We start from the raw sequence: 227,926 nt of genomic DNA, 5'->3' as shown, positions 1-227,926 counted from the left end.
CGCCGCACACGCAGCCGCCACACCCTCCGGATCCAGCCAGTGCCGCTCCGCCAGATTCAGTCGGCATTCCGGCGCCTGGCTCCAGCCCGGCGCCAGCGTGCGCAACTCGGCGGTGAACTGCAGCAACTCATCGGTCAGCGCATCCACCAGTTCGGCGCGGTGTGTCCGCGTCTCCACGTTGCGTGTCGAGTCGGTCTTCAGAAACGCCAGCAGCGCCCTCAGCGTCTGGCGCACGTCATCTCGCCGGCCGTACCGGTTGAACATCGTGTCGGCACCCAACAGCGGCTTCAGGTCGATGGACTTCCAGACCGGCGGCAGCGAGGCGAGCAAACAGTTGTTGCCGCGACGCTCGCTGTTGAGCTGGCTGATGTTCTGCGGCTTGGTGCCGCCGAGCTGCTGGACCGCGAGCTGCGGATATTCATGCACCGGGCGCTCGCTGAACTCACCATCGTGCCGAGCCTTTCGGGCGGCCTTGGCCTCGTCGCTGAACCGATCGTCCTGGATCGTCAGGTAGACCCGGTGCGCCAGCGAACTGGCGTACAGCGGCGCGAGCAGGTGGAAACCGGCATCGTCATGCGGGTCGTCCCCGACGGGCCAATAAAGCTGCTTGGCCAGTGTGTGCGACGCGACCTGGCCACGGGGATCGACCAGCCCGGCAAACGCCTCCAGCCAACCGCTGGCCTGCGCCGCGTCATCACTGAGCGCCGCGACCAGATCAGCGTCATGCGCCAGCACAAGGTCCAGCAGACTGCGCCCCTGGTGTGACAGCTTCAGGAACTTGTAGACATCCAGCGCAGCCGCATTGCCGACCACATCGCCGATGAACTCTGCGCCAAGGCAGTGGCTTCCCACCACCTCCAGCGCAGACAACGACGCAGGCGGGCTGTACAGGTTGGTGCCCTTGGCCTCCGGGTGGATCGGCTTGAGCGAGTGTGTGACCGCCTGGATCTGGCTGACGCGCCGGGCGGCGTCGTCGAGCCAGGTGGCGGGCGCATGCTGGGAGCACAGAGCCTCCCTTGCCAATCGCTTGGCTTCGGCTGACTCTTCGCTGTCGGCCTCGCTGTCCTTGATCTTTTCGAGCTTGTCATCGAGCCGCTTCTTGAGAAAGTCGGCAATGACCGCCCGCAGTTCAGCAACACGCTGCGGATCGGATGTCGTTTGCATTCAAACACCTCCTTGAGAAAACTTGGTGAACCCCAGCACCGGGTGAAATCGCCATCCGTTGTCGTTCTTCGGGACGCTGACAGTCCCGAAGCGCTGGGCGCATTGGTCCATCGGAAGGTCCATGTCGGCGGCCAGCCCGGCCAGCGCAGTCAGGTAGTCGGTCTCGCCCCACGGCGCGATCCCCCGGCCCTGAACTGCCGAATCCGGAATGCGCTGGTGCTGCGACGCCTCGATGACAATCCGGGCCTTCTCACCCCGTCGGCCTTGTCCCTTCGGCAAGTCCTGCAGGCGCACCAGTTCGACGTCATCGCCGGCCTCGTCAGGACGCAACAGCAGGTCCACCCGCTGCGTGCTGTCGTCCCGGAAGGGCTGCTGCTGCGGCAACAGGGCCGTGAGCAAGGCATCGGCCGGCGGGAGGCTCCACCAGCTCGCCGCGTTCAGCACAGGTGTGGCCGCCTTGGTCGAGGCGCGCTGACGCTGGCCCGGTCTGACCGGTGCAGCGGAGGCCGTCGTCTGGACCAGCATCGTCTGGCGCATCCGGGCGTGCTCCAGATCGACCAGCCGACGGCGCGGCTGCAACTGCTCAGACTGCGGCGCCACGATGCGCGGCCGAGCGTCGATGACCTGCTGGGCCGACTCGGGCCATAGCGTGGACAGCAGGTGTGCGTCAAGCCGGAAAGCCGCCGTCTCGAACCCGGGCCGGCAGAACGCGGGCTCGCCCGGCTTGCGGAAGTGGCGCAGGTTGGTCTCGAACACCCCCACGTTCGGCACCTCGCAAGCCGCCACCCGGTGCCGCCGCACCCGCCCGACCAACTGGATCAGCGAGCGCATCGACGACGGCTCGACCACCGCCCAGTCGTAGTCGTGGTCCCGGCCCACCTCGGTCACAGGCGAACCCAGCACGATGAAAAGCTGATCGGCTTCGTCGTGAGCGTCAAGCCGCTGGCGGATGTCAGGCAGATCGAACACCGCATCGGGCTGGCGCCGGTTCAGCGCCGCATCCAGCCGCTGCTCGATCGCCGAACGGATCAGCAGCGGAAACTGCGAGTGGTAGACACACAGGTGAATGCGGACTCCGGTTGGCGCACCGAGCCGGTACAGCGCCAATGCCACCTCGACCAGCGGTTCGATGTTGGCCATGCGGATCAGCCCGAAGCTGACGCGCCGACCTGTGCGCGCCTCGACGCTGTGGTGGTGGCCGTGAAACGACAGCGCCGCCTGCAGGGCCAGTTCGGCAAAACGCGGCGCCAGTTCCTCGCGGTGCAGCCCGCTCAGCGGCAGAGGCAACAACGTGCAGCGCCTGCGCACCACGGCCTTGTCGAGCTGTGCGCTACGACGATCGACAAACGCCCGGTGCGCTTCGGTGAACGAAGCAGGTTCAGCGCAGTCCGCCTGTGCCTGCTGAAACTCGTCGATCCACGCACAGCACACCGAGGGTGGCCGGTCCACCGCCCCCGGCTGCTCGCCTCGGTTGCGCTCGTATTGCAGCCGCCCCGCCCGATACGCCTCGAACAACCCTTGGACCAGCGCCGGTGGCAACGTCGCCGACGACAGCAGCACCCGCGACCCCAGCAGCCCCGCCCAATGCACCAGCCGGGTCAATGCGGGCAGGTCCCCGATGTCGAAATCATCTGGCTCGTCCAGCACCAGATCCCCGCTCATCAGCCGCAGCATCGGTGCGATCTGCCGACCGCCGCGCTGGCTTTCGGTCGCGGGGGTCAGGTGGTCGATGGTGCAGACCAGCACGGGCGCGATCAGCAGCCCCCGTACCTGTGGGTCGTGCAGAACCCGGCGCAGCAGCGGGTGACGCGCGTGATCGCCCTCGAACACGACGTGGCTGTCCTCGTCGAGCAGCGCCTGGCGCGACGCCGAACCAGACGCTTCGGCTTCCCGCTCATGGTGCTCGAACAGTTCGCGACTGGCAGCACCGCCCACGCGGATCGCCAGGTCTTCATCCCCAAGGTTCAGCAGGTCGCGAAACGCGCGCCCGGTCTGCAGCGTCAGCGTGCGCAACCCCATCGCGAACGCACAGCGCATTCCCCGCTCGGGATCGGCCAGCGCGTACATCACCCGGGCATTTGCCAGCGTCTTGCCGCAGCCAGTGGACGCCATGTTGACGATGAAGGCACCGTGGCGGTTGGAGCGTTCGCGCATCGCCACCGCCAGTTCGGCGGCCTTGTCCTGCCAGCGAAAGCGCTCGTCCTGTGACCGCTTGCGCAGACCCTTGTGCCGCGCCAGTCGGGGCAGTTGCTGGTCAAAGCGCGGCAGGGCGCGGGTGACTTCACTGCCATGCAGCGCCACGCCGAGCAGGTGCTCGTCAAGTGTCTGGTTGTAGTCGCCAGGACCACCCTTCGTGTTGGCGTAGAGCGGATAACCGGCCGGCACCGGCACCCGGCCATCGGCATCCCCCTGGAGGCTCGAATAGTGGTGATCCGCCAGCATCAGGCACAGCCGCGACACATGCATCACATATGGATTGCCGACCCAACCAGCAGCCGGCTGAGGTGTCCTGTCAACCGTGGACAGTCGAAGTTAATGCGCAGAGCGCAGTTGTTGATAGAACTGCCGAGCAAAGACGGCAGGCGGGAGGTTGCCGATGGCGCTGTGGCGACGCTGGCGGTTGTAGAAGACCTCGATCCACTCGGTGATTTCGGCAATGGCCTGAGCGCGGGTGGCAAAGCGCCGGTGGTGGACGAGTTCGTTCTTCAAGCTGCCCCAGAAGCTCTCCATCGGGGCGTTGTCATAGCAGTTGCCGCGACGTGACATCGACGCTCGCATGCCCAGTGCATCGAGTGCGTGACGGTAGTCGCGAGCGCAATACTGGCTGCCCCGATCGGAGTGGTGGATCAGCCCGGGCGGGGGTCGGCGCCGGGCATGGGCGTGGCCCAGCGCGCGCAGGCAGAGCTGCTGGGTCATGCGCTCGTCCATCGCATAGCCGACGATCTCTCGGGTACACATGTCCTTGAGTCCGGCCAGGTAGAGCCAGCCCTCGTCGGTGCGGATGTAGGTGATGTCGGTGAGCCAGATCCGATCAGGGGCGCTGGCGGTGAAGTCCTGCAGCAGCAGGTTATCGGCCACGGGCAGCAGGTGCTCGGAGTCCGTGGTGACGCGAAAGCAGCGCTTCTGCCGGCAACGCAGCGCCATCGTGCGGCGCAGTCGGTCCACACGGTCCCGCCCGGCCTCGAAGCCCTGCGCCCGCAACTCCGCCAGCACCCGGCGCGTGCCGTAGGTCTGGCGGCTGGCCGCATGCACCCCTCGGATGGCCACCTTCAGCCGCTCGTCGTCGCGCTGACGGGCCGAGGCTGGCCTCTCGCACCAGGCGTAGTACCCGCTGCGCGAGACCCCCAGCGCCGAGCACAGCACCGCCACCGGATAGTCGTGTCGAGCCTGCAGCTCCTTCATGACCGCGTACCTTGCAGCGACTCCCTCGCAAAGTACGCGGCCGCTTTTTTTACGATTTCGCGCTCCATCTCCACCCGCGCCAGTTCCCGGCGCAGCCGGCTGACCTCGGCCTTCAGTTCCGCCACCGAAGGCTCGGCCGCCTTCAGCGCCTGCGCTCCCCGGCGCTGGCTGCTCGCCACCCAGTTGCTCAGCGAGCCCTTCGGAATGCCCACTCTCTGGGCTGCTTCCTGGTGTGACAGCTTCTGTTCCAGCACCAGCTTTACCGCTTCCGCCTTGAACTCTGCTGTGTAGCTTTGGTTCTTCTTCATCGTCTTTCTCGTCGTGTCACCGGGTCAAGTGGGTGTCCACGGAAGTCAGGCTACCTCAGGCAGCGCCAGCCGCTTCAGCAGCCCTTGTGCCACACGGGCCGCACGCTTGCGCCACAGGTCCGTCGTGATGGGCAATCCGTGGGGAAACGTCCAGTACGGCTCGATCGGGCCGCCTGTTTCAGTGCGTAACGGCTCGTTCCAGCCCGCATCGATCGACTCGATCACCTTGTGCAGCAACGCCGCCTGAAAAATGCCGGGGCTGCCATCCGCGTTGCGTGGCAGGACTGGCAACCGGTGGTGCGTGACCACCAGCCAGCCGATCGCCTGCGCTAGCGGGGCGTGCTTCAGCGCCGCAAACGGCGTCGGCAAGGCGACGTCCAGCCCGTCACGCCGCAGCCGCCCGACCCAGTGCGCGTCGTCTTGCGCGGTCGGCGTCACCAGCCGCGCCAGCCAGGTGGCGTCATCGTCCTCACCGACAAACGCCTCGAACAGCCGCAGCGACACCCACTCGTGCCGGTACTGGTTGCGCTCGGTCAGCAACCCCGCCAGCCGCATCTGGAATGCCAGGCTCGCCTTGCCCAGGTCATGCAGCAGCGCCGCGAGTGCCGTCAACAGGTGGATGTCTTCGCCGGTGCGCCAGTCGTTTTCGTCCTGGCGACGCAGCACGTTGCGTGTGGTGGTGTTGGTGGGGACCGCACCTTGCGCGTTGAAGCGGCTGGCGTCACCGACCAGCCACAGCAGTTCGGTGTGGTCCAGCCCGCGTATCCAGTGACAGGCCACCGCCGTGTTCTTGCGCGCAGTCTTGCGCAGCAGGCGGCGCAGGGTATCGAGTCCATCCTGGGTGATCGGGGTCTGCCACGTCCGATCCCCACGGCGCTCGGCGAACTGGTCGAGGATGCGGCGCGTTTCCGTCAGTGCGCGCTTGTCGCACTGCGAGATGAGCAGGATGTTCATGTGCGCTCCTGTGCCAGCCGGCCCATGCGCAGTGCCACATCCTTCACCGTGTCGATCATGAAATCCAGCGATTCGCTGCGGGTCAGTGCCTCGATGCACGCCTGTCGGAACTCGGTTTCGGTATCGCCACGCATGGCCGAGATGAACGCTTGCGGCAGGATCACGGCGTCCTTGACCAGATCAGCCACATCGAACACCAACCCGCCACGGCGTGTCTTGCCATGCAGCACCGCCAAGCCATGCGGTACCCCGAGCACCCAGGTGGCCGTGGCGGCCAGCCCGTAGGCCAGGTAGTTGCCGTGGTCGAGAAACTGGTTGGCAGCGTCGATACCCTGACCACGCTGGCTGCGGGTGAACTCTCCATGGCGGGTCGCTTCGCCAGCGAGCTTGTAGAGCTGCTTGGTCAGGCGCGCCTCCTCGGTGAGCAAGGCCGTGTGGTCGACTGCCACCGCAACGGCCGGCAGCGACCTCGCCACCAGCGCGTCCAGGGCCGAAAGGTCCACCTCAAACCCCGAAGCAACCGTCTGCCGCCGCGTCGAGGCCCACTGCGCTCGCAAGCGGGTGAGCCGGGTCTGCTGAAATTCCTTGGCCGCATGCAGGCGCAACGCCTCGTCGAACCAGAAACGCACCCAGTGCTGCAGGTACTCGGTGGGACGGTACTCGCTCTGCGGCGACAGCCAGGCGATCTCCACCTCGAATTCGGTAGACGAGAAGAGCGGTGTCCCCCCACCCCCGCAGAACCCGACCAGTACCCCCGCCTTGGCCAATTCCCGCATGGCAGCCTGCGTGACCGAGGTACCAGTGCCAAGCAGCACCGTGGTCGTGTTGGCGATCGGGATGTTCCAGTACAGGGAGGCTTTGCCCTGTTCGGTCACGTATTCGACACGCCCTCCATTGACCAGCACCCTGCAGTGCTCCAGGTAATAGAGGTTCGCCCTCTTCGAATGCAGGATCGTTTTCAGATCACCCGATCTGATGGTTTCCATGTGTTCTCCCTGAACCCGCCGCACGCTGCAAGAGTTGGCGGCTTGTCGGGATGTTTGCACCGGAGGTCAGGAATGTATCGTTAATTTTTCACATTGAGTCAATACGGCCGCTGCCCCACATAGTTCCCCGCGGGCAGGTACTGGCACACCCACACTTGGTCCTTCGCACCACACACCCGCATCGCGCAGCCCACCTCGCGGGTGGCGCGCCAGACGATCTGGGTGTAGTGCCCGCAGGTCTTGCCCGGCAGGCAGCTGTTGGCGTCTGCCTGGAAATCGGCCGATTCACGCCCCCAGACATCGACGACAAACGCCGGACGGATCTCCTGCTGTGTCCGCAGGCCGTTGCTCCAGCGCACAGGGCTGGCCCAGTAGAGGTTCTCGCCCAGGTCGGGTGCGTCACTGTGCTCCATGCCACATTGCCCGCCCTGGTCGAGCTGCGCGGCCCAGCGGGCCGAGGACTGTGCCAGCGCATCGGACCAGACCAAGGGCGGCACGCCAACCCGGGCACGCCAGCGGTTGTGCGCTGCCAGCGCCTCGCTGCCCTGGGCGCCGTCGAGCGCGGCAGCCCCCGTCAGCCCAGCCCATCCAGCCAGCAGCGCCAGCAGCAGTCGCCTTGCCAGGTGCAAGCTGGATGGATCATGGCAACGCGGCACCCGGGCATCCCGCCAGTGCCGCCTCAGCGGTGCGTGAAGGTCGGCGCGCGCTTGTCGAGGAAGGCGCCCATGCCTTCCTTCTGGTCGCTGCTGGAGAACAGCGCGTGGAACAGCCGGCGCTCGAACAGCAGGCCTTCGCTCAGCGGCGCCTCGTAGGCGCGGTTCACGCATTCCTTGGTCGCCATCAGCGCCAGCAGCGAGTAGCCGCACATCGCCTGTGCCGCCTTGTCGGCCTCGGCGTGCAGGTCGGCCAGCGGCACGACCCGCGACACCAGCCCGCCGCGCTCGGCCTCGACCGCGTCCATCATCCGGCCGGTCAGCGCGAGGTCCATCGCCTTGCTCTTGCCCACCGCGCGCGGCAGGCGCTGCGTGCCGCCCGCGCCGGGGATGATGCCGAGCTTGATCTCGGGCTGGCCGAACTTGGCGTTGTCGGCCGCGATGATGAAGTCGCAAGCCATCGCCACCTCGCAGCCGCCGCCGAGCGCGAAGCCGGACACGGCCGCGATGATCGGCTTGCGCACCTGGCGGATGGTGTCCCAGTTGCGCGAGATCAGGCCCTTGCGGTAGGCGTTCGGGAAATCGAAGGGATGCATCATCGCGATGTCCGCGCCGGCGGCGAAGGCCTTCTCGCTGCCGGTGACGACGATGCAGGCGATGCCGTCATCGGCGTCGAAGGCCAGCAATGCGGCGCCGAGTTCGTCCATCAGCGTGTCGTTGAGGGCGTTGAGCGCCTTGGGGCGGTTCAGCGTGATCCAGCCGTAGCGCAGGGCGTTGTCGGTCGTGCCAGGGCGGGTCTCGACGAGGATGGTTTCGTAGGTCGGGGTGCTCACGGGATCTCCGGGTCTGGTTGAGTGCTGCGCTGCACTATAGAACGACCGTTCGTTTTTGGAACTGCGGAAGAACACCAAACCGCCAGCGTCAGGGCGCCGCCGCCTGCTTCGGCGGCTCCGACAGGCGCAGGTCCACCCAGGTCTCGGCGTCCTGCTCGATGCGGATGCGCACGGGCAGCATCTGCAGCGTCGGCGCGTACCAGACCTGCGCGCTGAGGACGCTGCCGCCGGAGCGGGCGGCCTCGCCCGGCGTCTCGGCCATGCTGTCGCGCGCCGGGACGGGGCGGACGTGGAACGTGTCCAGTTCGCCCAGCGGCGTCATCGTCGGCAGCGTGTCGCCGACTTCGTAGGCCCAGCGGCGCACCCGGTGCGGCAGCGCGAGGTCGAACTCGATGCGCCCGCCCTTCTCGCGCAACGCCGGCCGGGTCGAGAACAGGAACACCATCTGGATGAACTGGCTGGCGGTGTCCTGCACATCGGCGCGGGTGGCGGCGAGCTTGCCGTCCTGCAGCCGCACGCTGCGCTCGTCCGGGAAGGGCATCTGCACCAGCCGGTTGCGGCCGATGATCTGGCGCGTGGCCTGCTCGTAGCGCTGCGGGCGCAGGCCGTCTGGGGTGATGCGGCCCTCGCTGCTCATGCGGCGGGCGACCAGCGGCGCCAGCCGGGGGCCGACGCTGACGTCGAGGTGGACCTGGTAGCGGTCGCCGTCGCGCAGCCATTCGACCTGGGCGTCGCCGTGGACTTCGCCCTGGTACCAGCCGATGAGCGTGTAGGTCAGCCGGGTCGAGAGCGGCCAAGTGAAGACCGGCCCGGATGCAGGCACTGCAGGCGCCGAAGCCGCTGCGGCCATTGATGCGGCCATCGAGGGTGCAGAGGCCGCCAGCATCCCCTCGGGCGCGACCACGGGGGCCACCATGGGCGGCGGCCCAGCAACCGAACCGGGTGCTGCCTCCGGATCGTAGGCAGGTTGCAGCGGTGTCTCGGCGGGGGCCGGATCGGCCACGGTGACGTCGACAGCGTCATCAGCATCGACCGCGTGATCCACGTCGCTGGCAGGCAACGCGGCGGGTTGCACCGCCGCTGGTGCTGGTGCTGCCCGTCCGCTCATCGGCACCACCGGCGCGACGGCCGGGCCGAACAGAGCAGCGGACTGTGCGACGACGCGGGTGTACGTGGCCTCGATGCGGCGGATCGACGGCGCCGGGGACTCGCCGGGCACCAGCGCGTGGCTCAATCCGTCCAGCGCCAGCCCGTGCAGCAGCAGGACCGCCAGCACCAGCAGTGCCAGCCCCCACCCCATCCGGGACCGGCGCAGGACGGCGGGCATCAGGCTCCGGCGGGACCGGGACTGCCCAGCCACGCCGCCCGCAGACGCCGCGTGCGGGCGACCGGCTTGGCCTGCCAGCTCAGCGCCACGGCGCCTTCCACGGCCGCCGCCGGCAGCGTCAGCCGCAGCAGGCGCCGGTCCCGGCTGACCAGCAGCGGCTGCGGCTGCTCGAACGCGCCGTAGAGCGCCAGATCCTCCGGCTTGACCACGCGCCAGTCACCCAGCGCCAGCAGCTCGTCCCCTGCGGACAGGCCAGCCTGGTCGGCCGCGCCGCCGTGCTGCACGGACTGCACCTTCAGCCCCTGGGCCGACTCGGTCAGCCGGGCGCCCAGGCGCTGCGCGAACAGCGGACGCTCGCGCTGCGCGTCCGCGCCGTGGGCGGCGAGCAGGGCCTGGGTCGGCAGGTCGTCCGTGCCGTGGACCCAAGCCGCAAGCTCCGCCGCGAACGAGCGCCCGCCCACCTCGGCCAGCACCGCCGCGATGTCGTCCTCGCCGATCGGGCCGCCGCCGCTGCGCCGCCACAGGCCGCGCATCACGTCGTCCAGCGTGCCCTTGCCCTCCTGGCGCAGCGTCAGGTCGAATGCCTGCGCGACCAGCGCGCCCTTGGTGTAGTAGCTGACGGTGGCGTTGGCGCTGTTCTCGTCGGGGCGGTAGTACTTGACCCAGGCGTCGAAGCTGGACTGCGCCACGCTCTGCACCCGGCGGCCAGGTGTGCCCAGCACCTGGTTGACCGTCTTGGCCACCAGCCGCAGGTAGCGCGTCTGGTCGATCAGCCCGGTGCGCACGAGGAACAGGTCGTCGTAGTAGCTGGTGAAGCCCTCGAAGAACCAGAGCAGCTCGGTGTAGTTCTCACCCCGCAGGTCGTAGGGGGCGAACGCGCACGGCTTCAGGCGCTTGACGTTCCAGGTGTGGAAATACTCGTGGCTGATGAGGCCGAGCAGCGTCACATAACCGTCGTTCAGCCCCGGCTCGCCGCGTCGGGGCAGGTCGCGGCGGTTGCAGATCAGCGCGGTGCTGTTGCGGTGCTCCAGCCCGCCGTAGCCCTCGTCGACCGTGTTGAGCAGGAAGACATAGCGGGCGAACGGCGCCGGTGCGTCGCCGTGCCAGAAGCGGATCTGGGCCTCGCAGATGCGGCGCGTGTCGGCCAGCAGCCGCTCGCCGTCGAAGCTCGGCAGCGCGCCCGCCACGACGAATTCATGTTCGACACCGCACGCAGTGAAGGTGCCGCGCCAGAAGGCGCCGAGTTCGAACGGGTGGTCGATCAGCGCGTCGTAGTCGGGCGCGGCGTACTCGCGCGGTGCGACTTCGGGCAGGCCGGTGGCAATGTCCCAGCCGTCGGGCAGCGGGCCGAAGGTGACGCGGTGCTCGTCGGCCTCGCGGCCTTGTGCGGCGAGGAACACGCCGGTGCCATTGAAGAAGCCGCGCTGCGTGTCGAGCCAGGCGCAGCGCACCGAGTTGTCGAAGGCGTAGACGCGCCAGCTCACCGTGAGCGCGGCGCGGCCGCTGCACGCGGCCTGCCAGGTGTGCTTGTCGAGCTGCGTCAACGCGACCGTGCGGCGGCCCTGGTGCGCCTCGATCGCCGAGAGGTGGCGCGAGAACTCGCGCACCAGGTAGCTGCCCGGGATCCAGACCGGCAGCGACAGCAGCTGCAGCGGCGCCGGGTTCGGCAGCGTCAGCGTGACGCGGTAGTGGTGGCGGTGGAGGTCGTCGAGTTCCAGGTGGTAGCGGATCATGCAGGGTTCCGTTGGTCAGGCACTGGCGGCAGCCGCCGCCAGAAAACAGCTCATCGACGCCACCAGCGTCAGCCTGAAGCGCAAGGTCAGCCACTTCGACAGACCGTAGGCCGGGTACATCCGCCGATCGACCAGGTAGCACACGATCAGCAGCAGCGCCTGGATCACCAGCCCGGCGTGCGGCGGCATCACCACCGACACCCAGCCCAGCAGCGACGGCGTGACCGCCCAGACAAGCCGGCGCGGCGTGGCGTCGTTCGCCACCATCAGCACGCCCCAGTGGATGCCGCCCAGAAAGGACACGATCATCCCGGCATACACCGACAGCGACAGCACCACGTACGGCAGCACGTCCACCCGCACCAGCAGCGCCAGCAAGGCCCCCAGCACGAACGGCACCAGCCCCGCATGGCCCAGCCGAACAGCGAGCCGGTCAGGCACGGACAAAGTCGCAGGCAGGGAACGGGGCACGGCAGTCGGGAGCGGCGAGGCAGACACGGGGCGTTCTTTTCGTCAGGGTTTCAGCGGCCACACAGGGGCACAGGCACAGCGGCTCCGATTGTCGCCGCTGCACCGCCGCCCCGCACGGCCTGAAATGCACATCACGGTACCAGCCAGCGACCAGCCCCTGTCGCGTCGCGGCAATCAAACACGGCGCGCTGGTGCCCGGCCGGGTCGAGCGACAGCCAGTCCATCTCCAGCACCCGCGCCCGCAGCACCGCGAACGCGCCGCGCCGCTCGCCCGGCGGTGCCGCCGCCGCCATCACACCGTCCGACCCGAGCACGCTGCCCGGTGCCAGCGGCGAGAGGTAGTCCTGCGCTGCCCGGGTGTGGCGCAGCGTCGCCCAGCGCGAGGTCACGTCGAGCCCCTCGGTCTCGCAGCCCACCACGCAGCGCAGCCGCAACTGCCAGCCCAGCGCCGCCGACCAGCACACGATCTGGGCACGCGGATCCTGGTCGAGCTGCGCCACCTTGGGCGAGCGGGTGTCGGTGTAGATCAGCAGCTCGCGGGCGTCGAGGTCCACCTCACGGATCACCACCGTGCGCGCCTGCGGGCCGAGCTGCGGGCAGGTGGTGGCCAAGGTCACCTGTCGCCACGGATGGCCGCGCACCGTGGCCGCCCTGGCCAGTTCAGCCCACAGCGCGGCGTGCCTTGACGACAGCCCCGTGTCCAGCCCAGCTCCGTCGTTCTCCATGACTGACCTCGCTTCCGCGTTTAATCATTCATAAAACAAGAATGCTGCAAGTATTTTTTGATGATTTATTCGCAGCAATGACAACGATAAAGTTCACTGCATGGACGACGCCGGAAACGCATCCCCGACGGACGCCCCACCCAGAACCGGATGCTCTCAGGAAAACACGATCATGAACACGCGCACTTTCTCGGCTCTCCTCGTTGCCTCGACCCTGTCCTTCGGCGCCCTGGCCGACGACGTGGTTCCCACCTTCCAGCATGAAGCCGTTGGCGCCTCCAAGACCCGCGCCGAAGTCATCACCGACATGCAGCAAGCCCGCCTGGCCGGCAAGAGCTTCTTCTGGGACGACAGCAACCTGCCCGTCGCACCGACCGCCGCCACGCCCCGCACCCGTGCCGAAGTGCTGGCCGAACTGCGTGAAGCCCAGGCCTCCGGCGAATTCGCGGCGCTGCACGCCGACGAGCCGACACAGATGGCGATCAAGCGCGTCATCAAGAAGGATGCAGCGGCGATGGCCGGGCAGGTGAAGGCGCAGAACGCCAACTGAGCATCTCCGCGAACATGAAAAAAGCGACCCGAGGGTCGCTTTTTTTACGCCTATTCCAGCCTCAGCCCTCGCGGCGCAGCGCCGGGAACAGGATCACGTCGCGGATGCTGGGCGAGTCGGTGATCAGCATCATCAGCCGGTCGATGCCGATGCCGCAGCCGCCCGTCGGGGGCATGCCGTATTCCAGCGCGCGGATGAAGTCGGCGTCGAAGAACATCGCCTCGTCGTCGCCGGCTTCCTTGTTGGCCACCTGCGACTGGAAGCGCGCAGCCTGGTCCTCGGCGTCGTTCAGCTCGCTGAAGCCGTTGCCGAACTCGCGGCCGGTGATGAACAGCTCGAAGCGCTCGGTGATCGCAGGGTTGGTGTCCGACGCACGGGCCAGCGGCGAGACTTCCACCGGGTAGTCGATGATGAAGGTCGGCTGCCAGAGCTTGTCCTCCACCGCCGCCTCGAACAGGCCGAACTGCAGCTGCGCCAGCTTCCAGTGCTTGGGCGGCTCCTCGCCCAGCGACTTCAGCTTGGCGTGGACCGCGTGGGCGTCATCCGCCTCGGCTTCGGTCAGGCCGGCATGCACCACCAGCGAATCCCGCACCGACAGGCGCACGAACGGCTCGTCGAGGTGGACTTCCTTGCCCGCATACGTCAGCCGCGCCGAGCCGGTCGCCGACACGGCCGCGTGGCGCAGCACCTGCTCGGTGAAGTCCATCAGGTCGTGGTGGTTCCAGTAGGCCGCGTAGAACTCCATCATCGTGAATTCGGGGTTGTGCCGAACCGAGATGCCTTCGTTGCGGAAGTTGCGGTTGATCTCGAACACCCGCTCGAAGCCGCCCACCACCAGCCGCTTCAGGTACAGCTCCGGCGCGATGCGCAGGAACATCTCCTGGTCGAGCGCGTTGTGGTGCGTCGTGAAGGGCCGGGCGTTGGCGCCGCCGGGGATGGGGTGCAGCATCGGCGTCTCGACTTCGAGGAAATCGTGTTCGATCATGAACTGGCGGATGCTGGACACCGCGTTGCTGCGGGCGCGGAAACGGGTGCGTGCAGCCTCGTCGGTGATGAGGTCGACGTAGCGCTGGCGGTACTTCTGCTCCTGGTCGCTCATGCCGTGGTGCTTGTCCGGCAGCGGGCGCAGCGCCTTGGTCAGCAGGCGCAGGTTCGTCACCTTGATCGACAGCTCGCCCGCCTTGGTGCGGAACAGCGTGCCCTCGGCGCCCAGGATGTCGCCCAGGTCCCAGTGCTTGAACGCGGCCAGCTTCTCGGCGCCGACGTTGTCGAGCGTGATGTAGAGCTGGATGCGGTCCGTGCCCTTGGCCGAGCCATCCTGCAGCGTCGCGAAACAGGCCTTGCCCATCACGCGCTTGAGCATCATCCGGCCGCCGACGCAGGCGGGGATCGGTGCGGCTTCGAGGGCCTCGTTGTCCAGGCCATCGGCGACGCGGTGCAGGTCGGCGGCGTGGTCGCGCGGCTTGAAATCGTTGGGGAAGGCGACGCCCTGGGCGCGGATCGCGGCGAGTTTTTCGCGGCGTTCGGCGATCTGCTGGTTGTCATCGACAGGAGGCGTGGGAACAGGGGCGTGGCTCATCGGCGGGGCTCGACTTCAACTTGTTGAATTTGCTGCAATTTTAGGCTGCCCGCAGGGGCGCGCCCTAAAATTGATCCCATGACTGTTGCCCATCCGATCACCGACCGCAAGATCCGCTTCGCCCTGGTGGGCTGCGGACGCATCGCCAAGAACCACTTCGGCTCGCTGCAGCAGCACGCCGACCGGGCCGAGCTGGTGGCCGTCTGCGACAAGCTGCCCGAGCGCGCCGAGGCCGCTGCCGCGCAGACCGGCGCGCAGGCCTTCACCTCGCTGGACACGCTGCTGGCCGAGAGCGACGCCGACATCGTGGTCCTCACCACCCCGAGCGGCCTGCATTCGCAGCAGGCGATCCGCGTCGCCCGCGCCGGCCGCCATGTGCTGAGCGAGAAGCCGATGGCGACGAAGTGGGACGAGGGCATGGCGATGGTGCGCGCGTGCCGCGACGCGGGCGTGAAGCTGTTCGTCGTCAAGCAGAACCGGCTCAACGCGACGATGCAGTTGCTCAAAAAAGCCATTGACGACAAGCGCTTCGGCCGCATCCACCTGGTCACGGTCAACGTGTTCTGGACCCGCCCGCAGAGCTACTACGACGAGGCGCCGTGGCGCGGCCGCTGGGACATGGATGGCGGCGCGTTCATGAACCAGGCGAGCCATTACGTGGACATGGTGGACTGGCTGGTCGGGCCGGTGGACAACGTGCACGCCTACACCGCGACGCAGGGACGCGACATCGAGGCCGAGGACTCGGGCGTGATGAGCCTGCGGCTGCGCGCTGGGGGACTGGCGAGCATCAACGTGACGATGCTGACCTACCCGAAGAACCTCGAAGGCTCGATCACCGTGCTCGGCGAGCGCGGCACAGTGCGCATCGGCGGCGTGGCGGTGAACGACATCCAGCATTGGGAGTTCGACACCCCGACGCCCGAGGACGAGCAGATCAAGGCGGCGAGCTACGCCACCACCTCGGTCTACGGCTTCGGCCACCCGCTGTACTACGCCAACGTGATCGACACGCTGCGCGGCGAGGCGCACGCGGAGGTCGATGGCTACAGCGGGCTACGCTCCCTGGAGGTGCTGATCGCGGGGTACCGGAGTGCGCGGGATGGGGTGCGGGTGGGGTTGCCGCTGGTGTTTTGACGAGCGGCGGCCTGGTCATTCAGAACACTCTCCAGAAGTAAGATCGAGCCAACAACATCGGAAACCACCATGCAAGTCACCGTCAGCGACAAAGGTCAGATCACCTTGCCTCACGCCCTGAGGCAGCGCCTGGGCATCGAATCGGGCATGCGGCTGGATGTTGAAGCGCTGGACGACGGCTCGCTGCGCGTGCGGGTGCTGGCGCGCGGATCGCGAGGGCTGCACGGCCTGCTGAGCCGTCCCGGCGAGCGCACGCGCAGCCTCGACGAGATCGACCAGGCCATCACGGACACGGTGCGGGATCGCAAGGACCGCGCGTGATCGCCGTCGATACCAACGTGGTGGTTCGGCTACTCGTCAGTGACGACCCGATCCAATCGCAGAGAGCACAGCAACTGTTCGATGACCACGCACCGCACGATGGCTCGCTCTGGCTGAGCGATGTCGTGGTCGTGGAGGTCGCCTGGACGCTGGCGCGTGCCTATGACCGCAGTCGATCCGACATTGCCAAGGCGTTGAACGCGCTCACCCACCATGCCACCGTGGCACTGGAGTCACCCGCTGAAATCCGGGCCGCACTGGCGCTGTATGCGCAAGGACCAGCCGATTTCGCCGATTGCCTGCTGGCGGTCAAGGCAGAGCGGCATGGCTGCGAACAGGTGGTGACGTTCGACCGCAAGATGCGCCGACTGCCTGGCGTGTCGGTGCTGGGCGGCACCAACTGAACGAACTGCGAGACTGAACATGACCTCCCCCGCCTGGCACCACGACACCGCGATCATCGACCCCGGCGCCCAGCTCGGCCCCGACACCAAGGTCTGGCACTTCAGCCACGTCTGCGCGGGTGCGCGCATCGGCGCGGGCTGCTCGCTCGGGCAGAACGTCTTCGTCGGCAACGACGTGGTGATCGGCTCGGGCGTGAAGATCCAGAACAACGTGTCGGTCTACGACGCGGTGACGCTGGAGGACGACGTGTTCTGCGGGCCGAGCGCGGTGTTCACCAACGTCTACAACCCGCGCGCGGCGGTGTCGCGCAAGCACGAGTACCTGCGCACCGTGGTGAAGCGCGGCGCGACGCTGGGCGCGAACTGCACGATCGTCTGCGGCACGACAGTCGGCGCATATGCCTTCGTGGGCGCGGGCAGCGTCGTCAACCGCGACGTGCCGGATCACGCGCTGATGGTCGGCGTGCCGGCGCGGCGGATCGGGTGGATGAGCCGCAATGGCGAGCGGCTCGGGCTGGCGGTGCGCGGCGAGGGCGAGGCGACGTGTCCGGCGACGGGGGAGCGGTATCGGCTGCGGGGTGATGTCGTGACGCGGCTCGAGTGATTTTCCTGAACCGGAGCACGGCGCCATGTACATCGACAAGGTTCGACTCACGAATATCCGCGGATTTCGGGATCTGGAGTTTTCGTTTGATCGGGGTAATGGGACGGCACGCTCTAAACTGAAGTGCAACACGGCAATGAAAACAACAGGTTGAGCCAATGGGACAAGAGTATTCAAGCCTGAGTCTGGAAGAGCGCACGCAGCTTGGGCTGCTGGTCACGCAGAAGCTGACGCAGCGACAGATCGCCGTGCAACTGGGGCGTTCGGCCTCGACGATCAGCCGGGAGCTGGCGCGAAATCGACACCCGAAGCGGGGCTACCTGGTGGCGACTGCGCAGCAACAGGCCGCCCGGCGCCGGGTGCAGGCCAAGGCCGGGGTGCGCAAGCTCGGCCAGCAGTTCGACACGCCGCTGGGCAAGTGGGTGCGCCACGAGCTTGAGCGGGCCTTGTCACCCGAACAGATCGCAGGCAGGCTCAAGCTGATGAACCCCGAAGACACGACGCAGCGCGTCTCGCACGAGACAATCTACCAGGCGATCTACATGGTGCCGCGTGGCGAGCTGCGCACCGAGTTGATCGGGGAGCTGCGGCGCAGCCACACCAAGCGCATGCCGCGTGCGCGGGGCACCAGCCGCAAGGGCGGCAACATCGCCAACCTCGTGCCGCTGAGCGAGCGCCCCGCAGAGGTGGACGCCCGGCTGGTGCCCGGCCACTGGGAGGGCGACTTCATCAAGGGGGCTCGCAACGCCAGCGCCATCGGCACCGCCGTGGAACGCCACAGCCGCTTCGTGCTGCTGACCCAGATGAATGGCTGCACCGCCACCCACGCCCTCGACGGCTTCACCCGGCGCTTCAACGGCGTCATCCCCGAGCTGCGCAGGAGCTTCACCTACGACCGCGGTTCGGAGATGGCCCGCCACCTGGAGCTGACCGAGGCCACCGGCATGCCGGTCTTCTTCTGCGAGCCCTACAGCCCCTGGCAGCGCGGCTCCAACGAGAACATGAATGGCCTGGTGCGCCAGTTCCTGCCCAAGGGCACTGACCTGTCCACCGTCACCCCGCAGAAGCTCGCCTACATCGAGTCCATGCTCAATGACCGCCCTCGCAAGATCCTCGGCTTCCGTACTCCTCGCGAGGTCTACACCGAACTCGTCCAGACAAAACTCGCCCAGCGGCAGGCGCTTGCCGCCAAAACTGTTGCACTTCAGACTTGACTCCGCCGACGTATGCCGGATGGACAGTGCTCACAGGAGATAACGGGTCGGGGAAAAGTACGTTACTAAGAGCAATTGCACTCGCCGTTGCTGGTCATGGCCGTTGGACGCTTCAACCCAGCTTTCGAGGCTGGATCAAGTCAGATGCAGAAAATGCCAGCATCACTCTTAAGATAGCAACGCCACCGCAAAAGACCGATTGGTTTGAGATAAATATAGTAACGCCTGCCAACAAAAAAAGAACAGAACCCAAAGTCACTAGCACAACCTCCCTATGGGACGAAGGGCTATTTTTCTGCGGCTACGGTCCTTTTCGCAGAATTTCCGGCGCATCAAACGATATTGAAGAACTGATGACGACGCCCATAGTCGAGCGACTCGTCACGCTATTCAAGGAAACCGCCTCGTTGGCGGAAGCAGATCGATGGCTACGTGATCTGAACTACAAAAAACTCGAAGGAAAGAACAAGGCAGCCGATACGCTGACCCTTGTCCTCAACCTGCTAAACGAGGAATTTCTGCCGAACAACATCAGGGCAGATCGGGTGGATTCAGACGGTCTGTGGCTGAAAGACAGCGATAGCAACGAACTGTCATGGTCGGACATGAGCGATGGCTACCGGGCAGCACTGGCTTTGCTGACAGACATCCTGCGCCACATGATCAATGCCTATGGCACAGACGACTTAACAGGTCGCGACGCCGACCGACACTTATTCATCAAGCCCGGTGGCGTCGTCCTCATCGACGAAATCGACGCCCACCTCCACCCCGAATGGCAACGCGAAATCGGTTTCTGGCTGAAGCGCCATTTCCCGAATATCCAGTTCATCGTCACCAGCCACAGCCCGCTGATCTGTCAGGCCGCCGATCCGAACGGCCTGTTCGTCCTGCCGGAGCCGGGCAGCGACGAACCGGCACGCGTGCTGACGCCCGAGGAATATCAGGAAGTCATCTCGTCGCGGCCGGACACGATCCTGCGATCTGCGGCGTTCGGCCTGCAGAACACGCGCTCGCCCGTGGCCGTTGAAGCCCGGTCGGCCTTTGCAGACCTGCGCACCAAGCAACGCGCAGGCGGCAAGTTGACCCAAGCCGAACTGGTGGAGATGGAACGCCTGCGCCAGTACATCAACCCGGACGAAGAGCCCTGAGCAATGCGCCGCCTCACGCGCCCTCCTCTGCCTGCCCGGACCAACACCTTTCTGGCCCGCTGCCAGTCGCGCGCCGACACCTTGCAGGAACAAGGCACCCTCGACATCGAACGCGAGTGGCGCAACGCCCGCCAGCGCAAGGAACTGACCGATGTGCTCGACACGCTGCGCAAGATGAGCGGGCCCCATTGGCGCTGCATGTACTGCACCGACTCGCACGGCTGCGACATCGAGCATTTCCGCCCCAAGAAGCCCTATCCGACGCATGCGTTTCACTGGCTGAACCTGCTGCTGTGCTGCACCACGTGCAACCGCAAGAAGGGCGACCAGTTTCCGACCCTGAACGGCGCCCCGCTGCTGATCGACCCGACCTTGGATGATCCGTGGCAACACTTGGACTTCGAACCGGAGTCTGGTCTGATCAAGGCGCGCTATGACGCGCAGTCAGACCGACGCTCCCCGAAGGGACTGGAAACCGTGCGCCTGCTGGCACTGGATCGTCGGGAAGTAACGGTCGGACACAACAAGACGTTTCGGCGTTTGAAAAAGACGGTCGAGCGCGCGCTGGAAACTGACACTCCAGCGCCTGCACTCATTGATGAACTGCTGGAAGAAGACGACCACGGCCTGCTGCCTTGGTGCTTCGGTGACATCGGCCGAACCGTCGAGCCTTTCTCCGACTTGCTCCACCGACACCCTGACACCTGGATCGCCTGCGAGGCGGCCTTTCGCTGAACACTCCGCCCCATGCACTTCATCGACCTCAAGGCCCAATACGCCACCCTCAAGACCGACATCGACGCCGCGATCCACCGCGTCCTCGACCACGGCCAGTACATCATGGGCCCCGAGGTCCAGCAGCTCGAAGCGGCGCTGGCCGAGCGCGTCGGCGCCAGGCACTGCGTCACCGTCTCCAGCGGCACCGAGGCGCTGCTGATCGCGCTGATGGCGCTGGACCTGAAGGCCGGCGACGAGGTCATCACCACGCCGTTCACCTTCGCGGCCACCGCCGAGGTGATCGCGCTGCTGGGGGCCAAACCCGTGTTCGTGGACATCGAGCCGGACACCTGCAACCTCGACCCGGCCCTGGTCGAAGCCGCGATCACGCCGAAGACGCGGGCGATCATGCCGGTGAGCCTGTACGGGCAGGTGGCCGACATGGCCGAGATCAACGCCCTCGCCACCCGCCACGGCCTGCCGGTGATCGAGGACGCCGCCCAGAGCTTCGGCGCCACCTACCGCGGCGGCCACAGCGGCCACCTCTCGACCTTCGGCTGCACCAGCTTCTTCCCGAGCAAGCCGCTGGGCTGCTACGGCGACGGCGGCGCCCTCTTCACCGACGACGACGCGCTGGCGCAGGCCGCCCGCGAGATCCGTGTCCACGGCCAGAGCGCCCGCTACACCCACACCCGCGTCGGCTTGGGCGGGCGGATGGACACGCTGCAGTGCGCGGTCGTGCTGGCCAAGCTGCCGCGCTTCGACTGGGAGCTGCAGCGGCGGCGCGCACTCGGGGCGCGCTACCACCAGTTGCTCGCGCCACTGGTCGAGCGCCACCCCGGTTTTGGCCTGCTCACCGTGCGGCCCGACCGTGACAGCGTCTGGGGCCAGTACACCGTGTTCGTGCCGGAACGCGCCAAGGTGCAGGCCGCATTGCAGGCCGCGGGCATCCCGACCGCCGTGCACTACCCCAAGCCGCTGCACCACCAGGCCGCCTACGCCGCGTTCTGCTGCCCCGACTGCTGCCCGAACAGCGTGGCCGCCGCCGCCCGCGTGATGAGCCTGCCGATGAGCCCGGACCTGTCGGAAGCGGACCAGGACCGCGTGGTCACCGCGCTGGCCGACGCGCTCGCCCGCCTGTCCGCCGGCACGGACGCCTGAGTTGCTGCGCGCCACGCTGACGCTGCTGGCCGGCGGCGCGCTGGCGCAGGCGCTGCCGCTGCTGCTCGGGCCGCTGCTGACGCGGCTGTACTCGCCGGACGACTTCGGCGCCTTCCACCTGTTCGCCGCCATCGCCACCAACCTCGCGGTGGTCGCCTGCGGGCGCTACGAGTTTGCGCTGCCGCTGGCGCGGGGCGACGGCGAGGCGGCGGCGCTGCGGCGGCTGTGCCTGCGCATCCTCGCGCTGGTGGCGGGGCTGGCGAGTCTGGGCGGGCTGGGCTGGGCGTGGTGGAGCGGGCTGGGCTGGGCGCTGTGGCTGGGGCCGGCGGTGGCGGTCGGCGGGGCGCTGTCGCTGGCGACGATGTGGGCGACGCGGGCCGAGCGCTTCCAGTCATTGGCCGTGGCGCGGGTGCTGCAGTACGGCGGCGCGGCGCTGGCGCAGGCGCTGGCCGGGTGGCTGCACGGCGGCGTCCTCGGGCTGGTGATCGCGCCGATCGCGGCGCAGGCGCTGGCGGCGCTGCTGCTGCGCGGCGCGGCGGCGGACTCGCCAGCGGACGGGCCGCCGCTGCGCGACATCGCCCGGCGCTACAAGGAATTTCCCCTGCTCAACACGCCGCACGCCTTCCTCGGTGCGCTGCAGGACACGGCCTCGCTGGCGCTGATCGCCGCCACGCTCGGGCCCGCCGCCGCCGGTTTCTGGGGACTGGCGCTGCGCTATCTGAAGGCACCGGCCACGCTGGTCGGCGGCGCGGTCTCGCAGGCGCTCTACCCGCGGCTCGCCGCCGCCGGGCCGGGCCCGACGCGGGCTGCACGGGCCGCCGTGCGGCGGACCGTGGCCGTGCTGTCCGTGGCGGGGCTGGCCCTGGTGGCCGTGTTGTGGGCACTGGGGCCGTGGCTGTTCGAGTGGCTGTTCGGCCCCGCCTGGCGTCAGGCAGGCGAACTCTCGCGCACCCTGGCGCCCTACATCGGTGCACACTTCATCGCGTCCCCGCTGGCCGTGGTGACCATGGCCTGGGGTGCGCAGGCCTGGGCGCTGCGGCTGGCGCTGTGGGGCCAGGCGGCCTTCCTCGGCGCACTGGCCCTGGGCTTGCATCTGGGGGGACTGAACGGCGCCGGCTGGGGAGTCTCGCTGGCGATGGCGGGGTACTTCGGCTGGTATTTCTGGCGGCTGGCGACGTGGCCGATTCAGGACAGGTGAAAATCTTCCCGAAACCCCGGAGCGATTGCCCATGAACATCCCTCACCTGCTGCAACGCATCCGACTGGGCGAAGATTCCACCCTGGAGCTGAAGCAACTCCTGATCCGGGACGGCGGGAAGAGCTTCGACCCCCACCCCGATGGCTTGTCCGACGAACTGGCGGCACTGGCCAACGCCAACGGCGGCACCCTGGTACTCGGGGTCGATGACAAGACCCGTGCAGTGACAGGCATCGCGCTGGAGCATCTGGACCGCGTCGAGGCGTGGCTGACCAACCTGTGCAACGACCGCATCGAGCCTCCGCTGGACATCGTGACGCACCACGTCGAACTGCCCGGTGCCGACGGTACGCCGACCCCGGTGATCGTGGTCGAGGTGCCGCGCAGCCTGTGGGTCCACGCCAGCGCCAACGGCTACTTCCGCCGGGTAGGCCATGCCAAGCGCAAGCTGCCACCCGATGCGCTGGCACGCCTGTTCCAGCAGCGCAGCCAGGCCCGCCTGATCCGTTTCGAGGAGCAGGAGGTGCCGGGCGCCCGCTTCGACGATCTGGACGCCCTGCTGCTGCGTCGCTTCGTTCGCCCTGATCAGGGCGAGGTCACCACACAACTGGAGCGCCTGCACCTGCTGGCCCGGCGCGAGGATCAGGTGTGGCCGACGGTGGCGGGCGTGCTGCTGTGCACGCTCGACCCGGCGCGCTGGCTGCGCAATGTCGAGATCCTCGCGGTGGCCCATGCCGGCACCCGCAACCACCCGGACGAACAGATCGACGCCCAGGAGATCCGCGGGCCGCTGGACAGGCAGATCCTCGACGCCTTCCACTTCGTGCGCCGCAACATGACGACGGCGGCACGCAAGCCGCTGGGACGCATCGACTACCCGCAATACCACCTGGGTGCCGTGTTCGAGGCCATCGTCAACGCCGTGGCGCACCGGGACTACTCGCTGCACGGCCAGCGCATCCGACTGTTCCTGTTCAGCGACCGGCTGGAAATCCACTCCCCCGGGGCGCTGCCGAACACCTTGTCGGTCGAATCGATGAGCCGCCTGTCGGTGCCGCGCAATGAAATCTTGGCCAGCTTGCTGTCCCGTTACTACCCGGTGGACGACGCCGGTCTGAGCAAGAGCTACCTGATGGACCGGCGCGGGTTCGGCGTCGAGATGATCCTGCGGGAGAGCGAGCAGTTGTCGGGGCGGCTGCCGCTGTACGAGACTATCGGGGATCTGGAACTGTGTCTGACGGTTTACGCCCAAGACATGCCGAGCTAATGCGATCCGCTGTACGGGCTCTCCGTGGCCGGCTCAACCGTTGGCGCCGCGCGCTCGTGCAGGCGCTGTTCTTCCGCGTCCTGTTCGGCGAGCGCTCGCAGGGCCGCGACCTGCCACACACGCGCATCTCGCCATCCACCTGCATCGAGTGCGAGGAGCGGCTGACGCTGGGCGACCATGTCTACATCGGCCACTTCAACCTGCTCGACGCCAGCGGCGGCCTGACGATCGAGGAAGGTGTGCAGATCACCAGCCACTGCGCCATCGTCACGCACAGCTCGCACCGCAGCCAGCGCCTGCTCGGCCGCGCCTTCGCCACCTGGGCCGGCCCCGGCGAGCGACCCGGCTGGATCGGCGGCCCGGTGCACATCGGCGCGTACAGCTTCATCGGGCCCCACAGCGTCATCGAAGCGAATTCGCAGCTCGGGCGCGGCACCATCGTCCGCGCTGGCGCCCGGGTGCGGGGGACATTTCCGGATTTCGCGGTTCTCGATGGCGCACCTGCGCGGGTGGTCGGCGACAGCCGTGACGGGGATGCGACACTGCTTCGACAAAATCCAGCCTTCAGGGTGCACCACGACGCTTGGGCGAACATGCCCGAGCCGGACGACCGCGACCGCCGCCTCCCATGACCCGACCGTATCGCCCCCTCGTCGATCTCCCGCCCGCCACCGACCCGCCTGCCTACGGCCGCTGGCGCCATGTCCTCATTGGCGATGGCGAAAGCCCGCACCTGCTGAAATGGGCCCGGGCGCTGGCGCCGCAGGTCGATCTGTGGGTGGCGTCCAGCCGCGGCTTCCTGCCCGGCTTCGACGACCTGGTGCCACCGCGCGGGCGCCTGGCGCTCGGCGAGTCGATGGACCACTCCGGCGGCAATGTCGGTCTGCTCAGGCGCCTGCCGGAGCTGGGCCGCTGGCTGCAGGAGGTCGACGCCGACTGGATCCACCCGCACTACCTGACCTCGCACGGCACGCTGGCGATGGGCGCCAAGAAGGGCTGGAAGCTGCGCGGCCAGATCGTCGGCTCGGCCTGGGGCAGCGACATCCTGGTCACCCCGCTGCGCGGCCCGCATTACCGCTGGGTCACCTCGCAGATCCTCAAGGCCTGCGCGCTGACCACCAGCGACTCCGAGCACATGGCCGCCCAGATGCGCAAGCTCGGGGCCGGCGAGGTGCGCGTGTTCCCCTTCGGGCTGGAGAAGATGCCAGCCCGCCCGGCCCACAAGGCGCCCTGGACCTTCTTCGCCAACCGCGGCCTGGAGTCGATCTACCGGCCGGACCGGGTGATCGCGGCGTTTGCGTCCATCGTCTCGGCCTACCCGGAAGCGCGGCTGACCATCGCCAACGACGGCTCGCTGCGCGCTGCCCTCGAAGCCCGGGTGGGCGAGCTGGGCCTGGCGAAGCACATCGAGTTCGTCGGCCGGCTCGACGCCGAGACGCAGGCGCGCTGCTACGAGCGCGCGCAGTGGTACCTGAGCCTGCCGTCGAGCGATTCGGTGGCGGTGTCGGTGCTGGAGGCGATGGCGCATGGCTGCATCCCGCTGCTGTCGGACCTGCCGGCCAACCATGAGCTGGTGCGCTCCGGCTCGAACGGGCTGATCCTGACCCATGCGCCGATCGAGCTGATGCACCTGCCGCAGCAGCTCGCCCCGCTGCTGCCCCAGGCCGTGCAGATCGGCCGCGACAACCACGAATGGGTGCGGCTGCACGGGCAGTTCGCGCCCGCCGTCGAAGGGCTGATGGCCCGGCTGGCCGAACTCATGTGACCCCGGCGGCGGCGCCAGACGATGAACATCCTCTACCTGAACCACTACGCGGGCGCCCCGGCGCTGGGCATGGAGTACCGGCCCTACTACCTCGCCCGCGAGTGGACTCGGCTCGGCCACCGCGTGCAGATGGTGGCCTGCGCCACCTCGCATGTGCGCGCCACGGCGCCAACCCACCGCGACCACCCGATCAACGCGCCCACGCACCAGGACATCGACGGCATCGACTACCACTGGTTCCCCGGCCCGGCCTACCAAGGCAACGGGCTGGGGCGCGTGAAGAACATCTGGGCCTTCCTGCGCCAGGTCTGGCGGGCCTCGCGGCGCATCGCCACGCAGTTCCGCCCGGACGTGGTGATCGCGTCGAGCACCTACCCGATGGACATCTGGGTCGCCCGCCGGCTGGCACGCATGGCGCGGGCGAAGCTGGTGTTCGAGGTGCATGACCTCTGGCCGCTGTCGCCGATCGAGCTGTCGGGCATGTCGCCCAGACACCCGTTCATCCTGCTGTGCCAGAAGGCCGAGGACGACGCCTACCGCGACGCGGACGTGGTCGTCTCGATGCTGCCCAAGGTCCACGACCACATGGCCGGGCGCGGGCTGGACCTGAAGAAGCTGCACATCGTGCCCAACGGCATCACGCTCGACGAGTGGACCGGCGAGCTGCCGCCGCTGCGGCCGGATGTCGCCGCGGCGGTCGCGCAGGCGCGGGCGCAGGGCGCCACCGTCGTCGGCTACGCCGGCTCGATGGGCCTGCCGAATGCGCTGGACACGCTGCTGGACGCGATGCGCCTGCTGCAGACGCAGGGCGCGCCGATCGCCCTCGTCATGGTCGGTGGCGGCCATGAGCGCGAGCGGCTGGCCGAGCGGGTGCGGGCCGAGGGACTGGCGAACGTGCAGATGCTGCCGCCGATCCCCAAGGCGCAGATCCCGTCCTTCCTGACCGAGATCGACATCGCCTACATCGGCTGGCAGCGGGTGCCGATCTACCGCTTCGGCATCGCGCCGAACAAGCTGATGGACTACATGATGGCCGGCTGCGCGGTGCTGCACTCGGTCGAGGCCGGCAACGATCCGGTCGCGGAAGCCGGCTGCGGGCTGACGGTGGCGCCGGAGTCGCCCGAGGCGGTGGCGGACGGCCTGCGCCGCATGGCCGCCCTGACGCCGACCGAACGCCACGCGATGGGCGAGCGCGGCCAGGCCTTCGTGCAGGCCCACCACACCTACCCGGTGCTGGCACGGCGTTTCCTGGCCGCCTGCGGGAGCTGACGGGCATGGCCGAGACCGACCGCGTCGCCGAACGCTACGCCCGCCGCGCGGTCCCCCAGGCCATCGACCGCTACAGCCTGCTGCAGCCCGATGTCTGGCAGACCGTGCAGGAGCGCCAGCGCGTGCTGCTGCAGCTGCTGGCCCGGCGCGGCTGGCACGACCTGCCCGCACGGACCTTGCTCGAAGTGGGCTGCGGCGCGGGGGGCAATCTGCTGGAGTTCCTGCGCATGGGATTCCGGCCCGAACACCTCAGCGGCATCGAGCTGCTGCCGGAGCGCCACGCCGAGGCCCGTGCCGTGCTGCCCGAGCGGGTGGCGCTGCACCTGGGCGACGCCTGCGCCGCGCCGATCGCCGAGGCGAGCTGCGACCTCGTCTTCCAGGCGACGGTGTTCTCCTCGCTGCTGGACGACGCCTTCCAGCAGCAGCTCGCCACGGCCATGTGGCGCTGGGTGAAGCCGGGCGGGGCGGTGCTCTGGTACGACTTCACCGTCAACAACCCGCGCAACCGGGATGTGCGCGGCGTGCCGCTGCAGCGGGTGCGCACGCTGTTTCCCGAGGGGCGCATCCAGGCGCAGCGGGTGACGCTGGCGCCGCCGCTGGCACGGCCGGCGTGCCGGCTGTGGCCGGGGCTGTACCCGGTGCTCAACGCCGTGCCGCTGCTGCGCACGCATGTCTTGGCGTGGATCGCCAAGGACCAGGACTGAACGGCAGGCGCCGACACTGGCGCTAGACTGCCCGGCTGACCTCGAACACAGGAGCCGCCATGGGCGCGCAGTGGAAAGCAAAGCACAAGGACCTGGCCGCGAACGCCAAGGGCCGTCTCTTCGGCAAGCTCGCCAAGGACATCATGATCGCCGCCCGCCACGGCGCCGACCCGGCGGCCAACGCGCGGCTGCGGCTCGTCATCGAGCAGGCGCGCAAGGTCTCGATGCCCAAGGACACGCTGGACCGGGCGATCAAGAAGGGCGCGGGCCTGACGGGCGAGTCGGTGCATTTCGAGCACGTCGTCTATGAAGGCTTCGCGCCGCACCGTGTGCCGGTGATGGTCGAGTGCCTGACGGACAACGTGAACCGCGCCGCCTCCGAGATGCGCGTGCTGTTCCGCAAGGGCCAGCTCGGCACCTCCGGCTCGGTCGCCTGGGACTTCGATCACCTCGGCATGATCGAAGCCGAGCCGACCGACGCCAAGGCCGGCACCGACCCCGAGATGGCCGCCATCGAAGCCGGCGCGCAGGATCTGGAAGCCGGCGACGAGGACGGCACGACGCTGTTCTACACGGCGCCGACCGAGCTGGACCTGGTCAGCCGCGCCCTGCCCGCCCACGGGTTCACCGTGCTGTCCACCAAGCTGGGCTACAAGCCGAAGAACCCGGTGTCACCCGGCAGCCTGAGCGCGGAGCAGCTCGAAGAGGTCGAGGCGTTTCTCGCGGCGCTGGACGCGAACGAGGACGTGCAGAACGTGTTCGCGGGGCTGGGCGGCTGAGCCGACAGACCCCCTGCCGATCCAGCCTCACGACGAGCCCGTCGCCAGCGGCGGCAGGCCGTGTCTCGCCCGCGCCCGCTGGCATTTTTCGTCGCCCGCCTCCACCTCGCGGCAGGGTGTCGGCCGCTGGGCATAGACCCCGCAGGCGACCGCCACGCCGATGTCGCCCTGCAGCGCCACGCAGCGCGGCTGCGGCTGGTTGGTCCCGGCCATGCAGGCAAACCAGCGCTGCAAGGGCTCGGTGAGGGCTGGCGGCAGGCCACGCTCCTCCGCCTCGGCCCAGTAGAAGGACACGCGGAAGGTGACGCAGCAGGCGCCGCAGGTCAGACAGGGATTGTGGTCGTCGACGTCGTGGCTCATGGGCGCGATCTTGCCTTGGTTTAGCATCCCCGCTGCCCTTGCCGCTCTGACCGCCCATGACCGACGCCGTTTCCCCCACCCCGCCCTTCCTGCCCTTCGCCCTGCCCGAGATCGGCGACGAGGAGATCGCCGAGGTCGTCGATGCCCTGAAATCCGGCTGGGTCACCACCGGCCCGAAGACCCGCCGCTTCGAGCAGGACTTCGCCGCCTACCTGGGTGCGCCGGACATCGAGGCCATCGCCGTCAACTCGGCCACCGCCGGGCTGCACCTGGCGCTGGAAGCCCTGGGCATCGGCCCCGGCGACGAGGTCATCACGACCACCCACACCTTCACCGCCACCGCCGAAGTCGTGCGCTACCTCGGCGCCGACGTGCGGCTGGTGGACATCGACCCGGCGACGCTGAACATCGACCCCGCGGCGATCGAGGCCGCGATCACGCCGCGCACCAAGGCGATCATCCCGGTGCATTTCGCCGGCCTCGCCGTGGACATGGACGCCGTGCTGGCCATCGCCCGCCGCCACGGCCTGAAGGTGGTCGAGGACGCCGCGCACGCGCTGCCGACCACGCACGGCGGCCAGCTCGTCGGCACCCTGGCCAGCGACGTGACCGTGTTCAGCTTCTACGCCAACAAGACCATCACCACGGGCGAAGGCGGCATGGCCGTGACGCGCGACCCGGCGCTGGCGGCGCGGATGAAGGTCATGCGCCTGCACGGCATCAACCGCGACGCCTTCGACCGCTTCACCGCCAAGGTGCCGAGCTGGTACTACGAGATCGTGGCGCCGGGCTTCAAGTACAACCTGACCGACATCGCCGCCGCGCTGGGCATCCACCAGCTGAAGCGCGCCGAAGGCTTCCAGCGCCAGCGCGTGCAGCTCGCCGCGCTGTACGACACGTTGCTGGCCGACCTGCCGCTGACCCTGCCGCCCCGGCCAGCCAACGGCGACCGGCACTCGTGGCACCTCTATGTGGTCCGCCTGACCGACGCCGCCCGCGTCGACCGGGATGCGGTGATCGAGGCGCTGTTCCGGGCCGGCATCGGCTGCAGCGTCCACTACATCCCGCTGCACCTGCACCCGTACTGGCGCGAACGCTACGACCTGCAGGCCAGCGACTTCCCGCACAGCCAGCACGCCTACGAACGCATGTTCACCTTGCCGCTCTACACGCGCATGACCGAGGACGACGTGCGGCGCGTGGCGGCGGCGCTGCGGCAGGCGCTGCGCTGAGCAGGCCATCGCGATCCACAATACCGGCCACCACGTCGTCGCCAGGAACCCGCCATGCAGACCGAAATCCTCTTCACCGTCGAGGAAGCCCCCGAGGGCGGCTACCTCGCGCGCGCCTTGGGGCACAGCCTCTACGTGCAAGCCGATTCGATCGAGGATCTGCACCACCAGGTTCGCGATGCCGTGCAGTGCCATTTCGATGAAGCCGACAAGCCTCGGCTCATCCGCTTGCACTATGTCCGCGACGAGGTGCTCGCGGCGTGAAACTGCCACGTGATCTTTCCGGGCTGGACCTCGCCCGCGGGCTGGCCCGGGTGGGTTACACCATCACCCGCCAGACGGGCAGCCACATTCGGCTGACGCTCCCGGACGAACCGCAGCACCACATCACCATCCCGGCACACCAGCCACTGAAGGTGGGGACGCTGGCCGCCATCCTGTCCGATGTAGGGACCAGGCTGCACCTGGGGCGCGACGCGCTGCTGGGTCAACTCAAGCTGTGATGGCCAAGCGCCTGCTCGACCTGCTGCTGTCCAGCCTCGGCCTGGCCGTGCTGGCGCTGCCGCTGGCGCTGGTCGCGCTGGCGATCAAGCTCGACTCGCCCGGCCCGGTGTTCTACCGGCAGGTGCGCGTCGGCCGCTTCGGGCGCGAGTTCCGCATCCACAAGTTCCGCACGATGACGCACGACCCCGCCGACCGCGGCCCGCAGCTCACCGTCGGCGCGGACGCGCGCATCACCCGCGTCGGCGCCGTGCTGCGCCGTACCAAGGTGGATGAGCTGGCGCAGCTGTTCGACGTGCTGGAGGACACGATGAGCCTGGTCGGGCCGCGGCCGGAGGTGCCGCGCTATGTGGCGCTGTACCCGGCGGCGCTGCGCGAGAAGGTGCTGTCGGTGCGGCCCGGCATCACCGATTTCGCCTCGATCGAGTACCGCGACGAGAACACCTTGCTGGCGCAGAGCCGCGACCCGGAGCGGACCTACCGCGAGGTGGTCCTGCCGGCCAAGCTGGCGCTGCAGGCGCGGTATGTGGACGAGGCGGGGGTGTGGACGGACCTGAAGCTGATCGGGCGGACGCTGCGGGCACTGTGAGCGGCCAGGGCATCGGCCTAGAATGTGTGCATGCATTGCATTCAGGAGGTACCCATGGGCATGCTGACGATCCGCAACATCGACGACGAGCTGAAGACGCGACTGCGACTGAAGGCCGTCGAAAACGGCTGCTCGGTCGAGGAGACGGTGCGGGTGATCCTGCGCCAGGCCACCGCCGCCAATGCGCCCAGCATCGCACCCCCGGGTGCCGATGCGTCGCGTGCGGCCGCACGGCGGCGTCTGCTGGCGCGGCTGGCGCAGCAACCCGCGCAGGGTCCGATCACCTGGACACGCGACGAGCTGTACGACTGACATGCGCCTGGCCATCGACACCAATGTGCTCGTCTACGCCGAAGGACTCGGCCACGATCCCCGCACCCCGCAGGCGCTGCACCTGCTGTCTGTCTGCACGGACAACCCGGCCATGGACGTCGTGCTGCCGGTGCAGGTGCTGGGCGAGCTGTTCAACGTACTGACACGCAAGCTGCGACTGCCCGTGCCGGAGGCCCGCGAGCGGCTGCAGGGCTGGGCCGACAGCTTCAGCGTCGCCGATGCCGGCTGGGCGACGTTCCAGAGCGCCATCGACCTCTGCGACGCCCACGGTCTGCAGTTCTGGGACGCGCTCATCCTCTGCACAGCGGCGGATCAGCGTTGCCGCGTGCTGCTCAGCGAAGACTTCCACACCGGCTTCACCTGGCACGGCGTCACGGTCGTCAACCCCTTCACCACACCCGTTCATCCGCTCTTGCAGGACATCCTGACCCCTCCCGGCGCATGACCTGGCACGCCCTCGACACCCTCCTCACCCGCATCCGCCCGCACCGCGAGCCGCTGGCACTCGTGCTCGATGCGCTGATGATCGCCGCCTGCTGGAACATCACCTACCTGTTCCGCCTCGGCTTCGAGCGCTGGCAGAACGCCCGGCCGGACTATGACGGCTGGGTGCTGGTCTGGGTGCTGGGGGTCTATCTGGCGGTGTTCGCGCTGCTGAAGGTGCCCAAGGGCATGTGGCGCTTCTCGGGTTTCGGCGAGATCCAGCGGCTGACGATCGCCTGCAGCCTCGCCGGCATGGTCACCGCCGTGGGCGTGCTGATGGCGCAGCTCGCGCAGGTGCCGCGGGCCGTGCTGGCCTTGCACCCGGTCATCACGCTGATGGGGCTGGCGATGGTGCGGATCGGCTACCGGATGCTCTACGAACACATGCGTGGCCGCATTTCCGGCTCGATGCACGAAACCCGCCGCGCCCTCGTCCTGGGCGCCGGGGATGCCGCCAAGCTGCTGATCGCCGGCATCCAGCACCACGGCTGGGTCGTGGTCGGCCTACTCGATGACGACCCCCGCAAGCACGGCGCCCGCATCGGCAACGTGCCCGTGCTCGGCCCGCTCGACAGCGCCACCCGCTGGAGCGAGGTGCACGGCATCACCCATGTCATCGTCGCGATGCCCTCGGCGGCGCCCGAGCGCCGGCGCCGCGCGCTCGACCTGGCCGCCGCGACCGGCCTGCCCGTCGTCACGGTGCCGACGACCGCCGAGCTGCGCGAAGGCCAGGCGGTGGCGCAGGTGCGCGAGATCGAGCCCGAAGACCTGCTCGGCCGCGCCCCGGTGCAGCTCGACGAGGGCGGCATCAGCGAGTGCCTGTCGGGCAAGGTGGTGCTGATCACCGGCGCGGGCGGCTCGATCGGCTCGGAGCTGTGCCGGCAGGTGGCGCGCTACGGGCCGCTGCGGCTGGTGCTGTACGAGCTGAGCGAGTTCGCGCTCTACCGCATCGAGCAGGAGCTGACCGAGGCCTACCCGCACCTCCCGCTGGTGCGACTGGTCGGCGATGTGCGCGACCCGGAGCACCTGCGCGCGACCTTCGCCCGGGTACGGCCGCAGGTGGTGTTCCATGCGGCGGCGTACAAGCACGTGCCGCTGATGGAGGACGACAACGCCTTCGCCGCGGTGCGCAACAACACGCTGGGCACCTGGCGGGCCGCCAGCGCGGCGGCGGCGGCGGGCGCCGAGCGCTTCGTGCTGATCTCCACCGACAAGGCGGTCAACCCGACCAACGTGATGGGGGCGACCAAGCGCGCCGCCGAGATGGTGATCTCCCAGCTCGCCGCACAGGTCGCCGCCGCCGGCGGGCGCACGCGCTTCATGGCCGTGCGCTTCGGCAACGTGCTCGGCTCCTCAGGCAGCGTGATCCCCAAGTTCAAGGAGCAGATCGCCCGGGGCGGCCCGGTGACGGTGACGCACCCGGACATCACGCGCTTCTTCATGACGATTCCCGAGGCGGCGCGGCTGGTGGTGCAGGCCGGCGCCATCGGCGAAGGCGGGCAGGTGTTCGTGCTCGACATGGGCGAGCCGGTGAAGATCGTCGACCTGGCGCGCGACCTGATCCGCCTGAGCGGGCACACGCTGGCCGAGATCCCGATCGCGTTCAGCGGGCTGCGGCCGGGCGAGAAGCTCTACGAGGAACTGCTGGCGGACACGGACGCCACGCTGCCGACACGCTTCGAGCGGCTGCGCATCGCGCGGCTCGACGACCGCGGGCAGGACGTGCAGGCGCTGCTGGACTGGGCCGCCGAACGCTCGACCGCGCCGGACGACGAGGTGCGCGCGCGGCTGGCGCGGCTGGTCGAGGGCTACCGCCCGCCCACCTGAGCGGGCACCGGCAGTGCCGCCACCGGCACCGGCCGCGAGAACCGGAAACCCTGCACCCGCTCGCAGCCAAGGCCGCGCAGGGTCTCGGCCTGCGCCGCCGTTTCCACCCCTTCGGCCAGCGTCTTGAGACCGAGGCCGTGTCCGAGCTGGAGGATGGTGCGCAGGATCGTGTCCGCCTGCGGCCCGCCGACGGCGAGTGCCGCGATGAAGCTGCGGTCGATCTTGAGCATGTCGATCGGCAAGGTCGCCAGGTAAGCCAGCGAGGAATACCCCGTGCCGAAGTCGTCCAGCGCGATGCCTACGCCCAGCGCCCGCAGCGCATGGAGCTGCGCCTGCGCCCGTGCCGGCTCGGTCAGCAGCGCGGTTTCCGTGATCTCCAGTGTCAGCCGGCGCGGCGGCAGGCCGGTGCGCGCCAGCACCTCGGCGAACGAGCGGACCAGGTCGCGGCTGCCGAGCTGCACACCCGAGACATTGACCGCCACGCCCCAGTGCGCCGGCCACGACAGCGCGTCGCGGCATGCCCGCTCCAGCACCCACAGCCCCAGCGGCACGATCAGCCCGGTGTCCTCGGCGATGCGGATGAATTCCTCCGTCGGCATCCAGCCGCGCAGCGGGTGGTGCCAGCGCAGCAGCGCCTCGGCGCCGACCACCTCGCCGCTCGCCAGGTCGTGCTGCGACTGGTAGTGCAGCGACAGCGCGCCCTGCACGGCATCGCTGCCCTCGGGTGTCGTCGCCGCCTCCAGCGCCGCCCCCAGCCCGCGGATCACCGCCGTGCGCCGCGCCAGCCGCCCGCTGATCTCGTCGTTGAACACCCGCACCGTGTCGCGTCCGGCGGCCTTGGCCTCGTAGAGCGCCACGTCGGCGTTCTGCAGCAGCCGGAAGGCGTCGGTGCAGGGCGGCTTGCACTCGGCCACGCCAATGCTGGCCCGCACCTCGACCCGCAGCGACGCGGTCTGCCAGGGCGGACGCAGCGCCTCCAGAAGCGCCTGCGCGAGGGCATCGCGCCTTGCGGCCGCCATCGGCTGCTCGACCAGCAGCGCGAACTCGTCGCCGCCCAGCCGCGACAGCACCGCCTGCGCCGCCGGCAGCCAGTCGGCGACACAGGCAGTCAGCCGCCGGCCGACCTCCTGCAGCAACTGGTCGCCCACCTGGTGGCCGAAGGTGTCGTTGACCGCCTTGAAGTTGTCCAGGTCGAGCAGGAACAGCGCGGGCGCTGCGGCCTCCGGTTCGGCGCCGGGCGTCTGGCGCGCGCCCAGCTGGGTGCAGCGCTGCAGCAGGACATGGCGGTTGACCAGTCCGGTGAGCGCATCGGTGTGGGCCAGCCGGTGCAGCTCGCGGGCCTGCGCCCGCACCAGCGTCACGTCGCGCACCAGCCCGCGCCAGCCGACCAGCACCCCCTGGGTGTCGAACACCGGCACCCCGCTGACCGACCAGCAGGCCGGCTCGGCCAGCCCTGCGGCCGGCAAGGCGGGGAAGACCTCGACGCCACGAAACGCCGTCGGCTCCCGCAGCCGCTGGGCCAGCGCCGCGGCGCGGTCGCCGCCCACGGCCGCCACGAAGTCCAGCCACAACAGCGCGGAGGACGAGCCCAGCCCCAGCGCCTGGGCCATCCGGTCGGCCACATGCACCAGCCGCCGCTGGGCGTCGATTTCCCAGACCCAGTCGTCGGCCTGTGACTCGAAATCGCGCAGCAGCAGGTTCACGGCCTCACGCTCCTGCTGGGCATCGGTCTCGGCACGCAGCCGGGCGCGGAAACCGGTGTCCTGCAACCAGACGCTGAGCACGATCGCCACCGTCAGCACGCCCTGCAGCAGCAGCAGATAAGCCGTCATCCGGACGTCGAACCGCGGATCGCGCAGCAAGGCCAGCGCCATGCCAACCGACATCGTCACCACGAACGCCAGCGCGGCGCCCCGAACCGTCGCCACCGCCGTGGCCCCCACCGCCAGCACACAGCACAGCATCATCCCGAGCAGGAACTGCTCTTCCGGATTGATGAGGGGAAACAGGGTCACGCCCACCCCCGCATACCCCACGCCCTGCAGCCCGCTGTGCAGGATGAAGCGCCAGCGGGTGGACACCCGCCCCAGCACCGCGGGCGGCTTGCGCCGATAGCGCAGGCTGTCCAGCGCCGCCGCGACACACACCACCATCATCAGCAAGCCGGCCCAGAGCACCGGAGGCGAGCGGGTGGCCACCGGGATCATCCAGGCCAGCAGTCCCAGCAGGCTCAGGCTGATGAGCTCGGTCAGCAGCCCCAGCCGCAGCAGCTCGCCGAGCTGGCGGACGCGCCAATGCTCACCCACGGTGTCGACCGACCAGGGCTTGGCGTTGCCAGCAGGAGGGGAAAAGTGCATGTCGATACGATCATCGGTCCCGGGTAGAACCCGCGTCGATTCTGCCATTCGTATCAGATCAGGCGCACCAGACTGCAGTACAGCAATTCACGCCGCCAGCCCCTGCCCCGCCCGCAGCAACGCCGGCACCTCCTCCGCCGGCACCGGCCGCGCGTACAGGTAGCCCTGCACCTGCTCGCAGCCGTGGCGGCGCAGCGTGTCGGCCTGCTCCGGCGTCTCCACGCCCTCGGCCAGCGTCTTCATGCCCAGCCCGCGTCCGAGCTGCACGATGGTGCGCAGGATCATGTCGGCCTGCGCGCCTTGCGGTCCTTCCGCGAGGCTGACCACGAAGCTGCGGTCGATCTTGAGCGTGTTGATCGGGTAGGTGCGCAGGTAGGCCAGCGAGGAATAGCCGGTGCCGAAGTCGTCCAGCCCGAGCCGGATGCCCAGCGAGCGCAGCGCCTGCATCCGCGTGCGCGCGGCCGCCGGATCGGCCAGCAGCGAGGTTTCCGTCACCTCCAGCTCCAGCCGGTGCGGCGGCAGCCCGGTCTCGGACAGCACCGTCGCCACGGTGCGCACGATCTGCCGGCTCGCGAGCTGCACGCCCGAGAGGTTGACGCCGATCTTGAACGCCCCCGGCCAGCGCATCACCTCGGTGCAGGCCTGGCGCAGCACCCATTCGCCCAGCGCCACCACCAGCCCCGTTTCCTCCGCCACGGGGATGAACTGCGCCGGCGAGATCCAGCCCCGCACCGGATGGCGCCAGCGCACCAGCGCCTCGAAGCCGGTCAGCCGGCCGTCGCCGAGGTCGTACTGCGGCTGGTAGAACACGCTGAGCCGGCCGCTGGGCGCGGGCGCCTCGGGCAGGTCGGGGCGCTCCAGCGTGCGCTGTGCGGCCTGCAGCGCCAGGCCCAGCTCATGGATGACCAGGTGGCGCTCGACCATGCGCTCGCCCATCGCCGCGTCGAACAGGCGCACCAGGTCGCGCCCCGCGGCCTTGGCCTCGTAGAGCGCGATGTCGGCCTGCTGCAGCAGCAGCGAGGCGGTGTGGGCCGGTCCGCTCCAGGCCGCCACGCCGAGGCTGGCGCGGACCTCGATGCACAGATCCTCCGGGGTCCACGGCTCGCGCAGCGTCGCCAGCATCGCCAGCGCCAGCGCCTCGCGCTCGACGGTGTGCATCGGCTGCTCGATCAGAAGCGCAAACTCGTCGCCCCCCAGCCGCGCCAGCACGCCGCCATAGGGACTCTCGTCCACGCAGTCCTGCAGCCGCCGGGCGACCTCCTGCAGCAGCCGGTCGCCGACCAGATGGCCGAAGTGGTCGTTGACGGACTTGAAGTTGTCCAGGTCGAGCAGGTAGAGCGACAGCGGGCTGAGCGCCTCTTCGTCGGTGGCCTCAGACGTCTGGAGCAGCGCCTTGGCGGTCTCTTCGGCACGCGACTGCAGCATATGGCGGTTGGCCAGACCAGTGAGCGTGTCCGTGTGGGCCAGCCGCTCCAGTGCGCTGGATTGCTCATGCAGCTTCGTCACATCGCGCACCACGCCGCGCCAGCCGACATGCAGCCCGATCTCGTCGTGCACCGGCACTCCGCTGATCGACCACCACAGCGCCCGCCGCACAGGACTGCGCACCTGCACCTCCACGCCGCGGAACGGTGTCTGCCCGGCCAGACAGCCCATCAGCCAGACGAGGTCGGGGGGCATCTGCGGGTCCGACCGGTCACGGAAACCCTGCTGCATGGCCAGCGAAGGCCCACCCTCGCCGAAGCGCAGCAGGCGCAGCAGCGACTCGCCGAGCAGGGCCTGCGGCGTGGCAACGCCCAGCTCACGGGCCATGCGCTCGGCCGCGTGGGTCAGGCGGCCGTCCCGATCGGCCGCCCAGCTCCAAGCATCGGACTGGGTCTCGAAATCGTGCAGCAGCAGCGCGGTGGTCTCCTGGCGTCGGGCGGCGGTGTCGCGTGCCTGGGTCTGCTGCCGGCGCTGGCGCGACAGCACGAACCACCCGGGCACACACGCCCCCGTGCAGGCCCCCAGCACGGCCCCCTGCCAGAACGGCCACGCCGCCGCATGCCACAAGGCCAAGCCCATGCTCGCCCCCATCAACGCCACGGCAGCCGCCCGCAGCACTCCCGCCGGAAAGCGGCGGACCGGGCGGGGTGGGAGGGCAGATTTGCGTGACATGTAAAAATTGTCACGGCTGGTCAGTTCAGCGAGAAGGACCGAATGCGCAGCACGCTGCGCCTCCCCTGCGGATGGGGGGACAGGTCTGGCGTTGACAAATCGCAAGGAAGCGAAGTGGGTACCAGAGTGCCCGCACTCTTGACGACCGGGCGACGCAAGGCGCTCTACCATCTCAGGACACTCGCTGGTGCCTGGCGAGGTCGCCGGAATGCCTACACCGATGAAATACCACGACAGCATGGAGCGCAGCGCCGATGTCTTGCGACAGGCGCTGCAGCTCATGAAACGCCACGGAAGTGCCCTGCACCCCGTGAATTACACGCTGTGGTACGAATACGTGCGGGGCGAAAATCCGCCGCTGCGCGCCGCGATGGACCGCTACCTCGCCCAGCACCTGCAGCTCGACGACGCGGTGGCCGAAGCGCTGCACAAGCGCTTCGTGCTCGGCAGCGGTCTGGATGGCACGCTGATCGAACGCACGGCCGAAGGCGTCTCCACCGTCCTGACCGGCATGGCCGAGTCCGCCGCCCGCGCCGGCGACCAGACCGCGCAGTACGGCAGCTCGCTGTCGCGGCTCAGTGAGGAACTCGCCGGCAGCACCCACTCGCCCGCGCTGCAGGAAGTGCTGAACACCACGCGCCAGATGCAGATCGCGGTCACCGAGATGCAACAGCGTCTGGCCGACAGCCAGAGCGAGATCGGCCAGTTGCGGGCGGAGCTGCGCAGGGTGCACGAGGAGTCCCGGATGGACAGCCTGACCGGACTGGCCAACCGGCGCGCCTTCGACCAGCAGCTGGCCACCTGCCTGGCCGAAGCGGACACCCCCGCCAGGCGCTACCAGCGCCCCAGCCTGCTGATCGCGGACATCGACCATTTCAAGCGCATCAACGACACCCACGGCCATCCCTACGGCGACCATGTCCTGCGCGCCGTCGGCACCATCCTGAAAGACACCACGCCCGAGGACTGCCTGGCCGCGCGCATCGGCGGCGAGGAGTTCGCCGTCCTGATCCCGTCGCGCAGCCTGTCGGAGTCGCGCGCGCTGGCCGAATCCGTGCGCACCCGGGTCGCCGCGGCACGCGTGCGGCGCCAGGGCCAGGAGACCGAGGCCACCAGCGTCACCATCTCCATCGGCCTCACGCTGTTCCGCCCGGGCGAAAGCGCGACGGCGTTCATGGAGCGCGCCGATCAGGCGCTCTACACCTCGAAGGACAGCGGGCGGGATCGGGTCACGGTGCTGGCGGGTTGAGCCAGCAAGCTCTTCAGAAACCGCCCCGTGTGACTCCCCTCGCACGCGGCCACCTCCTCCGGCGTCCCCGCGATCAGCAACCGCCCACCGCCGGCCCCGCCCTCCGGCCCCATGTCGAGCAGCCAGTCGGCCGTCTTGATGACATCCAGGTTGTGCTCGATCACCACGATCGTGTTGCCGGCCTCGCAGAGCTGGTGCAGCACCTGCAGCAGCAGCTGGATGTCGGCGAAATGCAGCCCCGTGGTCGGCTCGTCGAGGATGTAGAGCGTGCGACCCGTGTCGCGCTTGCTCAGCTCCAGCGCCAGCTTCACCCGCTGCGCCTCGCCGCCGGACAAGGTCGTCGCCGACTGGCCGAGCTTGATGTAGCCCAGCCCCACGTCCAGCAGCGTCTGCAGCTTGCGCGCCAGCGCCGGCACCGCGCTGAAGAAGGCGTGCGCGTCCTCCACCGTCATGCCGAGCACTTCGGTGATGTTCTTGCCCTTGTAGAGGACTTCGAGCGTCTCTCGGTTGTAGCGCTTGCCGTGGCAGGTGTCGCAGGGGACGTAGACATCCGGCAGGAAATGCATCTCCACCTTCAGCACGCCGTCACCCTGGCACGCCTCGCAGCGCCCGCCCGCGACGTTGAAGCTGAAGCGCCCGGGTCCGTAGCCGCGTTCGCGCGCCGCCGGCATCTCGGCGAACAGCTCGCGGATTGGCGTGAACAGCCCCGTGTAGGTCGCGGGGTTGCTGCGAGGGGTGCGGCCGATGGGGCTCTGGTCGACGTTGATGACCTTGTCGAAGTGCTCCAGGCCCTCGATCTCGTCGTGCGCCTCGGGCTCCAGGTGGCTCTGGTAGAGCTTGCGCGCCACGGCGGCGTAGAGCGTGTCGTTGATCAGCGTGCTCTTGCCCGAGCCGGACACGCCGGTGATGCAGGTGAACAGCCCCACCGGAATCTCGGCCGTGACGCCCTTCAAGTTGTTGCCGCGGGCGTTGACGACGCGCAGCACGCGCGGGTCGGCCTGGTCCTGCAGCCGCCGCCGCTGCGCCGGCACCTCGATGCGCAGCACCTGCGACAGGTAGCGGCCGGTCGGTGAATCGGGGTTGCTGGCGACGGCGTCGGGTGTGCCCTGCGCCATCACACGGCCGCCGTGGACGCCCGCGCCCGGCCCCATGTCCACGACGTGGTCGGCGGCGCGGATCATGTCCTCGTCGTGCTCGACCACCAGCACGCTGTTGCCAAGGTCGCGCAGGTGCTTCAAGGTGCCGATCAGGCGCTCGTTGTCGCGCTGGTGCAGGCCGATCGAGGGCTCGTCGAGCACGTACATCACGCCCGACAGCCCCGAGCCGATCTGCGAGGCCAGCCGGATGCGCTGCGCCTCGCCGCCGGAGAGCGTGTCGGCGCTGCGGTCCAGGCTCAGGTAGTTCAGGCCCACGTCGTTGAGGAACTTCAGCCGCGCCCGGATCTCGCGCACCACCTTGTCGGCGATCTCGGCCTTGGCGCCCTTGAGGTGCAGCGCCTCGAAGTAGGCGAGGCAGTCGGACAGCGTGGCGTGTTCGACCTCGAAGATCGCCTTCTGCGGCAGCTCGCCCGCGTCCGACAGGAACACATGGCGCGCCTCGCGCCGCAGCCGCGCACCGCCGCAGTCCGGACACGGCTTGTTGGCCTGGTAGCGCGCCAGGTCTTCGCGCACCGCCGACGAGTCGGTCTCGCGGTAACGCCGCTCCAGGTTGGGGATGATCCCTTCGAAGGGGTGGGCGCGCTTGACGCTGCGCTTCTTGCCGTTCGCGCCTTCGGCCGCGTAGACGAAGGTGATCGCCTCCTCGCCCGAACCGTAGAGCAGCACCTGCCGGTGCGCCGGCGCCAGCTCCTCGAATGGCACGTCGAGGTCGAAGCCGTAGTGCGCGGCCACGCTCTCCAGCGTGGAGAAGGTGTAGCCGTTGCGCCGGTCCCAGCCCTTGACCGCGCCGCTGCCCAGGCTCAGCGTCGGAAACGCCACCACCCGCTCCGGGTCGAACACGTTCACATGCCCCAGCCCGTCGCAGCTCGGGCAGGCGCCCACCGGCGAGTTGAACGAGAACAGCCGCGGCTCCAGCTCCGACAGCGAGTAGCTGCACACGGGGCAGGCGAACTTGCTGGAGAACAGGTGCTCGCGCCCGGTGTCCATCTCCAGCGCCAGCGCACGGCCCTCGGCGATGCGCAGCGCCGCCTCGAAGCTCTCGGCCAACCGCTGCTGCGCGTCCGGGCGCACCTTGAGGCGGTCGATGACGACGTCGATGTCGTGCTTCTCGGTCTTCTTCAGCGGCGGCACCTCCGCGGCCTCGACGATCTGGCCGTCCACCCGGAAACGCACATAGCCCTGTGCCTGCATGCCCTCGAACAGCTCGACGAACTCGCCCTTGCGGTCACGGACCACGGGCGCGAGCACCATCAGCTTGGTCTCCTCGGGCAGCGCGAGCGTGGCGTCCACCATCTGGCTGACGCTCTGCGCCTCCAGCGGCAGGCCGTGGTCGGGGCAGAACGGCGTGCCGGCGCGGGCGTAGAGCAGGCGCAGGTAGTCGTGGATCTCGGTGATCGTGCCGACAGTGGAGCGCGGGTTGTGGCTGGTGGCCTTCTGCTCGATCGAGATCGCGGGCGACAGGCCCTCGATCACGTCCACGTCGGGCTTGTCCATCAGCTGCAGGAACTGCCGCGCGTAGGCGGACAGGCTCTCGACGTAGCGGCGCTGGCCCTCGGCGTAGAGCGTGTCGAACGCCAGGCTCGACTTGCCCGAGCCGGACAGGCCGGTGATGACGACCAGCGCGTGCTTGGGCAGGTCGAGGTCGATGTTCTTCAGGTTGTGGGTGCGGGCACCACGGACGGAAATCAGCGACTGGCGGGCAGGCGGTACAGCCGGTGCAGCCGGCGTTCGGGGTGATTCGAGGGGCATGGCAGACAGCTTCCGGCGGCGCTAGGGCAACCGGCCATGATACCGGCGACGCCGTCCGCAGCAGCGGGGTTCAATGCAGCGCGGCCAGGAACTGCTGCAGCTCGGGCGTCTGCGGCGCGCTGAACAGCGCCTCGGGCGGCCCCATCTCGTGGATGCGCCCGGCGTGCATGAACACCACCCGGTCGGCCACCTTGCGCGCAAAGCCCATCTCGTGCGTGACCATCAGCAGCGTCATGCCCTCGCGGGCGAGCTGTTCGACCACCCGCAGCACCTCGCCCACCAGCTCCGGGTCGAGCGCCGAGGTGATCTCGTCGCACAGCAGCGCCGCCGGCTGCATCGCCAGCGCGCGGGCGATGGCCACGCGCTGCTGCTGCCCGCCGGAGAGCTGGTCCGGCCAGGCGTCGAACTTGTCGGCCAGCCCGACACGGCCGAGCAGCTCACGCGCCTGTGCCTCGCCGGCACGCGCATCCCGGCGCTGCACCAGCGACGGCGCCAGCATCACATTGCGGCCGACCGTCAGATGGGGAAACAGGTTGAAGCTCTGGAACACCATGCCCACCTGCTGGCGGAGCTGGCGCATCGCCTCGGGATTGCCGTGCTGCAGCGCCGCACCCCGCACGGTCAGCGTCCCAGCCTGGAAGGCTTCGAGGCCGTTGATGCAGCGCAGCAGCGTGCTCTTGCCCGAGCCGCTGCGGCCGATCAGGGCGATCACCTCGCCCGGCGCCACATCGAGGTCGATGCCCTTGAGCACCTCGTGGCGGTCGTAGTACTTGTGCAGACCGCGGATGCGCACCAGCGGCGCGGCCGGCACAGCCGGGGCGATCGGGGTCATCTCGGAGGACTCAATGAACACGTTGCAGTTTCCTCTCCAGCACGCGGCTCCACCACGACAGCGGGAAGCACAGCGCGAAGTACATCAACGCCACGCAGGCGTACACGGTGAAGGGGCGGAAGGTGGCGTTGGTGATCATCGAGCCGGCCTTGGTCAGCTCGACGAAGCCGATCACCGAGGCCAGCGCAGTGCCCTTGAGGATCTGCACCGCAAAGCCCACCGTCGGCGCAATCGCCAGCCGCAGCGCCTGCGGGCCGATGACGTGGCGCAGCTTCTCGCCCAGGCTCAGCGCCAGGCTGTCGGCCGCCTCCCACTGCCCGCGCGGAATGGCCATGAAGCAGCCGCGCCAGATCTCGCACAGGAAGGCGCTGGCATAGAGCGTCAGCGCCACGCTGGCCGCCCCCCACGCCGACACGTTCCACCCCAGCAGCGCCAGCCCGAAATAGGCCAGGAACAGCTGCATCAGCAGCGGCGTGCCCTGGAAGACCTGGACATAGCCCGACACGAAGGCCGCCGCTCCCGGCCAGCGCGCCAGCCGGGCCAGCAGCAGCAGCCCGCCCACCAGCGCCCCGCCGGCAAAGGCCACCAGCGTCAGCCCGACCGTCCAGCGTGCCGCCAGCAGCAGGTTGCGCAGGATGTCCCACAGGGTGAACTCGACCACCTCAGTGTCCCCCGCCTGTCCAGCCCATCGGCGCGACCCGGCCGAACACCCAGCGCGGCCCCAGCCAGTGCAGCGTCTGGCGCAAGGCGATCGACAGCAGCAGGTAGGCGACGGTGGCCAGGATCGTGGCCTCGAAGGCGCGGAAGTTGCGGCTGTGGATCAGGTTGGCGTAATAGCTCAGCTCGGCCGTGGCGATCTGGCCGCAGACCGCCGAGCCCAGCATCACGATGACGATCTGGCTCACCAGCGCCGGCCAGACCCGCCCGAGGGCGGGTGGCAGCACGATGCGGGTGAAGACCTGCAGGTCGGTCATCGCCAGGCTGCGTGCGGCCTCGATCTGGCCACGCGGCGTGCCCTCCAGCCCGGAGCGCACGATCTCGCCCGCATAGGCGCCCAGGTTGATGACCATCGCCAGCACCGAGGCCACCTCCGGCGACAGGCGCAGCCCCAGCCCCGGCAGCCCGAAATAGAGAAAGAAGAGCTGCACGATGAATGGCGTGTTGCGGATGACCTCCACATAGCTCCCGGCCACGGTGCGCAGCAGCGGGCCGCCGTGCAGACGCGCCCAGGCACAGGCCACGCCCAGCCCGGAGCCCAGCACCGCCGCCACCACGGTCAGCCCGATCGTCATCGCCACGCCGCGCAGCAGCAGCGGCCACTCCACCAGCACAGCGCCGAAATCCAGCGTGACCATGGCGCCGGCCTCACTGCGGCAGGTCGCCGGCCGGACGGCCGAGCCAGCGCACCGCCATCTTGTCGAGGTCACCCGAGGTCTTCGCCTGCGCCAGGATCTCGTTGACCTTCAGCCGCAGCTTGTCCTCGCCCTTGGCCACGCCGATGAAGTTGGGCGAGTCCTTCAGCACGAACTTGAACTCGGTGCCGAGCTGCGGGTTGCGGGCCATCATGTTGCCGGCCACCGAGGCGCCGGTGGCGATCACCGGCACCTGGCCCGAGACGAAGGCCGAGACGGTGGCGTTGTTGTCCTCGAAGCGCTTGATGTCGGCGCTGGCGGGGGCGATCCTGGTGAGTTCCATGTCCTCGATCGCGCCGCGGGTCACGGCCACGCTCTTGCCGGCCAGATCGGCCGCGGACTTGATCGCCACGCCCTTGGCCGCGAACACCGCCTGGAAGAACGGCGAGTAGGCGGCGGTGAAGTCGATCACCTTCTCGCGCTCGGCGTTCTTGCCCAGCGTCGAGATGACGAGGTCGGCCTTCTTCGTCTGCAGGTACGGAATGCGGTTGGCGCTGGTCACCGGCACCAGCTCGGCCTTCACGCCCAGCTTGGCGGCGATGTAGTTCGCCATGTCCACGTCCAGCCCCTGCGGCTTCAGGTCGGTGCCGACGAAGCCGTAGGGCGGGAAGTCGGTCGGGATGGCGATGTGGATCTGCTTGCGGGCGGTGATGTCGTCGAGCGCGGTCTGGGCGCCGGCCAGCCCCGGCAGCAGGGCGGTGCTGCACAAGGCCACCGTGGCAGCCAGTCGGGCGAGGGTGTGGCGGCGGGTCGGGAACGCAGACAGGAATGCGGACATGGAAGTGTCTCCAGCGGTGTATACAAAATCTCTGCATTGCAAGTTGCACACCAGCCCGTACCCCTGGCGGCGCACCGAGACCGTGCGCCGCCCCGCCCCGCTCACCGGCGCCGATCACCCGCCCCGAACAAGGACGTCCCCGCCGTCAGCCCACCACCGGACGGGACACGCCATACTCGGCACCATCCCCGAACGCCGCACCAGAACAATTCCGATCCGAGACCGCGCACCCATGGTCCAGCCCATCCCCATCGTTCTCCAGACCACCCCATCGGGCCCCTACAACCCGCAGGTCCAGGTCTGCGCCAGTTGCAGCGTGCGCCAGTTCGCCCTGTTCGGCGCCCTGGATGAAGCCGCACTGGCGCAGATCCACTACCGCATCGCCGACCTGACGCTGGAGCCCGGCCAGACGCTCTACACCGCCCAGGACAGCGGCTCGGCCGTGTTCACCGTGCGCAGCGGCGTGCTGAGGCTGGAGCGCACGAGCGAAGCGGGCGAGCGCCGCATCCTGCGGCTGGCCGGACGCACCGACCTGCTCGGGCTGGAATCGATCCTGCACCAGACCTATGCAGCCGATGCGGTGGCATGCACCGAGGTGCAGGTCTGCCGGATTCCGCGGGTGCTGATCGATGAACTCTCGGCCGGACACCCCGAGATCACCCGCGACCTGATGAAGCGCTGGCAGCGTGCGCTGGACGACGCCGACGAATGGCTGACCGAACTCGCCCGTGGCCCGGCGCGCCACCGCATGCTGCGGCTGCTGCTCAAGCTCAGCGAGTTCGGCGACGAGACTGGCCGCATCTGGATGCCGACGCGCCAGGAGATGGGCGCGATGCTGGACATGACCTTCGAGACAGCGAGCCGGCTGGTGTCGGCGCTGCGGCGCGAGGGGGTGCTGCACGCGGTGGACGCGCGCCATGCCCGGCTGGACATGGAGGTGCTGATGCAGGCGCTGAAGGCCGATTGCGCCGGGCGCTGAGCGGTGGAGGCCCCAGCCGCCCGGTCCCGCGGCTCATTTCGCAGCTGGTGGCAGCGGCGGCTCCACATATTTCTCCACCACCGCCCCGTCGATCGTGTAACCGCTGACCCCCATGTCGGTGTCACGGCGCTCGGTGCGCATCGTGCCCGTCACCCAGATGGTGTCCATGCTGCGCAGGCCCTTGGCCGGAATGGCCGCCTTCACATGCACGATCTGGTTGGCCGGCGGCGGCGGCGAGTGGACACAGGCGCCGAAATACGGCACGACCAGGAACTCCTTCCACTCGCCGCTCTGGCCTTCCAGCGGGACGAGGTAGCCCGGCAGCTTGACCTTCTTGCCCGCCAGTTCGGGGCGGATCGGCGCGTTGTCCCAGACCTCGCGCACCTCGCGCATCAGGGCATTGGTCTGCGGATCACCGTCCTGCAGGCGCGACAGGTCGCCCTTGCCCCGCAGCAGCTTCATCGGATCCCAGCCCGCGGGCACCAGCTCTTCCCACTTGAGTTCGCGGACCGCACCCGGTTTGGCCGTGGTCTTCGCCGTGGACTTGTCCGGCGGGGACGCGGCCCCGGCCATCGGCGACGACAGGCCCAGCGCCAAGGCCCAGGCCAGCGCCAGGGGAAACAGTTTCAGCATCACAGTCAGATCCTCGGTGACAACCCGTCGGCCAGCGACAGGCGATACGCACGATAGCCCGGAACCAGGCTCGCCAGCCAGCCCCCCATCAGCAAGCCGCAAAGCAGCATCCACTCGCCGGCCCCCGGCCAGCCCAGCCGCAATGCCACGCCCCAGTGCAGCCCGGCCCATTCGCCCAGCGCCGCGATCAAGCCGTAGCAGACCGCCGCGCCCAGCACGACCCCCAGCCCGGTGACCAGCGCGCCCTCCACCGCCAGCAGCCCCAGCATCTGCCACGGCCCCGCGCCCACCGAGCGCAGGATCGCCAGCTCGCGCCGCCGCTCGTTCAGCCCGGCCATGATCACCGCCATCAGCCCCGCCAGGCTCACCACCGACACCAGCACGCTCACCGCCAGCAGCGCCTGCTCGCCCGCACCGACGACTTCCCACAGCTCGTCCAATGCCACGCCCGGCAGCACGGCCATCAGCGCCTCGTCCGGGTAGCCCGACACCCAGCGCTGCACTGAGAACACGGCGGCTCGATTCTTCAATCCGACCAGCGCGGCCGTGACACTGCGCGGCGTCAGGTCTTGCGCCAGCGCAGCATCGGCGGTGACGGCCATGCCGGGCATTGGTGTCCCGGCGACCCAGTCGAGGTGGATCGCCTCCATGCCGCCGAGCGGAATGTGGACCGAGCGGTCGACGGGCGTGCCCGTGCGCTGCAGCAGGCCGACGACGGTGAACGGCTTGTCGGCGTGGTCATTGGCCGCGAAGGCGCCGTCGCCGTGGCTCAGCACGATCTTCTGGCCGATCGTGTAGCCGAGCCGCTCGGCCACCTCGGCGCCGAGCACTGCCTCGTACACCTGCGCGTTGCCGTCGCCAAACGCCCGCCCCTGCGCCAGCACCAGCGGCTGCCGCTCGCCATGGCGGAAATGCTCGAAATAGCCCGGCGTGGTGCCGACGACCGAGAACCCGCGGTGCGAATCCCCCAGCGAGATCGGCACGACCCAGGCCACCTGCCGCTGTTTCGCCAGCGCCTGCACGCTGTCCCAGCGGAGGTTGTTGGTGGCGCTGCCGAGGCGGAAGACCGAGTACAGCAGCAACTGCACCGAGCCCGTCCGCGCCCCGACGATCAGGTCGGTGCCGGACACCGACTGCGAGAAGTTGTGCCGCACGTCCTGGCGCACGCGCTCGATGCCCAGCAGCAAGAAGGTGGACAGCGCGATCGACGCCACGATCAGCCCGAGCACGAAGCGGCGGTTCCAGGCACTGCGGGCGGCGAGGTGGAGCAAGGCGCTCATGCGGCGCCCTCCTCGGCCGTGCGCTGCGCGGCGCGGTTGAGCTGCGGCAGGTCGACCTGGCGGCTGAACTGCGCCGCCAGCCGCGCATCGTGGCTGACCAGCACCAACGCGCTGCCCGCCTCGGCGCAGGCGTCCAGCAGCAGCGCGAGGTAGCGGTCGCGCAGCGCCTCGTCGAGCGCGGAGGTCGGCTCGTCGGCGATGACCAGCTCGGGCCTGCCCAGCAGCGCACGCGCCGTCGCCACCCGCTGCTGCTGCCCGACCGACAGCTCGGCCGCGCGTCGGCCCCAGAGCGAGCGGTCGAGCTGCAGCGCGTCCAGCAGCCGCTCGGCCTCAGCACCCGGCGAGCCCGCCGCCTCGCGCGAGCGGGCCGCCCGCAGCGCGGAAAACCGGCTCGGCAGCAGCACGTTGTCGCGCACGGACAGGTAGGGCAGCAGATTGAACTGCTGGAAGATGTAACCGACGTGGTCGGCGCGCTGGCGGTCGCGGCGGCTGGCCGACAGCGTGCGCCAGTCCTGGCCGAGCAGGCTGACCGTGCCGTGGTCGGCCACCAGCACGCCGGCCAGCAGCGACAGCAGCGTGCTCTTGCCGCAGCCGCTCGGCCCACGAAGGAACAGCGCCTCGCCGGGCATCACGTCGAAGGCGGCGATGTCGAGCTGGTCACGCACACTGCCCGGCCAGCGGTAGCGCAGGTCGCGCACACGCAGCAGCGGTGCGGTCGCCCCGGCCGACATCAGCGGCCCCAGGTCAGCATCTGCGCGGGGCGCTTGAGCGTCTGCTTGAACTGACCCTGCGGCGTGACAACCTGCGCCTGCAGGCGCTGGATGCGCTTGAAGCGGGTCATCAGCCCGCCCAGGTCGATGCGGCGCAGTTGCTCGGGTTTGGTGCAGGTGAACTCGGCGGTAGCGTCCAGGTCGGCATGTTCACCGGCCTTGGCACCGGGCTGCAGGGCCTCGGCGTCGGCGGTGGCGGACTGGAAGACACAGCCTGCTGCGGCATCCGGCGCGAAAAGCGTGCGGCCCCGCAAGGCGGTCAGCGCGTCCTGTGCGGCCTGCTTCTCGCTCGCGGTGCGCGGCGCGCGCTCGAAACCCAGGAGGCTGTCGAGCGGGGCTTCCAGGGCGATGGACAGCGTCGGGCCGTCCAGCGTGACCTCCAGTTGCACCGCGCCATGCACATGCGCACCCGCTGCCAGCACAGGTGCTGCGCCCAGCAACAGTCCGGCCATGACCAGCCCTCGGTTCAGCGTCTTCGTCATCATGGACTCCTGCGCAGCCCCGCCAGCAGGGTCTGCGCGTTGTGGTGGAACAGCTTGAGGTAGGTGTCGGCCGCGGTGCCCGGGGCGGACAGTGCGTCGGAATACAGCATGCCGCCGACCACCGCGCCGGTTTCCTTGGCGATGCGCTGCACCATCCGCGGGTCCGAGATGTTCTCGACGAACAGCGCCGTCGCCCGCTGCTGGCGGACCTGGCGGATCAGCCGCGCCACGTCGGCGGCGGAGGGCTCGCTGTCGGTGTTCCAGCGCTGGGCCGACAGGAACTCGACGCCATAGGCCGCCGCGAAGTGGCCGAACGCATCGTGCGAGGTGACCACCCGACGGCGATCGGCCGGGATGGTGGCGAACTCGGCGCGGATCTGGCGGTCGAGCGTGTCGATCTGCGCGGTGTAGGCCGCGGCCCGCTCGCGCAGCGCAGCGGCCTGCTCGGGGCGTGCGGCCACCAGGGCATCCCGGATCCGGGCGACGTAGTGGCGGGCATTGGCCAGGTCTTGCCAGGCGTGCGGGTCCGCGGTCTCGTGGTCATGCCCGTGGCTGTGGCCCTGACCCGGCACCGCCTTGCGCGTCGGCAGTCCGTCGCTGCACACCAGCACCGGCCCCTTGAACCCGGACGACTTGACCAGCCGGGTCAGCCAGCCCTCGAAATGCAGCCCGTTGACCACGACGAGGTCGGCCTGCGCCATGCGCTTGACGTCGGCAGGGGCGGGCTGGAACACATGGGCGTCGGCATCGGGGCCAACCAGGGCCGTGACGTCGACCGCAGGGCCGCCCACCTGCGCCACCAGATCCGCCAGGATCGAGAAGCTGGCGACCACCCGGAGCGGGCGCCCCTGGGCCTGCCCGCCCGCGGCCCAGGGCACCAGGGCCAGGGCCAACAGCGCCTGCAGCCAGTGGCGGCGCCGGACAAGGAGAACATCGGAAACACGCGGCATGGTCAGCAACTCACGGAGACATCAGAGCGGAAGGGGCTGCAGGCGCGCGGCGGCGCAGCAACCCGTCGTGTCGCCCGAACAGCAGCGACACCAGGTAGAACGCCCCCGCGACCAGCACGATGGCCGGCCCGGAGGGCAGATCGGCGTAAAAGGACAGCAGCAGCCCGGCCCAGCCCGACACCATCGCGAACCCGGTCGCCAGCAGCGCCAGCTGCCCCAGATCCCGCACCCAGAAGCGCGCCGCGATGGCCGGCACCATCATCAGCCCGACCGCCATCAGCGTGCCCATCGCCTGAAAGCCGCCCACCAGGTTCGCCACCGTCAGCACCAGCAGCACGTTGTGGCTCAGCGCCCCCGGCCCGCCCACCGAGCGCAGGAAGGTCGCATCGAAGCTCTCGACCACCAGCGGCCGGTACAGCAGCGCCAGCACCAGCAGCGTCACACTGGCGATCGCCGCGACCAGCACCAACGCCGCGTCGTCCACCGCCAGCACGCTGCCGAACAGCACGTGGATCAGGTCGACGCTGCTGCCGTGGGTCGAGATCAGCAGCACGCCCAGCGCCAGCGCGATCAGATAGAACGCAGCGAAGCTGGCGTCCTCGCGCTGCCCGGTGCGCCGCGTCACCGCCCCGGCCCCGAGCGCGACCAGCAGCGCCGCGGCGAAAGCCCCCACGCTCATCGCCGTCAGCGACAGGCCCGCCATCAAGTAGCCGACCGCCGCACCGGGCAGCAGCGCGTGCGCCATCGCGTCGCCCATCAGGCTCATGCGCCGCAGCACCAGCAGGCAGCCCAGCGGCGCCGCCCCCATCGACAGCGCCAGCACGGCCACCAGCGCGCGGCGCATGAAACCGAATTCGACAAAGGGTTGGAACAGCAGCGCGGACCAGTCGCCCGGACCCGGCAGCGTCATGCACGGACCTCGTCGGCCAGCAGGCGCGCGGCGCGCAGCGGCTCGGGTGACAGCGCACTCGGCGTCGCCCCCCACGCCAGCACGCGCCGCGACAGCAGCACGGTCTGGTCGAAATGCGCCCGCACCTGCTCCATGTCGTGCAGCACGGCGACGATGCTGCGGCCCTGCGCATGCCAGCGGTGGATCAGCGCAAGCAGGTCGGCGGTCGTGCCTTCGTCGATGGCGTTGAACGGCTCGTCGAGCAGGATCAGGTCGGCGTTCTGGAGCATCAGCCGCGCGAACAGCACGCGCTGGAACTGCCCGGCCGACAGATCGGAAATCACCCGGCGCTCGCAGCCCGCCAGCCCGACCGCCGCCAGCGCGTCGGCCACCTCGCGGCGCAGCCCGCCGCCGAGCGCCTTCCACAGCCCGATGCGCGACCACGCCCCCAGTGCCACCACATCGCCGACGCGGATCGGGAAGCTGCGGTCGATGCGCGCGTGCTGCGGCAGGTAGGCGACCGTCACGCCGGCGGCGCGTGTGAGGCGGCCCTGCTGCGGCGCCAGGTGACCGGCCAGCGTGTCGAGCAAGGTGCTCTTGCCCGCGCCGTTGGGGCCGACGATCGCCGTCATGGCGCCGCGCTGCACCTCGCCGCTGATGTTCTCCAGCGCCCAGCGCTCGCCCCGCTGCACGCTCACGCCGTCCAGCGTCAACACGGCCCCGCTCATGCCGACAGCCCCCAGCCCACCGCCAGCCACAGCAGCGCCACCAGCCCCAGCGCGCCCGCACACCGCACCGCCGCGCTCGCCATCAGCATGACGCGCTCCCGCAATCCGCACACAGGCCATGCAGCGTCAGGTCATGGCGCTGCACCTGGAAGCCCGGCGGCGCCAGCTCGTCCATGGCGCCAGGGCAGGCGTGGATGGGGAACACACGGTCGCAGCGGGTGCAGTGGAAATGGTGGTGGTGGTGGTCCTCGTCGCCGTGGGCGTGGTCGTGGTGTACACAGGCGGCTTCGTAGCGTGCTGACTGGCCCGGCAGATCGACGCGGGTCACCACGCCCAGCTCCTGCAGCGCGTTGAGCTGGCGGTAGACGGTGGACAGGTTCAGCGTGGCGACCTGCTGCTGCGCCAGCGCGCACAGCTCGGCGGGGGTCAGGGCGCGGGCGCTGCCTTGCAGGGCTTGCAGGAGCGCGTCGCGCTGGCGGGTCTGGCGTTCGCGGGGTTCCATGCCGCACATGCTAATGCAAAAGCATTTGCAACAGTACAGGGACGTGAAAAACCCCGAGGAGGGCATGCCCGCTCGGGGTTTCGGAGTGGAGGGGTCGCCCCCTCAGGCGTCAGCCCTGTGCGTCGGCGCCAGAAGTCGTGTCGGCATCGACCGCCGCCAGTGCTTCCTGCGCTTCCTGCATCGCGATGGCACGGCGCTCGGTGTCGTCCATCGTTTCCTTGGCCTTGCGGGCCTGGTGGAAGGCCAGACCCGTGCCGGCCGGGATCAGGCGACCCACGATGACGTTTTCCTTCAGACCACGCAGCTCGTCGCGCTTGCCCATGATGGCCGCTTCGGTCAGCACGCGGGTGGTTTCCTGGAAGGACGCCGCGGAGATGAACGAGTCGGTCGACAGGGACGCCTTGGTGATGCCCAGCAGCACGTCGGAGTAGGTCGCGGGCAGCTTGCCCTCGGCGCGCAGGCGCTCGTTCGTGTTGAACAGCTCCGAACGCTCGACCTGCTCGCCGACGATGTAGGTCGAGTCACCGGCGTTGGCGATCTGCACACGGCGCAGCATCTGGCGAACGATCACCTCGATGTGCTTGTCGTTGATCTTCACGCCCTGCAGACGGTAGACGTCCTGCACTTCGTCGACGATGTAGCGCGCCAGTTCTTCCACGCCCAGCAGGCGCAGGATGTCCTGCGGATCGGCCGGACCGTCGACGATCGACTCGCCCTTGTTGACCACCTGGCCTTCGTGCACCAGGATGTTCTTTTCCTTCGGCACGAGTTCCTCGGCGACGCGGCCTTCCGGATCGGTGATCTGCAGGCGCACCTTGCCCTTGGTCTCCTTGCCGAACGACACCGTGCCGGTCATCTCGGCCAGCGTGCCCTTGTCCTTGGGCGTGCGGGCTTCGAACAGCTCGGCCACCCGCGGCAGACCGCCGGTGATGTCGCGTGTCTTCTGGCCTTCGACCGGGATGCGGGCCAGCACCTCGCCAGGCATCACGTCCTGGCCATCGCGGACCTGGATCAGACAGCCGATGGGGAAGCCGATCGTCACCGAATGGTCGGTGCCGGGGATCTTCACTTCCTGGCCAGCGAAGTCCAGCAGCTTGACCTGCGGACGCACGACCTTGACCGAGCCGCGGCGCTTCGGGTCGATGACCACCAGCGTCGACAGGCCCGTCACTTCGTCCACCTGCTTGGCCACGGTCACGCCTTCCTCGACGTTCTCGAAGCGCATCTTGCCGGCGAACTCGGTGATGATCGGGCGGGTCAGCGGATCCCAGTTGCCCAGGATCGTGCCGGCCTTGATCTGCTGGTCGGCCTTGATGTTCAAGGTCGCGCCATACGGCACCTTGTGGCGCTCGCGCTCGCGGCCGTGCGGGTCGGAGATGATGATTTCGCCGGAACGCGAGATCACCACCAGCTCGCCCTTGGCGTTGGTCACGTAGCGCATCGTGCTGTTGAAGCCGATGCGACCTTCGGACTTGGCTTCGACGCTCGACGCGATCGCCGCACGCGAAGCCGCACCACCGATGTGGAAGGTCCGCATCGTCAGCTGCGTGCCCGGCTCGCCGATCGACTGCGCGGCGATGACGCCGATCGCTTCGCCGATGTTGATCAGGCCGCCGCGGCCGAGGTCGCGGCCGTAGCACTTGGCGCAGATGCCGAAGCGCGTGTCGCAGGTCAGCGCGGTGCGGACCTTGACTTCGTCGACGCCCACGGCTTCGAGCGCGTCGAGGATGTCCTCGTCGAGCATCTTGCCGCGGGTGACCAGCACTTCCTGGGTCTCAGGGTGCAGCACGTCGATCGCGGTGACGCGGCCGAGGATGCGGTCGCGCAGCGATTCGATGACTTCGCCGCCTTCGACCAGGGCGCGCATCGCCATGCCGTTGTCGGTGCCGCAGTCGTCCTCGATGACCACCAGATCCTGCGTCACATCGACCAGACGGCGCGTCAGGTAACCCGAGTTCGCGGTCTTCAGCGCCGTGTCCGCCAGGCCCTTGCGGGCGCCGTGGGTGGAGATGAAGTACTGCAGAACGTTCAGGCCTTCGCGGAAGTTCGCCGTGATGGGCGTCTCGATGATCGAGCCGTCCGGCTTGGCCATCAGGCCGCGCATGCCGGCGAGCTGTCGGATCTGGGCGGCGGAACCCCGCGCGCCGGAGTCGGCCATCATGTAGATGGAGTTGAACGACTCCTGGTCGACTTCCTTGCCGTGGCGGTCGATGGTCTTCTGCTTGGAGAGCTGGGCCATCATGACCTTGCCCACCTCGTCACCCGTCTTGCCCCAGATGTCGACGACCTTGTTGTAGCGCTCGCCGGAGGTCACCAGGCCCGAGACATACTGCTGCTCGATTTCCTTGACTTCCTTTTCGGCGCGCTCCAGCAGCTTGACCTTCTCCTTCGGCACCAGCATGTCGTCGATGGCGATGGAGATGCCGGCGCGCGTGGCCAGCCGGAAGCCGCTCTGCAGCAGCTTGTCGGCGAACACGACGGTGGCCTTCAGGCCGCACTTGCGGAACGAGGTGTTGATCAGGCGCGAGATTTCCTTCTTCTTGAGCGCCTTGTTCAGGTTGCTGAACGGCAGGCCCTTCGGGAGGATCTCGGACAGCAGGCCGCGACCGACGGTGGTTTCCACCAGCTTGGTCGAGGGAATCCAGCTCTCGCCGTCCGCACCACGGGTGTACTCGGTCAGGCGCACGCTGATCTTGGCCGTGATCTCGACCGCACCGTTGTCCAGCGCGCGCTGGAGTTCGATGGTGTCGGAGAAGACCATGCCTTCGCCCTTGGCGTTGATGCGGTCGCGGGTCGCGTAGTACAGACCCAGCACCACGTCCTGCGACGGCACGATCGACGGCTCGCCCGACGCCGGGAACAGCACGTTGTTGGAGGCCAGCATCAGCGTGCGGGCTTCCATCTGCGCTTCGATCGACAGCGGGATGTGGACGGCCATCTGGTCACCGTCGAAGTCGGCGTTGAACGCCGAGCAGACGAGCGGGTGCAGCTGGATGGCCTTGCCTTCGATCAGCACCGGCTCGAACGCCTGGATGCCCAGGCGGTGCAGCGTCGGCGCGCGGTTCAGCATGATCGGGTGTTCCTTGATGACTTCTTCAAGGATGTCCCACACCACCGGCGTGCCCGATTCCACTTCCTTCTTGGCCTGCTTGATCGTGGACGCGATGCCCATCGCCTCCAGGCGCGAGAAGATGAACGGCTTGAACAGCTCCAGCGCCATCAGCTTGGGCAGACCGCACTGGTGCAGCTTCAGCGTCGGGCCCACCACGATGACCGAACGGCCCGAGTAGTCGACGCGCTTGCCCAGCAGGTTCTGACGGAAGCGACCCGACTTGCCCTTGATCATGTCGGCCAGCGACTTCAGGGCGCGCTTGTTCGCGCCCGTCATCGCCTTGCCGCGGCGGCCGTTGTCCAGCAGCGAGTCGACGGCTTCCTGCAGCATGCGCTTTTCATTGCGCACGATGATTTCAGGGGCCTTCAGCTCCAGCAGACGGGCCAGGCGGTTGTTGCGGTTGATGACGCGGCGGTACAGGTCGTTCAGGTCGGAGGTCGCGAAGCGGCCACCGTCCAGGGGAACGAGCGGACGCAGGTCCGGCGGCAGCACCGGCAGCACCTGCATGATCATCCAGTGCGGCTTGATGCCCGACTTCTTGAAGGCCTCCATCACCTTGAGGCGCTTGGAGTTCTTCTTGACCTTCAGCTCGGAGCCGGTCATGTCGCCGCGCAGACGCTCGATCTCGACGTCGAGATCCATCTCTTCGAGCAGCTGCTTGATGCCTTCGGCGCCCATCAGCGCGGTGAACTCGTCACCGTATTCGCGCTTCTTGGTGTCGTAGTCGTCCTCGGACATGATGCTGAACTTCTTCAGCGGGGTCATGCCCGAATCCACCACCACATAGGCTTCGAAGTACAGCACGCGTTCGATGTCGCGCAGCGTCATGTCGAGCACCATGCCCAGACGCGACGGCAGCGACTTCAGGAACCAGATGTGCGCGCACGGAGCCGCCAGGTCGATGTGACCCATGCGGTCACGGCGAACCTTGGTCTGCGTCACTTCGACGCCGCACTTCTCGCAGATCACGCCACGGTGCTTCAGGCGCTTGTACTTGCCGCACAGGCACTCGTAGTCCTTGATCGGACCGAAGATCTTGGCGCAGAACAGGCCGTCACGTTCCGGCTTGAAGGTGCGGTAGTTGATCGTCTCGGGCTTCTTCACCTCGCCGAACGACCACGAGCGGATCTTCTCCGGGCTGGCCAGCCCGATCTTGATCGCGTCGAAGTGTTCATCCGGGGTGAACTGCTTGAAAAGGTCGAGTAATCCCTTCATGCATCTTCTCCTTAGTTGCGCTCGAGCTCGATGTCGATACCGAGCGAACGAATTTCCTTGACCAGCACGTTGAACGATTCCGGCATGCCGGCTTCGATCGAGTGCTCACCCTTGACGATGCTCTCGTAGACCTTGGTGCGGCCGTTCACGTCGTCGGACTTGACCGTCAGCATTTCCTGCAGGACATACGCCGCGCCGTAGGCTTCCAGTGCCCACACTTCCATTTCACCGAAGCGCTGGCCGCCGAACTGCGCCTTGCCGCCCAGCGGCTGCTGGGTGACGAGCGAGTACGGGCCGGTGGAGCGGGCGTGCATCTTGTCGTCGACCAGGTGGTGCAGCTTCAGCACGTGCATGTAGCCGACCGTGGTCGGACGCTCGAACTGGTCGCCCGTGCGGCCGTCGTACAGGTAGGCCTGCGTGCGCGTCGGGGTCAGGCCCTTCTTCGCGGCGATGTCGTCCGGGTACGCGAGCTTGAGCATCGCGCGGATCTCGGATTCCTTCGCACCGTCGAACACCGGGGTCGCGAACGGCACACCGTTGGTGAGGTTGCGCGCCATCTCGACGACTTCGGCGTCGCTGAGCTGGGACAGATCTTCCGGACGGCCGCCGGACTGGTTGTACAGCTCGTCGAAGAACTTGCGCAGCTCGGCCACGCGGGCCTCCTGCTGCAGCATGTCGCCGATGCGCTGGCCGATGCCCTTGCCGGCCCAGCCCAGGTGGACTTCCAGCACCTGACCCACGTTCATCCGCGAAGGCACGCCCAGCGGGTTCAGCACGATGTCGGCGGGGGTGCCGTCGGCCATGTAGGGCATGTCCTCGATCGGAACGATCTTCGACACCACACCCTTGTTGCCGTGGCGGCCGGCCATCTTGTCGCCAGGCTGCAGGCGACGCTTGACGGCCAGATAGACCTTGACCATCTTCAGCACGCCGGCCGGCAGCTCGTCGCCCTGCGTGAGCTTCTTGCGCTTCTCTTCGAACATCAGGTCGAAGCTGTGGCGGGTCTGCTCCAGCGAGTTCTTGATGCTTTCGAGCTGGTTGGCAACCTCGTCCTCGGCGGGACGGATGTCGAACCAGTGGTACTTCTCGACATCGGTCAGGTAGGCCTTGTCGATGACCGTGCCCTTGGCGATCTTGCGCGGACCGCCGTTGGCGATCTTGCCGGTCAGCAGCTTCTCGATCCGGTCGAAGGCGTCGGCTTCGACGATGCGCAGCTGGTCGTTCAGGTCCAGGCGGAAGCGCTTGAGTTCATCGTCGATGATCTGCTGGGCGCGCTTGTCGCGCTGGATGCCTTCGCGGGTGAAGACCTGCACGTCGATGACGGTGCCCATCGTGCCCTGGTCCACGCGCAGCGAGGTGTCCTTCACGTCGGACGCCTTCTCGCCGAAGATCGCGCGCAGCAGCTTCTCTTCCGGCGTCAGCGTGGTCTCGCCCTTCGGCGTGACCTTGCCGACCAGCACGTCGCCCGGGTTCACTTCGGCACCGACGTAGACGATGCCGGACTCGTCCAGACGCGACAGCTGCGCCTCGGACAGATTCGGGATGTCACGGGTGATGTCCTCAGGGCCCAGCTTCGTGTCACGCGCCATGACCACCAGCTCCTCGATGTGGATCGAGGTGTAGCGGTCTTCGGCCACCACGCGTTCGGAGATCAGGATCGAGTCTTCGAAGTTGTAGCCGTTCCACGGCATGAACGCGACCAGCATGTTCTGGCCGAGTGCCAGCTCGCCCAGGTCGGTCGATGCACCGTCGGCGATCACGTCGCCCGCGCCCACGAAATGGCCGCGGCTGACGATGGGACGCTGGTGGATGTTGGTGTTCTGGTTCGAGCGGTGGTACTTGATCAGGTTGTAGATGTCCACACCGACTTCGCCCGCCACCGTTTCCGCGTCGTTCACGCGGATCACGATGCGGTTGGTGTCGACATAGTCCACGATGCCGCCGCGGCGCGCCGTGACCACCGTGCCCGAGTCCACCGCCGCCACGCGCTCGACGCCCGTGCCGACCAGCGCCTTTTCGGGGCGCAGCGTCGGGACAGCCTGTCGCTGCATGTTGGCGCCCATCAGCGCGCGGTTCGCGTCGTCGTGCTCCAGGAAGGGCACGAGCGAGGCGGCGACCGAGACGATCTGCGTCGGGGCCACGTCCATGTACTGGATGCGCTCCGGCGAGGTCAGGACCGAGTCACCCTTTTCACGCGCCGACACCAGCTCGTCGGACAGGCGGTTGTCCGCGTCCAGCGAGGCGTTGGCCTGCGCGATGATGTACTTGCCTTCCTCGATGGCCGACAGGTAGTCGATCTGGTCGGTAGCAAGGCCGTCCTTGACACGGCGGTACGGCGTCTCCAGGAAGCCGTACTCGTTCAAGCGGGCGAACAGGGCCAGCGAGTTGATCAGACCGATGTTCGGACCTTCCGGCGTCTCGATCGGGCAGACCCGGCCGTAGTGCGTCGGGTGCACGTCGCGGACTTCGAAGCCAGCGCGCTCGCGGGTCAGACCGCCCGGGCCCAGGGCCGAGACACGACGCTTGTGCGTGATCTCGGACAGCGGGTTGGTCTGGTCCATGAACTGCGAGAGCTGCGACGCCCCGAAGAACTCCTTCAGCGCCGCGGAGATCGGCTTGGAGTTGATCAGGTCATGCGGCATCAGGGCTTCGGTCTCGGCCTGGCCGAGGCGTTCCTTGACGGCCTTCTCGATCCGCGCCAGGCCCGAGCGGTACTGGTTCTCGGCCAGTTCGCCCACGCAGCGCACGCGGCGGTTGCCGAGGTGGTCGATGTCGTCCACTTCGCCGTTGCCGTTGCGCAGGTCCACGAGGATCTTGACCACGTCGAGGATGTCCTCGTTGGTCAGCGTCATCGGGCCTTCCGCGCCGTCGCGGCCCACGCGGGCGTTGAACTTCATGCGGCCCACGCGCGACAGGTCGTAGGTGTCAGCCGAATAGAACAGGCGGTGGAACAGCGCTTCGACCGCGTCTTCGGTCGGCGGCTCGCCGGGGCGCATCATGCGGTAGATGGCCACGCGCGCGGCCAGCTGGTCGGCGGTCTCGTCGGCCGCCAGGGTCTGGCTGATGAAGGCGCCCTGGTTCAGCTCGTTGGTGTAGAGCACCTGCACATCGCGGATGCCGGCCGAACGCAGCTTCTTCAGCAGCGTCTCGGTGACTTCCTCGTTGGCCTTGGCCACGATCTCGCCGGTGTCGGCATCGACCATGTTGCGGGCGATGACACGGCCCACCAGGAAGTCTTCCGGCACGCTGATGAACTGCGTCTCGGACGCGGTGATCTGGCGCAGGTGCTTCGCGGTGATGCGCTTGTCCTTCTCGACGACGACGACACCGTTCTTGTCGGTGATGTCGAAGCGGGCGATCTCGCCCTTCAGACGCTCAGCCACGAATTCGAGCTGTGCGCCCGAGTCCATCAGGCGCAGATTATCGAAGTCGAAGAAGTGCGCCAGGATCTGCTCGGGATTCAGGCCGATGGCCTTGAGCAGGATCGTGACCGGCATCTTGCGGCGGCGGTCGACGCGGAAGAACAGGATGTCCTTCGGGTCGAACTCGTAGTCGAGCCACGAGCCGCGGTACGGAATGATCCGCGCCGAGAACAGCAGCTTGCCGGACGAGTGGGTCTTGCCCTTGTCGTGCTCGAAGAACACGCCGGGGGAGCGGTGGAGCTGCGACACGATGACGCGCTCCGTGCCGTTGACGATGAAGGAACCATAGTCGGTCATCAGGGGCACTTCGCCCATGTAGACCTCCTGCTCCTTGATCTCCTTGACCACCTTCGACTGGTTCGTCGAGTTCTCGCGGTCGTAGATGATCATCTGCAGGCGCGCCCGCACGGCGGCAGCGAACGTGAGACCACGCTGCTGGCACTCGCGCACATCGAAGGGCGGCTTGGCAATGTTGAATTCGAGGAACTTCATCTCCACGAACCCGTTGTGCGAAACAATCGGGAACGCCGAGAGGAATGCGGCTTGCAAACCTTCTGGTTTGCGCTTCAGCGGGGGTACATCCTTTTGCAGGAAAGCGACGTAGCTGTCCTTCTGCATGGTGAGCAGATAGGGAACGTTCAGCACGCTCGCGCGCTTGCCGAAGCTCTTGCGGATTCGCTTGCGCTCGGTGTAGCTATAGGGGGTTGCTTGCGCCATCAATCACTCCGTGTCGAAGTCCACCACCGGGCCAAGGCAGCAGCTCATTCGGCCGAAAATCGGGACGACTGGCACCAGGCCTTGCGCCTGAAGCTTGGTGGCTGGCCACTACCAGCCGCTGGCGGACAACCAGGGCATTGCACCCCGGTCCGACCAAACCGGTTCTCTGCAGTCGGTTCAGAGAACACTTGAAAAAGCCTTCCAGAATAACCCGGCCGGCTTTTTCAGGTGATCTCTAAGGATTTACCCTGAAAAGCACAAAAAGGCTGGCCCTGTCGGACCAGCCTGCACAGCGTTTTAGATGCGCGCGAAGCGCATGCCGACGCTGAATTACTTGATTTCGGCGTCTGCGCCAGCTTCGACCAGCTTCTTGAGCGCGGCGTCGGCGTCGGCCTTGGCGATGCTTTCCTTGACGTTCTTCGGGGCGCCGTCGACCAGGTCCTTGGCTTCCTTCAGGCCCAGGCCCGTCAGTTCGCGCACGGCCTTGATGACCGAGACCTTGTTCGCGCCGGCTGCCTTCAGCACGACGTTGAATTCGGTCTTCTCTTCAGCGGCCGGGGCAGCGGCGCCGCCACCAGCACCGCCACCAGCCACGGCGACCGCAGCAGCGGACACGCCGAACTTCGTTTCAACGGCCTTGACCAGGTCGTTCAGTTCCAGGACGGTCATCGTGTCCAGGGCTGCCAGGAATGCGTCTTTGTCGAATGCCATGATGGGCTCCTAATTCAGTGAAATCGAGAAAACAGTGTTGAGGCCGGGGCGAACTCAGGCGGCCGCAGCTTCGGCAGCGGGCGCCTCTTCGGCACCGCCAGCCTTTTGCTTGGCCACTTCGGCGATCACGCGTGCAAAGCCGGAAATCGGGGTCTGCAGCAGACCCAGCAGCTGGGCCAGCAGGACTTCCTTGCTCGGCACGTTGGCCAGCGCCTTGACGCCGTCGGCGTCCAGTGCCTTGCCGCCGTAGGCTCCGCCCTTGATGACCAGCTTGTCGCTGGTCTTGGCGAAGTCGGCCACCACCTTGGCGGCGGCCACGGCGTCTTCGGAGAAACCGTAGATCAGCGGACCGACGAACTGGGCTTCCGCCACTTCAAACGGCGTACCGGCAACAGCGCGGCGGGCCAGGGTGTTCTTCAGCACGTGAAGATAGACACCCTTCTCCCGCGCGATCTTGCGCAGTGCGTCCGATTGAGCGACGGTGAGGCCACGGTACTCGGCCACCACGAGGGTCTGCGACTTGGCGGCTTGCGCGGTCACTTCCTCGACAACGGCTGCTTTCTCGTTGCGATTGAGACTCAAGGTCCACTCCTTAAAACGTGTCCGTCGCACAACAGCGCTCGGGACACACCGGGTTCAGCGACCTTGCCGTTCAGGAGCCCGTGTCACCACGGGGACAACCTTTGCGGCGGGTTCGCCATCTGCGCTGGCCGGATCTGGCCGGGTCGGAACCCGAACCTCGCCGATTAAGAGCAGCCCGCACCGAAATCCCGGGGAGCCTCTCGCCAGCGGTCTTCGATGGCCTGGACAGCTTGCACCGTCCAGCCCACCAAATGCTTGCGGAATGCCTGCGCCAGACTCGCGCAGGCTCCGGATCTTGCGATCAGATCAGTTCTGGCTGGTGCCCATGCCGGCAGTGACGCTGGCGATGTCCACGCGGACGCCCACGCCCATCGTCGACGAGACGGCGACCTTGCGCAGGTAGACACCCTTGCTCGACGCCGGCTTGGCCTTGTTCAGTGCTTCCAGCAGCGCTTGCAGGTTGCCCTTCAGCTTGCCGTCTTCAAACGAACGGCGACCGATGGTGCCGTGGATGATGCCGCCCTTGTCGACGCGGAACTGGACCTGACCGGCCTTGGCATTGCGCACAGCGGTGGCGACGTCCGGGGTCACGGTGCCGACCTTCGGGTTCGGCATCAGGCCGCGCGGGCCCAGGATCTGGCCCAGCTGACCGACCACGCGCATCGCGTCCGGCGAGGCGATGACCACGTCGAAGTTGATGTTGCCGGCCTTGACCTCAGCGGCCAGGTCGTCCATGCCGACCACGTCTGCGCCAGCGGCACGGGCTTCATCAGCCTTGGCGCCCTGCGTGAACACGGCCACGCGCTTGGTCTTGCCGGTGCCGTTGGGCATCACGACGGCGCCACGCACCACCTGGTCCGACTTCTTGGCATCCACGCCGAGCTGCACGGCCACGTCGATGGACTCATCGAACTTGGCATTGGCGCACTCTTTCAGCAGGCCCAGTGCATCGTCGATCGGGTACAGCTTGGTCGTCTCGACCTTGCCTTGCAGCGCCTTTTGACGCTTCGTCAGCTTTGCCATGATCAGAGCCCTTCCACGTTGATGCCCATCGAACGGGCAGAGCCGGCGATGGTCTTGACAGCGGCGTCCAGATTGGCAGCCGTCAGATCCTTGACCTTGATCTTCGCGATCTCTTCCAGCTGCGCACGGGTCAGCTTGCCGACCTTCTCGACGTGCGGGCGGGCCGAACCACGTTCGATCTTGGCGGCCTTCTTCAGGAGGGCCGTTGCCGGCGGGCTCTTGATGACGAAGGTGAACGACTTGTCGGCGAAGGCGGTGATGACCACCGGCAGCTTCATGCCGATCTCGAAGCCCTGCTGCGTCTGCGCATTGAACGCCTTGCAGAACTCCATGATGTTCAGACCACGCTGACCGAGAGCGGGACCGATCGGGGGCGAAGGATTGGCCTTGCCCGCCGGAACTTGCAGCTTGATGAAGCCGACGATTTTCTTTGCCATGATGGCTCCTCGAGTTCAAGCGCCTGCTACGGGAACAGGCTCCTCGTCTTGTGTGAGATGCGGGCACACCATGCACCCGCCACCCGGTCCGACGCCGCGAAGCGTCAGACTTTCTCGACCTGATGAAAGTCGAGTTCGACCGGCGTGGCACGACCAAAGATCGTGACCGACAACCGCATCTTGTTCTTGTCGTAGTTGACGTCTTCGATGACGGCATTGAAGTCCGTGAACGGACCATCCTTGACCCGCACGACCTCGCCGACCACCCACTCCACCTTGGGACGGGGCTTCTCGGTGCCTTCCTGCATCTGGGTCACGATCTTCATGACCTCGTCTTCCGAGATCGGGGAAGGACGGTTCTTGGCACCACCGACAAAACCGGTGACCTTGCTGGTGTTCTTGACCAGATGCCAGGACTCGTCGTCCATGACCATCTCGACCAGCACATAGCCGGGGAAGAAACGGCGCTCGGTGACCGACTTCTTGCCGTTCTTCATCTCGACCACCTCTTCAGTCGGGACGAGGATGCGACCAAACTTGGACTGCATGCCAGAGCGGTCGATGCGTTCGCGCAAGTTGCGCTCGACGGCCTTTTCCATGCCCGAATAGGCATGGACCACATACCAGCGCATCGGCACGGCAGCAGGAGGGGTGGACTGAATATCGCTCATCTTCAAACCTTGCTTGTACAGCGTCACACCCGCGATCAGCGCTTCCAGCCAAGGACCAGGTCGTACAGCACCCACTCCAGGGTCTTGTCGGTCATCCACAGGAACAAGGCCATGACCACGACGAAGGCAAAGACATAGCCGGTCATCTGACCCGCTTCCTTGCGGGTCGGCCAGACCACCTTGTAGAACTCCTTGACCGACTCGCGACCGTAGGCAATCAACTCCTTGCCAGGCTCGGAGCCAAAAAAGGCAGCGACGGCTCCACCCAACAGCAGCAGCAAGGCGGCCCACTGCGCATAGGGCCCTTGCGCAGACAGCAGGTAGAACGCAACCAAGCCGCCCAGCAACAGCGCACCCGCAGCAATCAGGCGAGTCTTGTCGGCAGTGGTAGAAACAGTTTCGACTTGCGGAGCGGTCATCACATTCACTTCGTTTGGGGTGGGCTTATCGCAGCCATTGGACTACGCACCCTCGTCGAGACCCAAAAGTGGGAAAGCCCGCCAGGGCGTCGACACGTCCCGCGGGCTGCCGGTCAGGCAACAAATCTCGGCAGCTTGTCAGCAGTCGGATTTGGCAGGGGCAGAGGGAATCGAACCCCCAACCTTCGGTTTTGGAGACCGACGCTCTGCCAGTTGAGCTATACCCCTGCGGCCTGACTGATAAGTCTACTGAAAATCAGGCGATGATCTTGGCGACGACGCCGGCGCCGACGGTACGACCGCCTTCACGGATGGCGAAGCGCAGACCTTCTTCCATGGCGATCGGGGCGATCAGCTTGACGGTGATCGACACGTTGTCGCCGGGCATGACCATTTCCTTGCCTTCGGGCAGGGCGATCGAGCCCGTCACGTCCGTCGTGCGGAAGTAGAACTGCGGGCGGTAGTTGGCGAAGAACGGCGTGTGACGGCCGCCTTCGTCCTTCGACAGCACGTAGATCTCGCCCGTGAAGTCCGTGTGCGGCTTGATCGTGCCCGGCTTGCACAGCACTTGACCGCGCTGCACGTCTTCGCGCTTGGTGCCGCGCAGCAGGATGCCGACGTTGTCGCCCGCTTGACCCTGGTCCAGCAGCTTGCGGAACATTTCCACGCCGGTGCAGGTGGTCGTCTGCGTGTCCTTCAGGCCCACGATCTCGATCGCTTCGCCGACCTTGACGATGCCGCGCTCGATACGGCCGGTCACCACGGTGCCGCGACCCGAGATCGAGAACACGTCTTCCACGGGCATCAGGAAGGCGCCGTCCACCAGGCGCTTCGGCTCGGGGATGTAGCTGTCCAGCGCGTCGGCCAGGGCCATGATGGCGCCTTCGCCCAGCGGGCCCTTGTCGCCTTCGAGCGCCAGCTTGGCCGAGCCCTTGATGATCGGGGTGTCGTCGCCGGGGAAGTCGTACTTCGACAGCAGCTCGCGCACTTCCATCTCGACCAGTTCCAGCAGCTCTTCGTCGTCCACCATGTCGGCCTTGTTCAGGAAGACGATGATGTAGGGCACGCCCACCTGACGCGACAGCAGGATGTGCTCGCGGGTCTGGGGCATCGGGCCGTCAGCGGCCGAGCACACCAGGATCGCGCCGTCCATCTGGGCAGCGCCGGTGATCATGTTCTTGACGTAGTCGGCGTGTCCCGGGCAGTCAACGTGCGCATAGTGGCGGTTGGCCGTCTCGTACTCGACGTGCGCGGTGTTGATGGTGATGCCGCGGGCCTTCTCTTCCGGTGCCGCGTCAATCTGGTCATACGCCTTGGCGGAGCCGCCAAACTTCGCCGCCAGCACGGTCGTGATCGCCGCCGTCAGCGTCGTCTTGCCGTGGTCCACGTGACCGATGGTGCCGACGTTGACGTGCGGCTTGGTGCGGACAAACTTTTCCTTAGCCATGATTTCGCGCTCCCAAGGGCGTTCACTGCGATGGATTGGACGGACGATGTCAAGGTGGTGCCCATGGCGCGGATCGAACGCGCGACCTCTCCCTTACCAAGGGAGTGCTCTACCACTGAGCCACATGGGCATCGACACGGGTCTGAATGCACGCAAGACGCATCCACTCAGACCGGTATCGACACATTTAACACCACAACACACTGGACAGACACTGGAGCGGGAAACGGGAATCGAACCCGTGTCATTAGCTTGGAAGGCTAAGGTTCTACCATTAAACTACTCCCGCTTTGCCAAGCCCACAGACTTTATTGCTTTGCAGCAAAACACTCTGTCGCTTCAATGCGGTTCGCTGGTGGAGGAGGCTGGATTCGAACCAGCGTACGCTTTCGCGGGCAGATTTACAGTCTGCTGCCTTTAACCACTCGGCCACCCCTCCTGGGCGAGCCATCGACTTTAACAAACCCCGTATTCGACCGCAAGTGCTTTCTGCGATTTTTTCTTTATCCCAGGCCCCAGTCGATCGGCATGCTCCCCTGGGCCAGCAGCCAGGCGTTGGCCGTGCTGAACGGGCGGCTGCCCACAAACGGCACCGGTGGGCGACGCGCAGCAAGCGGCGACGGATGGTTGGACACGAGGATCCGGTTCGTCTCACCGGCCTGCTCGATGCGCGCACCCTTGGCCTGTGCATGAGCACCCCACAGCATGAACACCTTCGGATGCGGCTGCGCGGCCACGCAGTCGATCAACGCATCCGTCAGCGCGTCCCAGCCCAGCCGGGCGTGGCTGGCCGGCCGATCACGCTCGACGGTGAGGCTGGTGTTGAGCAGCAGCACACCCTCTTCCACCCAGGCCCGCAGGCTGCCGGACACCGGCAAGGCCACGCCCACGTCCGCCACCAGCTCCTGCCGGATGTTGCGCAGGCTCGGCGGGATCTTCACCCCGTCGGCCACCGAGAAGGCCAGCCCCTCGGCCTCGCCCGGTCCGTGGTACGGATCCTGGCCGAGGATGACCACCCGCACCTGCGACGGCCGCAGCGTCTGCAACGCCCGCAACGGCTGCGCCGGGTAGACCTCGGCCCCCGCTGCCACCCGCATATCCACGCTCCGGCACAGCGCCGCGCCGCGCGGACTGGCCACAAACGCCGCGACCAGATCGTCCCAGCCCGGCGCCACGTCCGCCAGCGCCTCGGCCAGTGGCCGCCTCAAACGGTTGTCGAGCATCAGCGGAACAGCGCCGCCAGCGCTACGCCCGGATCCGCTGCCCGCATGAACGCCTCGCCGACGAGGAAGGCATGCACCTGCGCCGCCCGCATCCGCGCCACGTCCTGCGGCCCGAGGATGCCGGACTCGGTTACCAGCAGCCGGTCCGGCGGCACATCGCCCAGCAGGCCCAGCGTCGTGTCCAGCGTCACGTCGAAGCTGCGCAGGTCGCGGTTGTTGATGCCCACCAGCGGCGTCTTCAGCCGCAGCGCACGCTGCAGTTCCTCGCCGTCGTGGACCTCGACCAGCACGCTCATGCGGTGCGCCAGCGCCACCGCCTCCAGATCGGCCATCTGCGCATCGTCCAGGCAGGCCGCGATCAGCAGGATGCAGTCTGCCCCCATGGCGCGGGCCTCGTGGACCTGGTACTCGTCCACCATGAAGTCCTTGCGCAGCACCGGCAGCGCACACGCCGCCCGCGCCTGCTCCAGGTAGGCGACCGAGCCCTGGAAGTACTGCACGTCGGTCAGCACACTCAGGCACGCGGCACCATGGCGCTCATAGGTCTGCGCGATCTCGGCGGGGCGGAAGTCGGGACGGATCACGCCCTTGCTCGGGCTCGCCTTCTTGATCTCGGCGATCACGGCGGGCTGCGCCGCGGCGATCTTCGTGCGCAGCGCGGCCTCGAAGTCGCGCACGTCGGTGCGGCCCTCGGCCTCTTCGCGCAGCGAGGACAGCGACCGCTGCGCACGCGCCGCAGCCACCTCCTCGTGCTTGGTGACGACGATGCGGGCGAGGATGTCGGGGACACCGGGGGGAAGCGGTCGGCTCATGCTGCGGCAAGCTCCTGGGTGCGGGTGACGAACTGCGTCAGGCGCGCGGCGGCCTGGCCGTTGGCCAGCACCTCGCGGGCGCGCTCGATGCCCTCGGCCATGGTCGGCACCACGTTGGCGGCATACAGCGCCACGCCCGCGTTGAGCATGACGATGTCGCGCGCCGGGCCGGGCACGTTGTCCAGCACCGCCTGCAGCAGCGCCCGCGACTGCGCGGGCGTCTCCACCTTCAGCGAGCGGTTGCTGGCCATCGTCAGGCCGAAGTCCTCGGGGTGGATCTCGTATTCGCGGATCTCGCCGTCCCGGTATTCGCCGACCAGCGTGCCGGCGCCCAGCGACACCTCGTCCATGCCGTCGCGGCCGTAGACCACGACCGCGTGCTCGGCGCCCAGGCGCTGCAGCGCGCGCACCTGGATGCCCACCAGGTCCGGGTGGAACACGCCCATCAGGATGTTGGGTGCCTCGGCCGGGTTGGTCAGCGGGCCGAGGATGTTGAAGATCGTGCGCACGCCGAGTTCGCGCCGCACCGGGCCGACGTTCTTCATCGCCGGGTGGTGGTTCGGGGCGAACATGAAGCCGATGCCGGTGTCGGTGATGCACTGCGCCACCGCCTGCGGCGACAGCGTCATCGGCACGCCCAGCGCTTCGAGCACGTCGGCGCTGCCGGACTTGCTGGAGACGCCGCGGTTGCCGTGCTTGCTGACCCGCGCGCCCGCGGCGGCGGCCACGAACATCGAGCAGGTCGAGATGTTGAAGGTGTGCGAGCCGTCGCCGCCGGTGCCGACGATGTCCACCAGGTGCGTGCGGTCGGTGACATTGACCTTGACCGCGAACTCGCGCATCACCTGCGCGGCGGCGGTGATCTCGCCGATGGTTTCCTTCTTGACGCGCAGGCCGACCAGCAGCGCCGACATCATCACCGGCGACATCTCGCCGCCCATGATGCGGCGCATCAGCGTCAGCATCTCGTCGTGGAAGATCTCGCGGTGTTCGATGACGCGGGTCAGGGCTTCGTGGTCGGTGATCAGCATGTGGACTCCAGGAAGTTCTTCAGCATGGCGTGGCCATGCTCGCTGAGGATGGATTCGGGGTGGAACTGGACGCCTTCGATCGCCAGCGTGCGGTGGCGTACGCCCATGATCTCGCCGTCGGCGCTGGTGGCGGTGACGAGGAGGTCGGCGGGCAGCGTGGCGCGCTCGATGGCCAGCGAGTGGTAGCGCACGATGTCGAACTGCTGCGGCAGCCCGGCGAAGACGCCCTGCTGGTCGGTCGTGATCGTGTCGAGCTTGCCGTGCATCTGCACCTGCGCTCGGACGATGTTCCCGCCGAGGGCCGCGCCGATGCTCTGGTGGCCCAGGCACACGCCCAGGATGGGCAGCTTGCCGGCGAAATGGCGGATCGCCTCGATGCAGATGCCCGCCTCGGCCGGCGAGCACGGGCCCGGTGACAGCACCAGCCGGTCGGGTTGCATCGCCTCGATCTCGGCGAGGGTGATCTCGTCGTTGCGGTGGACCCGCACGTCCTCGCCGAGTTCGGCGAAGTACTGGACGAGGTTGAAGGTGAAAGAGTCGTAGTTGTCGATCATCAGCAGCATGTTGGCCCTAACCTTTTTGATGTCATGGGGGTATGCACAGCACACCGAAATTCAGTTTCCGACCAGTCCGGCGCCAAGGGACAGGTCCAGCAGCGCATCGTGAAGCGCTTTCGCGCTGGGACAAGCCGGGTGCGCTGCCGCGTTGGCCACCTGGAAGTCATGCGTTCCGCAAAACCGCTTGGCGAACAACACCTTGTTGGAGCCCGGACCGCGCGCACCCTGTTGCCGGGCCACTTCCTTGAGCCAATCCCAAGGCATGGCAGGCGTCTGCTCTGGCAGTGCCTCCTCAAAATCAGGCTGCTTCAGCCAGGCGCGCATGGCCTTGGTGTCCGCCAGAAACCAAGCCTCCAAGGCTTTGACCGCCACGAAGATCAGCGAGGTGTGCGCCGTCGTGATGCGAGCCTTGACAGCCGCAATGTCTGGCGCGTTGTCCAGATCGGTCAGCACCACCACATGATCGGGCTGACTCTTGGCCAACGTCGCCACCATCGGTCCCATGTGCTGGGGCAGCAGATTCCCACCCCCTTTTGCGTTGATGACCGGGCTGCAAATCTCCAGACCCTGCGCATTGGCCCAGTTCCGGAATCTGGCCGACTCGATCATGATCTTCTCGGTGTCGCCTTCCACGATGAAACCCAGTCTCACCATGGCAGACCCCCATCGAACAGGTTCATCAGCCAAGCGGTGTCGAGATTGATCTGCCCCAGATCGCCGCTGCTCCTGGCTGCGTTTTTCGCCACCGTCTTGCCGTCCACCTTGTTCATCAGCCACAACTCGTCCACGTGACAAGCCCGCACCAGAGATTCGCTGTGTGTCGTCACGAAGACAGGGTGCTCGACGCCAGCACTTTGGCGCATCAGGTCCACCAGCGCCTCGATGCCCTTGGGATGCAGTCCCCGTTCAGGCTCTTCGATCAGCGTGATGCCGGTTGTTCTGGCACGACTCAGCACCGCGGTCATGATGCACAGCGCGTAGATGGTGCCATCGGAAATCAGATGCGCCGGAAAATGGGCTCGCGTTCCTTCCTCCTTGAACTTGATGACCGTGCCACCGCTCAACCGGTCTGGCTCCGCACGCACGTGTTCCATGCCAGGCACCAGCAAGTTCATCCAGTCGAGCACCTGGGTCCGGAATTCCTCGTCTTTTTCCAGCGCAGCCAGCATGGTGGCCACGTTGTGGCCGTTGGGATGCAGCGCCGTGGTATCAGCGCTGGAACCATCCGGCTCCTTCGCGCCTAAAGGATCGAAGCGAAAAACCGCCACATTCGTCAGGAAGCCGTACAGGTCGAGCTCGCCTTTCGTGAACAGCAAACCCGACATGTCGGCCGGAAACTTCTCGATGGCCATGACGCCACCCTTGTCCCCGTCTGGAGTGAAGAGCTGCGGATCGCCGCCTTTTTTCCGCTCCAGCAGCTTGCGGTCGTCCACCACCAGCAGTTCCTCGACCTTCGGCTCCGAATCCATGTCGTGCACCTTCAGCGTATAAGCCACACGCCGTTGGCGGATGCTGGCCTGCAACTCAAAACTGAACGTGCGCGCATTGGCCTTGCGCAGCTTGTAGCAGTGGACTTGAGAAAAGCCCCTGAACTGCCGTAGCGCCTTGATGGCACCGAGCTCCACCACCGCACTGACAAAAGCCAAAGCATCCATCCAATTGCTTTTTCCTGAGCCATTCGGACCGGCCAGGACACTGAAAGGCGTCAGATCTTCCAGCGCCAGACCCGCAATGCTCTTGAAGCCGGAAATGTGGAGTCGCTCGATGTTCATTCGCAGCCTCTCTGGAGCATCATGGTCAAGCCTCAGAAACCTTCTTCGACCAGTTCGGCCGCACGGATCACCGCGCGCATCTTGACCTCGGTCTCCTTCCACTCCATCTCGGGCACCGAGTCGGCGACGATGCCGGCGCCGGCCTGCACGTACAGGGTCTGGTCCTTGACCACGCCGGTGCGGATCGCGATGGCCACGTCCATGTCCCCCGCGAAGCTCAGGTAGCCGCAGGCGCCGCCGTAGATGCCGCGCTCGCTGATCTCCAACTGGTCGATGATCTCCATCGCGTGGATCTTGGGCGCGCCCGAGAGCGTGCCGGCGGGGAAACTCGCGCGCAGCACGTCCAGGCTGCTCATGCCGTCCTTCAGCACGCCCTCGACGTTGCTGACGATGTGCATGACGTGCGAGTAGCGCTCGATGCCGAACGCCTCGGTCACCTTGACGGTGCCGGTCTTGGCGATGCGGCCGATGTCGTTGCGGGCGAGGTCGATCAGCATCAGGTGCTCGGCGCGCTCCTTCGGGTCGGCGAGCAGGTCGACCTCGTGCTGCGCGTCCTGGTCGGGCGTGGCGCCGCGTGGCTTGGTGCCGGCGATCGGGCGGATGGTGACGATCTTCTCGGGCTTGCCGTCCACCGTGCGCGCCTCCTGGCGCACCAGGATCTCGGGCGAGGCGCCGACGATCTGGAAACCGCCCATGTCGTAGTAGTACATGTACGGCGACGGGTTGAGCGAGCGCAGCGCGCGGTAGAGCGACAGCGGATTCTCGGTGTAGCGCTTCTTCAGGCGCTGGCCGATGACGATCTGCATGCAGTCGCCGGCCGCGATGAACTCCTTGGCCTTGCGCACGGCGGCCTCGAAGTCGGCCTTGGCGTATTCGCGCTCGACCGGGTGCGACTGGCCGCGCTTGACCTGCGGCGCGGTGACGCTGTAGCGGAGCTGGTCGCCGAGCTGGGTCAGGCGCTTCTGGGCGGTGAAATAGGCCTCGGGCTGGCGCGGGTCGGCATAGACGATCAGGTAGAGGCGCCCGGAGAGGTTGTCGATCACCGCCAGCTCCTCGGTCTGCAGGAGCTGGATCTCGGGCGTGCCGATGCCGCCGGGCAGGCGGGTGTCGGCGAGCTTCTTCTCGATGTAGCGCACCGTGTCGTAGCCGAAGTAGCCCGCCAGCCCGCCGCAGAAGCGCGGCAGCCCTGGCCGCAGCGCAACCTTGAAGCGCTGCTGGTAGGCCTCGATGAAGTCGAGCGGGTTGCCCTCGTGGCGCTCGACCACCTGGCCGTCGGTGACAACCTCGGTGACGCCGAGCGAAGCGCGCAGGAAGGTCCGCGCCGGCAAGCCGATGAAGGAATAGCGCCCGAAGCGCTCGCCGCCGACGACGGACTCCAGCAGGAAGCTGTAGGGCTTGCCCCCGGCGAGCTTCAGGTAGAGCGACAGCGGTGTCTCCAGGTCGGCAAACGCCTCGCTGACGAGCGGGATGCGGTTGTAGCCCTGTTCGGCCAGGCTCTTGAATTCGAGTTCAGTGATCACGGTGTGCGCTCCAGGCGGCCCACCGGCATGCTCGCGTGTTGGTCTTGTCGGGACGACCTCAGGAACTCGCGTGCGTGCCGCGGGCCTGGTTGATCTTGATCGGGGGACTCGGCGCGGTGCAGGGAACACGCGCGGCGACAGACATCAGCAGATCGGGTCAGGCGTCGGCTTCAGCGACGCCAGGGCCAGGCTCCCCGGTCTTGCGACCCGGCGGCGTGGCCGATGCTGTGTTTGCGCGGGATGGACATGATGCGGCGCAGTGTAGCAGCGACCCCACGCACCGCGTCAAGCCCTGCGCCGACCACGCACCGTCACGCCGACGTCACAGACCCGCCCTAGATTGACGCCATGTTCGCGATCCGAAGCCGCTTGGTCGGCCTGTGCATGGCCGTGCTGCTCGGCTCGCTGCTGGGGGGATGTTCGACGCTGGGATCGCCCGCGCTCGCCGAATCCGTCGCCAGCGGCTACACCCAATACGCCTACGCCTTCGTGTCCTTCGAGGCCGACCAGCTGGAGGCCAGCGACGCCCGCGCGGCCCAGACCCTGCGCGAGCGGGCGGCGCGGCTGTACGCCCACGCCCGGCAAGCCGCCCTCGCCGCGCTGGAGGCCGACCAGCCCGGTTTCATGGCGGCGCTGTCCCAGCCCGATCCGGCACGCTGGCCGTCCCTGCGGCCGGACCAGGTGGGCCTGGCGTACTGGGGCGCTGCGGCCTGGGCGGGGCAGATCTCGCTGTCCAAGGACGATCCAGAGATCGTCGCCGACCTGCCGCTGAGCATCCGGCTGGCCGAGCGCGCCCATGCCACGGCGCCAGACCACGGCGACGGCGCGCTGGCCAGCCTGCTGGGCACGCTGGAGGCGGCACGGCCCGGCGGCTCGCCTGCCCGCGCCCTGGCCTTTTTCGACCAGGCACTGCAGCTCGGTCAAGGGCGCGAGGCCGGCGTGCTGCTCGCCAAGGCGGAAGGCTGGGCGCAGCCGGCGGGCGACAAGGTGGCCTTCGCGGCGCTGCTGGCTGAAGCGCTGGCGGTCAGCACCCGCCACCCCTCGCTGGCCAACGACGCAGCGCAGCGGCGGGCGCAGTGGCTGCTCGCCCAGATCGACGACCTGTTCTGACCTGACCCCACCGACCCCGACGACCCGACTGCCCACGATGACCCTGGATTCGAGACTGCGCCGCCACTGCCTGCTAACGCCCCTGGCGCTGGCCGGCCTGTTCGCCACCCCGACGCTGCACGCGGCCCCCCGTTCGCTGCGGCTGGGCACCGTCGCGCCCAAGAATTCGCTCTACCACCGCCAACTGGTCGAACTGGCCGAGCTGTGGCGCACCGGCCAGGGCGACGGCGCCAAGGCCCTCGTCTACGCCGACGGCAGCCAGGGCGGCGAGGCCGAGATGGCGCGCCGCATGCGCATCGGGCAGTTGCAGGGTGCGCTGCTGAGCGTGGTCGGGCTGCGCGAGATCGAGCCGTCGATCGCCGCGCTGCAGAACCTGCCGCTGCTGTTCCGCGACTGGGCCGAGGTCGACTACGTGCGCGAGAAGATGCGCCCGGCGATGGAAAAGCGCTTCCTCGACAAGGGATTCGTCGTGCTGGCGTGGGGGGATGCGGGCTGGGTGCGCTTCTTCTCGCGGGAGGCGGCAGTCCGCCCGGACGACTACAAGCGCATGAAGTTCTTCGCCTGGGGCTCGGAACCGGAGCAGCAGGCCATCATGAAGAGCCTGGGCTACACCCCCGTGCCGCTGGAGACCAGCGACATCCTGCCCGCGATCCAGACCGGCATGATCGATGTCGTGCCCTCGACGCCCTACTTCGCGCTGGCCAGTCAGGTCTACACCACCGCCGGCCACATGCTGGAGATCAACTGGGCGCCGATCGTGGGCGCGCTGGTGTTCACCGCCAAGGCATGGGACGACATGGCGCCCGCCCAGCAGGCCGCGATGCGCGCCGCCGGCGAGAAGGCCGGCGCCGCGCTGCGCACGCAGGCGCGCCAGGAAGTGGTGGATGCCGCCGCCGCGATGGCCAAGCGCGGGCTGACCATCCACCGCCCGAATGCCGAGCAGATGAAGGAATGGCAGTCCCTGGCGGACAGGCTCTACCCGCGCATCCGCGGCACCATGGTGCCGGCCGACACTTTCGACGAGGTGATGGCGCACCTGAAGGCCTACCGCGCCAACCCGTCCCGCCCGTGAGCGCCGCGCCGACCCTCGCCGCGCCACCGGCTGCGGCCAGCCCGCGCAGCCCTTGGCCGGTCGACACCGTGGTCGCCAGCGGCGCGCTGGTGCTGATGCTGCTGATCCCGCTGGTAGAGATGGCGGCGCGCCCGCTGCTGGGCCAGGGCATCTCGAACGCGCCCGTGCTGGTGCAGCACCTCGGACTGGTGCTCGCCATGTTCGGCGCCGTCGCCGCCGAGCGCACCGGCCACCTCACCACGCTGGCCGGCAACGCCCCCACAACCGGCTGGCGTGGCGGGCTCGCCTCCGCCAGCGCGGCGCTGCTGTGCGGCGTACTGGCCTATGCGAGCGCGCAGCTCGTCGAGAGCGAACGCTCCGCCGGCCATGCACTTGCCTACGGCATGCCGGTCTGGGCGTTCCAGGCGGTGCTGCCGCTCGGGTTCGTGTGGCTGGGCATGCGCCTGGGTCGGCGGGCGGGGATGGCCAGCGGACACCGGGCACTGGCCTGGGTCGCCGCGGTCGTGCTGCCGCTGGCGGGTGTCGCGGTCTCGGGGCGTCTGGACGGTGACCTGCCGCTGCCCTTGCCGGTGGTGGTCGTGTGGCTGGTGCTGGCGCTGGTGGGCGGGGCGCCGATCTTCACGGTGCTGGGCGGCTTGGCGCTGGCGCTGTTCGCGCACGAAGGGCAGCCGCTGGCCTCGGTGCCGCTGTCGCATTACCAGATCACCGTCAACCCCTCGCTGCCCGCGCTGCCGCTGTTCACGCTGGCCGGGCTGATCCTGGCGCGCACGGGCGCGGCTGGGCGGCTGGGGCAGGTGTTCGTCGCGCTGTTCGGGCCGGGGGTGCGGGGCACGGTGATCGCCGCGGCGGTGATGTGCTCGGGCTTCACCGCCGTCACGGGGGGCAGCGGCGTGACCATCCTGGCACTCGGCGGGCTGCTGCTGCCGCTGCTGAACAAGACCGGCTACCCGGAGCGCCAGGGCATCGGGCTGGTCACCAGCGCCAGCGCCCTGGGCGTGCTGCTGGCGCCGTCGGTGCCGCTGATCCTGTACGCCATCATCGCCCGCGTGCCCATCAACACCATGTTCCTGGCCGGGCTGGTGCCGGCGGTGGTGATGGTGGCGTGCCTGCTGGTGTTCGGGGGTTTCCTGCGGGCCGGTTCGAACCAGAACGCCGCGCCGCCAGACGCCGCCCCGCGCCCCGCCCTGGGCGCGGCACTGTGGCAGGCCAAGTGGGAGCTGCTGGCGCCGGTGGTGGCCATCGGTTCACTGGTCAGCGGCCTGGCCACGCCGACCGAGAGCGCCGCGCTGACCGCCGCCTACGCGCTGCTGACCCAGTCCCTCGCCCACCGGGAACTCACGGTGCGCGGCCTGGGCGCGGCGCTGGCGCTGAGCGTGCAGGTCATCGGCGGGGTGATGCTGATCCTGGGCATGGCGCTGGGGCTGACCAACTACCTGATCGACGCGGGCATCCCGGACGCCGCCACCGAGTGGGTGCAGCAGGTCATCCCCAACCGCTACCTGTTCCTGCTGGTGCTCAGCCTGTTCCTGCTGCTGGCCGGGGCGCTGATGGAGATCTTTGCCGCGCTGGTGGTGCTGGTGCCGCTGCTGCTGCCGGTGGCGCAGTCGTATGGCATCGACCCGGTGCATTTCGGCGTGATCTTCCTGGCCGCGATGGAGATGGGCTTCCTGTGCCCGCCGGCCGGGATGAACCTCTACTTCGCCTCGGCGATGTTCAAGCGGCCGATGCATGAAGTGGCGCGCGCCGTGGTGCCGGCCGTGGGGGCGATCCTGCTGGGGACGCTGCTGCTGTCGGCGATCCCGGCGCTGTCGCTGGCGCTGCCGCAGTGGTGGGCTAGTGTCGTGTCACAGCTGACTTGACGGACAGCCTGCGCGAACACATCACCGTCATGCCCGCGAAAGCGGGCACCCACGCAGGGACATGACCGTCTTTGGCGGGCGTAGATCCTCGCATTCGCGAGGATGACGGCACTTGGGGTGCGACAGTGGATCGTTGACGCAACACTAGCCGCTGAGCACGCCGGACAACGGCAACTGATCCAGGCGCTCCACATGGGCCAGCGCCGGCACCGCCCGGATCGGCTCGCCGTGGTTGTAGCCATAGGTCACCAGCACGACCGGGCAGCCCGCCGCCCGCGCCGCCTGCGCGTCGTTGCTGGAGTCGCCGACCATCAGCGTCTGCGCCGGCCGCGTGCCCAGCGCCCGGCAGGTCTCCAGCAGCGGCAGCGGATCGGGCTTCTTGCGCGCGAAGCTGTCGCCGCCGAACACCACCTCGAAGAACCCGTCCAGCCCCTTGCTCGCCAGCAGCGGCTGGGCGAACGCCAACGGCTTGTTCGTCAGGCAGGCCAGCCGCAGCCCCGCGTCGCGCAGGCGCTCCAGCCCCTCGACCACACCGGGGTACACGTCCGCGTGCTGGCCGTTGAGGGCCAGGTAATGGCGCTGGTAGGCCGTCCACGCCGCGTCGTACAGCCCGGCGTCGCCGCCGACATGGGCCAGCGTGGTGCGGATCAGGTGCTCGCTGCCCTTGCCGACGGTGTGCTCGACGAAAGAGCGGTCCACGACGGGCAGACCCAGTTCAGACAGCGTCATGCGCAGCACGGCAACAAAGTCGCCGAGGGTGTCGACCATGGTGCCATCGAGGTCGACGATGGCAGCTTGGAATGGAGATGGAGGCATCGGTCGATCGGACAGCAGGGCAGCAGGGCTGCCGGAAGGGGTCGTCAGGCCGCAATTGTCGGGGCTGCGACAGCATGGCCCCGATCAAGCCCTGATTGCATGCATTTCTGCCCGCTCGCCGTCCCTTCTTCAGGTGCATGCTCGTGAAGTCTTCTAACCTTGCCGGCCGGCCATAGACCGCAGACCGCAGATCCGAACAGCGCATGTCCCCGCTCCACCCCGCACCTCCAGCCCTGGCCGACGCCAGCGCCAGTGCCATCGTGCGCCTGTACGGCAGCCTGCTGATCCTGGCCATCGCGGCGGGCGCACTGCTTTCGGTCATCGCGCTGCGCACCAAGGAAATCGAGGATTGGCGCCGCAACCTGCGCAGCACCTCCTTCCTCCTCACGGAACACACCTCGCAGACCATCTTCTCGGCCTTCCTGGTGCTCGACGCGATCACCGAGCGGGTCAGCCGGGTCGGCGTCAAGGACGAAGCCGACTTCCGGCAAAAGATGGCGACGGTCGAGATGCACCAGCTGCTGCGCGACAAGATCAAGGGGCTCCCCCAGCTGGATGTCGCCACCATCGTGGCGAGCAACGGGGACAACCTCAACTTCAGCCGCGCCTACCCGGTGCCCCCGATCAACCTGGCCGAACGCGACTACTTCAAGGCCCACCGGGACCAGCCACAGCTCGGGGACCACATCAGCACCGCCGTGCGCAACAAGGGCAATGGCCGGTGGACCTTCTACGTCAGCCGCCGGATCGACGACGCCCAGGGCCGGTTCCTGGGCCTCGTGCTGGTGGGGCTGTCGGCCGAGGCCTTCACCGGGCTGTACGGCCGCGTGGTCGACAGCCTTGGCGAGGGCGCGTCCGTTTCGCTCTACCGCGCCGACCTGACCTTGCTGGCCCGGGCGCCGCACCTGGACCCGCTGATCGGAAAGGTCAATTCCACGGGTGCGACGCACCGCGTGGTCGTCATGCGCGGCGAGCCGGACGCCGTGGAGCTGACCGACTCGCCGCGTTTTTCCAATGGCAGCCCCGAGCTGCGGCTGTCGGCGGTGCGCAAGGCGGATCGCTACCCGCTGGTCATCACCCTCGTCGTGCCCGAGCGCATCTTCCTGGCGGACTGGCGGCACGCAGCCCTGCTCATCGTGGGCGCCAGCCTGCTGTGTGCGGGCCTGGTGCTGGCCGGCATCGGCGCCCTCACCCGGGCGGCCCGCCGCCGCGAGCAGGCCGAGCAGGAGATCCGTCAACTCGCCTACTACGACGCGCTGACCGGCCTGCCCAACCGGCGCCTGCTGCTCGACCGGCTCGGTCACGCCATGGCCAGCAGCGCACGCAGCCAGGCACACCACGCCCTGCTGCTGCTCGACCTCGACCATTTCAAGAAGCTCAACGACACACAAGGCCACGACGTCGGGGACCGTCTGCTGATCGAAGTCGCACGGCGACTGCAAGGCGCCGTCCGTGGCATCGACACCGTGGCCCGCCTCGGCGGCGACGAGTTCGCGCTGCTGATCGAGGGACTGGATTCCCAGGAAACCGCCGCAGTCCGCCAGGCCGAGCTGGTCGCCGAGAAGGTGCATGTGCTCCTGAACAAGCCCTATGCGCTCAACGACGCGACGCCGGACCACCGCAGCAGCCCCAGCATCGGCATGACCCTGCTGCGCGGCCGGGACACGCCGCTCGACGGACTGCTCAAGCAGGCCGATGTCGCGCTCTACCAGGCCAAGGACGCCGGCCGCAACGCCATCCGCTTCTTCAACCCCGCCATGCAGGCCGCCATCGACGCCCGCATCGCGATGGAAAACGCCCTGCGCCAGGCGCTCGCGCAGGGCCAGTTCCAGCTCCACTACCAGCCACAGGTCGACATCCAGGGCCGGCTCACCGGCGCCGAGGCCCTGATCCGCTGGATCGATCCGGTGCGCGGCCTGGTGCCACCGGACCAGTTCATCCCGCTGGCCGAGGAAACCGGTCTGATCATCGACATCGGCCAGTGGGTGCTCGACACCGCCTGCGCACAGCTGGCGCAGTGGGCCGGCGAGCCCGCGCACCGGCACCTGCAACTCTCCGTGAACGTCAGCGCACGCCAGTTCCACCAGCCCGACTTCGTCGAGCGCGTGCGCCGCAGCCTGCACACCAGCGGCGCGGACCCGACCCGGCTGACGCTGGAGCTGACCGAGAGCATCGTCGTCGAGCGGGTCGAGGAGGTGATCGAGCGGATGCAGCAGTTGCACCTGCTAGGCGTGCATTTCTCGCTCGACGACTTCGGCATCGGCTACTCCTCGCTGTCCTACCTGAAGCGCCTGCCGCTGGACGAGGTGAAGATCGACCGCTCCTTCGTGCGCGACCTGGTGGACGACAGCAACGACGCCGCCATCGTGCAGGCCATCCTGGCGATGAGCCGCACGCTGGGCCTGCGGGTCGTCGCGGAAGGCGTCGAGACGGTGGCGCAGCGCGATTTCCTGCTGCTGCATGGCTGCCCCGCCTTCCAGGGCTTCCTGTTCGGCCGGCCGGTGCCGATCGCACAGTGGCCGGCCCTGGAGCCGCCGGCCCCCGGACATTCCCGCAGTGTCGCGCGCGTGTCGCCGCCAGGGGGGCAGACGGTCGGATAGTGGGCGGTTTCCACCCGCGCCCTGCGAAGGAGACCCCATGTTCCCTATCCCTTCCGTGCAAGACCAGGTCAGCCCCGAAGAGTGGCAACTGCGCTGCGACCTCGCCGCCGCCTACCGGCTGGTGGCGCTGCACGGCTGGAGCGACCTCGTCTTCACGCACATCAGCGCCCGCCTGCCCGGCCCGGGCCACCAGTTCCTGATCAACCCCTACGGCCTGATGTTCGAGGAAATCACGGCCTCGTCGCTGATCCGCATCGACCAGGCCGGCAACAAGCTGCAGGACAGCCCCTTCCCGATCAACCCGGCCGGCTTCACGATCCACAGCGCCGTGCATGCGGCGCGCGAGGACGCCCAATGCGTGCTGCACACCCACACGCGGGCCGGGGTCGCGGTGGCGGCGCAGCAATGCGGCGTGCTGCCGATCTCGCAGCAGAGCACCTTCGTGCTGGCCTCGCTGGCCTACCACGGCTACGAGGGCGTGGCGTTCCGCCCGGACGAGCAGCCGCGCCTGCAGGCCGACCTGGGCGACGCCAACTTCCTCTGCCTGCGCAACCACGGGCTGCTGACGGTCGGGCGCAGCGTGGCGGATGCGTTCCTGGCGATGTACGTGTTCGAAAGCGCCTGCCAGATCCAGATCGCGGCCCAGGCCGGCGGTGCGCTGACCGAGGTGCATCCCGCCATCATCGCCGGCACCGCGCACGCGATGAAGGTGCAGACTGGCGGTCTCGGCGGGGCGTTCGTGTGGCCGGCGCTGATCCGCAAGCTGGAGCGGATGGACCCGGGGTATCGGACATGAGGTGAGAGGTCTCACGGTGCGGCGACAATCTCGCCATGCTCCGAATCACCGAACTCCGCCTCCCGCTGAACCACGCCGAGGACGCCCTGCGTCCGGCCATCGTCGCCCGGCTGGGCCTGGACGAGGACGCCGACCTCGTGGCCTTCACCGTCTTCAAGCGCGCCTACGACGCGCGCAAGAAGACCGCGATCGTGCTGATCTACACCGTCGATTGCGACGTGCGCGACGAGGCGGGGCTGCTGGCGAAGTTCGAGGGCGATCCGCATGTGCGGCCGTCGCCGGACACCACCTACCGCTTCGTCGGCCATGCGCCCGCGGACTTCGCGGTGAACGGCGAGCGCCCGCGTCCCCTGGTGATCGGCTTCGGGCCGTGCGGGATCTTCGCGGCGCTGATCCTGGCGCAGATGGGGCTCAGGCCCATCGTGCTGGAGCGCGGCAAGGCGGTGCGCGAACGCACCAAGGACACCTGGGGCCTGTGGCGCCAGCGCGCGCTGAACCCGGAGTCGAACGTGCAGTTCGGCGAGGGCGGCGCCGGCACCTTCTCCGACGGCAAGCTCTGGAGCCAGATCAGCGACCCGCGCCACCTGACGCGCAAGGTGCTGACCGAGTTCGTCAAGTCCGGCGCGCCGGAGGAGATCCTCTATGTCAGCAAGCCGCACATCGGCACCTTCCGGCTCGTCGGCATGGTCGAGAAGATCCGCGCTGAGATCATCGCGCTGGGCGGCGAGGTGCGCTTCGAGCAGCGCGTGAGCGACGTGCGCATCGAGGACGGCCACATCCGCGGCGTGACGCTGGCCTCGGGCGAAGAACTCCGCGCCGACCACGTCGTGCTCGCCCTCGGCCACAGCGCGCGCGACACCTTCACGATGCTGCACGAACGTGGCGTCTACATGGAGGCCAAGCCCTTCTCGATCGGCTACCGCATCGAGCACCCACAGAGCGTCATCGACCGCGCCCGCTTCGGCCCGAACGCCGGGAATCCGATCCTCGGCGCGGCTGACTACAAGCTGGTCCACCACGCGAAAAACGGCCGCGCGGTCTACAGCTTCTGCATGTGCCCGGGCGGCACGGTGGTGGCCGCGACCTCCGAGCCAAACCGCGTCGTCACCAACGGCATGAGCCAGTATTCGCGCAACGAGCGCAACGCCAACGCCGGCATCGTCGTCGGCATCTCGCCCGAGGACTACCGCCGCGACCCCGGCGGCACCGGCCCGGTGAACCCGCTGGACGGGATGGCGTTCCAGCGCATCTGGGAGTCGCGCGCCTACGAACTCGGCGAAGGCGGCTACCAGGCGCCGGGCCAGCTCGTCGGCGACTTCATCAAGCGCCAGCGCAGCACGGCGCTGGGCAGCGTCGAGCCGTCGTACAAGCCCGGCGTGCGGATGACCGACCTGGCGCAGAAGGACCACGGCTCGCTGCCCGTCTACGCGCTCGACGCGATCCGCGAGGCGCTGCCCGCGTTTGAAAAGCAGATCAAGGGCTTCTCGATGGTCGACGCCGTGCTGACCGGCGTGGAGACGCGCACCTCGTCGCCGCTGCGCATCACGCGGGGCCGTGACTACCAGAGCCTGAACGTGCGCGGCCTGTTCCCCGCCGGCGAAGGCGCGGGCTACGCCGGCGGGATCATGTCGGCGGGCGTGGACGGCATCGAGGTGGCCGAGGCGCTCGGCGCGGACCTGCTCGGCGTGGAACGGGGGCGGCCATGAGCGCGTGGAGTCCCCTGATCCGCACGGTCGAGTGCGCCGTCGCGGACCTCACCTCGGTCGCCCGCGGCAAGGTCGTCTCCCGCGCCGACTTCGAGGCGCTGCGCGGCTGCAAGCTGCCGTCGGTGGTGCTGGGCGTGACGCTCACGGGCGGGGAGCCGGCGGCGGTGTTCGGGACGCTGCTGCCCGAGGCGTATGGCGACCTGCACCTCGAACCTGATCTGGCCACCGCCGTGCCGGTGCCGGGGCGCGAGGACCGGATGAGCGTCATCTGCGAGCCGACCGGGCTGCAGCCGGACGCCCGCCGCTTCTCGCCACGGGCGGCGCTGCGCCGGATGATCGGGCGGCTGGCGGACGCCGGGCTACGCGCCACGGTGGCGCCGGAGCTGGAGTTCTTCCTTGTCGAGCGCCACGCGGACGGGCTGCGCGCGGCCGGGGTGCCGGGCGGGTCCGGCTCGCGGGAACACGCGCTGGAGATCGCCTCGCTGGAGCGGACATCGCACTTCTCGGCCTACTTCGACGCCCTGTTCGCCGCCTGCGCGCAGCAGCGCGTGCCGGTCACGGGCCATGCACACGAATCCGCCTGCGGCCAGTACGAGGTCAACTTCGCCCACGGCGAGCCGCTGGCGATGGCCGACGCGGTGTGGCGCTTCAAGCGGCTGGCGCGCGAGACGGCGGTGCGACAGGGCTTTCTGGCGACCTTCATCGCCAAGCCCTTCCTCGACCAGCCCGGCAGCGGCATGCACTGGCACGTCAGCCTGCAGCACACCGCCAGCGGCCTCAACGCCTTCAGCGACACCGAAGGCCGTGACACCCCGGCCCTGCGCCACTTCATCGCCGGGCTGCAGCACGACGCGCCGGCGGCGCTGGCGCTGTTCGCCCCGCACGACCACAGTTTCGACCGCATCACCCGGGGCGATGCCTCACCGACCACCGCCAGCTGGGGCGGCGATGACCGGGGCGTGGCCTTTCGCATTCCACCCTCCAGCGCGGCCAACCGTCGGGTGGAGAACCGCCTGCCCGGCGGCGACGCCAATCCCTACCTGACGCTGGCGGCCACGCTCGGGCTGGGGCAGCTCGGGCTGGACTGCGCCGCCGAACCCCGGCCCGTGCCCCCGGCGCTGCCGCGCTCGCTGGGCGAGGCGCTGGACGCGCTGGAGGACAACGCCGCCCTGCGCCGCGTGCTCGGCGACGCCCTGGTGGACCTGTACGTCGGGATCAAGCGGCATGAAAGCGCCGAGCGCCAGGCGCAGGCGCAGCCACGGCAGGGGTGGGATGTCCTGCACCTCACGGAGCAGGCGTAGCCACCCCGAACACCTGCCGCAGGTACGCCAGAAACGTCTCGTCCTCGCACATCGTCTTGCCGGGGCTGTCGCTGAGCTTGGCCACTGGCTGGCCGTTGGCGCGCACCAGCTTCATCACGATGTTGAGCGGCTTCAGCCCCACGTCGTTGCTGAGCTGCGTGCCGATGCCGAAGCCGAGCTGCACGCGGTCGGCGAAGTGGCGGTAGAGCGCCAGCGCCTTGTCCACCGTCAACCCGTCGGAGAAGACCAGCCGGCGCGTGTGCGGGTCGATCTTGAGCTTGGCGTAGTGCGCCAGCGCCTTCTCGCCCCAGGCAAACGGGTCGCCCGAGTCGTGGCGCAGGCCGTCGAAGAGCTTGGCGAAGTACAGGTCGAAGTCGGCCAGGAAGGCATCCATGCCGACCACGTCGGTCAGCGCGATGCCGAGGTCGCCGCGGTACTCCTGCACCCAGTCCTCCAGCGCCGCCTTCTGGAAATCGCGCAGCCGCACGCCGAGCGCCTGGTAGGTCTGCAGGTACTCGTGCGCCATCGTGCCGATAGGGGTCAGGCCGAGGGTGCGGGCGAGGTGGACGTTGGAGGTGCCCTTCATGACGCCGGGCAGCTCGCGCTGCAGCGTGGCCGTGGCCTCGCGCTGCCAGGCGCCCGAGAAGCGCCGCCGCACGCCGAACTCGAACAGCTCGAAGGGGTGGCGCCGCGCCGGCTCGTCCGCCAGCGCGCGGATCTGGTCGATCTTCCAGGCGAGGCGGCGGCGGCCTTCGGCGTGCGCGGCGGTGGCGTCGAAGCGGCGGAAATAGAGTTCGTTGACCAGCGCCAGCACCGGGATCTCGAAGCCCATCACATGCACCTGCGGCCCGCGGGCCTCGATGTGCAGCGTGTCGCCCTCGGCCCAGGCGCGGAGGAAGGCGCGCTGGAACTGGAACAGGCGCAGGAAGTCGATGAAGTCCGACTTCATGTAGCGCAGCCCGCCAAGCCAGGCCAGCTCGTCCTCGGTGAAGCGCAGCGTGCAGAGGTGGTCGAGCGCGGCGTTGACCTCGGGCAGCAGTTCCGAGAGCGGGAAGGCGGCGTCGCCCGGATTACGGCAAACGAAGCGGTATTCGGCCTGCGTCGCCGGGTGGCGGTGCAGCAGGGTCTGCCACATCGTGAACTTGTAGAGGTCGGTTTCCAGCAGGCTGGTGATGACGGCGGGGCTGTGCATCTCAGGCTTTCATCTCGGCGATGACCTCGGCACAGGTCGCCAGCCGCAGGCCGCGCTGGCGCATGTCCGCGAAGAACGCGGCCTGCTGCGCCTCGAAACCACCGACCGGGCTGATCGCGTCGGTCAGCAGCGTGAGGCGCGACAGGCGCGCGGGCGTCGGGTCGGGCAGGTTGGCGACCAGGTGCTCGACCGTGGCGCGCACGCAGTGGCTACCCGCCTCGCCCGCGATGAGCAGCCGGCCGGGCGTGTCAAGCCGGGCGATCAGCGCGCGATTCAGGCCGGTGTCGGGGTCAGCGGGATCGGGCACCTCGGCCTGCAGCGCGCTGTAGTGCTCGGTCCACGGGTTCAGGCCCTTGAAGACGACATGGCTGGCGCGCTGGCGGCGGAGTTCCCAGTCGGCGCACGCCTCGCGCACGGCGTCGTGGAGCTGGTGGCCCCAGGTGCCGACCTCGCAGTGGACCGGCCAGACCATCAGCGTGTGGCGACCCTGGGCTTCGAGCGCATCGAGGTAGGCGAGCGTGCGCGGCAATGCAGCGGGGTTGCGCGGCTGGAACTGGCCCGCGCGCACCTGGGCGGCGGTGATCGGCGTGAACGGCCCGACCTCGGCCCCCGGCATGGCCGCCCACCAGAAGCCGGGGTGCGCGATGTCGAGGCGGTGGTGGCTGTCGAGCGTCAGCGTGATGGCGTCGAGCGCCTCGCCCGCGTCGCGCACCAGCGCGGCCACGCGGCGCAGGTCAGCGTCGGCGCCCTTCACGGGCAAAGCGGGATGAGCGGGCGCCGGCAGGTCGCAGAAGTCGTTCTGCGCGTCGATCAGGAGCAGGTGGAGCGGGGTCATGGAGCGCCTCGGGGCAACAACAAGGTGTGGACACGATACGGCACTCAGCGCCGCAAGGCAGCACGGAGGACGGTGGCCCTGCCGTCCAGGGGAGCAGCTCAGGTTTCCATCAGAAAGGCTCGGATCAGCACCGCATCGCGTGCCGGTCGCAACGGCTGCAAGGTGCCGACGAACAGTCTACGGTTCAGCCACGCATGTGGGCCCTCGGGGGCCGTGACGGTGATGCGTGACAAGGCATAGCGCGTCGGCTGGACGGACTCGTCGACGAGCACACGGTTGTCGATCGTGAGCACAGCGCCGTCATCGGTCTGCAGTTCGTAGAGTGCGTGCAGATCTTTCACGCCATCCGGCCGCAGCCACTGGCGGTCGGCCCCCCCAGGGCGCACGAGGCCAGTGAACCAGGCGTGGTCGGGGCCACCCCAGAATCGGCCGCCACGGATGGAGACGATGAAGCGCTCGCCATGAATGGACGGGCCCAGGGCTTCCCGTGCGTCGATGTCCACGACGGCAGTCCAGACCAAGCTGGCCCGGGGCGTCAGGACTGGCTGCCCAGAGGCCAGCGCTTGCAACAGGTCAACGGTCAGGTCGGGGGCGGGGACGGGGGGGCTGAGTTCTTGCATGGTGCTGTCCGGGTTCAGATCGGTCGGTCGGCGAATGTGTCCAGGTGGTGCAGCAGGCGCTGTGTGGCCTCGCTCACGCCCGTGTCGGGCAACAACCAGCCCAGCGGCGCAAACGGCAAGGTGGGGTGGGCATCGACGACGGCCAGTTGATCGGCCTCGACCAGCTGCCGCACCACGCCATAAGGCACCAGGGTCAGCAGCCGATCGCCCCGCAACATCGCCCAGGTCACCGCCGGCACCCGGGTGACCACAGGACTCGTCGGGGGGCAAGCCCCCAGCGCCTCCATGCGTTCGTCGAACGCGCGCCGCGCGGCGCTCTGCACGGGCGGCAGCAGCCAGCGCTCCCGGGCCAGGGTTTCCCAGGCCACGCGCTGTCGGCAGGCCAGCGGGTGGTGCAGACCGCACGCCACGACGAAGTCATCGTGCAGACGGGGGTGGAACGTGCTGCCGCTGGGCATGGCGACCGGCGCCCGGCACAGGGCCAGGTCCACCTGCCGCTGGGACACCAGTTCTGCACAGCGGTCCACCTCACACTCCATCACCTGGATCTGGATGTCCGGCGCGGTCTGGGCAAAAGCCGGCAGCGCCCGCACCAGCCAGCCCGAGATCGCACCCGTGATCGCGGCCAGTCGCACCACGCCTTCGCCCTGGCGCTTGACAGCGGTCAGGGCTTCGCTGGCGTCGACCATCGCGTCCAGTGCACGCCGGGCCACTGGCAGCAGCACCTCGCCCGCGTGCGTGATGCGCACGCCGCGTGCATGGCGGTCGAAAAGCGCCACCTCCACCAGCCGCTCCAGGTCGGCCAGCAGTTGCGTGGCCGCCGGCTGGCTGATGTTCAGGGCTTCGGCCGAGCGCTTCAGGTTGCCCAGCGCCGCCAGCTTGACAAAAAGCTGCAGATGCCGAAAGCGCGCACGGGCCATGAGGCGAGCCAACAGCACGGTCGCAGCGGTGGTGTTCATGGTCAGAGGGCGGCTCTAGCTATAAGCAAACAATATATCAAAGCCTGATTTTTACGCTCTTTCGAAATTCAGAGTTCGACAATCGGGCACACCGCAAGACAAGACAAGAACGATCTGGAGACTTGGAGACATGCCGATGCACTGCAATGCAAGCCCCAGGCGCCGCGTCCTGACAACGCTGTCCGCCGCCTTGCTGGCGGTCGCCTGCGTGCCAGTCGCAGCACAGGACGCTTACCCGGACAGACCCATCACGCTGATCGTGCCCAACGCGGCCGGCGGTGCCGCTGACAACCTCGCCAGGAGCATGGCTGAAGAGCTGGGCAAGCGACTGGGCCAGGCGGTGATCGTCGAGAACATCGGGGGGGCTTCTGGGGCGATTGGCGCACAGCGCGTGCTGCGCAGCGCGCCAGACGGCCACACCCTCCTGTTCGGCACCACCAGCGACATGGTGGTGACGCCCATCGCCAACCGGGCGGCCGGCTACAGCGTGCGCGACTTCACCCCGCTGGCCAAAGTGGGGGTCACGCCAATGACCATCACCGCGCGTCCGAGCCTGGGTGTGGCGAGCCTGGACGCGCTGGTGGTGCTGGCGCGCCAGAAACCCAATGGCCTGTCGGTGGGCACCACCGGCAATGCCTCGCTCCAGGCCTTTGCCACCGTGGCCCTGCAACGTGCTGCCGGCATTGACCTGCTGGGCGTGCCCTACAAAGGGGGCGCGCCGCTGCTCAACGATCTCCTGGGCGGCCAGTTGGACCTGGGCGTGATGACCTTGCCGGCGGCCCTGGCCCAGGTGCGGTCCGGCAAGCTCGTCATGCTGGGCGTGCTGTCGGACAAGCGCCAGGCGTCTGCGCCGGACCTGCCCACGGCCAACGAGTCGCAGTCGGTCAAGGGCGTGGTCGTCGAGATCTGGGCGGCATTGGCCGGTCCGCCTCAGATGCCGGGCAGTGTGGTGGACCGCATCAGCCGGGTGGTCCAGGCGATCCTGACTGACAAAGAGTTCACCGAGCGCAGGGCCAGGCTGGGCGACACCGCCGTGCCCTACCAGACACCCGCCGAGTTCGGTCACTTTCTGCTGGCGGAGGATGAGCGCTACAGGGCCCTGGCGAGCGGGCTGAAACTTGAATGAGCGAATGAGCATGGACACCACCGTCAACGGCCTGGATGGTCCGTTGCAGCGCGCCACGCTGCCCTCGGGGGTCGAGCTGCACTACCTGCAGGGCGGTGCGGGCGAGCCACTGATCTTCGTGCATGGGGTGATGGGGGACTGGCAGTCCTGGGCGCCCCAGTGGTCGGCGTTTTGCGATCGGTACCGCTGCACCACCTACAGCCGGCGCTACAACCACCCCAACCGCAACGACATGCCGTCGCCCTCGCACTCGGCCTTGATCGAGGCCGAGGATCTGGCCCAGTTCATGACCGCACTGGGCATTGCAAGGGCGGTGCTGGTGGCCAGCTCGTATGGCGCCTTCATCGCTCTGGCGCTGGCGGAGCAGCAGCCCGAGCGGGTGGCGGCCATCGTCGCGGTCGAGCCCGCCATGCTGTGCTACGCCGAATTCAGCGCCACAGGCCGGGCGGCTTTGGCGCGCTTTCGGCAATCCGTTGTGGAGCCCGCCAACGCGGCCTTTCGCCGTGGTGACGACCGGCTGGGTGCACAGCTGATGACCGGCGGCATTCATGCCGGCGGGGCGTTGGCACTGGATGACGCTGCATTGGCCAAGCGCCTGCGCAGCGCGCGCGCGATGCGCATGCTGGCCCTGTCCAGCAACGAATTTCCCCAGCTCGCTCCAGAAACATTGGCCAGTCTGACCTGCCCGGTTTTGCTGGTGTCAGGCCTCCAGACGCCCGCCATTCACGCTGAAGTGTTTGGCAACGTTCGGCGTGCCATGCCGCAAGCCCAAGTTGCAAGCATTGAAGGTGCGGGCCATCCGGTGCCACGCGACCAGCCAGAGCGCTTCAACGCTACCGCGCTGGCCTTTCTCGATACCGCTCGTATGGGCCAGTCCACCGGTCGGACGGCTTGAGCTTTCTTCACCCACCACAACCACGACAACGGAGACAAAAACATGATCTTTCGACCCTACCTTCTCACTGCGCTGGCAGCCAGCACGACGCTGATGGCCTGTGGCGGCAGCGATGAACAACCCCTACCCCTGCCGCAGCTCACGGCCGCGCAAGCTGCCACCCTGTCCAGCTGCACCGCCCTGAGCGGCTTCTCGTTTGCCGGCACCACCGTCACGGCCGCCAGCACGGTGGCTTCGGGCACCTTGAACAATGCGGGCCAGCCCGTGGGCGAGCACTGCCTGGTGGTCGGTCGCATGAACGATCGTGTCAGCACGGTCGATGGCCAGACCTACGCCATCGGCTTCCAGATGCGCCTGCCGCGCGACTGGAACGGCCGCTTCCTGCACCAGGGCAACGGCGGCACCGACGGTACTGTGGCGGTGGCCGATGGTGGCGGCTCCCTCGGCAGCGGCGGGCTGCTGCGCAACGGCCTGCAAATGGGTTTTGCAGTCCTCAGTTCTGACGCGGGGCACAGCGGCGCGCAGAACCCGCTGTTTGGCATTGACCCGCAAGCTCGGCTGGACTACGGCTACCAGGCGGTGCGCAGCTTGACCCCGATGGCCAAGGCCTTGATCCTCGCTGCCTACAACAAGGGCCCCGACCGTTCCTACTTCGCTGGCAGCTCCAATGGCGGCCGTCATGCCATGGTGGCAGCGGCCCGCCTGCCTGCTGACTACGACGGCTTCTTGGCCAACTCGCCCGGCTTCAACCTGCCCAAGGCTGCGGTTGCTCAACTGTGGGGTGCGCAGCAGTGGAACAAGGTGGTCACCTCCACCGGCACAGCACCCCTCTACGATCTGGAATCGGCCTTCACACAGACCGAACGCCGGCTGGTGGCCAACGCTATTTTGGGAAAATGCGACGCGCTGGACGGCGTTGCCGACGGATTGGTACAAGACGCCGACGCCTGCCGCACGGCTTTTGATCTGGCGCGCGATGTGCCCACCTGCAGCGCTGCGCGCGATGGCACCACCTGCCTGAGCGCCGCGCAGAAGACTGTCGTGGCCGATGTCTTTGCTGGCGCCAAGAACAGCGCTGGTACAGCGCTCTATGCCCGTTGGGCCTACGACCCCGGCCTTTCGGCCACCGGCTGGGCCGACTGGAAGTTCCGCAACTCGGTGCGCGGCGGGCGCGACCCGGTGGCGGTGGCGCACATCTTCTCGGTGCCGCCGGTCACCACCGCCTTGAGCAACACGCTGAGCTATGCGCTGAGCTTCAACATGGACACCGACGCGCCCAATATCTTCGCCACCAACAGTGTGCATACCGAAAGCGCCATGTCACTGATGACGCCCCCCGACCCTGCCAACCTGGACACGATGCGCTTGCGCGGCGGCAAGATGTTGGTCATTCACGGATCGGCTGACGGTGTGTTTTCGGTGGATGACACCGCAGCCTGGTACGACGCGCTGGACCAGCGGCTGGCCGGTCGCGCTGCAGACGCGGTGCGCTTCTTCCGCGTGCCGGGCATGGGCCACTCACGGGGTGGGCCGGCAACTGACCAATACGACGCCTTGACGGCGCTGGTGGACTGGGTGGAACGCGGTGCGGCCCCCGATCGCATCGTGGCTGGGGCCCGCGGCACCGGCAATGCCGGCGGTGTCAACGCCGACGTGCCGTCCACCTGGTCCGCCAACCGCACGCGCCCGCTGTGCCCATATCCGATGGTGGCCCGCTACAAGAGCGGTGATTCGGAACTGGCGGCCAGCTTCGCCTGCGAGCGCTGAACGACGGGAGTGTGTTGAAGGCGCCGCTTCACGTGGCTGGAGACAACCCGGTGACGGCCCGGCTCGCCACCAGCCCCTGCTGCGCCGCCCACCCCGCCACATCCTCGCGCCGGATCGCCGCAGCCATCAGCCCCGGAAACGCATCCGGCGTACACGCGAACGACGGCACGCCCAGCCCCGCGAGCTTGGCCGCCAGCGCGTGGTCGTAGCTCGGCGCGCCTTCGTCGCTCAGCGCCAGCAGCGCCACGCACTGCACGCCCGCCTCGACCATCTCGGCTGCGCGCTGCAGCAGCCGCTGCTCCACCCCGCCTTCGATCAGGTCCGAGATCAGCACGAAGATGGTGTTGCGCGGGTCGCGGATCTGGCTCTGGCAGTAGGCGACGGCGCGGCCGATGTCGGTGCCGCCGCCGAGCTGCACGCCGAACAGCAGCTCCACCGGGTCGTCCAGTTGATCGCTCAGGTCGACCACCTCGGTGTCGAACACCACCAGCCGCGTCGCCACCGCCGGCAGCGACGCCAGCACCGCGCCGAAGATGCTCGAATAGACGACGCTGGCCGCCATCGAGCCGCTCTGGTCGATGCACAGGATGATCTCGCGCTGCGGGCGGCGCGACTTGCGGCCGTGGCCGATCAGCGTCTCGGGGACGATGGTGCGCAGCTCGGGCTGCCAGTGGCGCAGGTTGGCGCGGATGGTGCGGTGCCAGTCGATCTCGCTGTGGCGAGGGCGGCGGTTGCGCACACTGCGGTCGATCGCGCCGGTCACCGCCGAGCGCAGCGGCTCCTCCAGGCGCTTCATGAGCTGATCGACCACCGACTGCACCACGCGCCGCGCCGTGTCCTTGGTGCCGGCCGGGATCACGCGCGAGAGCGACACGAGGCTGGCGACAAGGTGCACGTCCGGCTGCACCGCTTCGAGCATCTCGGGCTGCAGCAGCATCTCGTTCAGGTTCAGCCGCTGCAGGGCGTCGCGCTGCATCACCTGCACCACCGAGGCCGGGAAATACTGGCGGATGTCGCCCAGCCAGCGCACCACGGTCGGCGCGCCGCGGCCCTTGCCCGCCGTGCGCTTGCCCAGTCCGCCAGGGCCGTCGGCGTCGTAGAGCGCGGCCAGCGCGCGGTCCATCTCCAGCGCAGCGCCGCTCGGACTGCCGCAGGGGTCATTGGCTTCCTCGCCGAGCACCAGGCGCCAGCGTTGCAGGCGGGTCAGCGTGGCGGGGCTCTGGTCGTCACTCATGCCATCAGTCATGCGAAATCGCCTCCCTCGGCAAGCCGAGCAGTTGGTGCAGCAGCGGCAGCGCCCGCGCTACCCGCGCCTCGTTCCAGCCCGGCCCGTCCGCCGCCGCCCCACTCGCCGCGACCTTCGGCGGCTGCGCAGCGCGTTCGCCCAGCGAGCGGCGTTCGCTGCGGCTGAACTCGGCGAAGCTGCGGCGCACCAGCGGCAGCACCTGCTGGAAATGCGCGTCACCCAGGCCCGCGAGCCAGCCGTCGATCAGCGCCCAGAGGCGCGCGTCGTGCAGCAGCACCACCGCGTTGCGGTTCAGGAAGCCTTCGAGCCACGCCGCCGCTGCGGCCGGGTCGGTGGCGCGGGACAACTGGTGCTGCAGCGCGGTGCCGGCCGCGTCGGCGCTCACCACGCCGTCGTCCAGCAACAGCCGCATCGCCACCCCGCGCAGCAGCGCCGCCGCCGAGTCAAGCGCCGCCAGCCCGGCCAGCGCGTGGCGCCACACCGCCGTCTGCTCGTCGCCCGCACGCCGGGCCACGGCGGCGTGGGCGGCCAGCAGCGGGGCGCGCAGCGCGTGCGCCGCCTCGTCGTCCAGCGCCGCACAGGCCAGCGGCAGGCCGATCGCTGCCCGGCCGATCAGGTGGTCAAGCACCACGCCGACCTGCGCCGTGTCGGTGCCGCGCACATCGCCGTAGCGGAAGACGTGCGCCAGCGGCGGCAGCGTCTGCAGCAGTTGCGCCGTGTCGCCGGTGACGGCTGCGAGCCGGTCCAGCGCCTGCGTCACCGCCTGCACCGCGCCCGGCAGGTCGGCGCGCAGCACGTCATCGACCAGCGCGGCCAGCACCGGCAGCACGGTTTCCTGCGCCACGCGGTCGGCGATGCGGCTGCTCGCGGCAGCCTCGACCGTCGTGCCCCAGCGGCTCGCCTCGATCAGCGTGATGGCGAACTCGGGCGCCCATTGCAGCCGCCACGTCTCGTGGAAACTGCCGCGCGCGCCACGGCTGCCCTGGTCCGGCACGCCCCAGTCCAGGCCGAGCAGCCGCAGCCGGAGCAGCAGCCGGCTGCGCTCCAGGTCGTTCGGCTGGCGCAGGTCAAGGTCCAGCACCCGCTGCGCCACCTCGGCCTTCAGACGCAGGCGCTTCTGCTGCGCCTCGACATCGCGCTGCAGCGGCACGATCGGCACCTCGGCCGGCACCGTGCCGAGCGCATCACCAACGTGCAGCGCCGGCCCGATCAGGCCGAGCACCGCGTCATCGCCCTGCCCGATGACGCTGCGCACGGCCTCGTCCAGATCGGCCAGCCCCGGCGTGGCGTGGCCGCGCAGCGTGGCGAGCGTGTCGGCGAGCCGGATCGCCTCGATGACGTGGGCGCTGGAGCAGTCGATCTCATGGGCGCGCAGCAGCGTGGCGACCTTGGCGAGCCAGCCGGCGGCGCGCGGGTGGGAGGCCGGGTCGTGCTGGCCGTGCTGCCAGAGGAAGTCGTACCAGCCCGGCGAGACGACGCCCGCGCCGTAGCCCGCGCGGGTCAGGTGCCGGTGCGACCACGGCACCCAGGTCGCCTGCACCTTGAGCTTGGGCAGGCCCTTGAGCCGCGCCGCGTCGGCCTTGGCGCTTGACACACCGTCCTGCAGCGCCGGCACGTGCCACGCGCCGCAGACGACGGCGATGCGCGCAAAGCCTTCCTTGCGCGCCGCGCGCAGGCACTGGCGCATGTGGGCCTCGCGCTGCGCCTCGCGGTCGTCGGGCGGCGGCGCGTCGCGGCGCATCTCGGTCATCGCCTCGGCGATGGCGGTGAAGATGTCCGCGTCGTGGCCGCGCTCCTCGACCCAGCGGTTCCACCAGCTCTCGCCGTCCGGGTGGCCATCGGCGCGGGCGAAGTCGTCGAAGGGGTCGCCGTGACCCTGAAGCCCCCCCTCCCGACCGCCCCCCGCTGGGGGGAGGAGATCAGAGCACAGCCCAGAACGCAAAGCGGATGCCTGACGATCCGGTCTTGCCCCCTCCCCCAGCGGGGGAGGGTTGGGGTGGGGGTCCGCATCCAGCGCCAGCGCATGCGCCCGCGGCAGGTCGATGAACCGCGCCGTGACCCCGCGCCCGACCGCCCACTGCAGCGCCTGCCACTCCGGCGAGAAGCGCGCAAACGGGTAGAACACCGCCCGCTGCGGCACATCGAGCGCATGGACCAGCAGCGCCACCGGCGGCACCAGCGCAGCGTCGGCGAGGTGGTGCAGCAGCGACTCGGCCTCGGGCGGGCCTTCGACCAGCAGCGCGTCGGGCTGCCAGTCGTCGAGCGCCCGGCGCAGGCTGCGGGCACAGCCGGGGCCGTGGTGGCGGATGCCAAAAAAGCGCGTCTCCGTCATGGCGGCTGCGGCTCAGCCGTGGTCGCGGAAGGCGCGGTACAGGTCTTTCCAGTCGCTGCGCTCCTTCACGACCGTCTCCAGGTATTCCTTCCACACCACCAAGTCCTGCACCGGATCCTTGATGACCGCGCCGAGCAGCCCGGACGCCAGATCCGGCGCGCCGACCACGCCGTCGCCGAAATGCCCGGCTAGCGCCATGCCGTTGCTGACGACCGAGATCGCCTCTGCCGTGGACAGCGTGCCGCTCGGGCTTTTCAGCCGGGTCTTGCCGTCCTCGGTCTGGCCATTGCGCAGCTCGCGGAAAATCTGCACCACGCGCTTGACCTCGCGCAGCGCGGGCGGCTCGGCGGGCAGGTCCAGCGCGCGGCCCATCTCGGCGACGCGCTTGACGACGATCGACAGCTCCTCGGCCTCGCTCGACGGCACGGGCAGGATCACCGTGTTGAAACGCCGCTTCAGCGCGCTCGACAGCTCGTTGACGCCCTTGTCGCGGTTGTTCGCGGTGGCGATGACGCTGAAGCCGCGCACCGCCTGCACCTCGCTGCCCAGTTCCGGCACCGGCAGCGTCTTCTCGGACAGCACGGTGATCAGCGAGTCCTGCACATCGGCGGGGATGCGTGTCAGCTCCTCGATGCGGGCGATGCGGCCGGTGCGCATCGCGTTCATCAGCGGGCTGGGGACCAGCGCCTTCTCGGACGGGCCGTGCGCGAGCAGCTCGGCGTAGTTCCAGCCGTAGCGCAACTGCTCCTCGCCGGTGCCGGCGGTGCCCTGGATCAGCAGGGTCGAGTCGTTGCTGATGGCGGCGGCCAGGTGTTCCGAGACCCACGATTTCGCGGTGCCCGGCACGCCGAACAGCAGCAGGCCGCGGTCGGTGGCAAGCGTGGCCACAGCGATCTCCATCAGCCGGCGCGCGCCGATGTACTTCGGGCTGACCTCGAAGCCGTTGTCGAGCCGCCCGCCCAGCAGGTAGGTCACCACCGCCCACGGCGACAGTTCCCAGTGGTCGGGGCGCTGGCGGCGATCGGTGCGGCGCAGTTCGTGGAGTTCCTCGGCGTACTGGTGCTCGGCATGGCGGCGCAGGACGGCGGTTGAAGTGGTGTCGGTCATGTTGGGCGGGTTCAGCGGGAATCGGTTGAAGAGGAAACCGCCGCCACGGGCAGCGCATGAAAGGCGCGGCGCAATGCCACCGCCTGCTGCAGCCGGTCATGCAGCGTGACGATGCGGGCGTGCAGCCAGACGTGGGTGTCGGCGGGGAGCGGCGCGGGTGCGGGCAGTGCCTCGATCGGGTCCAGGCAGGCCATCGGCAGCCAGCCGACCAGCGCCGGTGCCACGTCGAGCCAGGCGGCCGTGCGGCGTTCGTCGGGTGTCCGGCCGCTGAACAGCGCCGACAGCTCGCGCACCATCGCCGCCGACAGCGCGGCGGCCAGCGTCGGGTCCAACGGGGCGGCGCGTTCGGGGCGGCCGTCGATCAGCGGCTGGGCGCAGGTCTGCACCACCTCGGTGGCGACCTCGACGCACGCCTCGCCCAGCCGATCGCGCCACAACGACGTGCGCGCGGCCAGCGGCAGGTGGCTGCGCAGCGCGGTGACCTCGTGCGCGGGCCAGCCCGGCGCTTCGCGGCAGGCCAGCAGCGCCAGCAGCCAGCGCACATCGACCGCGCCTGTCTGCGCGTCCGGCTCGCCGGCCACGCCCGCCGATCCGGCCGTGGCCAGCACCGCCTCGCGCCAGCCGCGCAGCAGCGCGTCCTTCCAGTCCGTGCCACGCGCCCAGTCGATCAGCTCGGCTGGCGCCATTCCGGTATGCGCTGTCCAGAAGGCCGGCACCGTCAGCCGTGCCAGTTGGTACAGCCACCAGCCGCGCTCGCCCAGGCCGTCGTGGCGCGGGCGCTGCAGGTCGAGCGCGCGGGTTTTCCACGCCGGGTCTTCGGCGGCGGGCGGCTCGATGTGCCAGCGCTTCTTCAACCCGAGCCACGCCGACTCGACCCGCAGCAGCGCCGACCACTGCCCCGCCAGCCACGCCGACTGCTCGCTGTCGGGCAGCCGCACCAGCAGCATCGCCGCCAGCGTGCGCACCTCGCCGCCCCGGTCGCGCAACAGCTTCACCAGCAGCGGCTCGTCCGCCGCCGACAGCCCGACCGCCAGCGCCTCGACCAGCTCGGTGCGCTCGCGGGCGGCCAGCGACGGCAGCTCGGCGCTCAGGCGCTCGCGGGCGGCGTCGGGGTCGCGGCGGCGTTCGGCTTGCAGGAACGCGAGCCGGGCGGCACCGCTGCCGTGCGCCCAGTCGTCCTCGGTCGGCGTGGCGGGCCGCTCGACGATCGAGCGCCAGCGCGGCTGCTGCTGCACCAGCCAGCGCCCGCGCTCGCCCATCACCGCGCCCACCGCCGGCCGCAGCACCGGCAGCCGCAACGCCAGCGCCAGCATCGGCGGCAACAACGTCGCCGGCAGCCGCCAGCCGCGCTGCGCGACCTGCGACAGCGCCTCAACGCGCAGGCTGTCGGGCACGTCCTCGCCGAGCAGGCGCTGCAGCAGCGCCTGGTGCGGCTCGGCGGACAAGGCGGGGCGGGTCTCCGGCCGGGCGGGTTCAGGCGCTTCGGGCAGGGTGTCCACCGCCGCCAGCCCACCGCCGACCCGCTGCGCCACCGCCAGCACCCCGGCGGCGCGCAGCAGCACCGTAGCGTCGTCCTCCGGCGCCGTGGCCAGCGCCTGCATCAACCCGGTCAGCGGCGCGGGCACCTCACGCAGCAGCGCCCGCAGCCCCGGCGAGCGCTCCGTGCCCACCAGCGCGATCGGCAACAGCCGGTCCATCATCGGCCCCGTCATCGTGTCGCTCCTTCGGTGCGGCCGATCTGCCACCGCCCCTCGTCGCTGCGCAGCGTCAGCAGCCGCAGCGTCCGGCCGTCCCACTCGCCGTTCAGATCGACCCGACCGCCGCCCGCCAGCGCCAGCAGCGTCGGCACCTGCTCCGTCGGCACGTTCAGCGGCAGCGCGTGGGGGTCGCCACACGCCCAGACAGCGTCGTCCACCACCCGGATCGTCGCCCCCGCCAGCCGCAGCGGCCACAGCGGCAGCCACGCATGGGCGGCCATCGCGGCGGCGGCGCGGTCGAGTTCATCGTCCCAGCCCGCAGCCAACCGTTCCTCGCCCTCGACCGCCTCCTCATCGGCTTCCGGCACCGCCTCGCGCTGCACCGACAAGGCCCGCAGCGGCGCCACCGACGGAAAGAACACCAGCCGCCCGGCCCGCGCCTGCCCGGTGATCCAGCTCGTCTCGAAGCCCGCCGTGCCGTGGCTGAAATCGAGCAGCAATGCCCGCCGCCCGCTGCGCCGCCCCGACAGCCAGACCCGGCGCTCGACCAGCCGCTGCTCGCGCTCCTCGACGATCTGGCCGTCCACGCGCCAGACATCGTCCACCGCCTCGCCACGCGCCAGCACCTCGTCGCGCTCCAGCGGCCAGCCCAGCGTGGCCCGCACATCCGCCAGCACGCCCGCGTCCAGCGCCGCCCGCCGCTGCACCGCCTCGATCAGCAGTTGCAGCCGCCCGAGCCGGGCCAGCCGCGCGGCGTTGTCGGACTCGGCGCCCGCCGCGGTCAACCAGCCGGCCAGCGCCCCCGCCTGCGCATCGACCATGCGCGCGGCCATCGTCTGCCATTCGCCCGCGCCCTCGCGGGTCTGCACCGCCAGGCCGCGCTGCACCCGGTCGGCGAGCCAGCGCGCCAGTTCCTCCAGGCCCGCCTCGATGCGCTGCCACCGCTTGTCCTGGCGGGCCGTGGTGGTGTCGGGCGTCGGCGGGGCGGCCGGGTCGGCACCGTTGGCGGTGGCTGTGGCGGTCACCCCCGCCGCCGCCTGCGGTGGCTGTGGCCGCGGCTGCTGCTTCTGTTCCTGCTTTTCGGCCCGCTCGCGCCGCCCTTCCAGCCAGGCGCGCACCCACTCGGGCGGCTCGGCGGGCGTGGTGAAGCGGCTGGTGTCCTGCGCGCGCAGCAGCAGCAACGCCAGCCCATGCTTGCAAGGGAATTTCCGGCTCGGGCACGAGCACTTGAACACCGGGCCGCTCAGATCGACCTGTGTCTGATACGGCTTGGACCCGCTGCCCTGGCACTCGCCCCAGGCGGCCGCCGCGTCGTGACCCAAGGTCGGCCATGTCGCCGGGGCCAGCAGGCCACGGGCCGCCTTCGCTGAAGCGGCGTCCGGCGCCAGGGCCAGCACCGCCTCCGTCGTGAGCACTGTCGCGGTGGTCAATCGAACTCCCGGGGTCTGAAGTGCCGGGAAGTCTATCGACGCCCTGCCGGTCAGCGAGGGCGCCGCGCGTGAACAACGTCGCTCAAACGCAGCCGATGGCGGCCGTTGCTGCCTCGATCAGCGCCGAACCGGCCTGTGGCAACACGCGACCGTCGCGTACCAGCGCCTGCACGTGACGCGAGAACACCTCCAGCGGCACGCGAGCCAGCTCGCTCGCGCGCGGCAACTGCAGCATCCGCCGCGCCGCCTGCAGCTCTGCCCATAAGGTCTGCGCAGGCCGCGGGCCGAGCATGCCGGCCGTCTGCAGCGCCCCGACCTGCGCGATCAGCGCCTCCACGCGCTCGGCCGCCGTGAACACGGGCGCGCTGCCCGAGTGCGTCACCGGGCCGCCCCAGGCCCACGCCTGCGGGCCGATACCCAGGCACACCGTCGGCGCCTCGGCGCGCGCCACCGTGCCCGAGTAGTAGTCGTGGGTGAAGCCGGCCGCGTTGCTGTAGATCGAGTTCGGGATCGGCTGGTCGAGCGTTTCGTCGAACCAGGTGTACTGCTGCCCCGTCTTGCAGTTCACATACCGCGAGGCCATCGTGACGGGCGGCACGGTCGGCTGTGGCGTGAGCTGCAGCGTCTCGAAATAGCTCAGGATCGACCAGCCCCAGTGCAGCTTGTACACATTGCGGTTGCCGTTGGGGCCGGCGTACGGCAGCGTGATGGTCGTGTAGGTCTGGCGTGTGCCGCGGTACTGCATGCCGCCAAAGCTGGAACCCAGCCAGAGCGACTCGCCCGTGGCGACATCGCGCACCCGCGGCTCCCAGAGCACGATGACCGAATCAAAACCGGGCTCCGCATCCGCCTGCGCATCCGGCCACCACCGCATGTCACCGTCCGACGGCAGCGTCTGCAGGGGCCGACTGGCCGTGCGCACCGTCAGCGTGGGCAGCATGTTGCCGCTGGTCAGCGCCGGGATGTCCTGCTCGACGAACAGGCGCGCATGCGCGATGGCCTGTTGCACCTCGGTCGGCGAGGCCTGCCCTTGCACATGCCGCGTCGTGCCATCGGTCTGCGTGATGACCGCATCCGTCTGCGGATAGACCAGCACCAGGATCTTCCAGCGCGGATGCGGCGTCTGCGCCACCCGCGGCACCAGCGTCAGGTCGTCGTACCAGGCCGTGCCGGTGGCCAGCCCGCCCCAGAAACCCAGACGCGTCGAAACCAGCAGCGGGCTGGTGTCGGTGATGAAACTCATGCCGACCGGGTGCCACGGCGTCGTGCCCAGCGTGGGGGCGGTCTGGTCCCAGCGGCCGAGCACGGAGACAGTGGCGCCGGGGCTGGTGGGCTGGTCCGGGCGCTGGAGGTTGTCGGACTTGATCCAGCCGCCGAGGAACAGCGGCGTGTTGACGGGCACCGCCACGCGCTGCAGCCAGTGGCTGTCTTCGGGGCGCGTGGCGTCGATGCGCACGCTGCGCCCGCCGCTGTGCGCGACCGTGGTGTCCCAGGTGCCGAGCGCGCCGCTGTAGGCGGATTGGAACGTCCAGCCGGGTGGGCTGCCGCCCGGTGAGGTTCGGCCGTTCTCGAAGCCGGGGTTGGCGAGCAGGTTAGCAGGCGCCCGGCACAGCGGTGCGGCCAGCGCCGATCCCGCCAGGCCCAGCGCCAGCAGCGCCGTGGAGATCCGCCGCAGGGCGGGAACGGGGTGGGTGTTCGGTGTGCGCATGACAGGCTCCGGTGTGGCGGGGGTTACAGCTCCCGGCCAAAAACCATCTTGCGCAGGCGGATCTGCGGGGCACTTGATCCGAAACAAGCTGTTTCAGTAACTGGACGCAACAAGCGGGACGGTTCAGCGCAGATTCAGCGTCGGCTCGCGGGGTAGCCGGCAGGGCGAAAAGTATGCGGGGATCAAATCTTGTCCGGTTCGAGGAGGAACCAAGTTAAGCGTGAAATATTTCACGCGCGAAATCGAAATGAAAAACTATGCTCCCAAGGCTTTGAGCCGCTTTACGGGAGGGTAACGATGCGATACACAGAGAGAGATTTCAAATATGGCGTGGACTTGCGCCATTCCGGATGCAGGATTCAGCCACTCAGCCGATGAAAACACACCCTCTGCTGTCCTCTACTGTTCTGCCGCTTTTCACAGTCTTTTCGTGTAGCGGCGCTCTCGCCCAGTCGCTCACGCCGGCACAGATCAAGCAAATCGAAGAGATTGCACAGAACATTGCGAGTCAGTACAACAGCAACGCAGTTGCGATGCTGGATGACATGACAGTCTCGACGCGAGCAGTAGCCGTCGCGCGCAATGTCCGATTTGAGAATGTCCTCCGAGTGAAGAAGGGGCTACCACAGGCAAATATCAAGGAGTTCTCCGAAGAAACGCATCGCGAGATCGTCCCGAAGTCGTGCGCGGTGAACGCCATGAACCCTGCCTTCGATCGCGGCCTCACGTATACCTTCGTCTACACAAATACCTACGGAGAAAAACTCGCGGAGTTCACAGTCGACAAGACTATCTGCAGCTCGTATAAGTAAAAAAAGCGATGCAATGAACAGATCATAGGACTTACGCAAAAGAAACTTTCAAACTCAACTGAGTTTTGAGTGCCATATTCTGATCCATGGATTGATCCGGCACCCGATGTGCACTGAAATATCTTGTTTCAACTGGCTGTTCGGATTCATTAAATATGCCTACAATTGGCTTGCCTCAACTCAACAGGAGCCATGATGAAGCCGACAAGACGCGACTACTGTCAGTTTCTGATCTCCACCCAGACCAACTATACCCAAACCTACTTCGCCGACCATCACCCGCATTTCTCGCATGACGCCATCAACCGTTACCTGCAAGACGAAAACATAACGCCTGCCATCGTCTGGGAGCAGGTGGAGAAATCCATCGAACCTGATCCGAACGCTTTCTTGCTGTTCGACGACAGCGTCTCGGACAAGAACCACTCCCATGCGATCGAGCTGGTGCGGCGGCAGTACAGCGGCAATGCCCATGGCCTGATCAAGGGCATCGGTGTGGTCAACTGCTTGTACGTCAACCCCCGCAGCGGTCGCTACTGGATCATCGACTGGCGAGTGTTCGCCCCGCAGGTGGACCACAAGACCAAGCTCCAGCACGTCCAGGAGATGTTCGACGAGGCCATGACGGGCAAGAAGCTGCCATTCCGCGTGGTGCTGATGGACTCCTGGTACGCCACCAAGGAGCTGATGGTGCACATCCATCGTGCGGGCAAGATCTTCTACTGCCCGCTCAAGAGCAATCGCCTGGTCGATGACAGTCAGGCGCAGGCGCCCTATCAGGCCGTCAGTGAGTTGCAGTGGAGCGACCAAGGCGCCGCGCACGGCAAGCTCGTCAAGGTGAACAAGTTTCCAGGCAGCCTCAAGGTCAAGCTGTTTCGGGTGGCGACGGGAAACGGTCGCACGGAATGGGTGGTGACCAATGATCTGGAACAGACTTCGGTGGACGACACGCGAGAGATCTGCGCGATCAGGTGGAAGATCGAGCAGTATCACCGGGAGGTCAAGCAGGTGCTGGGCATGGAGAAATGCCAGTGTCGATCTGCCAGGGCGCAGAGGAATCACATTGCCTGTGTCATCTTGGCGTGGAACCATCTGTCCGCGCTGGCCAGAGACATGAGGACGAATATCTACAGCATCAAGAAGGCGATGATGTCGAATTACATGCGGCAGGAAATAGCTCGACCGTCAGTGCCGATGGCGTACATTTGAGATGGCTACAAAAGTCCAAGCTCTGTGCTAACTGAGTTCAACTTGCGTAAGTCCTAAGATCAGCAAAACTTCGCCTGTTTGGATCAGCCGTAATCTTGTTTAATCTCCGGCTCTCGTCCAGTACAACCTAGAGGTTGTCCCGGCACCACGCGCTTTGGCGATTTGATCCGCAGCGCGTCATGGCTCCGCCATTGTTCTATCCACCATCACTTTTCACCCGCGCTACAAAGGGAGGTTCCAATGCGCAAAATTCATTCGTTCTTCATTGCCATCGCACTTTGCACGACAGCGCTGGCGCATGCCGGTACGCAGGTACTTGGTTTCGAGATCGGCGTCACAACAGTCGAACAACTCAGGGAAAATCTATCGAAGAAAACACAGCTTGAGCCGTCCGGCACGAACAAGTATTCCGGCGGAGAAATGTTGAAGACGGATGGCGCGGCCTATGATATTGAAGGTCTCACCAGCGTCTTGTATGTTTTTGATGACCAGAAAAAACTCGCTGGCGTGTTCATGGACATGGGAAAACATCGATTCGATACAATCTTCCAGTTCCTGAGCAAGAAGTACAAAGTATCTGCGCAACAGCGCCCGTTTGTCGGCGATCAGTTCGCAAGTTTCCGCCCGGCCGATGCCCTCATCGAAATGGATGCTCCGCACCTAGGATTCACGATGGAAGTCCGGTATATCCGTAACGACCTCTTGCAAAAATTCAAGGCGCAAAGCAAGGCCGAGGCCGCAGCGAAGAGAAATTCAGAGGCCTCGAAGTTCTGAGTATTGCCTGATCGGGTGGGTAGCTGGAGTCAAGCCCAATACCCTCCTGCTGCGCAATGCTCATCAGCAACGCTCGCGCGAACCGCTCGACCCACACCGCCAGCGGCCGGCTGCCGATCAACGCCCCAGCTAGCGCCCGCGCCGCCGCGCTGCCCGGCGCTTCCCACAGGCTCTAGCGACGTGCCGGACGCGGACCACGAAGTTCCACTCTTCGGTGCTGATGTCGCGCGGGTACGACTTTCAGTCCACCGGGCCCCGATTACATATACTTCCACATATACGCAACAGAAGCCGGGAGTCCTGCAATGTCCCAAATCACGCTGTATCTGGACGATGCCACCCAAGCACTGGTGGAACAGGCGGCCAAGGCCAACGGGATGTCGAAAAGCCGTTGGGTGGCGGAGATCATCCGCAAGCACGCCGCCCACGAATGGCCCCAGGACTGCCTCGGACTGGCGGGGCGTTTTGCCGACTTCCCCTTGCGCGAAGACAGTTCAGCGCCACTGCCCGCCGATGCACCACGCCTGGGGTTTTGAAGGCCGTTCATGCTGATTCTGGACAGCAACACCATCAGCTACTACTTTCGGGGCGACCCGCAGGTGGTGCCGCGTCTGCAAGCCCTGCGCCCCGCCGATGTGGGCGTGCCGGCCATCGTCGAATACGAGTTGCGTTACGGACTCCTGCGATTGCCCCAGGAGGCGGCCACCCCACGCTTGGCCGCGTTGGCGCAACTGCTGCAACCCATGCAGCGCCTGGCCTTCGACAGCGAATGCGCCGCCCAAGCAGCCCGCATTCGCGCCGAACTCGAAGCAAGAGGCACGCCGATCGGCCCCCACGACATCCTGATCGCAGCCACCGCCCTGCGCCACCAGTCCACGCTGGTCACGCGCAATGTGCGCGAGTTTTCCCGCGTGCCAGGCTTGCAGTGGCTCAACTGGCACGACCCCGCGTGACGCCGAGGAACACCCCGGCGCGCCTCAACGCAACGTCACCGCCGGCCCCGTCAACCGCCGCATCCCCTCGCCCACCGTCACCGCCGCCCGCCCGAACAGCGCCTCATGCGCCCCCAGCACCGGCGTGACGCAGCAATCCGTCCCCGCGAACCGCTCGACCCACACCGCCAGCGGCCGACTGCCGATCAGCGCCCCCAGCTCGTCGATCAGCGCCCGCGCCGCCGCGCTGCCCGGCGCTTCGCCGAGGCTCCAGTGGCGCGCCGCCCAGTCCTCGCGCCCGACCACCGCACACACGCCCTGCCAGAACTTCAGCTCCAGCGCCCCGACCGCCAGCCAGCGGTCGTCGGCGCAGCGGTAGAGGTTGTAGCAAGGCACGCCGCCGTTGAGCAGCGACGCGCCCGGGGCGGGCGACACGCCGTCGGCCAGCGCGTCGGTGCCGAGGATCACCTGGTGCTGGCGCACCGCGTCGGTCATCGACACATCGACCCAGCGCCCCTGCCCCGTCCACTGCGCGCCGAGCACGGCGGCCAGCGTGCCGATGGCGGCGGTCTGCGCGCCGCCGAGCTGGTCGGCGATCTGCAGGTGGCTGAAGACCGGGCGGCCGTCGGGCGTGCGCGTCTGGTCGACCACGCCGGCCAGCGACAGGTAGTTCAGGTCATGGCCGGCGGCCAGCCGCAGCGGGCCGTCCTGCCCGTAGCCGCTGATGCTGGTCAGCACGATCGCCGGGTTGATCGCCCGCAGCGCCTCGTAACCCAGGCCGAGCCGGTCCATCACGCCGGGGCGGAAGCCTTCGACAACGGCATGGGCCTCGGCGACCAGCGCGCGCAGCGTGGCGAGCTGCTCCGGCTGCTTCAGGTCGAGCACCAGCCGGCGCTTGCCGTGGTTGACGACGCGGTAGAAATGCGAGACGCCGTCTTCGCCCGGCCCCATGTAGGCCGCGTCATCGCCCGGCAGACCGGGCCGGCCGGCCATCGGCGGCTCGACCTTGAGCACCTGCGCGCCCAGATCGGCCAGGTGCCGGCACGCCATCGGGCCGGGCAGCAGCCGCGACAGGTCCAGCACGCGCAGCGGCGCCAGCGGTCGCTGACGCTCGGCCGCGGGCGGGGCGTCGTGGGCGGTGATCGGGGTGGCGTCGGTCCAGGCGTCAGCCCATGACCGGGCGCCCTGCGGGGGGGTCTTCTCGGCAAGCATTCGGGGGTCTCCTGCGGATCGATGCCGATCCGATCCCGCATTCTGATCCCCGCGCCCGCGCCCACCTCAGCAGGTCAGCGGAACTGCATCTGCACCGCCGGGTTGCCCGGCAGGCCGTTGTAGCGCACCTGCACCGCCAGCCCCGGCTTCGGCGGCATCAGCTTCGAGAACGAGCCCAGGCTCAGCACATCGCCGACCTTGAGCTTCACGCCGTCCGCCTGCAGCGCCTGCGCCAGCCAGACCACGGCGTTGAGCGGGTGCTCCAGCACGTCCGAGCCGCGGCCACGGTCGAGTTCCGCGCCGTTGCCGGACACGACGACCTGCATGTCGCGCAGCGCCTGGCTGAACTCGGCCGTGCGCTGCACCGGGATCGGCGTGCCGACGACGCCGTAGCGTGCGCCGACGTTCACCGCGGTCAGCACGTGGCCGTTGATCTTGGCCGGCGTGTCCACCATCAGGTCGGGCAGCTCGATGAACGGGATCACCTGGTCGATCGACTGCAGCACGTCCTCGACGTTGCGGGCCTGGTTGATGCGCACGTTGCTGACGCGCACGAGCAGGTCGGCCTCGAACAGCGGGCGCGCCCCGAAGGCGGGGTTCACGATCGCGCCGTCCTTCAGCAGCATCGGCGCATACAGCGCGCCCCACACCGGCGCGGTCGCCTGGAAGCGCTTCTGCACGGCCGGGTTGGTCAGGCCGGCCTTGTAGCCAACCGGACGGCCGTGCGCGGCTTCCAGCGAGGCGTTGAACTTGGCGCGGGTGCAGGCCGCGTCGGCCGCGCTCAGGCCTTCCGGCGTGTCCACCTGGCGGCGCACCTGCAGCGACGCCATCAGCCGCGTCACATCGTTGTCGCTCAGGCAGGCCGCCTGCGCGAGCGAGCCACCCATCGTCATCCAGCCGGACAGAACGGCGAGGGCGGCGGCACGGCGCCAAGTGGATTGCTGAGGCATGTTGTTCACTCCGAATTTGAAAAATCCTCAGTGTCAGCCTCAACCTGACGCCAAGCTTGGCCGGGCCGGGTATCGGAAACGAGTCTTGCGCTGGATCAGCGCGCCAGTTCGGTGCGCATCGCGTCGACCACGCGGGCGTAGTCAGGCGTGTTGAAGATGGCGCTGCCCGCGACGAAGGTGTCGGCGCCCGCATCGGCCACGCGGCGGATGTTGTCGATCTTGATGCCGCCGTCCACTTCGAGGCGGATGTCGCGCCCGCTGGCGTCGATGATCTTGCGGGCCTTCTCGATCTTGCGCAGCGCGCTGTCGATGAAGCTCTGTCCGCCGAAGCCCGGGTTCACGCTCATGATGAGGATCAGGTCCACCCGGTCGATCACCCACTCCAGCACGTCCAGCGGCTCGGCCGGGTTGAACACCAGGCCCGCCTTCACGCCCTCGGCCTGGATGAGCTGCAGCGTGCGGTCGACGTGCGTCGAGGCATCCGGGTGGAAGCTCACGAGGTCGGCGCCCGCCTTGCAGAACGCCTGGGCCAGCGCGTCCACCGGCGACACCATCAGGTGCACGTCGATCGGCGCGGGCGTGCCGTCCGGCTTGACCGCGTGCTTCTTCAGCGCCTGGCAGACCATCGGGCCGAAGGTCAGGTTGGGCACGTAATGGTTGTCCATCACGTCGAAGTGGATCCAGTCGGCGCCGGCGGCGAGCACGTTCTTCACCTCGTCGCCCAGGCGGGCGAAGTCGGCGGACAGGATGGAGGGGGCGATGCGGTAGGTGGGGGTCGTCATGCCCCGGATTCTAGGGAACAGACGGGTTACAGGCTGCCCGGCGCGGCGGGTTCCCGCCACTGTTTGAGGTGCTGGCCAGCATCGACGAAGACCGTCTGCGCCGTGACGCGCCGCGCATCCAGCAGCCACGCCACCGCGTCCGCCACATCCTCGGGCGCCACGGCGCCTTGCAGCGGGGTGGCACGCGCGGCGGCGTCGAAGGCCGCCAGATCCGCGTCCGGCAGCGGCAGCGTCGGCCCCGGCGCCACCGCGTTGACCCGGAACGGCGCCAGCGACAGCGCCAGCCGCTTCATCGCGGCGTGCATCGCGCCCTTGGACAGGCAGTAGCTCAGGAACTGGTCGTGCAGGTTCTCGACGTTCTGGTCGAGCAGCAGCAGCGCCTGTCCACGCGGAAACCGCTGCGCCGCCGCCAGCATCAGCAGCACCGGCACCTCGTAGTGCAGGGCGTGGTGCATCCGGAAGCGCGCCAGCGTCACCGAGTCGCGGTCGTCGTTCTCGAAGGCGCTGGCGTTGTGGACCAGCGCGAAGTCGGCCTCGGCGGGCAGCGTCGCCAGCAGCGCCTCGAACGAGGCGAGCGCTGCGGGCGTGTCAGAGAAGTCGGCCTGCCAGACGCCCATCGGGCCGTGCGGCGGCGGGTTGAGCTGCAGGTCGAGCGCCTCGGCGCGGGCGGTGCCACGGAAGGCGTGCAGCAGCACGCGCCAGCCGCGGGCGGCCAGCGCCTCGGAGATCGCCCGGCCGACGCGCGAATGGCCGCCGGTGACGAGGGCGATGCGCAGCGGCCCCGCGCTCACGCCAGTGCCCGCGCGGTGGCGTCCACCTTCATCAGCAGGTCGCGGTCGACCGGCGTGAAGAAGCCGATGCTCTCGACGCCGTCGTAGCGCTCGGTCTTGCGGATGCGCACGTCCACTCGCTCGACATGCTCGCTGTCGAGCACACGGCGGCCGATCTTCAGCGCCAGCGACTCCTGCAGGATGTGGTGCCCCTCGGCCAGCGTGGTCGTGATGGCGTCCATCGCGGCCATGTAGTCGTAGGGCATGGTGTAGCGGTCGAGGTACAGGCCCGGGTTGAAGAACAGGTGCACGCGCAGATCGACGACCACGCCCTGTGTCACGCCATGCTCGTCCGGAGCGCAGCCGATCTGGGCGCGGGCCTGGTAGCCGTTGATCTCGAAGTACGGAGCGGTTGGGGAGGTAGACATGTCAGACCACCACCTCGAAGCCCGCGTCCTCGACGACGGCGGCGAGTTGGGCGGGCAAGACCTGCGCCTCGTCGTAGCGCACCTGCGCCTGACCGGGGGTGAGCGTGACGCTGACGGAGTCAACGCCGGGCAGCGCCTGCAGCACGGCGGTGACGCTGCGCACGCAGCCGCCGCAGGTCATGCCGGTGATGGGGAGGGTGAGGTCGGTCATGGTCATGGTCGTTGTCCGAGGTTGGGCCAGCTGTAACCAGTATAGGCAGCCGGTCTGCCGCCTGAAGGCCTGCGCGAAAAGTCCTGCAACACGCCAGTGGCAGCCCCACGACTATCATCCGCCCATGCCGCACCCCCAGTTCACCTGCACCGTCCTCCCCGCCTACCTCGCCGAGCATTCGGATGCATCGAAAGGGATCTACGCCTTCTCGTACACGATCACGGTGGTCAACACCGGCGACACCGTGGCGCAGCTCATCGGCCGCCACTGGGTCATCACCGATGTCGCCGGCCACACCGAGGAGGTGCGCGGCCTGGGCGTCGTCGGCCACCAGCCGGTGCTCAAGCCGGGCGAGCGCTTCGAATACACGAGCTGGACCCGGCTGGCCACGCCGCGCGGGCAGATGCGCGGCACATTCTTCTGCATGACCGAGGATGCGCAGCCCTTCGACGCCCCCGTCCCCGCCTTCGAGCTGTCACAGGCTCACGCGCTGCATTGACGGGCCTGCTGCAACGGCTGCGCAGGGGCTGGTCCGCCCGCCGGACGCCTGACACCGACCTGCGTGCACTGCTGGCGGCCGCCGACCCTGGCGCCGAACGCGCCGACCGCCACCTCTGGCTGATCACGCTGGTGGACAGGCTGCGCCAGCCCCATCCGGCCGAGCGGCTGTCGCAGTTCCTCACCCTGCTCGAAACCGAGCCCTCGCTCGCCCGGCGCTGCCGCGCGCTGCTGCACACGGTGTTCGCCACCGCCGACGCCGGCACGCTGCTGGCGGACTTCGGCTTCTCGCCGCGCTCGGGCTTCAGCGCCGAACTGACCGACCGGCTGCGCATGGTCACGCTGCCCGGCACGCCCGATACCGGCGACCTCGGCCAGCTCTTCCAGATGGTCTTCCATGCGCCTGGCGACGCGGACTGGCTCGGCGCCATCGACGCGCCCACGCTGGCCCGCCTGCAGCGGCTGCTGGTCGACGAGCCGGTGCGCGACCACTGGCACCGGGCGCTGATCGACTCGGTGCAGATGCTCGCCAGCCAGGTGCGCGCGGTCGGGCTGTCGGCGTCGATCCGGCCGCGCATCGACCCGACGCTGCTCGCCGACCGCCCCTTCCACCAGCTCGCCCAGGCCGCGGCCCGGCTCGCCGAGGCAGACGAAGCCGCAGACCTGACCGAGCGGCAACAGCAACTGAACTATCTGCGCGCCTTGCTGGACGCCTGCCGTCGCACCGCAGCCAGCGTGCGCGAACACCTCGACACCTGGGGCGTGTCGGTCGACGTGGTCTTCCAGATCGAGCAGCTGCATGAGCGCATCACCCGCATCGAGGCGCTGCTGAACTGCCTGGCTGCGCCCGAGCCGGCGCGCGAGTGGCAATGCCTGACGGTGGCCTTCGCCCGCAGCGTGCAGACGCGGCGCAGCCTCGGCGCGCTGTTCTCACACCACTACGCCATGCTCGCCCGCAAGGTCGCCGAGCGCAGCGCCGCCACCGGCGAGCACTACATCACCCGCACGCGGGACGAATACACCGACATGCTGCGCCGAGCCTGCGGCGGCGGACTGGTGATCGCTGGCACGACGTTCCTGAAGTTCGCCATCGGCGCCATGGCGCTGTCGGCGTTCTGGAGCGGCTTCTGGGCGGGTGCCAACTACGCGGCCAGCTTCGTGCTGGTGCACCTGCTGCACTGGACCGTGGCGACCAAGCAGCCGGCGATGACCGCCCCGGCGATGGCCGCCAAGCTGGAAGGCATCAGCGACAGCGACGCCGCGACCGAGGACTTCGTGGACGAGGTGACGCACCTGATGCGCACCCAGATCGCCGGCATCCTGGGCAATGTGCTGGTGGTGGCGCCGGTCGTGCTGCTGGCGCAGGTCGCCGCGTGGCACTGGCAGGGCGCGCCGCTGATCGAGGAGCACACCGCCCGCTATGTGCTGAAGAACCTGACGCTGCTCGGGCCGACGCTGCTGTTCGCGGCGTTCACGGGTGTGCTGCTGTTCCTGTCGAGCCTGATCGCGGGCTGGTGGGAGAACTGGTTCGTCTTCCACCGCCTGGACAGCGCCATCGCCCACAACCCGCGCATCGTGCGCTGGCTCGGCCGTGCGCGGGCGCAGCGCTGGTCGGCGTGGTGGCGCGCGAACATCTCGGGGCTGGCGGCCAACTGCTCGCTGGGGTTCATGCTCGGACTGGTGCCGACACTGGCCGCTTTCTTCGGGCTTCCCGTCGAGGTGCGCCACGTCACACTGTCGGCGGGTCAGGTCGCGGCCGCGCTGGGCACGCTGGGGGTCTCGGTGCTGTCGGATCCGGCCTTCTGGTGGTGCGTGGCGGCGGTGCCGCTGACCGGGGCGCTCAATGTGCTCGTGAGCTTCACGCTGGCCTTCCGGCTGGCGCTGCGCTCGCGGGGGCTGAAGGTGCGCGACCGCGGGCGGCTGTACGCGGCGCTGCGGCGGCGGGTGCGCCAGGCACCGGGCAGCTTTCTGCGCCCGGCCTGACGTCGGCAGGCGCTACAGTCGCCGGTCGTCCGGGGCGTCCTGCTTGTCCGGGGTGTCCTCGATGCGCTCGCCACCGCGGCGCCCCGAGAACATCGTCCACCAGACGATCCCCACCAACAGCAATCCGGCCCCCAGTGCTTCCAGAATGAGCAGCGTCATGTCCTTGTTCCTTTCGATCGGCGCCGACTGCGCGCACCGCGTGCGCCAGCGGGTCGGCGCCACCTTGGTGGCCGCGATTCTAGGCACGCTGGCCGGCTGCGGCAGCGGTCCGCGCCAGCCACCCGCGCCGCCGCTGGAAATCCCGCCGTCGGTGCAGACCCCGCCACCCGCCGCCGCCGATGCCGAGATCCGCACGACGCCCCGCGGGCGCTGGGTGCGCGGCGAATGGGCGGATCTGCCGGGCTGGGATGCCGACCAGACGCTGATGGCCTGGCCCGCGCTGCAGCGCAGCTGCGACAAGGCCCTCACCGCCGCCAACAGTGGCAACACCAGCGGCCGCGGTCTGGCAGCGGCCAGCATCGCCACCGGCACGGTCAGCTTCAGCCCCGTCGCCTTCGCCTCGGAGTGGAATGCGGTCTGCCGCGAGGTGCGCCGCCTCGGCCCCGGACCGAACGAGGCGCAGGTGCGCCAGCTGCTCCAGTCGCGGCTGCAGCCCTGGCGCGTGGAAAGCGCCGAGGGCAAGCCCGACGGCCTGCTCACTGGCTACTTCGAGCCGCTGCTGGAGGCCAGCCGCGTGCGCACCGAGCGCCACACCGTGCCGGTCCACGCCCTGCCCGCCGACCACGGCGTGCGCAAGCCCTGGTTCACCCGCGGCGAGATCGACACCCTGCCCGCGGCCCAGGCAGCGCTGAAGGGCCGCGAAATCGCCTGGCTGGCGGATCCGATGGACCTGCTGCTGGTGCAGATCCAGGGATCCGGGCGGCTGATCTACACCGAGCCGGGTGGTGTGCGGCGCACGGTGCGGCTGGCGTTCGCGGGGCACAACGACCAGCCTTATCAGTCGGTCGGCCGCTGGCTGGTGGAGCAAGGCGCGTTCACGCTGGACCAGGCAAGCTGGCCGGCGATCCGCCAGTGGACACGCCAGAACCCGCAGCGCATCAAGGAGATGCTGGCCGTCAACACGCGCTACGTCTTCTTCCGCGAGGAGCCGCTGGCCGACCCGGCGATCGGCGCGGTCGGCGCGCAGGGCGTGCCGCTGACCCCCGGCCGCTCGATCGCGGTGGACAAGGACAGCATCCCCTACGGCACCCCCGTCTGGATGGCCAGCACCGAGCCGCAGGTCTGGAGCGCCAACCCGCCCGCCCCGCGCCCGCTGCAGCGCCTCGTGGTGGCGCAGGACACGGGCAGCGCGATCATCGGCTCGGTGCGCGCCGACTACTTCTGGGGCTGGGGCGACGGGGTGGAGGACCGTGCCGGGCGCACCAAGCAGCCGCTGAAGCTGTGGGTGCTGTGGCCCAAGTGAGCGAAGCCGGGTGACAGACCGGCCCTCGACAGATCGACAGATCAATAGGTCTTGTACGGCAGGAACTTGCCCGACATCGTGATGCTGACCCGGTCACCCTTCGGGTCGGGTTCGCGCTGCAGGTCCATCTTGAAGTCGATCGCGCTCATGATGCCGTCGCCGAACTCCTCGTGGATCAGCTCCTTGAAGGTCATGCCGTAGACGCTCACCAGCTCGTGAAAGCGGTAGATCAGCGGATCGGTGGGCACCGAGGTCGGCAGTGAGCCCTTGTACGGCACGACCTGCAGCCAGCGCACCGCCTCCTCGGGCAGCGCGAACACCTCGCCGATCACCGCGGCCTGTTCCGCCGTGAAGGTCATCTGGCCGAGGCAGCCAGCGGTGACCCACTCCTTGCTCAGCCCGACCCGCTCGGCGACCTGCGCCCAGGTGATGCCCTGGCGGACCTTGGTTTCGATGATCAGTTCGGTGACGTCGTGGCGGTTCATGGGGTCTCCTGGCGTGGTCGCACCGGAACGGTGCGCCTATGCCTCCCCATGCGAGAACCGCACCAGCCCGAGCGCTGCCCGAGCGCCGCCCGCGTTCAGCTCGCCTCGGTCCGGTTGCGTCCAGCGTCCTTGGCCCGGTACATGGCCTGGTCAGCCCGCTCGATCGCGCTGTCGATGTCACCCTGGCCCAGGCAGCCGGTCACCCCCGCCGAGAAGGTGAGCTGCAGCCCCGGCGCCACTTCGTCGAACGGCGCCGCGCGCAGCCGATCGCGCAGCCGCTGCAGACACTGCTGCGCCGCCTCGATCGAGGTGTCCGGCAACATCAGCAGGAACTCCTCGCCGCCCCAGCGCGCCATCACGTCGCCGCCGCGCAGCTCGGATTCGACCCGGTGCGCGAAGCCGCGCAGCACCTGGTCGCCGCCGGCATGGCCGTGGGCGTCGTTGATGCGCTTGAAGTGGTCGAGGTCGATCAGCGCGACCGCCAGCGGCTGCTTCTTGCGGGCATGGCGGGCGGTTTCGGTGGCGAGCTGGTCGAGGATGGCGCGGCGGTTGGGCAGGCCGGTCAGCTCGTCGCGCGTGGCGAGTTCGCTGATGCGGGACAGGGCCTGCTGCAATTCGGTGCGCTGCCGCTGGTGCTGCTCGCGCAGCTGCGTCACCCGCATCGCCAGCAACGCCACACCGGCCACCACCACCGTGGTGTAAGCCATGTTCAGCGCCTCGACCTCGGCCGGAAACCGGAACGCATCCGACAGGGTCAGCCAGCGCGAAGCCGCACCGAGCAACAGCAAGGCCGCCGCCGCCAGCCCCAGCGCCTCGCGCGGACCGAGCCGGAACATCGCGAACACGACCACCAGCACCAGCAAGCCCAGCGCCGCGCCGCGTGTCGGCCCGGTGACCAGATAGACCCACACGGCCCCGAACAGGCCGGTGACCGACTGCGCCAGCGTCAGCGATGGCTCGATGCCGAAGCGCCGGTGCAGCACCAGATTCAGCCCGCTGCGCATCAGCCCCACGAACCCGAGTCCACACGCCAGAGCCGCCAGCCCCAGCGGCCATGCCGCGCGCGTGCCGATCAACTCCAGGCGCCATTGCCAGAACAGCACCAGCGCCAGCACGGCATAGGCGCCCAGCGCGATCAGGCTCTGGCTGACGCGCCAGCGCTGCGGCCCTGCGGGGCCGAGCAGCCGGTCAGCCGCGGAAATGAAAAGACGGTGCACGGAACAGTGGGGCATCGGTGTGGATCGTGGCCGATCTTCCCCGATTCCGTGCAATTTTCCCACCCCTCAGGCCCGCCCGCCTGAATGCGTGAGGTGCCCGAGCGGCCAGGCTGCGCCCGCTTTCACTTCGCCCAGCGAGAAGCTGGTGTGCATGTCCTTGACGTTGGGCACCTTGAACAGCGTGTCGCGGGCCCAGCGCGAGTAGGCGTCGAGGTCGGTGGTGACCACCTGCAGCTCGAAGGTGCCGGTGCCGCTGATGTAGTGGCAGGACACGACCTCGGGCATCGCGCGCAGGCCGTCCTCCAGCGCGCGCGTGGCCTCGGCGTTGTTGCGCTCGGCGTCCACGCGCACGAAGGCGAGCACGCCCAGGCCGATGCGGCGGCGGTCGATCTCGGCGCGGTAGCCGGTGATGTAGCCCTCGTCTTCGAGCCACTTCACGCGCCGCCAGGTGGGTGCCGCCGACAGCCCGATGCGGCTGGCCAGCTCGGCGTTCGACAGCCGCGCATCGCGCTGCAGTTCGGCCAGGATGGCGATGTCGTAGCGGTCGAGTCCGCCTTCGGTGGAATTGCGGGTTTTCCCTAAATCAGGCGATTCTGGCAACGTTGTTTCGCTCATGAGGCTCTCTGGTATCGATGCTTGCTTTTGGCAGTGTATTCAGGGCATGAAAAGAAAACACCTGTCGGGCGTGGATGCCTACACTTTCCGGCATCGGCCACCCCCTCCACCCCGCCCGGTGGCCCGCGCTGGAGTCCTGCCATGAACGCCCCCCTGCCCGATGCCGTCCGCCGTTCGCTCGATGCGGTCACGCTGGACGACAAGTACACGCTCGACCACGGCCGCGCCTTCATGAGCGGCGTGCAGGCGCTGGTCCGGCTGCCGATGCTGCAGCAGGCGCGCGACAAGACGGCCGGCCTGGACACCGCCGGCTTCATCAGCGGCTACCGCGGCTCGCCACTCGGCACGTATGACCAGTCGCTCTGGGCCGCCAAGAAACACCTCGCTGCGCAGAACATCGTCTTCCAGCCCGGCGTGAACGAGGAACTCGCCGCCACCGCGGTCTGGGGCACGCAGCAGCTCGACCTGTTCCCGCAGACGAAAAAGCACGACGGCGTGTTCGGTCTCTGGTACGGCAAGGGGCCGGGCGTGGACCGCTGCAGCGACGTCTTCAAGCACGCCAACATGGCCGGCACCGCGCGCCATGGCGGCGTGCTCGCCATCGCCGGCGATGACCACATCAGCAAGAGCAGCACCGCCGCGCACCAGAGCGACCACATCTTCAAGGCCTGCGGCATGCCGGTGTTCTTCCCGAGCACGGTGCAGGAGATCCTCGACATGGGGCTGCACGCGCTGGCGATGAGCCGCTACGCGGGGGTCTGGGCGGGGATGAAGACGATCCAGGAGGTGGTGGAGTCGTCGTCCTCGGTCAGCATTGACCCGGACCGCGTGAACATCCTGCTGCCCGAGGATTTCCAGATGCCGCCCGGCGGCCTGCACATCCGCTGGCCGGACGCGCCGCTGGAGCAGGAGGCGCGGCTGATGGACCACAAGTGGTACGCCGCGCTCGCCTACGTGCGCGCCAACCGGCTGAACTACAACGTCGTCGCGACGCCGAACGACCGCTTCGGCCTGATCGCCAGCGGCAAGGCCTACAACGACATGCGCCAGGCGCTGATCGACCTCGGGCTGGACGACGACACCTGCCGCGCGCTCGGCATCCGCGTCCACAAGGTCAACGTGGTCTGGCCGCTGGAGGCGACGATCACGCGCGACTTCGCGCAGGGGCTGCAGGAGATCCTTGTCGTCGAGGAGAAGCGCCAGGTCATCGAGTACCAGGTCAAGGAGGAGCTGTACAACTGGCGCAGCGACGTGCGGCCGAACGTGCTCGGCAAGTTCGACGAACCGGACGGCGACCAGACCGGCGGCGAGTGGTCGATGCCGAACCCGAGCCAGAACTGGCTGCTGCGCGCCAAGGCCGACCTGACACCCGCGATCATCGCCAAGGCCATCGTCAAGCGGCTGAAGCGGCTGGGCGTGCCGGCCGAGATCGCCGCGCGCATGGACCAGCGGCTCGACGTGATCGCCGCGAAGGAGCGGGCGCTGGCGGCGCCGGTCGCGGTGGTCGGCGACCGCACGCCGTGGTTCTGCTCAGGCTGTCCGCACAACACCAGCACCCGCGTGCCCGAAGGCTCTCGCGCGCTGGCCGGCATCGGCTGCCACTACATGGCGACCTGGATGGACCGCAGCACCGTCACCTTCAGCCAGATGGGCGGCGAGGGCGTGGCCTGGGTCGGGCAGGCGCCGTTCACCACCGACGCACACGTCTTCGCCAACCTCGGCGACGGCACCTATTTCCACAGCGGCCTGCTCGCCATCCGGCAGAGCATCGCCTCGGGCGTCAACATCACCTACAAGCTGCTCTACAACGACGCCGTGGCGATGACCGGCGGGCAGCGGGTCGGCGAGCGGCCGGAGGGGCACTCGGTCTTGCAGATCATGCAGAGCCTCCTCGCCGAGGGCGTGACGAAGCTGGTCATCGTCACCGACGAGCCGGCGAAGTACGCGGGGGTCGCGCTGTCGCCGGGCGTGACGGTGCACCACCGCGATGAACTTGACGCGGTGCAGCGGCAGTTCCGCGAACTGAAGGGCACGACAGCGATCATCTACGACCAGACCTGCGCGACCGAGAAGCGCCGCCGCAGGAAGCGCGGCACGATGGCTGACCCCGAGAAGCGGGTTGTCATCAACGAGCTGGTCTGCGAGGGCTGCGGCGACTGCTCGGTGCAGAGCAACTGCCTGAGCGTCGAGCCGGTCGAGACCGAGTTCGGCCGCAAGCGGCGCATCAACCAGAACTCGTGCAACAAGGATTTTTCCTGCGTGAAGGGCTTCTGCCCGAGCTTCGTCACCGTCGAGGGCGGGCAGCTCAGGAAGCCGAAGAAGGAGCAGCGCGGTGACCTGAATGCCCTGCCGCCGCTGCCGGAGCCGGTGCTGCCGGTGGCGGAGAGCGCCTGGGGCATCGTCGTCGCGGGCGTCGGCGGCACGGGCGTGATCACCATCGGGCAGGTGCTCGGCATGGCCGCGCACCTCGAAGGCAAAGGTGTGGTCACGCAGGACGCGGGCGGCCTCGCGCAGAAAGGCGGCGCGACCTGGAGCCACATCCAGATCGCCAACCGCCCGGACGCGATCCACACCACCAAGGTGGACATCGCCCGCGCCGACCTGGTGATCGCCTGCGACCCGATCGTCGGCGCGAACAAGGCCACGCTGGCAACGACGCAGGCCGGGCGCACGTTTGTCGCGCTGAACCACCACGGCGCGCCGACGGCGGGGTTTGTCCACAACCCGGACTGGCAGTTCCCGGCCGGAAACTGCGACACGGCGCTGACGGCGGCGGTCGGTGCGGACGGGCTGGGCGCCTTCGACGCGGAGCAGGCAGCCACGCAACTGCTCGGCGACTCGATCTACACCAACCCGCTGCTGATGGGCTTCGCGTGGCAGAAGGGCCGCATCCCGCTGAGCCGGGCGGCGATCCTGAAGGCGATGGAACTGAACGGCGTGCAGGTGGCGAACAACCAGGCGGCGTTCGAATGGGGCCGCCGCTGCGCGCACGACTTGAACAGCGTGCGCAGCCTGTTCGCGGCGCAGCAGGTGATCCAGATCGTCAAGCGCCCGTCGCTCGACGAGGTGATCGCCAAGCGGGCCGAGTTCCTCGTCGGCTACCAGAACGCGGCGTATGCGGACGAGTACCGCGCGTTTGTCGCCAAGGTGCGCGCGGCGGAGGCGCCGCTGTCGAGCACGAAGCTGACCGAGGCGGTGGCGCGCGGGCTGTTCAAGCTGATGGCCTACAAGGACGAGTACGAAGTCGCCCGGCTGCACAGCGACCCGGCGTTTGCGGCGCAGATCGGCGCGATGTTCGAGGGCGAGTTCAAGCTCGTCCACCACCTGGCGCCGCCGCTGCTCGGCAAGACTGATGCGCAAGGGAACGCGGTCAAGCAGGCGTTCGGGCCGTGGATGCACCGGGCGATGCCGTGGCTGGCGAAGCTGAAGGGGCTGCGCGGCACGGCGTTCGATCCGTTCGGCCGGACCGAGGAGCGGCGCACCGAGCGGGCGCTGATCGGCGAGTACCGGGCAGCGATCGAGGAGGTGCTGGGGCGGCTGTCGGCGGAGCGGCTGGGGGCGGCGGTGGAGATTGCGCGGTTGCCGGAGGAGATTCGGGGGTATGGGCGGGTGAAGGCGGGGAATCTCGCCAAGGTGCGGGGGAAGTGGGCGGGGTTGATGGCGGCTTGGCGGGGGTGACCCTTCGCTTGAGCCATGCTGCATAGCAGCCAGCCAACCCAGGGAGCACCTTCCATGACCGAACTGACGACGCAGGAAGCGGCCGATATCCTCAACGTCTCACGGCACTTTCTGGTGGGATTGCTGGAAAAGGGTGACATCCCGTTCCACAAGGTCGGCACGCACCGCCGGGTGCGCTATCAGGATGTGATGGCCTACAAGACGCACCTCGATGCGCAGAGGCATCAGGCGCTGGACGAACTGGCAGCGCAGGCGCAGGAACTCGGGATGGGGTACTGATCGGTGGGTTCGCGCCTCACCTCCACCATCAAACGCCAGCCGTCACCTTCAACTCGATGCGCAGCCCCGCCGCCGTCGCCATGTTCACCAGCGCGTCCAGCGCGAACAGGTTGATCTTGCCGCGCATCAGGTCCGAGATGCGCGGCTGTGTCACGCCGAGCGGGCGGGCGGCATCGGCCTGACTCATCGCGGCGCGGGAGAGGTGATCCTTCAGCGCCAGCATCAGGGCCGAGCGCAGCTTCATGTTCTCCGCTTCCTCGGGGGTGTCTTCGATGGCGTCCCAGACGCTGGTGAAAGAGGGGTCGCTCATGGGGTTTGCTCCTGCAACAGGTCGATGAACACTGATCGTGGCCGAACTCCGCCCGCAGCCGCTCGTACAGCGATCGGGCATCCATCCAGCGCGTCGCTACGCCCAGTTCTCCAGCCGCAGCCCCGGCACCCGCTCGAACTCCCGCGTGTTGTTCGTCACCAGCGTGCAACCCAGTGCCAACGCATGCGCCGCAATCAGCATGTCCAGCGCACCGATCGGCCGCCCCTGCCGCTCCAGCTCGCTGCGCAGCGGGCCGTAGCAGCGCATGGCCTCCGCGTCGAACGGCAGGATGTCCAGCGGTGCGAGAAACTTGTCCATCGCCGCCTGGTTGCGGGCCGAACCACTCTTGGCGACCCCGAAGGCCAGCTCCGCCCCGGTGATCGAGGAAATGGCGATCTCGCCGATCTGCCGACCGACGAAGTGGTCGAAGACATGCGGCGGGCGCCGGTTGATGATGTGGACGCAGATGTTGGTGTCGAGCAGGTAGCGCGGCATCACCTGCGCCGTGGTGCTCATGGCAGCAGGTCTTCCCGGCTCGCCTGCTCGGGCTGCTCGCGCTGCAGCGCGAATCCAGGTTCAAACTCGTCCAGCGCCTCGCGCATCAGCGCCCACGGGGCCTCGGCCGGCAGCAGCAGCACGCCGTTGCCGAACCGACGTGCGATCACCTCGGTGCCCTCGAAGCGCAGGGACTTGGGCAACCGGACGGCCTGACTGCGGCCGGACATGAAGAGCTTGGCGGTGCTGGCAGTGGGCTGGGTCATGACCAATGGTAGATCTCACCCGGAACGCCGTCAAACCGCCACCAGCCTCCGATTCCCCACTCCCGGCAGCACACGCAGCGCCTGGTCCGACACCGTCGTGTACGTCCGCGACGCGACCGTGCTGACGTACACCCAGTCCGCGCGGCACTCGACCGGCGTGGCCGTCACCACAAGGTAGCCGCGGCGCGCCGTGTCGGCGTAGACCAGCGGCCCGATCAGCTCGGTCAGGCCGGCGGCGAGCGCCGCCGGGTTCTCGTTCGGCAGCACGGTCTCGAAGCCGGGCGAGGTCACCGAGCTGGTCGCGAACTCGACGCCGACCGCGTTGCCGCTGGCGTCCTGCAGGTCGCTGGCCCAGGCGTTGTGCGTGTCGCCGGCCAGCACGACGAGGTTCTTGTTCAGCGCCCGCGCAGTGCCGAGCAGCGTCTCGCGCGCCACCGGGTAGCCGTCCCACGCATCCAGGTTGTACGGCACGCTCGGCTGCGCGAGGATGACCTGTTCGGGCGCGGTGAGCGTGGCGGGCGCGGTGCGGGCCTTGTGGACGATCGCCGCGTAGGCCGAGACGCTGACGCCCGAGCCCGGCACCAGCGCGTCCAGCAGGATCGGCGCCGGGATGTCCATGCGGCCCATCAGCACCTGCTGGCCCAGCACCTGCCACGTCGCGGTCGAGGCGCTCATCTGCGTCTGCAGCCAGCCCGACTGCACCGTGCCGAGCACCTGCCGCGCCGGGTCGCTCATCGCCGAGGTGAACGCGGCGGCGTTCAGGCCGGTGGCGGTGAGGTAGTTGGCGTAGTCGAGCTGCTGGTCGCGGGCGAGCACGCGGGTGTCGAGCATGTGCAGCGCGACCAGGTCACCGAAGGCGAAGCTGCGGTAGATCGACAGCCGGTCCGCGCCGGTGCGCACCGGCAGCCACTCGTGCCACGCCTGCACGGCGGCGGCGCGGCGGTCGGCGAAGGCGCCTTCGGTGGTCGCGGTGTGGTTGTCCGCGCCATTGCGCCAGGCGTCGTTGGCGACTTCGTGGTCGTCCCACACGGCGATCATCGGCACGGCGGCGTGCAGGGCCTGCAGGTCGGCGTCGGTGCGGACCTGGGCGTAGCGCTGGCGGTAGTCGGCCAGCGTCAGCAGCTCGGTGGCCGGCAGGACCAGGCGGCCGAGCGCGGTGGCCTGCTCGTTGGCGTAGCCGTCGCGGCCGTATTCGTAGAGGTAGTCGCCGAGGTGCAGCGCCGCGTCGAGGTCGTCGCGCTGCGCGGCGGCGGCGTAGACGTTGAAGTAGCCGGCCGCGTAATGCGCGCAGGAGAACACCGCCAGCCGCACCTGGCTGACCGCGCCGACCGGCAGCGTGCGGGCGCGGCCGACGGGCGAGACCTGCGTGCCGACCTTGAAGCGGTACCAGTGGCGGGTCGCGGGCTGCAGGCCGGTGGCGTCGACCTTGACGGTCCAGTCGCGGCTGGCGTCGGTGGTGGTCGTACCGCTGGCGACGATGGTGGTGAACGCGGCGCTGGTGGCCACCTCCCAGGCGACGGTGACGGCCGCGGTCTCGGCGGTCGTCAGACGGGTCCAGAGGATCACGCGGTCGGACAACGGATCGCCGCTGGCGACGCCGTGGGCATAGGCGACGGTCGGGGCAGCGACGGCGACCGCGGGGGCCGCTTCGTCACTGCCGCCGCCACAGCCGCTCAGACCGAGTGTGCCCAGCGCCAGCCCGCCGAAGGCCAGGTCGCGCACAAAGGCCCGTCGGCCGGCAACGGGGGGGCTGACATCGGACGCTTCATCGGAACAAGGGGAATGGCTCATGGGGTGTCCTGTGGAGGAAGGGGCGGAGATTGCCAGAACCCTACGCGCACAGCGTGATCAGGGCGTGACAAGGCGCACAGGTGGTGACCAGACCCCAGACGGGGTTACGCTACAGCCCACGTCACCGGAGTGCCCAGGTGAGGCGGGTTGCACAGGAGAGAACGACATTGGTGATGCAGCAAGGACTGGGAGATCGCCAGGTGCAGGTCCACTTGCTGGCGGTGCCGCCCGAGGAAGATGCGGCGACATCCGCCCGCTGGGCGCTGGACACCGCCGAGCGGGAACGGCTGGCGCGGCTGCGCCGACCCGCTGACCAGTGGCTCTACCTCTGTGCCCACACCCTGCTGCGCCGCGTGCTGAGCGACTGTGCGCCGGTCTCGCCGCCTGACTGGCGCTTCGAGACGGGGCATGCCGGCAAGCCGGCGCTGTGCCGTCACCACCATCCGGGGCTGCAGTCCCTGCGCTTCAACCTGTCGCACTGCCCCGGCCTGGTCGCTGTCGTGGTGGCCCGTGGACGGGAAGTCGGCGTGGACGTGGAACATGTCGACGGACTGCACGACCCCGCCGGACTGGCGACCATGGTCCTGACGCCGGACGAGTGGCGCCTGTGGGACCAGACCGAGCCGAGCGACCTGGTGCGCCGACACTTCCTGCTGGAGCGCTGGACGCTGAAGGAAGCGGCCCTGAAGGCCATGGGGTTCGGATTGGGCCGCATCGAGCCCAGTCGCTTCGGTCTGATGCCGGAAACGGGATCGGCGTGGCGGGTGCTGCCCTTCGAAGGTCATCCGCAGCCGCACGTGCATTGGTGGGTCTGCACCGAGCCGGTGGACAGGCCCCACCGACTGGCCATCGCCGGCGAGCGCTTGCAGGGCGAGCAGCTCCCGGCCCTGCTGGTCAAGCACTGGACCGTCGACCACCTCCACCCCAGCCGCTGCACGCCCTGCCCGTCCAGCGCCAGCGTGTCCTCGCTGGCCGGAAACCGCCAGGTGGCGTGAGGCCCAGGCGGCGGGAGCGGGGAGGAAGACTGCGCGGGCAGGTCAGGACTGGAGCCGCTCGATGGCGGCATCCAAGCTTGCTGCGCCACGGGGCATCAGCACGTCGGCGATCCACCCAAGGATGGTGTCTGCCTTCTTCTGGATGTCATCCATGGCCCAGAGCCGCAAACGGGTCTGATCGCCGACCTGGGCCATCTTCACCTTGGCCAACTGGACCTCCAGCCTTTCATGTTCACCTTGCCAGTACAGGGTGCAATCGAGTCGGTCACAAGGATCTGTAATGTTGACTTCGTCCAGTGGAATGGCGATGACCTTGCCATGGAACCGCGCCCGGTCGCCCAGCACCTGGGCGTGCAAATGGACCAGCTCCTGCATGCAATAGATCGACTTCAGGTACTTGGAACTCAACACGACGATGACCCGGTCAGCGCGGGCGATCTCCCGCTCGAACTCCGAGATCCAGTGTCCGGGGCGCAGCTCGCGCTTGTCACGGCGCAGCACGTAGCCTCGGTCGGCCAGTCGGCCTTCGAGGGCATCGACCAGCCGTTCACTCTCGCCGCCCCAGGCATAGGACACATAGACCGGCCGTGGCTCGCTCAACGCCAGTGGCTGCGGTCCTGGCTGCAATGCCGCAAACGGCTCAGCAGGCTCCACCTCACGGCCCGCAGGCGCCTCGTCACGCCAGACCACCTCCGGCTTCGCGCCGATGTTGATTCGCTCGATCGACGCCACCAAGCTACGCGCCAGCGCCGCCGCGTTCGCCCCGGTCGTCTCCACCGAAATCCACCCTCCGCCCTGCCCGCTCGGGTCTGGCAATTCACTGTGGATGCGCACAACGCCTGCTGCCTTCTGGTCGTAGAAACACACGCCGTAGCGCCAGTAAACCGCTTGCACGCCGGCCTGTGAACCGATGCCGCACAGCAGCGCCCGCAGCACGCCTTCGTGCAGAAAGGCGTAATTCAGCTTCACTTCGGCCTTGGCTTCGGCGCCTTGCCAGAGGCTGGCGATCTGCCCCGCCACCGCGTCTTCCAGCGGCAGCAGCGCCGGGGCGACATACGTGTCCTCGGCGATCTTGAAACACGTCTGGCACTTTTCCATCATCGACAGGGCTTTGTTGCACAACCCACCCCGCCGGCCGATGGTCGAGCGGTGAGGTAGGCTGACAGGATGAGCAAGCCAGCCAAGCAGAAGTACGTGACGAAGAACTGGGCGCCGTACACGAAGGCGCTGAGGGCGCGGGGCTCGCTGACGATGTGGCTGGACCGGGACATGGCGTGGCAGGCTGCGCCGGTCAGCGGCAAGCCGGGGCGACCGGCGATGTACAGCGACGCGGCGGTGCAGTGCTGCCTGACGATGAAGGTGCTGTTCGGACTGGCACTGCGCCAGACGCAGGGGTTCGTGCAGAGCGTGCTGGGGCTGTCGGGGCTGGACTGGCAGGCGCCGGACTACAGCACGATGAGCCGGCGCGAGAAGCGGCTGACGGTGGAGATCACGGCCAGGCCGAGCCGGGGCGGGCTGCACCTGCTGGTGGACTCGACGGGGATCAAGATGCTGGGCGAGGGCGAGTGGAAGACCAAGAAGCACGGGGCGGAGTACCGCAGGCAGTGGCGCAAGGTTCACCTGGGGATCGACGCCCAGACGCTGGAGATCCGGGCGATCGAGGTGACGGACAACAGCGTGGGGGATGCGCCGATGCTGCCGGAGCTGCTCAGCCAGATTCCGGACGAGGAGGCGGTGCTGTCGGTGAGCGGGGATGGGGCGTATGACACGCAGGACTGCCACGACGCGATCGCCGAGCGGGGAGCCGAGGCGGTCATACCGACGCGCAAGAACGCCCAGCCGTGGAAGGCCAAGCGGCCGGGGGCGGCGGCGCGCAACGAGATACTGCGGGCGACGAACCGGCTGGGCCGGGGGATCTGGAAGAAGTGGAGCGGCTATCACCGGCGCTCGCTGGTGGAGACGAAGATGCGCTGCTTCAAGCTGCTGGGCGAGCGGGTGGCGGCGCGCACCTTCGAGCGCCAGGTGGTGGAGTTGCAGGTGCGGGCTGCGGTGCTCAACCGCTTCACCCACCTGGGCACCCCGGTGACGCAGGCTGTGGCGTAACTCCGTCTGGGGTCAGGGGGAACTCGGCTTCGGCGGAGTTGTGCAACAAAGCCTATGAATGCTAATCATTATCAGTTAAGATTGGTGCACTCGCCAACATTTGTCTGTGTCAGAGCCAAGAGCCGCCCATGAACCAACGCCGTCACCTTCTTCAAACCGCCGCTGGCTGCGTGGCCTCGGCGCTGGCAGCCCCCTGGCCGCTGGCGGCCTTGGCCCAGGCCGGCGGTGTCAGCCCAGACGCCGTCTTGCGCCAGTACGGTGCCCTGGTTCACGCCGCCTATGGGGACAGCCTGGCCGGCGGGCAAACGCTGCAAACGGCGGTGCAAGCCTTCGTGGCCGCACCGGCTGCCGACACCCTGGCCGCCGCGCGCCGCGCCTGGCTTGCGGCACGCGATGCCTACGGCCAGACCGAAGCCTTCCGTTTCTACGGCGGCCCGATCGATGACGACAAGGGCCCCGAAGGCCGCCTCAATTCCTGGCCGCTGGACGAGGCCTACATCGACGCTGTGCAGGGCAAGCCCAATGCCGGCCTCGTCAACGACCCCCGCATCGTCATCAGCAAGGCCAACCTGGCGCGGCTGAACGAGAAGGGCGGCGAAGAGAACATCGCCGCCGGCTGGCACGCCATCGAGTTCTTGTTGTGGGGGCAGGACCAGAGCGAAACCGGCCCCGGCGCGCGCAGTTTTGAAGACTTTGTCGATGGCAAGGCACCCAACGCAGCGCGCCGCCGGCAGTACCTGGCGGTGGTGAGCGAACTGCTGGTGGATGACTTGCGCTACCTGGTGGTGGCCTGGGCGCCCGGCGCGCGCAACTACCGGGCGCGGTTCGAGGCCGGCGGCCTGGAATCGCTGCGCAAGATGATCGTCGGGCTGGGCTCGCTGTCGCGCGGCGAACTGGCCGGTGAGCGCATGGAGGTGGCGCTGAACACGCAGGACCAGGAAGACGAACATTCCTGCTTCTCGGACAACACGCACCGCGACATCGTGGCCAATGCGCTGGGCATCGAAAACGTGTGGCTGGGCCGCCTGAAACGCGTGGACGGCAGCGAACTGCAAGGCCCGTCGCTGCGCGACCTGGTGGCAGCGCGAGACGCGACGCTGGCCGCGCGCGCCACCCAGCAGATGGCCGCTTCGGTGGCCGCTGCACGCGCCATCCAGGCGCCGTTTGATCGCGAGATCATCGGCGGCAAGGACGCCCCCGGCCGCCAGCGCATGCAGAAAACCATCGACAGTCTGGTGCAGCAAAGCAAAGACCTGGTGGACGCGGCAGCGGCCATCGGCATCACGCGGCTGTCGCTGGTGAATCCCAAGTGAACGCGCGGCGCGCCCTGCCAGCGCTGGCCGCAGCCTTGGCGGGCGTGGGCCTGCTGGTGGCCGCCGCCTCGCACGCCGATGGCGGCACTGCAGATAGTGCCGACGTGCGCACCGGTGGCGACACCACCGTGTGGGCCGATGGCCGCAACGCCTTCAGCTTCCCGCTGGCCACCTTGTCGGACGAAGAGCGTGCCCGCTTTGCGGTGGGCAATTCCTTCTTCCGCCGCAACTGGGTGGAAGCACCTGCATCGACCAAGGCGCGTGATGGCCTGGGCCCGCATTTCATCGCCCGCAGCTGTGGCGGCTGCCACGTACAGGACGGGCGCGGCGCGCCGCCTGAGCTGTTCAAGCGCATCGGCCCAGCCGGGCAGGAGCAGCCGGTGGCGCTGCTGATGCGCCTGTCGGTGCCCGGCACGCCTGAAGCCCATGCCGGTGTGGTGCCCGAGCCGACCTACGGCGACCAGTTCAACAATAGCGCCATTCCGGGCGTGAAGCCCGAGGGCCAGGTCACCATTCGCCAGGTGCCCATCCGAGGCCGGTTTGCCGATGGCACGCCGTATGTGTTGCGCAAGCCGCTGTACGGCTTCAAGGACTTGGGCTACGGGCCGATGCGCGCCGATGTGATGGCCAGCCCACGCATCGCGCCGCAGCTGGCCGGCGTGGGCTTGCTGGAGGCGATTGCCGAGCGCGACATCCTGGCCAACGCCGCCGAGCAGGCCGCAGCGCAGGGCCCCATCAAGGGCCAGCCCAACCGGGTATGGGATGCGTTTGCAGGCGAAGCGCGGGTGGGGCGCTTTGGCTGGAAGGCCAACGTGGCCAGCCTGGCGCACCAAACGGCCGGCGCCTTCTTGGGCGACATCGGCATCACGTCGAGCAAGCACCCGCAGCAAGCCTGCACCGGCGCCCAGGCCGACTGCCGCACGGCGGTGCCTGGCGGCCACGACGGTGCGCCCGAGATCGACGACCGCACGCTGGGCGACGTGGTGTTCTACCAGGCCACCCTGGCGCCCGCTGCCCGGCGCCGGGCGGACGACCCACAGGTGCAGCGCGGGCAGGTGCTGTTCCAGCAGGCGCAATGTGCCGCCTGCCACCGGCCCAGCTACACCACCGGCGAGCCGCCGTTCCCGGCGCTGGCGTCGCCCAAGGTGGTGGGGCAGCGCATCTGGCCGTACACCGACCTGCTGCTGCACGACCTGGGCGAAGCCCTGGCCGATGGCCGGCCCGACTTTGCGGCCAGCGGCCGCCAGTGGAAGACGCCGCCGCTGTGGGGTGTCGGCCTGATCCGCGGTGTCAATGGCCACCAGCGCCTGCTGCACGACGGCCGTGCCGATGGCGTGTTGGAAGCCATCCTGTGGCACGGTGGCGAGGCCGAGGCCAGCCGCCAGCAGGTGTTGAAGTTCAGCCGCCGCGACCGCGACGCCTTGGTCAAGTTTGTGGAGTCACTGTGATGCAACGTCGCGTTGTACTCGTCGGCATGGCGGCCCACGCGGCGGCCATGCCCGCCTGGGCGCAGTCGAACTGGCGCCAGGTTGCGGTGCCGCTGTATGGCCCGCAAGATTTCGTCAAGGGCTTCCTGCAAGGCCACGCGCTGCCCCGCGCCCGCGCGTGGCAGGCCGCTTGTACAGCGCTGGTGCGGGTGCTGGATGGTGGCACCGGCTCGGTTGAAGAAGCCCGCACAGCGTGGAAAACCGCAACCCTGGCCTGGGCGGCACTGTCTTCTGTCGCGACCGGGCCCCTGGTGACTCGCCGCAGCGCCCGCCGGGTGGACTTTCAGCCCGTGCGCACCCCGCTGGTGTTGCGCGCGATCGACGGCGCACCGTCTGGCGAAGCGGCGATGGACCGCGTCGGCAGCGCGGCCAAGGGCCTGGGTGCGCTGGAGTGGCTGCTGTGGGCACCGGCCGCACCCCGCAACGACGCAGCCCGCGCCTTTGCCACCGAAGCAGCGCGAGACCTGCAACGTGAAGCCAATGCCGTGGCCGAGGCCTTTGCGGCAGGGGCCGAACGCGAGATGGACGATGAAGCCGTGGTGGCGGCCTTCGGAGAAATCCTGAACCAATGGATCGGCGGGCTGGAACAACTGCGCCTGCAGCGCCTGGTGCGGCCGGTGGAGGAGGCCCGCGCGCGGGGCGCCAAGGCGCCGCTTGCGCTGCGGCCCTGGGCTGGCATCGATGCCGAAGAACGTGCGGCGCGTTGGCAGGCGCTGCAGGCAGCGGCCGTTTTCGCGGGCCAGGCGGCGCCACCGCGTAGCCAGGGGCAGCTGGTGCCCATCGAGACCTACTTGCGCGGCCGTGGCCGCAACACGCTGGCTGACCAATTGAACGCGGCCATGGGCCAGGCCGGCCGTGGCGTGCGCGGCGCTGCCGACAACCGGCCCGCGACCATGGCGCGCGCGGCGCAGCAGCTTGGCCAGGCCAAGCACCTGGCCGAGGCGGAGGTGGCGCCTGCGCTGGAGGTGCGAGTGGGCTTCTCGGATGCCGACGGCGACTGACGCTTCCGCTGCGGGCGCGGGCATCACCCGTCGGGCCTGCCTTCACGCCGTGGCCGCGCTGCTGGCGGCGCCTGTAGCGGTTCAGGCAAGAGAAGCCACCCGGGTCGTTGCCATGGCTGCGGCCTGGGACGACGCCGAAGGCTGCCACCATGTCGGCGTGCTCGAGTTGACAGCACCCGGCGGGGCTGATGCCACCGCGCCGGCACCGCTGCGCATCCGCCATGCCTTGCAGGTGCCCACCCGCGCCCATGCGGTGCTGCCTGGCCCCAACGCCACACTCGTGGCGGTGGCGCGCCGCCCCGGCGCCTGGATGCTGCGCTGGCGCCCGGGCAGCCCGGCAGCCACGGCACGCTGGCATTGGAGCGAGGCCGACCGCAGCTTCAACGGGCATGTGCAGGCGGACGGCCAACACGCGCTGGTGTGCACCGAAACCGATGCAGCCGACGGCGCCGGCCTGCTGGTGCGCCGCGACGCGCAAACGCTGGCCGTGCTGCAAGAGTGGCCCACCGGCGGCACCGACCCGCATGCGGTGCTGGCATTGCCTGAGGGCGGCTGGCTGGTCGCCAACGGCGGCGTGCCCACGCGCCCGGAAAGCGGTCGCGTGAAGGGCGACCGGTCCACCATGGATTCCAGCCTGGTGCGGCTGGACGCCCAGGGTGCCCCGCAGGGTGCCTGGCGCCTGGCAGACAAACGGCTGTCGTTGCGGCACCTGGCGCGGCATGGCAATGGCCTGGTCGGCGTGGCGCTGCAGGCCGAACACGACGCTGCCGAAGACCGACGAGACGCACCACTCATCGCCCTGTGGGACGGGCAGCACTTGCGGGTGGGTGAACGAGCGCCGCTGCAAGGTTATGCCGGCGACATCGTTGCGCGGCCGGCAGGTTTCATGCTGAGCGCCACCCGCGCCGGGCGCGTGGCGCAGTTCGATTTGCAGGGGCGATGGGTGGCGCATCACCCGTTGGCGAAGGTGTGTGCGGTTGCGCCGCTGGACAAGCTCGGTTGGATTGCTGGCGGCAGCGAGCACGCGATGGCCCACGGGCGCGATGGCATCGACAACAGCGTCGCGTCATTCGCACGTGCCGGCGGCCTGCGTATCGACAACCACTGGGCTTGCTACGACCCGCCAGCCCCCAGGCCTGGCAACCCAAAAGTGGCCGCGTGAACACACCCCAGAGCATCAGATGCCGTGCTCAGGCGTGACGGTTCGCCCAGTCGAGTCCGCTCGCAACCCAGGAATTTCAAGACCCAAGCGTTGTACCCGTTCGACGCAAGACCGAGCGAATTGAATAAGAATGGTTATCATTACCAATTCAGCAAGCCATTGACGCAGCGCGGACGGGGCCCATCGCCCGAGCCGACCGGCGTGCCAAAAGCCAGCGATCCCTTCCACCCGCCTACGGAAGACACGTTGCTGTCTCTTGTCCCATGAACCGTCTCGCTCGCCAACATCCCATGGCCCTTGTGGCAGCCCTGCTCGCTGGTGGCCTGATCCCGGCCACCCTGCGCGCTCAGTCTGCACCCGCCTCAGCCACAGTTTCTTCGCCCCAGGTCGCGTCGTCCGCCACCCAGGCGGCGGAGTTGTCCACCGTCGTGATAACAGCCAAGCGCGAAAACCGCGTCTCCAAGGGTGCGACCAACCTGCCGATGGCGGTCAAGGACACGCCGCAATCGATCAGCACCATCGACAAGGACACCCTGCGCGACTTCGGCGCCACCGACAGCAACGACGCACTGCGCTTCGGCACCGGCTTGACTGTGGACGAGTGGGAAACCAACCGCACGTCTTTCAGCACACGCGGGTTCGACATCATGCTGACCCAGGTCGACGGTCTGGGTACGACCAACGACTGGGGCATCGGCGAAAGCCAGCTGGATACCTTTCTGTTCGAGAAGATCGAGCTGATCCGGGGCGCCAATGGCCTGCTCACGGGCGTGGGCACGGCCTCGGGCACCATCAACTACGTGCGCAAACGGCCCACCAACAAGGACGGTGGCGAGGTGCAGTTCACCATCGGCTCGTACGGCCAAAAGCGTGCGGCCTTGGACTACAACAAGGTGCTGTCCAAAGACGGTCTGTGGGCTGCCCGCCTGGTGGTGGCTCAAGAAGACAAGGACTCCTACCTTCGCGCGCTGAACAACAAGCGCACCGCCCTGTCTGCCATTGTTGAAGGCCAGGTCGGCGACAACGGCATCCTGACCCTGGGCCTGAACTACCAGGACTCCAAGCAGCGCTCCCCGATGTGGGGCTCGTTGACCCTGCCCTACGCCGACGGCTCGCTGGCCGAGTTCGATGTATCGGCCTCAACCTCGCAAGACTGGACGCTCTGGAACAACCGCCGGCAAAGCGTGTTTGCCGAATACGCGCACACACTGCCGAACAACTGGGAAGCCAAGCTCACGCTCAACCACGCCGAGGGCAAAGACGCCACCAAACGGCTTTGTTGCACAACCCACCCCGCCGGCCGATGGTCGAGCGGTGAGGTAGGCTGACAGGATGAGCAAGCCAGCCAAGCAGAAGTACGTGACGAAGAACTGGGCGCCGTACACGAAGGCGCTGAGGGCGCGGGGCTCGCTGACGATGTGGCTGGACCGGGACATGGCGTGGCAGGCCGCACCGGTCAGCGGCAAGCCGGGGCGACCGGCGATGTACAGCGACGCGGCGGTGCAGTGCTGCCTGACGATGAAGGTGCTGTTCGGACTGGCGCTGCGCCAGACGCAGGGGTTCGTGCAGAGCGTGCTGGGGCTGTCGGGGCTGGAGTGGCAGGCGCCGGACTACAGCACGATGAGCCGCCGGGAGAAGCGGCTGACGGTGGAGATCAAGGCCAGGCCGAGCCGGGGCGGGCTGCACCTGCTGGTGGACTCGACGGGCATCAAGATGCTGGGCGAAGGCGAGTGGAAGACCAAGAAGCACGGGGCGGAGTACCGCAGGCAGTGGCGCAAGGTACACCTGGGGATCGACGCCCAGACGCTGGAGATCCGGGCGATCGAGGTGACGGACAACAGCGTGGGGGATGCGCCGATGCTGCCGGAGCTGCTCGGGCAGATTCCGGACGAGGAGGCGGTGCTGTCGGTGAGCGGGGATGGGGCGTATGACACGCAGGACTGCCACGACGCGATCGCCGAGCGGGGAGCCGAGGCGGTGATTCCGACGCGCAAGAACGCCCAGCCGTGGAAGGCCAAGCGGCCGGGGGCGGCGGCGCGCAACGAGATACTGCGGGCGACGAACCGGCTGGGCCGGGGGATCTGGAAGAAGTGGAGCGGCTACCACCGGCGCTCGCTGGTGGAGACGAAGATGCGCTGCTTCAAGCTGCTGGGCGAGCGGGTGATGGCACGCACCTTCGAGCGGCAGGTGGTGGAGTTGCAGGTGAGGGCCGCGGTGCTCAACCGCTTCACCCACCTGGGCACCCCGGTGACGCAGGCTATGGCGTAACTCCGTCTGGGGTCAGGGGGAACTCGGCTTCGGCGGAGTTGTGCAACAAAGCCGTTGAGCGCCGCCAGCGACGTGTGACAGAGCTGTCTGCGGCCCAGCCTGTCGCTCCCGACCACCGGCCGACAAGGGAGAGGACTCATGAAGAAGTTCATCTACGACGTACTGTGCAACTTGATTGCCGCGTACGCTGCTGATGCGATTGCTTGCATCGTCGAGATCGTCAAGCATCTGCTCGGCTAACTCGATATCCAGACCAAAGGGGCACCAAAAGGTGCCCCTTTTGGGTATGTAGTCTCAAGTCACGCGGTAGAGTGTGGCGCGTCAATCTGGATGAGAGGCGCGCGACAATCTGGATGAGAACAGTGTCGCGGCGCGACGATCATGCCCGACATTTGATTGTCGCGCCGCAGCTCTATGCGACGGGCGTGCTGTCGCCGGGTTTGGACCCACCGACATTCCTCGGTGTCGCATAGCTGGCTGGCCGTCCTGCCCCTACTTGCTTGCGTTCAATGGCGGTGCGCCGACGGTAGCTCTCCACGTTCATCTCGAAGATGGTGGAGTGGTGGACAAGCCTGTCCACAGCGGCCAGGGTCATGGCGGCATCCTGGAAGACTTTTCCCCATTCGCCGAATGGTTGATTGGCCGTGATGATCAGCGAGCGGCGCTCGTAGCGCGTGCTGATCAGCTCGAACAGGGCGGACGATTCCGCCTGGTCCTTGCTGACGTAGGCCAGGTCGTCCAGGATCAGCACGTCGAAGCGGTCGAGCCTGGTCAGCGCCGCCTCCAATGCCAGCTCCCGGCGGGCCACCTGCAGGCGCTGCACGAGATCCGAAGTCCGCGCGAACAGCACCCGCCAGCCCTTCTCCAGCAGCGCCAGGCCGATGGCTGAGGACAGGTGGGACTTGCCGCCGCCCGGCGGTCCAAGCAGGAGGATGTTGGAGCCGTTGCGCAGCCATTCGTCGCCGGCGCACAGCGCCATTACCTGGGCCTTGGAGACCATGGGCACGGTGTTGAAGTCGAAGTTGTCCAGCGTCTTGCCCGGCAGCAGCCTGGCCTCGGCCAGGTGCCGCTCGATGCGCCGCCGGTCGCGCTCGGCCAGTTCGTTCTCTGCGATCACCGTGAGCAGCCGTGCGGCCGGCCAGCCCTCCTTGTCCGACTGTTCGGCGAAGCTGGCCCAGAGCTGCTTGGTGGCCGGCAGGCGCAGCTCCGACAGCAGCAACGTCAGCCGCGCGGCATCGAAGTTCTCGTTCATGCGGCCACCTGCACAGCCGTGTCCATCAGGACGTCGTAGGAACTCAGTGGTGCCAGTTGTACCGAGACGTCCGGCAAGCGGGCCGGGTCCGGTGCGAAGCGGGCCAGCAAGGCCAGGATGTCGGGCAGGCGTCGATGCGCCAGATCATCGGTCAGCACGGCCGCCAACTGCGCCTCGCAGGACCGGTCGTGCGCCAGGCTCAGCAGCGCCACCATCAGCTTGCAGGCCGCTCGCTCGGGCAACTCTTCGCACAGGAACTCGAACGTTCGGCGATAGGCCTGCCGGGGGAAGAGCTGGTCGCGGTAGACCAGGCTGAGCAGCGCCATGGGCTTGCGCCGCAGCGCATGGATGACGTGGTGGTAGTCGACGACATGGCCGTGCTTGCCGTTGGCACCACTGCGGCCGCGCTGCAGCGTCATCAGCAAGGTCGCGCCCAGCAGCAACTCCAGCCGGTCGTCATAGAGCCGAACGCGCACCCGATGCCCGATCAGCCGGGAGGGCACGGTGTAGAAGACCTTGCGCAGCGTGAAGCCGCCCGACGAGGTGATGCAGACGAAGGTCTCCTCGTAGTCGCAGGTGCGCGTCGGCGGCAAGGGCTGCAGCAGCGAGCGCTCGGCGTCGATGCGAGGGCCGTTGCGGGTGTTCTTGCGGCTGACGATCTCGTCGATGAATCGGCGGTAGGTGGCCAGGTCGGCGAAGTCCGCGGCACCGCGCAGCAGCAGCGCGTCGCGCACCGCGTGCTTCAAGTGCCCGTGCGAACTCTCGATGGCGCCGTTCTCGTGGGCCACGCCGCGGTTGTTGCGGGTGGGCTCCATCTGGTAGTGCGCGCACAGGGCGTCGTAACGCGAGGTCAGGTCCTCGCGCGCATCGGCGTCGAGATTGTGGTACGCCGCCGACAGGCTGTCGCTGCGATGCTCGCGCGGCGCGCCGCCCAGCGCCCACAGCGCGTTCTGCAGGCCTTCGGCCAGCGCGACGTAGCTCTCGCCGCCCAGGATGACGTGGGCGTGCTCAAAGCCCGAGCACACCAGTCGGAAGTGGTACAGCCTGTGGTCCAGCGGCAAGCCGGCCACGCTGACGGCCAGGTCGCCCATCTCGGTGAAGTCGGACTGCCCCATGCGACCGGCCTCATGCACCTGGCGGAACATCACGTCGCGTTCCTCGCCATGCAAGGCTCGCCAGGCGCGGATTCGGCGCTCAAGGGTGCGGCGAACGCCGGGCGGGAGGTCCGCATGGCGCCGCCTCAACTCGTCGAAGATCGCTATCGGCCGCAGGCCGGGGGCGGCCTGCAGCAGCGGGACAACTTCGGCCTCGAAGAGGTCGGCCAGCGGGTCGGCACGCCGTCGCTCGCGCTGGGTCTGCTTGTCCGACGGCAGCCGTGGGTCGTGTCCAAAGCGGTAGGCCGTGGCCACACTGATACCTGCCTGGGCCGCCGCTACCGGCAGTGTCTTGGAGAGCCTGAGCTTCATGAACAACCTCATCTGGTGATCGTGGATGTGTCTTCCCGGCACGAAGGTCCTCGCAAGGTCGAGAAACCCCTTCATACCGGACTCACCGCGATCACCAACGAAGTGCCCCACGGGCAGATCCTCGCCAGCGGGGTGGGAGCCTGTCGGGCTACGCCCTCCAGGCTCCCACCCCCGCCGTTCTTCTCACCTTGATTGACGCGCTCTTCTCACCCTGATTGACGCGGAACAGTAGAGAACAAGCCTTCGACCGCAAGATACAACGCCCTGAATCGCGCATACCGTGGACCCAGCACCGCCGCCTCGCCCGCATCCGGCACGAACGTCGCCGCCACCTCCGGCGCCCGGCAGACCTCGTCCACCGCCCCGCCCTCCGCGAGCCACGCCAGCCGCGCCGCCCCCAGCGCCCCGCCCGCTTCGCCGCCCTGCCGCGTCACCATCGGCACCCCGATCGCGCTGGCCAGCATCTGCGCCCACAGCGCGCTGCGCGCCCCGCCGCCGACCAGCGACAGGCTCGCCACCTCCCCCGGCTGCACGCCCAGGCTGTGCCACCCGTCCAGGAGCCCGAAGGTCACGCCCTCCACCACCGCATACCCAAGCGCCGCCGCGTCGTGGTCATTCGTCAGCCCGAAGAAGCTGCCCTGCGCGTGCGGGTTGTTGTGCGGCGTGCGCTCGCCGTTGAGGTAGGGCAGGAACAGCGGCGCGCGTTCGCGCTGCGACGGCGTCATCTGCGCGACCTGTTCGAGCAGCACCGCCTCGCTGGCCGCGCCGACGAGCTGCGTCACCCAGCGCAGCCCGTTGGCGGCGCTGAGCATCACGCTCATCTGGTGCCAGGTGCCGGGCAGCGCGTGGCAGAAGGCGTGCATCGCGCTGGCCGGGTTCGGGCGGAAACGGTCGCTGGTCAGGAAGATCACGCCCGACGTGCCCAGCGAGACAAAGCCCTCGCCCGGCCGCACCGCGCCGATGCCGACCGCGCTGGCCGCGTTGTCACCGCCGCCGCCCGCGATCACCACGCCCGCCGACAGGCCCCAGCGCTCGGCCAGCTCGGCCTTGAGCACCCCCGACACCGCGCTGCCCTCGACCAACCGCGGCATTTCCGCCTCGGTCAAGCCGGTGGCGGCCAGCACTTCAGGCGACCAGCGCCGCGCCGCCACGTCGAGCCACAGCGTCCCCGCCGCGTCGCTCATCTCGCCGACCCGCTCGCCGGTCAGCATGAAGCGCAGCCAGTCCTTGGGCAGCAGCACCGTGGCCGTGCGGTCGAACACCGCCGGCTCGTGCCGGCGCACCCACAGCAGCTTCGGCGCCGTGAAGCCGGGCATCGCCAGGTTACCGGCGATGGCGTGCAGCCGCGGACACGCCGCCTCCAGCTCGGCGCACTCGGCCCCGCTGCGCCCGTCGTTCCACAGGATCGCCGGCCGCAGCACCTCGCCGGCCGCGTCCATCAGTACCGCCCCGTGCATCTGCCCGGACAGCCCGATCGCGCGCACCTGCGCCAGCGCCGCGCCGTGTTCCGCCTTCAGCCGCTGCATCGCCCGCTCGGTCGCTGCCCACCACGCGGCGGGCGCCTGCTCGCTCCACAGCGGCTGCGGGCGCTGCACGGTCAGTGGCTCGCCGACGACGGCGTGGATCTGGTGCTGCGCGTCGAGCAGCAGGAACTTGACTTCGGACGTGCCGAGATCGATGCCTAGGTACATGCAGTGGTCCCGAAACGGTTGTCCGCCTGCTTGCGGAACTCGCTCGGGGTCATGCCCTTGATTTCCAGGAAGCGGCGGTTGAAGTTGGCGACGTTGTTGAAGCCGACTTCGTAGCAGATGTGCGTGATCAGCCGGTCCGACTCCATCAGCAACTGGCAGGCGCGGTTGATGCGCACGCGGTTGACGAAGTCGGTGAAGGTGTTGCCGGTGGCGCGGCGGAAGAAGCGGCTGAAGCGGCTCTCGCTCATGCCGAGTTCGACCGCGATGTCGGCCGCCGAAAAGGGCTGCGCGAGGTTGTCGGTGATGCGGCTGACCACGGCGTCGATCTGGTCGAGCGAGTCGTCGTCGTCCACGCTCTGCATCTGCACGTTCGACAGCAGCCGGTAGTCGGTGCTCGCCGAGAGGTCGCACAGGAAGTCGCAGAACGCGGTGAAGCGCCGCAGCCCGCGACCAGCCTTGACGCGGTGCCAGTGCTGCTGCGCCCGCTCGCCCATGCCGAAGAACTCGATGCCGTGCCGCGCCCGTTCCAGCAGCGGCAGCACCTCGGCCAGCTCGGGGATGTTGGCGGCCGAGCGCGTGATCGGCTCGTGGTGGAACTGGATCACCAGATCGCGCTCGGGCACGCCGCCTTCCGGCAGGTCCATCGACAGCCAGTTGTGCGGCAGGCGCGGGCCGGTCAGCACGAGGTGGCCGGGCTGGAACTGGCCGATCCAGTCGCCCACGAAGGCCTTGCCCGAGGTGCTGGTGATGAGGTGCAGCTCGTACTCGTCGTGGTAGTGCCAGCGCGCCAGCGGCGTCGGGAAGCCGTGCGACAGACAGCGGATGAACCCGGCCTCACCCGGCGCCTCGTAGCCCAGATCGGGCGAGCGGGCGTAGTCGTGCTCCAGCTCGGGTTTGATCTGGCGTGGCGTGGAGCGGGGTCTGGCGGGCATGGCCGGGAGCTTATCCGGCAGCGGGCCCGGTGTGTTCGGCCACGAAGCGCGCGACCCGCTCGCCGGCCCCGCGCACGGCCGCGACCAGCCGCGCGTCGCCGGCCAGCTCGCCCCACAGCGGCCGGTCGGCGCAGAACGCCGCCACCGGGTCCGCCGCGTCGCAGACCGCGTACGCCACCGCCGGGTCCATCGCCTGGTCCTGGTAGGTGTAGGGGATCTGCCCCGCGTGCCAGCGCTGCAGGTAGGCCAGGAACAGCGCTGGCAGCATCGCCACGCTGTCGATCGTCTCGCCGCGTGCCAGCCGCTCGCGGACCGTCGGCGCGATGAAGCCAGGGATCTTGCTGAACCCGTCCATCGCCACGCGCTGGTTGGTGTCGCGGATGGCGGGGTTGCCGAAGCGGTCGAGCACCACGTCGCGGTAGGCCGGCAGGTCGATCGGGCACGGGTGCTCGGGCGTGTCGAGCACGGGGATCACGTCGTCGGTGACGTAGTCGAACGCCATCCGGCGGATCACCGGGTCGTGCGTGCCCTCGTGGATGTAGAGGTAGCCGACCAGCGTGCCGGCCCAGGCGATGCACGAGTGCGTCGCGTTGAGCAGGCGGATCTTGGCTTCCTCGTAGGCGTCCACCGAGGTGACCATCTCGACCCCGACGGCCTCCCACGCAGGGCGGCCGGCGATGAAGCGGTCCTCGATCACCCACTGGATGAAGCTCTCGCCCATCAGCGCGGCCGGGTCGTCCACGCCGGTCGCGGCCAGCACACGCTCGCGCACGTCGGGGGTCGGGCGCGGCGTGATGCGGTCCACCATCGCGTTCGGACTGGTGGTGTGGGTCTGCACCCAGTCGAGCAGCGCGGTGTCGCCGACGAGGCCGATGAACTCCAGCAGCCCGCCGCGCGAGCGGTCGCCGTTGTGGCGCAGGTTGTCGCAGTTGAGCAGCGTGACCGGCCCCGCGCCGCTGGCCATGCGGGCGCGCAGGAGAGCGGTCAACGCGGCGTAGATCGTCGAGCCGGGCTGGCCGGCGCGCGCGGCGTCGAGGTCGGCGCGCAGGTCGGCGAAGGTGGCGAGGTCGAGGCGGTTGTGCGCGTCGAGGTAGTAGCCGGCCTCGGTGACGGTGAAGGAGATGATCTTGGTGTCGGCGCTGGTGCCTTGCGCGACGAGGCCGGCGAGGTCGGGCGTGTAGGGGATGACCTGGCGGATCGAGGTGATGCGCTCGTAGCGGTGCTCACCCGCCGGGGAGATGGTCTCCAGCGTGTAGGCGCCGCCCTGGGCGGCCAGCGCGGCGATCGTCTCGGCCATGTCGGGGCGGGTGTTGCCGCCCGCCAGTTGCCATGTGGTGTCGCCCGTCTTGCGCAGCGCGTGCAGGTAGACGGCCAGGTGGGCGCGGTGGAACGAACCCAGGCCAAGGTGCAGGATGACGTTCATGGTGGGCGTCGTGTCGGTGAAGGTTGTACGGAAGGTCAGAGATCGCTCAGAGATCAAAGTGGCTCGGCATCATCACGACATCGCGGATCGTCATGCCGCGCGGCCGGGTGAGCATGAAGGTGATGACCTCGCCGACCTCGGCCGGGTCGAGCAGGCTGCCCGACGCGCGCGCCTCGGCGAGCTTGTCGGCCGGCCAGTCGGCGAGCAGCCCCGTCATCACCGGCCCCGGCGAGATCGCGCCGACGCGGATGCCGTGCTTGAAGACCTGCCGGCGCGTCGTCTGCACGAAGCAGTCGATCGCCCATTTCGACGAGGCGTAGACGGGCTCCCACGGCGTCGGGTAATGCGCCGCGAGCGAGCTGGTGACGAGGATGTCGCCCGAGCCGCGCGCGATCATGTGCGGCAGCGCGTCGCGGACGTTTTTCATCACGACGTTGATGTTCAGGTGCAGCATCCGGTCGATCGCGTCGGTGTCCGCGTCCACCAGATCGCCGCCGACGTACAGGCCGGCGTTGGCGTGCAGGATGTCGAGCCGGCCGGCGAGCGCGAGCACGCTCGGCACCAGCGACTTGCACTGCGCCGGGTCGAGCAAGTCGAGCACCAGCGGCATGACGGCGTCGCCGTGCTGTGCCCGCATCGCCGCCAGCCCGACAGGGTCACGGTCGATCAGCACCACCCGCGCACCACCGGCCAGCAGCGCCTCGGCACTCGCCCGGCCAATGCCCGAGGCCGAGCCGGTGACGGCCGCGACTTTTCCCTGGAAAGCTTGGTTCATTCGGTTCCCCCTCCCTGTTCACACCGCGCGGGCGGCACGGCCCTGCGCATCAAAGCGGTGCGCGTTGGCGGCCTCGACGACGATGCCGACACGGTCACCGTTGCGCAGCGCCGAGCGCGTGGCCTGGCGCGCCACCAGTTGCGCGCCGCTGTCGGTGCTCACGTAGATCAGCGTCTCCGCGCCCAGTGATTCGACCAGCTCGACCGTGCCCGGCAGGCCGCCTGCACTCGCCTGCGCCGCCGGCTGCAGCGTCACGTCCTCCGGCCGCAGGCCAAGGAAGCCGCCCGCCGGCACGCCCGGCACCGTCGGCACATGCTTGCCTTCAATGACGTTCATCTGCGGCGAGCCGATGAACTGCGCGACGAACTGGTTCGCGGGCTTGTCGTACAGCTCCAGCGGCGTGCCCACCTGCTCGATCACCCCGTCGCGCAGCACGACGATCCGGTCGGCCAGCGTCATGGCTTCGACCTGGTCGTGCGTCACGTAGATCGTGGTCGCGCCGAGGTCACGGTGCAGCTTGGCGATCTCCACCCGCGTCTGGCCGCGCAGCGCCGCGTCCAGGTTCGACAGCGGCTCGTCGAACAGGAACACCTTCGGAGCCCGCACGATGGCGCGGCCGATCGCCACGCGCTGACGCTGGCCGCCGGACAGCGCCTTCGGGGTGCGGTCGAGGTAGGTGGTGAGATTCAGGATCTTGGCCGCGCGCTCCACCTTCTCGCGGATCACCTTGGGGTCAACACCCGCGAGCTTGAGCGCGAAGCTCATGTTCTCGTAGACGCTCATGTGCGGGTAGAGCGCGTAGCTCTGGAACACCATCGCGAGGTCGCGCTGGCTGGACGGCAGGTGCGTGATGTCGCGGCCGTCCAGCAGCAGCTTGCCGCCGTCGATGCGCTCCAGCCCGGCGATCAGGCGCAGCAGCGTCGACTTGCCACAGCCCGACGGGCCGACGAAGACCACGAATTCACCTTGCTGGATCGACAGGTCGATGCCCTTGATCGCGCGGTGCTCGCCGAAGAACTTCTCGATGCCTTGGAGTTGGAGGTATGCCATGGGAGTCTCTTTTGTCTCTCGTGTCTTACTTGACGGCGCCGAAGGTCAGGCCCTGCACCAGTTGCTTCTGGCTGAACCAGCCGAACACGACGATGGGCGCGATGGCCATCAGCGAGGCCGCCGACAACTTCGCCCAGAACAGCCCCTCGGGGCTCGAATAGCTGGCGATCAGCGCCGCCAGCGTGCCGGCCTTGGCCGCGCTCAGCGTCAGGCTCCAGAACGCCTCGTTCCAGCTCAGCACCAGGCACAGCAGCCCCGTGGACGCCAGCCCGCCCAGCGACAGCGGCAGCAGCACCTGGCGGAACTCCTGCCACAGCGTCGCGCCGTCCATGCGCGCGGCTTCGAGGATCTCGGGCGGGATGTCCTTGTAGCCCGAGTACAGCATCCACACCATGATCGGCAGGTTGCTCAGCGTGAAGATGATGATCAGCCCGAGCTGCGTGTCGAGCAGGCCCGACCACTGCGCCAGCACATAGATCGGCATCAGCGCGCCCACCGCCGGCATCATCTTCGTGGACAGCATCCACATCAGCACGTCCTTGGTGTGCGGGCCCTTGAAGAAGGCCATCGAGTACGCCGCCGGGGCCGCCAGCAGCAGGCCCAGCAGCGTCGAGGCCACGCTGGTGACGAGCGAGTTCTGCGCATAGAGCAGGTAGTCGCTGCGCTCCTGCACCTCGTGGAAGTTCTCCAGCGTGGGGGTGAAGAACAGCAGCGGCGGTACCGCGATCGACTGCAGCTCGGTCTTGAACGCCGTCAGCACCAGCCAGCCCAGCGGGAAGAACAGCAGCAGCGTGACAGTCCAGGCCACTGCCGTGCGCAGCAGCAGCGCGGGCGTCAGCGTGGAAACAAAGGAAGTCGAGGGTCGGGCCATGGGGAGGTCGCTCACTTGTCGAGGTTCTTGCCGACCAGGCGGATCAGGAAAATCGCCGCGATGTTGGCCAGCACGACGGCGAACAGCGCGCCCGCCGAGGCCACGCCCGCGTCGAAGTTCAGCAGCGCCTGCTTGAAGATCAGGAAGGCCATGTTGGTGCTGGCGTCGCCCGGGCCGCCGCCCGTGGTCGTGTAGATCTCGGCGAACACGCTCAGCAGGAAGATCATCTCGATCATCACCACCACCGCGACGGAGCGCCCGAGGTGCGGCAGGTAGAGGTAGCGCAACTGCTGCAGGTAGGTCGCACCATCCATGCGCGAGGCTTCGAGCTGGTCGCGGTCCATGCTCTGCAGCGACGTGATGAAGATCAGCGTCGCGAACGGCAGCCACTGCCACGACACCATGATGATCACGCTCAACAGCGGGAAGTCTGTCAGCCAGTCCACGGGCTGCGCGCCGAAGAACATCCAGACCTGGGCGAGCACGCCGTAGATCGGGTTCATCATCATGTGCTTCCACAGCAGCGCGTTCACCGTCGGCATGACGAAGAAGGGACTGATGAGCAGGATGCGCACCAGGCCGCGTCCCGGGAACGGGTCGTCGATCAGCAGCGCAATGCCGACGCCCATCAGCACGGTGATGACGATCACGCTGCCCAGCAGCAGCAGCGTGTTGACCACCGACGTGCCGAACGATGGGTCGGTGATGAAGTATTCGAAGTTCTCCAGCCCGATGAAGCCGGTGGCCTCAGGCTGCATGAGGTTGTAGCGGATCACGCTGAAGTACAGCGTCATCACCAGCGGCACGATCATCCACAGGAAGAGCGTGACCACCGCGGGCGCCATCAGGGCGCGGGGAAGGAGTCGGTTCATTCAGGCCACCAGCGGAGTGCGGCATCGAGGCAAAGCGGGTCGGTTGGGGTGCGGTGGTGGCGACACCACCGCACCCGCCGACCCGGTCTCACCTCACCACAGGGAGTCGGTTGTCAGGCGGTCAGGCGGTCGGACGGATCGCCCGATCACTTGTAGTAGCCGGCCTTCTTCATCTCGCGCTCGGCGGCGGTCTGGCCGGCCTTCAGTGCAGCGTCGATCGAGGTCTTGCCCGCCAGCGCAGCGCTCATCTGCTGGCCCACCGCGATGCCGATCGCCTGGAACTCGGGGATCGCGGCGAACTGCACGCCCACATACGGCGACTTCGGCAGCGTCGAGTCGTTCGGGTTGGCGCTGTCGATGGCGGCCTTTTCAGCCGCGGCGAAGACGGCGGCCTTCTGGAACGCCGGGTTGGCGTAGGTGCTCTTGCGGGTGCCGGTCGGCACTGCGGCCCAGCCGTTGGTCTTGGCCACCAGCTCGATGTACTCCTTCGAGGTCGCCCAGCTCACGAACTTCTGCGCCGCGTCCTGCTTCTTGGTGCCCGACGGCACCGCCAGCGCCCAGGCCCACAGCCAGTTGGCGCCCTTCGGGGTGACCATCGTCGGCGCCTGGGCAAACGCCACCTTGTCGGCGACCTTGGACTGCTTCGGGTCGGTGATGAAGGAGGCGGCGATCGTCGCGTCGATCCACATGCCGCACTTGCCTTCGTTGTACAGCGCCAGGATCTCGTTGAAGCTGTTGGCCGACGAGCCCGGGGGGCCGTAGTTCTTCAGCAGGTCGACGTAGAACGTGATCGCGTCCTTCCAGGGCTTGGAGTTCAGCTGCGGCTTCCACTGCATGTCGAACCACTGGCCGCCATGGGTGTTCACCAGCGTGGTCAGGAAGGCCATGTTGTCGCCCCAGCCCGGCTTGCCGCGCAGGCAGATGCCGTACACGCCGTTCTTCGGGTCGTGGATCTTGCTGGCCAGCGTCTTGATGTCGGCCCAGGTCGGGTTGGCCGCGACGGTGATGCCGGCCTTGTCGGCCAGATCCTTGCGGTACATCAGCATCGAGCTTTCGCCGTAGAACGGGGCAGCGTACATCTTGCCGTCCACCGACAGGCCATTGCGCATGGCGGGCAGGATGTCGTCGGCGTCGTACTTGGCGTCGGTCTTGAGTTCCTGCAGCCAGCCCTTCTTGCCCCAGATCGGGGTTTCGTACATGCCGATGGTCATCACGTCGAACTGACCGCCCTTGGTGGCGATGTCGGTGGTCACGCGCTGGCGCAGCACGCCTTCTTCGAGCGTGACCCACTTGACCTTGATGTCCGGGTTGGCGGACTCGAAATGCTTGGTGAGCTTCTGCATCTCGATCATGTGACCGTTGTTGACGGTGGCGACCACGAGTTCGGTGGCGGCCTGGGCCATCGTCGTCAGGCCGGCGGCCAGACCGAAGGCCAGGGCCAGGGATGCGTTGAGCGTCAGCTTCATGGGGTGTCTCCTCTTGGGGGTGGAACAGGAACAAGGAACCGTTCGACAGGCGCAACGATAGGTGGGACGTGATGCATGTCTCGATACTTGAGCCGCCTGTTCATGTACTCCATTGCACTGAAGACTCAGTGTTTTCCATGATGAGCCACAGGAAAGTACAGATTTGTACTTTTTTGCAGCCGTGATCGCAACAAAGGATCTGTCGCACCGGCGCCCCCCCCTGACCAAGCCCTCGCCAACTTTTCCATTGGGCGGGAACACCGCACTGGGTTACACGAAGATTACGCCGCAGAATGGATGGAACCGCTTCCAGCCCGCGCACTCCCGCCCTCCCCCGACCTCGCCGCCATGAACACCCATGCCCGCCCACGCCTGAACGCCATCGCCGGCCCCATCCTCGGTGAATTCCTGGTCGGCATGAGCGTGGCGATGGCCGGGCTGTGGCTGGCCTCGCAGACGTCGGACGTGGCGGCGGGTGCCTTCGGCATGGCCAACCAGGTGATGGAGACGCTGTTCGTGCTGTTCCGCGTGCTGGCGATCGGGGTCGGCGCGGGCATCACGCAGGCGGTGGGCGGCCAGCGGCCCGAGGCGGCGCGCCGCACGGCGCTGGTCGGGCTGGGGGCGAGCACCTGGGCGGGCGCCTTCGTGGCGGGATGGATGCTGCTGGCCAACGAGTGGACGCTGGACGTGCTGAACGCGCCGCTCGGGGTCAGCCTGCTGGCGGCGCCTTACATGCAGGTGCTGGCGCTGGCGATGGTGCTGGAGGCCTACAACCTGACGATGGCCGCCATCCTGCGCGCCCATCTGCACGCCCGCGACACGCTGCTGGTGATGCTGGTCATGCACAGCGTGCACCTGCTGCTGGCCTTCGTGCTGATGCGCGGCGTGGGCAGCTGGGACGGGCTGGGCCTGTACGGCTACGCGGTCGGGCTGCTCATCAGCCGGGTGATCGGGCTGTTCATGCACCTGCGCTTCTGGCGGCTGCGGCTGAAGCTGGTGCCGCACCAGCGCGACTGGTGGGTCTGCCCCGTGCGCTCGCTGATGCCGGTGCTGCGCACGGGGGTGCCGGCAGCGTCGCTGGAGCTGGTCTACCGGATCGGTTTCATGATGTCGCTGGCGGCGGCGGCCAAGCTCGGTGTGCCGGCGCTGGCGGCGCAGGCCTACACGCTGCAGACGCTCAAGTACGTGATGCTGGTGAGCCTGTCGATCGGCTGGGCCTGCGAGATCATGGTCGGCCACCTCGTCGGCGCGGGCGAGTTCCGCACCGCGCACCAGCTCGTGCGCAAGGGCCTGCGCAACGGGATGCTCGCCTCCGGGGCATTGGCCCTGCTGGCCGCGGCGAGCGCTCCGTGGCTGATGCGGGCCTTCACGCGTGACCAGGAGATCATCGACGCAGCGCAGACCCTGCTGTGGATCGCCTTTGCGCTGGAAACCGGGCGGGTGGCCAACATCGTCGTGCTGGGCGCGCTGCGGTCCACGGGGGATGTGGTCTATCCGGTGGCCGCGAGCATGGCCTCGCTGATCCTGGTGCTTGGCGTCGGCTCGGTCGTGCTGAGCCGGTACTTCGGGCTGCCGGGCATCTTCATCGCCTACGCCGCCGACGAATGGATCCGCGGCAGCATCCTCTTCCACCGCTGGACCACCCACGGCTGGGTCCAGCATGCCCGCGAGATTTATCAGCGCATGCGCACGCCGGGGGCGGAGACGCGGTTCTGAGCGGCGCGCAACGCCCGGTTCAGACGACCCGCACGCGGATCTCGCCCAGCCCGTCGAGGCCGCCACACATCGTCTGTCCACGCTCGACCGGGCCGACCCCTTCGGGCGTGCCGGTGTAGACCAGGTCACCGGGCTGCAGCGCGAAGTAGGTCGAGAGGTTGGCGATCACCTCGGGCACCGACCAGATCAGCGCGTCGATGTCGCTGCGCTGGCGGTCGGCGCCATCGACCTGCAGCCAGATTGCGCCGGACGCAGGGTGGCCGATGTCCTCGGCGGCGTGGATCAGCCCGATCGGCGCCGACTGGTCGAACGCCTTGCCGAGTTCCCACGGGCGGCCCTTGTCACGCATCTTGAACTGCAGGTCGCGCCGGGTCATGTCCAGCCCGACGGCGTAGCCGAACACATGCTGCAGCGCCTGATCGACCGGGATGTCGCGCCCGCCCCGCCCGATCGCCACGACCAGCTCGATCTCGTGGTGGACGTTGGCGGACTGCGGCGGGTAGGGGAACTCGACCGTCTGCCCCGGCGGCGCGACGACGATGCTGTTGTCGGGCTTGCAGAAGAAGAACGGCGGCTCGCGGTCCGGGTCGAAGCCCATCTCGCGGGCGTGTGCGGCGTAGTTGCGGCCGACGCAGTAGAGGCGGCGCACCGGAAACAGCGTGTCGCGGCCCGCGACCGGCACGGCCACCTGGGGTTCGGGAGGGAAGGCGTAGAGGCTCATCGAAAACGGCTCCTTGTGACGCCGCGATGATGTCAGTTCTGCAGCGACCAGACCAGCCGCACCGGCAGCTCGGTGCGCTTGAGCACATCGCCGCGTGCCTCGCCCGACGCCGGATTCACGGTCCAGCCATGGAGAAAGGCCAGCTGGGTGGTGTGCTCGTCGGTGCGACCACGCTGGATGTTGGCGTAGTTGTACTGGTTGATCGGCGACATGTTCGTGTCGATGCTGGCGGTCATGGCCCAGTGGCTCTCGGCGGGTGCGGCGGGAAACAGCACCGGATCCAGCCCGGGCGGCGGACCCGACCGGTGCAGCAGCCGCTGCAGTTCGGTGACCCGCGGCAGCCGCCAGGCGAACCCGTCCGCGTCCTTGCGCGCCGCCGCCAGCGCCAGCGCCTGGGCATGGCTGACACGCGCTGGCTGGCCGGTGCAGGTCTTGCCGTTCCAGTGCATACCTTCCACGCAGCGCGACCATGCCAGACCGGTGTGCGGATCAAGGATCTGCGCGCCGTGGTCGGCCGGCACGAGACGGGGTGCCTGCGCCAGCACGGATGCCGCCACCGGCACCAGGGCCACGAACACCAAGGGCGCCAGCACGCGAAGCGGCCGACAGTGGAGCGGGATCGGCTGTGTCGTCATGGCGCGTTATTCGACGGTTCCGCGCCAAAGCTGAATGGTCCCGGGATGTCCGGCAGCGGATCTGGCGTCCAATGGCGCCATGGAACGTCCACAGCAGCCCCAGCCCCACGCCCTCGACCAGCGCCTGACCGATCTCGAGATCAAGGCCAGCTTCACCGAGGACCTGGTCGACCACCTCAACCAGATCATCATCCGCCAGCAGCAGCAGCTCGACGCGCTGGCCCGCGAAGTGCAGACGCTGCGGCGACACAGCACCAGTGACAGCGGCGTGCCGGTGTTCCGAAGCTTGCGGGACGAACTGCCGCCGCACTACTGACGGCCGACGGCCGGCATGAAATGCCGAGACACGTTCAGCCATTTCGGCGCATCGCCCACTGAAGCCTGTCATTACGCTGTCGCCAAGTTGACACCACGTTGAGTGCACTCGGAAGACGCAGAACATGAAAAACACAGGTCGCTTGGGCGAGTATTTTCGGTATCACGGCTGGCTGTCGCCGGGGGTGCGCTGGTTCCGCCAGTCCAGTTTCAAGGCCAAGGCCAGCGTGATCGCGCTGGTGTTCATGATCCCGCTGGCCGTCACCCTGGCGCAGCTCTGGCAGAGCGCCGGCCAGGGCATCACCGTGGCCACGGCCGAACGCCAAGGGCTGACCTACCTCAGGCCAGTGCTCGACTTCATCCAGCTTGCACAGACCCGCCGCCTGGCGGCCACCCTGCAGCCCGCCGACCTGCCGGCGCTGCAGTCGCCGCTGGACGCGGCTTTCGAGCGGATCCGCGTGCAGCACCACCAGTCCGGCGCCGTGTTCGTGGACCAGGCGGCCTACGACGCATTCCAGCAACGGCATGAAGCCCTCCGCAACACCCCGGTGGCGGCCTCGCCGGACGACACCCTGCAGGCCCACACCGACCTGATCGACGCCGCACTGAAGCTGGTCGCCAGCGTCGCCGACACCGCGCAGCTCAGTCTGGACCCCGACCTGGACACGTTCCACATGATGAACGTCTCCGTGATCCGCGGCCCCCGCCAGACGGAAAACACCGCCCGGATCAACGCGATGGGACAGCTCATCCTGCACACCGCCGAGAACAGCCCGCACCGCCACGAGCAGATGACCCGATGGGCGGCCGTCCAGCGCCTGATCGACGACGAAGTCGAGTCCTCCTACCAGATCGGCATCGGCCAGGACCCGACTGCCGCACGGCTGTTCGACATGGTGGGCACGGACAAGGCGTTCGATGCCTTCATGTCCAGCGTCCAGCAGCAGGTCATGGGCGCCTCCCTGCAAGGCGACCGCGCCACCTATGCCCGCCTGGGCGACGCCGTGGCGGCCAAGCAGAACGAGCTGAACGGACAGGTGCTCGAAGAACTCGACCGTCGGCTCCAGGCCCGCATCGACCGGCTGGCCGGCCACCGCAACCTGCAGGTGGCCATCAGCCTGTGCTTCGTGACGATCGCGCTCTACCTGATGCTGGCGTTCTACCGCGTGATGATCGGTGGACTGAACGAAGTCGCCAGCCATCTCCAGGAAATCAGCAAGGGCAACCTGACCACGGCCCCGCGGCCCTGGGGAACCGACGAGGCCGCCCAACTGATGCTGAGCCTGCGCGAGATGCAGACCAGCCTGCAGCGCACGGTGGGCGTCGTGATCGACAGCGCCTCGCAGGTCCACACCTCCAGCAACGAGATCGCCACCGCTGCCGCCGATCTGGCCGTGCGCACCGAGCAGGCCGCCGTCAGTCTGCAGCAGACCACCGCCACGATGCAGCACATCGCGGAGGCGGCGGCCCTGGCCACCAACACCGTGGACGCAGCCACCCGCAGCGTCCAGGACAGCGCAGCGGTCGCGGCACGGGGCGGCAAGGTCGTCGCCGAAGTCGTGCGCACCATGGAGGACATCCGCCAAGCCTCGACACGGATCAGCGAGATCATCAGCGCCATCGACGGCATCGCGTTCCAGACCAACATCTTGGCACTCAACGCCGCGGTCGAAGCATCCCGCGCGGGGGAACACGGGCGGGGCTTCGCGGTGGTGGCCACCGAAGTGCGGGCACTGGCGGGCCGCTCAGCCACAGCCGCCAAGGAGATCAAGACCTTGGTGAATTCCAGCCTCACCCAGGTGCGCAACGGCACCACGGTCGTGACCGATGCCGGCCAGATCATGCAGAACATCGTGACCAACGCCGACAAGGTCGCCCGCCAGATCCACGAGATCGCCGAAGCCGCCCGCGTGCAGCAGCGCAGCATGGTCGAGATGAGCACCGCCGTGTCCGAACTGGACCAGTCCACCCAGCAGAACGCGATGCTGGTGGAGCAGAGCAGCAATGCGTCCTACGCGCTGGCGGAGCAAGCCAGACACCTCAGCGACGAGGTGGGACAGTTCAAGCTGCCAGCACTGACGCCATGACGCGGCTGGCGCCAGGCCGGATCAGACGCGCTCGACAATGAGCGCGATCCCCTGCCCCACGCCGATGCACATCGTGCAGAGCGCGTAGCGCCCGCCCATGCGGTGCAGCTGGTTCACCGCCGTCGTCACCAGCCGCGCGCCGCTCGCGCCCAGCGGATGGCCGAGGGCGATCGCGCCGCCGTTCGGATTCACCCGCGCGTCGTCGTCCGCCAGCCCCAGGTCGCGCAGCACCGCCAGCCCCTGCGCCGCGAACGCCTCGTTCAGCTCGATCACGTCCATCTGGTCGAGCGTCAGCCCGGTCAGCGCCAGCACCTTGCGCGTGGCCGGCGCCGGACCGAAGCCCATGATGCGCGGCGCCAGCCCCGCCGTCGCCATGCCCACCACCCGCGCCCGTGGCGTCAGGCCGTAGCGGGCGGCGCTGCCCTCGTTGGCCAGCAGCAGCGCGCACGCGCCGTCGTTCACGCCCGACGCATTGCCCGCCGTCACGGTGCCGTCCGGCCGCACCACGCCCTTGAGCTTGGCCAGGGATTCGAGGCTCGTGTCGCGCGGGTGCTCGTCCTTGGTCACGAGGACCGGATCGCCCTTCTTCTGCGCAATGCTCACCGGCGTGATCTCGCTGTCGAAGACCCCCGCCTGCTGTGCCTTCACCGCGTTCTGCTGCGAGCGCAGCGCCATGCGGTCCTGTGCCTCGCGCTCGATCTTGAAGTCGGTCGCCACGTTCTCCGCCGTCTCCGGCATCGAGTCCACGCCGTACTGCGCCTTCATCAGTTTGTTGACGAAACGCCAGCCAATCGTCGTGTCGTAGACCGCGTTGTTGCGGCTGAAGGCGGATTCAGCCTTGGGCATGACAAACGGGGCGCGGCTCATGCTCTCCACACCGCCGGCGATCATCAGGCCGGCTTCACCCGCGCGGATGGCGCGGGCGGCACTGCCCACGGCGTCCATGCCCGAGCCGCACAGCCGGTTGATCGTCGCCCCGGGCACCTCCATCGGCAAGCCCGCCAGCAGCGCCGACATGCGCGCCACGTTGCGGTTGTCCTCGCCGGCCTGGTTGGCGCAGCCGTAGAGCACGTCCGTCACCGCGGCCCAGTCGACGTTCGGGTTGCGCGCCATCAAGGCCTTGATCGGGATCGCCCCGAGGTCGTCGGCGCGCACGCTCGACAAGGCGCCGCCGTAGCGGCCGAAGGGGGTGCGGATCGCGTCGCAGATGTAGGCGTGGGTCATGTCGGGTCCAGTGCAGGTCAGTGCAGGTCAGGTCGGATCGGGTCGGGTGCGGTTGAGGTCGAACAGGCTGGTCGCTTCGAGGTCGAGCACCTCGACCGACGGGTTCTGCGCCTGGTTGAAGAGCTGCCAGCGCCAGCGCAGGATGCCCAGATGCGGCTGGCTCGCCGAGCGGCGTGTCTCCAGCACCGTGGCACGCACGCACAGCACGTCGCCCGGTCGCACCGGATGTTTCCACTTCAGATAGGCCAGCCCCGGCGAGGCAAACGACTCGGAGCCGGCCAGCGCCGCATCCGCCACCAGCCGCATCGCGATGCCGCAGGTGTGCCAGCCGCTGGCGATCAGGCCACCGAAGGGGCCTTGCGCCGCCGCATCGGGGTCGGTGTGGAACCACTGCGGGTCGTAGGCGGTGGCGAACTGCAGCACCTCGGCCTCGGTGACGTGGTACGGGCCAGCCTCGATGACCTGGCCTGGGAAGAACTCGGCGTATTGCATGGTGTCCTGTGCCTGGCGTTCTCTTAGGCGGCGCGGCGCAACCAGGGGCTGACGCGGTAGCGTTCCCCGCGGTAGTGCGCGTCCAGCGCGTCCAGCAGCGCGATCACCTCGCCCGCGCTCCAGCGCGACAGCCACTCGAACGGCCCCGCCGGGTAGTTGACACCGAGCTTCATCGCCGCGTCCGCGCCCGCCGTCGAGCACACGCCCTGCAGCACCGCGTCGGCGGCCTCGTTGATGAGCATCGCCACCGTGCGGGCGACCACCAGCCCCGGTGCGTCCGCCAGCGGCAGCGGCGCGAAGCCCAGCGCCGCCAGCCACGCCGCGGCCTGATCGCGCCACGCCGGCGACGCACTGTCGGCCACCGCATACGCCAGCGCCGCCCCCGCTGCCACCGGCAGCACCACCGGCCGGTCGAACACCGCCACGTCGCGGCAGCCGGTGTCGGCGGCGACCTGCGCCGCGCAGCGGCCGTCGGTCAGCATCAGCCGGGCGCCGTCGATGGCCAGCCCGGTCCAGCCGCTGTCCGTCACCCGCGCCGGCCCCCAGCCTTGCGCCGAGAGCGCCGCGGTGGCCGCCTGCTCCAGCGCGTCGGCGATCGGGCCGATGCCATGCACGGTGACCTCGCCGGCCGTGTTCGGTGCGCCATGGACCGCCACGGGCAGCGCCGCGCCGTCGTTCGGGTAGACGTAGAAGCCCCGCCCGGTCTTGCGCCCGAACAGGCCGCCATCGACCATCTCGCGCTGCACCAGCGACGGCATGAAGCGCTTGTCGTAGAAATTCGCCTCGTAGACCGACTGCGTCACCGAGAAGTTGGTGTCGTGGCCGATCAGGTCCATCAGCTCGCACGGCCCCATGCGGAACCCCGCCGCGCGCAGGCAGGCGTCGAGCACCGCCGGCGTGGCCGCCTGCTCCAGCAGCAGCGCCAGCGTCTCGGCGTAATACGGCCGCGCGATGCGGTTGACGATGAAGCCGGGCGTGGACTTGGCGTGAACCGGCGTCTTGCTCCAGGTCTTCGACAGCGCGAAGATCGCCTCGGCGACGGCCGGCGCGGTCTGCAAGCCGGAGACGACCTCGACCAGCTTCATCAGCGGCACCGGATTGAAGAAGTGCATGCCGACCAGCCGCGCCGGGTGCGCCAGCCCGTTGGCGATGGCGGTGACCGAAATCGACGAGGTGTTGGTCGCCAGCACGCAGTCGGTGGCGACGATGCCCTCCAGTTGCTTGAAGAGCGCGCGCTTGACGTCGAGCTTCTCGACGATCGCCTCGACCACCAGCCGCACGGGCGCGGCCTCCTCGATCGCGGTGACCGGCGTGATGCGCGCCAGCGTCTGCGCGACCGCGTCGGCGGTCAGCTTGCCTTTGGCGACGAGCGTGTCGAGGCTCTTGGCGAGCCTAGCTTTCGCTTCGGCGGCGGCGCCTTCGCGGGCGTCGTGCAGCAGCACCGGGTGGCCAGCCTGTGCGGCGACCTGGGCAATGCCGGCGCCCATGATGCCGGCGCCGATGACCAGCATCGGCGCGAGGTTCAGGGCAGGAATCGAAGTCATCGTCATTGGGGAATCCAGTTGGCGGGCCGCTTGCCCAGGAAGGCGGCGAAGCCTTCGCGGGCCTCGTCGGTGCCCCGCACGCGGCTGATGGTCTGCGCAGTGAGTTCACGCGCCTCGGGGGTGATCGGGCCGACGTCGAGCTGCGCGAAGAGAGTCTTGATCTCGCGCTGGGCGTTCGGGCCGCCGGCGAGCAGCTCCTTCACGGTCGCGTCCACGGTGACATTGAGCGCGTCGAGTGTCGTCACCTGCTGCACCAAGCCGATGGCCAGCGCCTCGGCGGCGGCGATGCGCGTGGTGGTCAGCGCCAGCCGCAGCGCCTGGCGCTTGCCGACCGCGTTGGTGACGTAGGGGCCGATGACGGCGGGCAGGATGCCGAACTTGGCCTCGCTGACCGAGAAGCTGGCGTTGTCCGCCGCGATGGCGATGTCACACGCACACGCCAGCCCCACGCCGCCGCCGAGGGCCGCGCCCTGCACCCGCGCCACCGTCGGCTTCGGACACGCCGCGATGCGCGCGAGCATGCCGGCGAAGCGGCGGGCGTCTTCGAGGTTCCATTCGCGCGAGGCGGTGCTGGCGCGCTGCATCCACTGCAGGTCGGCACCGGCGCTGAAATGCCGACCCTCGCCGGCCAGCACGACCACGCGCACGCTGTCGTCGGCCGCCAGTTGGGTGAACACCGTGTCCAGCTCGGCGATCATCTGCTCGTCGAAGGCGTTGAACACGGCCGGGCGGGACATGGTGACCTGGGCGACGCCCGGGCGCGGCCGGGTCAGCGAGAGGATCTGGTACGGATCGGACATGGACAGAGGTCTTTCATGGAGACCCGCATTGTCGACCGACCGGTCGGATAATCAATGCGGGATTTGCCGCATCCCAGCGGATCGGCTGGTCAATAGGTTTCCAGGTGCAGCCGCCCCTGCGCCTTGAGCGCCGCGCCGACCGTGTCCCAGTTCAGCCCCGCCTGCGTCGCCAGATCGCGCAGCGCCAGCACGACGCCCTCCTCCATCGCCTTCAGCCCGCAGACGTAGAAATATGCGTTCGGATCGGCCAGCAGCGGCGCCAGGTCCGCGGCGCGCTCGCGCAGCGCGTCCTGCACGTAGCGCTTGGGGCGGCCAACCTCGCGCGAGAAGGTGAAGTTGATGTCGATGAAGTCCTTCGGCAGCGTCTGCAGCGGGCCGAAGTACGGCAGCTCGGCCTGGGTACGGGCGCCGAAGAACAGCATCAGCTTGCCGCCCTCGAACTTGCCCGAGCTGCGCAGCCGGCGGCGCCATTCGGTCATCGCCCGCATCGGCGCCGAGCCGGTGCCGGTGCAGATCATGACGATGTGCGACTTCGGGTGGTTCGGCATCAGGAAGCTGGTGCCGAACGGGCCGATCACCTGCACCTTGTCGCCGACCTGCAGGTCGCACATGTAGTTGCTGCCCACGCCGCGCACCGGGCGGCCCTGGTGGTCCTCCAGCACACGCTTGATGGTCAGCGAGACGTTGTTGTAGCCGGGGCGCTCGCCGTTGCGCGGGCTGGCGATCGAGTACTGGCGGGCGTGGTGGGCACGGCCCTTGTCGTCCACGCCGGGCGGCACGATGCCGATCGACTGGCCTTCCAGCACCGGGAAGGGCATCGCGCCGAAGTCGAGCACGATGTGGTGCGTGTCGTAGTCGCTGCCGGCGTGCTGGCCGACCTCGGTGACGCGCACGTTGCCGACCACGGTGGCGGTGACCGTCTTCTCGGCGGCCTTCGGGCCGTAGAGGTTGGTGTACGGGTGCGCGGCCGACCAGGGCGGCAGCGTGGCGCCGAACTGCGCGCTGTTGAACGCCGTCTCGCCATCGGCGGCGGCCGGCAGCGACACGGGCGCGGGTTCGATGTCGGGGGCGGCGCCATCCGCCACGCCGGCCTCGGCCAGTTGCTCGGGCGTCAGCTCGGCGGGCAGTTCGTCCCACTCCAGCTGCACCTCGGGCGTGTAGGCCAGCACGCGCGGCATCACGCGCCAGTTGTCGATCGACCCCGTCGGGCACGGCGAGATGCAGTCCATGCACAGGTTGCACTTGCCCGCATCGACCACGTAATTGCGGTCATCGTGCGTGATCGCGCCCACCGGGCAAATCGCCTCGCAGGTGTTGCAGCGGATGCAGATCTCGGGGTCGATGAGGTGCTGGCGAATGACTGCCGTGTCGGCCATGTCCATGGACGGTCTCCTGTTCGTGAAGAAGGGGCCCGCAGGCCCCTTGTCGAGTTCGAGTGTCAGTCGAGTATCAAGGAAGCACGCAGCTCAGCGCATCAGTTGAAACGCACGTAGTCGAAGTCCACCGGCTGGCGGTTGATGCCCATGACCGGCGGCGCGATCCAGTTGGCGAACTTGCCCGGCTCGATGACGCGGCCCATCAGGCTGGCGACAAAGGCGCGGTCTTCGCCGCTGGGCAGCCAGTCGTTGACGCGGGCATTCCATTCGACGTCCGACACCACACGGCCGTCCGGCGCTACCTTCACGCCCGACAGCAGGCCGATGTTGCGGTGGAAGGCCTTGTGCGGCACCGACAGGCGCGTCGAGATGCCCGCCTTCTCCAGCACCTTGTTCCAGCGGTTCACGCCGGCCATCGAGTCCTTGATGTAGTCGTCGCGCAGCACTTCGTTGAGCGCGTTGAGCATCGGGACGTCCTTCTCGACCAGCTGGCCGCCGCGCACTTCCAGCACCTTGTAGGTCTGGCCACGCAGCTGGTGGTCGTCGACGCGCTTGCCTTCTTCGTAGCGGCCCTTCAGGCCTGAGCTGTAGAAGGTCGCGGCGTTGCTCGACTCGTCGGCGCCGAACAGGTCGATGGTGACGCTGTAGTGGAAGTTGATGTAGCGCTGGATCGTCGGCAGGTCGATCACGCCGGCGGCACGCAGCTTGCCCACGTCGTCGGTCTTCAGCTCGTTCATCACCTGCGCGGTGCGGCTGAGGACACGGCTGATGCCGGATTCGCCCACGAACATGTGGTGCGCTTCCTCGGTCAGCATGAACTTGGTCGTGCGGGCCAGCGGATCGAAGGCGGATTCGGCCAGGGCGCAGAGCTGGAACTTGCCGTCGCGGTCGGTGAAGTAGGTGAACATGAAGAACGACAGCCAGTCCGGCGTCGCTTCATTGAACGCGCCCAGGATGCGCGGGTTGTTCTCGTCGCCCGAGCGGCGCTCCAGCAGGGCGTCGGCTTCCTCGCGGCCGTCGCGGCCGAAGTGCTTGTGCAGCAGGTAGACCATCGCCCACAGGTGGCGGCCTTCCTCGACGTTGATCTGGTACAGGTTGCGCAGGTCGTACATGCTCGGCGCGGTCAGGCCGAGGTGGCGCTGCTGCTCGACCGAGGCGGGTTCGGTGTCGCCCTGCGTGACGATGATGCGGCGCAGGTTGGCGCGGTACTCGCCGGGCACGTCCTGCCAGGCCTTCTCGCCCTTGTGGTCACCGAAGTGGATGGTGCGGTCGGTCTCGCCGGGGTTCAGGAAGATGCCCCAGCGGTAGTCGCGCATCTTGACGTGGCCGAACTGCGCCCAGCCCTGCGGGTCGACGCTGACGGCGGTGCGCAGGTAGACCTCGCTGTTGGTCGAGCCTTCCGGGCCGATGTCGTCCCACCAGTTGATGAAGTTGGGCTGCCACTGCTCCAGCGCGCGCTGCAGGGTGCGGTCTTCGCTCAGGTTGACGTTGTTGGGGATCTTCTGGCTGTAGTCGATGCTGCTCATGTCGGTTCCTTGAAGTCGTTCCGAAAGTCCTGTCGAAAGTCGTGCCGATTCAGACGCGGTTCCAGTCGAAGGCGGCCTTGTCGCCCTTGCCGTAGACCTTCAGCGCGCCCTTTTCGCCGACGGCGTTGGGGCGTTGGAAGATCCAGTTCTGCCACGCGGTCAGGCGGCCGAAGACGCGCGTGAACATGTTCTCGGGGCCGTTGAAGCGCAGGTTGGCTTCCAGGCCGGTGAGGGCGTCCGGGGACATCGACACACGCTCCTCGATGGCGATGCGGACCTCGTCGGCCCAGTCGATGTCGTCCGGGTTCGACGTGACCAGCCCGAGCGCGAAGGCGGCGTCGGCGTCCAGCGCCTGGCCGATGGCGGCGCGGGCGGCGTCCATCGACGGCGCTTCGTCGTAGAAACGGCGGGCCAGGCGGCTCTGGCCAGTGGCCATCGGGTACAGGCCGAAGTTGGCTTCACCGATGGCGATCTTCGGGGCGCGGGCCTCGTCGTCCGGCAGCGCCAGGTGGTAGCTGCGGTCACACGCCAGCGCCAGCTCCAGGAAGCTGCCCGCGAAGCACGAACCCGGCTCGATCAGCGCGAACAGGCTGCGCGACGACACATCGAGTCGGCTGAACGTACGGCGCAGCAGGCCGATCGTCTCGCGCACCAGCCAGTGGCCCTTGTGCGCCAGCAGCGTGGCGTCCATCGCCAGCACGGCGGCGCCGTCGCCCTCGGTCTTGATGAGCCAGGTGCCGATGTCCAGCTCGTTGGTGCGCATCGACAGGATGGCGTCCTCCAGCTCGCGGGCCATCTGCAACGGGTACCACGCCGCGCCCGCGGTTTCGATGCCGGCGATGTCGGTCGGCTGCGCGCTGGTGGGGGCCTTCACGGTCCAGGTCGCGGTGCGCTTGGCGCGGTCGATCTCGACGGTGACATTCGCGTAGCGCAGCGCATCGGCCTCGACCGTGCGCTCGACCGGCACCAGCTCGACACCCTTGCCGTCCGCCGGACGGTCGCTCTGCGCGGCGAGTTGCAGTGCGCGTTCCTGCACCTTGGCCGCAAACTGTGCCGGCTTGACGATGTCGTCCACCAGGCGCCAGTCCTTGGCCTTCTTGCCGCGCACGCCTTCGACGCTGGTGCAGAACAGGTCGGCCAGATCGTGGCGCACCTTGCGCTTGTCGGTGACGCGGGTCAGACCGCCCGTGCCCGGCAGCACGCCCAGCAGCGGCACTTCCGGCAGCGACACGGCGCTGGAGCGGTCATCGACCAGGATGATCTCGTCGCAGGCCAGCGCCAGCTCATAGCCGCCGCCTGCGCAGGCGCCGTTCACGGCCGCCAGGAACTTCAGGCCCGAGTTCGCCGAGGAATCTTCCAGCCCGTTGCGCGTCTCGTTGGTGAACTTGCAGAAGTTGACCTTCCAGCCGTGGCTCGACACCCCCAGCATGAAGATGTTGGCGCCCGAGCAGAACACCTTCTCCTTGGCGCTGGTCACGACGACCGTGCGCACTTCCGGGTGCTCGAAGCGGATGCGCTGGATCGCGTCGTTCAGCTCGATGTCCACGCCGAGGTCGTAGCTGTTGAGCTTGAGCTTGTAGCCCGGGCGCAGGCCGGCGTTCTCGTCGAAATCGGCGGCCAGCGTCGCGACCGCGCCTTCGAACGACAGCGTCCAGTGGCGGTAGCGCGAGGGGTGGGTGCGGTAATCGACGGCGGCGGGGGCGGAGGCAACAGCGGCTTCACTCATGGGACAGGCTCCAGAGGCGAGACGCACGATGGTGCATCTGCGGGGGATCGGGCGACTCAATGAATGCATGATATTGCATGCAGCAGCCCAGCGCAATGCATTCCAGTGCGTGTTCTGGGGAACTCGGGTAAATACGGAGACTTGCTGGGTGGATTTGCTTGATTTATAGTTGATTACTCAAATACAAAGAAAGCATTCCATGCCCAGCCCCTCCCTCGAACTCTGCCTGCGCCTGACCCGCGCCTATGCGGTGCTGACGCGCCGGCTCGACAACAAGCTCTCCAGCGTCCACGGCCTGAGCTTCAGCGACTTCATGGTGCTGCACAGCTTGGCGCGCGCCGAGGGCCAGCGACTGCGCCGCATCGATCTGGCCGAGCGCATGGGGCTGACCGCCTCGGGCGTGACGCGCACGCTGCTGCCACTGGAGAAGATCGGTCTGGTCGGGCGCGAGGCCGACCCGCGCGACGCCCGCGTCGGCTTCGCCACGCTGACCCCGGCGGGGCAGGAGCTGCACGGCTACGCGCTGACCTCGGCCGAAGCCATCTGCCGGGAAGCGACGCAGGCGGTGTCGGACGAACAACTGGCCAGCGTGCTGGAGCTGCTCGGGCAAATGGCGGGGATCAACCTGTCGAATGCCTGAGACGCGATCAGAGGGACAATCGTCCCCGCCATCCCACTCGAACACCAGCCCACCCATGAGCCAGATCACGCAACTGAAGCTGGAGAACTTCACGGCCTTCGAGGCGATCGATGTGAAGTTTTCGCCGGGGTTGAATGTGCTCATTGGCGCGAATGGCACCGGCAAGACGCATCTGTTGAAGGTGCTGTATGCCGCCTGCGCCATCACGGTCGGAGAAGACCGGGAGCGCGGGTTCGAGCGCAAGCTGGCGGGGGTCTTTCACCCATTCCAGTCAGACATCAGTCGGCTGGTCCGTCGCCAGCCGGGGCGATCGGGCGGTGCAGCCCTGGCGGTCTGGCGCGACGACGGCACCATGCTGCTCGGTGGCATCACACCGCAACGGGTCGATTCACGCCAGGCCTCGACACCCCAGGTGTCCGCCTGGACCGAGACCCCGCTGGAGTCTGCCTACATCCCCGTCAAGGAGATGCTGGCGCACGCCCCCGGCTTCCTCTCCACGGCGGCGCGGCGGGAAATCGCGTTCGAGGAGGTGTACGTGGACATCCTCCGGCAAGCCTTCCTGCCCAAGCTCAAGGGCGATCTCGACCCCGACCGGCAACGCCTGCTGGACTTGCTGCAGAAAGCCCTTGGCGGCAAGGTCATCAGCAAAGGCGAGCACTTCTTCCTCAAGAGCCGCCGCGGTGAACTGGAGTTCACGCTGCTGGCTGAGGGCATGCGCAAGCTGGCCTTGCTGTGGCTGCTCATCCAGAACGGCACCCTGCGACCCGGCTCGGTGCTCTTCTGGGACGAACCCGAGGCCAACCTGAACCCTGCGCTGATGGGGGACGTGATTGAGGTGGTTCTGGCGCTGCAGCGCCTGGGGGTGCAGGTGTTCATGAGCACCCACAACTACGTGATGCTGAAGGAACTCGACCTGCGCACCCAGCCGCAAGACCAGATCCGCTACCTGTCGCTGTTCCGTGGAGCCGACGACAGCGTCGCCTGCCACAGCAGCGAGCACTACGCCAGCATCGACCCGAACGCCATGGCCGCGACCTTTGACAGCCTCTACGCCCGCGACATGGCCCGCGCACTGCAAGCCGTCGGACGCGCATGACCACGCTGCAGGAAGGTGAGCTGGCCTTCGACTTCTCCCGCGCCCAGCGGGCGATCCGCCTCGATGACCGCCAGAAACGCACCCCCGAAGGCTTGAGTCTGGTCGACTTCGTTGTCGAGGAGCCCCACCGGCTCCTGCTCATCGAAGTCAAGGATCCGTCCTGCACGCCCCGACGCGATGACGACGGTGCCCGCCAGGCCATCGCCAAGGAACGCGAACGGTTCCTGCACAAGATCCGCAGCGACTCGCTGATCTCGGATGAGCTGACCCCCAAGGCCCGGGACAGCTACACCTGGCTGCACCTGATGCGACAGGACACCAAGCCCATCGTCTACGCCTTCTTCCTCGGTGCGGACCGGTTGCCGGTGGACAGCGGACTGCTGATGCGACTGCGGGAGCGCCTGCAGGCCCGCATCGCCCACGAAGCCGATCAGCCCTGGGCGCGTCCCTACGTGTCCGCCTGCGTGGTGGTCACGGAGAAGACCTGGCCACACGCCTTCCCCGACTACCCGGTCAGGCGGCTGCGCTGACCGACGACGTCACCGCTCACCGCCGCTCGATCACCTGCAGCTCCTTCGGCTGCCCGATCACGTACTCCGCCCCGAAGCGCGCCTTCTGCCCCGGCGCCAGCGTCTGCGTCCAGGCGACGATGCCGGGCTGGTCCTGCCAGTCGCCGGGTTGCGGCGCGGGGGTGAACTGGCGGGTCACGGTGATCTTCTCGTCGGTGCTGACCGGCGTCGATTCGAGCACTTCCAGCGTCACCGGCGTGCGGCGGCGGTTCTCGACCTCGTAGAGGCGGCCGACGCGGCGCTCGGTGCGGGTGCCGATGAAGCCGGCGCTGGCGGTCTGCGGCGTCACGGGCAGGTTCTGCACCCGCACCTGCTCGTCGCGGCCGAAGGACAGCGCGATCTGCGCGCGCTCGCCGGTGCGCCAGACCGAGCGGCCGACGACCTGCGTGCCGCGCAGCAGTTGCAGGCTGCCGTCCGGCCACACGCCCTCCGGCCGCGCCACCTCGGCGACGAGCCACGCGCTCGGGTCCGACTGCGGCACCGTCTGCACCTTGACCCGCGCCGGCCAGCGCTGGCTGCCGAGCGCGAAGGCCACCCGCTGCCCGCCGCTGGCCACATCGACCTTGCCGGGCACCTCGAACTCGGTGGCGAACTCGCCCTGCACCACCTGCACGGCGAAGTCCATCGACTCGGCCGATTCCGCTGCCGCCCCGCCCTTGCGCGCCAGCATCGAGGCCATGGGCGCCGGGGCGGCGGCCATCGCCATCGCGAGCGGCGTGGCCGACACCGGCGGACGCGGTGAAATCTCCCAGCGGCGCGGCGCCGGCCCGCTGGTGGCCGACTGCGGCGAGCCGGTGGACAGCCGCAGCGCCACGCCGGACCAGTCCTCACCCGTGTTCTGGCTGACCTGCGCCTGGCGCTCCATCTCGACCACGGCGGCGGCCGGGTCCAGCGTAGCGCGGTAGGCCGGCGCCCAGGTCGGGCCGGGCGTCTGGTACTGCAGGCGCAGCTCGCCTTCCGCCCCCGCCTGGAGCTGCACCCGCAACTGGCGCACCTCACCGTCCACGGGCTGCTGCCGCTCGCGCTCGGCCTTGAGCGGCGCGAGTTCACGCTCCAGCTTCTCGCGCTCGCGCTGGAGACGGTGCTGCTGCTGCAGGGCCTCCAGCCCCGCGCGCTGGACCAGGGGCAGGGTCGAGGCCAGCGGCGTGTTCGCGGCCACGGTCGCGGTCGTGCCCTTCAGCAGCCCGAGCACCAATGCGTGCGACGCATGTTCGGCGGTCAGCGCGGCGATGCGGTCCTCCAGCGCGGTGATGCGGCCATCCAGCGGGCTGGTGCTGCAGGCGGGCAGCTCGCTGCGCGGGCGTGTGGTGGCGGTGACCGGGCCGAGGCGGATCGGGGCATCGGCCTCGATCTGCAGCGAGGCCATGTCGAACTGCGGGCTCAGGCAGTTCAGCACCACCTCGCGGGCGCCGGCCGGCACGCGGGCCGTGCGCTCGACGACGGCGGTGCCGGGGTAGATGGTGACGCGGGCGATGCGCGCGGGCAGTTCGGCCGCCAAGGGGGTCAGCGACAGGCTCAGCAGCACCGTCGCGGCGAGGAAGGAAGGCAGTGGCAGTGGCAGTGGCAGTGGCATTGGCGTCATGGCAAGCGGGTCTGAGTGCAGTCTGAACGAGGAGAGGAAGACAACCGGAGCGCAACCTGCGCGCAACAGAGGCGACGCACCATGGTGCACCGACACCCCTTCAACGCTTCACCAGGAGATTCGCATGACCGCCATCGCCACCCTGCGCCGCGCCGTCGCCCCGCTCGGCCTCACCCTGTGCGCATTCGCCAGCCTGCACACCCCCGCCCACGCCACGGGCCTGGCCACCTGCGAATCCGGCCCCAAGTCCGGCTGGAAGAGCACCGACGTGCTGACGAAGCAGCTCACCGACAAGGGCTGGCAGGTCCGCCGCATCAAGGAGGACGGCGGCTGCTACGAGGTCTACGCGATCGACGACAAGGGGCAGCGGGTCGAGGCGTATTTCCATCCGGTGACGCTGGTGTCGGTGCCGACCAAGGTGCGCTGAACGGCCAGGCCGCCGCGCTCCCGCTCAGACGGGCAATGCCAGCGCGGCCCGCAGGCGCTCCCGCAGGACCGCAAACGTCTCCGCCAGCCCCTGCGCACTGGTATCGCACACCAGATCCGCCTTCTCGTAGAACGACGACCGCCCGGCCAGGATGCGCCGCAGATCCTCCATCGCTTCCTGGCTGCCCGCCATCGGGCGCATGTCACCTTGCGCGGCGACGCGGCGCATGTGGTCTTCGGGCGTGGCCTGGAGCCAGACCGTGGTGCAGTGGCCGAGCAGCAAGTTGAAGTTGGCGGCGTCCGAGACCAGCCCGCCCGGCGTGGCGATCACGACTTCGGGGTAGATCTGGATCGCCTCCTCCAGCGCGCGGCGCTCGTAGCGGCGGTAGGCGTTGGTGCCGTAGAGGTTGTGGATCTCGCTGATGCTGCAGCCGGCGAAGGCCTCGATCTGGCGGCTGAGTTCGATGAACGGGTAGCCGAGGTCATCGGCCAGCATCTGCCCGAGCGTGGACTTGCCCGCCCCGCGCAGGCCGATCAGCGCGATGCAGTGGCCGCGTTCGGCCTGCGCAGCGGTGCCGGCAGCGAACAGCGTGGCGAGCGCTTCGCGGGCGCGGCGCAGTTCGGCGTCGCTGCGGTGCTCCAGCAGCTCCCGGATCATCAGCCACTCCGGCGACGAGGTCGTCACGTCGCCGATCAGCTCCGCCAGCGAGCACTGCAATGCCCCAGCCACCTGCTGCAGCACGAGGATCGAGGCGTTGCCAGTGCCGTATTCCAGGTTCGCCAGATGCCGCTCGGACACCTCCGACGCCAGCGCTACCGCCTTGCGCGTCAGGCCGCGCCGCGCGCGCAGGTCGCGAACACGCTCGCCCAGCGTGACCAGCAGCGGATTCTTGGCCTCGTCGGCCGGGGACGGAACAGCGGCCAGCGCCGACGCTTCAATGGAGTTGACCTGCATGGGATGTCACGGATCTAAGGGGAAACACCATGTATGCACTATATTGCTTGACACTAGGTAGGCGCAGAACTATCGTTCATTAAAAGCACAATAGTGCATGTCCATTCAGGCCGCAAGCCCTCCCCGATCAAACCCGGACCATTCTCCATGTCGCAAGCCACTTTCCGCGCCGCGCTGGCCGACCTCAGCGCCCAGATCGCCGGTCGGGCGCTCGATGCCGACCTCGACGCCTGGCTGAACCTGCACCATGGTGCAGACCGCCCGACCTACCAGCGGCTGGCCGAGGAGATCCGCACCGGTGTCGCCGAGGGCTGGCTGTGCAACCGCGAAGGCGGCGGCATCCGCTACGGGCGCATCTTCAAGGCCGCCGACGACCTCGCCGGCTGCTCGGTGGACGTGGTGGACATGACCGACATCGTCGGCCCGCACCACCGCCACCCGAACGGCGAGATCGACCTGATCGTGCCGGTCGATGCTGGCGCCACCTTCGACGGCCGCGGCGCCGGCTGGCTCGTCTACGGCCCCGACACCGCGCACCGGCCCACCGTGGCACAGGGCCGCGCCTTCGTGCTCTACCTGCTGCCGCAGGGCGCCATCGAATTCACCGGCCAATGAATGACCGGACCGTGAGAGGACAGGACACACCATGAACGCCCCGACCGCCGGACAGCCCTTCAACTTCGCGCAGCACCTGCTGTCGCTGAACACCGCCCGCGCCGACAAGGCCGCCTTCCTCGACGACCTCGGCACGCTGAGCTACGGCGGACTCGACGAGCGCGTGCGCCGGCTGGCCGCCGCGCTGCGGGCGATGGGCCTGAAGCGCGAGGAGCGGGTGCTGCTGCTGATGCAGGACGGCTGCGACTGGCCGGTGAGCTTCCTCGGCGCGATGTTCGCCGGGCTGGTGCCGGTGGCGGTCAACACGCTGCTGACGGCCGACGACTACGCCTACATGCTGGAGCACTCGCGGGCGCAGGCCGTGCTGGTCTCCGGCGCGCTGCTGCCGGTGCTGACCGCCGCGATGGTGAAGTCGGACCATGAGGTGCAGAAGGTCATCGTCTCGCGCCCGGCCGCGCCGCTGCACCCGGCCGAAGTCGAGTTCGAGGCCTTCCTCGCCGCCCACGCCCCGGCCCAGAAGGCAGCAGCCACCAGCGGCGACGACCACGGCTTCTGGCTCTACTCGTCCGGCTCGACCGGCCGCCCCAAGGGCACGGTGCATTCCCACGCCAACCCCTACTGGACCGCCGAGCTGTACGGCAAGGGCGTGCTCGCGCTGACCGAGGCCGACGTGTGCTTCTCGGCGGCCAAGCTGTTCTTCGCCTACGGGCTGGGCAACGCGCTGAGCTTCCCTCTCACGGCGGGCGCGACGACGATCCTGATGGGCGAGCGCCCCACGCCGGACGCGACCTTCAAGCGCTGGCTCGGCGGCGTCGGCGGTGTGAAGCCGACGGTGTTCTTCGGCGCCCCGACCGGCTTCGCCGGCATGCTGGCGAACCCGAACCTGCCCGCCCGCGAGGCGGTGGCGCTGCGGCTGGTGTCGTCGGCGGGCGAGGCATTGCCGGCCGACCTCGGCGAGCGCTTCCAGCGCCACTTCGGCGTGGACATCGTGGACGGCATCGGCTCGACCGAGATGCTGCACATCTTCCTGTCCAACAAGCCGGACGACGTGCGCTACGGCACCACCGGCTGGCCGGTGCCGGGCTACGAGGTCGAGCTGCGCGGCGACGACGGCCGCCCGGTGCCGGACGGCGAGCCGGGCGACCTCTACATCCACGGCCCGTCGGCGGCCATGATGTACTGGGCCAACCGCGAGAAGACCCGCGACACCTTCCAGGGCGGCTGGACCAAGAGCGGCGACAAGTACATCCGCAACGCCGACGGCACCTACACCTACGGCGGCCGCTCCGACGACATGCTCAAGGTCAGCGGCGTCTACGTCTCGCCGTTCGAGGTCGAGGCCACGCTGGTGCAGCACCCGGCTGTGCTCGAAGCGGCGGTGATCGGCGTGAACGACGCCGAGGGGCTGACCAAGACCAAGGCGTTTGTCGTGCGCAAGACGGGCTGCGAGGTCAGCGACACGGAGCTGAAGGCCTTCGTGAAGGACAAGCTGGCGCCCTACAAGTACCCGCGCCAGATCGAGTTCGTCGACGACCTGCCCAAGACCGCCACCGGCAAGATCCAGCGCTTCAAGCTGCGCGACCAGGAAAGAGCGCAGGGCTGAGGATGGCGCACGACATCGCCTTCGCCGAGATCGACTGGGCCGGCCGCCCGGTGCGCATCGAGTACCGCCGCATCGACGCGCCGGCCGGTGCCACGCCAACGCTGCAGCCGACGCTGGTCTTCCTGCACGAGGGCCTGGGCTCGGTGTCGATGTGGCGCGACTTTCCGGACCGGCTGTGCGCGGCGCTGGGCTGCGCGGGGCTGGTGTATTCGCGCCCGGCGTACGGGCAGTCCACGCCGAGACCCGCCGGCGAACGCTGGCAGCCGGACTTCATGCACCGGCAGGCGCGCGAGGTGCTGCCGGCCGTGCTCGACGCGGTCGGCGTGTCGGCGCCGTACGCGCTGTTCGGCCACAGCGACGGCGGCTCGATCGCGCTGCTGCACGCGGCGAGGTTCCCGGCGCGTGTCGCGGCCCTGGTCGTCGCCGCGCCGCACCTGTTCGTCGAAGACCTGTCCATCGCCAGCATCACCGACGCCCGCACCGCCTACGCCACCACCGACCTGCGCGACAAGCTCGGCCGGCACCACGACGATCCGGACTCGGCCTTCCGGGGCTGGAACGACATCTGGCTCGACCCGGCCTTCCGCGACTGGACCATCGAGGCCGAGGTCGCGACGGTGCGTTGCCCGGTGCTGGCGGTGCAGGGCGTGGATGACCAGTACGGCACGATGGCCCAGATCGACCGCATCGCCGCGCTGCGCCCCCCCGGCGCCACCACGCTGCTGAAGCTGCCCGACTGCGGCCACAGCCCGCACCGGGATCAGCGGGAAACCCTCATTGGCAGGGTGTGTGACTTCATGCATCGTGCCTTGTCACCGATTACTTGACACCTAAACTTTCTGGAGACCCGCCATGACTGCACTTCGCTTCAGCCCCCGCTTCAGCACCCCCTTGTCGAGCGCCCTCGTGGCCGCGGCGCTGCTGTCCATGACCTCGGGCACGATGGCCCAGGACAAGATCAAGGTCGGCTTCATGCTGCCCTACACCGGCACCTTCGCGGCGCTGGGCGTGGCGATCGAGAACGGCTTCAAGCAGTACGTCGACGAACAAGGCGGCAAGCTCGGCGGCCGAGTGGTCGAGTACGTCAAGGTCGACGACGAGTCCGATCCGTCCAAGGCCGCCGACAACGCCAACAAGCTGGTCAAGCGCGACAACGTCGACGTGATGGTCGGCACCGTCCACTCGGGCGTGGCGATGGCGATGGCCAAGGTCGCCAAGGACAACAACACGCTGCTGATCGTGCCAAACGCCGGCGCGGATGCCATCACCGGCCCGCTGTGCGCGCCGAACATCTTCCGCTCGTCGTTCTCGAACTGGCAGACCGGCTACGCCATGGGCAAGGTCGCCGCCGAGCGCAAGATCAAGACGGCGGCCACGATCACCTGGAAGTACGCAGCTGGGGATGAATCGGTGCGTGGTTTCAAGGAAGCCTTCGAGGCGGGCGGCGGCAAGGTGGTCAAGGAGATGAACCTGCCGTTCCCGAACGTCGAGTTCCAGGCGCTGCTGACCGAAGTCGGCGCGCTCAAGCCGGAGGCGACCTATGTGTTCTTCGCCGGCGGCGGGGCGGTGAAGTTCGTCAAGGACTGGGCTGCAGCGGGTCTGGGCAACAGCGTCAAGCTGATCGGCTCGGGCTTCCTGACCGACGGCACGCTCGAAGCACAGGGCGACGCAGCCAAGGGCCTGCTGACCACGCTGCACTACGCCGACGACCTGAACAACCCGAAGGACAAGGCCTTCCGCCTGCAGTACGCCAAGACCTACAAGCTCCAGCCGGACGTGTACGCCGTGCAGGGCTACGACGCGGCGCAGCTGCTCGGCGCCGGCATGGTCGCAGTCAAGGGCGACGTGAAGAACCGCGACGGCATGGTCAAGGCGATGGCGTCCGCCAAGATCGACAGCCCGCGCGGCCCGTTCACGCTCAGCAAGGCGCACAACCCGGTGCAGGACTTCTACCTGCGCGAGGTCACCGGCAAGGTCAACAAGAACATCGGCATCGCGGTGAAGGGCCTGGCCGACCCGGCACGCGGCTGCAAGCTCTGATCCCTTGTCCGGTCCTCGTCGTGGATCCCCGCCGGCGCGGGGATGACGGAGAAGGACTGGGCGTCATCCCCGCGCAGGCGGGGATCCACGCACCGCACCCACGCCCCCATGGACCTCACCACCTTCCTCATCCAGTGCCTCAACAGCGTGCAGTACGGCCTGCTGCTGTTCCTGGTGGCCTCGGGGCTGACGCTGATCTTCGGGATCATGGGCGTGATCAACCTCGCCCACGGCAGCTTCTACATGATCGGCGCCTACTTGGCGTTCTCTCTGAGTTCGTTGCTGGGCAGCCTACCGCTGGCCTTGCTGGTGGGGATCGTGCTGGCGGTGGCCTTCGGCTACGTGCTGGAGTGGGTGTTCTTCAGCTACCTCTATGACCGCGAGCACCTGCAGCAGGTGCTGATGACCTACGGCCTGATCCTGGTCTTCGAGGAGCTGCGCAGCATCCTGGTCGGCGACGACGTGCATGGCGTGGACATCCCCGGCTGGCTTGCCGGCTCGATCGCCATCGGCAACGACATGACCTACCCGGTCTACCGGCTGTTCGTCTCGGGCGTGTGCCTGGCGCTGGCGCTCGGCATGTACCTGCTGATCAACAAGACGCGGCTCGGCATGATGGTCCGCGCCGGGGCGACCAACCGCGAGATGGTGCAGTCGCTCGGGATCAACATTACGCTGCTGTACCGGGTGGTGTTCGCGGTGGGCGTGGCGCTCGCCGTGTTCGCCGGGATGATCGCCGCGCCCGTGTCCTCGGTGTACCCGGGCATGGGCGGGCAGGTGCTCATCATCTGCTTCGTCGTCGTCGTGATCGGCGGCATCGGCTCGATCAAGGGCGCGCTGATCGCGGCGTTGCTGATCGGTTTCGTGGACACCTTCGGCAAGGTGCTCTGGCAGGAAGGCGCCGGGGCGCTGGTGTACGTGCTGATGGCCGCCATCCTGCTGTGGCGCCCGGCCGGTCTGTTCAAGGCAGGGTGATCGGGCAATGGCCTCCAACAAGTCTCTTTCCGTGCTCGCCTGGGCGCTCGTGTTCGTGGGGCTGGCGGTGTTCCCGCTGCTGCCCGAGCCGATCGGCGGCAAGTTCCACACCGAGCTGCTCGCCAAGGTGATGATCATGGCCATCTTCGCCGCCAGCCTGCAGCTGCTGGTCGGCTACACCGGGCTGGTGAGCCTGGGCCATGCCGCGTTCTTCGGCTTCGGCGCCTACGCGGTGGCGATGCTGGCGCCGATGTCGGAGGCCGGCAACGGCTGGCTGATGCTGGCGGCGGCGGTCGGCGGCGCGGGGCTGCTCGCGCTGGTGATCGGCGCGCTGGTGATGCGCACGCAGGGCATCTACTTCATCATGGTGACGCTGGCCTTCGGACAGCTCGTCTACTTTGTCTTCCACGACACCGCGATCGCCGGAGGCAGCGACGGCGCCTACGTCTACTTCAAGCCCGCGCTGGCGATCGGCGGCTGGCAGTGGATCGACCTGGAGCAGGCGAACAGCTTCTACTGGTTCGTGCTCGGCGCGCTGGTGCTGACGCTGGGCGTGCTGACGCTGGTGCTGCGCTCGCGCTTCGGGCACGCGCTGATCGGCATCAAGCACAACGAGCAGCGCATGCGCGCCGCCGGCTACGCGACGCTGCTCTACAAGCTCGCGAGCTTCGTCGTCGCGGGGATGCTGGCCGGACTGGGCGGCTTCCTCTATGCGGCGCAGTACGGCTTCGTGACACCCGAGATCCTGTCCTGGCACTACAGCGGCAACGCGCTGGTGATGATCATCCTGGGCGGGCTGGGCAGCCTGGGCGGCGCGGTGACGGGGGCATTCGCCTTCGTGCTGCTGTCGGAGTGGTTCTCGGCGCTGAGCAAGCACTGGCAGTTGCTGTTCGGCAGCTTCATCATCGTCGCGGTCGCCCTGCTGCCGCAGGGGCTGGCGGGCGTGTGGTCCCGGCTGACGCAGCGCAAGGAGGCCGCATGAGCGCCACATTGTTCGAAGCCCGAGGCCTCACCCGCCGCTTCGGCGCGCTGGTCGCCGTGAGCGACGTGTCGGTCGCGCTGCACGAGGGCGAGATCCACGCCGTCATCGGCACCAACGGCGCGGGCAAGTCCACGCTGATCAACCTGCTGTCGGGTGAGCTGCCGCCGTCGAGCGGGGCGGTCGTGCTGGGCGGCCAGGACGTGACGCACTGGCCGCAGCCGAAGCTGGCCCACGCCGGCATCGGCCGCAGCTACCAGCGCAACAACATCTTCCTGCCGCTCAGCGTGTTCGAGAACTGCCGGCTCGCCGCGCAGGCCCGGGTGCAGCGGCCGTTCGCGTGGTGGGAATCGGCGCAGGCGTGCCGCACCAGCACCGAGCGGGCCAAGGCGGCGATCGAGCGCGCCGGCCTGAGCAGCTTCGCGCAGCGCACGGCGGCGAGCCTGTCGCACGGCCAGAAGCGCCAGCTCGAGATCGCGATGTGCCTGGCGACCGAGCCGCGCGTGCTGCTGCTCGACGAGCCGCTGGCCGGCATGGGGCCGGAGGAATCACACCGCATGCTCGACCTGCTGCGCGAGTTGAAGACCGGCCACGCGATCCTGCTGGTCGAGCACGACATGGACGCGGTGTTCGCGGTCGCCGACCGCATCACCGTGATGGTCAACGGCGCGGTGATCGCCACCGGCACCCCCGACGAGGTCCGCACCAACCGCGACGTGCAGGCCGCTTACCTGGGAGGGCACTGAGATGTCCGCAGCATCGACTCCGCTGATCATCGACGCGCAGGGCGTGCAGGCCTGGTACGGCAGCAGCCACATCCTGCACGGCCTCGATTTCCGGCTCGCCAAGGGCGAGACCGTCGGCCTGCTCGGGCGCAACGGCATGGGCAAGTCCACGCTGATCCGCACGCTGCTGGGCCATGTGCGCCAGCGCGAGGGGCGCATCCACGTCGCCGGCAAGGATCTGTCCAAAGGCCTGCCGCACCAGGTGGCGCAGCTCGGCGTGGCCTACGTGCCCGAAGGGCGCGGCATCTTCCCGACGCTCACCGTGCGCGAGAACCTCGTGATGGCGGCGCGCGCTGGCACGTCCGGCCAGAAGGACTGGACCTACGAGCGCGTGATGGAGACCTTCCCGCGCCTGTCCGAGCGGCTGACCAACCTCGGCAGCCAGCTCTCCGGCGGCGAGCAGCAGATGCTCTCGATCGGCCGCGCGCTGATGACCAACCCCGACGCGGTCATCCTCGACGAGGCCACCGAGGGCTTGGCGCCGCTGATCGTCGCCGAGATCTGGCGCGTCATCGCCAGCATCCGCCGCACCGGCATCGCCACGCTGATCGTGGACCGCGACTACCGCAAGGTCTGCAACGAGTCGGACCGGCTGGTGGTGATGCAGAAAGGGCGCCTCGTGCTGGAGGGGCCGTCCGAGGCGTTGCGCGGCAGCGCGGAGCTGGCGGGCTTTCTCGGCGTCTGAAATCTGCCCCGACAAGAACCCAAGGAGACACGACATGGACCTGATGCTGTTCGACGACGCCGCCGCCCTCGCCCCGCCGCGGGTGCTGCGTGAAGACCTGCCCGGTGGTGGCTTCATCCTGCGCTCGCCCGAGCCGCTGCAGCCCTTCGTGCGCTGCATCGGCGAGTGGCTGGAGCACTGGGCCGACACGACGCCGGACGCCATCTTCCTCGCCGAGCGCGACGCCACGGGCGGCTGGCGCCGCCTCACCTACCGCGAGACCCGCGATGCGGTCGGGCGGCTGGCGCAGGCGCAGCTCGACCTGAACCTGCCGGCCGACAAGCCGGTGGTGATCCTGTCGGACAACAGCGTGGACCATGCGCTGATGATCCTGGCGACGATGCACCTCGGCCGCGTGGCCTGCACGGTGTCGAGCGCCTACTGCCGGCTGACCAAGGACTTCGAGAAGATCCACGCCATCCTCGACGCGCTCGACCCCGGGTTGGTCTACGCCGCCGAGCCGGGTGTCTACGGCCCGCCGGTGCGCGCCTGGACACGCGGACGCGACGTGCCCGTGGTGTTCAGCCAGAACGCCACCGCCTTCGACGGCGCGCACGCCTTCGCCGCGCTGCTGGACCGCGAGGAAACGCCCGCGGTGATGAGCGCCTTCGCCGCGATCCGCCCGCACTGGCCGGCCAAGTACCTGCTGACCTCCGGCTCGACCGGCGTGCCCAAGGTGGTCATCAACAGCCACCGCATGCTCTGCGCCAACCAGAAGCAGATCGCGCAGGCCTGGCCCTTCCTGACGCGCCACCAGTTGCGCCTGCTCGACTGGCTGCCCTGGAGCCACACCTTCGGCGGCAACCACAACTTCCACATGGTGCTCGCCCACGGCGGCAGCCTGTGGGTGGACGAGGGCCGCCCGGTGCCCGGCCTGATCGAGAAGACGGTGGCCAACCTGCGCGACGTGCGGCCGAACTTCCACTTCAACGTGCCGCGCGGCTTCGACATGCTGCTGCCCTACCTCGAAGCGGACGAAGCGCTCGCCCGCGACGTGATCGAGAACCTCGAAGGCGTGTTCTACGCCGGCGCCGCACTGCCGCAGAGCCTGTGGGCGCGGCTTGAAGCGGTGGTCGCCAAGGTGCGCAACCGGCCGCTGTGGTTCACCTCGTCCTGGGGGGCGACCGAGACGGCGCCGGCCGTGACGAGCGTGCATTGGCGCATCGACCGCGCCGGCTGCATCGGCCTGCCGCTGCCGGGCGTCGAGCTGAAGCTGCTGCCCAACGGCGGCAAGCTGGAGATCCGGGTGCGGGGCCCGAACATCTTCTCTGAATACCGCCACGCACCCGAGGTCACCGCCAAGGCCTTCGACGAGGACGGTTTCTACTGCATCGGCGACGCCGCGAAGCTGCTGGACGAGACCCGGCCCGAGCGCGGCATCGTCTTCGACGGCCGCGTCGCCGAGGATTTCAAGCTGCTCAGCGGCACCTGGGTCAGCGTGGGCACGCTGCGCGTGCGCGCCGTCACCGCGCTGGCGCCGCACGCAGCCGACGTCGTCATCACCGGCCACGAACGCGAGGAGATCGGCCTGCTGGTCTTCCCGACGCCACAGGCGAAGGCGCTGCCGCGGGCCGAGCTGGAAGCCCACATCCGCGCCGGGCTGCGGGCGATGAAGGCCGAGGGCGGCGGGTCGTCGCAGACGCCGGTCTGTGCGCTGGTCCTCGACGAGCCGCCGAGCGTGGACGCCGGCGAGATCACCGACAAGGGCTATCTGAACCAGCGGGCGGTGCTGACACGGCGCGCTGCGGCGGTGAACGATCTGCACGGCCCGGCCGGACTGCGCAACTGAGCGCCACGGCGAGCACTCGGCGGACTGGAAAGTCAAAACCCGGTCACGCCCGGCGCGGAAGCCCCCGCATCTGCAGGGAGTGGACACTGCCCCATCGGTACCGAATGGAACCAGAAGTGTCTAACATTTCCGCATGCAACACTTTCTGGTCATCCTGCTGGGCCTGTACCTGGGCATCGGGCTGCTGCTGCTGCAGGTCGGCCCGCTCAGCCACCTGATGCACGAGACCCGCCAGGACGGGCTGGGCTCGTCGCTGCTGCTGGGACTCTTCCTGCTGCTGCTGTGGCCCTGCCTGTGGCCCACGGCGGTGTACCGCCCGCAGTTCAGCGCCAGCATGCTGACCTTCGACCGGGCGGGAATGGTCGATGCTGCAGACCCCGAGGATCAGGTCGACGCAGACATCTGGTCGCCGTCCAGTGCAGCCCTCGCCAGCACGGGCCTGCCCTCCCCAGGCACAGAAGGCGCCGCAGGACCGGCCACCGGCACGCCCGGCGTGGAACGGCTGCGGTAGTCGCGCCACTGGCGGCGCAAGTCGGTGCTCAGGAACAAGGCCCGCGCGGCCAGCGTCGGCGCATACAGCCGCAGCGACTCATGCGACCGGCACAGGCGGCTCCACTGCAGCTTGTAGTCCTCGTCCATCCCGATGAAATCGAATTCGCGCACACCTTGCGCGAAATAGCGCTCCAGCCGCGCCACCAGCAGCATCACGCCGGGACGCCGCACCGTGAAGTCCGGATCGAAGCTGGTCTTGAGTCCGTAGACCCGGTCGCCCTGCAGGACATCCATGCTGTGCGCGGTCGGCACACCGTCGATGAGCAGCACCGCGGCCCGCACCTGGCCGATCCGGGCATAGCGCCCCAGCAGCTCTTCATACAGGCGGGTCTCCCACTCGCGCGTCGCCAGCGAGGTACCGGTGCGGCGCTTCCAGCTCTTGCGCTCGACGGCCAGCGCCAGCGCGAAATAGGCGTCCATCTCGTGCGGCTGGGTGAAGTAGCGGACCTCCACGTCCGGCGAGGTCGTCACGTCCCGGCGCCGTGCGCGCATGTTGCTGCGGAAATTGCGGCTCTTCGTGGCGAGGAACTCGTCCAGCGTGCCCGGACTGACGATGTAGGGCGAGCGCCCCTTGGTGATGCGCTCGACGCGGCAATCGGCCTGCGGGGCTGCACGCAGCCATGCGGTGTGCAGCGGTGAACCAGTCTCCAGCAGATCGACGTCCAGCCAGCTCCACGCACCCTGCGCACCGCGCAGCCCCTGCAGCGTCAGCCGAACCGCATCCCCGAGGTCCAGGGAGGTGAGCAGCCCGCCATGCAGACAGAAGATGTTCGTCAGCGCCCCCACCTTGCGCCATGTCATGCCCATCCGGCGGTGTGTGGTGAACCGCATGGGCCAGACCAGCGTCATCTCGCCACAGGCATCCGTGATGAAGCCCACCAGCAGCTCGGCCGTGTCGAGCTGGTGGCCATGGATCAGACTGCGGGCCCAGATCGGGCTCAGGTCGGGCGCAGCCCCCATGGACGCCCACAGCCGCAACCAAGCCGCTTCATGCTGCTGCATGAATGCGTCCCAAGGCAGGAAGTTCAGTTCTGCTGAGGTTGTCATAGCACACGATTCCCTGGATGAAAATGCCGATTCAGGGCCAGTCTAGGGGGTTGTTCTGCGCTTTCGGGGGGCTGAAAAGCCGCCAGTGACAAACCGTGAGGAAACGTACGCATCCGTGCCCACTCGAATCGGGGGGCGTCTTCCCTGATCCGGGTGGTGGGCCGCATGACACCGCGCGCTGTGCCTTGCACAGGCACCCGTTCAGCGCGCCGAACAGCGTTCCTGCCAGTCCTGGGGCACGGGGACCGCCTCGATCGCATGCGGGTCGCTGCCATCGCCCTTGCGGCGAGCAAACACGCGCACTTCGGTGATCTCCACCAGCAGCGTCTCGCCGCGGCGGATGCGGTGTGTCATGACGAAGCTCTTGCGACGCCATTCAGTAACGCTGGAGTCGATCGACAGCGCGTCGCCGTAGGAGGCGGGACGCAGGAACTTCGCCTGCGTGTCCACCAGCGGCGTGCCGAGGATGCCGCGCTCGCGCTCGGTCTCCTTCCAGCTCGGCAGGCCGCACTGGACGAAGAAATGCCGGCTGGCGGCATCGGCCCAGCGGAAGAAGTTGGGGAACCAGACGATCTGCGCCGGGTCGCAGTCGCCGAACTCGACGCGCAGGGAGTAGGTGTGGGTGAGGCTCATGCCCACCAGTGTGGCTCAGCCGGCCTTGGGCAGCGGCCCGCGGGTGGCGGGTGTGGTGGCGGTGGACTGCTCGCGGCTGGACAGCCAGGTGCCGAGCACGCCGCAGCCGGTGATGATCGCGATGCCGCCGAGCGTGGCCGTGTCCGGCGCGTGGCCGAACCAGAACCAGCCGACCAGCGTGGCGAAGACGATCTGGAAGTACAGGAACGGCGTCAGCGTGGTGGCCCCGGCGCGCATGTAGCCGAGGATCAGCAGGAAATGCCCCGACGTGCTCAGCGCGCCGAGCAGCACCAGCAATGCCCAGCCGGCTGGCGTCAGCGTCTGCCAGCTCCACGGCAGCAGCACGCTGGTCAGCACGGCGCCGGTCAGGCCGGTGTAGAACTGCGTCGTCGCGGGGTCTTCGGTGCGCGCCAGGCGGCTGGTGATGAGCTGGAACACGGCGTTCGACAGCACCAGCCCGAACGGCAGCAGCGCCGCCCAGCCGAGGTCATGCGCCTCGCCCTTGGGCCGGATCACGACCAGCGCGCCGACCATCCCGCCCGCCAGCAGCAGCCAGCGCAGCGCCGGCACCCGCTCGCCCAGCGTCAGGGCGGCCAGCAGCGTGATCAGCAGCGGCGTGAGCATCACGATGGCGGTGAACTCGCCGACCGGCATCACCTGCAGGCTGAAGAACGCCAGCACGCTCAGCGTCAGCAGGCTCAGGCCGCGCAGCAGTTGCAGGCCCGGGCGCTCGGTCTTCAGCAGCGCGGTGCCACGGCGCGGCAGCACGGTCAGCGCGGTGAACCCGACCTGGAACAGGTAGCGCGTCCACACCACCAGCCCCACCGAGGCGATCGCGCTGGCGACCTTCACGCCCGCGTCGAAGCAGGCGAACAGGGCGACGGCGGCGATGACGAACAGGATGCCGTGGAGGGGGCGGGAGGGGGTGGCGGTGGGCATGGGGACAGGGCGCGAAGGGAAGGCGACACTGTAACGACTAATGGAAAACCCTCGCCTCACCCGAAGCACCGCTTCAGGGCCTTTTCTCCCGTATCCGCGCCATATCCGCACCGCTTTCGCGTCGTTGTTGCGCCGTTGTTGCACCCACGTCGGTTCAGCCGGCGGGTTTCAGGCCTGCGAGGGGCAACACCAGTTGCAGCGGCGCGTGGGCGAACGCGATGAAGCCATGGCGCTGGTAGAACCGGGCGGCGGTCTCGTCCTTGGCATCGACCATCACGGCAAACGTGGCCACCGGCGACTGCAAGGCGCGCTGCACGGCGTCCCACAACAAGGCCGCCCCGAGCTGTCGTCCTTGGTAGCGCCGATCGACGGCCAACCGCCCGAGCCGGGCCACGGGCACCGAGGGGTAGCGCGGCAGGCGGCGCGCCAGTGCATCGGGCAGATCGGTCAGCGGCACCCCGGCCGCGGCGAGCGTGAAGTACCCGGCCACCGCGCCCGTCGCCACGTCCACCGCCACGAAGCACGAGGCCACACGGCGGCGCACGTCCTGCCCCACCTGCTCCTTCAGGTAGCGGTCGAGCGGGGGCGAGCCGCTGTCGAAATCGGATCGCCGGTGCGCAGAGCCCAGCGCCTCGATCCGGAACGGCGCTGTCACGCGGCGCGATCGATCAGCCGCACGTGGGCCTGCGCGGCCCGCTCCAGCGCGGGCGCGGTGGCGGGCGGCTCCAGCAGCGCCCGCGCAAACCGTTCCTGGTCCTCGACCGACAGGCGGATGATCTGCGCGTCCTCGATGGTCCGGCAGGCCGCCTCACGGGCCGCCACGACCAGAAAGTCACTGACGCTGCGGCCCTGCAGCTCGGCAGCGCGGCGGACCAGGGCGAGCACGTCGGGGGCGATGCGGGCTTCGACGCGGGTGGTGCGGGGTTGGGTGGTGGGCATGGGAGCCTCCTTTGCCATCAATGTACGTTATTTCACCGTACACATTACCACCTCAAATCACCACCCCCGGATCATCCGCCTGACACTCCCGAAACACCCGCACCGAACACCGCGCACAGACCTCCCGGTCCAGCCGCGGATAGATCGCCGCGATCGCCTGCTGCTTGTCGGGAAACACATGGTCGCGCCCCAGTCGGTCGAGAAACCCGGTGCGGGTCCAGATCTCGATCACCTGCGGGCGGGGCCGGTGGAAATACAGGTCGCCACCGGCGGCGCGGCGCTCGCGCAGTTCGGTGTCCCAGACCTCGACGCCCGCGAGGTCGAGGAAGTTCATGCTCTTGGTCATCACCAGCAGGTGCTTCTGCGCGGGGTCGGTTTCACGCAGCGCGTGCAGGTGTTCGCCCACATGGGTCGCGGCACCGAAATAGATCTCACCCTCCATGCGCAGCAGTTTCAGTTGCGGACATTCCGGCAGCGCGCCCGGCGTGTCGTCGCGCACCACGAAACGCCGCTCCGGGCTGGTGCGGTCAAAGCCCATCGTGCGCATCGCCGGGCGTGAGGTCTGGTACAGGTAGGCGACCAGCGACAGCCCGGTGCCGATCAGGATCGCCATCTCCAGTCGCAGCAGCAGCGTGGCCGCCAGCGTCGCGCCGGCGATCGCCAGATCGGTGCGGTCCAGCCGGGCGAGGCGGCGCCAGCGCGGCAGGTCCAGCAGCGTCCACGCCACCAGGATCAGCAGCCCAGCGATCGCCGCATGCGGAATCCGGGCCAGCAGCGGCGACGACACCGCCACCAGCACCAGCAGCCACCCTGCCGAGGCGACCCCCGCCAGCGGCGTGCGCGCCCCGGCCTCCAGGTTCGGCACCGAGCGGTTCAGTGAGCCGCAGCTCAGGTAACACGAGAAGAAGCCGCCGACCACGTTCGACAGCCCCTGCCCCAGAAACTCGCGGTTGGTGTCGATGCGCTGGCCCGAGCGCGCCGCCATCGCCTTGGCGATCGACACCGACTGGCCTAACGCGATGATCGACAGCGCCAGCGCCTTGTCGATCAGGTCCGGCACCCGCGCCCAGTCCACGTCCGGCACATGGAACGACGGCCACGGCGACGGCAATGTCCCGATCGTGTGGACCGCCCAGCGCTCCGGCAGCAGCACGGCCAGCACCCCCGCGCTCACCAGCCCGATCAGCATGAACGGCCAGCGCGACGCCTTCCACCGCAGCCCCGCCGCCACGCCCAGCGCCGTCAGCCCGACCAGCACGGCGCCGGGGTTGGCCTGCGGCAGGTGCTGCCAGCTCTGCAGCAGCACGCCGCCCGGCCCAAGCCCACGCGGCACGCCTGCGTCCATCAGGTCGCGCAGCGCGTGGATGGCGATCAGGCACGCCGCGCCGCTGGTGAAGCCGTGCAGCGCGGCCGGCGAGATGAAGTTCGCCAGCAAGCCCAGCCGCAGCGCCCCCACCGCCGTCTGGATCACGCCCACCATCACCGTGACCATCAGCGCCAGCTCGATGTAGCCCGGACTGCCGGCCGCGGCCAGCGGCGCGAGCATCGCCGCCAGCGCCAGCGAGTTGGCGTTGGTCGGGCCGGACACGACGTGCCAGCTCGACCCGGCCAGCGCCGCGACCACCGTCGGCACCAGCGCGCTGTACAGCCCGTATTGCGGCGGCAGGCCGGCCAGCGACGCAAACGCGATGCCCTGCGGCAGCACCAGCAGCGCGCCCAGCAACCCGGCCTGCGCGTCAGCGCGCAGCGTCTGCCGGTTGACCCTCAACACCCAAGGCCCGAGCACGCGGGCGAGCAACGCGGTCATGGCTCAGGTTCCGCAAAAGGTCTGGTACGGCGCCCCGCCCGGCGACGGCGGCAGGGCGAAGTCGGCGTGTTCCGGCTGCTCGTCGAAGGGCCGGGCGAGCACCGCCAGCAGCGTCTTCGCGGGGCCGAGGTCGCCATGGTCCACGGCGGCGGCCAGCGCGGCTTCGACGCGGTGGTTGCGCGCGATGAAAGCGGGGCTGACGCGGCGCATCGCCGCCGCGCGCTCGGTGGGCGCGGCGGGTTCGAGCGCGAGCCGCGCCTGCCACCCGGCGTGCCAGCGGTCGAAGGCCGCCGGGTCGGCGAACAGCGCGCGCACCGGCTGCGCATCGCCCTCGGCCGCAGCGGCCAGCCGGCGCCACGCCAGCGTGAAATCGACCGACTGCCCTTCCATCGCCGCCAGAAACCCCTGCGCCAGCGCCAAGTCCTCCGGCTCAGCGCGGGTCAGGCCGAGCCGGGTGCGCTGGCCGTCGAGCCAGTGCTGTTCGTAGGTCGCGAGGAAGCCGTGGATCACCTCGGTGGCGCGGGCGATGGCGCGCTCGGTGTCGGCGTCGATCAGCGGCAGCAGCGTCTCGGCCAGCCGCGCCAGATTCCAGCCGGCGATGCCGGGCTGGTTGGCGTAGGCGTAGCGGCCGTGGTGGTCGATGGAGCTGAACACGGTGTCCGGGTCGTAGCGGTCCATGAAGGCGCAGGGGCCGTAGTCGATGGTCTCGCCGGAGAGCGCCATGTTGTCGGTGTTCATCACGCCGTGGATGAAGCCGACCTGCATCCACGCCGCCACCAGCCGCGCCTGCCGCTCGCAGACGGCGCGCAGCAGGTCGAGGTAGCGGTCTTCGCTGGCCAGGAGGTCCGGGTCATGGCGGGCGATGACGTAGTCGGCGAGCTGGCGCACGCGGTCGTGGTCGCCTCGGGCGGCGAAGAACTGAAAGGTGCCGACGCGGATGTGGCTGGCCGCGATCCGCGCCAGCACAGCGCCGGGCTGCGGGCCGTCGCGGCGGATCTGCTCGCCGGTCGTCACCGCCGCCAGCGCCCGCGTCGTCGGGATGCCCAGCGCGTGCATCGCCTCGCCCATCAGGTATTCGCGCAGCACCGGCCCGAGGGCCGCCTTGCCATCGCCTCGGCGCGAGTACGGCGTCGGCCCGGAGCCCTTGAGTTGCAGGTCACGCCGCTGTCCCTGCCGGTCGATCAGCTCCCCCAGCAGCAGCGCCCGGCCGTCGCCGAGCTGCGGCGAGAAACCGCCGAACTGGTGCCCGGCGTAGGCCTGGGCGATCGGGGTGGCGCCGTCGGGGACGCGGTTGCCGGCGAAGATGTCCGCGCCTTCGGGCGTGTCGAGCGCGTCGGCGTCCAGCCCCAGCGTGTCGGCCAGCGCGCGGTTGAACAGCACCAGCGCCGGCCGCGGCACGCGGGCAGCCTGCCACGGGGTGGAGAAGCCGGGCAGGTCGCGGGCGTAGGAGTTGTCGAAGGCAAACAGCGGGGACTGGAGGGACGGGGGCATGGGGACTCACTCGCAAGGCAGGGCGGCGGCCAGTGTCGCGCCAACGCGGGATTCTCGCCTTGACATCCTCCCCGCCCTAAAGGACGGGGATTCCTGCTGACCCGACCGCTTGCGCGGCCGAGCCTTCGGCGGGTTCCTGCTTCCTCGCGGCTGCGCGTCGTCCCCTCTCGGGTCCGGCGCGTCTGACCTCCGCTCCACAGGCTTCGGGCCTTGCGACCCAGACCGCATGTCCTGCGGCCAGTATGTTCTTCGCGGCGTTCAGGTCCGCGTTCTCTTCGTACCCACAGGCTTCGCATTCGAAGCGGGCCTGCGTCAGCCGGTTTTCCCTGGCCGTGTGCCCGCAGGTGCTGCACCGCTGACTCGTGTACGCCGGGTCCACTGGCACCACCGCCCCACCTCGGGCCGCCGTCTTGTAGTCGAGCTGTCGTCGCGCCTCGCCCCACGCCTGATCCAGGATCGCGCGGTTCAGCCCCGCCTTCTGCCGTACTCGTCGCCCCGCCACTTTGGCCGTGCCCTTGGCGCTGGCACTCATCGCAGCCACCTTCAGATCCTCGATCGCGATCACCGGGTGCTCGTTCGCCCACCGCGTCGTCAGCTTGTGCAGCCAGTCGCTGCGCTGCGCCGCGATCCGGGCATGCACTCTGCCCAGTCGGTCGATCGCCTTGCGCCGGTTCTTCGAACCCTTCACCTTGCGCGAGACACTGCGCTGCACCCGCTTGAGGTACTTCTGCTGCCGCTTCAAGGCATCCAGCGGCGCCACGCACTCGCCGTCCGTCGTCGCCGCGAACAGCGCCACCCCGAAGTCGATCCCCAGCGTCGGCACCAGCCCCGCCGCCGGAACCACGTCTGGCTGCTCGACCTGAATCGACACGAACCAGCGGCCCCGCTCCTGCGTCAGCGTGTAGTTCCGAACCTCGCCCTCGACCGGCTGCGACTGGCGCATCCGCACCCAGCCGAGCTTCGGCGGCTTCAGGCGCTGGTTCTCCGCGTCGAGCCTGCAGTCCGACGCCTTCGGGAACCGCAGCCCGGCATCCTGACCGCGCCCGCGAAACCGGGGATGGCCGCCATTGCCCTCGAAGAAGCGCAGGTAGCTCGCCTCCAGCCGCTTCAGCGTCTGCTGCTGCGCCTGGACCGGTGTCTCGGCCAGCCACGCCGTGTCCGGGTCATTGCGCCACACCGTCAGCCAGCGGCACATCGCCGCGTAGCCCGAAAACCTCTCCCCTGCCGCCCTAAGCCGCTGCTGCTCGCCAATGGCCCGGTTCCACACCCAGCGGCACGACCCGGCAAACCGACGCAGCGTGTGCGCGGTGCCGGGCTTGGGGCGCAACTGGAAGCGGAAGGCTCGAATGGACATGATTGAAACTGTACATAAATACAGTCAACAGTGCCACAGGAAACTCGACCCTCAACCGATCAGGATCGGCTCGCTGCGCGAGCCTGCGCTCTACCTCCCCGTCCTGAAGGACGGGGCTTTTCGCGCCTTCTGGTGACGGAGAACATCCGTGTGCGGCGCCGTGGTCCTCGCGACGGCCCCTGCTGGCCGGTCACGTCCGATGCGGGTCCAGCGGTCCTTGTCCGAGCGTGGCGCGGATGCGGTTTTCCAGCTTCTTGCGTGCTTCGGGCCACTTGGCCGGATCAGAAGGCCACAGGATGAAATTCTGCTGGCGCACATCGAAGTGGATGTCTTCCTGGTCATCGTCGCGCAGCATGTAGATCACCGGCAGACCAAGTCCATGCGCAAAGCCCGCCTCGAAATAGACGCCACCGCGGTGGCCGGTCATCTCGGCGATAACGAATTTCGCGCTGCGGATGGAGGCGATGATTTCGTCGTCGATGTTGTTGTTGTGTTCTTTGTCCTTCAGCAGCAAAGAGTCGTACCCGCAGGCACGAACACCCGGCTCGATGACCTCGCGATAGAACGGGGTCAACGTCTCGTCAAACCACATGGCGCAAAAGCCGATCTTCGAGTCACCGCCGGGTGTCGACTCGATTTCAAGCAGCCCCTTGGCTGACAGGGAGCAGGAGTCGAGCGGGACCATGCTGCCCATGAATTGACTTTCTTGCACTTGCCCGATCCACTGGTACTCGACATGCATCACTTGGTCGATGAGGAAGCGCAGCTCTTCATCATCTCGACACCAACCGATCGCCAAGTATTGTTTGTACTGGTCGCCCTCCTCAAAAACCACCGTGTATTTGGCGTCGGCATTGGCTGCGAGGGCTGACAGCAACCGTCTGGCGCGCTGCTGCAGTCGCGGTGGTCGGCACTGGCGTGCTTGATCCAGCAAGTCAGAAGTCAGGACATCAGGCTGCATCTGCCTGATCCATGCGGAAACGCGCCAACGCTCATCCTGACGCCCGGACTTTGCATTCTGAAGGGCGTCCGCTGGAATCAGGAACTCACCGCACTGATGACACGAAACCGAGAAATTCAGCAACCTCTCTCGGGTCACTTGTGCCGATTCCAGCCCGCAGACGGGGCAACCTTGTTCTGTCATATCCATCTCCATCTACCCCCATCGTTTTCATCATGACCACCCACCGCCTCCACGCATCAGAGGGCGATGGTCAGGTGCCGTCGCAAACCGAAATCGGCTCATCGCGAGCTGATTCGTGAGCTGATTCACCCGAATCGGCTCGCTCGCCTCGTGTTCAGTCATGGTCTTCAAACGGACTGCGCTTGGCGAACAAGGCTTGCACGCTTGGCAGTTCGCGCGGCGGGGCTTCCAGGGAATCCAGGAAATACGTCCACTTCTCGGTGTCGAGCGAGAGGGCCGTCATCCTCGCGAACGCGAGGATCCACTCCGTACAAGCAACGCCATCTGCCTGCGTGGGTGCCCGCGTTCGCGGGCATGACGGGGGGTCAGCACAGCTCACCCCTCCACCGCCGCGATCACCCCACCCCCCAGACACACCTCCCCGTCATACACCACCGCCGATTGCCCTGGCGTGACGGCCCACTGCGCGTCGTGGAAGTGCAGCCCGAACTCGCCCGGCGCGTGGCCGTGGGCGGTGAACAGGCAGGCGGAGTCGGCCTGGCGATAGCGGGTCTTCGCCGCCAGCGCCCCGCCCGCTGGCGGCTCGCCCGCGACCCAGCTCGCATCCGCCGCCAGCAGGTGGCGCGACTTCAGCCACGGGTGCTCGTGTCCCTGCACGATGTAGAGCGTGTTGCGCTCGATGTCCTTGCGGGCGACGAACCACGGCTCGTGCTCGCCGCCGCCGCGCGCCGCGCCCTTCTCCTTCACGCCGCCGACGCCGATGCCCTTGCGCTGCCCCAGCGTGTAGAAGCTCAGGCCCACATGCTCGCCGAGCAGGCGCCCCCGGTCGTCGCGGATCGGCCCCGGCGCCTTGCTGAGGTAGCGGTTCAGGAAGTCGCGGAACGGCCGCTCGCCGATGAAGCAGATGCCGGTCGAGTCCTTCTTCTTCGCGTTCGGCAGCTTGATCTCGGCCGCGATCCGCCGCACCTCGGTCTTGTGGATCTCGCCGACCGGGAACAGCGTCTTCGACAACTGCGCCTGGTTCAGCCGGTGCAGGAAGTAGCTCTGGTCCTTGCTCGGATCCAGCCCCTTGAGCAGCTCGACCCGGCCGGTCGTGTCGTTCTGGCGCACCCGGGCGTAGTGGCCGGTGGCGATCTTGTCGGCGCCGAGGCGCATCGCGTGGTCGAGGAAGGCCTTGAACTTGATCTCGGCGTTGCACAGCACGTCCGGGTTCGGCGTGCGGCCGGCCGAGTATTCACGCAGGAACTCGGCGAAGACGCGGTCCTTGTAGTCGGCGGCGAAGTTGACGTGCTCGATCTCGATGCCGAGCACGTCGGCGACCGAGGCCGCGTCGAGGAAGTCCTGGCGCGACGAGCAGAACTCGCTGTCGTCGTCGTCTTCCCAGTTCTTCATGAAGATGCCGACCACCTCGTGGCCCTGCTGTTTCAGCAGCCACGCGCTCACGGCCGAGTCGACCCCGCCGCTCAGGCCGACGACGATGCGTTGTTTCATGGCAAATTCGAATTGATGTCGATCAAGGCGGACGGACCGATTTTCGGATCAGTGAACACCGCATCGAGCGGCAGACGGCGCCCGGCGAGGTGGTCTTCCATGCACTGCAACACCATCGGCGAGCGGTGGCGCGCGGCGCTGGCACGGACCTCGTCAGGGGTCATCCAGACCGTGCGGACGATGCCGGCGTCGAGCACGGCACCGGGGATCGGCGCCCCCACCTGGCCGCGGTAGGCGAAGCGCAGGTAGGTGATGTCCTCGGCCGGATCGGCCTCGCGGTGCATGCGCGCCAGGTAGACACCGAGCAGCGCGTCGGGCTCGAAATGGCAGCCGGTTTCCTCCAGCGCCTCGCGCACGACGCCTTGCAGCATCGACTCGCCCGGCTCCAGGTGGCCCGCGGGATTGTTCAGGCGCAGGCCCTCGGGTGTCTCTTCTTCGACCAGCAGGAAGCGGCCACCCTGCTCGATGATGGCCGCGACCGTGACACTGGGTTTCCAACGGTGTTCACTCATGACGCGATCGTACCGGCTTGGCGGCGACACCCCGGCGCGGTATGCGGGATGTCACGGGGGTGGGTGATTCTTGCAATGCGTATAAGCTGAATTACCCACAACGAGGAGGGGTCCGATGCTGGTAGGAGTGCCAAAAGAAACGGCCGCCGGGGAAACCCGCGTGGCCGTCACGCCTGAGACGGCGAAGAAGCTCAAGGCGCAGGGTCACACCGTGCGCCTCGAATCCGGCGCGGGCCTGCGCGCCAGTGCCACCGACGAGGCCTATGTCGCTGTCGGCGCCGAGATCACCGATGCTGCAGGCGCGCTGGGCTGCGACCTCGTGCTGAAGGTGCGCTCGCCGTCGGCGGACGAGCTGACGCGGATGAAACCCGGCGCGGCGCTGGTCGGCATGCTCGACCCGTTCCACCGCGAGGGACTGCAGGCACTGGCCGCCGCGAAGCTGACCAGCTTCGCGCTGGAGGCCGCGCCACGCACCACCCGTGCGCAGAGCATGGACGTGCTCTCCTCGCAGGCCAACATCGCCGGCTACAAGGCAGTCATCATGGCCGCCGACCGCTACCAGAAGTTCTTCCCGATGCTGATGACGGCGGCCGGCACGGTGAAGGCCGCCCGCGTCGTGATCCTGGGCGTCGGCGTGGCCGGTCTGCAGGCGATCGCGACCGCCAAGCGGCTCGGCGCGGTGATCGAGGCGTCGGACGTGCGGCCCTCGGTGAAGGAGCAGATCGAATCCCTCGGCGGCAAGTTCATTGATGTGCCCTACGAGACCGCCGAGGAGAAGGAAGCGGCGGAAGGTGTCGGCGGCTACGCGCGCCCGATGCCGCCGAGCTGGCTGGCCCGGCAGCAGATCGAGGTCGCCAAGCGCGTCGCGCAGGCCGACATCGTCATCTCCACCGCGCTGATCCCCGGCCGCGCCGCGCCGACGCTGATCACCGCCGAGATGGTGCAGTCGATGAAGGCCGGCTCGGTCATCGTGGACATCGCCGCCGGCCGCGGCCCGAACGGCGGCGGCAACTGCCCGCTGACGGTCGCCGGCCAGACGGTGCAGGTCCACGGCGTCACCATCGTCGGCGAGACCAACCTGCCGGCGCTGCTGGCGGCGGACGCCTCGGCGCTGTATGCGCGCAACGTGCTCGATTTCCTCAAGCTCGTGCTGGCCAAGGACGCCAGCGCGCTCAACGTGCCGATGGACGACGACATCGTCGCCGCCTGCCTCATGACCCGTGACGGTCAAGTCACCCGGAGCTGAACATGGATGCGGTTTCCCCCACCATCATCAACCTCATCATCTTCGTGCTGGCGATCTACGTCGGCTACCACGTCGTCTGGACCGTCACCCCTGCGCTGCACACGCCGCTGATGGCGGTGACCAACGCGATCTCGGCCATCGTCATCGTCGGCGCCATGCTGGCGGCAGCCCTCACCGAGACCACGCTGGGCAAGACGATGGGCACGCTGGCCGTGGCGCTGGCGGCGGTGAACGTCTTCGGCGGCTTCCTGGTCACGCGCCGGATGCTGGAGATGTTCAGGAAGAAAGACAAGAAGGCCGCCCCCGCCAAGGGAGAGCACGCATGAGCCTCAACCTCGTCACCCTGCTCTACCTGGTCGCGAGCATCTGCTTCATCCAGGCGCTGAAAGGGCTGAGCCACCCGACGACCTCGATCCGGGGCAACCTGTTCGGCATGGTCGGCATGACGATCGCCGTGCTGACCACCGCCGCGCTGATCGTCAAGCTGTCGTCCGACTCGGCACAAGGCATGGTCTATGTGCTGGGCGCGCTGGTCGTCGGCGGTGGTGCGGGCGCCTACATGGCCAACAAGGTCGAGATGACAAAGATGCCGGAGCTGGTCGCGTTCATGCACAGCATGATCGGTCTGGCGGCGGTGTTCATCGCTGTAGCGGCCGTCGCCGAGCCCTACGCCTTCGGCATCACCACCAAGGGCGAGCCGATCCCGGGCGGCAACCGGATCGAGCTGGCGCTCGGCGCCTTCATCGGCGCGGTCACGTTCAGTGGCTCGGTCATCGCCTTCGGCAAGCTCAGCGGCAAGTACAAGTTCCGCCTGTTCCAGGGCGCGCCGGTGTCCTTCCCCGGCCAGCACAAGCTCAATGCGCTGCTCGGGCTGGCCTCGGTGCTGCTCATGGTCAGCTTCTGGCTCACCGAAGGCCCGACGCAGTTCGCGCTGATCTGTGCGCTGGGCTTCGTGATGGGCGTGCTGATCATCATCCCGATCGGCGGCGCGGACATGCCGGTGGTCGTGTCGATGCTCAACAGCTACTCCGGCTGGGCGGCGGCGGGCATCGGCTTCTCGCTGAACAACTCGATGCTCATCATCGCCGGCTCGCTGGTGGGCTCCTCGGGCGCGATCCTCTCGTACATCATGTGCAAGGCGATGAACCGCTCGTTCTTCAACGTGATCCTGGGCGGCTTCGGTGGTGACGCAGCGGCAGCCTCGGGCGGCAAGGCGGAAGCCCGGCCGGTCAAGAGCGGCTCGGCCGACGACGCGGCCTTCATCCTCGGCAACGCCGAAACCGTGGTCATCGTGCCCGGCTACGGTCTGGCCGTGGCGCGCGCCCAGCACGCGGTGAAGGAACTCGCCCACAAGCTCACCGCCAAGGGCATCACCGTCAAGTACGCCATCCACCCGGTCGCCGGCCGGATGCCGGGCCACATGAACGTGCTGCTGGCCGAGGCCGAAGTGCCCTATGACCAGGTCTTCGAGATGGAGGACATCAACGGCGAGTTCGGCCAGGTCGACGTGGCGATCATCCTCGGCGCCAACGATGTGGTGAACCCTGCAGCGCTGCAGAAGGGCTCGTCCATCTACGGCATGCCGATCCTGGAGGCCTACAAGGCCAAGACGATCATCGTCAACAAGCGCTCGATGGCGGCGGGCTATGCCGGTCTGGACAACGAGCTGTTCTACATGGACAAGACGATGATGGTGTTCGGCGACGCGAAGAAGGTCGTCGAGGACATGGTGAAGGCAATCGAGTGACCGGAATCGATTGAGATTTCCCACACCCGGGGGTGCGCGGGGTGTATCCCCTGATGACCACCCGGGTGGGGTCCGCCAGAATGGGCTCCAGTCATTGGAGACCCCGAATGGAGAAAATCTGGCTGAAGCACTACCCCGCTGGCGTTCCGGCCGAGGTGGATGTAGCCGGCTACCCCTCGCTGGTGGCCCTGCTGCAGGAAAGCTTCACGAACTACCGCGAACGCTCGGCCTACCGCTACATGGGCCAGTCCTTCCGCTATGAGCAGATCGACCGCCTCTCGCAGGCCTTCGGCGCCTGGCTGCAATCACTGGGGCTCGAACGCGGTGACCGTGTGGCGATCATGCTGCCCAACGTGCCGCAGTACCCGGTGGCGGTGGCCGCGATCCTGCGCGCCGGCTACGTGGTGGTGAACGTCAACCCGCTCTACACCCCGCGCGAACTGGAACACCAGCTGAAGGACTCGGGCGCCAAGGTTCTGGTCATCCTGGAAAACTTCGCCCACACGCTGCAGCAGGTCCGGGCCCATGTGCCAGTGAAAACGGTCGTGCTGGCCACGATGGGCGAGATGCTCGGCTTCCCGAAGAGCGCGATCGTCGATTTCGTCGTGCGCAAGGTGAAGAAGCTGGTGCCGGCCTACGAATTGCCCGGCGCCGTGCGCTTCAAGGATGCCGTGGCGCAGGGCCGCGCGATGACGCTGCGGCCCGCCACGGTCGGCCCGGACGACATCGCCGTGCTGCAGTACACCGGCGGCACCACCGGCGTGAGCAAGGGCGCCGTGCTGCTGCACCGCAACCTGGTCGCCAACGTGCTGCAGTGCGACGCCTGGTACCAGCCGGCCCTCCAGAAGCTGCCCGCCGGCGAGCAGCTGGTGCAGATCTGCGCGCTGCCGCTCTACCACATCTTCGGCTTCAACACGAACATGATGCTGGGCATGCGGGTCGGCGCCTGCAATGTACTGATCCCCAATCCGCGTGACCTGCCGGGGCTGCTCAAGGAGCTGTCCGGGATCCGCTTCCACACCTTCCCCGCGGTCAACACGCTCTTCAACGCGCTGGCCAACCACCCGGATTTCCATCTGGTGGACTGGAGCCACCTGCTGATCTCGGTCGGCGGCGGCATGGCGGTGCAGCAGGCCACGGCCAAGCTCTGGCTGGAGAAGACCGGCTGCGGCATCTGCGAAGGCTACGGTCTGTCGGAAACCTCGCCCACCGTGAGCTGCAACCCGACCGACAGCAGCGCCTTCACCGGCACCATCGGCCTGCCGCTGCCCAACACCGAGATGGCGCTGCTCGACGACGACGGCCGCGAAGTGCCCGCCGGCACGCCGGGCGAGATCGCGGTGCGTGGCCCGCAGGTGATGGCCGGTTACTGGCTGCGCCCGGACGAGACCGCCAAGGTGATGACCGCAGACGGCTTCTTCCGCACCGGCGACATCGGCCTGGTCGATGAGCGCGGCTACTTCCGCATCGTCGACCGCAAGAAGGACATGATCCTGGTGTCGGGCTTCAATGTGTACCCGAACGAGATCGAGGACGTGCTGACACAGATGCCGGGCGTGCTCGAATGCGCCTCGGTCGGTGTGCCGGACGCGAAGACGGGCGAGGCGGTCAAGGTGGTGATCGTGCGCAAGAACCCGGCCCTGAACGAGCTGGACGTGCGCGCCTACTGCGAGCAGAACCTGACCGGCTACAAGCGGCCCAAGGTGATCGAGTTCCGCGACGAGCTGCCCAAGACGCCGGTGGGCAAGGTGCTGCGGCGCGAGCTGCGCGGCAAGACGTGAGCGCGGATCTGGCGGCGGCAGCGCGCCCGGTCGCCATCGTCAGCGCGATGGCCGAGGAGCTGGCGGCACTGCTGGCCCAGGCCCGCGATGTCACGGTGCAGCGCCACGCCGGCCGGCGCTTTCACGTCGGCACGCTGCACGGCGTGCCTGTGGTGCTGGTGCTCAGTGGCATCGGCAAGGTGGCCGCAGCCCTGACCACCACGCTGCTCGCCGAACGCCACGCACCGCAGGCGCTGGTCTTCACCGGCGTGGCGGGTGGACTGGGCGACGGGGTGCGGGTCGGGGATGTCGTGTTTGCCGACACGCTGCTGCAGCACGACATGGACGCCTCGCCGCTGTTCCCTCGCTTCGAGGTGCCGCTGACCGGGCGGGCGCGGTTCGACGCCGATCCGGCCCTCACCGCCGCGCTGGTGGACGCGGCGCAGGCACTCGGCGACGCCGCACCCGTGCTGCACCGCGGTCTGGTCATCAGCGGCGACCGCTTCGTCAGTGCGGCGGCGGAATGCAGCGCGCTGCGTCAGGTACTGCCGGATGCGCTGGCCGTGGAGATGGAAGGCGCAGCGCTGGCACAGGTCTGCCATGACCTCGGCCTGCCGTTTGCCGTGCTGCGCACCATTTCCGACCGCGCCGACGACAGCGCGCATGTCGATTTCACGCAGTTCATCCAGGTGGCGGCACAGGCCAGCGCGGCGATCGTCGGGCGCTGGCTCAGGGATGGTCGGCGATGACCTGCGCGACCGCGGCAGTGAGCCGACGCGCGTAGGGCACGTCGAGGAACTCGTTCGGCCCGTGGGCGTTGCTCTTCGGGCCGAGCACGCCGCAGACCATCATCTGGGCTTGTGGAAAACCCTCCTGCAGCAGGTTCATCAGCGGGATCGTGCCGCCCTGGCCGATGTAGCCGACCGGCGCGCCGAACTGCGCCTGTGACGCGGCGTTGAGCGACGTTTCCAGCCACGGCGCCAGCGTCGGCGCGTCCCAGCCGCTCGCGCCCCACGCTCCGGCGCGGCCATCGGGGTGGAAGGTGACGCGGGCGTTGTAGGGCGCGTCGAGTTCGAGCAGGCGCTTGAGGTCTTCCGCCGCGAGGTTAGCGTCCACCGTCGGCGGCAGGCGCAGGCTGAGCTTGAACGCGGTGTGCGGGCGCAGCACGTTGCCGGCGCTGCCCAGCGGCTGCAGGCCGTCCACGCCGGTCACCGACAGCGTCGGCCGCCACGTTCGGTTGAGCAGCGCCTCGGTCGGGTCGGTGGTCATCGGCAGCACGGGCGTGCCGTCCGCGCCGCAGGCCCAGGGCTGGCGTTTCCAGACCTCGTCGCCGAGCACGGCGGCGGTGGCCTGCGCCTGCGTGATGCGGTTCGACGGGATCTCGACGTGGAACTGCCGCGGCAGCAGCCGGCCGGTGGCGCTGTCCTCCAGCCGGTCGAGCACATGGCGCAGGATGCGGAAGCTCGACGGCACCACGCCGCTGGCGTCGCCCGAATGCACGCCCTCCTCCAGCACCTCGACCTTGAGCGCACCGCTGACCAGCCCGCGCAGCGAGGTGGTCAGCCAGAGCTGCTCGTAGTTGCCCGCGCCCGAGTCGAGGCACACCACCAGGCTCACCGCGCCGAGCCGCTCGCGCAGCGCGTCGAGGTAGGCGGGCAGGTCGCCAGAGCCGCTTTCCTCGTCGGTCTCGATCAGGCCGACGATGCGCGGGTGCGGGATGTTCTGGGCCTTCAGCGCCTCGATGGCGGCGATGGCGGCGTAGACCGCGTAGCCGTCGTCCGCGCCGCCGCGGCCGTAGAGCCGGCCGTCGATCAGCTTCGGCGTCCACGGGCCGAGGTCGCCGCGCCAGCCGGTGAACTCGGGCTGCTTGTCGAGGTGGCCGTACATCAGCACGGTCGGCGTCTGCGCCGCGCCGACGGCGGCCTCGGGCCGGGTGGCCGCGACCTCGAACAGCAGCACCGGCGTGCGCGGGCGGCCCGCCTCGTCGGTGAGCCGCACGATCTCCAGCGTCAGCCCCGGCACGCGCCGCCCCGTCACCCAGTCGGCCGCGCGCCGCACGACCGTGTCGAGGTGGCCGTGGGCCACCCAGTCGGCGTCGAACATCGGGCTCTTGGCGGGGATCGCGATGTAGTCGTGCAGCTCGCGCACGATCTCGCGGTTCCAGGTGTCGTCAACATGGCGGCCGAGGGCGGCAGCGTCCGGGCGGAGGAGGCGGTCGGGTGCGTTCATGGAATGAGTTTAGGCGGGAGGTGCATTGGTACCATTTGGTATGAAACAATACGTAAACACGGGATGGTCAGCCCTCCATGAAAATCAAGACGCGGATCAATCTGGTCCTCAGCGGTGCAGCGCTGGTGGCGATGGCGGCCATCGGGGCGGTGTCTTATTTCGGGCTGAAAAGCGAAGCGCTCGCGACCGCGCGCCGCGAGGCCGAGCTGCACCTGCAGGCGGTAGCGGCCACGCGCGCCTACGCCGCACAAGCCCTGGTGCCCAGCGGCTGGCACCAGACACGGCACGACGACGCCAGCCTGCTGGCCGAGGTGAACCGCCATTACGCCGGCCACGCCTACGCTGAAGTGCGGCTGGACAGCCGCACGCGGCCCGCCCCCGCGCTGCAGGCGCTCATCGAACGCCTGCGCACCGAGCCGGACACGGCCCTGCTGCAGCTGAACGACGGCGTGGCCGACGGCCGGCTGACCTTCGTGCGGGGCGTGCGCGACGCGGCGACGGCCGGCGACGCGGCACCCTCCGCACTGGTGGGGGTGCAGATGGTGTCGATGTCCATGGACCGCTCCATGCACCGGGTGCTGGAGGCCTTCTGGCGCCAGATGGCCGGCATGGGCTTGCTGGTGGTCGTGCTGTTTCTGGCCTTGAACCTGATGCTGCGTCGGCTGGTGGTCAATCCGGTCGACGTGCACCAGCGCGCGCTGCGCCGGCTGGCCACGCAGGACAGCCTGACGGGGGCCACCAACCGCCGCGGCTTCATGGACCGGCTGCTGCGCGCGCAGTCCGAAGCGGAGGCGCAGGCCGAACCGCTGTCGCTGGTGATGGTCGATCTGGACCACTTCAAGCGCATCAACGACGAACACGGCCACGGCGTGGGCGACGCGGTGCTGCGCGAGGTGGCGCACCGGATGCGGCGGCAGATCCGCCGCGCCGACCTGCTCGGGCGCCTGGGCGGCGAGGAGTTCGCGATCCTGCTGCCCGACACCGATCTGGTCGGCGCCCGCACGCAGGCGGAGCACCTGCTGACCGCCCTGCGCAGCCAGCCCTTCCCGACCGTGGGACGGGTCACCGCCAGCCTCGGCGTGGCGCAGTGGAACGGGCGCGAAGCGGCGTCCGCGTGGCTGCACCGGGCCGACCTGGCGCTCTACGAGGCCAAGCACCTCGGGCGGGATCGGCTGGTGGTCGCCGAAGACCTCGACACCGACCTGCTCACGACCCGGCCCGACCGGCTGGAGTGACCCCGCCTGCGGCCCGCTCCGCTCAGCGCCGCTCGAACTTGAACACCGCCGTGCTGGCGCGCAGGTTCGGCCAGTGGCGCACCACCTCGCCCTCGTGCAGCCCGAAGGCGTCGAGGATGCGCAGCCCGTTCTTCTCGGCCAGGATGCGGAAATCGGCGAAGGTGCCGACGCGGATGTTGGGCGTGTCGTACCACTGGTAGGGCAGCACCTTGGTCACCGGCATCCGCCCGCGCAGCACCTGCAGCCGGTTCGGCCAGTGCGCGAAGTTGGGGAAGCTGACGATGCCGATGCGGCCGACGCGGGCAGTTTCCTGCAGCATGGCCTCGGTGTTGCGCAGGTTCTGCAGCGTGTCGAGCTGCAGCACCACGTCGAAGCTGTTGTCCTCGAACAGGCTCAGGCCCTCTTCGAGGTTGCGCTGCAGCACATTGACGCCGCGCTGCACGCCGGCCAGCACCTTGGCATCGTCCAGCTCGACCCCGTAGCCGCGGCAGCCGCGCCGGTCGCGCAGCAGCGCCAGCAGCGAGCCGTCGCCACAACCGAGGTCCAGCACGCGGCTGCCTTCGGGCACCAGGGCCGCGATGGTTTCCATGGCTTGTCGCTGGCTCATGCGTGCAGCTCCGCGGCAATGTTGGCGTAGTAGGCGCGCACGACACCGTGGTAGCGCGCGTCGTCGAGCAGGAAGGCGTCGTGGCCGTGCGGCGCGTCGATCTCGGCGTAGCTGACGTCGCGCCGGTTGTCGAGCAGCGCCTTGACGATCTCGCGCGAGCGCAGCGGGCTGAAGCGCCAGTCGGTCGTGAAGCTCACCACCAGGAACTTCGCCTGCGCGCGGGACAGCGCGGACGACAGGTTGCCTTCGTAGTCGCGCGCCGGGTCGAAGTAGTCGAGCGCGCGGGTGATCAGCAGGTAGGTGTTGGCGTCGAAGTATTCGCTGAACTTGTCGCCCTGGTAGCGCAGGTAGCTCTCGATCTGGAACTCGATCTCCTGCGTCGAGTACGACAGCTCGGCCGCGCGCAGCGAGCGCCCGAACTTGGCCTCCATCGAGTCATCGGACAGGTAGGTGATGTGGCCGATCATGCGCGCCACGGTCAGGCCGCGTTTGGGCACCACGCCGTGGGCGTAGAAGTGGCCGCCGTGGAATTCCGGGTCGGTGACGATGGCGCGGCGGGCGACCTCGTTGAAGGCGATGTTCTGTGCCGACAGGTTGGGCGCCGAGGCGATCACCAGCGCGTGGCGCATGCGCTCGGGGTACTGCAGCGTCCAGCTCAGCGCCTGCATGCCCCCCAAGCTGCCACCCATCACGGCCGCGAGCTGCGTGATGCCCAGCCGGTCGAGCACCCGTGCCTGCGCATCGACCCAGTCCTCCACCGTCACGACGGGGAAGTCGCTGCCGTAGGGGCGGCCGGTGTCGGGGTTGACGTGCATCGGGCCGGTCGAGCCGAAACAGGAGCCGGGGTTGTTGACGCACAGGACAAAGAAGCGGTCGGTGTCCAGCGGCTTGCCGGGGCCGATCAGGTTGTCCCACCAGCCGACGTTCTTCGGCTGGTCGGCGTAGACGCCCGCGACATGGTGGCTGGCGTTGAGGGCGTGGCAGACGAGCACGGCGTTGCTGCGCGTGGCGTCGAGCGTGCCGTAGGTCTCGAACATGAGCGTGTAGTCGCGCAGCACGGCGCCGCTGCGCAGCGGCAAGGGCTCGGCGAAATGCATCTGCTGCGCGGAGACTGGACCCGGCATCGACATGGAGAGGCTCCTGAAAAAAAACCGGTCGCCGCCACCGAGGCAGTCACCGGTTCATCGGGTGCCCCTCTTTAGCGGCATTTGTAGAGCGCCCGCAATCCGGACCAAATCGGCGCTGTGGGCGGCAAGTGTAGCGCGCCGGACCGGAAACCGGCCGCCCGCACACCTCTGCGCGATCGGGTTGACCCCGTTCCCCGAGACCGGTGGTGGGGCAGGTCCGCCGTCCCTCGTTTTCGGGATGGGCCAGAGGTTCCCGTCTTGCAGACAATTGTTACAACGTGGTTCGATCCGTCACCACGGCCACCCTCCCTTCCCAGCACTGCCCTCCTTCTCTCGTGATGTCCATGCATCTGTCCGACCTGCCAAACGATCCCTGGCTGCTGGCCCTCTGCACCGTGGTGCTGCTCACCGTGGCAGGGCTGGTCTGGGGACGGTGGATACCCGGCGGGATGCGCAGGCCGTTCGAGTCGAGCAGCGGTTGGCCTGGCAATCCCGGCAACTCCGGCACCCACCACCAGGGCCCGGTCCACGAAGTCCAGGACCGGCTGGGCCTGCAACTGCTCACCGCGCGCTCGCTGGCACAGACCGGGGGACAGGTTCCGGCCGGAGCGCGGCTGCAGCAGCTCGACCACCAGCTCGCCCAGGCCCTGCTGTCGCTGCGCCTGATGCGCGACGCGATGCGCACCGAGCCGGCCTCGCTGGCCGATGGACTCACTGGCTTGCACGCCCATTTCCAGCCCCTGCTGGCCGAGCGCGGCGTGCGGCTGGACTGGGAGCTGACACCACAGGCCGAACAGGAGGCCTTGTCGGCACGGGCGCGCCTGCACCTGCTGCGGGTGACCCAGGAGGCGCTGGACAACGCCATGGCACACGCCCGCATGGCCACAAGGGTGGCCCTGTCATGCAGCCGGGTGGAGGTGCGCGGACAGTGTCCGCACCTGCGTCTGGTCGTGCGGGACGACGGTCAGAGCGGCCCGACCGACCGCAGCAGCCGCAGCCTGGTCAGCCCGCCCGACTTCGTCTGCACCGGCACCGGTCTGGCGCGACTGGAGCATCAGGCCGCCGAGATCGGCGCGCGTCTGGCGGCGGGGCCGGGACCGGGCGGCTGGGTGGTCGAACTCACGCTGCCGCTGGACTCAGGGACAGCCTAGGCCCAGGCCCAGGCCCAAGCCTAGGGCGTCGGCGGCAGCGTGTTGGCGAAACTCGGGCGCGCCGAGAGTTTCTGCATCAGGCGCGCCAGATTGGGATGCTCCTCGCGCCACGCGATCTGCGGGAAGCGGAAGTCCAGATACCCCAGCGCACAGCCGACCGAGATGTCCGCCAGCGAAGGATGCAGACCAGAAAACCAGGTCCGGTCCTCCAGCCCGCGCCCCAGGGCGAGCACGCTGGCGTGGACCTTGCCCATCTGGCGGTCGATCCAGGCCGCGCTGCGCTCATGTTCAGCGCGGCCGGGCCAGGTGGTTTCCAGACGCGCACGCACGGCCGCATCCAGCAGACCGTCGGCCAGCGCCTCCCAGGTACGCACCTCGGCACGCTCGCGGCCCTTCTCGGGGATGAGGCGGCCGACAGGCGACAGCGTGTCCACGTATTCGACGATCACGCGCGAGTCGAACAGGGTGTCGCCACCTTCCAGGATCAGGCAGGGTACCTGACCGAGCGGATTGGCCTCGTTCAGGCTCGACGGGTCGGACCAGGGGTCTTCCAGCACGAGCTTGTAATCGAGTTTCTTCTCCGCCAGCACGATGCGCACTTTGCGAACGTAGGGGCTGGTGAGCGAGCCGATAAGTTTCATGAGCAGGCGTGGAATTTGTATTTTTGCGGGGGACGTCCCCGCTTCATTCTAGCCGGCCACTCTCGCTGGCGCGCGGACCACGGGCTTCAGGCCGCAATCTGCCGGTGCTGCAGCCGTCCTGCACGCATCTCGTCGTCGCAGCGCCGCATGAGGGCCTCGACCGTGTCGCCGGGCCGCGCCTGCGCGTGGCTGATGCCCACCTGCACCACCAGCCCCTGTGTCAGGGCCGACCAGTCGTGGGACTGGACCGCCTCGGCGATGCGCTGACAGACGCGGGCCGTGTCGTCTGCCGAAGACCGGTGCAGCAGCACGGCGAACTCGTCATGGGTCCAGCGCGCGGGCAGGTCACCCGCCCGCAAGGTCTCGCGCAGCAGCCGCGCCACGGCGCACAGCACACGGTCCCGGACCAGCGGCGCGTGGCGCTCGGCCAGGGACTGGATGCCGGTGATGCCGATCTGCAGCACTGCGCAGCGTGCGCGCGACAGGTCCATGCTGCCCAGCAGCTCCTGGGCACGCTGCAGGAAGTAGCCGCGGGCGTGCAGGCCGGTCAGCCCGTCGTCGGGCGGCAGGCTGAGCCGGGTGCGCTGCTGGAGATCGCGGGCGCGGGTCTGGGACAGGAACTGCGCCAGCCGTGCATGGCTGGGCAGGGCGCGTTCGTGGCCACCACGGCGGCGCTGGGCACCCTCCCGCGCCACCTCCAGCGCCAGCGCGTGTTTGCCCTGGGTCAGCAGCACATGGGTCAGCATCCGGGCGCCCTGCTCGGCCAGCGCTTCATGCGACAGGCGATGGGCCTCGTCGAAGACCCGGCGGGCCGAGGCCTCTGCCGCGGGCCAGGCACGCTGCTTCAGGGCGATCTCGGCGGCAGCCCAGACCGCGAGCAGGTCGAGCCACGGCCGCTCATCCTGTGCGAGTGGCCGGATGGAGGCCAGCTGCGCCCGGGCACGCTCGGCTTCGCCGCGCCAGCAGGTGAGCAGCACCTGCACCCAGCCCAGCTGAAAACGGCCCGCCCGTGGCACCAGCGCCTGGAGCCCACCCGGCATGGCCTCGCAATGCGACAGCACCTCGGCCACGGTGGCCTGCACGGCCAGGAAGGGCGCATGGTCGGCCACGCGGTCATCGCTGCGGATGCAATGCCAGGCCTGGATGCAGGCACGCTCGATCAGCACCTGCACCGCATGCCCGCTGCCCGGCATCTCGCGCGCCTGGATCCGCGCGCTGTCGAGGCAGCCCAGGGCCGGTTCGGTCTGCCCGGCCCAGCTGAAGGCCTGCGCCAGCGCTTCGGCGGCCAGCAGACGGTCACCGGCATCCTCGCCATCCTCGGCCAGATGCTGCGCCAGCAGACCCGCCTCGATCGCCTCGTCCGGGCGGTTCAGCGCGGTGGCAGCCACGCAGGTCAGCACCCGCGCCTGCACGAGATCGCGATCGGATTCGCCTGCATGCAACAGCGCCGCCGCACGCCGCGCCGCCTCCAGCATGTCGAGAAAGGCCGACTGGAACTGGTCGCAGCGGGCCCGGTGCAACCAGCCGCGCGCCTGGGCTCGCACATCGTCCGCAGCCGTGGCCTGCTCGATCAGGTGCAGGGCCTGCCGCCGACAGTCGCCGACGGCACCAGAACGCCAGAGGGCGCAGCAGGTCGAGTCGAGGTCGTTCAGGCGAAGCAGGTCGGTCATGTGTTCCCCATCATCCATCTTGTCGTCGGGTGATCTGATCTGGTGATCTGATGATCTGGTAGAGCGGAAAGTATGAAACGCCCGGACTGAACAGGCCGCGCAGGAGTTGGCAATTGCCACAAATTTCACTTCCATTGCACCCGAACGGGGGATTCAAATGGAAATGAAAATACAAGCAACCCCGTGCACCGGCTGATCAGGGGCTGGCAAGCGAGGCCCAGACCGGCTGCACCGCAGCCAGCAGTTCCCGGTCCGCACCGCCATGCGCATCGGCCAGCGAGGCGGGATCGACATCCCGCAACAGCGCATCGGCGACGGCCCCCAGCGCCAGCAAGCGCTGCAGTGCAGGCGGATGGTGACACCAGGTCGACGGCGACAGCACCCGCTCGCGCACATGGTGCACCACCGGTGCGGCCAGACCCCAGCGGGCACAGAGCGCGCTGCCGTATGCGCCGTGGTGGACCCCGCACGCCAGAGCCTCGGCGGCACACAGCGCCGGCAGGTCATGCCCCAATGCGGCCTGCAGCGCTTCGTAGGTCGGCCCCAGCCGCGCCAGCAGCACCGCCTGTCCAGCGCGGGCAAACAGCCCGGCGGTGTGGGCCTGCAGCGGATCGAGCCCGAGCGCCCGCGCGCTGCGCCCCATCAGCAGACCGGCCCGCCCGGCGTCCTGCCACAGGCGCTCCATGGCCGGCGTCGGCACGAAAGCCGCGCGCAGCGCCGTCTGGAAGGTGACGGCCGCCACCTCGCGGCTGCCGAGATAGCGCAACGCCTCGCCCACGGTCTCCACCCGGCGCAGCAGACCGAACATGGCCGAGTTGACGGTACGCACCAGTCCAGCCGCCAGGGCCAGATCGGATTCGATCAGCGCCGCCATCGTGTCCACCGAAGCGGGCGAAGCGTCCTCCAGCAGCGGCATCAATTCCAGCAACACCCGTGGACAGGCGGGCAGATCAGCTTCCAGCTGGCGCAGATCAGCGGACAGGGACATGGGAAGCACTCCTACGGAATCGAAATCAATTGTTACTGAATACTTCTTCCAGCTTCAGAGGGAACAAGGCTTGCACACGGACTCGAAATGGGTGGAGATCCTTTCAATCGCATGAACAACGGACTGCGCACGTGGGAATATCCACCATGTTCTGTGCGAATCTGTGAACCTTGACACGTCTTGCAGACGGTATTGACTGGATGAACCCCATGATGCCTGTCTTGGCTGCTTCCGCTTCGGCGCGCACGCGCCCTCCTGCCGAGGTGCCGGGTCGCTCCCCGATCCCATTCGACGAGGTCCTGCTGGCCGCCGAGCGCCTGGCACGCTGGCGCATCGGCGCCACAGTGACCTACCGCCCCTTGGGTGATGAACCACCGCGCCGTGTCGCGCAACGCCTGCTGGCCAGTCTCGCGCCACTGGCGGGCCTGCGGTCGAACGCGCAGCTGCTCGTGCATGTGGCCGCCCTCGGACATGACCAGGCCTTGCTGGCAGAGGTGCTGCAGGCGGCCAGGGCGGCGTCGGTGGCGGTGACGCTGGACCTGACGGTCGCCGAGCGTGCCGATGCGCTCATGGCCTGCGCCGCCGATCTGCAGGCAAGTCATGGCGACCTCGGCCTGACGCTGTCCTGCGACCGCCAGCGCAGCCTGGACGACGCAGCCTCCGCCTGCGCGCTGGGTCTGCGCCTGCGGCTGGTACAGGAACGGCACCATGAGACTGGCACCAACCGCAAGGCCGCGGCAGACGCATTTGCGCGCATGGTCGACCAGGTGGCGGGCCGCGCACGCCATGTCACCCTCGTCTGCCACGACCCGCAGATCGTCGCCGACAGCCTGACGCGGCTGCGCGCAGCGGGCACGCCCGTGGCGCTGGAGCTGCTGCCCGAGCTGCCGCACCAGGGCGTGCTCTGGGTGGCCCGGACACACCATCTGCCGATCCGCAGCTGCGTCAGCTATGGTCGCCCGCAGGCGGCTGCCTACCTGGGTCCGACGGCGCACACCCCGCGCGTGCTGTGGTGGTCAACCCTGAGCAACAGCCTTGGCACCCTGCTGCCGGCTGCCGGCCACGCCTGAGCCCTCTCACCCGGGCATTGGCGCGGCGTCCTGCGTGGGATCTTCTCCCAGCCGCAGCTGCTCGCTCTCCGGCGAACGCACCGGCGTGGCCCGCGCCAGCGCCATCCAGATGGCGAAGGGCAGGCCCGCCTCGTGGGGCAGCGCGCGGGCAGGTGCAGGCCGCAAGGTCTCCAGCTGCCCGCCACGCATCTCCATCACGCCGCATTCGGGCGGCACCTCGTCGACCCGGCCGATGCCCTCGGCCAGCACATAGACCACCGCGCCCGCCATGTCGAGATAGGCCGCGCGCTTGGCCGGGCGGCGCAGGTCGGCCAGCAGGTCAGCCCGACGCACCTTGATCTCGTGCACCACCGGCTGCAGGTAGGCCGCCACCGAGGTGTGGCGCACCGAATAGACGTCCGGCATCGCCATCTGCCAGCCTTCGCCCTCCTCGGTGACCACATGCGCGCGCAGCGACAGCCCGCGCCAGGCGATGCGGCCCTCCCGGACCTGGGCCAGCGCGACTTGCTCGACCAGCGCCTCGTGGTCATTGCGCACGGCCCGGTTCAGCGCAGCCGACTCGGCCAGGGTCTGGATGCCGGCATCGGTCACGCGCAACGTGCAGCGGCCTGCGGCGTCGTGCTGCCGCTCCAGCAACCCCATCGCCAGCAGTTCCGCTTCGACGATGTCCTGCGCTGGCCAGCCGGCGGAGCGCCAGACTTCGCGCAGGCGGCGGCGGTGCAGGCTGGTGAGACGGGCAACGGTCATGGACGTACGGGTGGCTGGAGTGGCATCGATCATGCCGCAGGCCCTGCGGGTCACATGGACTGCACCAGCATCGCCCGGTAATCGGCCGCGTCGGCCAGCCGTGGATTGGTCTTGTGGCAGTGGTCGGCCAGCGCACCGGCGATGACCCGGTCGAACAGCGACTCGTCCACCCCCATCGCCGCCAGCCCGGACGGCAGCCCGAGCCGCGCATTCATCGCGTGGATCGCCGGCCCGATCTCGTCCGCGCCGGACAAGCCCATCGCGTGCGCCATGCGCGCCAGCCGGCGCTCGCGCTGCACGGACTCGGCCGCGGCGTTGAAGGCGATCACGGCGGGCAGGAACACGGCGTTGAGCGTGCCGTGGTGCAGCCGCGGGTTGACACCGCCCAGGCTATGGCTGAGCGAATGCACGCAGCCGAGGCCCTTCTGGAAGGCCATCGCGCCCTGCATCGACGCGCTCATCATGTGCAGCCGCGCGTCGCGGTCCTGGCCGTCGCGGGTGGCGCGCTCGATGTGGGCCCAGCCGCGCGCCAGGCCGTCGAGCGCGATGCCGTCGGCCGGCGGGTTGAACGGCGCGGCCATGAAGGTTTCCATGCAGTGCGCGATGGCGTCCATGCCGGTGGCGGCGGTGAGCAGCGGCGGCAGGCCGAGCGTGAGGTCCGGGTCACAGATGGCGGCCTTGGGCATCAGGTGCCAGGAGTGGAAGCCGAGCTTGCGGCCGTCGTCCACGATCAGGATGGCACCACGGGCGACCTCGCTGCCGGTGCCCGCGGTGGTCGGCACGGCGATCAGCGGGGCGACAGCCGCGGTGATCTTCGGCGATCCACCCTCGATCGTCGCGTAAGTCCGCAGCGGGCCAGGGTGGGTCGCAGCGATGGCGACACCCTTGGCGAGGTCGATGCTGGAGCCGCCGCCCACCGCCACCAGCCCGTCGCAGCCCTCGCGCCGGTAGACCTCGGCGGCGGCGCGCACCGCCGCTTCCGTCGGGTTCGAGGGGGTCTGGTCGAACACGGCCACGGGCAGGTCGCGCAGTGCGTCCAGCGCCGGCTGCAGCACGCCCGCCGCGCGCACGCCGACGTCGGTGACGACCAGCGGCCGGGTGATGCCGGTGCGGGCACATTCGTCGGCGAGCAGGCGCACGGCACCGGACTCGATCTGGATCTGGGTGAGGTAGAGGATGAGCGACATCCCCGCATCCTAGGCAGCCACCGCACCGGCCGCAGCACAGGATTACCCGAGAGAGATCACTGCAACGCCCGCTCCAGCGCATGCAGGGCCAGCCCGATCAGGCCGCCCACCACCGTGCCGTTGAGCCGGATGAACTGCAGGTCGCGCCCGACGCCCAGCTCCAGCTCCTGCACCAGCACGGCGTCCGGCCAGTCGCGCACCGTGCGGGCGATGTGCGCGCCAGCGCCTTCGCGCAGCGCGGGCGCCAGGTGCTCGACCGCCGACTCCAGATGTTCCTGCAGCGCGGTGCGCAAGGCGCTATCCGCCTCCAGCGTCTCGCCCAGCCGCTGCGCCACCACGCCCATCTGCGTGCTCAGGCGCGAGCCGGGCGTGGCCAGATCGTCCATGAGCCAGCGACGCAGCTCATCCCACAGGCCGTGCACCTGCGCCTGCAGTTCGGGTGCGTGCAGCCAGCGGTTCTTGGCCTCGTTGATGCGGGCCGCGAAGTCGGGGTCGGTGCGCAGCCGCTCGATCCACTCGGCGACCACCGTGTCGAAGGCCAGGCGGCGCGGGTGCTGCGGGTCGTCATGCACCTCGCGCAACCAGCTCGCCAGCCCGCGTGCCGTGGCCGCCCCGAGCTTGAGCCCGAAGTCCTCCGGCTTGCCCATCATCGCCAGCCCGCGCAGCAGCATCGGGTACTCGCGCCCGGCGATCTCCAGCAGCATCGACGCCAGCGTGTGCTGCACCGGCTCGGTCTCGACGTGGTCGGCGGCTTCCTTCAAGGCTTGCCCGAACAGCACCTGGTGGCGACCCTGGGCCGTCAGCGTTTCCAGCAGATCACCGGCCGAACGGGACAGGTCCAGCCCTTCCAGCCGAGCAGTCACCGCGCGCTGCACCGCATCGCGCACGCGGGGATCGTCCAGACAGGCCACCACCTCGGACAGCACGCCCTGCAGATGCTCGCCCAGACGCTGCGCATGGGCCGGCTGGCTCAACCACGCGCCCAGGCGGCGGATCGGGTCGAAGCCGCGCAGGCGGGCGATCAGCATCGGCGTGTCGAGGAAGCGGTCGCGGATGAAGTCGCCGAGCTGGTCGGCGAGTTGCGCCTTCTTGCGCGGCACGATGGCGGTGTGCGGAAACGGCAGCCCGAGCGGCCGGCGGAACAGCGCGACGACCGCAAACCAGTCTGCCAGCGCACCGACCAGCGCGGCTCCCGCAAAGGCGGCGACCCAGTCCCACACCCCGACGCGGTGCTGCGCCAGGGCCAGCGTCAGCAGCGCCGCGCAGGCCAGCAGCAGCGCGAGGGCCATCATCTTCATCTGGCGCAGGCGGACTGCGCGGTCGACAGGCAAGGCGTTCAGCATCGGAGCGAGAAAAAGGAGAAGTGGCAACCGCGCAATTGTGCGGTGCGCGAACCGCCTGTCGCACCGGGCCGTGCATGCAGTGTGCGCATACCGCACCAACTGCTGTTAAATGGGCGCATGGCGCACAAATCAGCGCCCCCCTGTTCCCCCGCGACTAACCTTGATCCAGAGCAGATTCCATGCACCTCCACCCCACCGACACCGCCCCCATCCCCGCCATCGCAGACCGCGATCGGCTGGGTGCACTGGAAAAAGGCCTGCTGGTCATCGAGGCCTTCGACCAGGATCGCGCCCGGCTGACGATCAGCGAAGTCGCCGTGCGCACCGGGCTGACGCGGGCCGCCGTGCGGCGCTGTCTGCTGACGCTGGTGCACCTGGGCTATGCGCGACAGGACGAGCGGCATTTTTCGCTCAGTCCGAAGGTGATGCGGCTCGGCCAGTCCTACATGCACTCGGCGAAGCTGCCGCGGGCGATCCAGCCGCAGCTGCAGCGGATCGCGATGGCGATGCAGGAGGCCAGCTCGGCCGGCGTGCTGGACGGCGACGATGTGATCGCCGTCGCCGCGGTGACGGCCGGGCGCGTGGTCTCCTCGACCTTGCAACCCGGAACCCGTGTGCCGGCCTACTGCACCGCCAATGGCCGCGTGCTGACCGCGTGGTTGCCCAGCACCGAACTCGACGCATGGATCGCCCGCCAGGAGATGCCCGCCCGCACGGTGTACACGCTGACCGACCGCCAGCGCCTGCGCGAAGAACTGGCCCGCGTGCGCGCCCAGGGCTATGCGCTGGTGGACCAGGAGCTGGAGCCGGGTCTGCGCACGGTGGCGGTGCCGCTGCGCAACCGGCGCGGCGAGGTCGTCGCGTCCATGAATGTCAGCGTGCACGCCGCGCGTGTGCGCATCGAAGACCTGCTCGACCGCTGCCTGCCGATGCTGCTGCAGGCGCAGGAACAACTCAAACCGCTCTTGTAGCGACATCCCCTGGAGACTTTTCCCATGTCTACGTCCACGCCCACCCCCATTCCGCGCCGCACCCAGGTGGCCATCATTGGCGCCGGCCCGTCCGGGCTACTGCTCGGCCAGTTGCTGCACAACGCCGGCATCGACAACGTGATCCTCGAAGCGCGCAGCGCCGAGTACGTGCTCGGCCGGATCCGGGCGGGGGTGCTGGAACAGGTGTGTGTGGACCTGCTGGACGAGGCAGGGGTTGGAGAGCGCATGCACCGGGAGGGCCTGGTCCATGGCGGCATCGAGCTGGCCTTCGCCGGCGCCCGCCACCGCATCGACCTGCAGACGCTGACGGGCGGCAAGACCGTGATGGTCTATGGCCAGACCGAGGTCACCCGCGATCTCATGGAGGCCCGGGCCGCCTGCGGCGCACCGATCGTCTACGAGGCCGCGGAGGTGCAACTGCACGACGTCGACAGCGCCATACCGCGGGTGAGCTACACGCACGAGGGCGTGCGCCATGAACTCGCCTGTGATTTCATCGCTGGCTGCGATGGCTTCCATGGCGTGAGCCGGGCCAGCATTCCGAAGGAACGCATCCAGCACTTCGAGCGGGTCTACCCGTTCGGCTGGCTGGGCATCCTGGCGGACGTGCCGCCGGTGGCGGACGAGCTGATCTATTCCAACCACGCGCGGGGTTTCGCGCTGTGCAGCATGCGCAGCAAGAGCCGCGTGCGGCACTACGTGCAGTGCTCGCTGCAGGACAAGGTGGAGGAGTGGAGCGATGCGCGTTTCTGGGACGAGCTGAAAAGTCGCCTGGATCCGGAAGCCGCCGCACACATGGTCACCGGCCCGTCGATCGAGAAAAGCATCGCGCCGCTGCGCAGTTTCGTGGCCGAGCCAATGCGCTTCGGCCACCTCTTCCTCGCGGGAGACGCCGCCCACATCGTCCCCCCGACGGGCGCCAAGGGACTGAATCTGGCGGCGGCGGATGTGCGCTACCTCAGTCGCGCCTTCATGGAGTTCTACGCCGACAAGCGCACCGCGGGCATCGACGACTATTCGCGCAAGGCGCTGCGGCGGGTCTGGAAGGCCGAGCGCTTCAGTTGGTACCTGACCAGTTTGCTGCACAAGTTCCCGGCAGGCGCCGGAGACACCGGCGAAGTCGGCCACCGGATGCAGACTGCCGAACTGGATTACCTGGTGCACTCGACAGCCGCGATGACCTCGCTGGCGGAGAACTATGTGGGGCTGCCGTTCGAGGAATGATTCGGAATACCCCGGCTGCCCGGGGTATCAAACAATCGGTTCCCCAAGAGCAAAACCCCCTCGGCCGATGAGGGCAGAGGGGGTAAGCGGTGTAGAAGCCTGACGATGACCTACTTTCACACGCGCGGTGCGCACTATCATCGGCGCTAAGTCGTTTCACGGTCCTGTTCGGGATGGGAAGGGGTGGTTCCAACTTGCTATGGTCGTCAGGCGTAAAGGGTCTGCCCGGTGGGGTGCTCAGAGGAGAGCGCCTTGGGTGGGCAGGAATTCGCAGAGTCGAATCTGGTATTGATTGCGTTGTACAAGGATATTGTACGGACAGACTGTAAGTACGGTTCACTGAATACTGCTTTGACTTTGATGTCAAAGTTATAGGGTCAAGCCTCACGAGCAATTAGTACTGGTTAGCTTAACGCATTACTGCGCTTCCACACCCAGCCTATCAACGTCCTGGTCTTGAACGACTCTTCAGGGGGCTCGAGGCCCCGGCAAGACTCATCTTGAGACGAGTTTCCCGCTTAGATGCTTTCAGCGGTTATCTCTTCCGCACATAGCTACCCGGCGATGCCACTGGCGTGACAACCGGTACACCAGAGGTGCGTCCACTCCGGTCCTCTCGTACTAGGAGCAGGCTCTCTCAATCTTGCAGCGCCCACGGAAGATAGGGACCAAACTGTCTCACGACGTTTTAAACCCAGCTCACGTACCTCTTTAAATGGCGAACAGCCATACCCTTGGGACCGGCTACAGCCCCAGGATGAGATGAGCCGACATCGAGGTGCCAAACACCGCCGTCGATATGAACTCTTGGGCGGTATCAGCCTGTTATCCCCAGAGTACCTTTTATCCGTTGAGCGATGGCCCTTCCATACAGAACCACCGGATCACTTTGTCCTACTTTCGTACCTGCTCGACTTGTCAGTCTCGCAGTCAAGCACGCTTATGCCAATGCACTATCAACACGATTTCCGACCGTATTTAGCGTACCTTCGAACTCCTCCGTTACACTTTGGGAGGAGACCGCCCCAGTCAAACTGCCCACCATACACTGTCCCCAACCCGGATAACGGGCCAAGGTTAGAACCTCAAACACACCAGGGTGGTATTTCAACGTTGGCTCCATGAGAACTAGCGTCCTCACTTCAAAGCCTCCCACCTATCCTACACAGATCTGTTCAAAGTCCAATGTAAAGCTACAGTAAAGGTTCATGGGGTCTTTCCGTCTTTCCGCGGGGAGATTGCATCATCACAAACATTTCAACTTCGCTGAGTCTCTGGAGGAGACAGTGTGGCCATCATTACGCCATTCGTGCAGGTCGGAACTTACCCGACAAGGAATTTCGCTACCTTAGGACCGTTATAGTTACGGCCGCCGTTTACTGGGACTTCAGTCAAGAGCTTGCACCCCATCATTTAATCTTCCAGCACCGGGCAGGCGTCACACCCTATACGTCGACTTTCGTCTTTGCAGAGTGCTGTGTTTTTATTAAACAGTTGCAGCCACCGATTCTCTGCGACCTTTATCGGCTCCCCAAGTCAATGGTTCACCTACCAAAGGCACACCTTCTTCCGAAGTTACGGTGTCAATTTGCCGAGTTCCTTCTCCAGAGTTCTCTCAAGCGCCTTAGAATACTCATCTCGCGCACCAGTGTCGGTTTGCGGTACGGTCGTTACAAGCTGAAGCTTAGTGGCTTTTCCTGGAAGCAGGGTATCACTCACTTCGTCTGCAAGCAGACTCGTTATCACGCCTCATCTAAGCCCCCCGGATTTGCCTAAGGGGCATGACTACACGCTTGAACCGGGACATCCAACACCCGGCTGAGCTAACCTTCTCCGTCCCCACATCGCACTTGTAATCGGTACAGGAATATTCACCTGTTTCCCATCAGCTACGCATCTCTGCCTCGCCTTAGGGGCCGACTCACCCTACGCCGATGAACGTTGCGTAGGAAACCTTGCGCTTACGGCGAGGGGGCTTTTCACCCCCTTTAACGCTACTCATGTCAGCATTCGCACTTCTGATACCTCCAGCATCCTTCACAAGACACCTTCACAGGCTTACAGAACGCTCTCCTACCACGCACAGTAAACTGTGCATCCGCAGCTTCGGTAACTGGCTTGAGCCCCGTTACATCTTCCGCGCAGGACGACTCGATCAGTGAGCTATTACGCTTTCTTTAAATGATGGCTGCTTCTAAGCCAACATCCTGACTGTTTTAGCCTTCCCACTTCGTTTCCCACTTAGCCAATTTTGGGGACCTTAGCTGGCGGTCTGGGTTGTTTCCCTCTTGAGTCCGGACGTTAGCACCCGGTGCTCTGTCTCCCAAGCTGTACTCATCGGTATTCGGAGTTTGCAATGGTTTGGTAAGTCGCCATGACCCCCTAGCCATAACAGTGCTCTACCCCCGATGGTAATACTTGAGGCACTACCTAAATAGTTTTCGGAGAGAACCAGCTATTTCCAAGTTTGTTTAGCCTTTCACCCCTATCCACAGCTCATCCGCTAGTTTTGCAACACTAGTCGGTTCGGACCTCCAGTGCGTGTTACCGCACCTTCATCCTGGCCATGGATAGATCACTTGGTTTCGGGTCTACACCCAGCGACTGATTCGCCCTATTCGGACTCGGTTTCCCTGCGCCTACCCTAATCGGTTAAGCTCGCCACTGAATGTAAGTCGCTGACCCATTATACAAAAGGTACGCAGTCACCCGTTTCCAGGCTCCTACTTTTTGTATGCATGCGGTTTCAGGATCTATTTCACTCCCCTCCCGGGGTTCTTTTCGCCTTTCCCTCACGGTACTTGTTCACTATCGGTCGATTACGAGTATTTAGCCTTGGAGGATGGTCCCCCCATATTCAGACAGGATTACACGTGTCCCGCCCTACTTGTCGTACGCTCAGTTCCACAGCCGACTTTTCTCATACGGGGCTATCACCCGCTGTGGCCGGACTTTCCATTCCGTTCTGATAAGTCGATTGCTAAAACGTACAGGCTCTTCCGATTTCGCTCGCCACTACTCTCGGAATCTCGGTTGATGTCTTTTCCTCCAGCTACTGAGATGTTTCAGTTCGCCGGGTTCGCCTCGCATGACTATGTATTCATCATGCGATACCCTTGCGGGTGGGTTTCCCCATTCGGATATCTCCGGATCAAAGCTAATTTGCCAGCTCCCCGAAGCTTTTCGCAGGCTATCACGTCCTTCGTCGCCTGTAATCGCCAAGGCATCCACCACATGCACTTAGTCACTTGACCCTATAACTTTGACATCGATGACAAATCGACGCCGTCAAGGACTTTCACCGACACCCAGCGACTAAGCTGGTGCCGATATTTGAGTATTCACGTTCGCCGTACTTTCCAACTCGCTTTCTTCTTGGCTGCGGATCGCTCCACAACCAGTCTTTTCACGGTTGAAGTCTGTTGACGCAATCAATGCGTCACTGATGGCACGGTGCTTGCACGCCACCCCGAAGGATGCATGCTCGCTTTCCATCAGCAACGCTGATTCGACTCTACGAATTTTTAAAGAACAACAGCCTTCTCTCAAAGGCAGACCTGAACGCTTGACGACAAGCGCTCAGGTCTGCTCTAGAAGAACTACAGAAGAATGGTGGAGGATGACGGGATCGAACCGACGACCCCCTGCTTGCAAAGCAGGTGCTCTCCCAGCTGAGCTAATCCCCCTTCTTGATGACCGGTGGTGGGTCTGGTTGGATTCGAACCAACGACCCCCGCCTTATCAAGACGGTGCTCTAACCGACTGAGCTACAGACCCCAATCTTCTGCATCTGTCGTAACAACCGATAAGTGTGGGCGCAAGAACTTGAGCACCAGTTTGGACTTGGCTGACCAGGATGGTCCTAAGACCTGCCAGGCTGCTTCGTCATTTTCCAGAAAGGAGGTGATCCAGCCGCACCTTCCGATACGGCTACCTTGTTACGACTTCACCCCAGTCACGAACCCCGCCGTGGTAATCGCCCTCCTTGCGGTTAGGCTAACTACTTCTGGCGAGACCCGCTCCCATGGTGTGACGGGCGGTGTGTACAAGACCCGGGAACGTATTCACCGCGGCAAGCTGATCCGCGATTACTAGCGATTCCGACTTCACGCAGTCGAGTTGCAGACTGCGATCCGGACTACGACCGGTTTTCTGGGATTGGCTCCCCCTCGCGGGTTGGCAGCCCTCTGTACCGGCCATTGTATGACGTGTGTAGCCCTACCCATAAGGGCCATGAGGACCTGACGTCATCCCCACCTTCCTCCGGTTTGTCACCGGCAGTCTCATTAGAGTGCCCTTTCGTAGCAACTAATGACAAGGGTTGCGCTCGTTGCGGGACTTAACCCAACATCTCACGACACGAGCTGACGACGGCCATGCAGCACCTGTGTTCTGATTCTCTTTCGAGCACTCCCACATCTCTGCAGGATTTCAGACATGTCAAGGGTAGGTAAGGTTTTTCGCGTTGCATCGAATTAAACCACATCATCCACCGCTTGTGCGGGTCCCCGTCAATTCCTTTGAGTTTCAACCTTGCGGCCGTACTCCCCAGGCGGTCAACTTCACGCGTTAGCTTCGTTACTGAGAAGAAACCCTCCCAACAACCAGTTGACATCGTTTAGGGCGTGGACTACCAGGGTATCTAATCCTGTTTGCTCCCCACGCTTTCGTGCATGAGCGTCAGTACAGGTCCAGGGGATTGCCTTCGCCATCGGTGTTCCTCCGCATATCTACGCATTTCACTGCTACACGCGGAATTCCATCCCCCTCTACCGTACTCTAGCTCTACAGTCACAAATGCAGTTCCCAGGTTGAGCCCGGGGATTTCACATCTGTCTTATAGAACCGCCTGCGCACGCTTTACGCCCAGTAATTCCGATTAACGCTTGCACCCTACGTATTACCGCGGCTGCTGGCACGTAGTTAGCCGGTGCTTATTCTTCAGGTACCGTCATCGCTCCAGGGTATTAGCCCGAAGCATTTCTTCCCTGACAAAAGCGGTTTACAACCCGAAGGCCTTCTTCCCGCACGCGGTATGGCTGGATCAGGCTTTCGCCCATTGTCCAAAATTCCCCACTGCTGCCTCCCGTAGGAGTCTGGGCCGTGTCTCAGTCCCAGTGTGGCTGGTCGTCCTCTCAGACCAGCTACAGATCGCAGGCTTGGTGGGCCTTTACCCCACCAACTACCTAATCTGCCATCGGCCGCTCCAATCGCGCGAGGCCCTTGCGAGTCCCCCGCTTTCACCCTCAGGTCGTATGCGGTATTAGCGTAGCTTTCGCTACGTTATCCCCCACGACTGGGCACGTTCCGATGTATTACTCACCCGTTCGCCACTCTCAAGGGTTGCCCCTCTACCGTTCGACTTGCATGTGTAAGGCATACCGCCAGCGTTCAATCTGAGCCAGGATCAAACTCTTCAGTTCGATCTTGTGTTCTCAAGGAATTGAAGTGAACTTCACTTCAAATTTTCCATGAGCGTTTAAGGTCCATGAGACCGGACCCGAAGATCCAGGCACTCGCCTTCAAACGCCCACGCTTATCGGCTGTTAATTTTTAAAGAGCATCCGGAGAACCGGGGCAACAACCAGAAGAACCAGTCGTCAGCACAGAAGCGAGATTATCATCAACTTTTAAAACACTGTCAAGTCATTGACGTTAACAGGGTCTTTGGTCGCGGAAAATACTCTCACCTCTAAAGACTGAGGCGATGCACGCCGCACTCTTTAGAGAAGAAAACGCCCAGTCAGATGACTGGGCGTTTCTCGGAATAGAAGCCTGACGATGACCTACTTTCACACGCGCGGTGCGCACTATCATCGGCGCTAAGTCGTTTCACGGTCCTGTTCGGGATGGGAAGGGGTGGTTCCAACTTGCTATGGTCGTCAGGCGTAAAGGGTCTGCCCGGTGGGGTGCTCAGAGGAGAGCGCCTTGGGTGGGCAGGAATTCGCAGAGTCGAATCTGGTATTGATTGCGTTGTACAAGGATATTGTACGGACAGACTGTAAGTACGGTTCACTGAATACTGCTTTGACTTTGATGTCAAAGTTATAGGGTCAAGCCTCACGAGCAATTAGTACTGGTTAGCTTAACGCATTACTGCGCTTCCACACCCAGCCTATCAACGTCCTGGTCTTGAACGACTCTTCAGGGGGCTCGAGGCCCCGGCAAGACTCATCTTGAGACGAGTTTCCCGCTTAGATGCTTTCAGCGGTTATCTCTTCCGCACATAGCTACCCGGCGATGCCACTGGCGTGACAACCGGTACACCAGAGGTGCGTCCACTCCGGTCCTCTCGTACTAGGAGCAGGCTCTCTCAATCTTGCAGCGCCCACGGAAGATAGGGACCAAACTGTCTCACGACGTTTTAAACCCAGCTCACGTACCTCTTTAAATGGCGAACAGCCATACCCTTGGGACCGGCTACAGCCCCAGGATGAGATGAGCCGACATCGAGGTGCCAAACACCGCCGTCGATATGAACTCTTGGGCGGTATCAGCCTGTTATCCCCAGAGTACCTTTTATCCGTTGAGCGATGGCCCTTCCATACAGAACCACCGGATCACTTTGTCCTACTTTCGTACCTGCTCGACTTGTCAGTCTCGCAGTCAAGCACGCTTATGCCAATGCACTATCAACACGATTTCCGACCGTATTTAGCGTACCTTCGAACTCCTCCGTTACACTTTGGGAGGAGACCGCCCCAGTCAAACTGCCCACCATACACTGTCCCCAACCCGGATAACGGGCCAAGGTTAGAACCTCAAACACACCAGGGTGGTATTTCAACGTTGGCTCCATGAGAACTAGCGTCCTCACTTCAAAGCCTCCCACCTATCCTACACAGATCTGTTCAAAGTCCAATGTAAAGCTACAGTAAAGGTTCATGGGGTCTTTCCGTCTTTCCGCGGGGAGATTGCATCATCACAAACATTTCAACTTCGCTGAGTCTCTGGAGGAGACAGTGTGGCCATCATTACGCCATTCGTGCAGGTCGGAACTTACCCGACAAGGAATTTCGCTACCTTAGGACCGTTATAGTTACGGCCGCCGTTTACTGGGACTTCAGTCAAGAGCTTGCACCCCATCATTTAATCTTCCAGCACCGGGCAGGCGTCACACCCTATACGTCGACTTTCGTCTTTGCAGAGTGCTGTGTTTTTATTAAACAGTTGCAGCCACCGATTCTCTGCGACCTTTATCGGCTCCCCAAGTCAATGGTTCACCTACCAAAGGCACACCTTCTTCCGAAGTTACGGTGTCAATTTGCCGAGTTCCTTCTCCAGAGTTCTCTCAAGCGCCTTAGAATACTCATCTCGCGCACCAGTGTCGGTTTGCGGTACGGTCGTTACAAGCTGAAGCTTAGTGGCTTTTCCTGGAAGCAGGGTATCACTCACTTCGTCTGCAAGCAGACTCGTTATCACGCCTCATCTAAGCCCCCCGGATTTGCCTAAGGGGCATGACTACACGCTTGAACCGGGACATCCAACACCCGGCTGAGCTAACCTTCTCCGTCCCCACATCGCACTTGTAATCGGTACAGGAATATTCACCTGTTTCCCATCAGCTACGCATCTCTGCCTCGCCTTAGGGGCCGACTCACCCTACGCCGATGAACGTTGCGTAGGAAACCTTGCGCTTACGGCGAGGGGGCTTTTCACCCCCTTTAACGCTACTCATGTCAGCATTCGCACTTCTGATACCTCCAGCATCCTTCACAAGACACCTTCACAGGCTTACAGAACGCTCTCCTACCACGCACAGTAAACTGTGCATCCGCAGCTTCGGTAACTGGCTTGAGCCCCGTTACATCTTCCGCGCAGGACGACTCGATCAGTGAGCTATTACGCTTTCTTTAAATGATGGCTGCTTCTAAGCCAACATCCTGACTGTTTTAGCCTTCCCACTTCGTTTCCCACTTAGCCAATTTTGGGGACCTTAGCTGGCGGTCTGGGTTGTTTCCCTCTTGAGTCCGGACGTTAGCACCCGGTGCTCTGTCTCCCAAGCTGTACTCATCGGTATTCGGAGTTTGCAATGGTTTGGTAAGTCGCCATGACCCCCTAGCCATAACAGTGCTCTACCCCCGATGGTAATACTTGAGGCACTACCTAAATAGTTTTCGGAGAGAACCAGCTATTTCCAAGTTTGTTTAGCCTTTCACCCCTATCCACAGCTCATCCGCTAGTTTTGCAACACTAGTCGGTTCGGACCTCCAGTGCGTGTTACCGCACCTTCATCCTGGCCATGGATAGATCACTTGGTTTCGGGTCTACACCCAGCGACTGATTCGCCCTATTCGGACTCGGTTTCCCTGCGCCTACCCTAATCGGTTAAGCTCGCCACTGAATGTAAGTCGCTGACCCATTATACAAAAGGTACGCAGTCACCCGTTTCCAGGCTCCTACTTTTTGTATGCATGCGGTTTCAGGATCTATTTCACTCCCCTCCCGGGGTTCTTTTCGCCTTTCCCTCACGGTACTTGTTCACTATCGGTCGATTACGAGTATTTAGCCTTGGAGGATGGTCCCCCCATATTCAGACAGGATTACACGTGTCCCGCCCTACTTGTCGTACGCTCAGTTCCACAGCCGACTTTTCTCATACGGGGCTATCACCCGCTGTGGCCGGACTTTCCATTCCGTTCTGATAAGTCGATTGCTAAAACGTACAGGCTCTTCCGATTTCGCTCGCCACTACTCTCGGAATCTCGGTTGATGTCTTTTCCTCCAGCTACTGAGATGTTTCAGTTCGCCGGGTTCGCCTCGCATGACTATGTATTCATCATGCGATACCCTTGCGGGTGGGTTTCCCCATTCGGATATCTCCGGATCAAAGCTAATTTGCCAGCTCCCCGAAGCTTTTCGCAGGCTATCACGTCCTTCGTCGCCTGTAATCGCCAAGGCATCCACCACATGCACTTAGTCACTTGACCCTATAACTTTGACATCGATGACAAATCGACGCCGTCAAGGACTTTCACCGACACCCAGCGACTAAGCTGGTGCCGATATTTGAGTATTCACGTTCGCCGTACTTTCCAACTCGCTTTCTTCTTGGCTGCGGATCGCTCCACAACCAGTCTTTTCACGGTTGAAGTCTGTTGACGCAATCAATGCGTCACTGATGGCACGGTGCTTGCACGCCACCCCGAAGGATGCATGCTCGCTTTCCATCAGCAACGCTGATTCGACTCTACGAATTTTTAAAGAACAACAGCCTTCTCTCAAAGGCAGACCTGAACGCTTGACGACAAGCGCTCAGGTCTGCTCTAGAAGAACTACAGAAGAATGGTGGAGGATGACGGGATCGAACCGACGACCCCCTGCTTGCAAAGCAGGTGCTCTCCCAGCTGAGCTAATCCCCCTTCTTGATGACCGGTGGTGGGTCTGGTTGGATTCGAACCAACGACCCCCGCCTTATCAAGACGGTGCTCTAACCGACTGAGCTACAGACCCCAATCTTCTGCATCTGTCGTAACAACCGATAAGTGTGGGCGCAAGAACTTGAGCACCAGTTTGGACTTGGCTGACCAGGATGGTCCTAAGACCTGCCAGGCTGCTTCGTCATTTTCCAGAAAGGAGGTGATCCAGCCGCACCTTCCGATACGGCTACCTTGTTACGACTTCACCCCAGTCACGAACCCCGCCGTGGTAATCGCCCTCCTTGCGGTTAGGCTAACTACTTCTGGCGAGACCCGCTCCCATGGTGTGACGGGCGGTGTGTACAAGACCCGGGAACGTATTCACCGCGGCAAGCTGATCCGCGATTACTAGCGATTCCGACTTCACGCAGTCGAGTTGCAGACTGCGATCCGGACTACGACCGGTTTTCTGGGATTGGCTCCCCCTCGCGGGTTGGCAGCCCTCTGTACCGGCCATTGTATGACGTGTGTAGCCCTACCCATAAGGGCCATGAGGACCTGACGTCATCCCCACCTTCCTCCGGTTTGTCACCGGCAGTCTCATTAGAGTGCCCTTTCGTAGCAACTAATGACAAGGGTTGCGCTCGTTGCGGGACTTAACCCAACATCTCACGACACGAGCTGACGACGGCCATGCAGCACCTGTGTTCTGATTCTCTTTCGAGCACTCCCACATCTCTGCAGGATTTCAGACATGTCAAGGGTAGGTAAGGTTTTTCGCGTTGCATCGAATTAAACCACATCATCCACCGCTTGTGCGGGTCCCCGTCAATTCCTTTGAGTTTCAACCTTGCGGCCGTACTCCCCAGGCGGTCAACTTCACGCGTTAGCTTCGTTACTGAGAAGAAACCCTCCCAACAACCAGTTGACATCGTTTAGGGCGTGGACTACCAGGGTATCTAATCCTGTTTGCTCCCCACGCTTTCGTGCATGAGCGTCAGTACAGGTCCAGGGGATTGCCTTCGCCATCGGTGTTCCTCCGCATATCTACGCATTTCACTGCTACACGCGGAATTCCATCCCCCTCTACCGTACTCTAGCTCTACAGTCACAAATGCAGTTCCCAGGTTGAGCCCGGGGATTTCACATCTGTCTTATAGAACCGCCTGCGCACGCTTTACGCCCAGTAATTCCGATTAACGCTTGCACCCTACGTATTACCGCGGCTGCTGGCACGTAGTTAGCCGGTGCTTATTCTTCAGGTACCGTCATCGCTCCAGGGTATTAGCCCGAAGCATTTCTTCCCTGACAAAAGCGGTTTACAACCCGAAGGCCTTCTTCCCGCACGCGGTATGGCTGGATCAGGCTTTCGCCCATTGTCCAAAATTCCCCACTGCTGCCTCCCGTAGGAGTCTGGGCCGTGTCTCAGTCCCAGTGTGGCTGGTCGTCCTCTCAGACCAGCTACAGATCGCAGGCTTGGTGGGCCTTTACCCCACCAACTACCTAATCTGCCATCGGCCGCTCCAATCGCGCGAGGCCCTTGCGAGTCCCCCGCTTTCACCCTCAGGTCGTATGCGGTATTAGCGTAGCTTTCGCTACGTTATCCCCCACGACTGGGCACGTTCCGATGTATTACTCACCCGTTCGCCACTCTCAAGGGTTGCCCCTCTACCGTTCGACTTGCATGTGTAAGGCATACCGCCAGCGTTCAATCTGAGCCAGGATCAAACTCTTCAGTTCGATCTTGTGTTCTCAAGGAATTGAAGTGAACTTCACTTCAAATTTTCCATGAGCGTTTAAGGTCCATGAGACCGGACCCGAAGATCCAGGCACTCGCCTTCAAACGCCCACGCTTATCGGCTGTTAATTTTTAAAGAGCATCCGGAGAACCGGGGCAACAACCAGAAGAACCAGTCGTCAGCACAGAAGCGAGATTATCATCAACTTTTAAAACACTGTCAAGTCATTGACGTTAACAGGGTCTTTACTTGCTGAGCGAACTAGTATGATCCGCCGCTCTGTCTCGCTGCAAACAACTTTTTGTCTGCAGCGAAGACCACGATTGTAGATCGAATCAAATCAGCAACGCAAGCACTTCACCCAAGAATTTTTCAGGCAGCGGCGTCCGCAGCCGCAGATGCGCCCTTGATGCGCCCCGACAGATAGGCGAGCGCCTCTTCTACCTGGTCGACCAGCACCAGACAGAGATCACCCGGCTCCAGCCGATCCAGCGCCGTGTCGATGGCGAGGAACTCGCCACGGACTTCATCAATGCGCGTGGTGCGCGCAGCGTTGCCCAGTCCCTGCCGCAGCAGGCCGATCACTTCGCCATCCTCCCGGCCGCGCTGACAGGCATCCTGGTAGAGGATCACGTCGTCGAAGGCGGCGCCCAGGATCTGCGTCTGCTCGCGGATGTCCTGGTCACGGCGGTCACCCGCACCACTGATGACCACCGACCGGCGCCGTGCCGGCAGTGCCTCCACCGCACTGACCAGCGCACGCATCGCGTCCGGGTTGTGTCCATAGTCGGCGATGACGGTGGCTCCGCGGTAGTCCATGACGTTGAAGCGCCCCGGCGCGTTGTCGGAGTCGTTGACAAAGCTGGCCAGTCCGCGGCGGATCGAATCCCAGTCCAGACCCGACCCCCACGCAGCAGCGACAGACGCCATCACGTTCTCGACCTGGAAGCCGATGGTGCCATTGCGGGTAATGGGAATGTCGCGCAGCGCGATCAGCTCCCGGCGCGCGCCCTGGGCCGCGACCAGATGGTCCTGGTCTATGTAGACACAGCGCTTGCCTTGCGCACGGTGGGTGGCCATGACCGGGTGCTGCCGGTCGGCGGCGAAGAAAATCACCTGTCCCGGGCAGGTCGCCGCCATCGTGACGACGATCGGATCGGCCGCATTGAGCACAGCGTAGCCGCTGGTCGCCACGTTCTGCACGATCACCCGTTTCAGCACCGCCAGATCCTCGACCGTGGTGATGTAGTTCAACCCCAGGTGGTCACCTGCACCGATGTTGGTCACCACCGCGACCTGGCAGCGGTCGAAGCCCAGCCCTTCACGCAGCACGCCACCGCGGGCGGTCTCGAACACCGCCGCGTCCACGTCCGGATGCATCAGCACATTGCGCGCACTGCGCGGGCCGCTGCAATCGCCGCTGTCGATCTGACGGCCGTTGACGTAGACCCCATCGGTGTTGGTCATGCCCACGCGCAGGCCACTGGTGGCGAAGAGATGCGCGATGAGGCGGGCCGTCGTCGTCTTGCCATTGGTGCCGGTGACAGCGATGACCGGGATCCGGCCGTCGTCGCCGGGCGCGTAGAGGTGGCCGATCATGGCCTCGCCGACGGGACGGCCCTTGCCATAGGAGGGCGAGAGGTGCATGCGCAGTCCGGGCGCCGCGTTGACCTCGACAATGCCCCCGTCCTGCTCCTCCAGCGGACGCAGCACGCTCTCGCACACGACGTCGACCCCACAGATGTGCAACCCGACCATCTGCGCAGCGGCCACGGCCCTCGCCGCCACCTCGGGGTGCACGTCGTCGGTCACGTCGGTTGCGCTGCCGCCGGTGCTCAGGTTGGCGTTGTTGCGCAGGCTGACGCGGTGGCCCTTTTCGGGAATCGAGGTCGGCGTGAGGCCCTGCAGCGTCAGGCGCGCCACGGCGATGTCGTCGAAGCGGATCTTGGTCAGTGACGTGGCGTGACCATCACCGCGGCGCGGGTCGGCATTGACCGCATCGACCAGCTCGCGCACGGTATGGACCCCATCGCCGATGACGTGGGGAGGATCGCGGCGCGCCGCGGCCACCAGCTGGTGCCCGACCACCAGCATCCGGAAATCACTGCCCGGCAGGTATTTCTCGACCAGCACCTCGCCGATCTCGGCGGCGACGGCATACGCCTGCTCCAGGTGTGCGCGGTCCACGATGTTGACCGTCACCCCCTTGCCCTGGTTGCCGTCCAGCGGCTTGAGCACGACCGGCAACCCGATCTCGCAAGCGATCGCCCACGCATCGTCCACCGACACCGCGGGCCGGCCCAGCGGCACCGGCACGCCCGCAGCGTGCAGCAGCTTCTTGGTCAGGTCCTTGTCCTGCGCGATGGACTCCGAGACCGCACTGGTCGAATCCACCTCGGCGGCCTGGATGCGGCGCTGGCGCGAACCCCAGCCGAACTGCACCAGACTGCCCTGCGTCAGACGCCGGTACGGAATGCCGCGCGCCAAGGCAGCCGACACGATCGCGCCGGTGCTCGGGCCGAGGCGCACGTTCTCGTCGATCTCGCGCAGCCGGGCGATGGCCGCGTTCACGTCGAAGGCCGTATCGGCCAGCGCCGCCTGGATCAGCTGCTCGGCGAGTTCCAGCGCGAGCCGGCCCACTTCCTCCTCGCTGTACTCGACGACGACCTGGTAGATGCCAGGCTCGACGGTGGCCGAGGTGCGGCTGAAGGTGACCGGGCAGCCGGCCTGCGCCTGCAGTGCCAGCGTCGCGGTTTCCAGCACCTGCGCCAGCGCGACATCGCCGCGCTGGGATCCGGCCGGCACGGCGCCGATGGCCGGAAAGCGCGCGCGCAGGCGGGCCTCGAAACCCGGCAGCCGCGCAATCGCGCGCTCGTTGTCGGCACAGGAAACGATGGCTTCGACCGCGGTGTGGCGGCTCCAGAGGTTGGGGCCACGCAGGGCCCGAATGCGTGAAACGTCCATCAGTGGGTCGCAGTCCGGTGGTGAAGAAGGTTCACGAGCGTGTCGGGCTCGATGCGAAAGTTTCGAGGCCAGCGGCCATCAACTCGGGCGCGATGCCCAGTGCCCAGCCCGTGGCCACGGCCGCCAGCACGACCGGCGGCGCCAGCGCGATGCGGCGACGCTGCAGGTCCACACAGACGACCTCGGTGGCCCCGGTGGCCAGCACCACCCGCGACGACCGCAGCAGCACCGCGCGCCCGCCCTGCGCCCGGTGGGCAGCCACGGCCTCGCTGTCCTCGGCCAGCAGGCTGTAGAGCAGCACCTCGCCATCGGACAGGCGGGCCATGTCGGCGATGCGCTCGTCATCGGCATTCAGGACGGCCGCCCCCTCAGGCAGCACGACGTCGACCTGCGTGCGCATCACGCGCGGCATCTGCTCGATGTCGCGGATGTCGTGGCGCGCCAGGGTCTCGGCCCCCCCCAGGTCCGTGACCACGCCGACGTGGCAGCGGTCGTACGGCAGACCGTCGTCGAGGATGGTGGCCGCCCCGTTCTCGACCACCACGGTCTGCACTTCGCGGTTCATCAGCAGCCGATGACCACTCGCCCAGTTGGCACAGTCGCCGCGGCCAACCCGGCGTCCAGCCAGGAACAGCCCGTCGCGACAGGCCAGCCCCACATGCTTGCCGCTCAGGTGCACCAGCCAGGCGACCAGTTGCGCAATGTCGGCGGCGTCCAGCGAACCCGCCACACCAACCACTGGAATCCGGCCGCTGTCCTCTTCGCCGAACAGGTGGTTGACGATGTCGCGCCCGACGGGGCGTGGCATGCCTTCCGCCGGCTTGAGGTGCATCAGCAGGCCGGGGCCGGCATTGACCTCGACAATGGCGCCGCCGGTCTCGTGCAGCGGGCGGCGGATGTCGGTGGTCACCAGATCGATGCCAGCGATGTCCAGCCCGACCATGCGCGCGGCCAGTCCGACCTGGCTGGCCACATCGGGGTGGATGACATCGGTGCAGTCGATCGCGACATTGCCGTTGCGCTGGATCAGCACAGCGCGCCCGGCCGCCGGGACTGCGTCCGGACCGACCAGCCCCTGCCGCTCCAGCAGCAGCCGGATCACCGGCTCGCGCTCCAGGCGGATGGTTTCGAGCGGGAACTCCTCGGCGTCACCACGGCGGGGATCGGTGTTGAGCTGGCGGTCGATCAGCGCCGTGATGGTGGACGTGCCGTCGCCCGTGACCCACAGGCTTTCGCCCCGCGCAGCCGCCACCACCTGACCGCCGACCACCAGCAGCCGGTGTTCGTCGCCACGGATGTAGCGTTCGACGAGCACCTCGCTGCCTTCGGCATCGGCCACGGCCCAGGCGGCCATGACCTCTTCGCGGGTCTGCAGGTCCAGGCTGACACCACGTCCGTGGTTCGCGTCGGTGGGCTTCACCACGACCGGCAGGCCGATGTCCTGCGCCTCGTCCCAGGCGGCTTCGGCATCTGCGGCCACCGCGCCTTCGGGCACCGGCACACCACACGCCTTCAGCAGCGTCTTGGTCAGATCCTTGTCCCCGGCGATGCCTTCGGCAATGGCGCTCGTGAGGTCGGTCTCGGCAGTCCAGATGCGGCGCTGGGCCGCGCCGTAACCCAGCTGCACGAGGTTGCCGTCGTTGAGACGGATGTGCGGGATGCGGCGGTCGGTGGCCGCGCCGACGATGCTGGCCGTGCTCGGGCCGAGGTAGCAATCGTCGATCTTCTCGCGCACACGCTCGACGGCGGCTGGCACCTCGAAGGCCTCGTCGTTGATCGCCGACATCAGCAGCATGTGCCCTTCCGCCAGCGCGGTGCGGGCGACCTGCTCGTCACGGGCGCGGAACACCATGCGGTAGACGCCGTGCTGCGAGGTGCTGCGGGTCTGACCGAAGCCGGTGGGCATGCCGGCCAGGTTCAGCAGCTCGATGACCACATGCTCCAGCACATGGCCCATCCAGGTGCCCTCTTCGAGTCGCTGCAGGAAGCCGCCGCGCTCGCCGACACCACAGTGGTGCTCGATCAGCGCCGGCAGCATGCCCGTCAGCCGGTCGTTGAACCCGGGCAGCCGGTGCGAGGGCCAGTCTTCCAGTTCTCCCAGATCGAGCCAGACCTCCAGCACGGGGCGGTAGGTCCAGACATTCGGGCCGCGCAGGTAAGTGATGCGCTGCAGGGTGATGTTTTCTTTCTTGCTCATGTCCTGGGGAGCTGCGGTTGGGGCTCGGGGAAACCATTGTGCATAGCAATTCTTGCGGGAAGTCATCTCGGAGCGCCGACGGTCCGTTGTCCAGGGGTGGCCTTCATCTGCAGAAATCTGCCACGGGTGGCTTGCGCCAGAATCGACCATCCCCAAGAACACGCTCGCATGCCAGCACACCCCATCGCGGCCTCCAGGAATCTCGCTCCCACTCGCCTTCTCCCGCAGGAGAACGTCGTGACCACCCTGGAGGTTGACCTCGACGACCGTCTGCATTTCAACACCAGTGCGCTCACGCTGACCGACCGGCGCCTGCTGTGGCGCCGCGGCGGTCCGGCCGACCAGGACCACAGCTGGTCGCTGGACGACGCCCTGACCCTGCGCCACCACGACCACGCCGGTGTCGGCACGCTCGAACTGCACAGCCCGCAGGCGCGGCTGGCCGTCTGGCGCTTCACCCTCGGACAGAACGTGCAGGCGCTGCGCCTGGTGCGGCAGTTCGAGGCGCAGCAGGCCTTGCGCCGCCAGCCCGCCACACACGCCGCCGCCGACACCGACCACGAGGCCGGCACCTGCCCGACCTGCCACGCCCCGCTGCCCCCCGAGAGCGATGAGTGCGCCGTCTGCACCCGCGAGCTGTCCACGCCGCCCTCGACCTGGGTGCTGCTGCGGCTGTGGCGCTTCGCGAAGCCTTACCAGTGGAAGCTGCTGCTGGGCTTCCTGCTGACGCTGGCGTCCACCGCCGCGACGCTGGTGCCGCCCTACCTGACCATCCCGCTGATGGACAACGTGCTGATCCCGTTCCAGAACGGCCAGCGCATCGACCCGCACTACGTGATGACCCTGCTGGCCGGACTGCTCGGCGCGGGGCTGCTCGCCTGGGGGCTGGGCTGGGCGCGGACCTGGCTGCTGGCGATCGTCTCCGAGCGCATCGCCGCCGACCTGCGCACGACCGCCTTCGACCACCTGCTCGGCCTGTCGCTCGACTACTTCGGCGCCAAGCGCACGGGTGACCTGATCGCCCGCATCGGCTCCGAGACCGACCGCCTCTCGGTCTTCCTGTCGCTGCACGCGCTCGACTTCGCCACCGACGTGCTGATGCTGGGCATGACCTCCGTCATCCTGTTCTCGGTCAACCCGTGGCTGGCGCTGGTGACGCTGCTGCCGCTGCCCTTCATCGCCTGGATGATCCACCTGGTGCGCGACCGGCTGCGCACCGGCTTCGAGAAGATCGACCGCGTCTGGGGCGACGTGACCAACGTGCTGGCCGACACCATCCCCGGCGTGCGCGTGGTCAAGGCCTTCGCGCAGGAAGCGCGCGAATCGCAGCGCTTCCAGGAAGCCAACGCCGCCAACCTCGCCGTCAACGACAAGCTCAACAAGACCTGGAGCCTGTTCACGCCGACCGTGACGCTGCTGACCGACATCGGCCTGCTCGTCGTCTGGGCGTTTGGCATCTGGCAGGTCAGCAAGGGCGACATCACGGTGGGCGTGCTGACCGCGTTCCTCGCCTACATCGGCCGCTTCTACGGCCGGCTCGACTCGATGAGCCGCATCGTCTCGGTGACGCAGAAGGCCGCCGCCGGCGCCAAGCGCATCTTCGACATCCTCGACCACGTCTCCAACGTGCCGGAGCCCGAGCAGCCCGTACCGACCGGCGCGCTGCAGGGCGCTGTCACGCTGGAGAACATCGGCTTCCGCTACGGCAGCCGCTCGGTGATCCGCGGCATGAGCCTGGACATCCGGCCCGGCGAGATGATCGGTCTGGTCGGTCACTCCGGCTCGGGCAAGAGCACGCTGGTCAACCTGATCTGCCGCTTCTACGACGTGACCGACGGCTCGATCCGCGTCGATGGCACCGACATCCGCCGCTTCGCCGTGGCCGACTACCGCCGCCACATCGGCCTGGTGCTGCAGGAGCCCTTCCTGTTCTTCGGCACCATCGCCGAGAACATCGCCTACGGCCTGCCTGGTGCCACGCGCGAGCAGATCATCGCCGCCGCCCGCGCCGCACACGCCCACGACTTCATCCTGCGCCTGCCGCAGGGCTACGACTCGCTGGTCGGCGAGCGCGGTCAGGGCCTCTCAGGCGGCGAGCGCCAGCGCATCTCCATCGCGCGGGCGCTGCTGATCGACCCGCGTCTGCTCATCCTGGACGAGGCCACCGCCAGCGTCGACACCGAGACCGAGCGCGAGATCCAGAAGGCGCTCGACAACCTCGTGCAGGGCCGCACGACGATCGCCATCGCCCACCGCCTGTCCACGCTGCGCAAGGCGGACCGGCTGGTGGTGATGGACCGTGGCGCGGTGGTCGAGGTCGGCACGCATGAGGAACTGATGGCCGCACAGGGCCACTACTTCCGACTCTACGAAGCCCAGGCGCGCCGCACGGATGCTGGCGATGGCCCGGACACCGACGCCGCCTGACCCGCCGAAGGAATCCCGCGATGTTCACCCTCGAACGCCAGGCCGACGGCCGCCTCACCTACACCGGCGCAGACGCCCAGGTCCACCACGGCATCACGCCCGTGCGCGCATTTCCCGTCTCCGCCCCGGACGCCGGCCTGTCCCTCGTCAGCGCCGAAGGGCATGAGCTGGTCTGGATCGACCGACTCGACGCCCTGCCCGCACGCCTGCGCACGCTGATCGAGGAAGAACTCGCCCACCGCGAGTTCATGCCCGAAATCCGGCGCGTGGTGGAGGTCTCCACCTTCTCGACCCCCAGCACCTGGACCGTGGAGACCGACCGTGGCCTGACCACGCTCGTGCTCAAGGTCGAGGAGGACATCCGCCGCCTGCCCGAACGCGGCCGGCTGCTCATCACCAGCGGCCACGGCATCGTGTTCTCGGTGCGGGACATGGCGGCACTGGACCGCCATTCGCGCAAGCTGATGGAGCGGTTCCTCTGAGAGGTTCGATCAGCCCAACACCCAGAGTGTCCGTGCGATGGCCACACCCAGAATCACGACAAAGCCCAACAACCCGACCGGCATGAACTCGCGGAACCCGAACACGATCGGTGCACCATGGGCATCTCGCAGTCGAGCGCGCTCGACCAGCGCCTGCGTCAACGGACCAGAAGTCGCGGCAGTCAGGAACAGGCTGCTGCCTGCACACACGGCCAGCGCCAGTCCGATGTAAATCGCCTCGGGTGACTGCTGGCGCGCCAGCACGTCAGCCACGTCCAACAGCGCTGCCATGCTCGGGCCGGCAGAGAACAACCCAGTCAGCACTGCGGCGGCCACCAGAAACAGCACCACCTGCGCGGTCGGCGAAAGCGTTGTGGCCGTCAGCAGATGGGCTGCCCGATCGAACAACCCCGTTTCACGGACCACGCCGACCATCAAGAACAGCGCCAGCAGAAACAGCACCGCCTCAACGTCCACCGAGCGACGCAGCGCGGCCTCCCCCTCGCGCCAGCGGGCCATCAGCGCCAGTCCCGCCCCGAACCAAGCCACCAATTCCGGGCTGAGCCCCCACGAGGCCGGCGCAACCAGCCAGCCAAGCAGCATCAGCAGCAGCGCCCCCAGACACGGCCAGAGCAGCCGCTGATCGACCTGCACACCTCGGTAAAGCTGGGCCAGCAGGACCAGGGTCAGCCGCTGACCCTGCGATGAAAACGGCACATCACGTGCAGGCCTGACCACCAGCAAGACGATGGCCAGCAACAACCCCACCGCCACCAGTGTCGGCGGCGCGGCCCCCATCAGATAGTCGCCAAAGTCCATCGCCCCGCGGCCCAGCAGCAGTACCGCGGGAAAGTCACCGATCGGCGTGGCGGCCCCGCCCAGATTGCACATCACCAGCATCAGCCCGAGCGTCCAGACCGCGTAGCGCTGCGTGACCCCGACCAGCGTGAACACCGTCAACAACACCGGCAACACGACCAGTAGCGCCGTCAGGTTGTTGACCACGCCAGACACGAGGTAGGTGCCTAGCGCGAACAGCACCATCACAGCCACCGGTCGGGCCCGGGCCAGCCGCGTGATCTGGACCGAAGCCAGTCCGAACAGCCGGCTCGCGGCCAGTCGCTCGGCAAACAGCCCCAACGCCACCAGAATCAGCAACACGTTCCACGGTACGCCCGCGAACAGTGCGGCCGTCGTCGTCAACCCCGCCCACGACGCCCCCGCACACGACAGCGCTGCCCCGGCCAGCACGATCATCAATCGATATGCCGGCCAGAGTGCCTGGGCCACGATCGCAGTGATCAACAGCAACGGAAATGCGATCGAGGCATAGGCGGTCATGCGCCGTCCACCAGATCCGTAAAACCCGCAACCTCGGTCGCCGAAAGCCAGCGCGGATAGACCAGCATCGGCACGCCAAGGATGTTCCAGCCCAACAGCGCCCGGAACTGCAACCGCACGTCCTCACCCGACACGCGCAACCACGAAGGCAGCACGAACGCCTGACTGCCGCTGCGACCATACACAAAGGTCATCAGCACGGAACGAGGGCCGGCCCAAGACTGGAATTCGGACAATCGAAGCAGTTCAACCCGACCTCGGTGATTGGCGACCACACGTGTCCAGTCGGGCTCCAGCGGGCTGGAACGCACCAGCCCGATACGCATCGTCGCCGGCAGCCGTGCAACCAGCACATCCATCCAACGCGCTTCGATGCCGACCACGACCACCCGTGCCGCCGTGTCCAGCACCGGCATCGCCCCTTCCAGCACCGGCACCGGCGGGCGGACGCCGTCGCACCACGCAGCACAGATGGCGTCCAGCACTGGCCACGTTCGACCCAGCGCATCCCGCAGCGCCAGCACCGCTGACGGCCCACCATCATGCGCGGCAGTCTCGGCAAACAGCCAGGCTGCCGACGCCATGCCCAACTCCGCCGCGGCGAGACGAAAGGCCTGATCAACAGGAAGTCCCACGTCAGACCTGCCTCGACCGCAGCACTTGCTCGATCAGCGACACCATGACCACATTGGCCAGCACATGCTGCGCTGGACCATCGGTCAGGCAGTCGACCATGGCGTCAAGGCGTGCAGCGTCGCCTCCCGCCAGCGCCCGCAATGCCATCGTCGGCAGGCGCAACGGATAGTCGCCTTCTTCGACGGCATCGGAGAGGTGCGGGGGCAATCGCATCGGCACCGGCATGCCGGTG

The 227,926-nt window shown here is 67.8% G+C and carries 197 protein-coding genes, 8 tRNA genes, 6 rRNA genes, 1 pseudogene and 1 riboswitch (2 of these 213 running past the window's edge); of the genes and pseudogenes, 81 read left to right on the top strand and 131 right to left on the bottom strand.

Annotated elements, in window-relative coordinates; translation table 11 throughout:
- From csy1 to U5O44_RS12850, 11 genes are all read right to left on the bottom strand, one after another.
- On the bottom strand, nt 1-1,164 hold the 5' portion of the coding sequence (csy1, locus tag U5O44_RS12900) for a type I-F CRISPR-associated protein Csy1 (protein ID WP_322588870.1). It extends 177 nt beyond the left edge of the window; the window shows 1,164 of its 1,341 coding nt (coding positions 1-1,164); it begins with the start codon at nt 1,162-1,164; its stop codon lies beyond the left edge, outside the window.
- Nucleotides 1,165-3,690 carry a type I-F CRISPR-associated helicase Cas3f gene (cas3f, locus tag U5O44_RS12895; RefSeq protein WP_322590486.1) on the bottom strand — a complete coding sequence of 842 codons (2,526 nt, stop codon included), beginning with the start codon at nt 3,688-3,690 and terminating at the stop codon, nt 1,165-1,167.
- Between the two features lie 6 nt (nt 3,691-3,696).
- A protein-coding gene (locus U5O44_RS12890; RefSeq protein ID WP_322586503.1) for an IS3 family transposase occupies nt 3,697-4,874 on the bottom strand; the annotation gives its coding sequence in 2 pieces (ribosomal slippage) (nt 3,697-4,607 and nt 4,607-4,874; 1,179 coding nt in all).
- A gap of 45 nt (nt 4,875-4,919) precedes the next feature.
- Nucleotides 4,920-5,828 (bottom strand): HD domain-containing protein, encoded by a 909-nt coding sequence (locus tag U5O44_RS12885; protein WP_322588869.1) that lies wholly within the window; start codon nt 5,826-5,828, stop codon nt 4,920-4,922.
- Nucleotides 5,825-6,814, bottom strand: coding sequence for a type I-F CRISPR-associated endonuclease Cas1f (cas1f, locus tag U5O44_RS12880; protein WP_322588868.1), 990 nt, complete (start codon nt 6,812-6,814; stop codon nt 5,825-5,827). Before cas1f ends, U5O44_RS12885 begins: the two co-directional genes overlap by 4 nt.
- A 98-nt stretch (nt 6,815-6,912) precedes the next feature.
- Complete coding sequence (locus U5O44_RS12875) at nt 6,913-7,443, bottom strand: CAP domain-containing protein (protein WP_322588867.1); 531 nt, start codon at nt 7,441-7,443, stop codon at nt 6,913-6,915.
- 50 nt (nt 7,444-7,493) lie between these two features.
- Complete coding sequence (locus U5O44_RS12870; RefSeq protein ID WP_416222172.1) at nt 7,494-8,300, bottom strand: enoyl-CoA hydratase; 807 nt, start codon at nt 8,298-8,300, stop codon at nt 7,494-7,496.
- A gap of 88 nt (nt 8,301-8,388) precedes the next feature.
- On the bottom strand, nt 8,389-9,627 hold the full coding sequence (locus tag U5O44_RS12865) for a DUF3108 domain-containing protein (RefSeq protein ID WP_322588866.1): 1,239 nt from the start codon (nt 9,625-9,627) through the stop codon (nt 8,389-8,391).
- Nucleotides 9,627-11,360: a M61 family metallopeptidase gene (locus U5O44_RS12860; protein ID WP_322588865.1), complete on the bottom strand. Its 1,734-nt coding sequence runs from the start codon at nt 11,358-11,360 to the stop codon at nt 9,627-9,629. The genes U5O44_RS12865 and U5O44_RS12860 overlap by 1 nt, the downstream gene beginning before the upstream one ends.
- A gap of 15 nt (nt 11,361-11,375) precedes the next feature.
- Nucleotides 11,376-11,831 (bottom strand): DUF3429 domain-containing protein, encoded by a 456-nt coding sequence (locus tag U5O44_RS12855; protein WP_322588864.1) that lies wholly within the window; start codon nt 11,829-11,831, stop codon nt 11,376-11,378.
- A gap of 131 nt (nt 11,832-11,962) precedes the next feature.
- Complete coding sequence (locus tag U5O44_RS12850; protein ID WP_322588863.1) at nt 11,963-12,556, bottom strand: pyridoxamine 5'-phosphate oxidase family protein; 594 nt, start codon at nt 12,554-12,556, stop codon at nt 11,963-11,965.
- A gap of 172 nt (nt 12,557-12,728) precedes the next feature.
- On the opposite strand from U5O44_RS12850, the gene U5O44_RS12845 reads away from it, so the two are divergent.
- Entirely contained in the window at nt 12,729-13,106 is a 378-nt protein-coding gene (locus tag U5O44_RS12845; RefSeq protein ID WP_322588862.1) for a DUF4148 domain-containing protein, read from the top strand.
- 61 nt (nt 13,107-13,167) lie between these two features.
- Here U5O44_RS12845 and lysS read toward each other — a convergent pair whose 3' ends face one another.
- Complete coding sequence (gene lysS, locus U5O44_RS12840; RefSeq protein WP_322588861.1) at nt 13,168-14,685, bottom strand: lysine--tRNA ligase; 1,518 nt, start codon at nt 14,683-14,685, stop codon at nt 13,168-13,170.
- 78 nt (nt 14,686-14,763) lie between these two features.
- Between lysS and U5O44_RS12835 the strand changes: the two genes are divergently transcribed.
- The 15 genes from U5O44_RS12835 to U5O44_RS12765 all read left to right on the top strand — a co-directional run bounded on the left by U5O44_RS12835 (nt 14,764) and on the right by U5O44_RS12765 (nt 28,376).
- A complete protein-coding gene (locus U5O44_RS12835) occupies nt 14,764-15,822 on the top strand; it encodes a Gfo/Idh/MocA family protein (protein ID WP_322588860.1) in 1,059 nt (352 codons plus the stop codon).
- A gap of 69 nt (nt 15,823-15,891) precedes the next feature.
- The gene (locus tag U5O44_RS12830) at nt 15,892-16,143 is read left to right on the top strand and encodes an AbrB/MazE/SpoVT family DNA-binding domain-containing protein (RefSeq protein WP_322588859.1); all 252 of its coding nucleotides are present in this window, start codon (nt 15,892-15,894) and stop codon (nt 16,141-16,143) included.
- On the top strand, nt 16,140-16,547 hold the full coding sequence (locus U5O44_RS12825) for a PIN domain-containing protein (RefSeq protein WP_322588858.1): 408 nt from the start codon (nt 16,140-16,142) through the stop codon (nt 16,545-16,547). Before U5O44_RS12830 ends, U5O44_RS12825 begins: the two co-directional genes overlap by 4 nt.
- 19 nt (nt 16,548-16,566) lie before the next feature.
- Nucleotides 16,567-17,151 (top strand): acyltransferase, encoded by a 585-nt coding sequence (locus U5O44_RS12820; RefSeq protein ID WP_322588857.1) that lies wholly within the window; start codon nt 16,567-16,569, stop codon nt 17,149-17,151.
- A 158-nt stretch (nt 17,152-17,309) separates the two neighbouring features.
- Complete coding sequence (locus U5O44_RS12815) at nt 17,310-18,365, top strand: IS30 family transposase (RefSeq protein ID WP_322588856.1); 1,056 nt, start codon at nt 17,310-17,312, stop codon at nt 18,363-18,365.
- Nucleotides 18,366-18,391: 26 nt separating this feature from the next.
- Nucleotides 18,392-19,516 carry an AAA family ATPase gene (locus U5O44_RS12810; RefSeq protein ID WP_473964714.1) on the top strand — a complete coding sequence of 375 codons (1,125 nt, stop codon included), beginning with the start codon at nt 18,392-18,394 and terminating at the stop codon, nt 19,514-19,516.
- 3 nt (nt 19,517-19,519) lie between these two features.
- A complete protein-coding gene (locus U5O44_RS12805) occupies nt 19,520-20,251 on the top strand; it encodes a retron system putative HNH endonuclease (RefSeq protein ID WP_322588854.1) in 732 nt (243 codons plus the stop codon).
- A 12-nt stretch (nt 20,252-20,263) separates the two neighbouring features.
- A complete protein-coding gene (locus U5O44_RS12800) occupies nt 20,264-21,394 on the top strand; it encodes a DegT/DnrJ/EryC1/StrS family aminotransferase (RefSeq protein WP_322588853.1) in 1,131 nt (376 codons plus the stop codon).
- 1 nt (nt 21,395) lies between these two features.
- Complete coding sequence (locus U5O44_RS12795) at nt 21,396-22,592, top strand: lipopolysaccharide biosynthesis protein (RefSeq protein WP_322588852.1); 1,197 nt, start codon at nt 21,396-21,398, stop codon at nt 22,590-22,592.
- Between the two features lie 31 nt (nt 22,593-22,623).
- Nucleotides 22,624-23,859: an ATP-binding protein gene (locus U5O44_RS12790; RefSeq protein WP_322588851.1), complete on the top strand. Its 1,236-nt coding sequence runs from the start codon at nt 22,624-22,626 to the stop codon at nt 23,857-23,859.
- Nucleotides 23,859-24,491: an acyltransferase gene (locus tag U5O44_RS12785; protein WP_322588850.1), complete on the top strand. Its 633-nt coding sequence runs from the start codon at nt 23,859-23,861 to the stop codon at nt 24,489-24,491. The genes U5O44_RS12790 and U5O44_RS12785 overlap by 1 nt, the downstream gene beginning before the upstream one ends.
- Entirely contained in the window at nt 24,488-25,624 is a 1,137-nt protein-coding gene (locus U5O44_RS12780; protein ID WP_322588849.1) for a glycosyltransferase, read from the top strand. Before U5O44_RS12785 ends, U5O44_RS12780 begins: the two co-directional genes overlap by 4 nt.
- A gap of 21 nt (nt 25,625-25,645) precedes the next feature.
- Entirely contained in the window at nt 25,646-26,893 is a 1,248-nt protein-coding gene (locus U5O44_RS12775; RefSeq protein WP_322588848.1) for a glycosyltransferase family 4 protein, read from the top strand.
- Nucleotides 26,894-26,898: 5 nt separating this feature from the next.
- Complete coding sequence (locus tag U5O44_RS12770; protein ID WP_322588847.1) at nt 26,899-27,597, top strand: class I SAM-dependent methyltransferase; 699 nt, start codon at nt 26,899-26,901, stop codon at nt 27,595-27,597.
- 59 nt (nt 27,598-27,656) lie between these two features.
- The gene (locus tag U5O44_RS12765) at nt 27,657-28,376 is read left to right on the top strand and encodes a YebC/PmpR family DNA-binding transcriptional regulator (protein ID WP_322588846.1); all 720 of its coding nucleotides are present in this window, start codon (nt 27,657-27,659) and stop codon (nt 28,374-28,376) included.
- Between the two features lie 27 nt (nt 28,377-28,403).
- Here U5O44_RS12765 and U5O44_RS12760 read toward each other — a convergent pair whose 3' ends face one another.
- Nucleotides 28,404-28,736, bottom strand: coding sequence for a YkgJ family cysteine cluster protein (locus tag U5O44_RS12760; RefSeq protein ID WP_322588845.1), 333 nt, complete (start codon nt 28,734-28,736; stop codon nt 28,404-28,406).
- A gap of 56 nt (nt 28,737-28,792) precedes the next feature.
- Here U5O44_RS12760 and U5O44_RS12755 point away from each other — a divergent pair, with 56 nt between their 5' ends.
- From U5O44_RS12755 to U5O44_RS12725, 7 genes are read left to right on the top strand one after another with little or no spacing between them, the layout of a single operon-like run.
- Nucleotides 28,793-29,968: a DegT/DnrJ/EryC1/StrS family aminotransferase gene (locus U5O44_RS12755; protein WP_322588844.1), complete on the top strand. Its 1,176-nt coding sequence runs from the start codon at nt 28,793-28,795 to the stop codon at nt 29,966-29,968.
- 54 nt (nt 29,969-30,022) lie between these two features.
- Nucleotides 30,023-30,232, top strand: a complete 210-nt coding sequence (locus tag U5O44_RS12750; RefSeq protein WP_322588843.1) for a hypothetical protein — start codon at nt 30,023-30,025, stop codon at nt 30,230-30,232.
- Nucleotides 30,229-30,471 (top strand): type II toxin-antitoxin system HicA family toxin, encoded by a 243-nt coding sequence (locus tag U5O44_RS12745; RefSeq protein ID WP_322588842.1) that lies wholly within the window; start codon nt 30,229-30,231, stop codon nt 30,469-30,471. The genes U5O44_RS12750 and U5O44_RS12745 overlap by 4 nt, the downstream gene beginning before the upstream one ends.
- A complete protein-coding gene (locus U5O44_RS12740; RefSeq protein WP_322588841.1) occupies nt 30,471-31,058 on the top strand; it encodes a sugar transferase in 588 nt (195 codons plus the stop codon). The genes U5O44_RS12745 and U5O44_RS12740 overlap by 1 nt, the downstream gene beginning before the upstream one ends.
- A gap of 54 nt (nt 31,059-31,112) precedes the next feature.
- Nucleotides 31,113-31,370 (top strand): FitA-like ribbon-helix-helix domain-containing protein, encoded by a 258-nt coding sequence (locus U5O44_RS12735; protein ID WP_322588840.1) that lies wholly within the window; start codon nt 31,113-31,115, stop codon nt 31,368-31,370.
- A 1-nt stretch (nt 31,371) separates the two neighbouring features.
- Complete coding sequence (locus U5O44_RS12730) at nt 31,372-31,836, top strand: PIN domain-containing protein (protein WP_322588839.1); 465 nt, start codon at nt 31,372-31,374, stop codon at nt 31,834-31,836.
- Nucleotides 31,833-33,701, top strand: coding sequence for a polysaccharide biosynthesis protein (locus tag U5O44_RS12725; RefSeq protein ID WP_322588838.1), 1,869 nt, complete (start codon nt 31,833-31,835; stop codon nt 33,699-33,701). Before U5O44_RS12730 ends, U5O44_RS12725 begins: the two co-directional genes overlap by 4 nt.
- Here the strand turns inward: U5O44_RS12725 and U5O44_RS12720 are convergent.
- Nucleotides 33,683-36,058, bottom strand: coding sequence for a putative bifunctional diguanylate cyclase/phosphodiesterase (locus U5O44_RS12720; protein ID WP_322588837.1), 2,376 nt, complete (start codon nt 36,056-36,058; stop codon nt 33,683-33,685). The genes U5O44_RS12725 and U5O44_RS12720 overlap by 19 nt on opposite strands.
- A gap of 87 nt (nt 36,059-36,145) precedes the next feature.
- Entirely contained in the window at nt 36,146-38,215 is a 2,070-nt protein-coding gene (locus tag U5O44_RS12715; RefSeq protein WP_322588836.1) for a putative bifunctional diguanylate cyclase/phosphodiesterase, read from the bottom strand.
- A 220-nt stretch (nt 38,216-38,435) separates the two neighbouring features.
- Here U5O44_RS12715 and U5O44_RS12710 point away from each other — a divergent pair, with 220 nt between their 5' ends.
- Nucleotides 38,436-39,464: a GGDEF domain-containing protein gene (locus U5O44_RS12710; protein ID WP_322588835.1), complete on the top strand. Its 1,029-nt coding sequence runs from the start codon at nt 38,436-38,438 to the stop codon at nt 39,462-39,464.
- Here U5O44_RS12710 and uvrA read toward each other — a convergent pair.
- The 5 genes from uvrA to U5O44_RS12685 all read right to left on the bottom strand — a co-directional run bounded on the left by uvrA (nt 39,413) and on the right by U5O44_RS12685 (nt 45,392).
- Entirely contained in the window at nt 39,413-42,370 is a 2,958-nt protein-coding gene (gene uvrA, locus U5O44_RS12705; RefSeq protein WP_322588834.1) for an excinuclease ABC subunit UvrA, read from the bottom strand. The two genes, U5O44_RS12710 and uvrA, sit on opposite strands and share 52 nt — an antisense overlap.
- A gap of 70 nt (nt 42,371-42,440) precedes the next feature.
- On the bottom strand, nt 42,441-43,202 hold the full coding sequence (locus U5O44_RS12700; protein ID WP_322588833.1) for an amino acid ABC transporter ATP-binding protein: 762 nt from the start codon (nt 43,200-43,202) through the stop codon (nt 42,441-42,443).
- Nucleotides 43,203-43,212: 10 nt separating this feature from the next.
- On the bottom strand, nt 43,213-43,863 hold the full coding sequence (locus tag U5O44_RS12695; protein ID WP_322588832.1) for an amino acid ABC transporter permease: 651 nt from the start codon (nt 43,861-43,863) through the stop codon (nt 43,213-43,215).
- Between the two features lies 1 nt (nt 43,864).
- Nucleotides 43,865-44,557: an amino acid ABC transporter permease gene (locus tag U5O44_RS12690; protein WP_322588831.1), complete on the bottom strand. Its 693-nt coding sequence runs from the start codon at nt 44,555-44,557 to the stop codon at nt 43,865-43,867.
- A gap of 10 nt (nt 44,558-44,567) precedes the next feature.
- Nucleotides 44,568-45,392: a transporter substrate-binding domain-containing protein gene (locus U5O44_RS12685; protein ID WP_322588830.1), complete on the bottom strand. Its 825-nt coding sequence runs from the start codon at nt 45,390-45,392 to the stop codon at nt 44,568-44,570.
- 232 nt (nt 45,393-45,624) lie between these two features.
- Here U5O44_RS12685 and U5O44_RS12680 point away from each other — a divergent pair, with 232 nt between their 5' ends.
- On the top strand, nt 45,625-46,371 hold the full coding sequence (locus U5O44_RS12680) for a Crp/Fnr family transcriptional regulator (protein WP_322588829.1): 747 nt from the start codon (nt 45,625-45,627) through the stop codon (nt 46,369-46,371).
- 33 nt (nt 46,372-46,404) lie between these two features.
- Here U5O44_RS12680 and U5O44_RS12675 read toward each other — a convergent pair whose 3' ends face one another.
- The 28 genes from U5O44_RS12675 to trpE form a co-directional block, all read right to left on the bottom strand.
- On the bottom strand, nt 46,405-47,004 hold the full coding sequence (locus U5O44_RS12675; RefSeq protein WP_322588828.1) for a DUF3299 domain-containing protein: 600 nt from the start codon (nt 47,002-47,004) through the stop codon (nt 46,405-46,407).
- 5 nt (nt 47,005-47,009) lie between these two features.
- Entirely contained in the window at nt 47,010-48,284 is a 1,275-nt protein-coding gene (locus tag U5O44_RS12670) for an ABC transporter permease (RefSeq protein WP_322588827.1), read from the bottom strand.
- Nucleotides 48,281-49,015, bottom strand: coding sequence for an ABC transporter ATP-binding protein (locus tag U5O44_RS12665; protein ID WP_322588826.1), 735 nt, complete (start codon nt 49,013-49,015; stop codon nt 48,281-48,283). Before U5O44_RS12665 ends, U5O44_RS12670 begins: the two co-directional genes overlap by 4 nt.
- Nucleotides 49,015-49,536: a DUF2796 domain-containing protein gene (locus tag U5O44_RS12660; RefSeq protein ID WP_322588825.1), complete on the bottom strand. Its 522-nt coding sequence runs from the start codon at nt 49,534-49,536 to the stop codon at nt 49,015-49,017. The genes U5O44_RS12665 and U5O44_RS12660 overlap by 1 nt, the downstream gene beginning before the upstream one ends.
- Nucleotides 49,536-50,486 carry a metal ABC transporter substrate-binding protein gene (locus U5O44_RS12655; RefSeq protein WP_322588824.1) on the bottom strand — a complete coding sequence of 317 codons (951 nt, stop codon included), beginning with the start codon at nt 50,484-50,486 and terminating at the stop codon, nt 49,536-49,538. The genes U5O44_RS12660 and U5O44_RS12655 overlap by 1 nt, the downstream gene beginning before the upstream one ends.
- A 10-nt stretch (nt 50,487-50,496) precedes the next feature.
- Nucleotides 50,497-51,396 carry a metal ABC transporter permease gene (locus tag U5O44_RS12650; protein WP_322588823.1) on the bottom strand — a complete coding sequence of 300 codons (900 nt, stop codon included), beginning with the start codon at nt 51,394-51,396 and terminating at the stop codon, nt 50,497-50,499.
- Complete coding sequence (gene aztA, locus U5O44_RS12645; protein ID WP_322588822.1) at nt 51,393-52,103, bottom strand: zinc ABC transporter ATP-binding protein AztA; 711 nt, start codon at nt 52,101-52,103, stop codon at nt 51,393-51,395. Before aztA ends, U5O44_RS12650 begins: the two co-directional genes overlap by 4 nt.
- A gap of 82 nt (nt 52,104-52,185) precedes the next feature.
- Nucleotides 52,186-52,605, bottom strand: coding sequence for a Fur family transcriptional regulator (locus U5O44_RS12640; protein ID WP_322588821.1), 420 nt, complete (start codon nt 52,603-52,605; stop codon nt 52,186-52,188).
- Between the two features lie 109 nt (nt 52,606-52,714).
- Nucleotides 52,715-56,932, bottom strand: a complete 4,218-nt coding sequence (gene rpoC, locus U5O44_RS12635; RefSeq protein WP_322588820.1) for a DNA-directed RNA polymerase subunit beta' — start codon at nt 56,930-56,932, stop codon at nt 52,715-52,717.
- An 11-nt stretch (nt 56,933-56,943) separates the two neighbouring features.
- Nucleotides 56,944-61,071: a DNA-directed RNA polymerase subunit beta gene (gene rpoB / locus U5O44_RS12630; protein WP_322588819.1), complete on the bottom strand. Its 4,128-nt coding sequence runs from the start codon at nt 61,069-61,071 to the stop codon at nt 56,944-56,946.
- 330 nt (nt 61,072-61,401) lie between these two features.
- Nucleotides 61,402-61,782 carry a 50S ribosomal protein L7/L12 gene (rplL, locus tag U5O44_RS12625; RefSeq protein WP_322588818.1) on the bottom strand — a complete coding sequence of 127 codons (381 nt, stop codon included), beginning with the start codon at nt 61,780-61,782 and terminating at the stop codon, nt 61,402-61,404.
- Nucleotides 61,783-61,836: 54 nt separating this feature from the next.
- Entirely contained in the window at nt 61,837-62,364 is a 528-nt protein-coding gene (rplJ, locus tag U5O44_RS12620) for a 50S ribosomal protein L10 (protein WP_322588817.1), read from the bottom strand.
- 306 nt (nt 62,365-62,670) lie between these two features.
- The gene (rplA, locus tag U5O44_RS12615) at nt 62,671-63,387 is read right to left on the bottom strand and encodes a 50S ribosomal protein L1 (protein ID WP_322588816.1); all 717 of its coding nucleotides are present in this window, start codon (nt 63,385-63,387) and stop codon (nt 62,671-62,673) included.
- Between the two features lie 2 nt (nt 63,388-63,389).
- Nucleotides 63,390-63,824 (bottom strand): 50S ribosomal protein L11, encoded by a 435-nt coding sequence (gene rplK / locus U5O44_RS12610; RefSeq protein WP_322588815.1) that lies wholly within the window; start codon nt 63,822-63,824, stop codon nt 63,390-63,392.
- Between the two features lie 104 nt (nt 63,825-63,928).
- On the bottom strand, nt 63,929-64,495 hold the full coding sequence (gene nusG / locus U5O44_RS12605; RefSeq protein WP_322588814.1) for a transcription termination/antitermination protein NusG: 567 nt from the start codon (nt 64,493-64,495) through the stop codon (nt 63,929-63,931).
- Between the two features lie 35 nt (nt 64,496-64,530).
- Entirely contained in the window at nt 64,531-64,914 is a 384-nt protein-coding gene (gene secE, locus U5O44_RS12600; protein WP_322588813.1) for a preprotein translocase subunit SecE, read from the bottom strand.
- Nucleotides 64,915-65,066: 152 nt separating this feature from the next.
- A tRNA-Trp gene (locus U5O44_RS12595) sits at nt 65,067-65,142 on the bottom strand.
- A gap of 28 nt (nt 65,143-65,170) precedes the next feature.
- The gene (tuf, locus tag U5O44_RS12590) at nt 65,171-66,361 is read right to left on the bottom strand and encodes an elongation factor Tu (RefSeq protein WP_322588812.1); all 1,191 of its coding nucleotides are present in this window, start codon (nt 66,359-66,361) and stop codon (nt 65,171-65,173) included.
- Between the two features lie 55 nt (nt 66,362-66,416).
- Nucleotides 66,417-66,491 (bottom strand) — tRNA-Thr (locus U5O44_RS12585).
- Between the two features lie 85 nt (nt 66,492-66,576).
- Nucleotides 66,577-66,650 (bottom strand) — tRNA-Gly (locus U5O44_RS12580).
- A gap of 64 nt (nt 66,651-66,714) precedes the next feature.
- A tRNA-Tyr gene (locus U5O44_RS12575) sits at nt 66,715-66,800 on the bottom strand.
- Nucleotides 66,801-66,864: 64 nt separating this feature from the next.
- A complete protein-coding gene (locus tag U5O44_RS12570; protein WP_322588811.1) occupies nt 66,865-67,584 on the bottom strand; it encodes a uracil-DNA glycosylase in 720 nt (239 codons plus the stop codon).
- Nucleotides 67,584-68,396, bottom strand: coding sequence for an indole-3-glycerol phosphate synthase TrpC (gene trpC / locus U5O44_RS12565; RefSeq protein ID WP_322588810.1), 813 nt, complete (start codon nt 68,394-68,396; stop codon nt 67,584-67,586). The genes U5O44_RS12570 and trpC overlap by 1 nt, the downstream gene beginning before the upstream one ends.
- Nucleotides 68,393-69,427, bottom strand: a complete 1,035-nt coding sequence (trpD, locus tag U5O44_RS12560) for an anthranilate phosphoribosyltransferase (RefSeq protein ID WP_322588809.1) — start codon at nt 69,425-69,427, stop codon at nt 68,393-68,395. Before trpD ends, trpC begins: the two co-directional genes overlap by 4 nt.
- On the bottom strand, nt 69,421-69,990 hold the full coding sequence (locus U5O44_RS12555) for an anthranilate synthase component II (protein WP_322588808.1): 570 nt from the start codon (nt 69,988-69,990) through the stop codon (nt 69,421-69,423). Before U5O44_RS12555 ends, trpD begins: the two co-directional genes overlap by 7 nt.
- A gap of 51 nt (nt 69,991-70,041) precedes the next feature.
- Nucleotides 70,042-70,638 carry a hypothetical protein gene (locus U5O44_RS12550; RefSeq protein WP_322588807.1) on the bottom strand — a complete coding sequence of 199 codons (597 nt, stop codon included), beginning with the start codon at nt 70,636-70,638 and terminating at the stop codon, nt 70,042-70,044.
- Nucleotides 70,632-71,756 (bottom strand): AAA family ATPase, encoded by a 1,125-nt coding sequence (locus U5O44_RS12545; RefSeq protein ID WP_322588806.1) that lies wholly within the window; start codon nt 71,754-71,756, stop codon nt 70,632-70,634. The genes U5O44_RS12550 and U5O44_RS12545 overlap by 7 nt, the downstream gene beginning before the upstream one ends.
- Nucleotides 71,757-71,788: 32 nt before the next feature.
- On the bottom strand, nt 71,789-73,276 hold the full coding sequence (gene trpE / locus U5O44_RS12540) for an anthranilate synthase component I (RefSeq protein WP_322588805.1): 1,488 nt from the start codon (nt 73,274-73,276) through the stop codon (nt 71,789-71,791).
- Nucleotides 73,277-73,624: 348 nt separating this feature from the next.
- Here trpE and U5O44_RS12535 point away from each other — a divergent pair, with 348 nt between their 5' ends.
- The 3 genes from U5O44_RS12535 to U5O44_RS12525 are packed head-to-tail and all read left to right on the top strand — an operon-like array spanning nt 73,625 to nt 77,317.
- On the top strand, nt 73,625-74,386 hold the full coding sequence (locus U5O44_RS12535) for a TRAP transporter TatT component family protein (protein WP_322588804.1): 762 nt from the start codon (nt 73,625-73,627) through the stop codon (nt 74,384-74,386).
- A 37-nt stretch (nt 74,387-74,423) separates the two neighbouring features.
- Complete coding sequence (locus U5O44_RS12530) at nt 74,424-75,458, top strand: TRAP transporter substrate-binding protein (protein ID WP_322588803.1); 1,035 nt, start codon at nt 74,424-74,426, stop codon at nt 75,456-75,458.
- Complete coding sequence (locus U5O44_RS12525; protein ID WP_322588802.1) at nt 75,455-77,317, top strand: TRAP transporter large permease subunit; 1,863 nt, start codon at nt 75,455-75,457, stop codon at nt 77,315-77,317. The genes U5O44_RS12530 and U5O44_RS12525 overlap by 4 nt, the downstream gene beginning before the upstream one ends.
- 144 nt (nt 77,318-77,461) lie before the next feature.
- Here U5O44_RS12525 and gph read toward each other — a convergent pair whose 3' ends face one another.
- Nucleotides 77,462-78,133 (bottom strand): phosphoglycolate phosphatase, encoded by a 672-nt coding sequence (gph, locus tag U5O44_RS12520; protein WP_322588801.1) that lies wholly within the window; start codon nt 78,131-78,133, stop codon nt 77,462-77,464.
- Nucleotides 78,134-78,336: 203 nt separating this feature from the next.
- Between gph and U5O44_RS12515 the strand changes: the two genes are divergently transcribed.
- The 4 genes from U5O44_RS12515 to U5O44_RS12500 are packed head-to-tail and all read left to right on the top strand — an operon-like array spanning nt 78,337 to nt 84,536.
- Nucleotides 78,337-80,733 (top strand): bifunctional diguanylate cyclase/phosphodiesterase, encoded by a 2,397-nt coding sequence (locus U5O44_RS12515; protein ID WP_322588800.1) that lies wholly within the window; start codon nt 78,337-78,339, stop codon nt 80,731-80,733.
- A 37-nt stretch (nt 80,734-80,770) separates the two neighbouring features.
- Nucleotides 80,771-81,529 (top strand): class II aldolase/adducin family protein, encoded by a 759-nt coding sequence (locus U5O44_RS12510; protein WP_322588799.1) that lies wholly within the window; start codon nt 80,771-80,773, stop codon nt 81,527-81,529.
- A 35-nt stretch (nt 81,530-81,564) separates the two neighbouring features.
- Entirely contained in the window at nt 81,565-83,235 is a 1,671-nt protein-coding gene (locus tag U5O44_RS12505; protein WP_322588798.1) for an NAD(P)/FAD-dependent oxidoreductase, read from the top strand.
- Nucleotides 83,232-84,536 carry a glutamine synthetase family protein gene (locus tag U5O44_RS12500; protein ID WP_322588797.1) on the top strand — a complete coding sequence of 435 codons (1,305 nt, stop codon included), beginning with the start codon at nt 83,232-83,234 and terminating at the stop codon, nt 84,534-84,536. Before U5O44_RS12505 ends, U5O44_RS12500 begins: the two co-directional genes overlap by 4 nt.
- Here the strand turns inward: U5O44_RS12500 and pncB are convergent.
- The 4 genes from pncB to U5O44_RS12480 form a co-directional block, all read right to left on the bottom strand.
- Nucleotides 84,520-85,728 carry a nicotinate phosphoribosyltransferase gene (gene pncB / locus U5O44_RS12495; RefSeq protein ID WP_322588796.1) on the bottom strand — a complete coding sequence of 403 codons (1,209 nt, stop codon included), beginning with the start codon at nt 85,726-85,728 and terminating at the stop codon, nt 84,520-84,522. The two genes, U5O44_RS12500 and pncB, sit on opposite strands and share 17 nt — an antisense overlap.
- Before the next feature lies 1 nt (nt 85,729).
- A complete protein-coding gene (locus tag U5O44_RS12490; protein WP_322588795.1) occupies nt 85,730-86,563 on the bottom strand; it encodes a cysteine hydrolase family protein in 834 nt (277 codons plus the stop codon).
- 98 nt (nt 86,564-86,661) lie between these two features.
- Nucleotides 86,662-87,183: a DUF3237 domain-containing protein gene (locus tag U5O44_RS12485; protein ID WP_322588794.1), complete on the bottom strand. Its 522-nt coding sequence runs from the start codon at nt 87,181-87,183 to the stop codon at nt 86,662-86,664.
- Between the two features lie 14 nt (nt 87,184-87,197).
- Complete coding sequence (locus U5O44_RS12480; protein ID WP_322588793.1) at nt 87,198-88,142, bottom strand: LysR family transcriptional regulator; 945 nt, start codon at nt 88,140-88,142, stop codon at nt 87,198-87,200.
- A 136-nt stretch (nt 88,143-88,278) separates the two neighbouring features.
- Here U5O44_RS12480 and U5O44_RS12475 point away from each other — a divergent pair, with 136 nt between their 5' ends.
- The 3 genes from U5O44_RS12475 to U5O44_RS12465 are packed head-to-tail and all read left to right on the top strand — an operon-like array spanning nt 88,279 to nt 91,930.
- Nucleotides 88,279-89,268, top strand: a complete 990-nt coding sequence (locus tag U5O44_RS12475) for a Bug family tripartite tricarboxylate transporter substrate binding protein (protein WP_322588792.1) — start codon at nt 88,279-88,281, stop codon at nt 89,266-89,268.
- Between the two features lie 10 nt (nt 89,269-89,278).
- A complete protein-coding gene (locus U5O44_RS12470; RefSeq protein WP_322588791.1) occupies nt 89,279-90,163 on the top strand; it encodes an alpha/beta fold hydrolase in 885 nt (294 codons plus the stop codon).
- Nucleotides 90,164-90,205: 42 nt separating this feature from the next.
- The gene (locus U5O44_RS12465) at nt 90,206-91,930 is read left to right on the top strand and encodes a tannase/feruloyl esterase family alpha/beta hydrolase (protein WP_322588790.1); all 1,725 of its coding nucleotides are present in this window, start codon (nt 90,206-90,208) and stop codon (nt 91,928-91,930) included.
- Between the two features lie 28 nt (nt 91,931-91,958).
- On the opposite strand, the gene U5O44_RS12460 is transcribed toward U5O44_RS12465, so the two are convergent.
- The 6 genes from U5O44_RS12460 to U5O44_RS12435 all read right to left on the bottom strand — a co-directional run bounded on the left by U5O44_RS12460 (nt 91,959) and on the right by U5O44_RS12435 (nt 101,450).
- Nucleotides 91,959-93,164 (bottom strand): VWA domain-containing protein, encoded by a 1,206-nt coding sequence (locus tag U5O44_RS12460; RefSeq protein ID WP_322588789.1) that lies wholly within the window; start codon nt 93,162-93,164, stop codon nt 91,959-91,961.
- A gap of 4 nt (nt 93,165-93,168) precedes the next feature.
- On the bottom strand, nt 93,169-95,508 hold the full coding sequence (locus U5O44_RS12455) for a DUF5682 family protein (protein WP_322588788.1): 2,340 nt from the start codon (nt 95,506-95,508) through the stop codon (nt 93,169-93,171).
- 12 nt (nt 95,509-95,520) lie between these two features.
- Nucleotides 95,521-96,615, bottom strand: a complete 1,095-nt coding sequence (locus tag U5O44_RS12450) for an ATP-binding protein (RefSeq protein WP_322588787.1) — start codon at nt 96,613-96,615, stop codon at nt 95,521-95,523.
- A gap of 11 nt (nt 96,616-96,626) precedes the next feature.
- On the bottom strand, nt 96,627-98,327 hold the full coding sequence (locus U5O44_RS12445; RefSeq protein WP_322588786.1) for a DUF5691 domain-containing protein: 1,701 nt from the start codon (nt 98,325-98,327) through the stop codon (nt 96,627-96,629).
- Nucleotides 98,324-99,742, bottom strand: a complete 1,419-nt coding sequence (locus U5O44_RS12440) for an SWIM zinc finger family protein (protein WP_322588785.1) — start codon at nt 99,740-99,742, stop codon at nt 98,324-98,326. The genes U5O44_RS12445 and U5O44_RS12440 overlap by 4 nt, the downstream gene beginning before the upstream one ends.
- An 82-nt stretch (nt 99,743-99,824) precedes the next feature.
- Complete coding sequence (locus U5O44_RS12435; protein ID WP_322588784.1) at nt 99,825-101,450, bottom strand: hypothetical protein; 1,626 nt, start codon at nt 101,448-101,450, stop codon at nt 99,825-99,827.
- A 374-nt stretch (nt 101,451-101,824) separates the two neighbouring features.
- Between U5O44_RS12435 and U5O44_RS12430 the strand changes: the two genes are divergently transcribed.
- The 5 genes from U5O44_RS12430 (at nt 101,825) to U5O44_RS12410 (ending at nt 105,198) form a co-directional block, all read left to right on the top strand.
- Nucleotides 101,825-102,262, top strand: coding sequence for a hypothetical protein (locus U5O44_RS12430; protein ID WP_322588783.1), 438 nt, complete (start codon nt 101,825-101,827; stop codon nt 102,260-102,262).
- A 195-nt stretch (nt 102,263-102,457) separates the two neighbouring features.
- A complete protein-coding gene (locus tag U5O44_RS12425; protein WP_322586630.1) occupies nt 102,458-103,471 on the top strand; it encodes an IS701 family transposase in 1,014 nt (337 codons plus the stop codon).
- Nucleotides 103,472-103,711: 240 nt separating this feature from the next.
- On the top strand, nt 103,712-104,245 hold the full coding sequence (locus tag U5O44_RS12420) for a hypothetical protein (protein WP_322588782.1): 534 nt from the start codon (nt 103,712-103,714) through the stop codon (nt 104,243-104,245).
- Nucleotides 104,246-104,550: 305 nt separating this feature from the next.
- Entirely contained in the window at nt 104,551-104,781 is a 231-nt protein-coding gene (locus tag U5O44_RS12415; RefSeq protein WP_322588781.1) for a CopG family transcriptional regulator, read from the top strand.
- Nucleotides 104,782-104,790: 9 nt separating this feature from the next.
- Nucleotides 104,791-105,198: a type II toxin-antitoxin system VapC family toxin gene (locus U5O44_RS12410; protein WP_322588780.1), complete on the top strand. Its 408-nt coding sequence runs from the start codon at nt 104,791-104,793 to the stop codon at nt 105,196-105,198.
- A 24-nt stretch (nt 105,199-105,222) separates the two neighbouring features.
- Here U5O44_RS12410 and U5O44_RS12405 read toward each other — a convergent pair whose 3' ends face one another.
- From U5O44_RS12405 to U5O44_RS12380, 6 genes are all read right to left on the bottom strand, one after another.
- Complete coding sequence (locus U5O44_RS12405) at nt 105,223-106,389, bottom strand: CaiB/BaiF CoA transferase family protein (RefSeq protein WP_322588779.1); 1,167 nt, start codon at nt 106,387-106,389, stop codon at nt 105,223-105,225.
- A 74-nt stretch (nt 106,390-106,463) separates the two neighbouring features.
- Entirely contained in the window at nt 106,464-107,339 is an 876-nt protein-coding gene (locus U5O44_RS12400) for a 2-keto-4-pentenoate hydratase (RefSeq protein WP_322588778.1), read from the bottom strand.
- A gap of 95 nt (nt 107,340-107,434) precedes the next feature.
- Complete coding sequence (rpe, locus tag U5O44_RS12395) at nt 107,435-108,121, bottom strand: ribulose-phosphate 3-epimerase (RefSeq protein ID WP_322588777.1); 687 nt, start codon at nt 108,119-108,121, stop codon at nt 107,435-107,437.
- Between the two features lie 26 nt (nt 108,122-108,147).
- On the bottom strand, nt 108,148-108,912 hold the full coding sequence (locus tag U5O44_RS12390; protein WP_322588776.1) for an SDR family oxidoreductase: 765 nt from the start codon (nt 108,910-108,912) through the stop codon (nt 108,148-108,150).
- Nucleotides 108,909-109,319, bottom strand: coding sequence for a dihydroneopterin aldolase (locus tag U5O44_RS12385; RefSeq protein WP_322588775.1), 411 nt, complete (start codon nt 109,317-109,319; stop codon nt 108,909-108,911). Before U5O44_RS12385 ends, U5O44_RS12390 begins: the two co-directional genes overlap by 4 nt.
- A 1-nt stretch (nt 109,320) precedes the next feature.
- Nucleotides 109,321-109,536: a heavy-metal-associated domain-containing protein gene (locus U5O44_RS12380; RefSeq protein WP_322588774.1), complete on the bottom strand. Its 216-nt coding sequence runs from the start codon at nt 109,534-109,536 to the stop codon at nt 109,321-109,323.
- A gap of 118 nt (nt 109,537-109,654) precedes the next feature.
- On the opposite strand from U5O44_RS12380, the gene apaG reads away from it, so the two are divergent.
- The gene (apaG, locus tag U5O44_RS12375; protein WP_322588773.1) at nt 109,655-110,029 is read left to right on the top strand and encodes a Co2+/Mg2+ efflux protein ApaG; all 375 of its coding nucleotides are present in this window, start codon (nt 109,655-109,657) and stop codon (nt 110,027-110,029) included.
- Nucleotides 110,026-112,011 (top strand): site-specific recombinase, encoded by a 1,986-nt coding sequence (locus U5O44_RS12370; RefSeq protein ID WP_322588772.1) that lies wholly within the window; start codon nt 110,026-110,028, stop codon nt 112,009-112,011. The genes apaG and U5O44_RS12370 overlap by 4 nt, the downstream gene beginning before the upstream one ends.
- Before the next feature lie 12 nt (nt 112,012-112,023).
- Here U5O44_RS12370 and U5O44_RS12365 read toward each other — a convergent pair whose 3' ends face one another.
- Entirely contained in the window at nt 112,024-112,170 is a 147-nt protein-coding gene (locus tag U5O44_RS12365) for a hypothetical protein (protein ID WP_322588771.1), read from the bottom strand.
- Here U5O44_RS12365 and mltA point away from each other — a divergent pair.
- The gene (gene mltA, locus U5O44_RS12360) at nt 112,169-113,473 is read left to right on the top strand and encodes a murein transglycosylase A (protein WP_322588770.1); all 1,305 of its coding nucleotides are present in this window, start codon (nt 112,169-112,171) and stop codon (nt 113,471-113,473) included. The genes U5O44_RS12365 and mltA overlap by 2 nt on opposite strands.
- A gap of 41 nt (nt 113,474-113,514) precedes the next feature.
- Here mltA and cynS read toward each other — a convergent pair whose 3' ends face one another.
- The 3 genes from cynS to U5O44_RS12345 all read right to left on the bottom strand — a co-directional run bounded on the left by cynS (nt 113,515) and on the right by U5O44_RS12345 (nt 115,790).
- Nucleotides 113,515-113,958, bottom strand: a complete 444-nt coding sequence (gene cynS / locus U5O44_RS12355) for a cyanase (protein WP_322588769.1) — start codon at nt 113,956-113,958, stop codon at nt 113,515-113,517.
- A 95-nt stretch (nt 113,959-114,053) separates the two neighbouring features.
- Complete coding sequence (locus U5O44_RS12350) at nt 114,054-115,190, bottom strand: GGDEF domain-containing protein (protein WP_322588768.1); 1,137 nt, start codon at nt 115,188-115,190, stop codon at nt 114,054-114,056.
- A gap of 51 nt (nt 115,191-115,241) precedes the next feature.
- Nucleotides 115,242-115,790, bottom strand: a complete 549-nt coding sequence (locus tag U5O44_RS12345; protein ID WP_322588767.1) for an Lrp/AsnC family transcriptional regulator — start codon at nt 115,788-115,790, stop codon at nt 115,242-115,244.
- Nucleotides 115,791-115,931: 141 nt separating this feature from the next.
- Here U5O44_RS12345 and U5O44_RS12340 point away from each other — a divergent pair, with 141 nt between their 5' ends.
- Together U5O44_RS12340 and U5O44_RS12335 are read left to right on the top strand one after the other, a co-directional pair.
- Nucleotides 115,932-119,468, top strand: a complete 3,537-nt coding sequence (locus tag U5O44_RS12340) for an indolepyruvate ferredoxin oxidoreductase family protein (protein ID WP_322588766.1) — start codon at nt 115,932-115,934, stop codon at nt 119,466-119,468.
- A 48-nt stretch (nt 119,469-119,516) separates the two neighbouring features.
- Nucleotides 119,517-119,747: pseudogene (locus tag U5O44_RS12335) on the top strand (helix-turn-helix domain-containing protein); the annotation flags it as partial.
- A 28-nt stretch (nt 119,748-119,775) separates the two neighbouring features.
- Here U5O44_RS12335 and U5O44_RS12330 read toward each other — a convergent pair.
- The 4 genes from U5O44_RS12330 to U5O44_RS12315 all read right to left on the bottom strand — a co-directional run bounded on the left by U5O44_RS12330 (nt 119,776) and on the right by U5O44_RS12315 (nt 122,609).
- The gene (locus tag U5O44_RS12330) at nt 119,776-120,057 is read right to left on the bottom strand and encodes a helix-turn-helix domain-containing protein (RefSeq protein WP_322588765.1); all 282 of its coding nucleotides are present in this window, start codon (nt 120,055-120,057) and stop codon (nt 119,776-119,778) included.
- Between the two features lie 96 nt (nt 120,058-120,153).
- Nucleotides 120,154-120,573, bottom strand: a complete 420-nt coding sequence (gene vapC, locus U5O44_RS12325; protein ID WP_322588764.1) for a type II toxin-antitoxin system tRNA(fMet)-specific endonuclease VapC — start codon at nt 120,571-120,573, stop codon at nt 120,154-120,156.
- Nucleotides 120,570-120,818 (bottom strand): antitoxin, encoded by a 249-nt coding sequence (locus U5O44_RS12320; protein ID WP_322588763.1) that lies wholly within the window; start codon nt 120,816-120,818, stop codon nt 120,570-120,572. The genes vapC and U5O44_RS12320 overlap by 4 nt, the downstream gene beginning before the upstream one ends.
- Before the next feature lie 30 nt (nt 120,819-120,848).
- A complete protein-coding gene (locus U5O44_RS12315; protein ID WP_322588762.1) occupies nt 120,849-122,609 on the bottom strand; it encodes an alkaline phosphatase D family protein in 1,761 nt (586 codons plus the stop codon).
- 173 nt (nt 122,610-122,782) lie between these two features.
- Here U5O44_RS12315 and U5O44_RS12310 point away from each other — a divergent pair, with 173 nt between their 5' ends.
- Nucleotides 122,783-123,604 (top strand): 4'-phosphopantetheinyl transferase family protein, encoded by an 822-nt coding sequence (locus U5O44_RS12310; protein WP_322588761.1) that lies wholly within the window; start codon nt 122,783-122,785, stop codon nt 123,602-123,604.
- Between the two features lie 42 nt (nt 123,605-123,646).
- Here U5O44_RS12310 and U5O44_RS12305 read toward each other — a convergent pair whose 3' ends face one another.
- A complete protein-coding gene (locus U5O44_RS12305; RefSeq protein ID WP_322588760.1) occupies nt 123,647-124,702 on the bottom strand; it encodes a TIR domain-containing protein in 1,056 nt (351 codons plus the stop codon).
- A 69-nt stretch (nt 124,703-124,771) separates the two neighbouring features.
- Here U5O44_RS12305 and U5O44_RS12300 point away from each other — a divergent pair, with 69 nt between their 5' ends.
- The 7 genes from U5O44_RS12300 to U5O44_RS12270 all read left to right on the top strand — a co-directional run bounded on the left by U5O44_RS12300 (nt 124,772) and on the right by U5O44_RS12270 (nt 132,938).
- Complete coding sequence (locus tag U5O44_RS12300; protein WP_322588759.1) at nt 124,772-125,707, top strand: IS5 family transposase; 936 nt, start codon at nt 124,772-124,774, stop codon at nt 125,705-125,707.
- A 128-nt stretch (nt 125,708-125,835) separates the two neighbouring features.
- Nucleotides 125,836-127,020, top strand: a complete 1,185-nt coding sequence (locus U5O44_RS12295; protein ID WP_322588758.1) for an imelysin family protein — start codon at nt 125,836-125,838, stop codon at nt 127,018-127,020.
- Nucleotides 127,017-128,468 (top strand): di-heme oxidoreductase family protein, encoded by a 1,452-nt coding sequence (locus U5O44_RS12290; RefSeq protein ID WP_416222171.1) that lies wholly within the window; start codon nt 127,017-127,019, stop codon nt 128,466-128,468. Before U5O44_RS12295 ends, U5O44_RS12290 begins: the two co-directional genes overlap by 4 nt.
- Nucleotides 128,468-129,508 carry an imelysin family protein gene (locus tag U5O44_RS12285; protein ID WP_322588757.1) on the top strand — a complete coding sequence of 347 codons (1,041 nt, stop codon included), beginning with the start codon at nt 128,468-128,470 and terminating at the stop codon, nt 129,506-129,508. Before U5O44_RS12290 ends, U5O44_RS12285 begins: the two co-directional genes overlap by 1 nt.
- 112 nt (nt 129,509-129,620) lie before the next feature.
- Entirely contained in the window at nt 129,621-130,670 is a 1,050-nt protein-coding gene (locus U5O44_RS12280) for a DUF1513 domain-containing protein (protein WP_322588756.1), read from the top strand.
- Nucleotides 130,671-130,933: 263 nt separating this feature from the next.
- A complete protein-coding gene (locus U5O44_RS12275) occupies nt 130,934-131,998 on the top strand; it encodes a TonB-dependent siderophore receptor (RefSeq protein WP_322588755.1) in 1,065 nt (354 codons plus the stop codon).
- A 4-nt stretch (nt 131,999-132,002) separates the two neighbouring features.
- Nucleotides 132,003-132,938, top strand: coding sequence for an IS5 family transposase (locus U5O44_RS12270; RefSeq protein WP_322588754.1), 936 nt, complete (start codon nt 132,003-132,005; stop codon nt 132,936-132,938).
- A 412-nt stretch (nt 132,939-133,350) separates the two neighbouring features.
- On the opposite strand, the gene istB is transcribed toward U5O44_RS12270, so the two are convergent.
- The 10 genes from istB to U5O44_RS12220 all read right to left on the bottom strand — a co-directional run bounded on the left by istB (nt 133,351) and on the right by U5O44_RS12220 (nt 144,736).
- Nucleotides 133,351-134,190 (bottom strand): IS21-like element helper ATPase IstB, encoded by an 840-nt coding sequence (gene istB, locus U5O44_RS12265; RefSeq protein WP_322588753.1) that lies wholly within the window; start codon nt 134,188-134,190, stop codon nt 133,351-133,353.
- On the bottom strand, nt 134,187-135,698 hold the full coding sequence (gene istA / locus U5O44_RS12260) for an IS21 family transposase (RefSeq protein WP_416222170.1): 1,512 nt from the start codon (nt 135,696-135,698) through the stop codon (nt 134,187-134,189). The genes istB and istA overlap by 4 nt, the downstream gene beginning before the upstream one ends.
- 164 nt (nt 135,699-135,862) lie before the next feature.
- Nucleotides 135,863-137,347, bottom strand: coding sequence for a xylulokinase (gene xylB / locus U5O44_RS12255; RefSeq protein WP_322588751.1), 1,485 nt, complete (start codon nt 137,345-137,347; stop codon nt 135,863-135,865).
- The gene (locus U5O44_RS12250) at nt 137,338-138,279 is read right to left on the bottom strand and encodes an AraC family transcriptional regulator (protein WP_322588750.1); all 942 of its coding nucleotides are present in this window, start codon (nt 138,277-138,279) and stop codon (nt 137,338-137,340) included. Before U5O44_RS12250 ends, xylB begins: the two co-directional genes overlap by 10 nt.
- 10 nt (nt 138,280-138,289) lie before the next feature.
- Nucleotides 138,290-139,702 carry a D-arabinitol 4-dehydrogenase gene (gene dalD / locus U5O44_RS12245; RefSeq protein ID WP_322588749.1) on the bottom strand — a complete coding sequence of 471 codons (1,413 nt, stop codon included), beginning with the start codon at nt 139,700-139,702 and terminating at the stop codon, nt 138,290-138,292.
- A gap of 46 nt (nt 139,703-139,748) precedes the next feature.
- Nucleotides 139,749-140,477, bottom strand: a complete 729-nt coding sequence (locus U5O44_RS12240) for an SDR family oxidoreductase (RefSeq protein WP_322588748.1) — start codon at nt 140,475-140,477, stop codon at nt 139,749-139,751.
- A gap of 18 nt (nt 140,478-140,495) precedes the next feature.
- Nucleotides 140,496-141,527 (bottom strand): ABC transporter ATP-binding protein, encoded by a 1,032-nt coding sequence (locus U5O44_RS12235; RefSeq protein WP_322588747.1) that lies wholly within the window; start codon nt 141,525-141,527, stop codon nt 140,496-140,498.
- Nucleotides 141,528-141,552: 25 nt separating this feature from the next.
- Nucleotides 141,553-142,398, bottom strand: a complete 846-nt coding sequence (locus U5O44_RS12230) for a carbohydrate ABC transporter permease (protein ID WP_322588746.1) — start codon at nt 142,396-142,398, stop codon at nt 141,553-141,555.
- 11 nt (nt 142,399-142,409) lie between these two features.
- Nucleotides 142,410-143,270, bottom strand: a complete 861-nt coding sequence (locus tag U5O44_RS12225) for a carbohydrate ABC transporter permease (protein WP_322588745.1) — start codon at nt 143,268-143,270, stop codon at nt 142,410-142,412.
- A 146-nt stretch (nt 143,271-143,416) separates the two neighbouring features.
- Complete coding sequence (locus tag U5O44_RS12220; RefSeq protein WP_322588744.1) at nt 143,417-144,736, bottom strand: ABC transporter substrate-binding protein; 1,320 nt, start codon at nt 144,734-144,736, stop codon at nt 143,417-143,419.
- A 348-nt stretch (nt 144,737-145,084) separates the two neighbouring features.
- On the opposite strand from U5O44_RS12220, the gene U5O44_RS12215 reads away from it, so the two are divergent.
- Nucleotides 145,085-146,452 (top strand): MATE family efflux transporter, encoded by a 1,368-nt coding sequence (locus tag U5O44_RS12215; protein ID WP_322588743.1) that lies wholly within the window; start codon nt 145,085-145,087, stop codon nt 146,450-146,452.
- A 19-nt stretch (nt 146,453-146,471) separates the two neighbouring features.
- Here the strand turns inward: U5O44_RS12215 and U5O44_RS12210 are convergent, their stop codons facing one another.
- Together U5O44_RS12210 and U5O44_RS12205 are read right to left on the bottom strand one after the other, a co-directional pair.
- Nucleotides 146,472-147,173: a fumarylacetoacetate hydrolase family protein gene (locus U5O44_RS12210; RefSeq protein ID WP_322588742.1), complete on the bottom strand. Its 702-nt coding sequence runs from the start codon at nt 147,171-147,173 to the stop codon at nt 146,472-146,474.
- Nucleotides 147,174-147,205: 32 nt separating this feature from the next.
- A complete protein-coding gene (locus tag U5O44_RS12205) occupies nt 147,206-147,808 on the bottom strand; it encodes an Lcl C-terminal domain-containing protein (RefSeq protein WP_322588741.1) in 603 nt (200 codons plus the stop codon).
- Nucleotides 147,809-147,887: 79 nt separating this feature from the next.
- Here U5O44_RS12205 and U5O44_RS12200 point away from each other — a divergent pair, with 79 nt between their 5' ends.
- Entirely contained in the window at nt 147,888-148,124 is a 237-nt protein-coding gene (locus U5O44_RS12200; RefSeq protein WP_322588740.1) for a SlyX family protein, read from the top strand.
- A 124-nt stretch (nt 148,125-148,248) separates the two neighbouring features.
- The gene (locus tag U5O44_RS12195) at nt 148,249-150,210 is read left to right on the top strand and encodes a methyl-accepting chemotaxis protein (RefSeq protein ID WP_322588739.1); all 1,962 of its coding nucleotides are present in this window, start codon (nt 148,249-148,251) and stop codon (nt 150,208-150,210) included.
- Between the two features lie 21 nt (nt 150,211-150,231).
- Here the strand turns inward: U5O44_RS12195 and pcaF are convergent, their stop codons facing one another.
- From pcaF to boxC, 7 genes are all read right to left on the bottom strand, one after another.
- Nucleotides 150,232-151,434 carry a 3-oxoadipyl-CoA thiolase gene (pcaF, locus tag U5O44_RS12190; protein ID WP_322588738.1) on the bottom strand — a complete coding sequence of 401 codons (1,203 nt, stop codon included), beginning with the start codon at nt 151,432-151,434 and terminating at the stop codon, nt 150,232-150,234.
- 27 nt (nt 151,435-151,461) lie between these two features.
- Nucleotides 151,462-151,926, bottom strand: coding sequence for a MaoC family dehydratase (locus tag U5O44_RS12185; RefSeq protein ID WP_322588737.1), 465 nt, complete (start codon nt 151,924-151,926; stop codon nt 151,462-151,464).
- A 23-nt stretch (nt 151,927-151,949) separates the two neighbouring features.
- Nucleotides 151,950-153,476 carry a 3-hydroxyacyl-CoA dehydrogenase gene (locus U5O44_RS12180; RefSeq protein WP_322588736.1) on the bottom strand — a complete coding sequence of 509 codons (1,527 nt, stop codon included), beginning with the start codon at nt 153,474-153,476 and terminating at the stop codon, nt 151,950-151,952.
- Nucleotides 153,473-154,270 (bottom strand): enoyl-CoA hydratase-related protein, encoded by a 798-nt coding sequence (locus U5O44_RS12175; protein ID WP_322588735.1) that lies wholly within the window; start codon nt 154,268-154,270, stop codon nt 153,473-153,475. The genes U5O44_RS12180 and U5O44_RS12175 overlap by 4 nt, the downstream gene beginning before the upstream one ends.
- Nucleotides 154,271-154,359: 89 nt before the next feature.
- Nucleotides 154,360-155,652 carry a benzoyl-CoA 2,3-epoxidase subunit BoxA gene (boxA, locus tag U5O44_RS12170; RefSeq protein WP_322588734.1) on the bottom strand — a complete coding sequence of 431 codons (1,293 nt, stop codon included), beginning with the start codon at nt 155,650-155,652 and terminating at the stop codon, nt 154,360-154,362.
- A gap of 92 nt (nt 155,653-155,744) precedes the next feature.
- On the bottom strand, nt 155,745-157,172 hold the full coding sequence (gene boxB / locus U5O44_RS12165) for a benzoyl-CoA 2,3-epoxidase subunit BoxB (RefSeq protein ID WP_322588733.1): 1,428 nt from the start codon (nt 157,170-157,172) through the stop codon (nt 155,745-155,747).
- 49 nt (nt 157,173-157,221) lie between these two features.
- Nucleotides 157,222-158,898, bottom strand: coding sequence for a 2,3-epoxybenzoyl-CoA dihydrolase (gene boxC / locus U5O44_RS12160; protein ID WP_322588732.1), 1,677 nt, complete (start codon nt 158,896-158,898; stop codon nt 157,222-157,224).
- Between the two features lie 199 nt (nt 158,899-159,097).
- On the opposite strand from boxC, the gene U5O44_RS12155 reads away from it, so the two are divergent.
- From U5O44_RS12155 to U5O44_RS12145, 3 genes are read left to right on the top strand one after another with little or no spacing between them, the layout of a single operon-like run.
- Nucleotides 159,098-159,538 carry a MarR family winged helix-turn-helix transcriptional regulator gene (locus tag U5O44_RS12155; protein ID WP_322588731.1) on the top strand — a complete coding sequence of 147 codons (441 nt, stop codon included), beginning with the start codon at nt 159,098-159,100 and terminating at the stop codon, nt 159,536-159,538.
- A gap of 55 nt (nt 159,539-159,593) precedes the next feature.
- A complete protein-coding gene (locus U5O44_RS12150) occupies nt 159,594-160,634 on the top strand; it encodes an AAA family ATPase (RefSeq protein WP_322588730.1) in 1,041 nt (346 codons plus the stop codon).
- Nucleotides 160,631-161,164: a hypothetical protein gene (locus U5O44_RS12145; RefSeq protein ID WP_322588729.1), complete on the top strand. Its 534-nt coding sequence runs from the start codon at nt 160,631-160,633 to the stop codon at nt 161,162-161,164. Before U5O44_RS12150 ends, U5O44_RS12145 begins: the two co-directional genes overlap by 4 nt.
- 16 nt (nt 161,165-161,180) lie before the next feature.
- On the opposite strand, the gene U5O44_RS12140 is transcribed toward U5O44_RS12145, so the two are convergent.
- Complete coding sequence (locus U5O44_RS12140; protein ID WP_322588728.1) at nt 161,181-162,776, bottom strand: DUF4139 domain-containing protein; 1,596 nt, start codon at nt 162,774-162,776, stop codon at nt 161,181-161,183.
- Nucleotides 162,777-162,909: 133 nt separating this feature from the next.
- Between U5O44_RS12140 and U5O44_RS12135 the strand changes: the two genes are divergently transcribed.
- Nucleotides 162,910-163,212: a PepSY domain-containing protein gene (locus U5O44_RS12135; RefSeq protein ID WP_322588727.1), complete on the top strand. Its 303-nt coding sequence runs from the start codon at nt 162,910-162,912 to the stop codon at nt 163,210-163,212.
- Between the two features lie 24 nt (nt 163,213-163,236).
- Here U5O44_RS12135 and U5O44_RS12130 read toward each other — a convergent pair whose 3' ends face one another.
- Entirely contained in the window at nt 163,237-164,166 is a 930-nt protein-coding gene (locus U5O44_RS12130) for a helix-turn-helix transcriptional regulator (protein WP_322588726.1), read from the bottom strand.
- A gap of 147 nt (nt 164,167-164,313) precedes the next feature.
- Between U5O44_RS12130 and U5O44_RS12125 the strand changes: the two genes are divergently transcribed.
- The 9 genes from U5O44_RS12125 to U5O44_RS12085 all read left to right on the top strand — a co-directional run bounded on the left by U5O44_RS12125 (nt 164,314) and on the right by U5O44_RS12085 (nt 173,676).
- A complete protein-coding gene (locus U5O44_RS12125; protein ID WP_322588725.1) occupies nt 164,314-164,781 on the top strand; it encodes a 4-hydroxylaminobenzoate lyase in 468 nt (155 codons plus the stop codon).
- Between the two features lie 31 nt (nt 164,782-164,812).
- Nucleotides 164,813-166,384 carry a benzoate-CoA ligase family protein gene (locus U5O44_RS12120; protein ID WP_322588724.1) on the top strand — a complete coding sequence of 524 codons (1,572 nt, stop codon included), beginning with the start codon at nt 164,813-164,815 and terminating at the stop codon, nt 166,382-166,384.
- 2 nt (nt 166,385-166,386) lie between these two features.
- Complete coding sequence (locus U5O44_RS12115; protein ID WP_322588723.1) at nt 166,387-167,211, top strand: alpha/beta fold hydrolase; 825 nt, start codon at nt 166,387-166,389, stop codon at nt 167,209-167,211.
- Nucleotides 167,212-167,236: 25 nt separating this feature from the next.
- Complete coding sequence (locus U5O44_RS12110) at nt 167,237-168,424, top strand: ABC transporter substrate-binding protein (RefSeq protein ID WP_416222169.1); 1,188 nt, start codon at nt 167,237-167,239, stop codon at nt 168,422-168,424.
- A 108-nt stretch (nt 168,425-168,532) separates the two neighbouring features.
- Nucleotides 168,533-169,399 carry a branched-chain amino acid ABC transporter permease gene (locus U5O44_RS12105; RefSeq protein ID WP_322588722.1) on the top strand — a complete coding sequence of 289 codons (867 nt, stop codon included), beginning with the start codon at nt 168,533-168,535 and terminating at the stop codon, nt 169,397-169,399.
- A gap of 7 nt (nt 169,400-169,406) precedes the next feature.
- Nucleotides 169,407-170,381, top strand: a complete 975-nt coding sequence (locus tag U5O44_RS12100; protein WP_322588721.1) for a branched-chain amino acid ABC transporter permease — start codon at nt 169,407-169,409, stop codon at nt 170,379-170,381.
- The gene (locus U5O44_RS12095; RefSeq protein WP_322588720.1) at nt 170,378-171,124 is read left to right on the top strand and encodes an ABC transporter ATP-binding protein; all 747 of its coding nucleotides are present in this window, start codon (nt 170,378-170,380) and stop codon (nt 171,122-171,124) included. Before U5O44_RS12100 ends, U5O44_RS12095 begins: the two co-directional genes overlap by 4 nt.
- Nucleotide 171,125: 1 nt before the next feature.
- Nucleotides 171,126-171,848: an ABC transporter ATP-binding protein gene (locus U5O44_RS12090; protein WP_322588719.1), complete on the top strand. Its 723-nt coding sequence runs from the start codon at nt 171,126-171,128 to the stop codon at nt 171,846-171,848.
- Between the two features lie 34 nt (nt 171,849-171,882).
- Nucleotides 171,883-173,676 (top strand): feruloyl-CoA synthase, encoded by a 1,794-nt coding sequence (locus U5O44_RS12085; RefSeq protein ID WP_322588718.1) that lies wholly within the window; start codon nt 171,883-171,885, stop codon nt 173,674-173,676.
- A 384-nt stretch (nt 173,677-174,060) separates the two neighbouring features.
- Here the strand turns inward: U5O44_RS12085 and U5O44_RS12080 are convergent, their stop codons facing one another.
- From U5O44_RS12080 to U5O44_RS12025, 12 genes are all read right to left on the bottom strand, one after another.
- Entirely contained in the window at nt 174,061-175,230 is a 1,170-nt protein-coding gene (locus U5O44_RS12080) for a GNAT family N-acetyltransferase (RefSeq protein WP_322588717.1), read from the bottom strand.
- A gap of 246 nt (nt 175,231-175,476) precedes the next feature.
- On the bottom strand, nt 175,477-175,908 hold the full coding sequence (locus U5O44_RS12075; protein ID WP_322588716.1) for an acyl-CoA thioesterase: 432 nt from the start codon (nt 175,906-175,908) through the stop codon (nt 175,477-175,479).
- A gap of 15 nt (nt 175,909-175,923) precedes the next feature.
- Entirely contained in the window at nt 175,924-176,847 is a 924-nt protein-coding gene (locus U5O44_RS12070; protein ID WP_322588715.1) for a DMT family transporter, read from the bottom strand.
- Nucleotides 176,848-177,001: 154 nt separating this feature from the next.
- Nucleotides 177,002-177,502: a GNAT family N-acetyltransferase gene (locus U5O44_RS12065; protein ID WP_322588714.1), complete on the bottom strand. Its 501-nt coding sequence runs from the start codon at nt 177,500-177,502 to the stop codon at nt 177,002-177,004.
- Complete coding sequence (locus U5O44_RS12060; RefSeq protein WP_322588713.1) at nt 177,499-177,786, bottom strand: type II toxin-antitoxin system TacA family antitoxin; 288 nt, start codon at nt 177,784-177,786, stop codon at nt 177,499-177,501. The genes U5O44_RS12065 and U5O44_RS12060 overlap by 4 nt, the downstream gene beginning before the upstream one ends.
- Before the next feature lie 52 nt (nt 177,787-177,838).
- Nucleotides 177,839-179,593, bottom strand: a complete 1,755-nt coding sequence (locus U5O44_RS12055; RefSeq protein ID WP_322588712.1) for a SulP family inorganic anion transporter — start codon at nt 179,591-179,593, stop codon at nt 177,839-177,841.
- A 3-nt stretch (nt 179,594-179,596) separates the two neighbouring features.
- Nucleotides 179,597-181,084: a protein adenylyltransferase SelO gene (locus U5O44_RS12050; protein ID WP_322588711.1), complete on the bottom strand. Its 1,488-nt coding sequence runs from the start codon at nt 181,082-181,084 to the stop codon at nt 179,597-179,599.
- 76 nt (nt 181,085-181,160) lie between these two features.
- Nucleotides 181,161-182,438, bottom strand: coding sequence for an RNA-guided endonuclease InsQ/TnpB family protein (locus tag U5O44_RS12045; RefSeq protein WP_322588710.1), 1,278 nt, complete (start codon nt 182,436-182,438; stop codon nt 181,161-181,163).
- A 190-nt stretch (nt 182,439-182,628) separates the two neighbouring features.
- Nucleotides 182,629-183,582: a hypothetical protein gene (locus U5O44_RS12040; protein ID WP_322588709.1), complete on the bottom strand. Its 954-nt coding sequence runs from the start codon at nt 183,580-183,582 to the stop codon at nt 182,629-182,631.
- Nucleotides 183,583-183,736: 154 nt separating this feature from the next.
- Entirely contained in the window at nt 183,737-183,865 is a 129-nt protein-coding gene (locus tag U5O44_RS12035) for a hypothetical protein (RefSeq protein WP_322588708.1), read from the bottom strand.
- A gap of 92 nt (nt 183,866-183,957) precedes the next feature.
- A complete protein-coding gene (gene mnmA, locus U5O44_RS12030; RefSeq protein ID WP_322588707.1) occupies nt 183,958-185,073 on the bottom strand; it encodes a tRNA 2-thiouridine(34) synthase MnmA in 1,116 nt (371 codons plus the stop codon).
- Nucleotides 185,070-185,585: an NUDIX hydrolase gene (locus tag U5O44_RS12025; RefSeq protein WP_322588706.1), complete on the bottom strand. Its 516-nt coding sequence runs from the start codon at nt 185,583-185,585 to the stop codon at nt 185,070-185,072. Before U5O44_RS12025 ends, mnmA begins: the two co-directional genes overlap by 4 nt.
- A 115-nt stretch (nt 185,586-185,700) precedes the next feature.
- Here U5O44_RS12025 and U5O44_RS12020 point away from each other — a divergent pair, with 115 nt between their 5' ends.
- The 5 genes from U5O44_RS12020 to U5O44_RS12000 all read left to right on the top strand — a co-directional run bounded on the left by U5O44_RS12020 (nt 185,701) and on the right by U5O44_RS12000 (nt 191,087).
- Complete coding sequence (locus U5O44_RS12020; RefSeq protein WP_322588705.1) at nt 185,701-186,831, top strand: Re/Si-specific NAD(P)(+) transhydrogenase subunit alpha; 1,131 nt, start codon at nt 185,701-185,703, stop codon at nt 186,829-186,831.
- A 2-nt stretch (nt 186,832-186,833) separates the two neighbouring features.
- Nucleotides 186,834-187,157 carry an NAD(P) transhydrogenase subunit alpha part 2 gene (locus U5O44_RS12015; protein ID WP_322588704.1) on the top strand — a complete coding sequence of 108 codons (324 nt, stop codon included), beginning with the start codon at nt 186,834-186,836 and terminating at the stop codon, nt 187,155-187,157.
- Nucleotides 187,154-188,578: an NAD(P)(+) transhydrogenase (Re/Si-specific) subunit beta gene (locus U5O44_RS12010; protein ID WP_322588703.1), complete on the top strand. Its 1,425-nt coding sequence runs from the start codon at nt 187,154-187,156 to the stop codon at nt 188,576-188,578. Before U5O44_RS12015 ends, U5O44_RS12010 begins: the two co-directional genes overlap by 4 nt.
- A 107-nt stretch (nt 188,579-188,685) precedes the next feature.
- On the top strand, nt 188,686-190,359 hold the full coding sequence (locus U5O44_RS12005; RefSeq protein ID WP_322588702.1) for a long-chain-fatty-acid--CoA ligase: 1,674 nt from the start codon (nt 188,686-188,688) through the stop codon (nt 190,357-190,359).
- A complete protein-coding gene (locus U5O44_RS12000; protein ID WP_322588701.1) occupies nt 190,356-191,087 on the top strand; it encodes a 5'-methylthioadenosine/adenosylhomocysteine nucleosidase in 732 nt (243 codons plus the stop codon). Before U5O44_RS12005 ends, U5O44_RS12000 begins: the two co-directional genes overlap by 4 nt.
- On the opposite strand, the gene U5O44_RS11995 is transcribed toward U5O44_RS12000, so the two are convergent.
- A complete protein-coding gene (locus U5O44_RS11995; protein WP_322588700.1) occupies nt 191,068-192,567 on the bottom strand; it encodes a M20/M25/M40 family metallo-hydrolase in 1,500 nt (499 codons plus the stop codon). The two genes, U5O44_RS12000 and U5O44_RS11995, sit on opposite strands and share 20 nt — an antisense overlap.
- Nucleotides 192,568-192,644: 77 nt before the next feature.
- Here U5O44_RS11995 and U5O44_RS11990 point away from each other — a divergent pair, with 77 nt between their 5' ends.
- Nucleotides 192,645-193,802: a GGDEF domain-containing protein gene (locus tag U5O44_RS11990; protein WP_322588699.1), complete on the top strand. Its 1,158-nt coding sequence runs from the start codon at nt 192,645-192,647 to the stop codon at nt 193,800-193,802.
- A 22-nt stretch (nt 193,803-193,824) separates the two neighbouring features.
- Here the strand turns inward: U5O44_RS11990 and metW are convergent, their stop codons facing one another.
- Both metW and metX read right to left on the bottom strand, forming a co-directional pair.
- Nucleotides 193,825-194,409, bottom strand: coding sequence for a methionine biosynthesis protein MetW (metW, locus tag U5O44_RS11985; RefSeq protein WP_322588698.1), 585 nt, complete (start codon nt 194,407-194,409; stop codon nt 193,825-193,827).
- Nucleotides 194,406-195,533, bottom strand: a complete 1,128-nt coding sequence (gene metX, locus U5O44_RS11980) for a homoserine O-succinyltransferase MetX (RefSeq protein WP_322590482.1) — start codon at nt 195,531-195,533, stop codon at nt 194,406-194,408. The genes metW and metX overlap by 4 nt, the downstream gene beginning before the upstream one ends.
- A gap of 56 nt (nt 195,534-195,589) precedes the next feature.
- A riboswitch (SAM riboswitch) is annotated at nt 195,590-195,662 on the bottom strand.
- A 218-nt stretch (nt 195,663-195,880) separates the two neighbouring features.
- Between metX and U5O44_RS11975 the strand changes: the two genes are divergently transcribed.
- Nucleotides 195,881-196,687, top strand: coding sequence for a sensor histidine kinase (locus U5O44_RS11975; RefSeq protein WP_322588697.1), 807 nt, complete (start codon nt 195,881-195,883; stop codon nt 196,685-196,687).
- Between the two features lie 20 nt (nt 196,688-196,707).
- Here the strand turns inward: U5O44_RS11975 and U5O44_RS11970 are convergent, their stop codons facing one another.
- The 3 genes from U5O44_RS11970 to U5O44_RS11960 form a co-directional block, all read right to left on the bottom strand.
- Nucleotides 196,708-197,328, bottom strand: a complete 621-nt coding sequence (locus U5O44_RS11970) for a glutathione S-transferase family protein (protein WP_322588696.1) — start codon at nt 197,326-197,328, stop codon at nt 196,708-196,710.
- An 86-nt stretch (nt 197,329-197,414) separates the two neighbouring features.
- On the bottom strand, nt 197,415-198,998 hold the full coding sequence (locus U5O44_RS11965; protein ID WP_322588695.1) for a GGDEF domain-containing protein: 1,584 nt from the start codon (nt 198,996-198,998) through the stop codon (nt 197,415-197,417).
- Nucleotides 198,999-199,194: 196 nt separating this feature from the next.
- A complete protein-coding gene (locus U5O44_RS11960; RefSeq protein ID WP_322588694.1) occupies nt 199,195-199,986 on the bottom strand; it encodes an HDOD domain-containing protein in 792 nt (263 codons plus the stop codon).
- A 209-nt stretch (nt 199,987-200,195) separates the two neighbouring features.
- On the opposite strand from U5O44_RS11960, the gene U5O44_RS11955 reads away from it, so the two are divergent.
- Entirely contained in the window at nt 200,196-201,056 is an 861-nt protein-coding gene (locus U5O44_RS11955) for a hypothetical protein (RefSeq protein WP_322588693.1), read from the top strand.
- Between the two features lie 6 nt (nt 201,057-201,062).
- Here the strand turns inward: U5O44_RS11955 and U5O44_RS11950 are convergent, their stop codons facing one another.
- The 3 genes from U5O44_RS11950 to U5O44_RS11940 are packed head-to-tail and all read right to left on the bottom strand — an operon-like array spanning nt 201,063 to nt 204,321.
- Complete coding sequence (locus U5O44_RS11950; protein WP_322588692.1) at nt 201,063-201,803, bottom strand: hypothetical protein; 741 nt, start codon at nt 201,801-201,803, stop codon at nt 201,063-201,065.
- 50 nt (nt 201,804-201,853) lie between these two features.
- On the bottom strand, nt 201,854-202,990 hold the full coding sequence (locus tag U5O44_RS11945) for an iron-containing alcohol dehydrogenase (RefSeq protein WP_322588691.1): 1,137 nt from the start codon (nt 202,988-202,990) through the stop codon (nt 201,854-201,856).
- A 56-nt stretch (nt 202,991-203,046) separates the two neighbouring features.
- A complete protein-coding gene (locus U5O44_RS11940) occupies nt 203,047-204,321 on the bottom strand; it encodes a DUF445 domain-containing protein (RefSeq protein WP_322588690.1) in 1,275 nt (424 codons plus the stop codon).
- 191 nt (nt 204,322-204,512) lie between these two features.
- Between U5O44_RS11940 and U5O44_RS11935 the strand changes: the two genes are divergently transcribed.
- Both U5O44_RS11935 and pobA read left to right on the top strand, forming a co-directional pair.
- Nucleotides 204,513-205,304 carry an IclR family transcriptional regulator domain-containing protein gene (locus U5O44_RS11935; RefSeq protein ID WP_322588689.1) on the top strand — a complete coding sequence of 264 codons (792 nt, stop codon included), beginning with the start codon at nt 204,513-204,515 and terminating at the stop codon, nt 205,302-205,304.
- A gap of 24 nt (nt 205,305-205,328) precedes the next feature.
- The gene (gene pobA / locus U5O44_RS11930; RefSeq protein WP_322588688.1) at nt 205,329-206,549 is read left to right on the top strand and encodes a 4-hydroxybenzoate 3-monooxygenase; all 1,221 of its coding nucleotides are present in this window, start codon (nt 205,329-205,331) and stop codon (nt 206,547-206,549) included.
- Between the two features lie 97 nt (nt 206,550-206,646).
- Here pobA and rrf (U5O44_RS11925) read toward each other — a convergent pair.
- From rrf (U5O44_RS11925) to U5O44_RS11870, 12 genes are all read right to left on the bottom strand, one after another.
- Nucleotides 206,647-206,760: ribosomal RNA gene (gene rrf / locus U5O44_RS11925) — 5S ribosomal RNA — on the bottom strand.
- 162 nt (nt 206,761-206,922) lie between these two features.
- Nucleotides 206,923-209,803: ribosomal RNA gene (locus tag U5O44_RS11920) — 23S ribosomal RNA — on the bottom strand.
- A 356-nt stretch (nt 209,804-210,159) separates the two neighbouring features.
- Nucleotides 210,160-210,235: transfer RNA gene (locus U5O44_RS11915), tRNA-Ala, on the bottom strand.
- 14 nt (nt 210,236-210,249) lie between these two features.
- A tRNA-Ile gene (locus tag U5O44_RS11910) sits at nt 210,250-210,326 on the bottom strand.
- A 119-nt stretch (nt 210,327-210,445) separates the two neighbouring features.
- Nucleotides 210,446-211,972: ribosomal RNA gene (locus U5O44_RS11905) — 16S ribosomal RNA — on the bottom strand.
- Nucleotides 211,973-212,322: 350 nt separating this feature from the next.
- Nucleotides 212,323-212,436 (bottom strand): 5S ribosomal RNA (gene rrf, locus U5O44_RS11900).
- Between the two features lie 162 nt (nt 212,437-212,598).
- A 23S ribosomal RNA gene (locus tag U5O44_RS11895) occupies nt 212,599-215,479 on the bottom strand.
- A 356-nt stretch (nt 215,480-215,835) separates the two neighbouring features.
- Nucleotides 215,836-215,911, bottom strand: a tRNA-Ala gene (locus tag U5O44_RS11890).
- A 14-nt stretch (nt 215,912-215,925) separates the two neighbouring features.
- Nucleotides 215,926-216,002 (bottom strand) — tRNA-Ile (locus U5O44_RS11885).
- Nucleotides 216,003-216,121: 119 nt separating this feature from the next.
- A 16S ribosomal RNA gene (locus U5O44_RS11880) occupies nt 216,122-217,648 on the bottom strand.
- Together the 16S, 23S and 5S rRNA genes with 4 tRNA genes alongside form the textbook arrangement of a ribosomal RNA operon.
- 371 nt (nt 217,649-218,019) lie before the next feature.
- The gene (gene cphA, locus U5O44_RS11875) at nt 218,020-220,611 is read right to left on the bottom strand and encodes a cyanophycin synthetase (protein WP_322588687.1); all 2,592 of its coding nucleotides are present in this window, start codon (nt 220,609-220,611) and stop codon (nt 218,020-218,022) included.
- A 31-nt stretch (nt 220,612-220,642) separates the two neighbouring features.
- A complete protein-coding gene (locus U5O44_RS11870) occupies nt 220,643-222,808 on the bottom strand; it encodes a cyanophycin synthetase (RefSeq protein WP_322588686.1) in 2,166 nt (721 codons plus the stop codon).
- A gap of 168 nt (nt 222,809-222,976) precedes the next feature.
- On the opposite strand from U5O44_RS11870, the gene U5O44_RS11865 reads away from it, so the two are divergent.
- A complete protein-coding gene (locus U5O44_RS11865) occupies nt 222,977-225,235 on the top strand; it encodes a cyanophycin metabolism-associated ABC transporter (protein WP_322588685.1) in 2,259 nt (752 codons plus the stop codon).
- Between the two features lie 20 nt (nt 225,236-225,255).
- Nucleotides 225,256-225,717 carry a cyanophycin metabolism-associated DUF1854 family protein gene (locus U5O44_RS11860; protein WP_322588684.1) on the top strand — a complete coding sequence of 154 codons (462 nt, stop codon included), beginning with the start codon at nt 225,256-225,258 and terminating at the stop codon, nt 225,715-225,717.
- A 9-nt stretch (nt 225,718-225,726) separates the two neighbouring features.
- Here U5O44_RS11860 and U5O44_RS11855 read toward each other — a convergent pair whose 3' ends face one another.
- The 3 genes in view from U5O44_RS11855 to U5O44_RS11845 are tightly spaced (at most 52 nt apart) and all read right to left on the bottom strand, a layout consistent with a single transcriptional unit that may run on beyond the window.
- The gene (locus tag U5O44_RS11855) at nt 225,727-227,058 is read right to left on the bottom strand and encodes an SLC13 family permease (protein ID WP_322588683.1); all 1,332 of its coding nucleotides are present in this window, start codon (nt 227,056-227,058) and stop codon (nt 225,727-225,729) included.
- Entirely contained in the window at nt 227,055-227,642 is a 588-nt protein-coding gene (locus U5O44_RS11850) for a hypothetical protein (RefSeq protein WP_322588682.1), read from the bottom strand. Before U5O44_RS11850 ends, U5O44_RS11855 begins: the two co-directional genes overlap by 4 nt.
- A 52-nt stretch (nt 227,643-227,694) precedes the next feature.
- Nucleotides 227,695-227,926, bottom strand: partial view of a hypothetical protein gene (locus U5O44_RS11845; protein ID WP_322588681.1) — the 3' end only. Its footprint extends 290 nt past the window's final position; the window shows 232 of its 522 coding nt (coding positions 291-522); the start codon falls outside the window, past its right edge; it ends in the stop codon at nt 227,695-227,697.

Origin of the sequence: Sphaerotilus sp. (assembly GCF_034519685.1) — a bacterium.
Lineage (GTDB): Bacteria > Pseudomonadota > Gammaproteobacteria > Burkholderiales > Burkholderiaceae_C > Sphaerotilus.
This window is presented reverse-complemented; position numbering and strand designations above follow the sequence as displayed.

Excerpts from the sequence above, each read along its gene's own strand:
- U5O44_RS12225 (WP_322588745.1), bottom strand. The coding sequence starts at position 143,270 with ATGAACCGACTCCTTCCCCGCGCCCTGATGGCGCCCGCGGTGGTCACG.
- U5O44_RS12305 (WP_322588760.1), bottom strand. The coding sequence starts at position 124,702 with ATGGAAAAGTGCCAGACGTGTTTCAAGATCGCCGAGGACACGTATGTC.
- gph (WP_322588801.1), bottom strand. The coding sequence starts at position 78,133 with ATGCCTCCATCTCCATTCCAAGCTGCCATCGTCGACCTCGATGGCACC.
- U5O44_RS12040 (WP_322588709.1), bottom strand. The coding sequence starts at position 183,582 with ATGACAGAACAAGGTTGCCCCGTCTGCGGGCTGGAATCGGCACAAGTG.
- U5O44_RS12425 (WP_322586630.1), top strand. The coding sequence starts at position 102,458 with ATGAAGCCGACAAGACGCGACTACTGTCAGTTTCTGATCTCCACCCAG.
- U5O44_RS12775 (WP_322588848.1), top strand. The coding sequence starts at position 25,646 with ATGAACATCCTCTACCTGAACCACTACGCGGGCGCCCCGGCGCTGGGC.
- U5O44_RS12150 (WP_322588730.1), top strand. The coding sequence starts at position 159,594 with ATGAGCCAGATCACGCAACTGAAGCTGGAGAACTTCACGGCCTTCGAG.
- U5O44_RS12120 (WP_322588724.1), top strand. The coding sequence starts at position 164,813 with ATGAACGCCCCGACCGCCGGACAGCCCTTCAACTTCGCGCAGCACCTG.
- U5O44_RS11935 (WP_322588689.1), top strand. The coding sequence starts at position 204,513 with ATGCACCTCCACCCCACCGACACCGCCCCCATCCCCGCCATCGCAGAC.
- uvrA (WP_322588834.1), bottom strand. The coding sequence starts at position 42,370 with ATGCCCCTCGAATCACCCCGAACGCCGGCTGCACCGGCTGTACCGCCT.
- U5O44_RS12850 (WP_322588863.1), bottom strand. The coding sequence starts at position 12,556 with ATGGAGAACGACGGAGCTGGGCTGGACACGGGGCTGTCGTCAAGGCAC.
- U5O44_RS12345 (WP_322588767.1), bottom strand. The coding sequence starts at position 115,790 with ATGAGCGAAACAACGTTGCCAGAATCGCCTGATTTAGGGAAAACCCGC.
- vapC (WP_322588764.1), bottom strand. The coding sequence starts at position 120,573 with ATGAGCACCACGGCGCAGGTGATGCCGCGCTACCTGCTCGACACCAAC.
- U5O44_RS12475 (WP_322588792.1), top strand. The coding sequence starts at position 88,279 with ATGCACTGCAATGCAAGCCCCAGGCGCCGCGTCCTGACAACGCTGTCC.
- U5O44_RS12835 (WP_322588860.1), top strand. The coding sequence starts at position 14,764 with ATGACTGTTGCCCATCCGATCACCGACCGCAAGATCCGCTTCGCCCTG.
- istB (WP_322588753.1), bottom strand. The coding sequence starts at position 134,190 with ATGAACGAGAACTTCGATGCCGCGCGGCTGACGTTGCTGCTGTCGGAG.
- U5O44_RS12665 (WP_322588826.1), bottom strand. The coding sequence starts at position 49,015 with ATGTCGGCCGGGGCGACCGCACCGCTGCTGCGTGTGCGCGACCTGCGC.
- pobA (WP_322588688.1), top strand. The coding sequence starts at position 205,329 with ATGTCTACGTCCACGCCCACCCCCATTCCGCGCCGCACCCAGGTGGCC.
- U5O44_RS12005 (WP_322588702.1), top strand. The coding sequence starts at position 188,686 with ATGGAGAAAATCTGGCTGAAGCACTACCCCGCTGGCGTTCCGGCCGAG.
- U5O44_RS12250 (WP_322588750.1), bottom strand. The coding sequence starts at position 138,279 with ATGCCCGCCAGACCCCGCTCCACGCCACGCCAGATCAAACCCGAGCTG.
- U5O44_RS12555 (WP_322588808.1), bottom strand. The coding sequence starts at position 69,990 with ATGCTGCTGATGATCGACAACTACGACTCTTTCACCTTCAACCTCGTC.
- U5O44_RS12740 (WP_322588841.1), top strand. The coding sequence starts at position 30,471 with ATGGCCAAGCGCCTGCTCGACCTGCTGCTGTCCAGCCTCGGCCTGGCC.
- nusG (WP_322588814.1), bottom strand. The coding sequence starts at position 64,495 with ATGAGCGATATTCAGTCCACCCCTCCTGCTGCCGTGCCGATGCGCTGG.
- U5O44_RS12800 (WP_322588853.1), top strand. The coding sequence starts at position 20,264 with ATGCACTTCATCGACCTCAAGGCCCAATACGCCACCCTCAAGACCGAC.
- U5O44_RS12070 (WP_322588715.1), bottom strand. The coding sequence starts at position 176,847 with ATGCCCACCGCCACCCCCTCCCGCCCCCTCCACGGCATCCTGTTCGTC.
- U5O44_RS12010 (WP_322588703.1), top strand. The coding sequence starts at position 187,154 with ATGAGCCTCAACCTCGTCACCCTGCTCTACCTGGTCGCGAGCATCTGC.
- dalD (WP_322588749.1), bottom strand. The coding sequence starts at position 139,702 with ATGAACGTCATCCTGCACCTTGGCCTGGGTTCGTTCCACCGCGCCCAC.
- metW (WP_322588698.1), bottom strand. The coding sequence starts at position 194,409 with ATGAGCCAGCGACAAGCCATGGAAACCATCGCGGCCCTGGTGCCCGAA.
- aztA (WP_322588822.1), bottom strand. The coding sequence starts at position 52,103 with ATGAGCGGGGCCGTGTTGACGCTGGACGGCGTGAGCGTGCAGCGGGGC.
- U5O44_RS11970 (WP_322588696.1), bottom strand. The coding sequence starts at position 197,328 with ATGAAACTTATCGGCTCGCTCACCAGCCCCTACGTTCGCAAAGTGCGC.
- U5O44_RS12075 (WP_322588716.1), bottom strand. The coding sequence starts at position 175,908 with ATGAGCCTCACCCACACCTACTCCCTGCGCGTCGAGTTCGGCGACTGC.
- U5O44_RS12720 (WP_322588837.1), bottom strand. The coding sequence starts at position 36,058 with ATGCACTTTTCCCCTCCTGCTGGCAACGCCAAGCCCTGGTCGGTCGAC.
- U5O44_RS12700 (WP_322588833.1), bottom strand. The coding sequence starts at position 43,202 with ATGACCCCGATCGCCCCGGCTGTGCCGGCCGCGCCGCTGGTGCGCATC.
- U5O44_RS12790 (WP_322588851.1), top strand. The coding sequence starts at position 22,624 with ATGAACATCCCTCACCTGCTGCAACGCATCCGACTGGGCGAAGATTCC.
- U5O44_RS12020 (WP_322588705.1), top strand. The coding sequence starts at position 185,701 with ATGCTGGTAGGAGTGCCAAAAGAAACGGCCGCCGGGGAAACCCGCGTG.
- U5O44_RS12500 (WP_322588797.1), top strand. The coding sequence starts at position 83,232 with ATGAGCGCGTGGAGTCCCCTGATCCGCACGGTCGAGTGCGCCGTCGCG.
- U5O44_RS12135 (WP_322588727.1), top strand. The coding sequence starts at position 162,910 with ATGACCGCCATCGCCACCCTGCGCCGCGCCGTCGCCCCGCTCGGCCTC.
- trpD (WP_322588809.1), bottom strand. The coding sequence starts at position 69,427 with ATGCTGATCACCGACCACGAAGCCCTGACCCGCGTCATCGAACACCGC.
- U5O44_RS12300 (WP_322588759.1), top strand. The coding sequence starts at position 124,772 with ATGAGCAAGCCAGCCAAGCAGAAGTACGTGACGAAGAACTGGGCGCCG.
- U5O44_RS12675 (WP_322588828.1), bottom strand. The coding sequence starts at position 47,004 with ATGCTGAAACTGTTTCCCCTGGCGCTGGCCTGGGCCTTGGCGCTGGGC.
- U5O44_RS12860 (WP_322588865.1), bottom strand. The coding sequence starts at position 11,360 with ATGATCCGCTACCACCTGGAACTCGACGACCTCCACCGCCACCACTAC.
- mltA (WP_322588770.1), top strand. The coding sequence starts at position 112,169 with ATGTCCTTGTTCCTTTCGATCGGCGCCGACTGCGCGCACCGCGTGCGC.
- metX (WP_322590482.1), bottom strand. The coding sequence starts at position 195,533 with ATGCCGGGTCCAGTCTCCGCGCAGCAGATGCATTTCGCCGAGCCCTTG.
- U5O44_RS12280 (WP_322588756.1), top strand. The coding sequence starts at position 129,621 with ATGGCTGCGGCCTGGGACGACGCCGAAGGCTGCCACCATGTCGGCGTG.
- U5O44_RS12725 (WP_322588838.1), top strand. The coding sequence starts at position 31,833 with ATGACCTGGCACGCCCTCGACACCCTCCTCACCCGCATCCGCCCGCAC.
- mnmA (WP_322588707.1), bottom strand. The coding sequence starts at position 185,073 with ATGAAACAACGCATCGTCGTCGGCCTGAGCGGCGGGGTCGACTCGGCC.
- U5O44_RS12545 (WP_322588806.1), bottom strand. The coding sequence starts at position 71,756 with ATGAACATCGAGCGACTCCACATTTCCGGCTTCAAGAGCATTGCGGGT.
- U5O44_RS12215 (WP_322588743.1), top strand. The coding sequence starts at position 145,085 with ATGAACACCCATGCCCGCCCACGCCTGAACGCCATCGCCGGCCCCATC.
- U5O44_RS12470 (WP_322588791.1), top strand. The coding sequence starts at position 89,279 with ATGGACACCACCGTCAACGGCCTGGATGGTCCGTTGCAGCGCGCCACG.
- rpe (WP_322588777.1), bottom strand. The coding sequence starts at position 108,121 with ATGACGACCCCCACCTACCGCATCGCCCCCTCCATCCTGTCCGCCGAC.
- U5O44_RS12445 (WP_322588786.1), bottom strand. The coding sequence starts at position 98,327 with ATGACGGGGCCGATGATGGACCGGCTGTTGCCGATCGCGCTGGTGGGC.
- U5O44_RS12735 (WP_322588840.1), top strand. The coding sequence starts at position 31,113 with ATGGGCATGCTGACGATCCGCAACATCGACGACGAGCTGAAGACGCGA.
- U5O44_RS12410 (WP_322588780.1), top strand. The coding sequence starts at position 104,791 with ATGCTGATTCTGGACAGCAACACCATCAGCTACTACTTTCGGGGCGAC.
- U5O44_RS12865 (WP_322588866.1), bottom strand. The coding sequence starts at position 9,627 with ATGCCCGCCGTCCTGCGCCGGTCCCGGATGGGGTGGGGGCTGGCACTG.
- U5O44_RS12690 (WP_322588831.1), bottom strand. The coding sequence starts at position 44,557 with ATGGTCACGCTGGATTTCGGCGCTGTGCTGGTGGAGTGGCCGCTGCTG.
- U5O44_RS12450 (WP_322588787.1), bottom strand. The coding sequence starts at position 96,615 with ATGACCGACACCACTTCAACCGCCGTCCTGCGCCGCCATGCCGAGCAC.
- U5O44_RS12480 (WP_322588793.1), bottom strand. The coding sequence starts at position 88,142 with ATGAACACCACCGCTGCGACCGTGCTGTTGGCTCGCCTCATGGCCCGT.
- U5O44_RS11945 (WP_322588691.1), bottom strand. The coding sequence starts at position 202,990 with ATGTCGCTCATCCTCTACCTCACCCAGATCCAGATCGAGTCCGGTGCC.
- secE (WP_322588813.1), bottom strand. The coding sequence starts at position 64,914 with ATGACCGCTCCGCAAGTCGAAACTGTTTCTACCACTGCCGACAAGACT.
- U5O44_RS12095 (WP_322588720.1), top strand. The coding sequence starts at position 170,378 with ATGAGCGCCACATTGTTCGAAGCCCGAGGCCTCACCCGCCGCTTCGGC.
- U5O44_RS12175 (WP_322588735.1), bottom strand. The coding sequence starts at position 154,270 with ATGTCCGATCCGTACCAGATCCTCTCGCTGACCCGGCCGCGCCCGGGC.
- U5O44_RS12115 (WP_322588723.1), top strand. The coding sequence starts at position 166,387 with ATGGCGCACGACATCGCCTTCGCCGAGATCGACTGGGCCGGCCGCCCG.
- U5O44_RS12730 (WP_322588839.1), top strand. The coding sequence starts at position 31,372 with ATGCGCCTGGCCATCGACACCAATGTGCTCGTCTACGCCGAAGGACTC.
- U5O44_RS12655 (WP_322588824.1), bottom strand. The coding sequence starts at position 50,486 with ATGCCGCGTGTTTCCGATGTTCTCCTTGTCCGGCGCCGCCACTGGCTG.
- boxA (WP_322588734.1), bottom strand. The coding sequence starts at position 155,652 with ATGGACATGGCCGACACGGCAGTCATTCGCCAGCACCTCATCGACCCC.
- U5O44_RS12535 (WP_322588804.1), top strand. The coding sequence starts at position 73,625 with ATGTTCGCGATCCGAAGCCGCTTGGTCGGCCTGTGCATGGCCGTGCTG.
- U5O44_RS12640 (WP_322588821.1), bottom strand. The coding sequence starts at position 52,605 with ATGGAACCCCGCGAACGCCAGACCCGCCAGCGCGACGCGCTCCTGCAA.
- U5O44_RS12155 (WP_322588731.1), top strand. The coding sequence starts at position 159,098 with ATGCCCAGCCCCTCCCTCGAACTCTGCCTGCGCCTGACCCGCGCCTAT.
- U5O44_RS11965 (WP_322588695.1), bottom strand. The coding sequence starts at position 198,998 with ATGACCGACCTGCTTCGCCTGAACGACCTCGACTCGACCTGCTGCGCC.
- U5O44_RS12200 (WP_322588740.1), top strand. The coding sequence starts at position 147,888 with ATGGAACGTCCACAGCAGCCCCAGCCCCACGCCCTCGACCAGCGCCTG.
- U5O44_RS11995 (WP_322588700.1), bottom strand. The coding sequence starts at position 192,567 with ATGAACGCACCCGACCGCCTCCTCCGCCCGGACGCTGCCGCCCTCGGC.
- U5O44_RS11860 (WP_322588684.1), top strand. The coding sequence starts at position 225,256 with ATGTTCACCCTCGAACGCCAGGCCGACGGCCGCCTCACCTACACCGGC.
- U5O44_RS12285 (WP_322588757.1), top strand. The coding sequence starts at position 128,468 with ATGCAACGTCGCGTTGTACTCGTCGGCATGGCGGCCCACGCGGCGGCC.
- U5O44_RS12055 (WP_322588712.1), bottom strand. The coding sequence starts at position 179,593 with ATGACCGCGTTGCTCGCCCGCGTGCTCGGGCCTTGGGTGTTGAGGGTC.
- U5O44_RS12015 (WP_322588704.1), top strand. The coding sequence starts at position 186,834 with ATGGATGCGGTTTCCCCCACCATCATCAACCTCATCATCTTCGTGCTG.
- trpC (WP_322588810.1), bottom strand. The coding sequence starts at position 68,396 with ATGAGCCGACCGCTTCCCCCCGGTGTCCCCGACATCCTCGCCCGCATC.
- U5O44_RS12785 (WP_322588850.1), top strand. The coding sequence starts at position 23,859 with ATGCGATCCGCTGTACGGGCTCTCCGTGGCCGGCTCAACCGTTGGCGC.
- U5O44_RS11960 (WP_322588694.1), bottom strand. The coding sequence starts at position 199,986 with ATGTCCCTGTCCGCTGATCTGCGCCAGCTGGAAGCTGATCTGCCCGCC.
- U5O44_RS11865 (WP_322588685.1), top strand. The coding sequence starts at position 222,977 with ATGCCAGCACACCCCATCGCGGCCTCCAGGAATCTCGCTCCCACTCGC.
- U5O44_RS12845 (WP_322588862.1), top strand. The coding sequence starts at position 12,729 with ATGAACACGCGCACTTTCTCGGCTCTCCTCGTTGCCTCGACCCTGTCC.
- U5O44_RS12180 (WP_322588736.1), bottom strand. The coding sequence starts at position 153,476 with ATGACGATGACTTCGATTCCTGCCCTGAACCTCGCGCCGATGCTGGTC.
- U5O44_RS12330 (WP_322588765.1), bottom strand. The coding sequence starts at position 120,057 with ATGAGCGACCCCTCTTTCACCAGCGTCTGGGACGCCATCGAAGACACC.
- cynS (WP_322588769.1), bottom strand. The coding sequence starts at position 113,958 with ATGAACCGCCACGACGTCACCGAACTGATCATCGAAACCAAGGTCCGC.
- U5O44_RS11850 (WP_322588682.1), bottom strand. The coding sequence starts at position 227,642 with ATGGCGTCGGCAGCCTGGCTGTTTGCCGAGACTGCCGCGCATGATGGT.
- boxB (WP_322588733.1), bottom strand. The coding sequence starts at position 157,172 with ATGAGCAGCATCGACTACAGCCAGAAGATCCCCAACAACGTCAACCTG.
- U5O44_RS12650 (WP_322588823.1), bottom strand. The coding sequence starts at position 51,396 with ATGACGCTGCCGGGTCCGGGCGACTGGTCCGCGCTGCTGTTCCAACCC.
- U5O44_RS12805 (WP_322588854.1), top strand. The coding sequence starts at position 19,520 with ATGCGCCGCCTCACGCGCCCTCCTCTGCCTGCCCGGACCAACACCTTT.
- U5O44_RS12140 (WP_322588728.1), bottom strand. The coding sequence starts at position 162,776 with ATGCCACTGCCACTGCCACTGCCACTGCCTTCCTTCCTCGCCGCGACG.
- U5O44_RS11955 (WP_322588693.1), top strand. The coding sequence starts at position 200,196 with ATGATGCCTGTCTTGGCTGCTTCCGCTTCGGCGCGCACGCGCCCTCCT.
- U5O44_RS12130 (WP_322588726.1), bottom strand. The coding sequence starts at position 164,166 with ATGCAGGTCAACTCCATTGAAGCGTCGGCGCTGGCCGCTGTTCCGTCC.
- U5O44_RS12365 (WP_322588771.1), bottom strand. The coding sequence starts at position 112,170 with ATGACGCTGCTCATTCTGGAAGCACTGGGGGCCGGATTGCTGTTGGTG.
- U5O44_RS12830 (WP_322588859.1), top strand. The coding sequence starts at position 15,892 with ATGCAAGTCACCGTCAGCGACAAAGGTCAGATCACCTTGCCTCACGCC.
- U5O44_RS12320 (WP_322588763.1), bottom strand. The coding sequence starts at position 120,818 with ATGACCCAGCCCACTGCCAGCACCGCCAAGCTCTTCATGTCCGGCCGC.
- U5O44_RS12275 (WP_322588755.1), top strand. The coding sequence starts at position 130,934 with ATGAACCGTCTCGCTCGCCAACATCCCATGGCCCTTGTGGCAGCCCTG.
- tuf (WP_322588812.1), bottom strand. The coding sequence starts at position 66,361 with ATGGCTAAGGAAAAGTTTGTCCGCACCAAGCCGCACGTCAACGTCGGC.
- U5O44_RS12435 (WP_322588784.1), bottom strand. The coding sequence starts at position 101,450 with ATGCGCACACCGAACACCCACCCCGTTCCCGCCCTGCGGCGGATCTCC.
- U5O44_RS12045 (WP_322588710.1), bottom strand. The coding sequence starts at position 182,438 with ATGTCCATTCGAGCCTTCCGCTTCCAGTTGCGCCCCAAGCCCGGCACC.
- U5O44_RS12240 (WP_322588748.1), bottom strand. The coding sequence starts at position 140,477 with ATGAACCAAGCTTTCCAGGGAAAAGTCGCGGCCGTCACCGGCTCGGCC.
- U5O44_RS12885 (WP_322588869.1), bottom strand. The coding sequence starts at position 5,828 with ATGAACATCCTGCTCATCTCGCAGTGCGACAAGCGCGCACTGACGGAA.
- apaG (WP_322588773.1), top strand. The coding sequence starts at position 109,655 with ATGCCGCACCCCCAGTTCACCTGCACCGTCCTCCCCGCCTACCTCGCC.
- U5O44_RS12505 (WP_322588798.1), top strand. The coding sequence starts at position 81,565 with ATGCTCCGAATCACCGAACTCCGCCTCCCGCTGAACCACGCCGAGGAC.
- U5O44_RS12755 (WP_322588844.1), top strand. The coding sequence starts at position 28,793 with ATGACCGACGCCGTTTCCCCCACCCCGCCCTTCCTGCCCTTCGCCCTG.
- cphA (WP_322588687.1), bottom strand. The coding sequence starts at position 220,611 with ATGGACGTTTCACGCATTCGGGCCCTGCGTGGCCCCAACCTCTGGAGC.
- U5O44_RS12510 (WP_322588799.1), top strand. The coding sequence starts at position 80,771 with ATGTTCCCTATCCCTTCCGTGCAAGACCAGGTCAGCCCCGAAGAGTGG.
- U5O44_RS12780 (WP_322588849.1), top strand. The coding sequence starts at position 24,488 with ATGACCCGACCGTATCGCCCCCTCGTCGATCTCCCGCCCGCCACCGAC.
- U5O44_RS12765 (WP_322588846.1), top strand. The coding sequence starts at position 27,657 with ATGGGCGCGCAGTGGAAAGCAAAGCACAAGGACCTGGCCGCGAACGCC.
- U5O44_RS12230 (WP_322588746.1), bottom strand. The coding sequence starts at position 142,398 with ATGGCCCGACCCTCGACTTCCTTTGTTTCCACGCTGACGCCCGCGCTG.
- U5O44_RS12145 (WP_322588729.1), top strand. The coding sequence starts at position 160,631 with ATGACCACGCTGCAGGAAGGTGAGCTGGCCTTCGACTTCTCCCGCGCC.
- U5O44_RS12125 (WP_322588725.1), top strand. The coding sequence starts at position 164,314 with ATGTCGCAAGCCACTTTCCGCGCCGCGCTGGCCGACCTCAGCGCCCAG.
- U5O44_RS11855 (WP_322588683.1), bottom strand. The coding sequence starts at position 227,058 with ATGACCGCCTATGCCTCGATCGCATTTCCGTTGCTGTTGATCACTGCG.
- U5O44_RS12315 (WP_322588762.1), bottom strand. The coding sequence starts at position 122,609 with ATGAGCCATTCCCCTTGTTCCGATGAAGCGTCCGATGTCAGCCCCCCC.
- U5O44_RS12820 (WP_322588857.1), top strand. The coding sequence starts at position 16,567 with ATGACCTCCCCCGCCTGGCACCACGACACCGCGATCATCGACCCCGGC.
- U5O44_RS12465 (WP_322588790.1), top strand. The coding sequence starts at position 90,206 with ATGATCTTTCGACCCTACCTTCTCACTGCGCTGGCAGCCAGCACGACG.
- U5O44_RS12100 (WP_322588721.1), top strand. The coding sequence starts at position 169,407 with ATGGCCTCCAACAAGTCTCTTTCCGTGCTCGCCTGGGCGCTCGTGTTC.
- boxC (WP_322588732.1), bottom strand. The coding sequence starts at position 158,898 with ATGAGTGAAGCCGCTGTTGCCTCCGCCCCCGCCGCCGTCGATTACCGC.
- U5O44_RS12340 (WP_322588766.1), top strand. The coding sequence starts at position 115,932 with ATGAACGCCCCCCTGCCCGATGCCGTCCGCCGTTCGCTCGATGCGGTC.
- U5O44_RS12660 (WP_322588825.1), bottom strand. The coding sequence starts at position 49,536 with ATGACGAAGACGCTGAACCGAGGGCTGGTCATGGCCGGACTGTTGCTG.
- U5O44_RS12060 (WP_322588713.1), bottom strand. The coding sequence starts at position 177,786 with ATGCCCACCACCCAACCCCGCACCACCCGCGTCGAAGCCCGCATCGCC.
- U5O44_RS12455 (WP_322588788.1), bottom strand. The coding sequence starts at position 95,508 with ATGACGGAGACGCGCTTTTTTGGCATCCGCCACCACGGCCCCGGCTGT.
- U5O44_RS12220 (WP_322588744.1), bottom strand. The coding sequence starts at position 144,736 with ATGAAGCTGACGCTCAACGCATCCCTGGCCCTGGCCTTCGGTCTGGCC.
- U5O44_RS12490 (WP_322588795.1), bottom strand. The coding sequence starts at position 86,563 with ATGACCCCGCTCCACCTGCTCCTGATCGACGCGCAGAACGACTTCTGC.
- U5O44_RS12080 (WP_322588717.1), bottom strand. The coding sequence starts at position 175,230 with ATGCAGCAGCATGAAGCGGCTTGGTTGCGGCTGTGGGCGTCCATGGGG.
- U5O44_RS12550 (WP_322588807.1), bottom strand. The coding sequence starts at position 70,638 with ATGGTGAGACTGGGTTTCATCGTGGAAGGCGACACCGAGAAGATCATG.
- cas1f (WP_322588868.1), bottom strand. The coding sequence starts at position 6,814 with ATGGAAACCATCAGATCGGGTGATCTGAAAACGATCCTGCATTCGAAG.
- U5O44_RS12035 (WP_322588708.1), bottom strand. The coding sequence starts at position 183,865 with ATGACGGCCCTCTCGCTCGACACCGAGAAGTGGACGTATTTCCTGGAT.
- rplK (WP_322588815.1), bottom strand. The coding sequence starts at position 63,824 with ATGGCAAAGAAAATCGTCGGCTTCATCAAGCTGCAAGTTCCGGCGGGC.
- U5O44_RS11870 (WP_322588686.1), bottom strand. The coding sequence starts at position 222,808 with ATGAGCAAGAAAGAAAACATCACCCTGCAGCGCATCACTTACCTGCGC.
- U5O44_RS12770 (WP_322588847.1), top strand. The coding sequence starts at position 26,899 with ATGGCCGAGACCGACCGCGTCGCCGAACGCTACGCCCGCCGCGCGGTC.
- U5O44_RS12235 (WP_322588747.1), bottom strand. The coding sequence starts at position 141,527 with ATGGCATACCTCCAACTCCAAGGCATCGAGAAGTTCTTCGGCGAGCAC.
- U5O44_RS12485 (WP_322588794.1), bottom strand. The coding sequence starts at position 87,183 with ATGCAAGAACTCAGCCCCCCCGTCCCCGCCCCCGACCTGACCGTTGAC.
- rplL (WP_322588818.1), bottom strand. The coding sequence starts at position 61,782 with ATGGCATTCGACAAAGACGCATTCCTGGCAGCCCTGGACACGATGACC.
- pncB (WP_322588796.1), bottom strand. The coding sequence starts at position 85,728 with ATGCACAGCCCCGCCGTCATCACCAGCCTGCTGGAAACCGACCTCTAC.
- U5O44_RS12085 (WP_322588718.1), top strand. The coding sequence starts at position 171,883 with ATGGACCTGATGCTGTTCGACGACGCCGCCGCCCTCGCCCCGCCGCGG.
- U5O44_RS12415 (WP_322588781.1), top strand. The coding sequence starts at position 104,551 with ATGTCCCAAATCACGCTGTATCTGGACGATGCCACCCAAGCACTGGTG.
- U5O44_RS12685 (WP_322588830.1), bottom strand. The coding sequence starts at position 45,392 with ATGTCCGCATTCCTGTCTGCGTTCCCGACCCGCCGCCACACCCTCGCC.
- U5O44_RS12385 (WP_322588775.1), bottom strand. The coding sequence starts at position 109,319 with ATGTCTACCTCCCCAACCGCTCCGTACTTCGAGATCAACGGCTACCAG.
- U5O44_RS12310 (WP_322588761.1), top strand. The coding sequence starts at position 122,783 with ATGCAGCAAGGACTGGGAGATCGCCAGGTGCAGGTCCACTTGCTGGCG.
- lysS (WP_322588861.1), bottom strand. The coding sequence starts at position 14,685 with ATGAGCCACGCCCCTGTTCCCACGCCTCCTGTCGATGACAACCAGCAG.
- U5O44_RS12760 (WP_322588845.1), bottom strand. The coding sequence starts at position 28,736 with ATGAGCCACGACGTCGACGACCACAATCCCTGTCTGACCTGCGGCGCC.
- U5O44_RS12185 (WP_322588737.1), bottom strand. The coding sequence starts at position 151,926 with ATGCAATACGCCGAGTTCTTCCCAGGCCAGGTCATCGAGGCTGGCCCG.
- U5O44_RS12050 (WP_322588711.1), bottom strand. The coding sequence starts at position 181,084 with ATGCCCCCGTCCCTCCAGTCCCCGCTGTTTGCCTTCGACAACTCCTAC.
- U5O44_RS12405 (WP_322588779.1), bottom strand. The coding sequence starts at position 106,389 with ATGCTTGCCGAGAAGACCCCCCCGCAGGGCGCCCGGTCATGGGCTGAC.
- rplA (WP_322588816.1), bottom strand. The coding sequence starts at position 63,387 with ATGGCAAAGCTGACGAAGCGTCAAAAGGCGCTGCAAGGCAAGGTCGAG.
- U5O44_RS12090 (WP_322588719.1), top strand. The coding sequence starts at position 171,126 with ATGTCCGCAGCATCGACTCCGCTGATCATCGACGCGCAGGGCGTGCAG.
- U5O44_RS12380 (WP_322588774.1), bottom strand. The coding sequence starts at position 109,536 with ATGACCATGACCGACCTCACCCTCCCCATCACCGGCATGACCTGCGGC.
- U5O44_RS12295 (WP_322588758.1), top strand. The coding sequence starts at position 125,836 with ATGAACCAACGCCGTCACCTTCTTCAAACCGCCGCTGGCTGCGTGGCC.
- rpoB (WP_322588819.1), bottom strand. The coding sequence starts at position 61,071 with ATGGCGCAAGCAACCCCCTATAGCTACACCGAGCGCAAGCGAATCCGC.
- U5O44_RS12815 (WP_322588856.1), top strand. The coding sequence starts at position 17,310 with ATGGGACAAGAGTATTCAAGCCTGAGTCTGGAAGAGCGCACGCAGCTT.
- U5O44_RS12195 (WP_322588739.1), top strand. The coding sequence starts at position 148,249 with ATGAAAAACACAGGTCGCTTGGGCGAGTATTTTCGGTATCACGGCTGG.
- U5O44_RS12570 (WP_322588811.1), bottom strand. The coding sequence starts at position 67,584 with ATGCTCGACAACCGTTTGAGGCGGCCACTGGCCGAGGCGCTGGCGGAC.
- U5O44_RS12350 (WP_322588768.1), bottom strand. The coding sequence starts at position 115,190 with ATGCCCCACTGTTCCGTGCACCGTCTTTTCATTTCCGCGGCTGACCGG.
- U5O44_RS12750 (WP_322588843.1), top strand. The coding sequence starts at position 30,023 with ATGCAGACCGAAATCCTCTTCACCGTCGAGGAAGCCCCCGAGGGCGGC.
- U5O44_RS12430 (WP_322588783.1), top strand. The coding sequence starts at position 101,825 with ATGAAAACACACCCTCTGCTGTCCTCTACTGTTCTGCCGCTTTTCACA.
- U5O44_RS12105 (WP_322588722.1), top strand. The coding sequence starts at position 168,533 with ATGGACCTCACCACCTTCCTCATCCAGTGCCTCAACAGCGTGCAGTAC.
- U5O44_RS12710 (WP_322588835.1), top strand. The coding sequence starts at position 38,436 with ATGAAATACCACGACAGCATGGAGCGCAGCGCCGATGTCTTGCGACAG.
- U5O44_RS12205 (WP_322588741.1), bottom strand. The coding sequence starts at position 147,808 with ATGACGACACAGCCGATCCCGCTCCACTGTCGGCCGCTTCGCGTGCTG.
- U5O44_RS12670 (WP_322588827.1), bottom strand. The coding sequence starts at position 48,284 with ATGAGCGCCTTGCTCCACCTCGCCGCCCGCAGTGCCTGGAACCGCCGC.
- U5O44_RS12515 (WP_322588800.1), top strand. The coding sequence starts at position 78,337 with ATGTCCCCGCTCCACCCCGCACCTCCAGCCCTGGCCGACGCCAGCGCC.
- U5O44_RS12210 (WP_322588742.1), bottom strand. The coding sequence starts at position 147,173 with ATGAGCCTCTACGCCTTCCCTCCCGAACCCCAGGTGGCCGTGCCGGTC.
- xylB (WP_322588751.1), bottom strand. The coding sequence starts at position 137,347 with ATGTACCTAGGCATCGATCTCGGCACGTCCGAAGTCAAGTTCCTGCTG.
- U5O44_RS12680 (WP_322588829.1), top strand. The coding sequence starts at position 45,625 with ATGGTCCAGCCCATCCCCATCGTTCTCCAGACCACCCCATCGGGCCCC.
- U5O44_RS12025 (WP_322588706.1), bottom strand. The coding sequence starts at position 185,585 with ATGAGTGAACACCGTTGGAAACCCAGTGTCACGGTCGCGGCCATCATC.
- U5O44_RS12715 (WP_322588836.1), bottom strand. The coding sequence starts at position 38,215 with ATGTCACGCAAATCTGCCCTCCCACCCCGCCCGGTCCGCCGCTTTCCG.
- pcaF (WP_322588738.1), bottom strand. The coding sequence starts at position 151,434 with ATGACCCACGCCTACATCTGCGACGCGATCCGCACCCCCTTCGGCCGC.
- U5O44_RS12110 (WP_416222169.1), top strand. The coding sequence starts at position 167,237 with ATGACTGCACTTCGCTTCAGCCCCCGCTTCAGCACCCCCTTGTCGAGC.
- U5O44_RS12420 (WP_322588782.1), top strand. The coding sequence starts at position 103,712 with ATGCGCAAAATTCATTCGTTCTTCATTGCCATCGCACTTTGCACGACA.
- U5O44_RS11975 (WP_322588697.1), top strand. The coding sequence starts at position 195,881 with ATGCATCTGTCCGACCTGCCAAACGATCCCTGGCTGCTGGCCCTCTGC.
- U5O44_RS11950 (WP_322588692.1), bottom strand. The coding sequence starts at position 201,803 with ATGACCGTTGCCCGTCTCACCAGCCTGCACCGCCGCCGCCTGCGCGAA.
- U5O44_RS12270 (WP_322588754.1), top strand. The coding sequence starts at position 132,003 with ATGAGCAAGCCAGCCAAGCAGAAGTACGTGACGAAGAACTGGGCGCCG.
- U5O44_RS11990 (WP_322588699.1), top strand. The coding sequence starts at position 192,645 with ATGAAAATCAAGACGCGGATCAATCTGGTCCTCAGCGGTGCAGCGCTG.
- rpoC (WP_322588820.1), bottom strand. The coding sequence starts at position 56,932 with ATGAAGGGATTACTCGACCTTTTCAAGCAGTTCACCCCGGATGAACAC.
- U5O44_RS12400 (WP_322588778.1), bottom strand. The coding sequence starts at position 107,339 with ATGCCTCAGCAATCCACTTGGCGCCGTGCCGCCGCCCTCGCCGTTCTG.
- U5O44_RS12460 (WP_322588789.1), bottom strand. The coding sequence starts at position 93,164 with ATGAGTGACGACCAGAGCCCCGCCACGCTGACCCGCCTGCAACGCTGG.
- U5O44_RS12530 (WP_322588803.1), top strand. The coding sequence starts at position 74,424 with ATGACCCTGGATTCGAGACTGCGCCGCCACTGCCTGCTAACGCCCCTG.